Annotated in this window: 199 protein-coding genes, 3 tRNA genes, 1 other RNA gene and 2 pseudogenes; 111 read left to right on the top strand and 94 right to left on the bottom strand. The window is 47.0% G+C overall.

Annotated features, from left to right (window positions below; translation table 11 throughout):
* The 4 genes and pseudogenes from BQ5809_RS10930 to BQ5809_RS10055 all read right to left on the bottom strand — a co-directional run.
* Nucleotides 1-88: pseudogene (locus BQ5809_RS10930) on the bottom strand (IS5/IS1182 family transposase); the annotation flags it as partial.
* A gap of 338 nt (nucleotides 89-426) precedes the next feature.
* Nucleotides 427-678: a helix-turn-helix domain-containing protein gene (locus BQ5809_RS10065; RefSeq protein ID WP_032827694.1), complete on the bottom strand. Its 252-nt coding sequence runs from the start codon at nucleotides 676-678 to the stop codon at nucleotides 427-429.
* 62 nt (nucleotides 679-740) lie between these two features.
* Nucleotides 741-1,028 (bottom strand): CII family transcriptional regulator, encoded by a 288-nt coding sequence (locus BQ5809_RS10060; protein WP_003786518.1) that lies wholly within the window; start codon nucleotides 1,026-1,028, stop codon nucleotides 741-743.
* 9 nt (nucleotides 1,029-1,037) lie between these two features.
* On the bottom strand, nucleotides 1,038-1,244 hold the full coding sequence (locus BQ5809_RS10055) for a helix-turn-helix domain-containing protein (protein WP_003786520.1): 207 nt from the start codon (nucleotides 1,242-1,244) through the stop codon (nucleotides 1,038-1,040).
* A gap of 113 nt (nucleotides 1,245-1,357) precedes the next feature.
* Here BQ5809_RS10055 and BQ5809_RS10050 point away from each other — a divergent pair, with 113 nt between their 5' ends.
* The 17 genes from BQ5809_RS10050 (at nucleotide 1,358) to BQ5809_RS09980 (ending at nucleotide 9,575) form a co-directional block, all read left to right on the top strand.
* Nucleotides 1,358-1,978, top strand: coding sequence for a LexA family protein (locus tag BQ5809_RS10050; protein WP_003786522.1), 621 nt, complete (start codon nucleotides 1,358-1,360; stop codon nucleotides 1,976-1,978).
* Nucleotides 1,979-2,085: 107 nt separating this feature from the next.
* Nucleotides 2,086-2,361: a hypothetical protein gene (locus tag BQ5809_RS10045; RefSeq protein ID WP_003786523.1), complete on the top strand. Its 276-nt coding sequence runs from the start codon at nucleotides 2,086-2,088 to the stop codon at nucleotides 2,359-2,361.
* Nucleotides 2,358-3,497 carry a HigA family addiction module antitoxin gene (locus tag BQ5809_RS10040; RefSeq protein WP_003786525.1) on the top strand — a complete coding sequence of 380 codons (1,140 nt, stop codon included), beginning with the start codon at nucleotides 2,358-2,360 and terminating at the stop codon, nucleotides 3,495-3,497. The genes BQ5809_RS10045 and BQ5809_RS10040 overlap by 4 nt, the downstream gene beginning before the upstream one ends.
* On the top strand, nucleotides 3,484-3,984 hold the full coding sequence (locus BQ5809_RS10035; RefSeq protein ID WP_003786527.1) for a hypothetical protein: 501 nt from the start codon (nucleotides 3,484-3,486) through the stop codon (nucleotides 3,982-3,984). The genes BQ5809_RS10040 and BQ5809_RS10035 overlap by 14 nt, the downstream gene beginning before the upstream one ends.
* 249 nt (nucleotides 3,985-4,233) lie before the next feature.
* Nucleotides 4,234-4,443 (top strand): hypothetical protein, encoded by a 210-nt coding sequence (locus tag BQ5809_RS10030; RefSeq protein WP_003786529.1) that lies wholly within the window; start codon nucleotides 4,234-4,236, stop codon nucleotides 4,441-4,443.
* Between the two features lie 48 nt (nucleotides 4,444-4,491).
* Entirely contained in the window at nucleotides 4,492-4,854 is a 363-nt protein-coding gene (locus tag BQ5809_RS10025; RefSeq protein ID WP_003786531.1) for a hypothetical protein, read from the top strand.
* A gap of 210 nt (nucleotides 4,855-5,064) precedes the next feature.
* Entirely contained in the window at nucleotides 5,065-5,355 is a 291-nt protein-coding gene (locus tag BQ5809_RS10015; RefSeq protein ID WP_003786535.1) for a hypothetical protein, read from the top strand.
* 1 nt (nucleotide 5,356) lies between these two features.
* The gene (locus BQ5809_RS10010; protein ID WP_003786537.1) at nucleotides 5,357-5,578 is read left to right on the top strand and encodes a hypothetical protein; all 222 of its coding nucleotides are present in this window, start codon (nucleotides 5,357-5,359) and stop codon (nucleotides 5,576-5,578) included.
* 75 nt (nucleotides 5,579-5,653) lie between these two features.
* A complete protein-coding gene (locus tag BQ5809_RS10005; protein ID WP_003786540.1) occupies nucleotides 5,654-6,106 on the top strand; it encodes a hypothetical protein in 453 nt (150 codons plus the stop codon).
* An 82-nt stretch (nucleotides 6,107-6,188) separates the two neighbouring features.
* The gene (locus tag BQ5809_RS11030) at nucleotides 6,189-6,344 is read left to right on the top strand and encodes a hypothetical protein (protein WP_003786541.1); all 156 of its coding nucleotides are present in this window, start codon (nucleotides 6,189-6,191) and stop codon (nucleotides 6,342-6,344) included.
* A gap of 79 nt (nucleotides 6,345-6,423) precedes the next feature.
* A complete protein-coding gene (locus BQ5809_RS10920) occupies nucleotides 6,424-6,795 on the top strand; it encodes a phage replication initiation protein, NGO0469 family (protein WP_003786543.1) in 372 nt (123 codons plus the stop codon).
* 77 nt (nucleotides 6,796-6,872) lie between these two features.
* Nucleotides 6,873-7,088 (top strand): hypothetical protein, encoded by a 216-nt coding sequence (locus BQ5809_RS10915; RefSeq protein ID WP_003786545.1) that lies wholly within the window; start codon nucleotides 6,873-6,875, stop codon nucleotides 7,086-7,088.
* 66 nt (nucleotides 7,089-7,154) lie between these two features.
* On the top strand, nucleotides 7,155-7,634 hold the full coding sequence (locus tag BQ5809_RS09995; RefSeq protein ID WP_003786546.1) for a siphovirus Gp157 family protein: 480 nt from the start codon (nucleotides 7,155-7,157) through the stop codon (nucleotides 7,632-7,634).
* 108 nt (nucleotides 7,635-7,742) lie between these two features.
* Complete coding sequence (locus BQ5809_RS09990; RefSeq protein WP_003786547.1) at nucleotides 7,743-8,150, top strand: hypothetical protein; 408 nt, start codon at nucleotides 7,743-7,745, stop codon at nucleotides 8,148-8,150.
* On the top strand, nucleotides 8,147-9,100 hold the full coding sequence (locus tag BQ5809_RS09985; RefSeq protein ID WP_003786548.1) for a hypothetical protein: 954 nt from the start codon (nucleotides 8,147-8,149) through the stop codon (nucleotides 9,098-9,100). The genes BQ5809_RS09990 and BQ5809_RS09985 overlap by 4 nt, the downstream gene beginning before the upstream one ends.
* A 13-nt stretch (nucleotides 9,101-9,113) precedes the next feature.
* Nucleotides 9,114-9,275 carry a phiTE_015 family protein gene (locus BQ5809_RS11175; protein ID WP_003786549.1) on the top strand — a complete coding sequence of 54 codons (162 nt, stop codon included), beginning with the start codon at nucleotides 9,114-9,116 and terminating at the stop codon, nucleotides 9,273-9,275.
* Between the two features lie 6 nt (nucleotides 9,276-9,281).
* A complete protein-coding gene (locus BQ5809_RS09980; protein ID WP_003786551.1) occupies nucleotides 9,282-9,575 on the top strand; it encodes a helix-turn-helix transcriptional regulator in 294 nt (97 codons plus the stop codon).
* 20 nt (nucleotides 9,576-9,595) lie between these two features.
* On the opposite strand, the gene BQ5809_RS09975 is transcribed toward BQ5809_RS09980, so the two are convergent.
* Nucleotides 9,596-10,609 carry a site-specific integrase gene (locus BQ5809_RS09975; RefSeq protein ID WP_003786553.1) on the bottom strand — a complete coding sequence of 338 codons (1,014 nt, stop codon included), beginning with the start codon at nucleotides 10,607-10,609 and terminating at the stop codon, nucleotides 9,596-9,598.
* 183 nt (nucleotides 10,610-10,792) lie between these two features.
* A tRNA-Glu gene (locus BQ5809_RS09970) sits at nucleotides 10,793-10,868 on the bottom strand.
* Between the two features lie 154 nt (nucleotides 10,869-11,022).
* On the opposite strand from BQ5809_RS09970, the gene trxA reads away from it, so the two are divergent.
* A complete protein-coding gene (trxA, locus tag BQ5809_RS09965; protein WP_003786555.1) occupies nucleotides 11,023-11,355 on the top strand; it encodes a thioredoxin TrxA in 333 nt (110 codons plus the stop codon).
* Nucleotides 11,356-11,461: 106 nt separating this feature from the next.
* Here trxA and BQ5809_RS09960 read toward each other — a convergent pair whose 3' ends face one another.
* From BQ5809_RS09960 to BQ5809_RS09945, 4 genes are all read right to left on the bottom strand, one after another.
* Nucleotides 11,462-12,616: a THUMP domain-containing class I SAM-dependent RNA methyltransferase gene (locus BQ5809_RS09960; protein ID WP_003786558.1), complete on the bottom strand. Its 1,155-nt coding sequence runs from the start codon at nucleotides 12,614-12,616 to the stop codon at nucleotides 11,462-11,464.
* A 74-nt stretch (nucleotides 12,617-12,690) separates the two neighbouring features.
* A complete protein-coding gene (locus BQ5809_RS09955; RefSeq protein WP_003786561.1) occupies nucleotides 12,691-13,845 on the bottom strand; it encodes a GDSL-type esterase/lipase family protein in 1,155 nt (384 codons plus the stop codon).
* Nucleotides 13,846-13,857: 12 nt separating this feature from the next.
* On the bottom strand, nucleotides 13,858-14,880 hold the full coding sequence (patB, locus tag BQ5809_RS09950) for a peptidoglycan O-acetyltransferase PatB (protein WP_003786562.1): 1,023 nt from the start codon (nucleotides 14,878-14,880) through the stop codon (nucleotides 13,858-13,860).
* A 9-nt stretch (nucleotides 14,881-14,889) separates the two neighbouring features.
* On the bottom strand, nucleotides 14,890-16,320 hold the full coding sequence (locus BQ5809_RS09945; protein ID WP_003786564.1) for an MBOAT family O-acyltransferase: 1,431 nt from the start codon (nucleotides 16,318-16,320) through the stop codon (nucleotides 14,890-14,892).
* Between the two features lie 434 nt (nucleotides 16,321-16,754).
* Between BQ5809_RS09945 and BQ5809_RS09935 the strand changes: the two genes are divergently transcribed.
* Nucleotides 16,755-18,674, top strand: a complete 1,920-nt coding sequence (locus BQ5809_RS09935; RefSeq protein ID WP_003786569.1) for a TonB-dependent copper receptor — start codon at nucleotides 16,755-16,757, stop codon at nucleotides 18,672-18,674.
* Between the two features lie 188 nt (nucleotides 18,675-18,862).
* On the opposite strand, the gene BQ5809_RS11650 is transcribed toward BQ5809_RS09935, so the two are convergent.
* The 6 genes from BQ5809_RS11650 to serS form a co-directional block, all read right to left on the bottom strand.
* Complete coding sequence (locus BQ5809_RS11650) at nucleotides 18,863-18,928, bottom strand: hypothetical protein (protein ID WP_476733805.1); 66 nt, start codon at nucleotides 18,926-18,928, stop codon at nucleotides 18,863-18,865.
* Entirely contained in the window at nucleotides 18,925-19,275 is a 351-nt protein-coding gene (locus BQ5809_RS09930) for a type I phosphomannose isomerase catalytic subunit (protein ID WP_003786572.1), read from the bottom strand. Before BQ5809_RS09930 ends, BQ5809_RS11650 begins: the two co-directional genes overlap by 4 nt.
* 136 nt (nucleotides 19,276-19,411) lie before the next feature.
* The gene (locus tag BQ5809_RS09920; RefSeq protein WP_003786574.1) at nucleotides 19,412-19,675 is read right to left on the bottom strand and encodes a hypothetical protein; all 264 of its coding nucleotides are present in this window, start codon (nucleotides 19,673-19,675) and stop codon (nucleotides 19,412-19,414) included.
* A gap of 21 nt (nucleotides 19,676-19,696) precedes the next feature.
* Complete coding sequence (locus BQ5809_RS09915) at nucleotides 19,697-20,236, bottom strand: hypothetical protein (protein ID WP_003786576.1); 540 nt, start codon at nucleotides 20,234-20,236, stop codon at nucleotides 19,697-19,699.
* Between the two features lie 10 nt (nucleotides 20,237-20,246).
* Nucleotides 20,247-20,576 carry a rhodanese-like domain-containing protein gene (locus tag BQ5809_RS09910; protein WP_003786578.1) on the bottom strand — a complete coding sequence of 110 codons (330 nt, stop codon included), beginning with the start codon at nucleotides 20,574-20,576 and terminating at the stop codon, nucleotides 20,247-20,249.
* On the bottom strand, nucleotides 20,573-21,871 hold the full coding sequence (gene serS / locus BQ5809_RS09905; protein ID WP_032827698.1) for a serine--tRNA ligase: 1,299 nt from the start codon (nucleotides 21,869-21,871) through the stop codon (nucleotides 20,573-20,575). The genes BQ5809_RS09910 and serS overlap by 4 nt, the downstream gene beginning before the upstream one ends.
* Nucleotides 21,872-22,010: 139 nt before the next feature.
* Between serS and BQ5809_RS09900 the strand changes: the two genes are divergently transcribed.
* From BQ5809_RS09900 to BQ5809_RS09890, 3 genes are read left to right on the top strand one after another with little or no spacing between them, the layout of a single operon-like run.
* Nucleotides 22,011-22,796 carry a M48 family metallopeptidase gene (locus tag BQ5809_RS09900; protein ID WP_003786582.1) on the top strand — a complete coding sequence of 262 codons (786 nt, stop codon included), beginning with the start codon at nucleotides 22,011-22,013 and terminating at the stop codon, nucleotides 22,794-22,796.
* Nucleotides 22,796-23,593: a tRNA pseudouridine(38-40) synthase TruA gene (truA, locus tag BQ5809_RS09895; protein WP_003786584.1), complete on the top strand. Its 798-nt coding sequence runs from the start codon at nucleotides 22,796-22,798 to the stop codon at nucleotides 23,591-23,593. The genes BQ5809_RS09900 and truA overlap by 1 nt, the downstream gene beginning before the upstream one ends.
* Nucleotides 23,554-25,287, top strand: a complete 1,734-nt coding sequence (locus BQ5809_RS09890; RefSeq protein WP_230478907.1) for a surface lipoprotein assembly modifier — start codon at nucleotides 23,554-23,556, stop codon at nucleotides 25,285-25,287. The genes truA and BQ5809_RS09890 overlap by 40 nt, the downstream gene beginning before the upstream one ends.
* A gap of 65 nt (nucleotides 25,288-25,352) precedes the next feature.
* Here the strand turns inward: BQ5809_RS09890 and BQ5809_RS09885 are convergent, their stop codons facing one another.
* Genes BQ5809_RS09885 through rep form a run of 3 tightly spaced genes read right to left on the bottom strand, consistent with a single transcriptional unit; the run spans nucleotide 25,353 to nucleotide 28,386 of the window.
* Nucleotides 25,353-25,652, bottom strand: a complete 300-nt coding sequence (locus BQ5809_RS09885) for an AzlD family protein (RefSeq protein ID WP_003786589.1) — start codon at nucleotides 25,650-25,652, stop codon at nucleotides 25,353-25,355.
* Nucleotides 25,649-26,371, bottom strand: a complete 723-nt coding sequence (locus BQ5809_RS09880; RefSeq protein ID WP_003786591.1) for an AzlC family ABC transporter permease — start codon at nucleotides 26,369-26,371, stop codon at nucleotides 25,649-25,651. Before BQ5809_RS09880 ends, BQ5809_RS09885 begins: the two co-directional genes overlap by 4 nt.
* Before the next feature lie 2 nt (nucleotides 26,372-26,373).
* A complete protein-coding gene (gene rep, locus BQ5809_RS09875; RefSeq protein ID WP_003786593.1) occupies nucleotides 26,374-28,386 on the bottom strand; it encodes a DNA helicase Rep in 2,013 nt (670 codons plus the stop codon).
* Nucleotides 28,387-28,662: 276 nt separating this feature from the next.
* Between rep and BQ5809_RS09865 the strand changes: the two genes are divergently transcribed.
* Nucleotides 28,663-30,183 (top strand): acetyl-CoA hydrolase/transferase family protein, encoded by a 1,521-nt coding sequence (locus BQ5809_RS09865; RefSeq protein WP_003786597.1) that lies wholly within the window; start codon nucleotides 28,663-28,665, stop codon nucleotides 30,181-30,183.
* A 74-nt stretch (nucleotides 30,184-30,257) separates the two neighbouring features.
* Here the strand turns inward: BQ5809_RS09865 and BQ5809_RS09860 are convergent, their stop codons facing one another.
* A complete protein-coding gene (locus tag BQ5809_RS09860) occupies nucleotides 30,258-30,773 on the bottom strand; it encodes a cytochrome b (protein WP_080561229.1) in 516 nt (171 codons plus the stop codon).
* 171 nt (nucleotides 30,774-30,944) lie between these two features.
* Between BQ5809_RS09860 and ffs the strand changes: the two genes are divergently transcribed.
* Nucleotides 30,945-31,041: signal recognition particle sRNA small type (gene ffs / locus BQ5809_RS09855), an RNA gene on the top strand.
* 258 nt (nucleotides 31,042-31,299) lie between these two features.
* On the opposite strand, the gene BQ5809_RS11360 is transcribed toward ffs, so the two are convergent.
* From BQ5809_RS11360 to ubiB, 6 genes are all read right to left on the bottom strand, one after another.
* Nucleotides 31,300-31,536, bottom strand: coding sequence for a DMT family transporter (locus BQ5809_RS11360; RefSeq protein WP_003786601.1), 237 nt, complete (start codon nucleotides 31,534-31,536; stop codon nucleotides 31,300-31,302).
* Between the two features lie 15 nt (nucleotides 31,537-31,551).
* Complete coding sequence (locus tag BQ5809_RS09850; protein ID WP_003786602.1) at nucleotides 31,552-32,181, bottom strand: DMT family transporter; 630 nt, start codon at nucleotides 32,179-32,181, stop codon at nucleotides 31,552-31,554.
* Nucleotides 32,182-32,184: 3 nt separating this feature from the next.
* Complete coding sequence (locus BQ5809_RS09845) at nucleotides 32,185-32,793, bottom strand: lytic transglycosylase domain-containing protein (protein ID WP_032827701.1); 609 nt, start codon at nucleotides 32,791-32,793, stop codon at nucleotides 32,185-32,187.
* 65 nt (nucleotides 32,794-32,858) lie between these two features.
* Nucleotides 32,859-33,965: a phosphoserine transaminase gene (gene serC / locus BQ5809_RS09840; RefSeq protein ID WP_003786606.1), complete on the bottom strand. Its 1,107-nt coding sequence runs from the start codon at nucleotides 33,963-33,965 to the stop codon at nucleotides 32,859-32,861.
* Nucleotides 33,966-34,019: 54 nt separating this feature from the next.
* The gene (locus tag BQ5809_RS09835; protein WP_003786609.1) at nucleotides 34,020-34,781 is read right to left on the bottom strand and encodes a TatD family hydrolase; all 762 of its coding nucleotides are present in this window, start codon (nucleotides 34,779-34,781) and stop codon (nucleotides 34,020-34,022) included.
* Nucleotides 34,782-34,804: 23 nt separating this feature from the next.
* Complete coding sequence (ubiB, locus tag BQ5809_RS09830) at nucleotides 34,805-36,316, bottom strand: ubiquinone biosynthesis regulatory protein kinase UbiB (protein ID WP_032827702.1); 1,512 nt, start codon at nucleotides 36,314-36,316, stop codon at nucleotides 34,805-34,807.
* A 165-nt stretch (nucleotides 36,317-36,481) separates the two neighbouring features.
* Between ubiB and gyrB the strand changes: the two genes are divergently transcribed.
* Entirely contained in the window at nucleotides 36,482-38,902 is a 2,421-nt protein-coding gene (gyrB, locus tag BQ5809_RS09825; RefSeq protein WP_003786614.1) for a DNA topoisomerase (ATP-hydrolyzing) subunit B, read from the top strand.
* Between the two features lie 57 nt (nucleotides 38,903-38,959).
* On the opposite strand, the gene BQ5809_RS09820 is transcribed toward gyrB, so the two are convergent.
* Nucleotides 38,960-39,445 carry an FxsA family protein gene (locus tag BQ5809_RS09820; RefSeq protein WP_003786616.1) on the bottom strand — a complete coding sequence of 162 codons (486 nt, stop codon included), beginning with the start codon at nucleotides 39,443-39,445 and terminating at the stop codon, nucleotides 38,960-38,962.
* Nucleotides 39,446-39,595: 150 nt separating this feature from the next.
* Here BQ5809_RS09820 and BQ5809_RS09815 point away from each other — a divergent pair, with 150 nt between their 5' ends.
* The 20 genes from BQ5809_RS09815 (at nucleotide 39,596) to BQ5809_RS09720 (ending at nucleotide 56,886) form a co-directional block, all read left to right on the top strand.
* Complete coding sequence (locus BQ5809_RS09815; RefSeq protein WP_003786619.1) at nucleotides 39,596-40,336, top strand: M23 family metallopeptidase; 741 nt, start codon at nucleotides 39,596-39,598, stop codon at nucleotides 40,334-40,336.
* Between the two features lie 146 nt (nucleotides 40,337-40,482).
* Entirely contained in the window at nucleotides 40,483-41,409 is a 927-nt protein-coding gene (gene era, locus BQ5809_RS09810; RefSeq protein ID WP_003790235.1) for a GTPase Era, read from the top strand.
* Nucleotides 41,406-41,726, top strand: a complete 321-nt coding sequence (locus BQ5809_RS09805; RefSeq protein ID WP_003786623.1) for a DUF4298 domain-containing protein — start codon at nucleotides 41,406-41,408, stop codon at nucleotides 41,724-41,726. The genes era and BQ5809_RS09805 overlap by 4 nt, the downstream gene beginning before the upstream one ends.
* 5 nt (nucleotides 41,727-41,731) lie before the next feature.
* Complete coding sequence (mnmM, locus tag BQ5809_RS09800; protein ID WP_003786626.1) at nucleotides 41,732-42,295, top strand: tRNA 5-(aminomethyl)-2-thiouridylate-methyltransferase MnmM; 564 nt, start codon at nucleotides 41,732-41,734, stop codon at nucleotides 42,293-42,295.
* A gap of 19 nt (nucleotides 42,296-42,314) precedes the next feature.
* Nucleotides 42,315-42,692, top strand: coding sequence for a SirB2 family protein (locus BQ5809_RS09795; RefSeq protein ID WP_003786628.1), 378 nt, complete (start codon nucleotides 42,315-42,317; stop codon nucleotides 42,690-42,692).
* A gap of 223 nt (nucleotides 42,693-42,915) precedes the next feature.
* Nucleotides 42,916-44,580: an electron transfer flavoprotein-ubiquinone oxidoreductase gene (locus BQ5809_RS09790; RefSeq protein ID WP_003786629.1), complete on the top strand. Its 1,665-nt coding sequence runs from the start codon at nucleotides 42,916-42,918 to the stop codon at nucleotides 44,578-44,580.
* A 266-nt stretch (nucleotides 44,581-44,846) separates the two neighbouring features.
* A complete protein-coding gene (locus tag BQ5809_RS09785; RefSeq protein ID WP_003786631.1) occupies nucleotides 44,847-46,679 on the top strand; it encodes a SurA N-terminal domain-containing protein in 1,833 nt (610 codons plus the stop codon).
* Between the two features lie 152 nt (nucleotides 46,680-46,831).
* Nucleotides 46,832-47,668, top strand: a complete 837-nt coding sequence (panC, locus tag BQ5809_RS09780; protein ID WP_003786633.1) for a pantoate--beta-alanine ligase — start codon at nucleotides 46,832-46,834, stop codon at nucleotides 47,666-47,668.
* Nucleotides 47,669-47,672: 4 nt separating this feature from the next.
* A complete protein-coding gene (locus BQ5809_RS09775) occupies nucleotides 47,673-48,590 on the top strand; it encodes a bestrophin family protein (protein ID WP_003786635.1) in 918 nt (305 codons plus the stop codon).
* A gap of 128 nt (nucleotides 48,591-48,718) precedes the next feature.
* Nucleotides 48,719-49,054, top strand: a complete 336-nt coding sequence (locus tag BQ5809_RS09770) for a YbaB/EbfC family nucleoid-associated protein (RefSeq protein WP_003786638.1) — start codon at nucleotides 48,719-48,721, stop codon at nucleotides 49,052-49,054.
* 21 nt (nucleotides 49,055-49,075) lie between these two features.
* A complete protein-coding gene (gene purE / locus BQ5809_RS09765; protein ID WP_003786639.1) occupies nucleotides 49,076-49,567 on the top strand; it encodes a 5-(carboxyamino)imidazole ribonucleotide mutase in 492 nt (163 codons plus the stop codon).
* A gap of 75 nt (nucleotides 49,568-49,642) precedes the next feature.
* Nucleotides 49,643-50,656, top strand: coding sequence for a ferrochelatase (gene hemH / locus BQ5809_RS09760; RefSeq protein WP_003786642.1), 1,014 nt, complete (start codon nucleotides 49,643-49,645; stop codon nucleotides 50,654-50,656).
* A gap of 94 nt (nucleotides 50,657-50,750) precedes the next feature.
* Complete coding sequence (locus BQ5809_RS09755; RefSeq protein ID WP_003790254.1) at nucleotides 50,751-52,061, top strand: tetratricopeptide repeat protein; 1,311 nt, start codon at nucleotides 50,751-50,753, stop codon at nucleotides 52,059-52,061.
* Nucleotides 52,062-52,201: 140 nt separating this feature from the next.
* Nucleotides 52,202-52,960, top strand: a complete 759-nt coding sequence (truC, locus tag BQ5809_RS09750; RefSeq protein ID WP_003786648.1) for a tRNA pseudouridine(65) synthase TruC — start codon at nucleotides 52,202-52,204, stop codon at nucleotides 52,958-52,960.
* A 10-nt stretch (nucleotides 52,961-52,970) separates the two neighbouring features.
* Nucleotides 52,971-53,900 (top strand): ACP S-malonyltransferase, encoded by a 930-nt coding sequence (gene fabD, locus BQ5809_RS09745; protein WP_032827704.1) that lies wholly within the window; start codon nucleotides 52,971-52,973, stop codon nucleotides 53,898-53,900.
* The gene (locus tag BQ5809_RS09740) at nucleotides 53,843-54,163 is read left to right on the top strand and encodes a hypothetical protein (RefSeq protein ID WP_407928294.1); all 321 of its coding nucleotides are present in this window, start codon (nucleotides 53,843-53,845) and stop codon (nucleotides 54,161-54,163) included. The genes fabD and BQ5809_RS09740 overlap by 58 nt, the downstream gene beginning before the upstream one ends.
* A 39-nt stretch (nucleotides 54,164-54,202) precedes the next feature.
* Nucleotides 54,203-54,949 carry a 3-oxoacyl-ACP reductase FabG gene (fabG, locus tag BQ5809_RS09735; RefSeq protein ID WP_003786654.1) on the top strand — a complete coding sequence of 249 codons (747 nt, stop codon included), beginning with the start codon at nucleotides 54,203-54,205 and terminating at the stop codon, nucleotides 54,947-54,949.
* A gap of 87 nt (nucleotides 54,950-55,036) precedes the next feature.
* A complete protein-coding gene (gene cysE / locus BQ5809_RS09730; protein ID WP_003786656.1) occupies nucleotides 55,037-55,837 on the top strand; it encodes a serine O-acetyltransferase in 801 nt (266 codons plus the stop codon).
* 17 nt (nucleotides 55,838-55,854) lie between these two features.
* Nucleotides 55,855-56,238, top strand: a complete 384-nt coding sequence (gene gcvH / locus BQ5809_RS09725; protein WP_003786658.1) for a glycine cleavage system protein GcvH — start codon at nucleotides 55,855-55,857, stop codon at nucleotides 56,236-56,238.
* Between the two features lie 12 nt (nucleotides 56,239-56,250).
* Complete coding sequence (locus BQ5809_RS09720; RefSeq protein WP_003786660.1) at nucleotides 56,251-56,886, top strand: arylesterase; 636 nt, start codon at nucleotides 56,251-56,253, stop codon at nucleotides 56,884-56,886.
* Between the two features lie 56 nt (nucleotides 56,887-56,942).
* Here BQ5809_RS09720 and lipA read toward each other — a convergent pair whose 3' ends face one another.
* From lipA to BQ5809_RS09685, 7 genes are all read right to left on the bottom strand, one after another.
* Nucleotides 56,943-57,938, bottom strand: a complete 996-nt coding sequence (gene lipA / locus BQ5809_RS09715) for a lipoyl synthase (RefSeq protein WP_003786662.1) — start codon at nucleotides 57,936-57,938, stop codon at nucleotides 56,943-56,945.
* Between the two features lie 80 nt (nucleotides 57,939-58,018).
* A complete protein-coding gene (locus tag BQ5809_RS09710; protein WP_003786664.1) occupies nucleotides 58,019-58,636 on the bottom strand; it encodes a hypothetical protein in 618 nt (205 codons plus the stop codon).
* The gene (locus tag BQ5809_RS09705) at nucleotides 58,636-59,268 is read right to left on the bottom strand and encodes a hypothetical protein (RefSeq protein WP_032133466.1); all 633 of its coding nucleotides are present in this window, start codon (nucleotides 59,266-59,268) and stop codon (nucleotides 58,636-58,638) included. The genes BQ5809_RS09710 and BQ5809_RS09705 overlap by 1 nt, the downstream gene beginning before the upstream one ends.
* A gap of 69 nt (nucleotides 59,269-59,337) precedes the next feature.
* Nucleotides 59,338-60,063, bottom strand: a complete 726-nt coding sequence (locus BQ5809_RS09700) for an SDR family oxidoreductase (RefSeq protein WP_003786668.1) — start codon at nucleotides 60,061-60,063, stop codon at nucleotides 59,338-59,340.
* A gap of 219 nt (nucleotides 60,064-60,282) precedes the next feature.
* Entirely contained in the window at nucleotides 60,283-60,885 is a 603-nt protein-coding gene (gene lipB / locus BQ5809_RS09695; RefSeq protein ID WP_003786672.1) for a lipoyl(octanoyl) transferase LipB, read from the bottom strand.
* Nucleotides 60,886-60,888: 3 nt separating this feature from the next.
* Nucleotides 60,889-61,161, bottom strand: a complete 273-nt coding sequence (locus BQ5809_RS09690) for a YbeD family protein (RefSeq protein ID WP_003786674.1) — start codon at nucleotides 61,159-61,161, stop codon at nucleotides 60,889-60,891.
* Entirely contained in the window at nucleotides 61,158-61,349 is a 192-nt protein-coding gene (locus tag BQ5809_RS09685; RefSeq protein WP_019389948.1) for a hypothetical protein, read from the bottom strand. Before BQ5809_RS09685 ends, BQ5809_RS09690 begins: the two co-directional genes overlap by 4 nt.
* On the opposite strand from BQ5809_RS09685, the gene ylqF reads away from it, so the two are divergent.
* The 5 genes from ylqF (at nucleotide 61,348) to BQ5809_RS09660 (ending at nucleotide 66,352) form a co-directional block, all read left to right on the top strand.
* Nucleotides 61,348-62,286 (top strand): ribosome biogenesis GTPase YlqF, encoded by a 939-nt coding sequence (gene ylqF / locus BQ5809_RS09680; RefSeq protein ID WP_003786679.1) that lies wholly within the window; start codon nucleotides 61,348-61,350, stop codon nucleotides 62,284-62,286. The two genes, BQ5809_RS09685 and ylqF, sit on opposite strands and share 2 nt — an antisense overlap.
* Nucleotides 62,287-62,366: 80 nt before the next feature.
* Nucleotides 62,367-63,365, top strand: a complete 999-nt coding sequence (locus BQ5809_RS09675) for a CAP domain-containing protein (protein WP_032827705.1) — start codon at nucleotides 62,367-62,369, stop codon at nucleotides 63,363-63,365.
* Between the two features lie 109 nt (nucleotides 63,366-63,474).
* A complete protein-coding gene (locus BQ5809_RS09670; RefSeq protein ID WP_003786684.1) occupies nucleotides 63,475-63,669 on the top strand; it encodes a hypothetical protein in 195 nt (64 codons plus the stop codon).
* 201 nt (nucleotides 63,670-63,870) lie between these two features.
* Nucleotides 63,871-65,793: an ATP-binding cassette domain-containing protein gene (locus BQ5809_RS09665; RefSeq protein WP_003786689.1), complete on the top strand. Its 1,923-nt coding sequence runs from the start codon at nucleotides 63,871-63,873 to the stop codon at nucleotides 65,791-65,793.
* A 34-nt stretch (nucleotides 65,794-65,827) separates the two neighbouring features.
* Entirely contained in the window at nucleotides 65,828-66,352 is a 525-nt protein-coding gene (locus BQ5809_RS09660; protein ID WP_032827706.1) for a hypothetical protein, read from the top strand.
* A 67-nt stretch (nucleotides 66,353-66,419) separates the two neighbouring features.
* Here BQ5809_RS09660 and nrdA read toward each other — a convergent pair whose 3' ends face one another.
* The 8 genes from nrdA to aceE all read right to left on the bottom strand — a co-directional run bounded on the left by nrdA (nucleotide 66,420) and on the right by aceE (nucleotide 75,298).
* A complete protein-coding gene (gene nrdA / locus BQ5809_RS09655; protein ID WP_003786693.1) occupies nucleotides 66,420-68,696 on the bottom strand; it encodes a class 1a ribonucleoside-diphosphate reductase subunit alpha in 2,277 nt (758 codons plus the stop codon).
* 289 nt (nucleotides 68,697-68,985) lie between these two features.
* Nucleotides 68,986-69,150, bottom strand: coding sequence for an oxidoreductase-like domain-containing protein (locus BQ5809_RS10900; protein WP_003786698.1), 165 nt, complete (start codon nucleotides 69,148-69,150; stop codon nucleotides 68,986-68,988).
* Nucleotides 69,128-69,361, bottom strand: coding sequence for an RNA-binding S4 domain-containing protein (locus BQ5809_RS09650; RefSeq protein WP_003786699.1), 234 nt, complete (start codon nucleotides 69,359-69,361; stop codon nucleotides 69,128-69,130). Before BQ5809_RS09650 ends, BQ5809_RS10900 begins: the two co-directional genes overlap by 23 nt.
* Before the next feature lie 4 nt (nucleotides 69,362-69,365).
* A complete protein-coding gene (locus BQ5809_RS09645; protein ID WP_003786701.1) occupies nucleotides 69,366-69,923 on the bottom strand; it encodes a YgjP-like metallopeptidase domain-containing protein in 558 nt (185 codons plus the stop codon).
* Nucleotides 69,923-70,546: a hypothetical protein gene (locus tag BQ5809_RS09640; RefSeq protein ID WP_003786703.1), complete on the bottom strand. Its 624-nt coding sequence runs from the start codon at nucleotides 70,544-70,546 to the stop codon at nucleotides 69,923-69,925. The genes BQ5809_RS09645 and BQ5809_RS09640 overlap by 1 nt, the downstream gene beginning before the upstream one ends.
* A gap of 124 nt (nucleotides 70,547-70,670) precedes the next feature.
* The gene (gene aceF, locus BQ5809_RS09635; protein ID WP_032827707.1) at nucleotides 70,671-72,308 is read right to left on the bottom strand and encodes a dihydrolipoyllysine-residue acetyltransferase; all 1,638 of its coding nucleotides are present in this window, start codon (nucleotides 72,306-72,308) and stop codon (nucleotides 70,671-70,673) included.
* Nucleotides 72,309-72,360: 52 nt separating this feature from the next.
* Nucleotides 72,361-72,486, bottom strand: a complete 126-nt coding sequence (locus BQ5809_RS11440; RefSeq protein WP_003786707.1) for a hypothetical protein — start codon at nucleotides 72,484-72,486, stop codon at nucleotides 72,361-72,363.
* A 121-nt stretch (nucleotides 72,487-72,607) separates the two neighbouring features.
* Entirely contained in the window at nucleotides 72,608-75,298 is a 2,691-nt protein-coding gene (gene aceE, locus BQ5809_RS09630; protein ID WP_003786711.1) for a pyruvate dehydrogenase (acetyl-transferring), homodimeric type, read from the bottom strand.
* 298 nt (nucleotides 75,299-75,596) lie between these two features.
* On the opposite strand from aceE, the gene BQ5809_RS09625 reads away from it, so the two are divergent.
* The 12 genes from BQ5809_RS09625 (at nucleotide 75,597) to BQ5809_RS09570 (ending at nucleotide 84,966) form a co-directional block, all read left to right on the top strand.
* The gene (locus BQ5809_RS09625; protein ID WP_003786714.1) at nucleotides 75,597-77,051 is read left to right on the top strand and encodes a TrkH family potassium uptake protein; all 1,455 of its coding nucleotides are present in this window, start codon (nucleotides 75,597-75,599) and stop codon (nucleotides 77,049-77,051) included.
* Nucleotides 77,052-77,307: 256 nt separating this feature from the next.
* The gene (locus tag BQ5809_RS09620; RefSeq protein WP_003790295.1) at nucleotides 77,308-77,508 is read left to right on the top strand and encodes a hypothetical protein; all 201 of its coding nucleotides are present in this window, start codon (nucleotides 77,308-77,310) and stop codon (nucleotides 77,506-77,508) included.
* A 102-nt stretch (nucleotides 77,509-77,610) separates the two neighbouring features.
* Entirely contained in the window at nucleotides 77,611-78,408 is a 798-nt protein-coding gene (locus tag BQ5809_RS09615) for an RNA methyltransferase (protein ID WP_003786717.1), read from the top strand.
* Between the two features lie 21 nt (nucleotides 78,409-78,429).
* Nucleotides 78,430-78,810: a hypothetical protein gene (locus tag BQ5809_RS09610; protein WP_003786719.1), complete on the top strand. Its 381-nt coding sequence runs from the start codon at nucleotides 78,430-78,432 to the stop codon at nucleotides 78,808-78,810.
* Nucleotides 78,810-79,358 carry a DNA-3-methyladenine glycosylase I gene (locus BQ5809_RS09605; protein ID WP_032827709.1) on the top strand — a complete coding sequence of 183 codons (549 nt, stop codon included), beginning with the start codon at nucleotides 78,810-78,812 and terminating at the stop codon, nucleotides 79,356-79,358. Before BQ5809_RS09610 ends, BQ5809_RS09605 begins: the two co-directional genes overlap by 1 nt.
* Nucleotides 79,340-80,500 carry a radical SAM family heme chaperone HemW gene (gene hemW, locus BQ5809_RS09600; protein ID WP_003786722.1) on the top strand — a complete coding sequence of 387 codons (1,161 nt, stop codon included), beginning with the start codon at nucleotides 79,340-79,342 and terminating at the stop codon, nucleotides 80,498-80,500. The genes BQ5809_RS09605 and hemW overlap by 19 nt, the downstream gene beginning before the upstream one ends.
* A gap of 61 nt (nucleotides 80,501-80,561) precedes the next feature.
* Nucleotides 80,562-80,834 carry an ACT domain-containing protein gene (locus BQ5809_RS09595; protein ID WP_032133449.1) on the top strand — a complete coding sequence of 91 codons (273 nt, stop codon included), beginning with the start codon at nucleotides 80,562-80,564 and terminating at the stop codon, nucleotides 80,832-80,834.
* 26 nt (nucleotides 80,835-80,860) lie between these two features.
* Entirely contained in the window at nucleotides 80,861-82,552 is a 1,692-nt protein-coding gene (dld, locus tag BQ5809_RS09590) for a D-lactate dehydrogenase (protein WP_003786726.1), read from the top strand.
* A gap of 79 nt (nucleotides 82,553-82,631) precedes the next feature.
* On the top strand, nucleotides 82,632-82,874 hold the full coding sequence (locus BQ5809_RS09585; RefSeq protein WP_026036329.1) for a type II toxin-antitoxin system Phd/YefM family antitoxin: 243 nt from the start codon (nucleotides 82,632-82,634) through the stop codon (nucleotides 82,872-82,874).
* On the top strand, nucleotides 82,871-83,149 hold the full coding sequence (locus BQ5809_RS09580) for a type II toxin-antitoxin system RelE family toxin (RefSeq protein ID WP_026036330.1): 279 nt from the start codon (nucleotides 82,871-82,873) through the stop codon (nucleotides 83,147-83,149). The genes BQ5809_RS09585 and BQ5809_RS09580 overlap by 4 nt, the downstream gene beginning before the upstream one ends.
* A gap of 51 nt (nucleotides 83,150-83,200) precedes the next feature.
* On the top strand, nucleotides 83,201-83,563 hold the full coding sequence (locus tag BQ5809_RS09575) for a hypothetical protein (RefSeq protein WP_003786733.1): 363 nt from the start codon (nucleotides 83,201-83,203) through the stop codon (nucleotides 83,561-83,563).
* A gap of 44 nt (nucleotides 83,564-83,607) precedes the next feature.
* Nucleotides 83,608-84,966, top strand: a complete 1,359-nt coding sequence (locus BQ5809_RS09570; RefSeq protein WP_003786735.1) for a PFL family protein — start codon at nucleotides 83,608-83,610, stop codon at nucleotides 84,964-84,966.
* 329 nt (nucleotides 84,967-85,295) lie between these two features.
* Here BQ5809_RS09570 and grxD read toward each other — a convergent pair whose 3' ends face one another.
* A complete protein-coding gene (gene grxD / locus BQ5809_RS09565) occupies nucleotides 85,296-85,604 on the bottom strand; it encodes a Grx4 family monothiol glutaredoxin (RefSeq protein WP_003786737.1) in 309 nt (102 codons plus the stop codon).
* A gap of 336 nt (nucleotides 85,605-85,940) precedes the next feature.
* On the opposite strand from grxD, the gene BQ5809_RS09560 reads away from it, so the two are divergent.
* Nucleotides 85,941-87,800: an FAD-dependent oxidoreductase gene (locus tag BQ5809_RS09560; RefSeq protein WP_003786741.1), complete on the top strand. Its 1,860-nt coding sequence runs from the start codon at nucleotides 85,941-85,943 to the stop codon at nucleotides 87,798-87,800.
* Between the two features lie 62 nt (nucleotides 87,801-87,862).
* Here BQ5809_RS09560 and odhB read toward each other — a convergent pair whose 3' ends face one another.
* The 8 genes from odhB to sdhC form a co-directional block, all read right to left on the bottom strand.
* A complete protein-coding gene (gene odhB, locus BQ5809_RS09555; RefSeq protein ID WP_003786743.1) occupies nucleotides 87,863-89,050 on the bottom strand; it encodes a 2-oxoglutarate dehydrogenase complex dihydrolipoyllysine-residue succinyltransferase in 1,188 nt (395 codons plus the stop codon).
* A gap of 79 nt (nucleotides 89,051-89,129) precedes the next feature.
* Nucleotides 89,130-91,964: a 2-oxoglutarate dehydrogenase E1 component gene (locus BQ5809_RS09550; protein WP_003786745.1), complete on the bottom strand. Its 2,835-nt coding sequence runs from the start codon at nucleotides 91,962-91,964 to the stop codon at nucleotides 89,130-89,132.
* Between the two features lie 209 nt (nucleotides 91,965-92,173).
* Complete coding sequence (gltA, locus tag BQ5809_RS09545) at nucleotides 92,174-93,457, bottom strand: citrate synthase (protein WP_003790316.1); 1,284 nt, start codon at nucleotides 93,455-93,457, stop codon at nucleotides 92,174-92,176.
* A gap of 59 nt (nucleotides 93,458-93,516) precedes the next feature.
* Entirely contained in the window at nucleotides 93,517-93,765 is a 249-nt protein-coding gene (locus BQ5809_RS09540) for an FAD assembly factor SdhE (RefSeq protein ID WP_003786750.1), read from the bottom strand.
* Nucleotides 93,766-93,866: 101 nt separating this feature from the next.
* Entirely contained in the window at nucleotides 93,867-94,571 is a 705-nt protein-coding gene (locus tag BQ5809_RS09535; RefSeq protein WP_003790318.1) for a succinate dehydrogenase iron-sulfur subunit, read from the bottom strand.
* 71 nt (nucleotides 94,572-94,642) lie between these two features.
* A complete protein-coding gene (sdhA, locus tag BQ5809_RS09530; RefSeq protein WP_003786754.1) occupies nucleotides 94,643-96,406 on the bottom strand; it encodes a succinate dehydrogenase flavoprotein subunit in 1,764 nt (587 codons plus the stop codon).
* 3 nt (nucleotides 96,407-96,409) lie between these two features.
* Nucleotides 96,410-96,757, bottom strand: a complete 348-nt coding sequence (gene sdhD / locus BQ5809_RS09525) for a succinate dehydrogenase, hydrophobic membrane anchor protein (RefSeq protein ID WP_003786756.1) — start codon at nucleotides 96,755-96,757, stop codon at nucleotides 96,410-96,412.
* Nucleotides 96,751-97,134: a succinate dehydrogenase, cytochrome b556 subunit gene (gene sdhC, locus BQ5809_RS09520; RefSeq protein WP_003786758.1), complete on the bottom strand. Its 384-nt coding sequence runs from the start codon at nucleotides 97,132-97,134 to the stop codon at nucleotides 96,751-96,753. The genes sdhD and sdhC overlap by 7 nt, the downstream gene beginning before the upstream one ends.
* A gap of 339 nt (nucleotides 97,135-97,473) precedes the next feature.
* On the opposite strand from sdhC, the gene rlmE reads away from it, so the two are divergent.
* Nucleotides 97,474-98,094, top strand: a complete 621-nt coding sequence (gene rlmE / locus BQ5809_RS09515) for a 23S rRNA (uridine(2552)-2'-O)-methyltransferase RlmE (RefSeq protein WP_032827747.1) — start codon at nucleotides 97,474-97,476, stop codon at nucleotides 98,092-98,094.
* Nucleotides 98,095-98,163: 69 nt separating this feature from the next.
* Nucleotides 98,164-100,101 carry an ATP-dependent zinc metalloprotease FtsH gene (gene ftsH / locus BQ5809_RS09510; protein WP_003786762.1) on the top strand — a complete coding sequence of 646 codons (1,938 nt, stop codon included), beginning with the start codon at nucleotides 98,164-98,166 and terminating at the stop codon, nucleotides 100,099-100,101.
* Nucleotides 100,102-100,184: 83 nt separating this feature from the next.
* Here the strand turns inward: ftsH and BQ5809_RS09505 are convergent, their stop codons facing one another.
* Nucleotides 100,185-102,488 (bottom strand): bifunctional acetate--CoA ligase family protein/GNAT family N-acetyltransferase, encoded by a 2,304-nt coding sequence (locus BQ5809_RS09505; RefSeq protein ID WP_003786763.1) that lies wholly within the window; start codon nucleotides 102,486-102,488, stop codon nucleotides 100,185-100,187.
* Between the two features lie 250 nt (nucleotides 102,489-102,738).
* On the opposite strand from BQ5809_RS09505, the gene BQ5809_RS09500 reads away from it, so the two are divergent.
* Nucleotides 102,739-103,779 carry a zinc-dependent alcohol dehydrogenase family protein gene (locus BQ5809_RS09500; RefSeq protein ID WP_003786765.1) on the top strand — a complete coding sequence of 347 codons (1,041 nt, stop codon included), beginning with the start codon at nucleotides 102,739-102,741 and terminating at the stop codon, nucleotides 103,777-103,779.
* A 74-nt stretch (nucleotides 103,780-103,853) separates the two neighbouring features.
* Here the strand turns inward: BQ5809_RS09500 and BQ5809_RS09495 are convergent, their stop codons facing one another.
* Together BQ5809_RS09495 and nirK are read right to left on the bottom strand one after the other, a co-directional pair.
* Nucleotides 103,854-104,597 (bottom strand): formylglycine-generating enzyme family protein, encoded by a 744-nt coding sequence (locus tag BQ5809_RS09495; protein ID WP_003786766.1) that lies wholly within the window; start codon nucleotides 104,595-104,597, stop codon nucleotides 103,854-103,856.
* Between the two features lie 91 nt (nucleotides 104,598-104,688).
* Nucleotides 104,689-106,221 (bottom strand): copper-containing nitrite reductase, encoded by a 1,533-nt coding sequence (nirK, locus tag BQ5809_RS09490; RefSeq protein WP_003786767.1) that lies wholly within the window; start codon nucleotides 106,219-106,221, stop codon nucleotides 104,689-104,691.
* A 448-nt stretch (nucleotides 106,222-106,669) separates the two neighbouring features.
* On the opposite strand from nirK, the gene BQ5809_RS09485 reads away from it, so the two are divergent.
* The gene (locus BQ5809_RS09485) at nucleotides 106,670-108,916 is read left to right on the top strand and encodes a nitric-oxide reductase large subunit (RefSeq protein ID WP_003786769.1); all 2,247 of its coding nucleotides are present in this window, start codon (nucleotides 106,670-106,672) and stop codon (nucleotides 108,914-108,916) included.
* A 515-nt stretch (nucleotides 108,917-109,431) separates the two neighbouring features.
* Here the strand turns inward: BQ5809_RS09485 and BQ5809_RS09480 are convergent.
* The 7 genes from BQ5809_RS09480 to BQ5809_RS09450 all read right to left on the bottom strand — a co-directional run bounded on the left by BQ5809_RS09480 (nucleotide 109,432) and on the right by BQ5809_RS09450 (nucleotide 112,919).
* Nucleotides 109,432-109,507: transfer RNA gene (locus BQ5809_RS09480), tRNA-Lys, on the bottom strand.
* Between the two features lie 45 nt (nucleotides 109,508-109,552).
* Nucleotides 109,553-110,122 carry a hypothetical protein gene (locus BQ5809_RS09475; RefSeq protein WP_003786770.1) on the bottom strand — a complete coding sequence of 190 codons (570 nt, stop codon included), beginning with the start codon at nucleotides 110,120-110,122 and terminating at the stop codon, nucleotides 109,553-109,555.
* A 29-nt stretch (nucleotides 110,123-110,151) separates the two neighbouring features.
* A complete protein-coding gene (locus tag BQ5809_RS09470) occupies nucleotides 110,152-110,787 on the bottom strand; it encodes a BON domain-containing protein (RefSeq protein WP_032827710.1) in 636 nt (211 codons plus the stop codon).
* Nucleotides 110,788-110,917: 130 nt separating this feature from the next.
* Nucleotides 110,918-111,511 carry a phosphoheptose isomerase gene (locus BQ5809_RS09465; RefSeq protein WP_003786775.1) on the bottom strand — a complete coding sequence of 198 codons (594 nt, stop codon included), beginning with the start codon at nucleotides 111,509-111,511 and terminating at the stop codon, nucleotides 110,918-110,920.
* A 5-nt stretch (nucleotides 111,512-111,516) separates the two neighbouring features.
* Nucleotides 111,517-111,861 carry a YraN family protein gene (locus BQ5809_RS09460; RefSeq protein ID WP_003786777.1) on the bottom strand — a complete coding sequence of 115 codons (345 nt, stop codon included), beginning with the start codon at nucleotides 111,859-111,861 and terminating at the stop codon, nucleotides 111,517-111,519.
* A gap of 2 nt (nucleotides 111,862-111,863) precedes the next feature.
* Nucleotides 111,864-112,550 (bottom strand): tRNA (adenosine(37)-N6)-threonylcarbamoyltransferase complex dimerization subunit type 1 TsaB, encoded by a 687-nt coding sequence (tsaB, locus tag BQ5809_RS09455; RefSeq protein ID WP_003786779.1) that lies wholly within the window; start codon nucleotides 112,548-112,550, stop codon nucleotides 111,864-111,866.
* Between the two features lie 75 nt (nucleotides 112,551-112,625).
* Nucleotides 112,626-112,919, bottom strand: coding sequence for a DapH/DapD/GlmU-related protein (locus BQ5809_RS09450; RefSeq protein ID WP_003786781.1), 294 nt, complete (start codon nucleotides 112,917-112,919; stop codon nucleotides 112,626-112,628).
* Between the two features lie 140 nt (nucleotides 112,920-113,059).
* Here BQ5809_RS09450 and BQ5809_RS09445 point away from each other — a divergent pair, with 140 nt between their 5' ends.
* Nucleotides 113,060-113,665, top strand: coding sequence for a nitroreductase family protein (locus tag BQ5809_RS09445; protein ID WP_003786783.1), 606 nt, complete (start codon nucleotides 113,060-113,062; stop codon nucleotides 113,663-113,665).
* 73 nt (nucleotides 113,666-113,738) lie between these two features.
* Here the strand turns inward: BQ5809_RS09445 and BQ5809_RS09440 are convergent, their stop codons facing one another.
* Nucleotides 113,739-114,476, bottom strand: a complete 738-nt coding sequence (locus BQ5809_RS09440; RefSeq protein WP_003786785.1) for a 5'-methylthioadenosine/adenosylhomocysteine nucleosidase — start codon at nucleotides 114,474-114,476, stop codon at nucleotides 113,739-113,741.
* Nucleotides 114,473-114,949: an S-ribosylhomocysteine lyase gene (locus BQ5809_RS09435; RefSeq protein ID WP_032827749.1), complete on the bottom strand. Its 477-nt coding sequence runs from the start codon at nucleotides 114,947-114,949 to the stop codon at nucleotides 114,473-114,475. The genes BQ5809_RS09440 and BQ5809_RS09435 overlap by 4 nt, the downstream gene beginning before the upstream one ends.
* 176 nt (nucleotides 114,950-115,125) lie before the next feature.
* Here BQ5809_RS09435 and typA point away from each other — a divergent pair, with 176 nt between their 5' ends.
* The 7 genes from typA (at nucleotide 115,126) to BQ5809_RS09400 (ending at nucleotide 126,226) form a co-directional block, all read left to right on the top strand.
* Nucleotides 115,126-116,943, top strand: a complete 1,818-nt coding sequence (typA, locus tag BQ5809_RS09430) for a translational GTPase TypA (protein WP_003786789.1) — start codon at nucleotides 115,126-115,128, stop codon at nucleotides 116,941-116,943.
* A gap of 98 nt (nucleotides 116,944-117,041) precedes the next feature.
* A complete protein-coding gene (gene parC, locus BQ5809_RS09425) occupies nucleotides 117,042-119,315 on the top strand; it encodes a DNA topoisomerase IV subunit A (RefSeq protein WP_003786791.1) in 2,274 nt (757 codons plus the stop codon).
* Nucleotides 119,316-119,328: 13 nt separating this feature from the next.
* Nucleotides 119,329-120,936 (top strand): ATP-binding protein, encoded by a 1,608-nt coding sequence (locus BQ5809_RS09420; protein WP_003786794.1) that lies wholly within the window; start codon nucleotides 119,329-119,331, stop codon nucleotides 120,934-120,936.
* Nucleotides 120,933-122,591 (top strand): sigma-54-dependent transcriptional regulator, encoded by a 1,659-nt coding sequence (locus tag BQ5809_RS09415; RefSeq protein WP_003786796.1) that lies wholly within the window; start codon nucleotides 120,933-120,935, stop codon nucleotides 122,589-122,591. Before BQ5809_RS09420 ends, BQ5809_RS09415 begins: the two co-directional genes overlap by 4 nt.
* 185 nt (nucleotides 122,592-122,776) lie before the next feature.
* Nucleotides 122,777-123,682: an AAA family ATPase gene (locus tag BQ5809_RS09410; RefSeq protein WP_003786802.1), complete on the top strand. Its 906-nt coding sequence runs from the start codon at nucleotides 122,777-122,779 to the stop codon at nucleotides 123,680-123,682.
* Entirely contained in the window at nucleotides 123,683-124,645 is a 963-nt protein-coding gene (locus BQ5809_RS09405; RefSeq protein ID WP_003786804.1) for a DUF58 domain-containing protein, read from the top strand.
* A gap of 66 nt (nucleotides 124,646-124,711) precedes the next feature.
* The gene (locus tag BQ5809_RS09400; RefSeq protein WP_003786806.1) at nucleotides 124,712-126,226 is read left to right on the top strand and encodes a polyamine aminopropyltransferase; all 1,515 of its coding nucleotides are present in this window, start codon (nucleotides 124,712-124,714) and stop codon (nucleotides 126,224-126,226) included.
* A gap of 53 nt (nucleotides 126,227-126,279) precedes the next feature.
* Here BQ5809_RS09400 and BQ5809_RS09395 read toward each other — a convergent pair whose 3' ends face one another.
* The 3 genes from BQ5809_RS09395 to upp all read right to left on the bottom strand — a co-directional run bounded on the left by BQ5809_RS09395 (nucleotide 126,280) and on the right by upp (nucleotide 128,119).
* Nucleotides 126,280-127,074: a thymidylate synthase gene (locus BQ5809_RS09395; RefSeq protein ID WP_003786808.1), complete on the bottom strand. Its 795-nt coding sequence runs from the start codon at nucleotides 127,072-127,074 to the stop codon at nucleotides 126,280-126,282.
* Between the two features lie 12 nt (nucleotides 127,075-127,086).
* Nucleotides 127,087-127,404 carry a DUF2322 family protein gene (locus tag BQ5809_RS09390; RefSeq protein ID WP_003786810.1) on the bottom strand — a complete coding sequence of 106 codons (318 nt, stop codon included), beginning with the start codon at nucleotides 127,402-127,404 and terminating at the stop codon, nucleotides 127,087-127,089.
* An 82-nt stretch (nucleotides 127,405-127,486) separates the two neighbouring features.
* Nucleotides 127,487-128,119: a uracil phosphoribosyltransferase gene (gene upp, locus BQ5809_RS09385; protein WP_003786812.1), complete on the bottom strand. Its 633-nt coding sequence runs from the start codon at nucleotides 128,117-128,119 to the stop codon at nucleotides 127,487-127,489.
* Between the two features lie 127 nt (nucleotides 128,120-128,246).
* Here upp and BQ5809_RS09380 point away from each other — a divergent pair, with 127 nt between their 5' ends.
* From BQ5809_RS09380 to BQ5809_RS09340, 9 genes are all read left to right on the top strand, one after another.
* Nucleotides 128,247-128,657, top strand: a complete 411-nt coding sequence (locus BQ5809_RS09380) for a hypothetical protein (protein WP_003786814.1) — start codon at nucleotides 128,247-128,249, stop codon at nucleotides 128,655-128,657.
* Between the two features lie 14 nt (nucleotides 128,658-128,671).
* Nucleotides 128,672-129,637, top strand: a complete 966-nt coding sequence (locus BQ5809_RS09375) for an asparaginase (RefSeq protein WP_003786815.1) — start codon at nucleotides 128,672-128,674, stop codon at nucleotides 129,635-129,637.
* Between the two features lie 33 nt (nucleotides 129,638-129,670).
* Nucleotides 129,671-129,997 (top strand): DUF2185 domain-containing protein, encoded by a 327-nt coding sequence (locus tag BQ5809_RS09370; protein ID WP_003786818.1) that lies wholly within the window; start codon nucleotides 129,671-129,673, stop codon nucleotides 129,995-129,997.
* A 9-nt stretch (nucleotides 129,998-130,006) separates the two neighbouring features.
* Complete coding sequence (gene ribH / locus BQ5809_RS09365; protein ID WP_003786819.1) at nucleotides 130,007-130,474, top strand: 6,7-dimethyl-8-ribityllumazine synthase; 468 nt, start codon at nucleotides 130,007-130,009, stop codon at nucleotides 130,472-130,474.
* 17 nt (nucleotides 130,475-130,491) lie between these two features.
* Entirely contained in the window at nucleotides 130,492-130,935 is a 444-nt protein-coding gene (nusB, locus tag BQ5809_RS09360; protein ID WP_003790367.1) for a transcription antitermination factor NusB, read from the top strand.
* A gap of 26 nt (nucleotides 130,936-130,961) precedes the next feature.
* A complete protein-coding gene (locus BQ5809_RS09355) occupies nucleotides 130,962-131,306 on the top strand; it encodes a hypothetical protein (protein WP_003786824.1) in 345 nt (114 codons plus the stop codon).
* A gap of 58 nt (nucleotides 131,307-131,364) precedes the next feature.
* Entirely contained in the window at nucleotides 131,365-132,414 is a 1,050-nt protein-coding gene (gene argC, locus BQ5809_RS09350) for an N-acetyl-gamma-glutamyl-phosphate reductase (RefSeq protein ID WP_003786826.1), read from the top strand.
* Nucleotides 132,415-132,432: 18 nt separating this feature from the next.
* On the top strand, nucleotides 132,433-133,275 hold the full coding sequence (locus tag BQ5809_RS09345) for a lysophospholipid acyltransferase family protein (RefSeq protein ID WP_003786828.1): 843 nt from the start codon (nucleotides 132,433-132,435) through the stop codon (nucleotides 133,273-133,275).
* Between the two features lie 74 nt (nucleotides 133,276-133,349).
* On the top strand, nucleotides 133,350-135,860 hold the full coding sequence (locus tag BQ5809_RS09340; protein WP_032827712.1) for a heavy metal translocating P-type ATPase: 2,511 nt from the start codon (nucleotides 133,350-133,352) through the stop codon (nucleotides 135,858-135,860).
* 76 nt (nucleotides 135,861-135,936) lie between these two features.
* Here the strand turns inward: BQ5809_RS09340 and trxB are convergent, their stop codons facing one another.
* Complete coding sequence (gene trxB / locus BQ5809_RS09335) at nucleotides 135,937-136,884, bottom strand: thioredoxin-disulfide reductase (protein WP_003786831.1); 948 nt, start codon at nucleotides 136,882-136,884, stop codon at nucleotides 135,937-135,939.
* A gap of 202 nt (nucleotides 136,885-137,086) precedes the next feature.
* Between trxB and rpsF the strand changes: the two genes are divergently transcribed.
* The 5 genes from rpsF to BQ5809_RS11170 all read left to right on the top strand — a co-directional run bounded on the left by rpsF (nucleotide 137,087) and on the right by BQ5809_RS11170 (nucleotide 138,947).
* Complete coding sequence (rpsF, locus tag BQ5809_RS09330) at nucleotides 137,087-137,461, top strand: 30S ribosomal protein S6 (RefSeq protein WP_003786836.1); 375 nt, start codon at nucleotides 137,087-137,089, stop codon at nucleotides 137,459-137,461.
* A complete protein-coding gene (priB, locus tag BQ5809_RS09325) occupies nucleotides 137,462-137,758 on the top strand; it encodes a primosomal replication protein N (protein WP_003786837.1) in 297 nt (98 codons plus the stop codon).
* Between the two features lie 5 nt (nucleotides 137,759-137,763).
* A complete protein-coding gene (rpsR, locus tag BQ5809_RS09320; protein WP_002641495.1) occupies nucleotides 137,764-137,994 on the top strand; it encodes a 30S ribosomal protein S18 in 231 nt (76 codons plus the stop codon).
* A gap of 15 nt (nucleotides 137,995-138,009) precedes the next feature.
* Nucleotides 138,010-138,462, top strand: coding sequence for a 50S ribosomal protein L9 (rplI, locus tag BQ5809_RS09315; protein WP_003786838.1), 453 nt, complete (start codon nucleotides 138,010-138,012; stop codon nucleotides 138,460-138,462).
* A gap of 341 nt (nucleotides 138,463-138,803) precedes the next feature.
* Complete coding sequence (locus BQ5809_RS11170; protein WP_019390006.1) at nucleotides 138,804-138,947, top strand: hypothetical protein; 144 nt, start codon at nucleotides 138,804-138,806, stop codon at nucleotides 138,945-138,947.
* Nucleotides 138,948-138,999: 52 nt separating this feature from the next.
* Here BQ5809_RS11170 and BQ5809_RS09310 read toward each other — a convergent pair whose 3' ends face one another.
* Nucleotides 139,000-139,839 carry a c-type cytochrome gene (locus BQ5809_RS09310; protein WP_003786842.1) on the bottom strand — a complete coding sequence of 280 codons (840 nt, stop codon included), beginning with the start codon at nucleotides 139,837-139,839 and terminating at the stop codon, nucleotides 139,000-139,002.
* Between the two features lie 228 nt (nucleotides 139,840-140,067).
* Between BQ5809_RS09310 and BQ5809_RS09305 the strand changes: the two genes are divergently transcribed.
* Nucleotides 140,068-140,143: transfer RNA gene (locus BQ5809_RS09305), tRNA-Arg, on the top strand.
* An 89-nt stretch (nucleotides 140,144-140,232) separates the two neighbouring features.
* On the opposite strand, the gene recN is transcribed toward BQ5809_RS09305, so the two are convergent.
* The 3 genes from recN to bfr (BQ5809_RS09290) form a co-directional block, all read right to left on the bottom strand.
* Complete coding sequence (gene recN / locus BQ5809_RS09300) at nucleotides 140,233-141,894, bottom strand: DNA repair protein RecN (protein ID WP_003786844.1); 1,662 nt, start codon at nucleotides 141,892-141,894, stop codon at nucleotides 140,233-140,235.
* A gap of 166 nt (nucleotides 141,895-142,060) precedes the next feature.
* On the bottom strand, nucleotides 142,061-142,534 hold the full coding sequence (bfr, locus tag BQ5809_RS09295; RefSeq protein ID WP_003786848.1) for a bacterioferritin: 474 nt from the start codon (nucleotides 142,532-142,534) through the stop codon (nucleotides 142,061-142,063).
* Nucleotides 142,535-142,546: 12 nt separating this feature from the next.
* Complete coding sequence (gene bfr / locus BQ5809_RS09290) at nucleotides 142,547-143,011, bottom strand: bacterioferritin (protein ID WP_003786850.1); 465 nt, start codon at nucleotides 143,009-143,011, stop codon at nucleotides 142,547-142,549.
* 332 nt (nucleotides 143,012-143,343) lie between these two features.
* Between bfr (BQ5809_RS09290) and dapA the strand changes: the two genes are divergently transcribed.
* A complete protein-coding gene (gene dapA, locus BQ5809_RS09285) occupies nucleotides 143,344-144,219 on the top strand; it encodes a 4-hydroxy-tetrahydrodipicolinate synthase (protein ID WP_032827713.1) in 876 nt (291 codons plus the stop codon).
* A 32-nt stretch (nucleotides 144,220-144,251) separates the two neighbouring features.
* On the top strand, nucleotides 144,252-145,373 hold the full coding sequence (gene bamC, locus BQ5809_RS09280; RefSeq protein WP_003786857.1) for an outer membrane protein assembly factor BamC: 1,122 nt from the start codon (nucleotides 144,252-144,254) through the stop codon (nucleotides 145,371-145,373).
* 87 nt (nucleotides 145,374-145,460) lie between these two features.
* Here bamC and grxB read toward each other — a convergent pair whose 3' ends face one another.
* From grxB to glyS, 10 genes are all read right to left on the bottom strand, one after another.
* Nucleotides 145,461-146,114, bottom strand: coding sequence for a glutaredoxin 2 (gene grxB, locus BQ5809_RS09275; protein WP_003786858.1), 654 nt, complete (start codon nucleotides 146,112-146,114; stop codon nucleotides 145,461-145,463).
* A 43-nt stretch (nucleotides 146,115-146,157) separates the two neighbouring features.
* Entirely contained in the window at nucleotides 146,158-148,014 is a 1,857-nt protein-coding gene (locus tag BQ5809_RS09270; RefSeq protein WP_032827714.1) for a lytic transglycosylase domain-containing protein, read from the bottom strand.
* Between the two features lie 30 nt (nucleotides 148,015-148,044).
* Nucleotides 148,045-148,605: a D-glycero-beta-D-manno-heptose 1,7-bisphosphate 7-phosphatase gene (gene gmhB / locus BQ5809_RS09265; protein ID WP_003786861.1), complete on the bottom strand. Its 561-nt coding sequence runs from the start codon at nucleotides 148,603-148,605 to the stop codon at nucleotides 148,045-148,047.
* 6 nt (nucleotides 148,606-148,611) lie between these two features.
* Nucleotides 148,612-149,046 (bottom strand): DUF7832 domain-containing protein, encoded by a 435-nt coding sequence (locus BQ5809_RS09260; RefSeq protein WP_003786863.1) that lies wholly within the window; start codon nucleotides 149,044-149,046, stop codon nucleotides 148,612-148,614.
* A complete protein-coding gene (locus BQ5809_RS09255) occupies nucleotides 149,046-149,837 on the bottom strand; it encodes a glycosyltransferase family 25 protein (protein ID WP_003786865.1) in 792 nt (263 codons plus the stop codon). Before BQ5809_RS09255 ends, BQ5809_RS09260 begins: the two co-directional genes overlap by 1 nt.
* Complete coding sequence (locus BQ5809_RS09250; protein ID WP_003786866.1) at nucleotides 149,834-151,030, bottom strand: glycosyltransferase; 1,197 nt, start codon at nucleotides 151,028-151,030, stop codon at nucleotides 149,834-149,836. Before BQ5809_RS09250 ends, BQ5809_RS09255 begins: the two co-directional genes overlap by 4 nt.
* Before the next feature lie 94 nt (nucleotides 151,031-151,124).
* Nucleotides 151,125-152,903, bottom strand: a complete 1,779-nt coding sequence (locus tag BQ5809_RS09245) for a glycosyltransferase (RefSeq protein ID WP_003786867.1) — start codon at nucleotides 152,901-152,903, stop codon at nucleotides 151,125-151,127.
* 70 nt (nucleotides 152,904-152,973) lie between these two features.
* Nucleotides 152,974-154,113, bottom strand: a complete 1,140-nt coding sequence (gene glf / locus BQ5809_RS09240) for a UDP-galactopyranose mutase (RefSeq protein ID WP_003786870.1) — start codon at nucleotides 154,111-154,113, stop codon at nucleotides 152,974-152,976.
* Between the two features lie 14 nt (nucleotides 154,114-154,127).
* Nucleotides 154,128-154,913 (bottom strand): DUF4422 domain-containing protein, encoded by a 786-nt coding sequence (locus BQ5809_RS09235; RefSeq protein ID WP_003786872.1) that lies wholly within the window; start codon nucleotides 154,911-154,913, stop codon nucleotides 154,128-154,130.
* Nucleotides 154,914-155,003: 90 nt separating this feature from the next.
* Nucleotides 155,004-157,055 carry a glycine--tRNA ligase subunit beta gene (gene glyS, locus BQ5809_RS09230; RefSeq protein ID WP_003786874.1) on the bottom strand — a complete coding sequence of 684 codons (2,052 nt, stop codon included), beginning with the start codon at nucleotides 157,053-157,055 and terminating at the stop codon, nucleotides 155,004-155,006.
* A 102-nt stretch (nucleotides 157,056-157,157) separates the two neighbouring features.
* Between glyS and dusB the strand changes: the two genes are divergently transcribed.
* Nucleotides 157,158-158,180 carry a tRNA dihydrouridine synthase DusB gene (dusB, locus tag BQ5809_RS09225; RefSeq protein ID WP_003786877.1) on the top strand — a complete coding sequence of 341 codons (1,023 nt, stop codon included), beginning with the start codon at nucleotides 157,158-157,160 and terminating at the stop codon, nucleotides 158,178-158,180.
* A 70-nt stretch (nucleotides 158,181-158,250) separates the two neighbouring features.
* Here the strand turns inward: dusB and sstT are convergent, their stop codons facing one another.
* The 3 genes from sstT to ubiA all read right to left on the bottom strand — a co-directional run bounded on the left by sstT (nucleotide 158,251) and on the right by ubiA (nucleotide 161,029).
* Entirely contained in the window at nucleotides 158,251-159,504 is a 1,254-nt protein-coding gene (sstT, locus tag BQ5809_RS09220; protein WP_003786878.1) for a serine/threonine transporter SstT, read from the bottom strand.
* 65 nt (nucleotides 159,505-159,569) lie between these two features.
* Nucleotides 159,570-160,097 (bottom strand): methylated-DNA--[protein]-cysteine S-methyltransferase, encoded by a 528-nt coding sequence (locus tag BQ5809_RS11465; protein ID WP_003786880.1) that lies wholly within the window; start codon nucleotides 160,095-160,097, stop codon nucleotides 159,570-159,572.
* 50 nt (nucleotides 160,098-160,147) lie between these two features.
* Nucleotides 160,148-161,029, bottom strand: a complete 882-nt coding sequence (gene ubiA / locus BQ5809_RS09210; protein WP_032827716.1) for a 4-hydroxybenzoate octaprenyltransferase — start codon at nucleotides 161,027-161,029, stop codon at nucleotides 160,148-160,150.
* Between the two features lie 120 nt (nucleotides 161,030-161,149).
* Here ubiA and pncB point away from each other — a divergent pair, with 120 nt between their 5' ends.
* The gene (gene pncB, locus BQ5809_RS09205) at nucleotides 161,150-162,343 is read left to right on the top strand and encodes a nicotinate phosphoribosyltransferase (protein ID WP_003786883.1); all 1,194 of its coding nucleotides are present in this window, start codon (nucleotides 161,150-161,152) and stop codon (nucleotides 162,341-162,343) included.
* A gap of 133 nt (nucleotides 162,344-162,476) precedes the next feature.
* Nucleotides 162,477-162,824 (top strand): hypothetical protein, encoded by a 348-nt coding sequence (locus tag BQ5809_RS09200; protein WP_003786885.1) that lies wholly within the window; start codon nucleotides 162,477-162,479, stop codon nucleotides 162,822-162,824.
* A gap of 120 nt (nucleotides 162,825-162,944) precedes the next feature.
* Here the strand turns inward: BQ5809_RS09200 and BQ5809_RS09195 are convergent, their stop codons facing one another.
* The 3 genes from BQ5809_RS09195 to BQ5809_RS09185 form a co-directional block, all read right to left on the bottom strand.
* A complete protein-coding gene (locus BQ5809_RS09195; RefSeq protein ID WP_003786886.1) occupies nucleotides 162,945-163,439 on the bottom strand; it encodes a DUF2726 domain-containing protein in 495 nt (164 codons plus the stop codon).
* 9 nt (nucleotides 163,440-163,448) lie between these two features.
* Nucleotides 163,449-164,252, bottom strand: coding sequence for a glycosyltransferase family 2 protein (locus BQ5809_RS09190; protein WP_003786888.1), 804 nt, complete (start codon nucleotides 164,250-164,252; stop codon nucleotides 163,449-163,451).
* Between the two features lie 72 nt (nucleotides 164,253-164,324).
* The gene (locus BQ5809_RS09185) at nucleotides 164,325-164,834 is read right to left on the bottom strand and encodes a hypothetical protein (protein WP_003786890.1); all 510 of its coding nucleotides are present in this window, start codon (nucleotides 164,832-164,834) and stop codon (nucleotides 164,325-164,327) included.
* Nucleotides 164,835-164,914: 80 nt separating this feature from the next.
* On the opposite strand from BQ5809_RS09185, the gene BQ5809_RS09180 reads away from it, so the two are divergent.
* The 8 genes from BQ5809_RS09180 to BQ5809_RS09145 are packed head-to-tail and all read left to right on the top strand — an operon-like array spanning nucleotide 164,915 to nucleotide 171,216.
* Nucleotides 164,915-165,529, top strand: coding sequence for a 4'-phosphopantetheinyl transferase superfamily protein (locus BQ5809_RS09180; protein WP_230478910.1), 615 nt, complete (start codon nucleotides 164,915-164,917; stop codon nucleotides 165,527-165,529).
* 32 nt (nucleotides 165,530-165,561) lie between these two features.
* The gene (locus BQ5809_RS09175) at nucleotides 165,562-166,275 is read left to right on the top strand and encodes a beta-ketoacyl synthase chain length factor (RefSeq protein WP_003786894.1); all 714 of its coding nucleotides are present in this window, start codon (nucleotides 165,562-165,564) and stop codon (nucleotides 166,273-166,275) included.
* Nucleotides 166,257-167,048, top strand: a complete 792-nt coding sequence (locus tag BQ5809_RS09170; RefSeq protein WP_032827717.1) for a lysophospholipid acyltransferase family protein — start codon at nucleotides 166,257-166,259, stop codon at nucleotides 167,046-167,048. Before BQ5809_RS09175 ends, BQ5809_RS09170 begins: the two co-directional genes overlap by 19 nt.
* Nucleotides 167,045-167,446: a hypothetical protein gene (locus BQ5809_RS09165; protein ID WP_003786897.1), complete on the top strand. Its 402-nt coding sequence runs from the start codon at nucleotides 167,045-167,047 to the stop codon at nucleotides 167,444-167,446. Before BQ5809_RS09170 ends, BQ5809_RS09165 begins: the two co-directional genes overlap by 4 nt.
* 18 nt (nucleotides 167,447-167,464) lie before the next feature.
* Complete coding sequence (locus BQ5809_RS09160; RefSeq protein ID WP_003786900.1) at nucleotides 167,465-168,679, top strand: beta-ketoacyl-ACP synthase; 1,215 nt, start codon at nucleotides 167,465-167,467, stop codon at nucleotides 168,677-168,679.
* The gene (locus BQ5809_RS09155) at nucleotides 168,672-169,160 is read left to right on the top strand and encodes a hotdog family protein (protein ID WP_003786902.1); all 489 of its coding nucleotides are present in this window, start codon (nucleotides 168,672-168,674) and stop codon (nucleotides 169,158-169,160) included. The genes BQ5809_RS09160 and BQ5809_RS09155 overlap by 8 nt, the downstream gene beginning before the upstream one ends.
* A 48-nt stretch (nucleotides 169,161-169,208) precedes the next feature.
* Nucleotides 169,209-169,937 carry a 3-oxoacyl-ACP reductase FabG gene (fabG, locus tag BQ5809_RS09150; RefSeq protein ID WP_003786904.1) on the top strand — a complete coding sequence of 243 codons (729 nt, stop codon included), beginning with the start codon at nucleotides 169,209-169,211 and terminating at the stop codon, nucleotides 169,935-169,937.
* 31 nt (nucleotides 169,938-169,968) lie between these two features.
* A complete protein-coding gene (locus tag BQ5809_RS09145; RefSeq protein WP_003786905.1) occupies nucleotides 169,969-171,216 on the top strand; it encodes a beta-ketoacyl-ACP synthase in 1,248 nt (415 codons plus the stop codon).
* A 74-nt stretch (nucleotides 171,217-171,290) separates the two neighbouring features.
* Here BQ5809_RS09145 and kdsA read toward each other — a convergent pair whose 3' ends face one another.
* Together kdsA and BQ5809_RS09135 are read right to left on the bottom strand one after the other, a co-directional pair.
* A complete protein-coding gene (gene kdsA / locus BQ5809_RS09140) occupies nucleotides 171,291-172,136 on the bottom strand; it encodes a 3-deoxy-8-phosphooctulonate synthase (protein ID WP_003786907.1) in 846 nt (281 codons plus the stop codon).
* Nucleotides 172,137-172,160: 24 nt separating this feature from the next.
* Entirely contained in the window at nucleotides 172,161-173,126 is a 966-nt protein-coding gene (locus tag BQ5809_RS09135; protein ID WP_003786909.1) for a KpsF/GutQ family sugar-phosphate isomerase, read from the bottom strand.
* A gap of 129 nt (nucleotides 173,127-173,255) precedes the next feature.
* Here BQ5809_RS09135 and tal point away from each other — a divergent pair, with 129 nt between their 5' ends.
* Complete coding sequence (tal, locus tag BQ5809_RS09130) at nucleotides 173,256-174,311, top strand: transaldolase (protein ID WP_032827718.1); 1,056 nt, start codon at nucleotides 173,256-173,258, stop codon at nucleotides 174,309-174,311.
* Nucleotides 174,312-174,509: 198 nt separating this feature from the next.
* Here the strand turns inward: tal and BQ5809_RS09125 are convergent, their stop codons facing one another.
* From BQ5809_RS09125 to BQ5809_RS09115, 3 genes are all read right to left on the bottom strand, one after another.
* Nucleotides 174,510-175,940, bottom strand: coding sequence for an efflux transporter outer membrane subunit (locus BQ5809_RS09125; protein WP_032827751.1), 1,431 nt, complete (start codon nucleotides 175,938-175,940; stop codon nucleotides 174,510-174,512).
* A gap of 130 nt (nucleotides 175,941-176,070) precedes the next feature.
* Nucleotides 176,071-179,238 carry an efflux RND transporter permease subunit gene (locus BQ5809_RS09120; RefSeq protein WP_003786916.1) on the bottom strand — a complete coding sequence of 1,056 codons (3,168 nt, stop codon included), beginning with the start codon at nucleotides 179,236-179,238 and terminating at the stop codon, nucleotides 176,071-176,073.
* 15 nt (nucleotides 179,239-179,253) lie between these two features.
* Nucleotides 179,254-180,543 carry an efflux RND transporter periplasmic adaptor subunit gene (locus BQ5809_RS09115; protein ID WP_032827719.1) on the bottom strand — a complete coding sequence of 430 codons (1,290 nt, stop codon included), beginning with the start codon at nucleotides 180,541-180,543 and terminating at the stop codon, nucleotides 179,254-179,256.
* Between the two features lie 196 nt (nucleotides 180,544-180,739).
* Here BQ5809_RS09115 and mtrR point away from each other — a divergent pair, with 196 nt between their 5' ends.
* From mtrR to BQ5809_RS09090, 5 genes are all read left to right on the top strand, one after another.
* On the top strand, nucleotides 180,740-181,372 hold the full coding sequence (gene mtrR / locus BQ5809_RS09110) for a multidrug efflux system transcriptional repressor MtrR (RefSeq protein ID WP_003786920.1): 633 nt from the start codon (nucleotides 180,740-180,742) through the stop codon (nucleotides 181,370-181,372).
* An 81-nt stretch (nucleotides 181,373-181,453) separates the two neighbouring features.
* On the top strand, nucleotides 181,454-183,928 hold the full coding sequence (locus tag BQ5809_RS09105) for a DNA translocase FtsK (RefSeq protein WP_032827720.1): 2,475 nt from the start codon (nucleotides 181,454-181,456) through the stop codon (nucleotides 183,926-183,928).
* Nucleotides 183,929-184,113: 185 nt separating this feature from the next.
* Nucleotides 184,114-185,127, top strand: coding sequence for a ketol-acid reductoisomerase (ilvC, locus tag BQ5809_RS09100; protein ID WP_003786924.1), 1,014 nt, complete (start codon nucleotides 184,114-184,116; stop codon nucleotides 185,125-185,127).
* 713 nt (nucleotides 185,128-185,840) lie between these two features.
* On the top strand, nucleotides 185,841-187,967 hold the full coding sequence (gene pnp, locus BQ5809_RS09095; protein ID WP_003786928.1) for a polyribonucleotide nucleotidyltransferase: 2,127 nt from the start codon (nucleotides 185,841-185,843) through the stop codon (nucleotides 187,965-187,967).
* A gap of 447 nt (nucleotides 187,968-188,414) precedes the next feature.
* Nucleotides 188,415-189,374 carry a calcium/sodium antiporter gene (locus tag BQ5809_RS09090; RefSeq protein WP_003786931.1) on the top strand — a complete coding sequence of 320 codons (960 nt, stop codon included), beginning with the start codon at nucleotides 188,415-188,417 and terminating at the stop codon, nucleotides 189,372-189,374.
* Nucleotides 189,375-189,394: 20 nt separating this feature from the next.
* On the opposite strand, the gene BQ5809_RS09085 is transcribed toward BQ5809_RS09090, so the two are convergent.
* Nucleotides 189,395-189,895, bottom strand: a complete 501-nt coding sequence (locus tag BQ5809_RS09085) for an IS5 family transposase (protein WP_268766544.1) — start codon at nucleotides 189,893-189,895, stop codon at nucleotides 189,395-189,397.
* Nucleotides 189,895-190,158, bottom strand: coding sequence for a transposase (locus tag BQ5809_RS10570; protein WP_032133164.1), 264 nt, complete (start codon nucleotides 190,156-190,158; stop codon nucleotides 189,895-189,897). Before BQ5809_RS10570 ends, BQ5809_RS09085 begins: the two co-directional genes overlap by 1 nt.
* A 24-nt stretch (nucleotides 190,159-190,182) precedes the next feature.
* Between BQ5809_RS10570 and BQ5809_RS09080 the strand changes: the two genes are divergently transcribed.
* Nucleotides 190,183-190,452, top strand: a complete 270-nt coding sequence (locus tag BQ5809_RS09080; protein WP_071461657.1) for a transposase — start codon at nucleotides 190,183-190,185, stop codon at nucleotides 190,450-190,452.
* A pseudogene (locus tag BQ5809_RS10875) lies at nucleotides 190,427-190,514 on the top strand (IS5/IS1182 family transposase); the annotation flags it as partial. The gene BQ5809_RS09080 and the pseudogene BQ5809_RS10875, both read left to right, overlap by 26 nt.

Here is a 190,514-nt window from a genome sequence, read left to right as displayed (position 1 = left end):
GTAAATTTTTCTTGCGATAAATGCCAAGCTGTTTCAAAATAGGTAACAGTCTTGACCATGTTTCATTTGTAAGCGTGTTTCGGGACATGGCAAAGGTTTAGGATGGTTGTGTGGAAACAATATCTTAAATCCTTTGCCTCTTCTTTTGAATTGTCAATAGCCCCTAGGGTATATTTCACAAATATTAAAATTTATCAAATAGTTGTTTGTGAATACAGGTTCTAATAATCCCGTGCATGATTTGGGGGTGTACGCCGTTAGTGCATTGCTGCAAAAGAGCGTTATAGTCAATTACCATCCTTCACAGTCCTTCTGAATTAGTCTTTGGCAGGGACATCAACCCATTTGCTACCGCATTGGTATTTTTCGGTTCATTGTTTAGACCAACGGCTGCCGTTTCCAACGGTACGAGTGTAATAAAAATACTCACTTTTCGCCCTCCACTTGTGGCAGCCAATACTCAAAAATACCCTGCTCTCTATCCACCAAAACCGCCTGCACAGCAAAGCCATGCGCCCGAATTTCGCTAATTCGCACCGTGTGCGACAAGCAGCGAAATTTCTCACGAATTTCATAATTGCGAATCCGCCTACCCGTGAGCAAATACTGCACAATGCGGTCGCATTGGCTTCCCTTTTTAAACGGATAGGGCTTGTCTTTTGGGTTAATCGGTTGCATAATTACCTTTCTTAAACATAACTCACTTGCCCTGTTTGCCTTGTGCATTCAGGGCGTTTTTTTCACTCATCATCTAGCACACGCTGATAATGCAAAATCATCTGCTCCGCCATAAATTTGCGTTCGTGCGGTGTAACCACACACGCATCAATCGGTACGATTTTCAAATCCAGCGCAGCCAATGCCGCGCACAAATCTTCCAATTCGCCGTCTTTCATGCGGCTCACTTTGCTTTCACTCCAACCCATGGCATCGCTTAAACCTTTTTGCGACAAGGCAGCAAGATGGCGCAAGACCAGTCTTTCGTTATTGCGAGCAGTTGCGGCTTGTTTGGGGGATAATTTAGTCATGTTGAAAACCTAATTTGATGCACGGCTTAATTCTCCACGCTGTAATTTTTCATTCATATAAAGAATGTTTTGTGCAATTTTGAACGACAGTCTTTTGCCGCGTTTGCCGTGCAATAAAGCATTGATTAGCGGTTGAGAACAGCCAACAAATGAAGCAATTTCAGATTGCGAGAATCCAGCATCAATTAAATCTTGAATGGATTTTTGCCAATTCATAAATCACCTTCTTATTAAAAGTTCAGCTATTTTAATAACATTTGTGATTTATTGTCAAACACCAATGTGTTTTTATAAATGATTACAATCGTAATAATTTGAAAGGATTTGTGATGAGCTTTAACGAGAGAGTAAAAAATCGCCGTTTAGAATTGGGGTTGAGCCAAGCGGCATTGGGGAAATTGGCAGGCGTGCCACAAAGCACAATTGGTCAGATTGAAAATGGGCGCAATAAAAGTTCTACCAAAATTCTTGAACTTGCACACGCGCTGCAAACTACTGTTGAATATTTGGTAGATGGCGTAGAGCCAGCGCAAAAGCAGCCCTCACTCCCCAACGTGTCCGAAATGCCCACACCTTTATATAGCGTTCCCGTCATTTCATGGGTGCAGGCTGGTTCTTGGCAACCAGTAGAGCTGTTTGACGATGACGACTTGGAATACATTGTTTGTCGCACCAAGCTAGGCAAAGACGGCTATGCCCTGCGCGTTCGCGGTGACAGCATGCAGCCCGAATTCACCGAAGGCGATATTATCGTGATCGACCCACACGGCGAACCACGCGCAGGCAGCTTTGTCATTGCCTTGCACGATAACGAAACCACATTCAAGCAACTGGTGTTTGACGGCAGTCGCCCCATGTTGCGCCCACTCAATAGCAACTACCCCTATCTGCAAATCAAAGAAAACGACCGCATTTTGGGTGTTGTCAAAGAAAAGGTTAAATTGTATTGAGTGCAGGCTGCTTTTTTGCGCCCCCATTCCGCCATAAAGCAGCCTGAAAATCTTAAAATAACAGATTTACACAAAGTGTAAATTTTGAGAAAATAGAAAGGAAGTCAATGCAAGTAAACTTTAAAAATGATTATTTGCGTTTGCTATTTTGCGATAAATATTTTCAAGGCGATTTAGGTGTAAGAGCTACACAATCCTATCGCTTTGCTGTGCAATATATTTTATCCGCCCACAGCTTAAATGATTTACACGCAGCAGCCTTTCTCAACCTATCTAATCAGTCACCGTACAGCGTCAAAATAGACCAAAAACACCGATTAGCCCTAGAGATAGACGCAGAAGGGCAAATCCATTTAATAGACATCATCAAAGCAGAATCATGAATTCATTATCATCAGCCGAGCCAATACATGCAGGCATCATTTTAAAAAGCGAATTAGCCGCACGAGGCTGGACGCAAAACGACCTTGCCGACATCATTAACCGCCCACCTAAAACCATTAACCAAATCATCACAGGCAAAATGGGGATTACTGCCGACACCGCCATGCAGCTTTCCTATGCTTTGGGTATTTCAGCCGAAACATGGCTTAATTTGCAATCGCGCTATCAGCTTTCGCTTTTAGCGGCAGAAAGCGATAAATACGCTGATATCCCACGCCGTGCCGCTTTGTATCAAAACTACCCTATCAAAGATATGCTCAAACGTGGTTGGATTCAAGCAGGAGAAACTTTGGACGATTTAGAAAACGCCATAAAAGCATTTTTCCAAATCGACCAGATTCATCAACCTTGCGCCTTCCAATTTGCAGCCAAACAAAACACCGCTGCTTATATGCAACCCATTAGCGCAGTCAATTTAGCATGGCTGCACCGTGTCAAACAGCTTGCAAAAGCGCAAATTACCACAGACAAATTCAGTATTCAGGCAGCAAAAAAAGCGATTGAACAACTCTCCGCTTTACTACTCTCACCCGAAGAAATCCGCCATGTGCCACGCATTTTGTCAGAAAGCGGTATCCGTTTTGTATTGGTAGAAAGTTTGCCCAATAGCAAATTAGATGCCGTATGCTTTTGGTTGGACGAGCAAACCCCCGTCATTGGCTTAACCCTACGATACGACCGCATAGACAATTTTTGGTTTACTCTACGCCACGAGTTGGAACACGTTTTACAAGGCGACGGCAAATCCACACCTATTTTAGATGAAGATATTGGCATAGACAGCAATACGCTACCACCCGAAGAGCAACGAGCCAACCAAGCTGCGGCGGATTTTTGCGTACCCAGCCAAAAACTAGACAGCTACATTATCCGCGCAGGAGCTTATTTATTTTCCGAGCAAAAAATCAAAGCCTTTGCAGGAGTTAATAAAATTCACATCGGATTAGTAGTGGGGCAGTTGCACAACCGAACAGGCAAATACCAACAGCTACGCAAGCACCTTATCCCTATTCGTTCATTTATCTTAAACGGCTCAACCTATGATGGTTGGGGCTTAACTTATGAGGTTGAATAAAATGAGTGCCAAGAAAAACGAAATAAACCATATTGTTGAACAATACACACAAGCCAAAGGCATTACAAACGGCATTATCGACAGCCATGATTTAGCAGGTTGGGCAATAAGCCAAGGCTTATACAAACCCAATTATCAAGATGAAATTAATTTAGCTGCTAAAGACTTTTCACGTCATTTCCGTGAAGAAGTTCGTACCGACCCAGCAGGGAAACGCTATCGCGCTAAACATGCTGTAAAAGAATCTGTCAATGGCAAACAGCGCACTTTATGGGCAGACATGGACGACCCCAACGTTCCTGTAAACCATTTTGAAAAAGCCTTTTCACAACGCCGTCAGCAAATTGTTGGAGATTGCTTCCAATTAAAAACCGATGTTGATGTATGTAATGAGAAAAAAAGCAGCAATATTCAGTTATCGTTAGACTTTACCGATGACGTGGCAGAAGCAGAATATTTGCGCGACTATGAAGAAGCCGCCGCTTAATCAATAAGTATTTTGCACAGCCTTTCCAAGAAGCATGTCGGAAATTCCGACATGCTGATATTGAAATTTAATCACCCGATTTAAGCAGCCTGCAATCCAAAGTGCAGGCTGCTTTTTTGCGCCCCCATTCCGCCACAAGGTTGAATGGGCTTTTTTATGCCTAAATTTGTTTGATTGCAAATCAAGTGGTTAGAAAAATAACACGTAAAATATAACAAATTAACAACGCCACACGAAAGGGTAAACAAAATGAAAACACTATCCATCATCACCCAAGCAGGCACTTTTCCAGTAGCAAGTTTTGAAAAAGGCAAATTGGCTTTTTGGCGCAGACAGGCAAACGGCTCAATCGCCAGCGACATCAAACCGATTTTGTGCAAAAACATCAAAGAAGCAAAAGCCTACATCGCAAAATGCTATCGCGGCAACCAAGGCGAAGTGGAAGTTGTAGCCAGTTAAACCACACGGTGGGCAACACGCCCACCCCAACACAAAAGGCAATCAAGCATGACAACGAATAATCACAATTTTGGCGACAACAACACGCTGGGCGACTACAACAAGCTAGGCAACTGCAACAAGCTGGGCAGCTCATTCAAATTCGGCAAATGGCTAAAAATGGAAGGGGTTGAAGTCATCAACTTCATGACCATGGCAAACGTAGACGGTTCAGGGCGACAAATACAAATCATCGTCCACACCAAAGGCTTGCTAATCCGTGCAGGCTGCTTTGTTGGCACGCTGGACGAATTTTGCGCCAAAGCCGAAAGCGAATACAAAACCCGATACAGCAAAGTCGTCCGTGCAGTAGCAGAAGCTTTTTACGCCGACGTTATCGCATCAGGCGAAACAGGTGGCTGGGACGAATAAATCAGGAGAACATCATGTGCAGAAATTCACCAAGGAGCGAAAACATGCTAAGCAAAGTAGCCAATAAGCACACCTGTCAGCAATGCGGCAAGCAATACAACACCGCAAAGAAAGTCAGTCGTAAATTGTGTCACGCATGCGCAGACAAAGCTCATCACGAAAGAATGAAGCATCTGATAGAGGCGCAGAAATTCATCAAGGAGCGAAAACATGCTAAGCAAAGTAGCCAATCTGCCATTGCCTGAAGCATATCAACCACGCAACGCAGGCGATTTAGACGACTTAGACTACTGGCAGCTAGAAGAAGATGCCTACAACTGCACAGTAGCCCAATACTGGGCGCAGGCAGCGCGATACTTTGAAAAAGCCATCGCAGAAGACAAAGCCGACCCATTCGAAGACGAAGATGAAGCCATTTGTGCCATTGCCGATATGGCGGTGGAAATGGGTCGCAAGTTTCATCAAAACCAATTAGCAGAATACGGATTAGGGAGATTTTGAGATGAACCACGAAGAAATGCAGCTAGACGACGCATTCCGCGCCAAATTAAGCAGCCTGAAAGCGCAGCACAGCAACATCAACGGCATTTTCGACCCTCAGACGCGCGAAGCATGGTTTGATTTAAACGGTACAGAAATCAAGTTTGATTTAGCAGACAACAGCAATCAGTTTTTGCACATCAACCAAGTATTCAAAGCCATTGAAAGTTTTTTACGTGTCTAAAAGCCTATTTACAGCAGCAATTTAACCAAGTTGCTGCGAATAAGTAGATTTTTAACCGCTTACAAAGGGAGCAACATGAAACACCCAAACATCACACAATTAAAAGCATTATTACCCAGCAAAGAAGCAATAAGCGGCTTTATTGCAGGCGTAGTATTAGCAGTTGGCTTAGCTGCTAGCTACAACGTCAAAGCCAAGCCCATGCTAAAACCGCAATACCACATTGCACTCAAAACCTACGATTGCGACAACCGCCGTCAAATCCCGATTGATTGGTATGTAAACAGCGATTTAGCCCCAGCATTGCAACGATTAAACGACCTATGCCACCAAGAAAAAGCAGCGTTAGCACTGGCGCAAGTTTGGGAAAAAATCCAATGGCAGGAGTGGTTTATGAATAAGCAAAGCAGCATAACCCTAAAAAAAGGGTGGTGCGAAATGACGTTAGATGAGCAGGAAGCCAACGAATTGTATTCAATGCTGACATTGTTTGGTTACGACGATTTTGTGCCAGCAAAAGCAGCCTGAAATCACAAATCCAAGCGGTATTAAACCCAGTTTAATACCGTTTCAGTGTGTGATTTTTTATTTCAACCACAGGAGCAATGTCATGAATAACTACGATGATTGGTTCACACAATGTCAGCAACCAATTGAACACGACCCAATGTACTGGGAAGCGTACAACAACTCAAATGAAGACAACCTGCCGTTCATAACAGATTACAAGCCAAGCGGCGAACCCATGTACGACACGCCCTTTTAAAGCAGCCTGAAAACTGCCAAAACCGCCCACAGACGGTATCTGTGAGACCGAAAATTTTTTAACCGATTGGAGACCGAAAATGTCCTTAACTTTAACCGCAACCCAAGAAAGCAATTTTAAACCCGTACCAGTAGGCACACATCACGGCACCGTTATTCGCATTATCGATTTGGGCACACAAAAGACCGAGTTTCAGAATGAAATCAAAATGCAGCCCAAAATTCTCATTCAGTGGGAAATTCACACAGACGGCGACACTGAATTACTAACAGAAGACGGGAAACCCATGATTGTCAGCAAACGCTATACAGCTTCCATGCACAGCAAAAGTCAGCTAGCCAACGACCTAAAATCATGGCGCGGACGTGATTTCACAGAAGAAGAAAAATCCGCATTCAATTTAGCCAATATTTTAGGCAAAACCTGTTTGCTGTCTATTGTTCACGAGTAAAGCGCAGACAAAACAAAAACCTACGCCAACATCGGCTCAATCAGCAACAAGCTGAAATCGTACACCCCACCCCCACCGTGAACGAACAATACGCCTTTGATTTAGCCATTCCAAATTGGGAACTATTTGAAAAGCTGAATGAAAAAGTTAAAGAACAGATTAAAAACAGCCCTGAATATGCCCAATGGCACGCAGGCGTAGAAGCACCTACCCCACCCACACCACCGCAACAGCGTGAAGAAAACGGTACAGTAGAACCGCTTGATGATGTTGAAGACGACATTCCCTTTTAACCACCAAAAGCAGCCTGAAATCCATTTAAAACCCCACCATTTAACCTTTATCAACAGGAGAGAGCCATGAAACTCTACGAATGCACCGCAGATATTCAAGCGGTACTCAACCACCACTTTGACAGCGACACCGAACGGCAAGACACCCTAGAAGCCGTCATCGGACAGTTTGACGAAAAAGCCCAAAGTGTTGTTGGCTATTGGCTGAATCAAGAAGCCGAGCTAAACGCGTTAGATTTACACATCAAAGCCATGAATGCTCGCCGCAAAGTTCTAAAAAACCAGGCTGACAGCCTGAAAGCCTATTTGCTACGCAATATGCAAGCTGCACATATTAAAACGATTAAAGCTAACAACGGCACATTTACCGCCAAGATTGCCAAAAATCCCCCAAGCGTAGAAATTTACGATGAAATGCAAATCCCTGATGACTATTGCAGTTTCAAGCGAGAAGTCAGCAAAAGCGCGATTAAAGAAGCCTTGCAATCAGGCATTGACGTACAAGGCGCGCGCTTGGTGCAGAGCGAAGGCTTGCGGATTAAATAGACAGCCCGAAAATGCGTAAATCCAACCAAACCGCGCAACGTGCCGCCCAACGCCGAAACTGGACACGTTGCGCCATGAAAAAACTCTACCGTAAACAGGACAACAATCATGCAAGCCGTAGCTGATTTATTTTTACCCAAACGCAAATTTAAGCCGCAGCAAGCCAGCCCTGCTCAAATTTTTGAACCTGTTCCCAAGCAAATTAAAAAAGTGTACCACGAAAGACACGGCGACGGCGTAATCTTCTACACAAGCAGCCCACACATTGACGAACCATTTGCCGTTGTCGCGTTTATCTTTGCGACAAGAATAGACACGCTGCAAGTCCCACAAAGCAGCCTGCAACCAGTCAAGCACCCCGATACCGTGCGTTTAGATTTTATCGCAGACAAAGAGCAGCAAATCGCCAATATTTGGCTACCGCGCGAATGCGTAAAAATGATGAACCTACACGATATTCGAGCAGCAATAGACATGGCGATTGAAATGCAGAAAAACGAAAGCAAAAAATCATGACCCAACAACCCAGCCTAAAACAAATCCGCACAGCCCAAAAGCAAGCCAAAGCCATTAAGCAAATGCAACGCGTCTTAAAATCCAAGCCATTGACCAAGCAACAAATCAAACAACGACAACAAAACGCCCCACGTATCAGCGCAAAACAAAAAGCCTATCGCCAATATTTAATTGACGACACACGCGAATGTTTTAGCCATGAAGATGCCATTGCTGCCGTCAAAAAAGCCGATGCCAAATACAACGAACTTGTTTATTGTCGCGACTGTTTTGTCCACAACGGCTACTTCCAGCAACTGCACCGTGTGTTAAGCATATGCGTAGCCTTATATGATGAAGACACATGGTTCACAAACGTGTTAGACCAAGCCCAACAAGCCCTGCAACAAGAACCCAGCACACGCGACCAAAGCCCCAACCAACGCCGCGCCTTGTTGCAGCCCCTTTTAGACATGATTGACATCGGCTACGCCATCATGAAAGGCTTACCCAAAGACACTCAAACCCAAGCAAGTCATTACAGCATGGGCGTGCAAATTTATGCCTATTATTTAAGCTTTCACGAATGCAGCCACCAAGCCACCACAGGCTTCATCAACATCGCCAGTGGCATGAAATGGCAAGACGCACTCAAACAAGCAGGCATCAAAGGCAAAGAAAAAATCGAAGCATTTCGCCGACAAATTTTGCAGGCTGCTTTGTGCGTCTACCGCATAGCCGAATGCGATGACCAAAGTATAGGCATGCCTGTGCCGCACAGCATAAGCGATTTGCGCCACAAAACATACAAACGATGGAGTGTATTGGGCGCACTAGCCAACGCCTGCGCGGTTGCCAAAACCAAATACATCACACCGTTTGAAAACAAAACCGCATTGAGCTTAACCGCCAACTTTGGCAAACGCGAAGCAGCCATCAGCAACCGCTTGGCACAGGTTAAATTAGCATGAAAAGGAAAACGAAATGAGACAAGCATTTGAAAACTGGCAACGCAGCATTGGCAACGACGACCGTTTGCAATTTGATGAAGCAGAGCAGCAATATCAAGACATCAGCATAGATTACGCATGGATAGGCTGGCAAGCAGCCCAACAAACCGTCCCAATGCCCCAACCACAGGAGTAAGCAAAAATGCAGCTAACCGAAACCACCGCGCAAGAACTCATCAAGTGCATAGAACAGCTAGCCCAAAGCCAACAAAAAACATGGCTGTCCACGCTAACCGAAAAATCCACCACCTTGCTGACCACCCAAGACATCGCCCAGCTAACCAATTTTAGCTACCACCACACCTACACCGACATTGTCGCCCGACCCGATTTTCCGCGTCCCATTAAAATCAGCAAAGCAGGCAAAGGTCGCGAATGTCGCCGTTGGATAGCAGGCGAAGTCATCAGCTATCTCAAATCACTATCAAAAATCTAGGGCAGGGCGGTTAGAGCATTCTAACCGTCCATTTTTGCCGCCAAATCCTCCGCCCTAGGCGCATAATAAGTATTCAACAAAATCCGCAAATCACGGTGTCCCGAAATTTTCGCCAACTCCATAGGCGAATAAATTTGCGCCAACCGCGTCAAAGCCTCGCGCCGACTATCGTGAAAATGCACATCGCCCAAATCCGGGCGTTCGCGCAATTTGCGAAACAGCGCATCAAGCGACCCCTTTGTGATATTGAACACACGCTCATTTTCACGCACCTGCGCCAATAATTTCAAAATCGCCACCGCCTTCAAACTCAAAGGCACATCACGAGCATAGCCATTTTTAGAATCAGGCAAATGCACAAAACGCCTATCCAAAAACACATTATCCCAAGTCAAAGTCACCATTTCGCCACCGCGCATTGCCGTCTCCAAGCCAAAATAAAACGCCGCCGCCACACGCTGCGTCGATTTTACAGGCAAACAATCCAGCGAAAACCCAGCCACATAAGCAATCGCCGTCGCCATATCATCGGTAACACGTTGCGTCCGTTCCTTGCCATGGTTAGGCTTATCCAAACGAAGCATAAAATTTTCAGGCAGCAAACGCCATTGCTTGCTTGCCACCGAGCACACATGCGACAACACATTCCATTCACGGCGAACCGAGCTTTGAGCAATATCCGCCATACGCCCATTTGCCCATTCCTGAAAATGCAACTCCGACAAATTAGGCAAACGAACCTGCGCCAATGGCGTTTTCAACACACGCTCAATAATATTGATTTCATTTTTCCAACCGCGCTTTTTGGGACTCACTTCTTTTTTGTAGCGTTCCAACACTTCGGCAAACAAAATATTGGGCGAGCCGCCAAATCGCATGGTTTGCCAATCCGCCTCGGTTTTAGCAGCCCACGCTTCGGCATCGGCTTTACGCGGAAACACTGCTGCTTTGCTAATAGCAGGCAGTCCATTTTTAGCGCGATGTCGCACCTGCGCGACCCAGCCGCCAGTTGGTTTTTTGCGAATTGTAGCCATGATTTTAGTCCTATTTTTGGTTGCAAATTTGGTTGCAAATTGGTTGCAATCATACCCAAAAATAAACCAAATTCAAACAAAATAAGTGGCTTTTTGCAAATTGATGATAAGTTGAGATAAAAAGATAAGTCATTGAAATAAAAACAAAACCTTGCTAGAATGTGCAAGGTTTTTGTGGGAATATGGCACGCCCACAGGGATTCGAACCCCGGTTGCCGCCGTGAAAGGGCAGTGTCCTAGGCCTCTAGACGATGGGCGCGTAAGGGCGTGATTATAATTTCGCACGATGAAAAGTCAAGAAAATTCACTATATTGTGCATATTCAAAAGCTATCATGAGTGCAGGCTGCTTGAATTATTGTGCAGAAAGCCTTATCTTACGAACATTCACTCACAACCACAAGGAAAATTAAAATGTCTAATCAAATCGTTCACGTTACCGATGCGACTTTTGAAGCAGAAGTTTTGCAATCTTCACAACCCGTTTTGTTGGATTTTTGGGCACCATGGTGCGGCCCTTGCAAAATGATTGCACCGATTTTGGACCAGCTGGCTGATGAATGGGCTGGCAAAATCAAAATCGCCAAAATGAATGTGGATGACAACCAAGCTATTCCAGCACAATTCGGTATTCGCAGCATTCCCACTTTGGTGGTGTTGAAAGACGGTCAAGTTTTGGCGACTCGTCCAGGTGCATTGGCTAAGCCACAACTGGAAGCGTTTGTGAATGCGTCATTAGCAGGATAAGCGATTTCTAAATAGTATCAAAGTGCAGGCTGCTTTGAATGGTTTGATACCGAGAAAAAGCAGCCTGCACTTTCTATTACAAATAGGTTGCAGGCTGCTTTGACCATTATACCGATTTATCGCGATTGCTGCCCGCAACCATATCAAACAAAAACAATCGGCAATCTAAATTACCGTTATACAACGGAATTTTTCGCTTCGGTTTCAATCGCATCAATTTCGGCATTTCCATATCGCCCGTAAACATACCAGCCGTCCAACCTGCGTAATGCTGTTTCAGCCACGAGCCTAGCTGCGGATACAGCGCGTGTAATGCCTGAACTTCCGCCAAACGCACACCATACGGTGGATTGGACACAACCACGCCATTTTCGCCATTCGGGCGCGTGTCTTGCGCATCTAGCGTGTTGATTTCAATAAACATATCCACTTCCGCCGCTTGCGCGTTTTCTTTGGCGGCGCGTGTCATAAAACGGTCGTTGTCTGACGCGCTGATTTTTGCCAACGGTTTGTCTTTGATTTGCGAACGCGCTTCGGCTTTCAATTTAATCCATAACGCTTTGTCAAAATTCGCTAAATTCTCAAAACCAAAACGGCGATTTAATCCAGCCGCACGGTTCAGCGCAATCAAAGCTGCTTCAATCGCAATCGTGCCGCTGCCGCAAAATGGGTCTTGGAATGGCTGCGAGCCATCATAGCCAGCCAGCAATAGCAAACCTGCCGCCAAATTTTCGCGCAATGGGGCTTCGCCTGTGTCTTGGCGGTAGCCGCGTTTGAACAAGGCTTCGCCGCTGGTGTCAATGAAAATGGACACGTTGCGGTCGTCCAAAAAGGCGTGAATGCGGACATTTGGGCGCGTTTTGTCAATGCTTGGGCGTTCGTCGCAATGGTCGCGGAATCGGTCACATACGCCATCTTTGATTTTTAGCGCAATAAAATCAAGGCTTTTAACGTTAGCGCGTTTGCCTTCCACTTTCACGCGGAATGTTTGATTGACGCTGAACCAGTCTTGCCATTTCAGGTTTTTGGCGGCTTTGTAAATGTCGTCTTCGCCGCGATAAGTAGCGCGTGTGAGTTGCAGCAACACGCGACTGGCGGTGCGCGAATGCAAATTCATGCGGTAAACGTGGGCGAGTGTGCCTTTGCATGATACGCCGCCGTCTGTTGGGGCGATGTCGGTGCAGCCTTGTTGTTGCAGTTCTTGCGCCAAGATGGGTTCTAAACCGCGTGGGCAAGTGGTGAATAAGGTGTAAGTTGTCATAATCTTTCTTTACTTATGTTAATGTGCAGGCTGCTTTTTAGGATTTAAAAAGCAGCCTGCAATATATTAAAGTGTTATCTTGCTAAATCAATTAAATAATTGGCCAATTGGTCGGCAGCGGTTTGGTAGCCCAATGCCTTGAAATGCACGCCATCGTTTGCTGCCAAGCCTTGACTAATCCAGCTAGTCATACTGCATTCGCCGCCCATAGCATTTTCCCAAGACCAAAACAGAACGTTTTCATTATACGCCACACGTTGCTGCATGGCTTGAACTGCCGTCAGCTGAATCGGGCGAACACCGCATTCGCCTGTTTTGCTTTTGAGCGATTCGGGTGCACCCACAATCAAAATCCCTGCGTTGGGCAAAGTCGCTTTAATTTGCTGGATAGTGCGTTGCCAAGTGGCTTCGGTTTGAGCGATGTCTAGTTTGTCGTTAAACGCTTCGTTGGTGCCGTATGCCAAAATTACCAAATCGGCTTGGGTTTGTTTTAAGTCGTCCGTCCAGTTTGGTCGCCATTTTGACCATTGGCTCAACTGTGCGCCATTCACGCCCATTGCCGACACGGTTACGCCATTTTTGCGATTTTCAATGTTGATTGCACCCAGTTGCCATGGAAAGGCATCGGCGTTAATTGTCAATGGCAAAACGGTGTCAATGTTCAAGCGTTGCCAATCGGGCGATGCAATATCAAATGGCTGTCCGTTTACCGTAATCGTTTGTGGCGCGGCTATTGGTTTTGCCCACACTTCAATATTTTGTAAACCGACTGTGTTGGCATCATCGCTCGCCGCTTCAATCGTCAAAGAAGCGTTGGGTGCGGATTGAGCCAGCACACCGCCCAATGGAAAATCGGCAGTTGTAGTGCGTGTGCTAGACGTTGTCCAACCATTGTTTTGATAACGAACGGTTGCGCTACGTTGTCCGCCAACAGGCGCAGGAAAAACCCAGCCAATGCCGCCATTGCCCCATTGCGCTTGCAGGCGTGTGCGTAATTGGTTGGTAAAGTAATCGCCAGCGGTGTGCGAATCGCCAATCTGCACAATGCGGAATTTACGCATCACGCCATCGTTGTTGTTGGGTTGATTTAATTCGCGCAATTTTTGTTGCCACGATGTTTGAACCACCGCCACAGGTGCGTTTAATTGGGCTTTTTGTACCATAGCCGCGCAAGGATTATTGGTGCTGCTGCTGCACAAAAGCGTAAAAATCAAATGTGAAATATTCATAAAATAAACCTATTAGGGCTGAACCACAATTTTGGACAAGACATAATTTGCCAAAACTTTTTGCCCTTCCGGTGAAAAGTGAATGCCATCTGGGCTGCGATAGCGTACGACTTTACCGTTTATGGTTACGGAATCGCTGTATTTGTCTGCGCCGTTGCTCAATAAGTTTGCAGTCGGCAGCCACACTACTTTATCGTGCAGCGTTTGCGTCAAAATTTTGTCTAAATAACGCATTTGCGAATCCAGCTTGGTTTGGCGCATAAAAGGAACGCTGAGCCAAATCACTTGGGCATTGTGTTGTTGTGCTGCGGTTAAAATACGATTAACGCGATTTAGGTATTCCGCTTCCCATTCGGGCGATGCAAAACGCAAATATGCGCCGCCTTTTGGGTTGGCAAAATCCCAAGGGTCATTTGCGCCCAAGAACATAACCAGTAGGCGAATATTGCTGTGTTTTTTGAACGTGTCTTCAATGGTTTTGGGCCAATCAAAAAAGCTGGGATACGATAGCCCTGTGCTTTGTTTGCTTAAATTAACCGATTCAATGCCGTGTTGTCGTTTCAACGCTTGTTGAACGTGTGGCGCAACGCCTTGCATCAACGAATCGCCTGCAAAAAAGACTTTGTCGCCTGTGTTTAAAATAGCGTGTTCAAGTGCAGGCTGCTTTTGCTGTTCCGCTTCGGCTTCGGCAGCTTCGGCGGCTTTTTGTGCAGTGGCTTTTTGTTCTGCTGCACGTTTTTCGGCTTCCAAACGCGCCAATTCTTGCTCTTTGGCAGCACGTTTGGCGGCAGCAACATTCACAGGCAGTTGCGCGTTTTGCTGTTCTAGCCACAACTTAAATTGCTCAAACGATTCATAAGCGGCGGTTTGCAGTTGTCCGCCTGTTGCCCATGCTTGCGATTGCGATAGTTGTTCCAATGGGCTGGTTTGATGATAAGTTTGTTGCCAATATGCGTTGATGGAATTTTGGCTGAACCAAATCACACTCGCGCCACTCAATACCAACGAAGTAAATAGAGAAAAAAAGCGTTTCATGATTTCTCCTTAAAAATTGGCATAAATAAAATTGGGAATGCCTGTGGGGGCAAACACAATCACGAGTATTAAAATCAAGCTAATCGGGATAAACCAAAGCCACATGGGCAATTTTTCCAAACCGCGCACCGTGATATGAAACAGGCGCAATAGCAGCGGATACAGAGCAATCATCAAACCAAAACCAGCCAGCAACGCGATATTCGCCCAATCGTTAATAACCCAACCTTGTTGATTGGCAAACAGCGCGGTGAACACCATTTGGGCATCGCCTAATGTGCGTGTATTAAAAATCACAAAAGTAAAACACACAAAATGGAACGTGATGATAATTGCCAGCCAGCGCGTCCATTTGCTATGGCTTAACCAGTTGCGCCCGATGATTTTGTCGCCCAAATTGAGCAAAACCAACGCCACACCGTGCAATGCGCCCCACAGCAAAAAGTTCCAGCCATAGCCGTGCCAAATGCCCGACAACACCATGGCAAGCAGCAAATTAATTTGCGTCCGCACCCAGCCACCGCGGCTGCCGCCGAGTGGAATATAGATGTAATCGCGAATCCATGTGGATAGCGTGATGTGCCATTTATCCCAAAAATTACGCAAATTGTGGGCGCGTAGTGGTGCAGCAAAGTTGTAGGGCAACTTAAAGCCGAGCAGCATTGCCATGCCGATGACTAAATCGCTGTATCCCGAAAAATCAAAAAATAGTTGGAATGTGTAGCCGTAAATCGCAGCCAATACGCTCAATCCGTCAAATTGCATGGGGTTTTCAAACACAGGCGACACCCAGTCATTGGTAAGGCTGCCTGCCAACCACCATTTTTTGGCAATACCCAATAAAATCAAGCCAATCGCCAAGCTGGGACGAATCATACTGCGTGGACTGCTGCTGCGAATTTGCTCTAACGCACCCATATGTTCGCCATTGATGCTTTTGAATGCGTGTGAGCGAATAATCGGGCCTGATGTAATGGTTGGGAAAAAGCTCAAATGCAGCAGCAATTCGTGCCACGAAAAGCGTTCGGCATCGGGAAAACGGTAGCTGTGCAACAAATAGGCAATAGACTGGAAAACGTAGTAAGAAATGCCCAGCGGCATCACAATGTCTATGATGTCGTTTTGCCCCAAGTGGCTTTGAATGGCGGGGCGAAAGAAATCGTAATACTTAAAAAAACACAAACCGCCGACAGCAAACGCAATGCCTGCCCACAATTTGGTTTTGCGATAGCGAGCCGATTGCAGGCTGCTTGCTAAACCATGCACCACAGTCGTCAGCACCACAACAGGCGCAAGCAACCACGCGCCTACGCTGTATAGCCAGCCCAAACCTGCTGCCAGTAACAGCCAATTTTGCGTTTTGACCGATGGTGATGCGAGCCAATAAATCGGCAAAAACAATAAGATAAACAAAGCAAATTCAATGGAAAGCAGCGGCATGGTGTAACAATATTGTGTGATAAAAAATGGTGGATAAAATCAATGTGCAGGCTGCTTGAAAACCGCAGAGTTGGCGGTTGGGCAATGCAAAAAAGTGAAAAGGGGGTATTGTAACAAAATAATCAAAAACGAAACCATAGTTGATGCACTTATCTTTTGCTACTGCATTGCCAACGCCCTTATGTACTTGATGTACACGGCGGGCGTTGTCGCCTTGTATCAAAAAATAATTGCATAAACTATATTTTTTAATTGGCAATGAACACGTGGTTAAACAATCATAAAAAATTCAGGTTTTCCCTAAAAAATAGCTCAATTTATCGTCAAAAAATATAAATTTTGATTTTGGTCAAGTTGGGAGTCTTTGCAAAAAATTTACACTATTGTATCGTATAACAAATTTTTACAACAACAATGATGTTACGAGGGAACAAATGAAGAGAAATATTCAGTTGGTTGTTTTGAGCGCATTGTCGGCTGGCGCATGGGCGGAAAATGCTACTCCGCACGAGTTAGACCCGATTGTGGTAACAGGAGCGCAACAAAAACAAGCAGGGGTGGTGCAGTTGGATACCAAAACCGCGCTGCAACCTTTACCAGCCAATGACGGCGCAGGATTGCTAAAATCTGTGCCGAATATGAGCATTATTCGCAAAGGTGGTAGTTCGGGCGACCCACTGTTTCGCGGATTGGGTGGCTCGCGTTTGGCGGTGCAAGCCGATGGACAGTTTATTTTGGGCGGTTGCGGCAATCGCATGGACCCACCAACAGCTTATATTTTCCCCGATGCGTACGACAAAGTAGTCGTAACCAAAGGTCCGCAAACGGTGACGCAAGGCATGGGTTTGGTAACAGGTTCGGTGCGCTTTATTCGTAAAACGCCCAATTTTGTGGAACAAAAAACGCATTTGAACGCGGCTTACACGCTGGGTAATTTTGGTCGCCAAGATGCAATGGTCAGCGCCAGTGCAGGCAATCAATGGGCTTATGTGCGATTTAATGGCACATACAATAAATCGGACGATTACAAAGACGGCGACGGCAACCGCGTGCATTCGGCATTTGAGCGCAACGGACAAATGCTGCAACTGGGCATAACTCCAACTACCAATACCGATATTTCGGCAACTTATGAACGCAGTCGCGGCAAGGCTGCTTATGCCGACCGCATGATGGACGGCAGCAAATTTGACCGTGATGCTTGGAATATCCACGCTTCGCAACGCAATATAACCGACTGGTTGAGCGAAGTGGAATTGCGCTATGGTCAAAGCACGGTGGACCATGTAATGGATAATTTTAATTTGCGTCCGTTGAAGGGAATGGCAAGGTTAAGCAATCCAAAACGCAAAACCAATACAGGGCAATTCAAAGCAACGATGGATTTTGGGCGATTGAATGTGCAGGCTGGTTTGGATTATATGCGCGACAAGCGACTGATGCGTGGTGGCGTGAATTACACACAACGGTCTTTTATGCCAGACCAAAGTTTTAAACATTGGGGGGCATTTACCGAATGGAATTGGCAGCGCACCGATAATCAAAACTGGATTGCAGGTTATCGACGCGACCAAGTTACAGCTATTTATGACCCTTATCCTGTTAGCGACAACGCACGCGAGCAAAAATACACACTTGATTCGGGATTTGTGCGCTTAGAGCAGCAAATAGGTCGCGTAAAATACTATGCAGGGTTGGGTATTGCAGAACGTTCGCCAGATTATTGGGAGCGTAATGCGAGCGAGACACTAAAACCCGAACGAAACACCCAAATTGACGTAGGCGCAATTTGGAAGCAAGACAATTTGGAAGGTTCGATTTCTTTGTTTGGCAGCCGCATTAAAGATTTTATTTTGATGACACCTGATGCCAGTGGCCCGAAAAACGTCAATGCCACACGTTTAGGTGGTGAAGCAGAAATCAAATACCGTTTTATGCCCAACTGGAATGTTAGCAGCAGCTTGGCATATACCTACGGCAAAAATCGCACCGATAATGCTCCATTGGCACAAACACCGCCTTTGGAATGGAAAACAGGCTTAAATTGGGACAATGGCAAATTCAGCGCAGGTGCTGTGTGGCGTGTCGTTGCCAAGCAAAGTCGCTTCCATAAAGGCTATGGCGGTATTGCAGGACGCGATGTTGGCTCGTCTGCTGGATTTGGCGTGTTGTCGCTCAACGCAGGCTGGCGCGTAAACAAACAAATGACCGTGCAGGCTGGTGTGGATAATGTGTTCAACAAAGCCTATGCCGAATTTGTGAGCAAAGGCGGACACCCAAGCGCAGGCACGCAAACTACCCGAGTAAACGAACCTGGACGACAAGTTTGGTTGCGTGTGCAAGCGCAGTTTTAATCTAATTTAGCAAAGCAAAAGTGCAGGCTGCTTTTTGAGTGAAAACACACACAAAAAGCAGCCTGCACTTTTATAGTGGTTTAAATTTAGATTAGTACAGCGTTGCCAACTCCCTTATGTACTAGGTGTACACGGCGGTCGTTGTCGCCTTGTCCTAATCTAAATTTAATCCACTATATTTTGGCATTTTAAACATGGCTCGCCATCATTTCCAAATTGCCAGTAAACGACCATTTTTCAATATCACTAGTCAAAATAAAATGTACGCCTTTTTGCAATGTAAACGCTTGCTCGTCAATTGTTCGTGGCTTTGTGCGTGGTGTCCGTACACGATTTCGGCATCGTCATCGGCGACGATAATGTACCAGCATTCGGTTTTGCCCAAGCTGTTTTCGTGTTGCATGGCATAGTCATCATTGGGGTGAACTTGCATGCTCAACCAGTCTTGCGCGTCCAAAATTTTGGTTAGCAAAGGAAATTCTGTGCTTTGGCTGTTGCCAAATAATTCGCGGTGTTGGTCAAACACGCAATCTAGCGTTTTGCCTGCGTGCTCGCCATTAACAATGGTGGATAAGCTATTTGGGGCGCCGAAATGGCTCAATATTCGCCTGTGGTTTCGCTGGGAATGTCGTAGCCAAACACGCGGCGCATGGCGTTGCCGCCCCAAATTTTGTCGTGAAAAGTGGATTGTAAAAAAAGTGATTGTGAAGTCATGATTTTTTGTTTGGTTGATGAAATTAGCGATAGCAAACGCGCTGTCTGGTATTTCTATCGTAAAAACAATCGCGCACAGGGCGGTCACGATAAATCACGGTGGATGGTGGTGTTTCGCTGATATTGACCACCGTGCCAGCAGGCGCGTTCACAGTAATGGTTTTGTGAACGGTGGTTTGGTTGGACACGGGCAAATCCAGCGCGGCAAAGCGACCGTCTGGGCTTTCGGCATAAACGCAACCACCCAAGATTAGGGTGGCGCAAAGGGTGTAAACCAAGTTTTTCATGTGCAGGCTGCTTTTTGTGGATTAAATTTGCTTTTTTTTAACCATTTTGTGTTTGTATTTTTCGCTACCTGCGCGGGTGCTGCATCTAAAACACAAACACATGGCGTTGTCTTTTGTTCGGTCTAGCAGGTTGTTTTTGCGGCGCAATATGGCTTTTTTGAGCGGCAATGGTCTTTGGCAAAACACGCACAATCGCCCTTGCTTGTCCCACACACTTTGCTTCATTGCGTGGTATTGTGCGATGTTGCTCGCTACTTGGTCATACAGTTGATGCAATTCGGTTTTAATCGCATCGTTGGCGTGAATGTTGGCAATGGTTTTGTGCGATGGCATTTGCGAGTCTTTTTTAAAATTGCAGTGAATGTGTACCACAAACAAATTGACTACGCTTTCCAACCTGCTTTCCAATTTGGGCGAGCGCACCCATTTATAGACGGCGCGTGGGATATAGTGTTCCAGCGACCATTGTTCTGGGTCATCGGCAATGGGTTTGCCGCAGATAATGCACACTCCTCGCGTTTTGTCGTAGGCGCGTTTTTTGCGATAGCGTGATGGATTCATACGCACACTCCTAATAACGCGCCATATCAGGCTCAACCGTTTGCGCCCAAGCATCAATGCCGCCGTGCAGGTTATACAAATCGTCAAAACCAACGTGTTCCAAATACCGCGCCACGTTCAAGCTACGAACGCCGTGATGACAATACACCACAATCGGCACATCATCGGGCAATTCGTTGTGGCGCAGCGGAATCAAGTTCATGGGAATGTGCAGGCTGCGTTGAATCGCACAAATTGCCACTTCGGACTCTTCGCGCACATCTAGCAACACATAATCAGACGCAGGCAGCCTGCACAACCAATCGTTCAATTCGGACGCAGTAATGTTTTGGATACTCATGCGCCCACTTCCAAGCGTTCCAATCCGCCCAAATACGGACGCAACGCCATAGGAATGTTGATAGAACCGTCCGCGTTTTGATGGTTTTCCAGCACTGCTACCAACGCACGACCGACCGCCAAGCCCGAACCGTTCAAAGTATGCACCAAACGGTTTTTGCCGTTTTCGTCTTTGAAACGCGCTTTCATGCGGCGAGCTTGGAAGTCTTCGCAGTTAGAACAGCTAGAAATTTCGCGGTAGGTGTTTTGTGCAGGAACCCACACTTCCAAGTCATACGTTTTGGTTGCGCCAAAGCCCATGTCGCCTGTACACAAAGTAATCACGCGATACGGCAATTCCAATAATTTCAAGATGTTTTCCGCGTGTGTAACCATTTCTTCCAATGCTTCGTAGGATTTTTCTGGCTGCACAATTTGCACCATTTCTACTTTATCAAATTGATGTTGGCGAATCAGACCGCGCGTGTCTTTGCCGTGCGAACCTGCCTCGCTGCGGAAACACGGCGAATGCGCGGTTAATTTCATCGGCAAATCATTCAACGATAAAATCTCATCGCGCACGGTGTTGGTTAGGGTTACTTCCGCCGTGGGGATTAAATATTGCGTGAGTTTGCTTTCATCACCACCGCGTGTAACGTGGAACAAATCTTCACCAAACTTGGGCAACTGACCTGTTCCCAACAAAGTGGAATCGCTGACGATATAGGGCGTGTAGCATTCGGTGTAGCCGTGTTGCTGCGTGTGCGTGTCCAACATAAATTGCGCCAATGCGCGGTGCAGGCGAGCGATTTTACCTTTCATCAAGCTAAAACGTGCGCCCGATAATTCGGCTGCTTTTTCAAAATCCAAGCCCAATGCTGCGCCTAAATCCACATGGTCTTTAATCTCAAAATCAAAGGTGCGTGGTGTGCCGACTTTGCGGACTTCTACGTTTTCGCTTTCGTCTTTGCCAACGGGTACGCTTTCGTGTGGCAAATTGGGTACGCGCAACAATAAATCGTCCAAATCGGCTTGGATTTGCGGCAATTCTTGTTCAATTTTGTCCATTTCGGCTTTGCAGGCTGCCACTTCGGTTTTGGCGGCTTCGGCTTCGTCTTTTTTGCCTTGACCCATTAACGCGCCAATTTGTTTGGACAGGGCGTTGCGTTTGGCTTGCCATTCTTCGTTTTTCATTTGCAGCGATTTACGCGCCGCTTCTAGTTGTTCAAATTTAGCGGTGTCCAATTCAAAACCGCGTGTTACCAAGCGCGCGGCAAGGGTTTGAATGTCGTTGCGAAAGTGTTGTACGTCTAACATGGTCAATTCCTTATTTGATGCTGTGTAAAGATAACGGCGCGTATTGTAAACGAAAATGACGGGCTTTGATGAAGTGCAGGCTGCTTTTGTGCTATATTTGCGCGGATTTTTTTTCATTGCATAGACAAAGGTAGCCAAAATGAAATTCAAAATCAAACTATTAGCCTGTGTAACCGCGATAACGCTATCACAAGCAGCCTGCAATGTGATAGACAGCGCGAGTTTGAATCAACAAGCCGCACAAGCGTATCGCCAAACTGTTAGCCAAGCGCAAGGCGAGCGCAAAGTGGATACCACATCATCAACCGCGCGGCGCATTCAAGTCGTGTTCCAAAAAATGAAGCCGTTTGCCACCGCCGCCAATCAAACAGGACAAGTGTTCAACTGGGAAATGACTGTGATTCGCTCGGACGAACTCAATGCGTGGGCGATGCCTGGTGGCAAAATGGTGTTTTACACAGGCATGGTGGAAAAATTGAAATTGACCGATGATGAAATCGCAGCAGTAGTGGGACACGAAATGACCCACGCGCTATTGGAACACAGTCGCAAAGAAGCCAATCGTAATGTTGGCATTCAACTGGGTGCACAGTTGGGAACGGCTTTATTGGCTGGCGCAACAGGTGTCAGCACCGATGTGGTAGGCACAGGCGTGGGCTTGCTAACCGATTTGGGCTTGGACAAACCATTTAGCCGCGATGCCGAACGTGAAGCCGATTTGGGCGGATTGAAATTGATGGCGCAAGCAGGCTATAACCCCGAAGCTGCCGTTAGCGTATGGCAGAAAATGAACCGCGAAAACGACAACAACAACGCGCTGGTTAAAGTGCTATCGACGCACCTAACCAACAATGACCGCATTGAGTTAATTCGCCACGAATTGCCCAACGTGTTGCCACTGTATCGCCAAGCGAAAGGCAAATAATGATGCAGCCACAAACGCAGCGTTTCGCGCTCACCGTGTCGTATGACGGCAGTCAGTTTTTTGGTTGGCAAAAGCAAGCCGATGGTGTGGTAACGGTGCAGGCTGCTTTGGAACACGCGCTCTCGTGCATTGCAGGCGAACCGATTGCCACCATTGCCGCAGGGCGCACCGACACAGGCGTACACGCCACAGGGCAAATCGTGCATTTTGACACGCAAGCACATCGCCCATTGAGCGCGTGGGTGCGTGGCGTGAACGCGCATTTGCCCGATGGCGTGGCGGTGTTGGCGGCACAAGCAGTAGAGCCAGCGTTTCATGCGCGATTTGATGCCACAGGGCGGCGTTATCGCTATTTGCTGGAATCCGCGCCTGTGCGCTCGCCCTTGTTGTATCGCCGCGCAGGTTGGACGCATTACGCGCTCAACACCGACCCAATGCAGGCTGCTATGAACTTATTGTTAGGCGAACATGATTTCTCGTCTTTTCGTGCCGCGCAATGTCAAGCCAAATCACCCATCAAAACCATGTATGCCGCGCAGTTGCAACGTGCAGGCTGTTTGATTAAGCTGGATTTTCACGCCAACGCCTTTTTGCACCACATGGTACGCAATTTGGTTGGCGCATTGGTGTATGTCGGTTGCGGACGATTGAGCGTGGCGGATTTTGCCGATTTATTAGCGCAGAAAAGTCGCCTGACCGCACCGCCCACGTTTATGCCAGACGGCTTGTATTTTGTGGGCGTGGATTACCCCGAGCAATGGAATGTGCCAACGGTAAGCCTGCCCGATTGGTTGTGAGCGAGATTAAGACAAAGCAGCCTGCACTTTATGTTGATGAAAAAGTGCAGGCTGCTTTTTTAGGTGATTTTTCTTTGTATCGCAAAAAAATGAAAGCCATTCTCAAATTGAATGCTAAAATACCGCTATCCAAACATAACCGCATTTTTTTGATGATGACCACACACACCACCCCATTCAATCGCACCATATTAACGATTTTATTATTCGGCGGACTTTTATCGTCACACGTAGCCCACGCCAACGACAACCCGACCGAACTCAAACAGCCAGCCGATTCCGCGCAGCAAAAATCGTGGCTCAACCAGCTTAATCAACAAGCCAAGCAGCCTGCACCGCAATCAGGCAGCGCAAATACATCGCCCAATCATGTAACCGATGCCGATTTAATCAAGCAGCCTGCACTTTTGGCGCAACTGTTGCAACAAGCCTTGAACACGCCCGAAACCGAGTTGATTCAATCGCTGGCAAACGCCTATCGCCAAACCGAAAACCCCGATGCTTTGCTGCTGGCGCGAGCAGACGGCATGGTGCTTCGTGGACAAAATCGCCTGTCCGATGCCATTGCCGCCTACGAGCGCATTGTGCAAACCCACAACGACACGCGCACACGCTTGGATTTGGCAGCCATGCAATTTGAAAACAAACAATGGCGCGATGCCGACCAGCAATTTGAATCCGCTAAACAAAACGAAGCCTTGCCCGATGCGGTGTTGCACAATGTGGCGCGATACCAAAACGCGATTGCCCAGCAGCAAGCGTGGCAGTTTGAGGCAGGCATCAGCCCCATTCGCAATCAAAACGTGAACGATGCGCCCGAAAAGCCGTATTGCTTGTATGGCATTTATTGCAGCACCACGCGCCCAATTAAGGCGACTGGTATTGGCTATTCTTTTGATTTTGCGAAACAATATTCGCTGCGTGGCAATCATTCGCTGGTGTTGCGCGGTCAGGTAAGCGGCACGCATTATATCAACCACGCGCAATATAACGATGCGTTTTTGCGTGTGCTGGCTGGTTGGCAATGGCAGGACAAAACGCGCACGATTGGCGTGTTGCCGTTTTACCAAGCGCAATTTTCGGGCAGCGATAATTTTGATAGCAAGCCGACTCAATCGGGTAGGGTGCTGCCGTATATGCTGGCACACGGCAACGGCTTGCAACTGAATTATGCGCAACAATATGGCACGCGCTGGCAAAGTTATCACTCGCTGGAAGGCTATCGCACGTTTTACCGCGAAACTGCTCGCGCCCAAAAACAAGACGGCTGGACGCACAGCACTTATCATTCGCTCGCCTTTCGCGCCACGTCCAATATGACGTGGTTTACGGGCTATCAATATTCGCGGTTCGCGCCCAAAAATCGCGATTTGGCAGGCAGTCGCAACAACGCGGCATTCCAACGCCACGCTATTAGTTTGGGCTGGTTGCAACGCTGGCAAACTTTGGGCGGATTGAATAGCCGCGTGGTGTATTCGTATGCCAAACGCCGTTATTCAGGCATTGCTACGCTGAGCAACGAAGCGCAACGCAATCACGAAACTTCGCTGCAATTGGCGTTGTCGCACGATAAATTGCAATATCGCGGATTGCAGCCGAGCTTGAATGTGCAGTTTAACCGCATTCGCAGCAATCGGCCGTGGGCGCAACGCAAATCGCATACAGTTTATTTGGGCTTGGATAAGTCGTTTTGATGACAAAGCAGCCTGCACTTTCAATAAAACAAAAGTGCAGGCTGCTTTTTTCACATTATTCATACTCACGCCATCAACCAACCCACAATCCCCGATGTCGCTACGGCAATCAACACAGTCGACATCATAGACAAGCGGCTGGCTGCCCATAGGGTTACTGCTATTGCCACCAGTTCATGCGGTTTGTCGGATACAAAATGTGGGGCGATGACGGCAATCAACACGCACCCAGGGGCGGCTTCCATCATACGCGCGGCGCGCGGGCTTAACTGGCGATTGCGTAGTGCAAAATAACCAATCAAGCGCGTGGAATAGGTAACGCACAGCATACCGATAATCGTGATAAACGATGTCCAACTTATCATGATTTTTTCTCCTGCATGGGCGCGAAATAGGCATACAACAAGCCCGATAGCGTGCCTAAAATCACATACCAGCCGCTTTTTGGCAGCAACAAATAAGTGCAGGCTGCTACGATAAGGCTAATTAGCCATGGTCGGGCAGCTGTCCAACCGCGCCACATTCCGCGTATCAACACCAAAAACACGGCTGGAAACGCCATGCCAAAGCCTAATTTTTCTACATCGCCCAGCACGGGCCCGAACAGCGAACCCAAAAAGCCGCAGCTCACCCACATTGTATAAAGCGTGAACGCGGTTCCCATGTAGTATTCGTAACTGAATGCAGGCTGCTTTGGCGCGTTTTGCTCACGTTTTTTGCTGTCGGCAATGCTCATCGCCCAGCTTTCATCGGTCATCACAAACAGCGCAGGCAGCAGTTTTTTGAGCGGCAAACCGCGCAAATAGGGCGCAAGTGCGGCTCCCATCAAAATATGGCGACTGTTAATCATCGCCGTCATCACGATAATCAACAACACGGGCAGCGGCGTAGTCCACAAGCCCACGGCGGCGAACTCCGAACCGCCTGCAAAATTCAAGCCCATCATCAGCACGGTTTCCAACATGCTCATGCCTTTTTGTCCTGCTTGTGCGCCCAAAATCAAGCCAAATGGAATCGCGCCAAACATAATCGGCAAGGCTTCTTTTATGCCGCGTTTGAATTCGGGTTGGGATAGAAATGTCATGTTTACTCCTGCAACTTCGGTGGCGACAATTTGTCTAACATCGCCAAAATGTTTTGTGCTGCGGCACGTCCTTCGGCTTGCGTCATCGGCGTGTTGCCCGATTTTCGCCCCGAAATAATCAAATCGCTCTGCGGCATTTCATCAAAAAAACGGCTCGGCTCGTTGAACTGCCACACGCCTTGTCGTTTGCGCTTTAAGCAATGCGTCATCGTTAGCTGCTGTTTGGCGCGTGTAATGCCCACATACATCAAACGCCGTTCTTCTTCCAAGCCGCCTTCTTCCACGCTATCGGAATGGGGAAAAATGCCTTCTTCGCAACCAACCAAGTACACAAACGGATATTCCAAGCCTTTTGATGCGTGCAATGTGGACAGGTTTACCGCGTCTATTTGTTCGCCGTCTTTGCCTTCTAGCAGCGTCATCAGCGCGATGGTTTGCGATAGATTAACCAGATTGCGCTCGCCGTCTTCGCCTTTTCGCGCCAGCCATTCGCACAAATCTTGCACGTTGCGCCAACGGTTTTCTGCTGCTTTGGGGCTGTCTTCGTTGCTGGTTTGTAAATGCTGTTCGTATTGAATATCGCGCAACAAATCTTGCACCGTTTCGCCAGCGTCATCGTCTTGGGCGCGGCGTGTGTAATCGTGCAACAAAGCCATAAATTGCTGCACGCTGTCTCGGCTTTTGCTAGACAACTCTGACAGTGCGTGCAGGCTGCTTGCGGCTTCAAACAAGCTGCATTCGTGTTGTTTGGCATATTCGTTGAGCTTGCCCAAAGTCGTGTCGCCAATGCCGCGTTTGGGCGTGGTGGCTGCGCGTAAAAACGCAGGGTCGTCATTTGGATTTGCCAGCAAACGCATATACGCCAACACGTCTTTGATTTCGGCTTTGTCGTAAAAACTTTGTCCGCCCGACAATTTGTAGGGAATCCGCGCCGCGCGTAAGGCTTCTTCAAACACACGCGCTTGATGATTGCCGCGATACAGCACTGCAAAATCCGCATATTCCGCGCCATAAACAATCTTATTTTTGGCGATTTGGTGGACGACAAATTCTGCTTCGCGTTGTTCGTTTTCACACGCAACCACGCGCACAGGCTCGCCTTCGCCCAAATTAGACCACAGCGTTTTGGGGAATAATTTGGCGTTGTTGGCGATGACTTGGTTAGCGATTTTCAAAATTCGCGCGGTAGAACGATAATTCTGTTCCAGTTTAATGACTTTGAGCTGCGGATAATCGTCTTGCAGTTTACGCAAATTTTCCATGTTTGCACCGCGCCACGCATAAATAGACTGGTCGTCATCGCCCACCGCAGTAAACATGCCTTCAAAACCAGCCAGCAAGCGCATGAGCGTATATTGGCAAGCGTTGGTATCTTGGCACTCGTCAATCAGCAAATAACGCAAACGCTTTTGCCATTTTTGACGCACTTCGCTATTGGATTGCAACAGCAAAGTCGGCAAACGAATTAAATCATCAAAATCAACCGCTTGATAATGAGTGAGCGTTTCTTGATACGAAGCATAAACGGTGGCGATTTGGCGTTCCCAATCATCGCAAGCAGCCTGCACCGCTTGTTCGGGCGTGATAAGCGCGTTTTTCCACAACGAGATTTGATGCTGCGCCTTGAACACCGATTCGCGCCCCGAGCTGCCCAATAATTCGCCCATAATTCTGCCGCTGTCGGAGCTATCCAAAATAGAAAAATTGCGTTTGTAGCCAATGTGCGGTGCTTCTTCGCGCAAAATCCGCATGCCAAGCGAGTGAAAAGTGGACACGGTCAAACCGCGCGTGTGTTCCTTGCCCAAGCGCAGCGCGATGCGTTCTTGCATTTCTTTGGCGGCTTTGTTGGTGAACGTGATAGCGGCGATGTGATGCGGTTTGTAGCCCGCTTGCGTAATCATATAAGCGATTTTTTCGGTGATGACGCGCGTTTTGCCACTACCAGCCCCAGCCAACACAAACAACGCGCCGCCCAAATATTCCACCGCTTCTTGTTGTTGTGGATTGAGTTTCATGGTGCGGATTGAAATCGGTAAAAAAGGGGGAGATTATAGTGCAGGCTGCTTTGGCGGTCAGCAAGAATAATCGCAGCGATTAAAAAAAATGAAGTTGTTTTTTTGTTTGTCTGACTTATTGTTACAAAAAGATTTTTTTATTGAAAAACGCATTAAAAAGCAGCCTGCACTTTTTGTGCTGCACGAAAACATATACAAACGCGATTCTTTACGATATATTACAAACCGCTACATCGCACGATGGCATATCGACACCGTTATAAGGAGACACACCCCATGACACAAGCAGCAGAACGCGTATTACACGCAGGTTTACGCAACAAAATCATGAGCGCGGAACAAGCCGCCGAGTTTATTCAAAATGGCATGATGCTCGCCGTTACAGGCTTTACAGGCGCAGGCTATCCCAAAGCTCTGCCCACTGCCATTGCCGAAAAAGCCAAAGCCGAACACGCTGCAGGTCGTCCGTTTAGCGTGGGCATGGTCACAGGTGCGTCCACCGCGCCCGAATGCGATGGCGTGTTAGCCGCCGCCAATGCCGTGCATTTTCGCAATCCATTCCAGTCTGACCCGACTTTGCGTAACAACATCAACGCAGGCAATATCGCCTATCAAGATATGCACTTATCGCACGTTGAACAGCAAATGCGTCAAGGCTTTTATGGCGAATTTGATGTAGCGATTGTGGAATTATCGGGTATTACCGCAGACGGAAAATTGATTCCAGCCATGGGCATTGGACATGCTAGCGAAGCGATTAAAGCCGCCAAAAAAGTGATTTTGGAAGTGAACTTTGCCCAAAGCGCCAAATTAGAAGGCATGCACGACGTTCAATTTGACATTGGTGTGCCGCCGCATCGTAAGCCCATCAACATTTTGCATCCGTTTGACCGCATTGGTACGCCTTATTTGGAATGCGATTTAGACAAAATTGTTGCTGTTGTTTTGACCAATGGCAGCGACCGCAACAGCAAATTTACCGAGCCTGACGATAATTCCAAACGCATTGCCGCGCAAATCATCGACTTTTTCAGCAACGAAGTAAAAGCAGGACGCTTGCCAAAAAACCTGTTGCCATTGCAATCGGGCGTGGGCAACGTGGCGAACGCGGTGATGGCAGGTTTGTTGGATTCGCCATTTGAAGATTTGACTGGCTACACCGAGGTATTACAAGACGGTATGTTGGATTTGATTATCGCAGGCAAAATGAAATCGGCATCGGCAACCGCTTTGTCGTTTAGCCCAGACGCATTGCAACGCTTCAACGACAACATCGATTTCTTGCGTGACAAATTGGTGTTGCGCCCAATGGAATTTACCAACAACCCAGAAGTGATTCGCCGTTTGGGCGTGATTGGCATGAACGCCATGATTGAAGCCGACATCTACGGCAACGTGAATTCAACGCACGTTATGGGTACAAAAATGATGAACGGCATTGGCGGTTCGGGCGACTTTACGCGCAACGCATTCTTCTCATTCTTCGTGTCGCCATCGGTAGCAAAAGACGGCGCGATTTCGTGCATTGTGCCTATGGTTTCGCACCACGACCACACCGAGCATGACGTGATGTTCATCGTTACCGAACAAGGTATGGCGGACTTGCGCTGCAAATCGCCACGCCAACGCGCCCAGTTAATTATTAACAACTGCGCCCACCCAGACTACCGCGATATGTTGCGCGACTACTACGACCGCGCCGAAAAAGCAGGCGGTTTGCACACGCCACACTTGTTGTTGGAAGCCTTGTCTTGGCATCAACGCTTTGTGGAAACAGGCGATATGCGCGTGAAGTAATTATTTAGTTGGACAAAAAAGCAGCCTGCACTTTTGATTTCGTTCAAAGTGCAGGCTGCTTTTGTATGCTTACATTATTTACGCGAGCCAGCCATACGATTGATGATTTTTTCGCCTTTGACTTGATGCACAATCGCCATAACAATGTGTCCAGCCGCCAACGCAAACAGCAACCAAGCCAAATTGCCATGCGCCATATTACCGATTTGTGTCATCCACTCAATTTTTTCGGGGGCAGCACCCATCACTTCTACGCCAAATACTTTGAGCGAGCCACGCGCTGAACCGTATTGGCGAATCAAGCCCACCATAGGCACGGCAATCATCAACACATACAAACCCAAATGACCCAGCTTCACGATTAAATTGCCGTGTGGGCGATTTTTTACGTTTAGCGCAGCCCAAATCACGCGCACCACAATCAAAATCATCAACAAAAAGCCGACTGATTTGTGCAAGCCCATTAGGCTGTAATAGTCTTCGTTGAAGTTCCACATAGCGGCTGTGAACAGCATCACGGCAAATGCGGCTGCCATTGACCAGTGCAATAAGCGCGAGATTGTGCCGTAGTATTGTTGATTGTCTTTCATGGTTTGTGTCCTTTGTTGGTTATTAGAAATGGAAAGACGCGGATTATAATGGAGTACTTGGTTAAATTTCTTTAACATGATGAATTAAAATATAAAACAGTTTTTCTTAATAGGAAACCGTAAAAAATATTTGGCGATATTGGTGTTTGGTATTATAATTCGCGCTTCTTTGGTGGGTCGCCTTGCATGGTGATTTCAGGCAACGGGTCAGGGGCGGAAGCCAGCAGCCCACTTGGAAAAGTCAGTGCCAAGGGTTCGGCTCGCCACCTAATTCAAAAAGCTCGCTACTTTGTGTAGCGGGCTTTTTTATTGTGCGAAGTTAAGCGTAGGTGTGGCGGTGCAACGCCACGTTCTGAATCATATAGTGAATTAAATTTAGATTAGTACCGCGTTGCCAACTCCCTTATGTACTAGCTGTACACGGCGGTCGTTGTCGCCTTGTCCTAATCTAAATTTAATCCACTCTACTAAAAATAGAGAATAGGGAGTGCAGGCTGCTTTGGTGCGTCAAAAAGCAGCCTGCACTTTATTTGGGCGATTTGATTTTGCGCCATTTGTACAAAGGCAAACGATACGCCAGCAGCGCGACAATAATCAATGCGCCGCCTGCGATTTTGTGTAGCGATAGTGTTTCGCCGAGCAGAATCACGCTAAACACGAGTGTCCACACGGGTTCTAGCACCATAATCATGGCGGCGTTGCCGATGTCGCAATGTTTTTGGGCGTGGGTTTGCAGCAGATAGCGGAAGTTGGTAATCAGCAAGGTGGCGATGATGACCTAGCCGTACGTTGCGCCTGATAGTGGGAATTGCCATGTTTCAAACAGCAGGGAATAGCCGCTGCATACGATGCCTGTGATGCCGAGCTGTATGGTGGTGAGCGGCAGGGCTGGGAAGTTGCGCGAAAATTGGTTGCTGAGTACAAAAAATAGTGCGCCCATGAGCGATGCTGCGCCAAATAGCAAGCTGCCGAGCGATAGATGCCACAGGGGGCGACCGTTATTGAGCAGGGCGAGTCCGCAAGCGGCAATGGCGAGTGATAGCCACAAGATTCGGGCTGGGCGGTTGCGAAATAGTAGCCACGATAGTAACGGTGTGAGTAGCATGGATAGGCTTAACAAAAACGCGCCTTCGCCAAAATGTTGGCTGTGGGCGACGCCTTGTATCCACAAAAAGATGTTGCCCGAAAAGGCTAGGCTGATGCAGGCTGCTTGGGCGATTTGTTGGCGCGAAAATTGCCGAAAATGGGGTAGGGCAAACGGCAAAAACAGCAGCGATGCAACCATGAAGCGTATGCCTAAAAAGCCTGCTGGTGGGAGTTCTGCCAGCGCGGCTTTGGAGACAAACCAGCCTGCGGCGGCAAATAGGGTTACGATGAAAAATAGGATTTCGCCATAGTATTTTTGCATGATTTAGCCTGTCCACGTCCAACGGTGGTTCATTGCGCCTAGCACGGAATTGGGGTATTTGTCGTGCCCTAGGCTGCCGTTGTAGCGAGCGAGTGCGCGGTGCATATTGCCGTTTTCTAGGTTGCTGTAATGGCGCAAAATGGTGCAGCCGTAGCGTAAATTGGTTCGCACATCAAATAGATTGTGGTTTTCGTTGCCGATGTAGCGTTGCCAAAAGGGCATGACTTGCATCAAGCCTTTTGCGCCGACGCTGCTCATGGCGTATTGGCGGAACGCGCTTTCTACTTCGATTAAGCCGAGTACCATTTGTGGGTCTAGGTCGGCGCGTGTGGCTTCGTAGTGAATCATGGTGAGTAGGCGGCGGCGATAGAGTTCGTTGTCCACAAAACGGGTTAGGCGCACCGACATTTCGTTGAGCCAGCGTTGGGCATCGGTGGCGCGGTCAAACACCAAATAGGGCGGGCTGGCGTGTTCTACCGATTGGCGCATGATGCTGGCAACGTCATCGGACAGCGTTTCTTCGCGTTGTGCGCCTGCGTGTAAGCTGGGCGAGAGCAGCAAAAAGCAGCCTGCACCCAAGATTTGGCGACGTGTGTAAACAGAATTTGGCATGGTAAACAAAATATAAGCAAAGCAGCCTGCAAAAATAAGTGCAGGCTGCTTTTGTTGCAGAAAAATTAACCGTAGCGTTTTTGGAATTCAGTCATAAAGTCAATTAAGGCTTCTACGCCTTGCAATGGCATGGCGTTGTAGATGCTGGCGCGCATACCGCCGAGCGATTTGTAGCCGCGCAATAATTGCAAACCGCGTGTGGTAGATTCTTGTGCAAACAATTCGTCCAATTCTGCATTGCCTGTGGTGAAAATCACGTTCATTTTAGAACGCGCACCTGGATGGACGTGGTTTTGATAGAAGCCGCCGCTGCCGTCAATCGCGGCATACAGTGTTTTGGCTTTGAGCGTGTTAATCGTGTCCATTTGCGCCACGCCGCCTTGCGATTGCAACCAACGGAACACCAAGCCCGAAATGTAAATCGGATAAGTGGCTGGCGTGTTGTACATGCCTTGTTTCTCAACGTGCGATTTGTAGTTCCACACATCAGGCACGCGGCTAGAACAGCGGTCGAGCAAGTCTTCGCGGATAATCACAATCGTTGCGCCAGATGGACCGATGTTTTTTTGTGCGCCTGCGTAAATCACACCAAAATCGCTCACGTTTACTTTGCGCGACAAGATTTCGGACGACATATCGCAAATCAACGGTGGCATGCCGTCTTCCAATTTGGGGATTTCGCGGTATTGTAAGCCATGCACGGTTTCGTTAATCACAAAATGCACAAAGGCGGAATCTTTATCAATGTCCCAAGACGACACAGGCGGCAAGTTTTTGTATTGGTAATCGCGTTTGCCGTCGGCTGCTAAGTGAATGGTGGCATCGCTTAATTTACCCATTTGCGAGTGCGCGATTTCTGACCAGTTGCCTGTTACCACGCTATCTACACGTTTGAAGCCGTCGGCAAAATTCATTACAACTTGGTTGAACTGCGCCGATGCACCGCCTTGCAAAAACAATACTTTATAGTTGTCGGGAATGCTCATCAGTTGGCGCAAATCTTGTTCGGCGTGATACAAAATGCTGGCAAACACGTCTGAACGGTGCGACATGGTCATCACAGAAAAGCCTGTGCCGTTGTAATCAAACATTTCGCTTTGGGCGGTGCGTAACACGCTTTCGGGCAAAACGGCTGGGCCTGCGGAGAAGTTGTAGATTGGAAATTCGCGCATGGTGTGTTCTTCTTATTAGTGGGTTAAAAAAAGAAAAGTGATTGTATGCTTGTGTTAGGGGCAAGGCAATAGCGTTTGCAGATTTTGTTCGCATTGTTGCGCCAAATCGGGCAGGGCAAGGGCGCGGATTTGGGCGACTTGTTGGGCAATGGCAAGCAAGTTGGCTGGCGTATTGATTTGATTTTTGATGCCAAACGGGCTATCGGTTTCCAACAAAATATCGCTCAACGCAAGCTGACTGGTGAGTTGGCGGACTTTTTTGGCGTGGGGATTGAGCAGCAGCGTGCCGATGCCAATTTTGAAACCGTGTCGCAACAGCAATTTGGCTTCTTCCATGCTGCCCGAAAAAGCGTGGGCAATGCCGCCTTGCGTAAATTGGGTGCGTTGCAGGCTGCGAACAATGGCGGCGGTGGCTTTGAGATTGTGCAAAATAATCGGGCGTTGATGTTGTTGCGCTAAATCTAGTTGCGCTTCAAACAGTTGAATTTGCAGGCTGCTTTGTGTTTCTGGCTGACTTTTGTCGTAAAAATCCAAGCCGATTTCGCCTAGCCATAAGCGTGGATTGTGTTGCAAATATTGTGCCAAATCCGCCAAGCAGCCTGCACTTTCGGTTTGCACAAACCACGGGTGTATGCCTATTGCACCAGCGCGAATCATGGACTGGCACAACAAATCGGATAGGTGCGCCCAATCGTTTGGCTCGGCAGTTGGCACAATCATGCCTGTGATGCCTGATTGCTGGGCTTGGGCGAAAATATCGGGCAGCCTGCACCGTAAAGCAGGGTCGGCAAGGTGGCAATGGGTGTCGGTGAACATGATAGTTGAGTGCAGGCTGCTTTTTATTTAAACAACAAAATCAACAACAAAACCAACGCAATCATGCCCAGCCAAAAATTCTGGCGGCGTTGGCTGGCGATTAAGTGAATATACGCATCGCGCATTTCTTTTTGTCGTGCTTCATCAACCAGCGCGTTGATTTTGCGTGGCAAGCTGGGTAAGATTTCCGCCCAATCAGGGGCTTCGTCTTTTAGATTGCGTAACAGGGCGCGTACGCCAATTTGTGAATCCATCCATTTAATCAAAAACGGACGCGCGGTTTGCCATAAATCTAAATTTGGGTCTAGTTGTCGCCCCAAGCCTTCAATATTGAGCAGGGTTTTTTGTAGCAACACCAACTGCGGTTGAATTTCTACATTAAAACGGCGACTGGTTTCAAACAAACGCATCAACACAATACCAAACGAAATTTCTGCCAACGGTTTATTGAAAATCGGCTCGCAAACAGCGCGAACGGCAGATTCTAAATCTTCGGCGCGAGTTTGTGGCGGCACCCAGCCCGATTCAATGTGCGCGGTGGCAACTCGGTGGTAATCGCGGTTAAAAAACGCCAAAAAGTTAATCGCCAAATAGCGTTTGTCGTAGTCCGTCAGGCTGCCGACAATGCCAAAATCTAGCGCAATATAGCGTCCGTCTGGCGCAACTAAAATATTCCCAGGGTGCATATCGGCATGAAAAAAACCGTGTTTAAACACTTGGGTAAAAAAGATTTCTACGCCAAACGTGGCGAGTTTGTGCAAGTCAATGTTTTGTTCGCGCAGGCGGTCAATGTCGGAAATGGGCGTGCCGTCCATCCATTCAATCGTCAAAACTTCGCGACTGCAATAATCAAAATACACTTGCGGCACAATCAGCATATCGCTGTTTTCAAAATTGCGGCGCAACTGGCTGGCATTGGCGGCTTCGCGCAGCAAATCCAGTTCATCGTGCAAATATTTATCAAACTCGGCAACCACTTCGCGTGGTTTTAGGCGTTTTCCATCGGCAAACAAGCGTTCAATGCAGCCTGCACCCAATCGCATTAACGCCAAATCTTGTTCAATGATTTTGGTTAAATTGGGGCGCAACACTTTGACGGCAACCGCTTCGCCTGTAAACAAAGTAGCGCGATGCACTTGGGCAATAGACGCGCTGGCAACGGGCTGTGGGTCAAAATCGGCATACAATTCGTGAATGGGTTTGCCCAGCGATTGTTCGATTTGTTGGCGCGATAAGTCAATGTCAAATGGTGGGACTTTGTCTTGCAGTTTGGACAATTCTTGCGCGTAGGCAGCAGGCAGCAAGTCGGGGCGCGTGGACAGCACTTGACCCAGTTTAACAAAAATCGGGCCTAAACTTTCCAACGCCAAACGCAATCGCACAGGCAAGGGCTCGCTGGCAAAGCGTTTGGACGCAGGCAGCCTGCACAATAATTGGCGTAACCAAGTGGCGCGAACGTGCGGCAAAATCATGTCGGTTAAGCCATAGTGGTAAACCGTTTTGGCAATGGTGGAAAAACGAGAAAGCCATTTCATAGTGGTGTTTTTTGAGCGCAAAAGAAAGGCGCATTATACGCAATTTGTCGGTAATCAGCAGGCAATAAATAGGCAAAATCGGGTATAATGGCAGAATTTTGTGCATGATAGGATTCAAAGCAGCCTGCACATTTTCAATTTAAATTTCTGTTACAAGACATCAACATGACCGAACAAGCTCAATCTCAACAAACCCCCCAACAAGAATACGGCGCAGACAGCATTCAAGTATTAGAAGGCTTGGAAGCCGTCCGCAAACGCCCAGGTATGTACATCGGCGACACGCAAGACGGCTCGGGCTTGCACCACATGGTGTTTGAAGTGCTGGACAACGCCATTGACGAAGCACTCGCAGGGCATTGCGACAACATCACCGTAGCCATTAACGCCGATGAATCCATTACGATTGAAGACAACGGGCGCGGCATTCCCACAGGCATTCACCCCAAAGAAGGGCGTTCTGCTGCCGAAGTGATTATGACGATTTTGCACGCAGGCGGTAAATTTGATAACAACAGCTACAAAGTGTCGGGCGGTTTGCACGGCGTGGGCGTGTCTGTGGTGAATGCGCTGTCGGATTGGCTGAAATTGACGATTTGGCGCGACGGCAAAGAGCATTTTGTGGAATTTCATCGCGGCGAAACAGTAGAGCCGCTCAAAGTCGTGGGCGATTGCGACCCGAACAAACACGGCACGCGCGTTCAATTTTTAGCTAGCGAAGAAACGTTTGGTTTGGTGCAATACAAATTTGAAACGCTCGCCAAACGTATCCGCGAATTATCATTTTTAAACAATGGTGTCAAAATTGAATTGTTTGATAAACGCGACGGCAAACACGAAAATTTTGCCGAAAGCGGCGGTGTAGTCGGTTTTGTGCAATACACGACTGGCAGCAAAAAACCGTTACATGACAAAGTGTTTTACGCGATTGGCGAAAAAGACGGCATGACTGTGGAATGCGCGATGCAATGGAACGAAAGTTACCAAGAATCGGTGCAATGTTTTACCAACAACATTCCGCAACGCGACGGCGGTACGCATTTGACGGCGTTGCGCCAAGTGATGACGCGCACAATCAACAATTATATTGATAAAAATGAAATCGCGAAAAAGGCGAAAATTGACACATCGGGCGATGATATGCGCGAGGGTTTGACTTGCGTGTTATCCGTGAAATTACCTGACCCGAAATTCAGTTCGCAAACCAAAGATAAATTGGTGTCTAGCGAAATCGCGCCTGTTGTGAATGAAGTGTTATCGCAAGCCTTGTTTGAGTTTTTGGAAGAAAATCCGAATGATGCGAAAATCATTTGCGGCAAAATCGTGGAAGCAGCGCGTGCGCGTGAAGCGGCACGAAAAGCGCGTGAAATGACGCGCCGTAAGGGTGTAATGGACGGCTTGGGCTTACCTGGCAAATTAGCAGATTGCCAAGAAAAAGACCCTGCGTTATCAGAACTTTATCTTGTGGAGGGCGATTCCGCAGGCGGTTCGGCGAAACAAGGGCGCGACCGTAAATTCCAAGCGATTTTGCCGTTGAAAGGTAAAATTTTGAATGTGGAACGTGCGCGTTTTGAGCGTATGTTGGCGAGTCAGGAAGTGGCGACGCTGATTACTGCGTTGGGTACGAGCATTGGTAAGGAAGAATTTAATCTGGAAAAATTGCGCTATCATCGCATCATCATCATGACCGATGCGGACGTGGACGGCGCACATATTCGCACGCTGTTGCTGACGTTCTTCTATCGCCAAATGCCTGAATTGATTGAGCGTGGCTATGTTTACATCGCGCAACCGCCGCTTTACAAGGCAAAACATGGCAAGCAGGAACGCTACCTGAAAGATGAGCAGGAAAAAGATGAATTTTTGCTGGGCTTGGCGGTAGATAAGGCGAAAATTGTTTCAGGCAGCCGTGTGTTGGAAGGCGCGGAATTGTTGCGTGTGGCGAAACAATTTTTACGCGCAAAAAATACGATTGCGGAAGAAAGTCGTGTAATTGATTCGGCGGTGTTACGCGCTTTGATTGATATTGAACCGATTGATTTTACAACGGAAAACAGCGTTCAGGCAGCCATTAGCGCGTTGAATGTGGTTTTGGAAAAACAGGAAATTGCGCTGGAACACGTTGTCGGCAACGAAGGCGGTCATTTCATCAAAATCACACGCCAATTACACGGCAATATGGCGATTTCGTATCTTGACCAAAAATTTGTGGACAGCAAGGCTTATCAAATTTTGCTGAAAACGGCGCAACAGCAACGTGATTTGATTGATGCAAGCGGCGCGGATTTGTTCAAGGGTGAAGGCGAAGCGCAACACGTTACTTCATTTGAGCAAGCGTTGGATATTTTGTTGCAAAACGCGCAAAAAGGCATGATGATTCAACGCTATAAAGGTTTAGGCGAGATGAACCCTGAACAGCTTTGGGAAACAACGATGAATCCTGAAGTGCGCCGTTTGTTGAAAGTGCGAATTGAAGATGCGATTGCGGCTGATGAAACGTTTGTTACGTTGATGGGCGATGAAGTTGAGCCGCGCCGTAACTTTATTGAAGCGAATGCGCTGATTGCTCAAAATATTGATATTTAAACCATAAAAGCAGCCTGCACTTTTTAAAAATAGGGTGCAGGCTGCTTTTTAAATGGTTTACGAGCGATTTTCTAACTTGGCTGGTGTGTTATCGTTGGATTTGGGCTGCACCACAAAATCGCCGTCAATAATGTCATCGTCATGCGGTTTGCTGGATTGACTGCGCTGTCCGTAGGCAAAATGTTGCTCAAAATGGGCTTGATTTTGCGTGCTGGCAATCGGTTTGCCCTTAAACGGAATCAGCAACAACAGCGCAACAATGCTAGACAAGAAACCCGGAATCATCAGCAAAAAACCCGCCATGGGAATGCGAATCGGCAGCAGCATTTGATACCATGAAATTTGCCCTTTGTTTCGCAGCAATTCGCCCGCCATAAGCACTTTGCTGATGCCTGCATTGCGGCGAATCAGAAACGAGCCAACAAAAAAGCTCAAAATAATCAAAGCAAAAGCGGCTAATCCGCCAATCATTTTGCTAACCAGAATAATAGATAAAATTTCCAGCGCAATGGAAATCAAGAAAAAAATGCCGATAAATTGCATGGTGTTGTCCTTTGTTTTACAGTCGGTGCCAAGTCGCAAAGATAAAGCCAAGTTTGTGTGAAAACAAGATAATGTCTGCGAAACAAGGCGTAAAAAACCGTAAATATCCAGCCGAGCCAAGTGCAGGCTGCTTTTTAAGGAGTATGCGTAATGCGTTTACCTAATTTTTCAATGATTTATGTATTGGCGATTAGCCTGCTGCTGTCGGCGTGTTCGGGCGTGTCCAATAACACGGCAAGCGGTTCGTGCAATTCGCCCAGCATGGGCTTTTATTGCGTGAAAGCGGGCGATAATTTGTATCGCATCGGGCAAAGATATGGCGTGTCGGTTGCCAATCTCAAATCGTGGAATCAACTGAATGGCGACCATATTCGCGCAGGACAAATGTTGCGCGTACAAAAAAGCACCGCTCGCAGCAGCACCAGCAGCAAGCAGCCTGCAAGCGCGACTTCTCTGCTGATGCCTGTGGCGGACGGTACGATTATTCAGTCGTATTCCGATAGCACGCGCAGTATTCAAATTGCCGCACCGCAAGGGTCAAACGTGTTGGCGGCGGCGGACGGCATGGTTATTTATGCTGGCGAAGGCTTGCGCGGCTATGGCAAATTGATGTTGATTCAGCATAGCAATCAACTGATTACGGCATACGCGCACAATCAAACTTTGTTGGTGGGCAAAAATGCGCGAGTGAAGCGCGGTCAGCCTGTGGCAACGGTTGGCAATACCGCTCGTGCCGATGGACGAAGTGCGCTGCATTTTGAAGTGCGACTTAATGGCAAAGCGGTTAATCCTGCGCCGTATTTGAATGGTGCGATGAAAAGCAGCCTGTATTTTCATTTGATGTGGTGTGCAGGCTGCTTTGTTGATTTGGGCGGTGGCAACGTTGTATAGCCGCGTGCGATTGGGTATGCATTATCCGATTGATTTGTTTGTGTCGGTTTGGATTGCGTGGGGTGGCATGGGTGTGTATTCGCATGGGGATTGCCTAAATGGGCGAGCCATTTCAATCAATCCAAATAAAACAGAAAGTAAATATTATGAACGTAGAAGAATTTTTAGCCAAAGAACAAGCCGCTGCGCAAAATTATCGCTGCGGATTTATTGCGATTGTGGGTCGTCCGAATGTGGGCAAATCCACGCTGATGAACCATTTAATTGGGCAGAAAATCAGCATTACCAGCAAAAAAGCGCAAACCACGCGCCATAAAGTAACGGGGATTTACACGGATGATACGGCGCAATTTGTGTTTGTGGATACCCCAGGCTTTCAAACCGACCATCGTAACGCTTTGAATGACCGCTTGAATTTGAATGTAACCGAAGCGATGAGTGGCGTTGATGCGATTGCGTTTGTATTGGAAGCGATGCGATTCACGGAAGCTGACCGCACGGTGTTGAAACAGTTGCCGAAAAATACGCCTGTTGTGTTGGTGGTAAACAAAATTGATAAAGATAAGGCGAAAGACAAACTCGCGCTCAATGCGTTTATTGAGCAAGTTCGCGCAGAATACGAATTTGCGGCGGTGGAAGTCGTGAGCGCAAAACACGGTTTACGCATTGCGAATTTGTTGGAAACGCTGAAACCGTTCCTGCCTGAAAGTGTGCCGATGTACCCCGAAGACATGGTTACGGATAAATCCAGCCGTTTCTTGGCGATGGAAATTGTGCGCGAAAAATTGTTCCGCTATTTGGGCGAAGAATTGCCGTACGCGATGAATGTGGAAGTGGAGCAATTTAAAGAAGAAAACGGTATGTATCACATTTATATCGCGGTTTTGGTGGACAAGGAAAACCAAAAACCGATTGTCATCGGCAAAGGTGGCGAAAAACTGAAAAAAATGTCCACCGAAGCGCGTTTGGATATGGAAAAACTATTTGATTGCAAAGTGTTTTTGAAAGTTTGGGTGAAAGTGAAATCGGGTTGGGCGGACGATATTCGTTTCTTGAATGAATTGGGTTTATGATGAAAAATCAACAAGATGAAATCAACCGCGTGCAGGCATTATACCGCGAATGGACGCAGCTTTTGCCGCAGTTGCAAGCCGATTTGGCGCGTTATAAACGAGCTGCCAACTTGGTGGCGCAACTGGAAGCGTTTTACACCGATGGCAGCTATATGGCGTTGATGGAAGCCGAGCAACAAGGCGCGGTGTTTGATACGCAAACGGCTGGCGAATACAGCATTTTGAGCGAGGACGCGATATTTAACGCGCTGGGCGATTTTCGCCACATCACGCTGCAACGGCTCAAAAGCGCAGTGGCAGCATTGGACAGCGAGTAAGCAGCATGGCGTTGTTGGATATTTTGCCGTTTACGCACGAGTTGTTGCGCCAACACATTCGCGTGGGCGATACGGTCATGGACGGCACGGCTGGCAATGGGTATGACACGGCATTTTTGGCGCAATGCGTGGGCGAATCGGGCAGGGTAGTGGCGTTTGACATTCAAAGAGCGGCGATTGAAGCCACACAAAATCGCCTGTTACAACTGGGTTTGACTGACCGCGTGCAGCTGATTCAGGACGGACATCAACACGCGGCGCAATATATCTCGCAGCCCTTGTCGGCAGCGGTGTTTAATTTTGGCTACTTGCCACGTGGCGACAAAAGCATTACCACGCAAGCGCAAACCAGCGTTGCCGCGGTGCAGGCTGCTTTGGACGCATTGCAAGCGCAGGGCATAGTGTGCGCGGTGTTGTATAGCGGTCATGCGGCTGGCAAACCCGAAATGCAGGCGTTGCTTGACTATGCCAGCAGCCTGCCACACAATCGCTTCCGCGTTTTGCGCTACGAATTTATCAATAAGCAAAATTGTCCGCCCATATTGTTGGCGATAGAAAAATTGGTTTAAAAGTAAAGGATTGAATAATATGGAAAGTTTGTATATTCCCATTAAACATACGCACGTTTTTTTGATTACGTTGAGCATTATTTTGTTCAATATTAAATTTTGGCTGAAATTTATGCAGCCACAAAAACCATTGCATTTGCTGTGGCGCATTGTGCCGCACATTAACGACAGTATTTTGCTGTTTACAGGCATGATGATGATGGTGATTGCGAAGTGGGCTCCGTTTGGCGCAAGTAAATGGCTGGGCGTGAAATTGTGCTTGGTGGTAACGTATATGGTGTGCGGTATTTTTGCGATTCGTAGCCCAGCGCGTACAACAAAAGCGTGGATTGCGTATGGCGCGGCGATGTTTGTGGTGGCGTGCGTGGTGTATTTGGCGCGATTTAAGCCGATTTAAATCAATAAGATAAAAAATATGAAAAGTGCAGGCTGCTTTGTTGTAGGCATGAGTGCATACAGAACAAGCAGCCTGCACATTTAATCAACAAAATATAGTGATTTAAATTTAGATTAGTACGGCGTTGCCAACTCCCTTATGTACTACGCGTACACGGCGGTCGTTGTCGCCTTGTCCTAATCTAAATTTAAACCACTATAAAAAACAAAAAAGGAATACACAAATGACCCAAGAACTAGAACGTGACAGCATGGCATACGATGTCGTGATTGTGGGCGCAGGTGTGGCAGGCTTGTCGGCAGCCATTCGCTTGAAACAACTTGCCGCCAAACAAGAGCATGAAATCAGCGTGTGCGTGTTGGAAAAAGGCAGCGAAGTGGGCGCGCACACTTTATCAGGCGCGGTGATTGACCCACGTGCATTGAGCGAACTGTTCCCCAACTGGCAAGAATTGGGCGCACCGCTGCAACGCTCGGTGGAACACGATGAAATCTGGTTTTTAACGCAAGACAAATCGTGGCAAATGCCGATTGTGCCGCCCAGTTTTCAAAATCATGGCAACTATATTATTAGCTTGGGTTTGTTGTGCAAATGGTTGGCGGAACAAGCCGAGCAGTTGGGCGTGGAAATTTACGCAGGTTTTGCCGCTGCCGAAGTGTTGTATCACGAAAATGGCGCGGTAAAAGGTGTGGCAACGGGCAATATGGGCGTGGGCAAAGATGGCGAGCCAACCGATTCGTTTCAGCTTGGCATGGAATTGCACGCGCAACAAACAATTTTTGCCGAAGGGGCGCGTGGCTCGTTGAGCAAACAAATCATCAAGCAATTTCAATTAGATAAACATTGCCAAGCGCAAACGTATGGCTTGGGCATCAAGGAAATTTGGGAAGTGCCAGCCGAACAATGTCGCGCAGGCACGGTGATTCATACTATGGGTTATCCGTTGGATAGCCAAACTTATGGCGGTTCGTTTATTTATCATTTGGACAACAATCAAATCGCGCTGGGTTTGGTGGTGGGGCTGGATTATCAAAATCCGTATTTGTCGCCATTTGAAGAGTTGCAACGCTTGAAATTGCACCCCAAAGTTCGCGCCATGTTGGAAGGTGGTCGCCGAATCGCTTATGGCGCACGCGCTTTGGTGGAGGGCGGTTTGCAAAGTTTGCCAAAATTGAGTTTTGCTGGTGGCGCGTTGGTGGGCGATGCGGCTGGCTTTTTGAACGTGCCACGCATTAAAGGTAGCCACACGGCAATGAAATCGGCAATGTTGGCAGCCGAAGCGATTTTCCCATTGCTGGAAAACAGCGAACAAGAGCAGCCTGCACACGGCAAAACCGCAGCGCGTTATCAAGGTTTGTTTGAAAACAGTTGGTTATACCAAGAATTGCGCGCCGCGAGAAACATTCGTCCTGCGTTCAAATGGGGCTTGTTGCCTGCGATGGCATACACTGCGTTGGAACAATATGTGTTCAAAGGCAGAACGCCTTGGACGTTGAAGCACCACGGCAGCGATGCAAGCAGCCTGCAACTGGCGGCAAATTGCACACCGATTGATTACCCCAAACCAGACGGCAAATTGACGTTTGACCGATTGAGCAGCGTGTTTTTGGCAAATGTGTCGCACGAAGAAAACCAGCCTGCACATTTGCAACTGTTGCGCCCAGATGACGCGATTGCAGTCAATTGGCAGCAATACGCCAGCCCTGAAACGCGCTATTGCCCAGCAGGCGTGTACGAAATCGTGCAAGAGCAGGGCGCAGAACCGCGTTTGCAAATCAACGCCGCAAACTGCATTCATTGTAAAACGTGCGACATCAAAGACCCAACGCAGAATATTCAATGGAATTGCCCAGAAGGCGGCGGTGGCCCAAATTATGGGGCGATGTAGAATCGTGTAGCGGAAAATGTGCAGGCTGCTTTGGAGCTATTCTAAAAGCAGCCTGCACATTCGTTTTCTGCTATAATCCGCCCATTTTTCGCGCCTAACAATATGCAGGCTGCTTTTCGCGCGAAGTCATTATAGTGATTTAAATTTAGATTAGTACGGCGTTGCCAACTCCCTTATGTACTAGCTGTACACGGCGGTCGTTGTCGCCTTGTCCTAATCTAAATTTAAACCACTATAAAATCACATTACTTTTTGAGAATCACTTTATGTTTCATATTATTGAAAAATACCGCATGCCAGCGCAATTATTGTTGGGCGCGATTGGTATTTCGTTTATTGGATTTGGCTTGGCTAATTTTGATATTTCAACCGACAAAAACTACATTGTCCGTGTGGGCGACCAATATATTACGCGCGATGCCTTGGAGATTGCCATTCGCAATAGCGAGCAATCGGGTGGCGTTGCCGACCGCAATCAAGTGTTCCAAATTTTATTGAATCGTGCCTATTTGCAAGAAGGTGCAAAACGCTTGGGCATTGTGGTTTCCGATGCGCAAATCAAACAAGCGGTGGTGGATACGCCCGAATTTCACGATGCTAATGGCAAGTTTGACCCAGCTAAATTCCAAGCCTTTTTGCAGCAAACGCATTTGAGCGAAGAGCAATTTATGGCGCAAGAACGCGAGCGTTTGACTTTGACTGTGCTGCTCAACACGCTCAATCAAGGCACGGTTAGCGATGAGCAAGCCATGCAGTTTGTGAACGCGCGATTTGCTGAACGCACCATTCGTACCAGCGTCTTCAATCCCGAAAATTACGCAAAAGACGTGAAAATCGATGACGCAAGTCTGCAAAAATTCTACGATGCCAACAAGCAAACTTATGCTTTGCAGCAGGGCGTGAAATACGATTATATTGTGTTGTCGCCCAAAGATTTGTTGGACAAACAAACCGTGAGCGATGCCGAAGTGCAGGCTGCTTTGAAAGACGCGCAAGCCAATGCCAAACCAACACGTAAAATCGCACATATTTTGATTGAAGCACCCAAATCGGCAGACGAAGCCACGCGCAGTAAAGCCAAAGCGCAAGCCGAACAAGTGGCAAAAGAAGCGCAAGCCGCGCCTGAAAAATTTGCTGATTTAGCCAAACAATATTCGCAAGATGCAGGCTCGGCGCAATCGGGCGGCGAGTTGGGTAATTTTGCCAAAGACGGTTCATTGCCAGCCCCTGCGTTGGAAGAAGCGGCATTTAAACTGGGCGAAGGCGAAGTGAGCGGTGTGGTGGAAACCGATTTTGGCTACCACATTGTGCGCGTAACCGATATTCAAGCGATCGATGTAGCGGCTTTGACCGAACGTGTGCGCCGCGAGTTGCAAGAGAAAAAAGCGCAACAAGCCTACAACAAAATGCGCGATGAATTGAGCGAAGCTGTGTTTGCCAGCAACAACGATTTGGCAGCCGCCGCCAGCAAATTTGGTTTGACAGTGCAAAAACAAGGCGAATGGCTGACTCGCGCTAATGCAGCGGAATTGAAAGTGCCAACCGCGGTGGTAGATGCGGCGTTGAGCGATGAAATATTCAGCAAAAAACAAACGTCTGATGCAATTTCGGCAGACGGCGCAACGTGGTTTGTTCGCCCGACTGAAACCCGTGCAGCAGGCACAGAACCGTTGGCAAATGTGCGTGAACGTGTGCAGGCAGATTGGGTGCGTTCGGAAAGTGTGCGTTTAGCGCGTGAAGCGGCGCAAAAAGCAGTTGAAGCCTTGCGTAAGGGCGAAACGCCAACTTTGGCGTGGATGCCAGAGCAAAAAGTTGTGCCGATGCAAGTGCAGGCGTTAATTTTGCCGCAAGATTATGCTCAATTTATTGCCGCGCAACCGAAAAATGGCAAACCTGCTTTTGCGGTGGTAGAGCGCGGTGGCATGGTGGAGTTGGTGGAGGTGAAGAGTATTGCCACGTTGAACGACCCGAAAATTTTGAATGCCATTAAAGCAGAAATCGCCCAAGTTCGCGGTAGTGCACTTGCCGAAGCCTATATTGACGGTTTACGCGCCCAAGTACCAACCGAACAAGGTTCGCAAAAAATAGCAGACGAGTAATCTGAAATAAAGTGCAGGCTGCTTTTAAATATTGAAAAAGCAGCCTGCACTTTGCGTTAAAACGTAGGTTGGGGTCTCGATCCTGACACAATCCGAATAATATACATAACTGTCGGGGTCAAGACCCCGCTCTACAACAGAAAGCCAACATCATGCAAATCATTCACAGCATTGAAGCCCTGCGTCAATGGTGCAAAACCGTAGGCAGCGTGGCATTTGTGCCAACCATGGGCAACCTGCACGAAGGACATTTATCGCTGGTGCAACGCGCCAAACAAGAAGCCGAACACGTTGTCGTGAGCATTTTTGTTAATCGCCTGCAATTTGGTCAAGGCGAAGATTTTGATAAATATCCGCGCACGTTGGAGCAAGATGCCGCTAAATTGCGCGATGCAGGCGTGACGGTGTTGTTTGCGCCCGATGAACGCGAACTGTATCCCAACGTCAGCCAGCAATACCAAGTTGAACCGCCACATTTGCAAAACGAATTGTGTGGTGCATTTCGTCCCAATCACTTTCGTGGCGTGGCAACGGTTGTAACCAAATTGTTCAACATTGTGCAGGCAGACGTCGCCTGTTTTGGCAAAAAAGACTATCAGCAGTTGGCGATTATTCAAGGCATGGTTGCCGATTTAAATATGCCGATTCGCATTGTGCCTGTGGACACGGGACGCGCTGATGATGGCTTGGCTCTGTCCAGCCGCAACCAATATTTGAGCGCAGACGAACGCGTCGAAGCACCGCGTTTGTATCAACAATTAACATGGATTGCCGATGAAATTCGCGCAGGCAATCAAGCATATAGCGAATTGGAAAACGCTGCCAAAGATGTATTGATTTCGTATGGTTGGCAAGTGGATTATGTAGAAATCCGCGAAGCAAGCAGCCTGCACGTTGCGCGTTTGGGCGATAAAAAACTGGTGGTGTTGGCAGCAGCACGTTTAGGCAGTACGCGCTTGATTGATAATTTAGAAATAGAATTGGTGTAAGCTCATGATTGTACGCGATAAACGCAATGGCTTAACCCTACTGCTGGCGTGGCGTGGCACGATTTTGCCGACTATTTTGCCGTCCATTATTGTGTTGAGCAGCATTTCGCTGGTGTTGGAGCAAGCGGCAGAACGCGCGTGGTTTGTGTTGCCCGAACCGCCTGTGCTGGGGTTCAGTATTTTTGGCATTGTGCTGTCCATTTTCTTGGGTTTTCGCAACAACGCTTGCTACGAACGCTGGTGGGAAGGGCGCAAACAATGGGGCATACTCATCGCCACTCAACGTCATTTAGTACGCGATAGCCACATTTTGCCCGATGACGAACGCGAATTGTTTTTGCAACAAAGCATTTTGTTTACCAAATTACTGCGTGACCGATTGCGCTATCAAGCCGCCAATCCCGATTTGTTTCTGCAATACGACAAACTCAATGCGCGATACAAACGCATTCAATCGCTGGGTGAACACATCAATCCGCCGCAACTGGTGCTTGAAAATATGCAGCAGCAGTTAATCTACAATCTGCGCGATGGGCATTTGAGCGATATTGTCTATGCCGCACTAACCGCGCATTTGGAAAAACTCGGTAGCGTGCAATCCAACTGCGAACGCATCGCCAGCACGCCTTTGCCGTTTTCGTATTCCGTGATGCTGCACCGCACCATTTATAGCTTTTGCGTGATGTTGCCATTTGGTTTACACAGCACGCTGGGAATTTGGTCGCCTGTATTGGTGGCGTGGTTGGTGTATTTGTTTTTGGGATTGGACGCATTGAGTGCACAACTGGAAGAGCCATTTGGTAAGCAAGCCAATGATTTACCGCTGGATTTTATGACACGCATGATTGAGCGCGAAATCTTGACAACGCTTAACCAACCCATTCCCCCCGCGTTAGCGGTGCAAGATTATGTGTTGAGTTAAAGCATAGAGTGTTATACTTTCGCGCTTGAAAATCACGGCAAGCAGCCTGCACGCCGAAAATAAAATGCAGGCTGCTTTTTAAATTAAATTAAATTAAACTGAAATTTACATTAACAAGGAAACCCAAAATGTTCGGAAAAGCAGGACTGGGCGGCTTAATGCAACAAGCCCAAAAAATGCAAGACAATATGAAAAAAGCCCAAGCCGAGTTGGCACAAACCGAAGTAGAAGGTCAAGCAGGCAATGGATTGGTTAAAGTGCGCTCAACGTGCAGCCACGTGATTACCAGCTTGGACATTAGCCCCGATTTGATTAGCGAAGCCGCAGACGACAAAGAAATGCTGGAAGATTTAATCTTGGCAGCCATTGCCGATGCCCACGAAAAAGCCGAGCAAACCACATCGGCGCGTATGTCGCAATTCACACAAGGTTTGCCACCTGGTTTTGGTGATTTCTTTAAATAAATCCAACAAGGAACACGCGCAATGGTTAAAGTTGGTATCATCATGGGCAGCAACAGCGATTGGAATGTGATGGAAAACGCTGCCAAAATTTTGGAACAATTTGGCGTGGCATACGAAGCCAAAGTTGTGTCCGCACATCGCACGCCCGATTTGATGTTTGAATACGCCAAATCCGCTCAAAGTCGCGGTTTGCAAGCGATTATCGCAGGGGCGGGCGGTGCAGCGCACTTACCTGGAATGGTGGCATCGCAAACCACCTTGCCCGTGTTGGGCGTGCCTGTACCGAGCAAATATTTGCGTGGCGAAGATTCGCTGCTGTCTATCGTGCAAATGCCCAAAGGCGTGCCTGTTGCCACTTTTGCGATTGGCGAAGCAGGTGCAGCCAATGCCGCTTTATTTGCCGTGTCGCTGCTGGCAAATCAAGATGCGGAGTTGGCACAAAAATTAGCCGATTTCCGTGCTGCACAAACGCAAACGGTGTTGGAGATGACTTTACCTGACGTGGTTGTCTAATCTTCAAAAGCAGCCTGCACATTTTTTGTTGATTAAACGTGCAGGCTGCTTTTCCTTTTTTATGGATACTTTGAGATGACTTTTCAAACCGAATACCCAGTCCCATTTGGCGAACAAGAAAAAATAGGCGTTTTACTGATTAACTTGGGAACGCCTAGCGCACCTACACCCCAAGCCATTCGCCCTTATTTGCGTCAATTTTTGTCTGACCACCGTGTCGTAGAATTGCCCAAATGGTTGTGGCAACCGATTTTGCGTGGCTTGATTTTGCCGTTTCGTGCCAAAAAAAGCGCGCACGCCTATCAAAAAATCTGGCTAAAAGAAGGCTCGCCGCTGATGGTGTTTACCCAACGCCAAGCCGAAGGTCTGCGCCACCGCTTGCCGCCTTATGTTCATGTGGATTTTGCCATGACTTATGGCAAGCCCAGCGTTGCCGAAAGCATTGCCGCGCTCAAAAGTAAAGGTGTAGGGCGATTGATTGTGTTGCCATTGTATCCGCAATACGCAGGCAGCAGCACAGGCGCAGCATTGGACAAAGTGTGGCAAGAATTGCTGCAACAACGCAATCAAATGTCGGTGTGTAGCATTTCGCGATTTTATCGCCACCCCGAATACATTAAAGCCCTTGCCAACCAAATTCGCCGCTACCGTGCCGAACATGGTGCAGGCGACAAACTCATGTTCAGCTTTCACGGCATTCCGCAACGCCAACACGATTTGGGCGACCCCTACCCATACGAATGCAAAGAAACCGCCCGTTTGGTTGCCGAACAGTTGGGTTTGCGCGAACAAGATTACATCGTCTCGTTCCAAAGCCAATTTGGTAAAGCCAAATGGGTTGCACCGTCCACGCAAGACCTGTTTACCGAGTTGCCCAAAAAACACGGCGTAGAAAAACTAGACGTGATTTGCCCCGCTTTTGTGTCCGATTGCTTGGAAACAATGGAAGAAATCGCCATTGCAGGACGCGAACAATTCCACGCAGCAGGTGGCACGCAATTTCACTACATTCCGTGTTTGAACGACAATCCCGATTTTTTGGACGCGCTGGCAAAAATTGTGTACGAACACAGTGCAGGCTGCTTTTAGATAGTCAGTCGCTTGGCTGATTTATTGCTTGAAAAGGACACAAAGTCGTATAATATCGGCACTTATGTCTGTAAATATAGAAAAGACTAGAATTATGCAATACGCCAATATTTTTTCCTCTTCTACTCAGCCACTTGTCTATACCGATGATACATTGGTACAACGTGGCGACATCGTTTTGCGTTTGCGCGAACACGATGGGCGCGTTGTGAGTGCAGAAGTAGCAAAGGTGTGGCAACCTATGTATTACGAAGACGGTAGCCCATTGGGTGTGGTGCTGGTGGCTGCCAATGCCGACTTGGACGAACAACCCGCATACGAAACTTTTGTGCATACCGAACCTGATGGTAGCCAAAAAACCTATTTCAAAACCGCGATTATGCTCGACCAATCTTTGGTTTACAGCAATTTAAGTCCGCTGTTTCGCGATGGACAATATGTGCGCGAATGGTTGCGTAAAAAAGGCGAAATTCGTGTGCGCCAAGTTAGCGAAGAATACGAATATCCCAATAAAATCAACAATGAAATCTTCCGTCATGCCGTTGTGAATATGGCACAAAATGGCAATCCAGCCGCCACGTTTGCCATTGGTTTGTGGCAGCGCGATGCCGAAAAAATGGACAGAGCTGCTAAATGTTTCCGTGCTGCCGCGCAACAAGGGCATGCCCCATCTTGGGTAGAAATTGGCATGATGTATGCCGCCAGCGACACCAATGTACAAAACATGCGTTATGCCGCCGAATGTTTCCGTCACGCAGCCGAAGCAGGTAGCGCATTTGGCGCATATCGCTTGGCAAAATGCTATATTGAAGGCATTGGCGTTGCACCCGATGATGACATGGCATTGATGTTGTTAAGCAAAGCCGCGTCGATGGGCTTGAACAGCGCGATTTTGGATTTGGGGATTTATTATCGCTATGGACATTTCAACAACCATCGTCTAATGAGCGATTATGTGTCCAAACACAGCAGCGAACCCGATTTCAAGCAGGCGTTTGAATGCTTTTCGGCAGTGGTTAAACAAAACTGGACGCGCATCGACTCGGCAAAATACCATTTGGCAGAATGCTATCGCTTGGGCATGGGCGTGGAGCAAACCGACCCACAAAAAGCCATTCGCTTGTATCAAGAAGCATCGGAACACGGCTATTTGGAAGAAGACGAAATCCAACAAGCCGCCTATCGTGCAGGCAATATTGACCGCTTAACCGAAGCCGCGAATGTGGGCTATCCGCTAGCGGCGTACTTGCTAGGTCGCATGTATTGGAATGGCGAAAATGGCTTGAAAGCCGATGTGATTCACGGTGGCGACTATTTGTACATTGCCGCCGAATCCGAACACCCTTGCGCTGTCGAAGCCAAAAAACTGTTAAGTCAAGGGCAAGGCAGCTGGGAATTTGAATAGCCGTTTTGAACAGAAAAAGCAGCCTGCACATTGTATTTACAAAAAGTGCAGGCTGCTTTTTATTTTTCAGATGTGGTCAGAACACGGCGTTGCGCCGCCGTACCCACGCTTGAATCTGCTCTCCGATTACCCTATCCACCATGATTGAAATCCTAACCCAAACCGAACACTATGTTGTCGTGAACAAACCAGCAGGTATGTTGGTACACCGCTCGCGGCTCGACAGCCAAGAAACCGTGTTTTTAATGCAAACCCTGCGCGACCAGCTTGGGCAGTTGGTTTATCCTGTTCATCGTTTGGACAAGCCGACTTCGGGCGCGATGTTGTGGGCGTTGAACAGCGAAGCAGCGCGTTGGTTCACGCAACAATTTGAGCAAAAACAAATCCGCAAGCACTATTTGGCAATCGTGCGTGGCTGGACAGAAAATGTAGGCTGCATTGATTATCCGCTCAAAGAACAGCTAGACAAAATCGCCGATATGCACGCTCAAAGCGACAAAACCGCGCAAGCAGCTTGCACCGAATACCAAACTTTGCAGCGCAGCGAATGCCCGTTTGCCAGCAGTGCGCGTTATGCCACATCGCGTTATTCGTTGCTGCACATCACGCCCAAAACAGGGCGCAAACACCAAATCCGCCGCCACATGAAACACATTTTTCACCCGATTGTGGGCGATACCACGCATGGTGATTTGCATCAAAATCAAGCTGTTAATCAATTTTGTAGCAACCGCAGGCTGCTTTTGCACGCCAGCAGCCTGCACTTTACCGACCCCATTTCGCAGCAAAACATCAGCATTCACGCGCCCACCGATAGCGCATGGCAACAAACGCAGGCTGCCTTGTTTGCCGCCGAATATGCTATGATGCCAACTGATTTTTCACTCTATGTTGAATAAGGACAACAACATGACTTTTGCATTTTTTTTTGCAGGACAAGGCTCGCAAAGTTTGAATATGATGAACGGCTTTGACGGCGAAAACGTGGTGCGCGAAACCTTTGACGAAGCGTCTGCCGCGTTAAACGAAGATTTGTGGGCGATGATGAACGGCGACAATGCCGACATCATCGCGCAAACCGTAAACACGCAACCGCTTATGCTAGCGGCTGGTGTGGCGACTTATCGTGCCTATTTGGCGGCAGGTGGCAAAGCACCGAGCGTGGTTGCAGGGCATAGTTTGGGCGAATATTCGGCTTTGGTTGCCGCAGGCAGCCTGCACTTTGCCGATGCCGTGAAATTGGTGCGCGTGCGTGCCGAGTTAATGCAATCTGCCGTACCGCAAGGCGTGGGCGCAATGGCAGCGATTTTGGGTTTGGACGATGACGTGGTGCGCCAAATTTGCGCGGACGCGGAACAAGGCGAAGTGTGCGAAGCCGTGAATTACAATTCAGTCGGTCAAATCGTGATTGCAGGCAACGCGGCGGCGGTGGAACGCGCCATGTCAGCCGCCAAAGAAGCAGGTGCGAAACGCGCGTTGCCGTTGCCTGTGTCTGTGCCGTCGCATTGCCGATTGATGAAACCTGCGGCGGAAAAATTGGCGGACTATTTGCAAAATGTGGCGTTTAATCAACCGCAAATCCGCGTGATTCACAATGCAGACGTGGCAAGCTACAACGATGTCGCGCAAATCAAAGACGCTTTGGTGCGCCAGTTGTACAGCCCAGTTCGTTGGACAGAAACGGTGAATTTGTTGGTAAACGAAGGCATCGCGCAATCGGCGGAATGTTCGCCAGGAAAAGTGTTGGCAGGTTTGGCAAAACGCATCAACAAAGACGCGGTTTGCACGGCTTTGACTTCACAAGCGGCGGTGGAAGAGTTTATCGCAGCGCATTCGTAAAAAGCAGCCTGCACATTGGGGATAAAATCATGGTCATCGCTTGTTCTATTTTGGCAGCTTGTATTACGGCTATGATGCTGTTTTATTTGTTTTTTGGCGATTGGGAAGATTTTGTCGCGTGTGTCAAATTTTGGTTTACGCCCAATATTATCAGCGCATTGCGTGGGCAGTATTACGATGATATTTGGGCGGAACTCAAACTATTTTTGTGGCTGGCAATCAGTATAGGCGAAGGCGTTTTGGTTTATGTGAAATTTTCATAAACAAGCAGCCTGCACATTCAATCAACAAGGAAAATCAACATGACAACTCAAAATTTAACAGGAAAAATCGCGCTGGTAACAGGCGCATCTCGTGGCATTGGCGCAGCGATTGCCGACACATTGGCGCAAGCTGGCGCAACCGTTATCGGCACGGCGACTTCTGAAAATGGCGCAACCGCCATTGCCGAGCGTTTGGCGCAATGGAACGGCACAGGTCGCGCCCTGAATGCCGCCGATGAAAACGGCATTGAAAACCTGATTAGCGAAATTGAAAAAGAATTTGGCAAATTGGACATTTTGGTCAACAACGCAGGCATCACGCGCGATAACTTATTGATGCGTATGAAAGACGATGAATGGGACGACATTATGAATGTAAACCTGAAATCCGTTTATCGCGCCAGCAAAGCCGTGATGCGCGGCATGATGAAACAACGTGCAGGTCGCATCATCACGATTACATCGGTGGTCGGCACAATGGGCAACGCAGGGCAAACCAACTACGCCGCTGCCAAAGCTGCGCTGCAAGGGTTTAGCAAATCATTGGCGCGTGAAGTGGGTTCGCGTGGCATTACCGTGAATTGTGTCGCCCCAGGTTTTATTGACACCGACATGACTCGTGCTCTGCCCGAAGACACGCGCAAAATGTTTGAAGCGCAAACCGCGCTCGGTAAATTTGGCGAAGCACAAGATATCGCAGACGCGGTGCTGTTTTTGGCATCAGACCAAGCGCGTTACATCACAGGACAAACGCTGCACGTTAATGGCGGTATGTTGATGCCATAATGCGCTGCTAATGGTGCAGGCTGCTTTGTATGATTGAAATAGCAGCCTGCACTTTTCATCATGCCATAACATAAAAAAGGAACACCCATGTCCCATTCGTTTGATATGTGGCAAACCATTCGCACCGAAGTGGAATCCGCCGCGCGAGAAGAACCCATGTTGGCGAGCTTTTTGCATTTGACCGTGTTGCGCCACGACAGTTTGGCGCGAGTTTTGGCATTTCACTTGTCCAGCAAATTGTCGGGCAGCACCATGGACGCGCGCGCTTTGTATGAAACTTTTTTGCGCGTGCTGGAACGCAATCCCCATATCGCCCAAGCTGTTGAGCGCGACATCGCTGCGTGTTATGACCGCGACCCTGCTTGCGATGCCTATTCGCTGCCGTTGCTGTATTTTAAAGGCTTTCACGCGATTCAAACGCACCGCATTAACCACGCGCTGTGGCAAGACGGACGCAAAACGCTGGCGTATTTTCTGCAAAATCGCGCATCGGAAGTGTTTGGCGTGGACATTCACCCAGGCGCGAAGTTTGGCTGCGGCATAATGTTTGACCACGGCACAGGCATTGTGATTGGCGAAACGGCGGTGCTGGGCGATGACATTTCGTTGCTGCATGGCGTAACGCTGGGCGGTTCGGGCAAAGAAAGCGGCGACCGACACCCCAAAATCGGCAACGGCGTGATGATTGGCGCAAACGCATCGGTGCTGGGCAATATCTACATTGGCGACCGTGCCAAAATTGGCGCAGGCAGCGTGGTGGTACGCGATGTTGAACCGCAAACCACGGTGGTGGGCGTGCCAGCCAAAGCGGTTGGTTTGTCGCGCAATACGCCGTCTGCGGATATGGACCAGTCATTGTTATGTGATGATTTTGTATTCATGATTTAAATAAATAGGATAAAAAAATGGCTCAAATCCCCAATCATTTGTATTACACCGCGCAACACCAATGGATTCGCCAAAACGAAGATGGCACGGCAACGGTGGGCATTACCGATTTCGCGCAAGAAACGCTGGGCGATATTGTGTTTGTAGAATTGCCCGATGTCGGTACAGAATTGGCGGCAAATGTGCAGGCTGCTTCGGTGGAATCGGTTAAATCCGCGTCCGATGTGTACGCGCCTGTGGCAGGCAAAGTGGTTGCTATTAACGAAGATTTAATCGCCAATCCCGAAGTGGCAAACGAATCGCCCTACGATGCAGGCTGGTTTTTTGTGGTGCAACCCAACCAAGCCAGCGATATCGCTACCTTGCTCACTGCCGAGCAATATCAAGCCGAAACTGCGTAAGGAATCAGCATAATGATGACCAAACCATTCAATCGCCGCCATTTTTTGCTGACGACTGCGGTTTTGTTGGCAGCAACGGCTTGCGGAGGCAAAAAAGCAGGTACGCGCATTGCATCGGGCAGCACGGTGTTGGCATTGGGCGACTCGCTTACGGCAGGTTATGGCGCAGGCAAGGGCGAAGATTACCCCACGCAGTTGGCGCAAATCACAGGCTGGAAAATCATCAACGGCGGCGTGTCGGGCAATACCAGCGCGCAGGCATTGGAACGATTGCCCGAGTTGTTGCAACAAAACCCGAAATTGGTGCTGGTGAGCATTGGTGGCAACGACTTTTTGCAAAAGAAATCGGAAAGCGAAACCATTGCCAACATCAGTCGAATTATAGAAACAGTGCAGGCTGCCAAGATTCCTGTGGTGCTGGTGGCGATTCCGTATTTTACGGCTGGCGCATTGCTGGGCAGCGTATCCGAACATCCTTTGTATGACGATTTGGCGAAGAAATTTGATGTGCCGTTGCTCAAAGGTGCGTGGGCAGACGTGTTGGGCGATAAAGATATGAAGTCGGACGCGGTGCATGGCAATGGCAAAGGCTATCGCTATTTTGCCGAAGAAATGGCAGATTTTTTGAAAAAGCAAGGGTTTAGATAAACAAAAGCAGCCTGCACTTTATATTTGCAAAGTGCAGGCTGCTTTTTGTTGTGCGTTTAATGATGACCGCAACCGCCAGACGGTTGGTTTTCAATTACATCTTTCGCTTGCATATCAGCATGATACGAACTGCGAACCATCGCGCCAATCGCCGCATTGGTAAAGCCCATTTCATACGCTTCTTTTTCAAATTGCTTAAACATATCAGGCGTAACATAGCGCAACACAGGCAAATGCCCATCAGACGGTTGCAAATATTGCCCCACTGTAATCATTTCAATGCCATGTTCACGCATATCGCGCATGATTTCGCGCACTTCATCGTCCGTTTCGCCCAAACCAACCATAATCCCCGATTTAGTCGGAATATGCGGCATCATTTCACGGAAACGGCGCAACAATTCCAGTGAGTGCTTGTAATCCGCCCCAGGGCGAGCTTGTTTGTAAAGGCGTGGGTGCGTTTCTAAATTGTGGTTCATCACATCAGGCGGATTTTTCGCCAAAATGTCCAACGCAATATCCAAACGTCCACGGAAATCAGGCACTAAAATTTCAATTTTCGTATTCGGGCTGCTTTCGCGAATCGCGTTAATGCAATCGGCAAAATGTTGTGCGCCGCCGTCGCGTAAATCGTCTCTATCTACCGATGTAATCACAACGTATTTCAATTTCATCGCAGCAACCGATTCCGCCAAATTTTTCGGCTCTTCGGGGTTAAGCGCGTTCGGACGACCGTGTCCCACATCGCAAAACGGACAACGGCGCGTACAAATATCGCCCATAATCATAAATGTTGCCGTGCCATGACTGAAACACTCGCCAATATTCGGGCAAGATGCTTCTTCGCAAACGGTGTGCATTTTTTGTTCACGCAAAATATTTTTGATTTCAAAGAATTTTTTTCCTGTTGGGATTTTGGCGCGAATCCATTCAGGTTTTTTCAATTTTTCTTCAAGCGGTACGACTTTAATCGGAATACGCGCCGTTTTGCTTGCGCCTTTGTGTTTCACGCCTTGTGCATTGTCTAGTGCGTTAGTTGGTTCTGTGGACATAATATTATTCTTTCTTTTTGCAATCAAAACTTTTCAGGCTGTCTGAAAATTTAACAAATTATTAAGGATTGGTTGAAATGCTAAGGTTTCGTTTTTTTCAACGCCAAAACAGGTGCGCTGGCATCATTCCAAATTTTAAACTTCATTACATAGGGGGTTTGATTCACTTTAACAGTAGGTTTCACGGAAAATATAGCAGCAACAACGCTTGTTACCATCTCTTCAATGCTTTTTTCTACTACTGTATTATCGGTTGTTGTACCAAAAATTAAATAAGGACTTTCTCGTGATGAAAAATTATGGCATTGAAAGCTTTGTTTCCCTAAATTTTTAGCTATATCAAGGTAATTACCATCTTCATTGGATAAGCAAGCACTATATTCCACTTTGTATGTGGGTATTTGATTATTACCACGATAAATCAATAAATAAGCTTTATCATCTTTTAATTGGAAGCTCACACGCTTTACACCATAGGTGAAATTCCCCCAAGAATTAACCACATCATATTCGCCTGCTAATGCTTTCATGTGGTCAAGTGCCTGTGTAGGTAAAACTTTTAATGGTTTATATTCTTCAAAAGTAGCTGTTTTTTTGTCACCAAGTAAATCAGCGGTCATATAGCCACCACCTGTTGCGCAAGCGGTTAGATTCAATGTTATTGCCATGCTTAATGCACACAAAACTAATTTATTCATTATGGATGCTTTCTAAAATATTGATTGATAGAATCATAAATAGCAGAAGCGGTTTCAGGTGTAATCGCAATAGTACGATTTGCAAAAGCATTTTTTAAAAGAATACTATCGCGCGCATTAGAAACTAAAACAGGCGTTTTATCATGCTGTTCATTTTCAACATACCAAGCAGTTTTTTCTTTCGCTGCGCTTGTAACAGAACAATTCAAAGTCTTAATTTTTTCATTGATTTGTTGTAATGTTTGTTCACGTTGAGCTAAAGGCTGTTTTGCCCAATCAATAAACGTTTTGTAAATTTCTTTGCTAGAATCATTGGATTGATGAACACAATGCAAATATCCATTTTCACCATACCAACCTGATGAAGAAATTCTAACAAACGAAGGCTCTTGATTGGATTCAGGTATTAACGGAGAACAAGCATTTAAACGAAGCGTTTTAGGCTCGCTCATTTTTTCCAATCCATATGAATCAACCATTTTTTTGTCGTGTCGCATAAAAAGATGAGTATTTTTATTGTATTGTTCTGCCAGTACCATTTTCAATCCTGTGCAATCCAATGGTTTTTGATGACTACTAGAACAAGCCGACAAAATAAATACAAAGCCAAAATATAAAATGATTGGTTTCATATGAATATACCTTACATATAAAATATAGATTTAACAAATTTGCATGCTGCCTGAAAAAATATTCTCTGATTATAAACCTTTCCGCATAATCCGTTGTCCCAACGTTGCGGAAATGCGGTTAATCCAATACAACAACTTCGTTTTGCCAGCCATCATTTCAAAATGGTCGCGTTGAAAATCGCGCCAAAATTCCGCCGCCAATTCATCGGGCGAAATTTTTAAATTAGCGTGTCCCTTGCCTTGCGACATCGGTGTAGCAACCATTGGTGGCAAAATCTCAAACACGCGCACAGATGAATTTTCCATTTGCCAACGCAAAACTTGCGAAAAACTGTGCAATGCCGCTTTGGTCGCGCAATACAAAGCGCAGGTTTCTTTCGGCACAATCACCAAACCTGACGATACATTGACAACCGCCGCTTCCGATTTCGCCGTTAAAATCGGTAAAAATGCGAGCGTTAATTGCGCTGGTGCAGTTAAATTTACGTTGATTTCTTGGGCAATTTCATCATCATTTTGCGTGTCAAAACGCTTGGTAAATTGAATGCCAGCATTGTTAATTAAAATATTTACATCGGGAAAATCGCGCACCAAACGCGCACGGTCTTCCGCGTTTGCCACATCGGCTACGGCAATGCGGCAGCCTGAAAGTTTCGCGGCAGCTTGTTGCAAAACATCTTCGCGGCGACCAACCAAAATAATTTGGTTGCCAGCCGCGTGGAATTGTTTGGCAAGCGCAAAACCAATGCCTGTTGCGCCGCCTGTGATTAAGACTGTGTGTCCGTTTGTTTTCATGTTACTTCTCTTGGTTTTCAGGCAGCTTTTCAATACACGATAAAACTATTCAGGCTGCCTGAAATCATTGTAGGGGCGGATTTTAATATCCGCCCATTTTAAAATATTGAGTAATTTTAAAATGTTGTGGTAACTACAAGCGAGTGGATATTAAAATCCACCTCTACATTGTCGCTGTATTCACAAATTGTCGTGTAATAAAAAGCTGCCTGAAAAAATTTACGCCAATTCACGCACCAAATGCGCGGTTAATTTCTCCGCCACTTCACTCAAAGGCGGACACGGTTGCACCAAATCCGCGATTTGCACCATTTCCAAGCCAGCATAACCGCATGGATTGATTTGATGAAACGGCTCTAAATCCATATTCACATTCAACGCCAATCCGTGATACACCGAACCATTTTTAATCCGCAAACCGAGAGACGCAATTTTGCGCTCGCCCACATACACACCAGGGCGGTCAGGGTCATTCGCCGATACGATGCCGTATTCCGCCAAAGTCGCGATAATCGCATTTTCCAATGCGGAAACGATGTGGCGCACCGATTGTTTGCGGCGTTTGAAATCAATCAGCGTATAAACAACCAGTTGCCCCAAACCGTGATAAGTAATTTGCCCCCCACGGTCAATTTGCACCACAGGAATGCTGCTTGAAAACAATAAATGTTCAGGTTTGCCAGCCAAGCCTTGCGTAAATATGGGATTGTGTTCCACCACCCACAGCTCGTCTTCTGTGTCGGCGGTGCGTTGTTCGTTGAATTGTTTCATCGCGCTGAATACGGGTTCGTAGTCGCGCGTGCCAAGTTGTACGATTTTCATGATTTAAAACACAACTTTAACCATATGATGTGATGTTACGGCGCGGTAAATATTGTCCAAATGTTCTTGGTTTTCCGCGTATACGGTAACGGTTGCGCCAACAAAATTGCCGCCCGAACTCGGACGTAAAACAACGTGTTCTTCGGTTGTATTGGGCGCGTGTCGCTGAATAGCTTTCAAAATTTCGGCTACAAAATCAGGGTGTTGTGCGCCCATGATTTTGAGTTTAAAGTTGGTGGGAAATTCAATTAACGATTGTTTTTCTTCAGGATTCATTTTGCTGTCCTTATCACAATAATTGGGTGCGAATTGTACCGCAAATGTAGGCAGCCTGCACTTTTTGCAAGGTGTTTGGTTCGCGTGTTGGGGTGCAGGCTGCTATAATCCAGCGAATTTAAATCACACAAAAAAGCAGCCTGCACATGGTTTGCAGCCTGCTTTTCAATACAGAAAGACAACATCATGGCAATCCAATGGTTTCCGGGACACATGAACAAGGCGAAAAAAGCCATCGCCGATCGCTTAAAAAGCGTGGATATGGTGATTGAAATGCTGGACGCGCGTTTGCCTGCGTCTAGCGAAAATCCGCTTTTGGCACAATTATCCAAAGGCAAACCAAAACTGAAAATTTTAAATAAACAAGACCTTGCCGACCCTGAACGCACGGCGATTTGGCTCGCGCATTACAACAGCATGGAAAATACCAATGCGATTGCGCTAGACAGTTCGGAAAAATCTGCCGCACCGAAAATCACGGCAGCTTGTCGCGCACTCGTGCCGAATCGCAAGGGGATTGAAAAACCGTTGCGCGTGTTGATTTGCGGCATTCCGAATGTGGGCAAATCAACATTGATTAACGGCATGATTGGCAAAAAATCGGCAAAAACGGGCAATGAACCTGGCATTACAAAAGCGGAACAGCGTTTGTTTTTGGCAGACGATTTTTGGTTGTACGACACGCCTGGTATGTTGTGGCCGAAAATTATTGTTGAAGAAAGCGGCTACAATTTGGCGGCTTCGGGCGCAGTCGGGCGCAATGCGTTGGACGAAGAAGTGGTGGCATTGGAATTGTTGGATTATTTGCGCCGACATTATTTGTTGATGTTACAAGAGCGTTACGCGGCGGACAAAGACCCGTCTAGCCATTGGAATGATACGCAATGGCTTGAATGGATTGCGAAAAAACGTGGTGCAGTGTTGAGCGGTGGGCGTGTGAATTATCAGAAAGCGGCAGAAATGACTTTGACGGATTTTCGCGAAGGCAAAATCGGGCGCATTACGCTGGAAACGCCGCGCCAATGGGAAGAATGGCTCAAAGCGGCGCGGAAACGTGAAGCGGAATTGAAGGCGCAACGCGAAGCGAAAAAAGCGGAACGCAATGGGCAAAGATCGCAGGAATAAAGAAAAGCAGCCTGCAATTTGGCAAAACAGATTGCAGGCTGCTTTGATTGAATTTTAATCAAATAAGCAAGGAATATTTAATGCTGAATACACAATCCCCCACCATACGCCGATTGCTTATGTTTTGGCTACCCCTACTCATGTTGATTTTGGTGGCAGGCTACGCATCACAACTGCGCTATAACCCCACACGCGAAGCCAAAAATGGGCTAGACCGCCTAAACTATTGGCGCAAGCAAGCAGGCGTGCAACCATTAGCGCAACAAAGCAGCCTGCATAAAGCAGCACAAAATCACGCACGCTATTTAACCCAAGATGCACACGGACACGATGAACGCAATCGCGATAACCCCCATTTTACAGGCATGGAACTGGGTGAACGCACCACGGCGGCAGGCTACACCGCCCCAGCATCAGAAAACTTAACCGTTGGACGGCTGGCACGTTCAGGCACACGCAGCGTAGATGGCTTGATGACGGCGTTGTATCATCGCCTGTCGTTGCTCAATCCCACGCAAGACGAAGCAGGCGCAGCATGGACGCGCGGTGCGTATCAAGCGTTTGTGGTGGTGCAAGGGCGCAGCAGCTATCGCGATTTATGCGAAAATGGTTCGCGCCAACCAACCCCAGGCGTGGTGCTAACCCTATCGTGCAACAATCAGCCCAGCAAAATTTATTTGGGTAACCGCGATTTGCCTAGCTACAAAATGGCGATTAAATTCCCCATGGGCAACCAAGTCGAGCCTGTTTACGATGGTTCGGAAATCCCCAATCCCATGCCGCAATACAAGCAAACAGGCAACCCGATTAGCATTGTGCTGCATCAACACAACCACGTTGTGATGAAAAGTTTCCAGCTTTTTGCTCCCGATGGCGAAGTACAAAAAACGCATATTCTAACCGCCAGCAACGACCCCAATCATTTGTTGGAAGACAATGAATTTGCGCTGTTCCCGATTGAACCTTTGGCGTTTGATACCGAATACCGCGTCAAGTTTGCTTATCGCTATGAAAATAAAGATAAAGTGGAAGAGTGGATGTTTAAAACGCGCCCAAAACGACATTGGTTGGAGTTTTAAATCTGTATAAAAAGTGCAGGCTGCTTTTTGTGGATTTTTTCAGCATAGACACTTATTCTATTTTTGATTAAGATTTATTTATCTTTTTATTTTATAAGGATTAAATATCATGCCGACCACTTTAATATTAGACCCCAAAATTTACGAATTTGAAACCAAAAATGCGGCAGATGAATACACCGAATGGCTGCAAAATGAAGTGCGCCAATCGCGCCTGTCGCCGATTATCAGCGAAGAACAAGCGATGAATCGCCTAGATGCCAATCGCGCAAAATTGCTGGAGCGCATGAAAAATGTAAATTAATTGGTCAGAACAAGCACTATCAGAAGCGGAAGATATCAATTATTATGAAATTGGTTTGGATAGCATTACGATTTTGAATGTGAAACACGCCAGTCAGAAATATCCGTAAATTAAATTCAGGCAGCCTGCAACACGCATTTTCAGGCTGCCTGAATTTTTTTTGTTAAAATACACCCATTTCCCAAAAAACGAATATTCAAAATGATAGAAATCAAAAATCTCGTTCTCCAACGTGGCACAAAAGTCTTATTAAACCAAGCCACCGCAACCATCAACCCACGCCAACGTGTCGGCTTAATCGGCAAAAACGGCACAGGCAAATCCAGCCTATTCGCGCTGATTAAAAGCGAAATCGCCCAAGACAGCGGCGAACTCAACATTCCCAAAACATGGAAACTCGCCGCCGTTGCCCAAGAAACGCCAGCATTGGAAATGTCCGCATTGGATTACGTTTTGCAAGGCGACAGCGAATTGCAATATTTTCAGGCAGCCTTAAAACAAGCGGAAACCGAAAACAACGGCATTCAAATTGCCGAATTTCATGCAAAATTAGACGAAATTGACGCTTACACCGCGCCCGCTCGCGCCGCTAAATTGTTGAGCGGACTCGGTTTCGCGCAAGAAGAACACGCCAAACCTGTGAAAGCGTTTTCGGGCGGTTGGCGAATGCGTTTGAATTTGGCGCAGGCGTTGATGTGTCGCGCCGATTTGTTGCTGCTGGACGAACCGACCAACCACTTGGATTTGGAAACTGTGTTGTGGCTGGAAAATCATTTGGCAAATCTGCCGTGTACGCAAATCATCATTTCCCACGACCGCGATTTTTTGAACGCCACCACCACGCACACGTTGGAATTGTCGGCGCAAAAATTGCACAGCTACGGCGGAAATTACGATTTTTATCTGAAAGAACGCGCCCAACGCCTTGCCAATCAGCAAGCCGCCTACACCAAACAACAGGCGCACATCAAGCATTTACAATCGTTTATTGACCGATTCAAAGCCAAAGCCACCAAAGCCACGCAAGCGCAAAGCCGCGTGAAAGCGTTGGCAAAACTGGAATTGATTGCGCCAGCGCATTTGGACAGCGAATTTAGTTTTGAATTTGAATCACCCTATCATTTGCCTAACCCATTATTAAAATTGGACGAAGTGGATTTGGGTTATGGCGATAATGTGGTTTTGAAAAAGATTAGTTTGTCGTTAGAAAATGGGGCGCGTTTGGGACTACTGGGCGTGAACGGTTCGGGTAAATCCACGTTCATCAAAGCCCTTTCAGGCAGCCTGCAACCGTTGAGCGGTCAAATTATTAAATCTGAAAAACTGAATATCGGTTATTTCGCGCAACATCAGTTGGACACGTTGCGAGACGACCAAAGTCCGATTTGGCATATTCAAAAATTGTCACTCGATGTGAAAGAGCAAGACATTCGCAATTTTTTGGGCGGATTTAATTTTGTTGGCGATATGGCGATGCAAGCGATTGCACCGTTTTCGGGCGGCGAAAAAGCGCGGTTGGCGTTGGCGATGTTGGTTTGGCAAAAACCGAATTTGCTGCTATTGGACGAACCGACCAACCACTTGGATTTGGATATGCGCCACGCGCTGACGGTTGCGCTGCAAAGTTTTGAAGGCGCGATGATTTTGGTGTCGCACGACCGCAGTTTGCTGGAAAGCACGACCGACCAATTTATGTTAATTCATTCAGGCAGCCTGAAAACCTTTGACGGCGATTTGAACGATTACCGCGCTTGGCGTTTGGCGCAGGAAAACGCAACCGCCGCGCCAGCGCAATCCACGCAATCGCAAAACCGCAAAGACACGAAACGCTTGGAAGCGCAAATCCGCCAAGAAAAAGCCAAGCGTTGCAAACCAATCCAGCAAAAAATTGATAAAGCGGAAAAAGAAATGGCGCAACTTCAAATCGTGCAAACCGAGTGTGATGAATTTTTGTCGCAAGAAAGTGCCTATTTGCCCGAAAATAAAGCCAAATTGCAAGAAGTGTTGGCGCAAGCTGCGGAAGTTAAAGTAAAATTGCAGAGTTTGGAAGAAAATTGGCTGCTTTGGCAAGATGAATTGGAAAGCGTCAACGCACAAATTGATGCGGAATTTGCCACTGAATAGTCAAAGCAGCCTGCACAAAAGTAAGGAAACGATAATGAAAAAAGTATTGATTTTATTGATGACATTAAGCGCAATCCCGTTTGCCAGTGCGGAAGTGTATAGCTGCGGGCCAGGTTGCTACACGTCTAGCCCGTCCAAAGGTATCGGACGCGCATCGTTGGGGCATCGCATTGGTAGCTATACGAGCGAACCTGCACCGCGTATTACCATATCGGCAGAAGAGAAAACAGACCAGCAACCAGTAGCCAAAGCGCAAACGGTTACGCGCCGTGCCGCAACTGCTAGCCCAGCGCGTTCTGTGCCAGCAGTGGCAGTACAGCAACCTGCCGCGCCGCGTATGAATGCCGCGCGTGCTGGCGGTCGCCGTACTATTTTGGAGCAAGAATTGACCAACGAGCGTAACGCATTGGCAGCAGCGCAACAGGCGTTGGCAAGCGGTCGTGCGGTTTCGGGTCAGGCAGATGCTAATCATCAAGCGCGTGTTCGCCAGCTAGAAAGCGCGGTTTTGGATAGGCAGCAAAATATTCAAGCCTTGCAACGTGAATTGGCGCGTATGTAATTTAAAATCAAACAAAGCAGCCTGCACTTTTTGGTTAAACCAAAGTGCAGGCTGCTTTTTTATGCGATTAAATCTTACACGCCCCACCTGCACAGCCATCGTCTTGCAAATCTTGCTGCACATCGTCCGCGCCATCGCGTGTGTTGTGGTAATATAAAGTTTTCAAACCATATTTGTATGCCGACAACAAATCTTTGAGCATTTGGTTCATCGGTACGCGTCCGCCTTCAAAGCGCGTTGGGTCGTAGCTGGTGTTGGCTGAAATCGCTTGGTCAATGAATTTTTGCATCACGCCAACCAATTTCAAATAGCCGTCATTGCCGCCCATTTGCCACAGCGTTTCATATTGCGATTTCAGTCGGTCAAATTCAGGCACAACTTGCTTCAAAATGCCGTCTTTGGACGCTTTGACCGTTACCAAACCGCGTGGTGGCTCAATGCCATTGGTGGCATTGGCGATTTGCGAACTGGTTTCGCTTGGCATCAATGCGGTTAAAGTGCTGTTTCGTAAACCATATTTCACAATATCCGCGCGTAGGGTTTCCCAATCTAAGTGCAACGGTTCATCGCAGAATTTGTCCAAATCGGCTTTGTAGGTGTCAATCGGCAAAATGCCTTGCGAATAAGTGGTTTCGCCAAACAGCGGACACGCGCCGTATTCTTTTGCCAAGTTCACAGACGCTTTGAGCAAGTAATATTGCATGGCTTCAAAGGTGCGGTGGGTTAAACCAAGTGCGCTGCCATCGCTGTATTTCACGCCATTTTTTGCCAAGTAGTAGGCATAGTTAATCACGCCTATGCCCAATGTTCGGCGGTTCATGGTCGCTTTGCGGGCGGCTTCAATTGGATAATCTTGGTAATCCAACAATGCGTCCAAAGCGCGAACGGTTAAATCGGCAAGCGGTTCAAATTCGTCCAGATTTTCAATCGCGCCCAAGTTGAATGCCGACAAAGTACACAGCGCAATCTCGCCATTTTCATCGTTGATGTTGTTCAACGATTTGGTTGGCAGCGCGATTTCCAAGCACAAATTAGATTGACGAACGGGCGCAACTTTGGGGTTAAACGGGCTGTGCGTGTTGCAATGGTCCACGTTTTGAATGTAGATGCGTCCTGTGCCTGCGCGTTCTTGCATCAAAATAGAGAACAAATCCGATGCGCTCATGGTGCGTTTGCGGATAGTCGGGTCGTTTTCGTATTGCGTGTACAGGCGTTCGAATTCGTCTTGGTCGGCGAAAAAGGCTTCGTACAAACCAGGCACTTCGTTGGGCGAAAATAGGGTAATGTCCTGATTTTTAATTAAGCGTGTGTACAATAATTTGTTGATTTGTACACCATAATCCAAATGGCGCACGCGGTTTTCTTCTACGCCGCGATTGTTTTTCAACACGAGCAAACTTTCCGCTTCAATGTGCCAAAGCGGATAGAACAAAGTCGCTGCACCGCCGCGAACGCCGCCTTGCGAACACGATTTAACCGCTGCTTGGAACATTTTGAAAAACGGAATGCAGCCTGTGTGTTGCGCTTCGCCGCCACGAATTTCGCTGCCCAAACCGCGAATGCGTCCAGCGTTGATGCCGATGCCTGCGCGTTGCGAAACGTATTTGACGATAGACGATGTAGTCGCGTTGATGCTGTCCAAGCTGTCATCGCATTCAATCAACACGCAAGAACTAAACTGGCGCGTTGGGGTGCGAACGCCCGACATAATCGGAGTGGGCAAGGAAATTTTGAATGTGGATACGGCATCGTAAAAGCGTTTCACATAATCCAAGCGCGTGGCTTTTGGGTATTTGGCGAACAGACACATGGCAACCAACATATACAAAAACTGTGGGCTTTCGTAGATTTGTTTGCTTACGCGGTTTTGTACCAAATACTTGCCTTCCAGTTGCTTCACTGCGGCATACGAGAAGGTTAAATCGCGGTCGTGGTCAATGTATTGGTTGATTTCGTCAAACTCTGCGCGTGTGTAGTCTTGCAAAATGTGTGGGTCGTATTTGCCTGCTTCGGTTAGCTTGGTAACGTGGTCAAACAAATGCGGTGGCGTGTAGTCGCCATAGGCAATTTTACGCAGGTGGAAAATGGCAAGACGCGCTGCCATATATTGATAATCTGGCGTGTCTTCCGAGATTAAATCGGCAGCGGATTTGATGATGGTTTCGTGAATGTCTTGGGTGCGAATGCCGTTGTAAAACTGAATGTGGGATTTCATTTCCACTTGCGACACCGATACGTTGTTTAAATCTTCTGCTGCCCAATCCAATACGCGGTGAATTTTGTCTAGGTTGATTGCTTCCAAACTGCCATTGCGTTTGGTTACTTTCAGTGTGCTTGTGTTCATAAATCCGTCCAAAAAATAAAAGGCAAAACGCGATTTCCGTCATAGCGGTGGCGTTTTGCGGTTGATTGAAGTGCGTGCATGATACGGTTTTTTTGCCTTGCTTGCCAGCCTTGACAAGGTTGGATTTTGTTGTAACTTTTTGATTTTATTTATTTTGTTTATTTAAATTTATTAGAGCTTCAATACGGTAAAACGGTAAGGCTTGGTTTGCAAAGCGTTTTTGTGTGGCAAAAAAATGCAGGCTGCTTTTTGTGTTTATTTTGTGCGACAAAAGCAGCCTGCACATTTATTATTGCGCCGATTGTTGCTGTTTCAGCCACGCATCGTATTCCTGTTTTTCGCGGTGATAGAGTTCGTGAATGCACGCATCGCCGCATTCGCTGCCGCAGCATTTCCAGTCTTCAGGCGGAGTAGGGGGCGTGCGTTCGGCATTATTCTTCTGGGTCGTAGCCATCGCAAATCTCCAATTGGCAGCCTGCAAATTCCACCACTTCGCCACCGCGAATTTTGGCGGTTTTGCGCGTTTCTACTTCGCCATTGCGTAACACATCGCCCGCAACAATGGCGGCTTTGGCTTGACCGCCGCTGTCGCACAAACCTGCGAGTTTGAGTAAATCGCACAGGGCAATGTATTCTTGGTCTTGTAAATAAACGATTGCTTGCATGTTGTTATCCTAATAAAAATAATTCGTTACCGTGCTGTTTGAGCCATTGTTCGGCAGATGGCGTGTGCGGACAATAGTGCGCCAACAGTTGCCAAAATGCTGGGCTGTGGTTGGCGTTGCTCAATTTGAGCGCGGCTGGGCGCAAACGGTGTTGCGCGGCGTGTTGTGCCAATTTGGGCAACAAAATTCGCTCGGCTTGTTGCCATAACCATTGTTGCAACGGTTCGCGTTGTGCGTTGGGTAAGTGCAGGCTGCTTTGGTGTAGGGCAATGTGCGCGATGTTGGGCGATACAATAAGCGGTGTGATTTGACCGTGTAGCCAAATCCAATCAGGCAAATGTTGGGGCGGTTGCGGTGTGCAGGCTGCTTTTTGCAACATTTTTTGCAACATCGTTTCGTTACGTGCCAACCAATCGTGCAGTTGCGTTTGGGTAAACCACGGCGGAATGCTAATGTGCAGGCTGCTTGGGTCGCGTGGACGCAAAATAATATTGCGTTTGGCAGGGCGACTGATGTGCAGCGTAATCAAGCAGCCTGCACACGAATAAGCCATTGTTTCCATTAACGACGTTTGCGTCCGCCAAAGCCAAATTTGCGCGTGTTGCTGTATCCCTGATTGGTGCTGCGATACGCTGGCGCAGATTGCGTAGTAGGGCGGTTTACAGGCGCGTTTGGCTGAATTTGAGCGCGTGGAGACGGAATTGCCGCAGGATTTTTGGCGCGGTAATCTTGGTGGACACGTTGCACGGCGGCGGTCGGTTTGCTCACAGGTGTGTATTTTGCCGCATTGCGATTGTTCATCGCGTTGGACATCAAATAGCCAGCTGCCGCGCCAATCGCGCCATACAACAACCAGTTGCCCGAATCGGCATCATACAAATATTGCTGACCGTCTGTGCCTTGCACCACTTCGCCTGCTTTTGCTGCCATTTGCGCCGCTTGCGGAATGGTGTTCGCCACTTCGCTGGTAGCCAACTGATACACTTGCTCGGCAGCCGCTGTTGCCGATGCAGCGGTGGCTTGCAATTCGTTTTGCAAGCGTTGGATTTCGGCTTGTTGGCGCAGTAATTCAATTTGCTTTTGGTTTTCGGCGATTTGCTTGTCTTGCTCGGTGCTGGCGGATTGTTGTCCGCAGGCTGCTAATGTTAGGGCGATGATTGTGCTGGTTAAAATGGTTTTTTTCATGTTGATGTTGTTTCGCGGTTACAAAAAGACAGCGATGTAAATAAGGGTAGGGCGCGTAAAAATCAAGCAGCCTGCATTTTCTGTTAAACGAAAAGTGCAGGCTGCTTTTTATAGAGTAGCTAGATTACAGTGCTACGCGGCGGAAGTCTTTTAACAAGTTCGCCAAGAATACCGTAAAGCGCATACCAGCCGCACCGTCAATTACGCGATGGTCAAACGACAAGCTCAACGGACACATCAAGCGCGGTTCAAATTCTTTGCCATTCCAAACAGGTTTGATGGTTGATTTGCATACACCCAAAATGGCCACTTCAGGCGCATTTACGATTGGCGTAAAGCCTGTACCACCAATGCCACCCAAGCTAGAAATCGTGAAGCAAGCACCTTGCATTTCTTGTGGTTTCAATTTGCCTTCACGCGCTTTTTTGCTCAATTCAGCCAACTCGATAGAAATTTCTTTCAAGCCTTTTTGGTCCACATCTTTAATGACAGGCACAACCAAGCCGTTTGGCGTATCTGCCGCAAAGCCGATGTTGTAGTATTTTTTCAAGATTAAATTGTCGCCGTCCAACGAAGAATTGAACTCTGGGAATGCTTTCAACGCGCTCACAGACGCTTTGATGATGAACGCCAACGGCGACACTTTCACGCCCGCCTTTTCCCATTCTTTGTTCAATACTTTGCGAAATTCTTCCAATTCGGTCATGTCCGCATCTTCGTTTACGGTAACGTGAGGGATAACCACCCAGTTGCGCGACAAGTTTTGACCAGAAATTTTCTTAATGCGCGACAATTCTTTAACTTCGATTTCGCCAAATTTGCTGAAATCAACTTTAGGCCATGGCAACAAGTCCAAGCCACCACCCAAAGACGCGCCAGCAGCAGGAGCAGCTTTTGTACCACCATTTTGCATCACGCCTTTTACAAAGCCTTTAACGTCATCGGCAGTAATACGACCTTTCGCACCCGAACCTTTAACCAAGCTCAAATCCACGCCCAATTCACGCGCCAATTTGCGAGTAGATGGGCCTGCGTGTGCTTTCGCAAAACCTTCTTCATTTACAGAACCGTAAGCTGCTGCCACGCCAGCTGCTACTGGAGTAGGTGCAGTCGGCGCAGGTGCTGGAGCAGCCTTTGGTGTTTCAGCTGCTGGCGCAGGTGCAGGTGCAGCCGCAACAGGTGCAGAACCAGCCGCCGCCACTTCAATAATCAAAGAACCTTCAGATACTTTGTCGCCTACTTTAATATGAACCGCAGTTACCATGCCCGCTACGGTGCAAGGTACGTCCATCGTTGCTTTGTCAGTTTCCAAAGTAATCAAAGTATCATCAACCGCAACGGCATCGCCCACTTTGATTTCAACCGCAATCACATCAACATCATTGTGTCCTCCAATATCAGGAACTAATACTTTTTCCGCCGCGCCACTTGCCGCAGGAGCAGACGGTGCAGGTGCAGCAGCCTGAACAGGCGCAGGTGTTAGCAAAGGTTCAGCCGCTTTTGGTGCTTCTGCAGCCGCACCGCCAGCCGTTTCCACCAACAAAATCACACCACCTTCGGAAATTTTGTCGCCTACTTTAACTTTCACTTCTTTCACAACACCAGCCGCGTCCGCAGGAACGTCCATTGTGGCTTTGTCGGTTTCCAAAGTAATCAGCGTATCATCAACGCTAATGGTATCGCCCACTTTGACTTCAACGGCGATGATGTCCACATTTTCATGTCCGCCGATGTCGGGGACTTTGATTTCTACAATACTCATTCTATTCTTTCCAATTATTTTTAATGGGGAAAATTGTTTCATGCTGCCTGAATTATTTTTCACATGATTGTGTGGCTTCGTTCCAACGTCCGCCTAAATCCAAGCATTTATCTTTCGCGCCACAAGCCGTTAGCAACAAGCTCATAGATAAAATCGCAACGAAAACAGATTTTTTCATTATTAAAACTCATTGATTGATTTGATGTTTTGTTTTCAGGCAGCCTGCACATTTTCAAACTATATTGTTCCCAATATTGCAGGCTGCCTGAAACGGCTTATCGCATATCAAACACGCAAAATTAGCATTTCCAGCTAGGTGTGTTGTCCACTTTGATGCCGTATTTTTCAATCGCCACTTGAACCAAATTGCGGTCAATTTTGCCTTGATTTGCCAATGCGTTCAACGCGGCAACAGCAACATGGTAGCGGTCCACCTCAAAGAAGCTACGCAAATTCGCGCGGCTGTCTGAACGACCAAAACCGTCTGTACCCAATACCACATATTCGCCATTTTCGGCTGGAATCGCTTCACGAATGCGGTTGGCAAAGCTGCGAATGTAGTCAGTTGCTGCCACCACAGGGCCTTGATGACCTTTCAATTGTTGCGCCACAAACGATACTTTTTGTTCGCCAGTCGGGTGCAAGCGGTTGTGGCGTTCCACTTCTATCGCATCACGGTGCAACAAATTGAACGATGTACAAGACCAAACGTCTGCATCCACACCAAAATCAGCTTTTAACAAATCAGCCGCGTGAATCACTTCTTCCAAAATTACACCAGAACCCATCAATTGAACTTTCTTGTCAGATTTTGCACCTTCGCGCAACAAGTACATACCTTTCAAGATATCACGTTCGATATTTTCGCGTTGTGGCATAGCTGGATGTTTGTAGTTTTCATTCATCAAAGTGATGTAGTACCAAACATCTTCCTGCTCAACGTACATACGGCGCAAACCATCTTGTACAATCACAGCAATTTCATATTGATAAGTTGGGTCATAAGACAAGCAATTTGGAATCAAATCTGCCTGAATGTGGCTATGACCATCTTCATGTTGCAAACCTTCACCGTTCAAAGTTGTACGACCTGCTGTACCACCTAACAAGAAGCCGCGTGCGTGCATATCGCCCGCCGCCCAAGCCAAATCGCCTACACGTTGGAAACCAAACATTGAGTAATAAATGTAGAATGGAATCATCGCGTAACAGTTGTTTGCGTATGAAGTTGCAGCAGCAATCCAGTCTGCCATTGCACCTGGTTCGTTAATACCTTCTTGCAAGATTTGACCGTCAATGGATTCTTTATAGAACATCAATTGGTCTTTGTCTTGTGGCGTGTATTGCTGACCTTTCAAGTTCCAAATACCGTATTGGCGGAACATGCCTTCCATACCAAATGTACGGCTTTCATCAGGTACGATAGGCACAATGCGTTTACCCAATTGTTTGTCTTTCAACAAAGTATTCAAAATACGAACGAATGCCATTGTTGTAGAGAATTCGCGGTCGCCGCTGGTTTGTAATTGAGCGTCAAACGCAGACAATTCAGGAATCGGTAGCGCATCAGTTGCAGGATTACGCGCTGGCAAGTAACCGCCCAAAGCATTGCGACGTTCACGCAAGTAGCGCATTTCTTCGCTGTCTTCTGGGAAGCGGAAATATGGCAAATCGCCGCTATCAATTTGTTCATCAGTAACTTGGATATTGAAACGAGTACGGAATTGTTTCAATGAAGCCACGTCCATTTTTTTAGATTGGTGCGCCACGTTTTGACCTTCACCAGATGCGCCCATGCCATAACCTTTAATGGTTTTAGCCAAAATCACAGTCGGACGACCACCAGCATTGGTTACCGCTTCATGGTAAGCTGCGTAAACTTTGTGTGGGTCATGACCGCCACGATTCAATGACCAAATTTCATCGTCAGACATATTGGCAACCATGGCTTTCAATTCAGGCGTATTGAAGAAATGTTCGCGTACGTATGCACCGTCTTTTGATTTGAATGTTTGGTAATCGCCGTCTAACACTTCTTCCATGCGTTGTTTCAAGATGTTGTTGGTATCTTTTGCTAACAATGCATCCCATTTACCACCCCAAATTACTTTAATCACGTTCCAGCCAGCACCGCGGAATGTGCCTTCAAATTCTTGAATAATTTTGCCGTTACCGTGAACAGGACCGTCCAAGCGTTGCAAGTTACAGTTAATTACGAAAATCAAGTTGTCCAAACCTTCACGCGCAGCCAATGAAATCGCACCCAAAGATTCAGGTTCGCTCATTTCGCCGTCGCCCAAGAAGCACCAAACTTTACGACCAGCCGTTTTGCTCAAACCGCGGGAATCCAAGTATTTCAAGAAACGCGCTTGATAAATCGCCATCAATGGGCCCAAACCCATAGATACGGTTGGGAATTGCCAGAAGTTAGGCATTAAATGTGGGTGCGGGTAAGAAGACAAACCATTACCGCCGATTTCTTGACGGAAATTGTTTAATTGGTCTTCGCTCAAACGACCTTCAATAAAGGCGCGCGCGTAAATACCAGGCGCAGAGTGACCTTGGATAAACACCAAATCACCTTCTTCGCCATTTTCGCCTTTGGCTTTCCAGAAATGGTTAAAACCAACGTCATACAAAGTTGCAGAAGATGCGAAAGAGGAAATATGACCGCCCAATTCCAAGTCTTTTTTACCTGCACGGATTACCATTGCAGCCGCATTCCAACGGATTGCAGAACGAATGCGGTGTTCTAATTCGTGGTTACCAGGAGATTTTTGTTCTTTGCCAACAGGAATAGTATTCAAATAAGCAGTTGTTGCGTCAAATGGCAAGTGTACGCCACGACGACGCGTGTATTTCACCAAATTTTCCAAGATGAAATGGGCGCGTTCTGCACCTTCGTTTTGCAAAACTGAAGCCAATGAATCCAACCATTCTTGGGTTTCGATTGGGTCTAAATCAGGCGTATCGTTATGAGTTTGAGACATAGCGTTTTTCCTTCTATATTGAATTGATGGTTACACATAACCATTATTTTGTGCAGGCTGCGAGCCAACAGAATACAATGGCAAACAGTCGAATTGTAGCCCCAAAACGCCCTTTATGGCAACCAAAGCAGCCTGCACTTTCTGTTTGCGATTCTTTGTGAGACTATGGCACAATTTCACATTTATAAAACGATAAACGGCGCAAAAATAAAGTGCAGGCTGCTTTTGATTGATTCAGTCTATTCAATCCAAGGGTATTTTTGTTGCTCAAAAAAACATTTATCCGCATTGAAAATATATGCAAAAAATCATACCCACTATCCATATTTTATCCAAATTGGGGCTGCTGTTTGCGCTCATGTTGGTTTTTCCCACGCTTATGTCTTATGCACACGATGATGATGCGTTTTTTGCATTCAGTCGAACCGCAGAAATCACCGTACTTTGCTCATCTTTAATTTGGTTTGTAACGCGCAAACACCAACGTGAATTGCGTCCACGCGATGGCTTTGCCTTGGTAACCATGCTTTGGCTCGGCTTTGCTATTGTGGCTGCCATGCCTTTGTATTTATTCTTCCCAGAAATGTCGTTTACTGATGCTTATTTTGAATCGATGAGCGGCTTGACCACCACAGGGGCAACCGTAATTACAGGGCTAGATCAAATCCCACCGTCCATCAATTTTTGGCGACATTTGCTCAACTGGCTGGGCGGTATGGGGATTATCGTGCTGGCGGTGGCAATTTTGCCAATGCTGGGCGTGGGTGGTACGCAATTATTCAAAGCCGAAATCCCCGGTATTGAGAAAGACAACAAAATGGCACCGCGCATTTCACAAACCGCCAAACAACTTTGGTTGCTGTATTTAACAGGCACGATAATTGTTTTTCTGGCTTTAATGCAGGCTGGTATGACGTGGTTTGACGCGCTGTGTCATGCCATGTCCGCCTTTGCTTTGGGCGGCTTTTCCACGCACGACAACGGCATCGCCCACTACGATTCCGTTGCCATCGAAATCGTGATTACCGTTGCCACCATTATTGGCGGCATCAATTTTGCCAATCACTTTGCCGCCCTGCGCCAAAAAACCTTGCGCCACTACTGGAAAGACGAAGAAGTCCGCACTATGCTCATCGTTTTGATAAGTAGTATCGTGCTTGCCAGTTTGTATCTGTTTTACAAAGGTTTTTACAGTCTTGGCGATGCGTTTCGCTATGTGACGTTTAACTACGTTTCCATTGGTTTAGCCAGCGGTTTTGCCAATGCCAACTTTGCCAACTGGCCCTTGATTGTGTCGCTGTGGATGTTTTTTCTATCCAACATTTTGGCGAACACAGGCTCAATGGGCGGTGGCATCAAACTCGCCCGCGCCATTGCGTTGGCAAAATTCACTTTGCGCGAAACCACGCTATTGCAGCACCCCAATGCCGTTCGCACCGTCAAAGTAAACGGACGCAGCCTAAACGAACGCCTTGCTATGGCGATTATGGCGTTTATTTTTGTTTACTTTATGACCGTGGTTTTATTTGTATTTGTGATGATGCTATCGGGCTTGGATTTTATTACCGCACTCACAGCCGTTATTGCTTGCATTACCAACGCAGGGCCTGCTTTGGGTTCGGTTGGGCCAGCCGAAAATTACAGCGCACTAAGCAGCCTGCAAAAATGGTTGCTCACCACTGTTATGTTGTTGGGGCGACTGGAAATTTTTACAGTGTTTATGTTGTTTACACCAGGTTATTGGAAAAAATAAAAAAGTGCAGGCTGCTTCGTATGGAAAAAACGACACTTGATTACATTTTTATCAAACAAAAAAACAATATTTTTCATGAATATATACCTATATTTACAAAAAATAATCAGACAATTACACAAAATATAGGCAGAATTCACGTAGCTTAACGGGCGATAAATACTTCGCATTCATGCAAAGCATTCTCGTTCAGCACTCGGGAAGCGAGGCAATGCCTTGCAGAATAACTTTCTATTGTTTAATGAAGGAGCTATTTATGGCACAATCTAAATTTACAGTTGGCGGTATGGGCGGCAAAGCAGATGCAGACCGTTTGGTAGAACAAACCAGCAGCGTGGCTGGCGTTAAATTCGTTAATGCAAACCACGAAGGTGGCTACGTTGTGGTAACACATGGCGACGATTTTGATGAGGCGGCGTTCAAAGCTGCGGTTGGCGCAGCGGGTTTTAGCGTATAATTTTGATTGACTGCTTAAACCATCAAAGCAGCCTGCACTTTTTCGGATAGTGCAGGCTGCTTTTTGTTATAATTTGCGCCATTTTGTAATACAGATAAAGCTATGAACACCGTTCCCGATTACTTGTGCCACATACGCATTGTGTTGAGCCGCACCAGCCACCCAGCCAATATTGGTGCAGCCGCGCGCGCCATGAAAACCATGGGATTGAGCCAACTGGTTTTGGTTGCGCCCAATATCATGGCAACACCCATGACCCCCGAACCGCCCGAATTTATTGCCGAACAAGCCGAGCAATTTGTGTTGCCAGAAGAAAGTTTTATCTTGGCATCGGGCGCGGTTGATGTGCTGGAAAATGCCAAAATTGTTGCCACTTTGCCCGAAGCCTTATCGGGTTCGGTTTTGAATTGCGCTTTAACCAGCCGTCGCCGCGAATTGACATCGCCCTTACAAACGCCACGCGAACTCACGCCCAGCTTGTTGGCAGCGGCACAATCGGGGCAAACCGTGTCGTTGGTGTTTGGCAACGAAACCTTTGGTTTGAGCATTGACGAAGTGCAGCATTGCAACCGCCTGATGACGATTTCGGGCAACCCCAATTATTTTTCGCTGAACTTGGCGCAAGCGGTGCAAGTGGTGTGTTACGAATTGTTCAGCCAAGTCAATCAAGACATGAGCCATTTAATCCCCGAGCGTAATCTTGCCACTGCCGACCAAGTGGCAGGCATGGTGCAGCATTTGGAGCAAACTATGGGACAGCTGGATTTTTTCCGCAGCCGCAATCAAGAACGCATGATGCGCCGTTTGCACGCCTTGTTTAATCGCGCCGACACGACCACCGAAGACGTGGATATTTTGCGCGGTTTTTACAAGAAAATTCAGCAATCTTTGTCTAAATAATCCAAAGCAGCCTGCACTTTTATGAACGAATTACATCTATCTTTATCCGATTTTGCCGCCCAGCTAAACAAAAATAGCACGCGTCCTGTGTCTATCCAACAAACCGCACCCAATCAAATCACCGCGCATTATTGGTTTGACATCAAACTGAATTTACTGCGTTTTAGCGATAGCAGCCTGCTGTTTGGCTACGAATTGCCGTGGGGCGCGAATATGCTGGTTAAGCTGTTTAGTGGCATCAATAGCAAAAAATTCACGCTCAATACCAGCGATAAAACCGTTTTTCTGCACCTTGATGCGTTTGGTGTGTATCGCAAACAACTGGCTGGGCGCACGATTGCTGGCGTGGAACTACGCAATAACACCTTGATTTTTCAACTAAACGAAGTGCAGGCTGCTTGATGAGTTCCGCCTATTGCCAATTTTGTAACGCCTTGCCCGATGGTACGACCAATCCCAACAAAGCCTATCACGACACCGAATACGGCTTCGCGCAAAACGATGACAATGTGCTGTTTGAACGCTTGGTGCTGGAAATCAACCAAGCAGGTTTGAGTTGGACAACAATTTTGAACAAACGCCGCGCGTTTTATACCGCCTACGCGCAATTTGATGTGGCACAAGTTGCCGCATTCAACAATGACGATGTGGCGCGATTGCTGAACGATGTAGGCATTATCCGCAATCGTCTAAAAGTGCAGGCTGCTATTTTTAACGCGCAACAAATTACGCGCTTGCAACAAGAATTTGGCAGCTTCAAAGCATGGCTAGACGCGCACCACCCACGCAGTAAAGATGAGTGGGTCAAGCTGTTTAAACGCCACTTTAAATTTGTGGGCGGCGAAATCGTGGGCGAATTTTTAATCAGTTTGGGTTATTTGGACGGCGCACATTCGTCCGATTGCCCTATCTATCACAGAATATCTTCATCATGTTTACCCAACCGCTAACCGCCTTGCCCCCCTTATCGCTGTATATCCACATTCCGTGGTGCATACAAAAATGTCCGTATTGCGATTTCAATTCGCACAAAATCAAAACTACGCTAGATGAAAACGCCTATATCCAAGCCTTGCTGACCGATTTGCAAAGCGAATTGCCCTATTTTTGGGGGCGACCGATTGACACGATTTTTATCGGCGGCGGCACACCCAGCGTGTTCAGTGCAAAAGCCATAGACCAGTTGTTGAGCGGCATTCGCGCTTTGGTTAAACTCAACCCCGAAACCGAAATTACATTGGAAGCCAATCCCAGCACGTTTGAAATAGATAAATTTCAAGGATTTAAAGACGCAGGCATCAATCGCCTATCCATTGGCGTACAAAGTTTTGATGATGCGAAACTAAAAACCTTGGGGCGCATTCACAATGCGCACGAAGCCAAAAACGCGATTGAAGTCGCCACGCAAATTTTTGAGCGCGTGAACATCGATTTGATGTATGCCCTGCCGCACCAAACGGTGCAGGCTGCTTGCGATGACATTCGTACCGCCATTGCATTTGGCACAACGCACATCAGCGCGTATCAATTAACGCTCGAACCGAACACGCCGTTTGGACACACGCCACCGCAAGGCTTGCCCGAAGACGACAACGCGCAAGACATTGAAGATGCGATTCACGCCGAACTCGCGCAGGCTGGTTTTGTGCAATACGAAACCAGCGCGTTTGCCAAATCGCCCAATCAACAAGCACGACACAATGTAAACTACTGGCAATTTGGCGATTACATTGGCATTGGTGCAGGCGCACACGGTAAATTGTCGCACCACGACCGTATAGAACGCACCACGCGCAAACGCCACCCTAGCGATTATTTGTTGGCAATGCAAACCAATCCGCACGATGCGATTGAACGCAAAATGGTTGCGCCACAAGATTTGCCGTTTGAATTTATGATGAATGCGTTGCGTTTGGTGGACGGCGTTCCCAGCGCGTATTTTGGCGAACGCACGGGCGTGAGTGTGGCAAAAATCAGCCAACAAATTAAAATCGCACAACAAAGGGGTTTGCTCGATAGTAATCCGATGTTTTTTCGCCCAACCGATTTGGGACGCAGATTTTTGAATGATTTGATTGAGATTTTTTTGTAGCATAGTGCAGGCTGCTTTTTACACGAATTTTTTTGTTTATGTTTATTTATAAGGAATGATGATGAATCAATCTGTTATCTCTGTTATTGGTAAAGACCGCGTGGGTATTGTGTACGATGTAGCAAAAATTTTGGCAGACAACCAAATCAACATCATGAACATTAGTCAGCAATTGATGGGCGAATTTTTCACGATGATTATTTTGGTGGACGCTGAAAAATGCAGCCTGAAACCAACTGAATTAGCGGAATTGTTTGCCAATGAAGGACAAAAATTGGCTTTGGATATTCGTATTCAAAATGAAGAGATTTTTAACGCTATGCACCGTATCTAAATCACTTTTTTAAAGAGGAAAAAATCATGGCTTCTCCCAAATTAGTTGAACAACTTCGTCAAATTGTTGGCAATGCAGATGTTTTAACCGACCCTTCGCAAACGGCACAATACCGCGAGGGTTATCGTTTTGGTTCAGGAGCGGCGTTGGCAGTTGTGCGTCCGCAAACCTTGTTACAACAATGGCAAGTCGTTAAAGCCTGTGTGGATGCTAATGTGATTATCATCAGCCAAGCGTCAAACACAGGCTTAACAGGCGGTTCAACACCGCAAGGCTCGGATTACGACCGCGATATTGTCATCATCAACACGATGAAAATTAAAGGTACGCAATTGATTAACGACAACGCGCAAGTCGTCTGCCTAGCTGGTGCAACTTTGAACGAACTGGAATTGCTGCTCAAACCGCTTGGGCGCGAACCGCATTCCGTGATTGGTTCTTCGTGCATTGGCGCGAGCGTGATTGGTGGCGTGTGCAACAATTCGGGCGGTTCGTTGGTACAACGCGGCCCTGCTTACACCGAAATGGCTTTGTATGCTCAAATCGGCGAAAACGGCGAATTGGAATTGGTGAATCACTTGGGCATTGATTTGGGCGACACGCCAGAAGAAATTTTGACGAATTTACAAGGACATCATTATCAACGCAAAGACGTTCACGAGGGCGGCAAAGGACACGACCATTCTTATTGCAATCACGTCCGCCAAGTGGATGCCGACACGCCAGCGCGTTTCAATGCAGACCCAGCACGACATTACGAAGCATCAGGCAGCGCAGGCAAATTAGCCGTGTTCGCCGTACGTTTGGACACATTCGTGTCTGAAAAAAACACCGCCGTGTTCTACGTTGGCACAAACAATACTGCCGTTTTAACGCAAATCCGCCGAAATATGTTGGCAGAATTCAAAAACTTGCCGATTTCAGGCGAGTATATCCACCGCGATGCGTTTGATATTGCACTGGATTACGGCAAAGATATGTTCTACGTCATCAAACACGCAGGCACAGCCAATTTGCCCAAATTGTTTGATTTCAAAGCAAAAGTGGACAGATTCGCGAAAAATTTATCGTTCTTGCCGAAGCATTTTTCTGACCGCGTTTTGCAGGCGAGTTCAAAACTCTTGCCGCAACATTTGCCGCAAAGCATGATGGATTATCACAAGCAATACGAACATCATCTGATTATCAAAATGGGTGGCGATGGCGTGGCAGAAGCGCGTGAATACTTGAAAAATCTGTTTGCCGACAGCAGCAAAGGCGCGTTTTTTGAGTGTAATCCACAAGAAGCACAAGCTGCCATGTTGCACCGATTTGCCGTGGCAAGCGCGGCGGTTCGTTATCGCGCCGTGCATTCCGATGAAGTGGAAGAAATTTTGGCGTTGGACATCGCCTTGCGCCGCAATGATGAAGACTGGTTTGAAACGCTGCCTGAAAGCATTAACAGCAAAATCAGCCATAAATTGTATTACGGACATTTCTTCTGCCACGTTTTCCACCAAGATTACATTGTGAAAAAAGGCAACGATTGGGTGGCTTTGGAACATGAAATGTTAGCGTTGTTGGACAAACGTGGGGCGCAATATCCTGCGGAACACAACGTAGGTCATTTGTATGAAGCCAAACCCGAACTCAAAGCCTTCTATCGCCAATTAGACCCAACCAATAGCTTTAACGTGGGCATTGGGCATACGTCTAAAAAGAAAAATTGGGCTGAATAATGGAATAAAAGTGCAGGCTGCTTTGTGCGATGAAAAGCAGCCTGCACATTCGCAACAATATTTTTTTGGGAGATCTATCATGCAAGCCGTATTAGCCGATTACGCCGTGAGCGTTGCCGAATTAAAGCGCAATTACGCTTCTATTATTGACGAAGCCACAGGCGCGGTTGCTGTGTTGAATCACAACAAGCTCGAAGCGTATTTAATCCCAGCGCAGCATTACGAGCAGTTAATGGATTATTTGGAAGATTTGCAAGACGCGCAAATCATTCAAGAGCGTATTAACTCACCAAGCCGCGAGGTTTCGCTAGATGAGTTATAAATTACCGCTTTGTTGCCGAAGCGGAAGATGAATGGCGCAAGCTAGACAACAGCATCAAGCAACAATTTAAATCCGCGCTAGCCAAACGCTTGGAAAATCCGCGTATTCCATCTGCTGCGTTACATAATATGCCTGATTGCTACAAAATTAAATTGCGTAAAATCGGCTATCGTCTCGTTTATCGTGTTGATGATAATGTGCTTACGGTTACAGTCATCGCCATTGGTAAACGCGATAAAAGCGTAGTTTATGATGTGGCAAATAGTCGCTTGTAAATTTTAATTTCGCTGAACTTTATTTCAGGCAGCCTGAAAAAGGAAATATCCATGAAAAAATTTCTAACTTTGTGTGTTATCGCCTTTTCGTTAACCGCCTGTTCTTTGGGACATTATGATGAAAAAGCTATATTGCGCGTGAAACAAGAATGGCAAGCTAAGCTAGAAACCTTGCCTGTTGGCGCAAGCGAAGCCGAGCTAACCCAATGGTTAAAACAAAATGGTTTACTCAAAAATGGTGAACAGCCTAATTTAAACAATCACAAATACGTTACCAACGTACCAAATGGCTATTTCCCTTTTAAAAGCAGCATTATTTCTTGCAATGGTCTTTTTACTGAACTCACTATTCGGTTAGACGAACAAAATCGTGTTACCACAAAAGAAATAAAAACATTTGATAGTTGTTTTTAATTCCAAAAGGCTGCCTGAAACCCAAAAAACAAGGAATCTCAAACATGAGCAACATTCACAGCAACGAAATTCTAGAAACCATTCGCATGGTTTCCGACCAAAATTTTGACGTTCGCACGATTACGATTGGCATTGATTTGCACGATTGCATTCACCCCAACATCAATGTGTTGAACCAAAATATTTACAATAAAATCACAACGATTGGTAAAGATTTAGTCGCAACCGCGCGACATTTATCGGCTAAATACGGCGTACCGATTGTCAATCAACGCATTTCCGTAACCCCAATCGCGCAAATCGCGGCGGCAACCAATGCGGATAGTTACGTTTCTATCGCGCAAACGTTGGACAAGGCGGCAAAAGCGATTGGTGTATCGTTTATTGGCGGCTTTTCGGCGTTGGTGCAAAAAGGCATGTCGCCAGCCGATAAAATTTTGATTCGCAGCATTCCCGAAGCGATGAAAACGACCGACATCGTGTGTTCGTCTATCAACATCGGCTCAACTCGCGCAGGCATTAACATGGACGCGGTAAAATTAGCGGGCGAAATCATCAAGCAAACGGCGGAAATCACGCCCGAGGGTTTCGGTTGCGCGAAAATTGTCGTGTTCTGCAATGCGGTGGAAGACAATCCATTTATGGCAGGCGCGTTTCACGGTTCGGGCGAAGCGGACGCAGTGATTAACGTGGGCGTTTCAGGGCCAGGCGTGGTGCAGGCTGCTTTGAAAGATTGCGACAGCCACGATTTGACGGAAATTGCGGAAGTGGTGAAAAAAACGGCGTTCAAAATCACGCGCGTGGGCGAATTGATTGGGCAGGAAGCAGCGAAAATGTTAAATATTCCATTTGGCATTTTGGATTTGTCGCTTGCGCCAACCCCTGCGATTGGCGACAGCGTGGCGCGAATTTTGGAAAGCATGGGCTTGTCGGTTTGTGGTACGCACGGAACAACGGCGGCTTTGGCGTTGCTCAATGATGCGGTGAAAAAAGGCGGCATGATGGCAAGCAGCGCGGTGGGTGGTTTGAGTGGCGCGTTCATTCCTGTGTCGGAAGACGAGGGCATGATTGCGGCGGCAGAAAGCGGCATTTTAACGCTGGATAAATTGGAAGCGATGACGGCGGTTTGTTCGGTGGGCTTGGATATGATTGCGGTGGCTGGCACGACAAGCGCGGCGACGATTTCGGGCATTATCGCGGACGAGGCGGCAATCGGTATGATTAACAGCAAAACGACTGCGGTTCGCATTATTCCCGTAACTGGGAAAGATGTGGGCGAGAGTGTGGAATTTGGCGGTTTGTTGGGTTATGCGCCGATTATGCCGACTAAAGAGGGTAGCTGTGAGGTGTTTATCAATCGCGGTGGGCGGATTCCTGCGCCTGTGCAGTCTATGAAAAATTGATTTCTGTAATATTGCAGGCTGCTTTTTGATGTATAAAAGCAGCCTGCAACACAAAAAAGCGCGATTGGAAAACATTATAGTGAAATGAAATCGCAATAGTACAGCGTTGCCAACGCCCTTATGTTGTGCTATTTGCACACGGCGGTCGTTGTCGCCTTGCCCTAATCTAAATTTAATTCACTATAATTTAATCGCTTTCATGGTTTACTCCTTGTTGTGTAAGTAGTGAAATGATGCGCCAATTAAATTAGCCTAAAATTAGGCTGCTGCCTGATTAATTCAGACAGCCTTTTGATTGATATGGCTTAAAAAATCGCCATTGTGAAGTGTTACGCTTTCAACGCTTCTTGCAATTCGCCCGCTTCAAACATTTCCATCATAATGTCTGAACCGCCCAAAAATTCGCCGTTCACATACAACTGCGGAATAGTAGGCCAGTTGCTGTATTCTTTGATGCCTTGGCGCACTTCATCATTTTCCAACACGTTTACGGTAACATAATCTTCGCAACCAGCCGATTGCAAGATTTGTACTGCGCGTGCCGAAAAGCCGCATTGTGGAAATTGTTTTGTGCCTTTCATAAATAACACTACGCGATGAGTGGTTACGACTTCTTTGATTTGTTCTTGAATGCTCATGTTGATTCCTTTAATAGGGTTTGGGTCAAAAAAAACGCGCTGAAATCATTGCGTGCTGGCGATTATAGCGCGATTTATCGGGATTTTGAACTTTATAGCAACATGAAATCGCAACGGTACTGCGTTGCCAACGCCCTTGTGTGCTATTTACACATGGTGAGCATTGTCGCCTTGTCCCGTTTTTATTTTATTTCATTATAAATCAAAAATTAGGTAAAAGAACAAAGCAGCCTGCACTTTATTTAGCCTATGTCTAGCTAACATAATCCGTTAGAATATAGACTGCGCTGTGCAGGCAGCCTGCACATTTCACTAACCCTACCCATAGAGACACTTATGAAGAAAAACATTACTCGCCGCCATTTTTTAAGCAGCACCGCCGCTTTGGTTGGCACAACGGCACTTACAGCTTGTCAAAGTCCAACTTATCGTGCTCTTGCACAAGGCACACGTCAAGCGATGCAGGCTGCTTATTATCCGCCTGCTTTGACTGGCTTGCGTGGCGACCACGATGGCAGCTTTCCTGCTGCACACAGCGTTGCCTTGCGCGGTGCCAAATATGTTTTACCCAATGAAGCCAGCGAGCAATACGATTTAGTGGTGGTGGGCGCAGGCATCAGCGGTTTGGCGGCCGCTTATGCTTATCAGAAAAAACATCCGCAGCACAAAATTTTGATTTTGGATAACCACGACGACTTTGGTGGACACGCCAAACGCAATGAATTCAAAATCAACGGACGTACCATTATTACTTATGGTGGCAGCGAAAACATCGATTCGCCAGCCAGCGCATGGTCAGAACAATCGCTCAAATTGTTGCGCGAGTTGGGCGTGGATTACGAAAAATTCCATGTTTATTTTCAAAAAGATTTATATACCAAACAATGGGGCTTGCAGCGCGGCATCTTCTTCAATGCCAAGACATTTGGTCAAGCCAAATTGGTGTTGGGCAGCCCAAAAATGGACGCGGAACAAGCGGCAAAAAGCGTACCGCAATTCCCATTTAGCGAAGAAGACAAACGCGCAGCTTTGCAGTTGTATGTAGATACCCCAAATTATTTGAAAGGCAAAACACGTCGCCAAGTGATTGAGTTTGCAGAAAATACCAGTTATCACGACTTTTTAGCCAACACCGCTAAAATGCCGACTGCTGTGTTGAAATATGTACAAAATATCAGCTCGGATTACTGGGGACACGATATTAACGCCTTGTCGGTGCGCGAAGCATTTGACAACGGCTATCCAGGTACGCAGAACTTGAATTTGTCAGAAGAAGAGGGCGAAGATGAGCCTTATATCTACCACTTCCCTGATGGCAATGCGTCTATCACGCGCTTGTTGGTACGCAAGCTCATTCCAAGCGTTGCATCAGGCAATACAATGGAAGACATCGTAACGGCAAAATTTGATTACAATCAATTAGATAAAGCTGAACATAATGTGCGACTGCGTTTGAATAGCACTGCGTTATTGATTGAAAATCAAGCAGATAAAAGCGTTGCAATTGCTTATTTGAGTAAAGGCAGCGAGAGTCTTGTCCGCGTCAATGCCAAAAAATGTATTTATGCAGGACACGCTACGCTTGCGCCACGCATCATGCCACAAATGGCAGCCACGCAAGCACAAGCGATGTTGAGCAACGTTAAAATCGCTATGGTGTATAGCAAAGTGCTGTTAAAAAATGGCTTGGTATTCCAAAAAATGGGTGCGCATCATCTGTACACGCCAGACCAACCGTATTGCGAAATGTTCTTGGACTATCCTGTTAAAATGGGTGATTATGTGCCATCGCAAACGCCAAACGAACCTGTGGTTTTACACGCCATTCGTATGGCGGTAGATTTGCAAGGCAATACCGCTCGTGACAAATATCGTGCTGGTCGTCGCAAACTGATTGCGCAAAAATACGATGATTTGCGTAACGAATTGATGACGCAGTTGCGCGAGATATTCGACGCCGTGGGCGTGAATGCCGATGATGTGGTGCAAGAAATCACAATTAACCGCTGGGGGCATGGTTACAGTTACGAACAAGTTGGTTTGTATGACAGTGATAACGATGTAGAGCGCAACACGATGCGTATGCGTAAATCACTGGGCAATATTTTTATGGCAAATAGCGATGTAGCGTGGATGCCGTATGCTCAAAATGCGATTGATGAAGGTTTGCGTGCAGCGAATGAAGCAGCAAAGTAATGGTTAAATAAAAAAAGCAGCCTGCACTTTAAATTCAAAGTGCAGGCTGTTTTTTTACACGATTACAAATCCAACAACAAACGTGCAGGGTCTTCCAACAATTCTTTAATGGTTACCAAAGTCAGAACCGCTTCACGACCGTCAATAATGCGGTGGTCGTAGGACAACGCCAAATACATCATTGGACGAATCACGATTTCACCATTTTCTACCACAGCGCGTTCTTTGGTGGCGTGCATACCCAAAATCGCTGATTGTGGCGGATTGATAATCGGTGTAGACATCATCGAACCAAACGTACCACCATTGGTAATGCTGAATGTGCCGCCAGTCAAATCTTCAATCGCAATGCGACCATCTTTGGCTTTGGCTGCATAATCCACAATCGCTTTTTCAATGTCGGCAATGCTCATTTGGTCAGCATCGCGTAGGATTGGCACAACCAAACCGCGTGGCGAACCAATCGCAATACCAATATCAAAATAGCCATGATAAACAATATCTTTGCCATCAACCGATGCGTTTACGACTGGGAATTTTTTCAACGCTGCCACTGCGGCTTTAACAAAGAACGACATAAAGCCCAGTTTAACGCCGTGTTCTTTTTCAAACTTATCTTTGTATTTGGCACGTAAGTCCATGACAGGTTTCATGTTTACTTCGTTGAACGTGGTCAAAATCGCGTTTTCTTGTTGCGATGCCAACAAACGCTCTGCCACGCGCGCGCGCAAACGACTCATCGGCACGCGCTGTTCAGGACGCGCACCAGCAGGAACGGCCACCGCAGGCGCAGCAGCAGTACGAGCCGCCGCCACTTTTACGTCTTCTTTCAACACGCGACCGTCGCGACCAGAACCTTGAATGCCACTCACATCAACGCCTGTTTCGGCTGCTAATTTTGCCGCAGCAGGCAAAGCAATGCCAGCTTGCGCGTTCGATACAGGCACAGGCGCGGCAGCAGGTGCAGGCTGCTCTTGTGGTGCCGCGGCAGGTGCGTTTGCCGATGCAGCCGCCTCGGTATCAATTTTTGCCAACAGTTGCTCTGTGCCAACGGTTTCGCCGTTTTGCACCAAGATTTCAACCAACACGCCTGCTTGCGGAGCTGGCACGTCCAATACCACTTTGTCGGTTTCAATGTCCACCAAGATTTCATCACGCGCCACGCTTTCGCCGACTTGTTTGCGCCATTCAATCAATGTGCCTTCGGTAATACTTTCTGCAAATACGGGAACTTTTACTTCAATAATCATGTTTTTCTCCAAGTTTGAGAGTGGAATGTGTGCTGCTTTCGGTTTGCTTTATTTGTGCCAACCAAAAGCAGCCTGCAACTTAATTCAAGTTTAACGCATCAGCAATCAGTTGTTCTAATTGCGATTTATGTTTGCTGGCATAACCCACCGCAGGCGATGCGCTGGCTGGACGACCTGCAAAGCGCACAGTTTGACCGTCTTTTGCCAAGCGTTCCAAGCGATGACGAGTTTGATACCACGCACCTTGGTTTTTCGGCTCTTCTTGCGCCCACAAAATTTCCGTAGCGTTCGGGAATTTTGCCAATTCGGCTTCGGCTTCGGCATAGGGGAATGGATACAACTGTTCGGCACGAACAATTGCAATCTCGTTTTGCAAACCAGCGTCATCACGCGCTTTTGCCAAATCGTAATACACTTGACCTGCACACATAATTACACGTTTTACGCTGGCGTTGTCGGCGCGTTCTGCCACATCGCTAATCACAGGGCGGAATGTTGTGCCTTCCAAGAAGTTTTCCAATGGACTCATGGAATCTTTAAAGCGCAACAAGCGTTTAGACATGAAAATCACAAGCGGTTTGCGGTATGAGCGCAAAGTTTGGCGGCGCAAAATATGGAACATTTGCGATGCTTCGGACGGCATAATCACTTGCATATTGTGCTCTGAACACAGTTGCAACCAGCGTTCCAAGCGACCTGATGAGTGTTCTGGGCCTTGACCGTCATAGCCGTGTGGCAAAATCGTGGTCAAGCCACACAAGCGACCCCATTTGGTTTCACCTGATGAAATGAACTGGTCAATCGCTACTTGTGCGCCGTTGGCAAAGTCGCCAAATTGCGCTTCCCAAATGACTAATTTATCGGGCGCAGAACAAGCGTAACCGTATTCATATGCCATAACCGCTTCTTCGTTCAAAATGGAGTCAATCACCACAAAATCGGCTTGATTGTCTGCCATGTGTTCCAACGGCGTGTAAATGCCTGTGTCGGAAGTGGCGCGATTGGTATCGTGCAGCACCGCATGGCGATGCGAGAATGTGCCACGACCCGAGTCTTCGCCCGAAATACGCACACCTGTGCCGTTGGTAACCATGCTGGCATAGGCAACGGTTTCTGCCATGCCCCAGTCAAATGGCTGTTTGCCTGCTGCCATTTCTTTGCGTTGCTCAATCACGCGCTTGGCGGTGTTGTGCAAACCAAAGCCCTCTGGCACTTGGGTAAATTTGTCGGTTAAGCGTTGAATGTCGGCTGCTGGCAAACCGCTTTCTACGGCTTCGCGCCAGTCTTGACCTTGGTATTTGCTCCAATCTACGCGGTGTTTGCTTTCGTAGTCGGTCAAGCGTGTTTGTTCAACGTGTTCGCCTTTGTCCAATGCGGCGCGATAGGCTTGTACCAAACCTTCTGCATCGTCCGCACTCAATACGCCTTCTTTAACCAATTTTTCGGCATACAAGGCGCGTGTGCCAGGGTGTTTGGTAATCGCGCGATACATGAGCGGTTGGGTCAAGGTTGGGTCATCGCCCTCGTTGTGTCCCAATTTACGGAAACAAACCACATCAATTACCACATCTTTATGGAATTGTTTGCGGTAGTCCAAAGCAGCCTGCACTACAAAGCATACGGCTTCTGGGTCATCGCCATTAACGTGGAACACAGGGGCTTCCACCATTTTCGCGATGTCGGTGCAATACACAGTTGAGCGTGTATCGCGTGTATCCGAAGTCGTAAAACCAATTTGGTTATTGATGACCATGTGAACCGTGCCGCCCGTGCTGTAACCACGAGTACGCGACATATTGAATGTGGCTTGGTTTACGCCCAAACCAATGAACGCGCTGTCGCCATGAATCAACACAGGCAATACTTGGTCACGACCGTCCAAACCACGGCGGCGTTGTTTCGCGCGTGCTGAACCTTCTACCACAGGATTAACGATTTCCAAATGCGATGGGTTAAACGCCAAAGTGACGTGCATTGCGCCGTGTGGTGTGGCGATGTCAGAATTGTAGCCGTTGTGGTATTTCACGTCGCCACTTGGCAATTTGGTGTCGTAGCGACCTTCAAATTCGGCGAACAAATCCGCAGGCTGCTTGCCCAAAGTGTTCACCAAAACATTCAAACGACCGCGGTGCGCCATGCCGATGATGATTTCTTCCACGCCGTCTTTGCCTGCGTTTTGCACCAAATAATTCAAGCCCGCAATCGCACTTTCGCCACCTTCTACCGAGAAGCGTTTTTGACCAACGTATTTGGTGTGTAGATAGCGTTCCAGCGTTTCCGATGCGGTTAATTGTTTCAAAATATAGCGTTTTTCGTCTGCGCTGAATTTGGGCGTAGACAAACGGCTTTCAAAATAGTTGCGAATCCATTGGCGTTCTTCTCGGTTTTCAATATACATGTATTCCACGCCAATATGACCGCAATAGGTTTGCTGCAATTTGCTGATGATGTCGGCAAGCGTTAATTTGGTTGCGCCACCAAAATCGCCTTCGCCCAAGCTGAACTGCACCGCCATGTCGGCATTGCTTAAACCGTGTGCTTCGGGCGATAAGCCGTCTGCATTGCGCGGTTTTTTTAAGCCCAGCGGGTCTAGTTTTGCTGCGCCAGAGCCTTGAATGCGATAGGCAGAAATCAGACGCAACACGGCAATTTGTTTTTGCAATAAGTTTTCGTCAATATTGCCAGTCACAGCGGCAATGTTTTGACGTTTTGCCAAGTTGGCAAACGATTGTTGAATAGGGTAGTGTGCGACATCGCGTTCTACTGCGCCAGGTTGGGCTGCCAGTTCGCGGAAATATTGTTGCCAAACTTCGCCAACAGAGTGTGGGTTGTCCAAATAATTTTCGTACAACTCTTCAATGTAGGGCGCGTTTGAACCGAATAAATAAGAAAAATTTAGTTTTTCATTCATCATGGCTCATGCTTTCTAACAGATTGGTCTATTGAAATGTGCTGCTCTGTGCAGAGATTTATCTGCAACATGAGTGGCATTTTACTCTTTTTAACACGCTTGTGCAGTAGCAAAACAAAGGTTTTCGCTATTTTTGTAATTAAATGTAGTAAACGATGTGAAAAAGCAGCCTGCACAATATTAATAAGAGTGCAGGCTGCTTTTTTTACGAATTAGCGTTTATCAACTGGCACAAAATCGCGGCGTTCTGAACCTGTGTACAACTGACGTGGGCGACCAATTTTCGCATTTGGGTCGCTCAAACTTTCGTTCCAATGTGAAATCCAGCCAACGGTACGCGCCAAGGCAAAGATAACGGTAAACATAGAAACTGGAATACCCAATGCGCTCAACACGATGCCAGAGTAGAAGTCCACGTTTGGATACAGTTTTTTCTCGATGAAGTATGGGTCGTTCAATGCAATTTTTTCTAATTCCATTGCCAACTTGAATTTTGGGTCATCTTGCAAGCCCAATTCGCGCAATACCTCATCGCAAGTGGTTTTCATGATGGCAGCGCGTGGGTCCATGTTTTTGTACACGCGATGACCGAAGCCCATTAAGCGGTATTTTTTCGCTTTTACGCCTTCCATAAATTCTGCTACGCGCGATACGTCGCCAATTTCGTCCAACATTTTCAACACGGCTTCGTTTGCGCCACCGTGTGATGGACCCCACAAGCAAGCGATACCTGCGGCAATACACGCAAATGGATTCGCGCCAGATGAGCCTGCCAAGCGCACAGTTGAGGTTGATGCGTTTTGTTCGTGGTCGGCGTGCAAGGTAAAGATGCGGTCTAATGCGCGTACCAACACTGGATTGGGTTCGTATTTTTCGCAAGGTGTGGCAAACATCATGTGCATGAAGTTGGCAGTGTAGCTCAAATCGTTGCGTGGATAGTTAAATGGCAAGCCGTTTGAGTAGCGGTAGCACATAGCCGCGATGGTCGGGATTTTGGAAATCAAACGATAAATGGCGATTTTGCGGTGTTCTGGGTCGGCAATTTCCAAGCTGTCTTGGTAGAATGCAGACAACGCGCCTACTACGCCCACCATCATTGCCATTGGGTGTGCATCGCGGCGGAAACCACGGAAGAACCATGTTAATTGTTCATGCACCATGGTGTGTTTGGTTACGGTATTGACGAATTTTTCTTTTTGCTCTTTGTTGGGCAACTCGCCGTAAATCAGCAAATAGCATACTTCCAAGTAGTCGCTATTTTCTGCTAATTGTTCAATGGGATAGCCGCGGTAATACAGCAGACCTTTATCGCCATCAATAAATGTAATTTTAGACTCGCAGCTTGCGGTAGACACAAAACCTGGGTCAAATGTAAACATATTCGTACCTTTGGTAAAGGCGCGAATATCCACTACTTCATTACCGAGTGTGCCAGTTAAAACAGGCAATTCTACACTCTCGAAACCTTCGCCTTGCAATTTTACAGTTTTAGACATCTTTTTGCTCCTAGTGGTTATTTTACTGATGGGATTTAAGGTCAAAGCAGCCTGCATATTTAAGCTGCTCTGATTTTTTCCAAAATAGGCAAGAAATCTTGGCGTTCTGGTGTGTCGTATTGGTTGATGAAAGCCAAGAAATCTTGGTCTTCCAATGCCAAAATATCCACCAACACGCTCAATTCTTCATCGCTTAATGTGGAAAATTCTTTTTCTGCGAATCGCTTTAACACAATGTCTAGTTCTAGCAATCCGCGCCGCATTTGAAAGCGGATACGCCGTTTGGCGATTTCGTTAAATTGTGCCATAGTTCTTTACAAGAATTAACTGGTATCAGGTTTTGATTGCGGTTATTTGTAAATATGCAGGCTGCTTGTTTTATATACAAAAAGCAGCCTGCACTTTTTGATTAAACAGCCCGTTCCAACATAATTTCTTTGATTTTGCCAATCGCACGAGTTGGGTTCAAGTGTTTCGGACACACATCAACGCAATTCATAATCGTATGGCAACGGAACAAGCGATATGGGTCATTCAAATTATCCAAACGCTCATTTGTAATCGTGTCGCGGCTGTCGGCGATAAAGCGATACGCATTTAATAAACCAGACGGACCTACGAATTTATCAGGATTCCACCAGAAAGACGGGCATGAAGTGGAACAACACGCGCACAAAATACATTCGTACAAACCATCTAATTCAGCGCGTTCTTCTTGCGATTGCAAACGCTCGCGTTCAGGTTTTGGTGTATCGTTCACAACGTAAGGTTTAATAGAATGATATTGTTTGAAAAATTGCGTCATGTCCACAATCAAATCGCGAATCACTGGCAAGCCTGGTAATGGGCGAATCACAATCGGCTGCGCCAAGCTGCGAATATCGGTCAAGCAAGCCAAACCATTTTTACCGTTAATATTCATACCGTCCGAACCGCAAATCCCTTCGCGGCATGAACGGCGGAACGACAAGGTATCGTCTTGTGCTTTTAATTTAACCAGCGCGTCCAATAATTTCACATCAGACGGCAAAATTTCCAATTCATAATCTTGCATGTACGGTGCTGCATCACGGTCGGGATTGTAGCGGTACACTTGAAAACGTACTTTTTCCATAGTGAGTGTTCCTTTTCGCGTTTTCAGGCTGCCTGAAACGTGCAGGCTGCCTGAAAGCACTTGATTTATTTTTAGTAAACGCGTTTCGCAGGTTTAATGTAATCCACAGTCAAAGGTTTGGTGTGTACAGGTTTGTAGTCCAAACGATTGCCTTCTGAATAGAACAAAGTGTGTTTCATCCATTTTACATCATCGCGTTCCGTGTGGTCGTCTGATGCGTGTGCGCCGCGACTTTCTTTACGCGCTTCGGCAGAAATCATGGTCGCCTTTGCTACTTCCATCAAATTGTCCAACTCCAACGCTTCAATACGCGCGGTATTCCAAACTTGGCTCTTGTCTTTGATTTCCGTGTTTTTCGCACGTTCAACCAACGCCAAAATTTTGTCCACGCCTTCTTTCAAAATTGCGTCTGTGCGGAATACGCCAGCGTGTAATTGGACGGTGCGTTGCAATTCGTTGCGTAATGTGTCCACATTCTCGCCGCCAGTTTGGTTATTCAAACGGTCAAGACGTTGTTTGGTAAATTCGCCAGCATTTTCAGGCAGCGGTTTCCAATCAGGCAAATCGCGTACATATTGCGTCATGCTGTCGCCAGCCGATTTACCGAACACCACCAAATCCAATAGCGAATTTGTACCCAAACGGTTCGCGCCATGCACCGAAGCACAAGCACATTCGCCAGCCGCATACAAACCGCCGACTACTTTTTCAGGATTATCGCCTTCAGGAACAACCACTTCGCCCAAGTAATTCGTTGGGATACCGCCCATCATGTAGTGCGTGGTTGGCACAACAGGAATTGGGTCTTTAATCGGGTCAATACCAGCAAATTGAATAGAAATTTCGCGAATGCCTGGTAATTTAGACATGATTTTTTCTGCGCCAATGTGGTCAATTTTCAACAACACATGGTCTTTATTTGGACCGCAACCGCGACCTTCAAAAATCTCCATCGCCATAGCGCGAGAAACCACATCACGCGAAGCCAAATCTTTTACCGTTGGCGCATAGCGTTCCATGAAACGCTCGCCTTGCGCGTTCAGCAAAATGCCACCTTCGCCGCGTACACCTTCGGTAATCAACACGCCCGCACCTGCTACACCTGTCGGGTGAAATTGCCAAAATTCCATGTCTTCCAATGGAATGCCAGCACGCGCACAAATACCCAAACCGTCGCCCGTGTTCATAAATGCGTTGGTTGAAGATGCGTAAATACGACCTGCACCACCTGTTGCAAACAATACCGCTTTCGCATGAAAAATGTACACGTCGCCACTTTCCATTTCCATAGCCGTAACGCCGACTACATCGCCATTGTCATCGCGAATTAAGTCTAATGCAGTCCATTCCACGAAAAATTGCGTATTCGCACGGACATTTTGTTGGTACAAAGTGTGCAACATGGCGTGTCCTGTACGGTCAGCTACAGCACAAGCACGTTCTACAGCACGTTTGCCGTATTCTGCGGTGTGTCCGCCAAATGGACGTTGGTAAATTTTGCCACTTTCCACACGGTCAAACGGCATGCCCATGTGCTCCAGTTCTACGACCGCATCAACCGCGTTGCGTGTCATAAATTCAATTGCGTCTTGGTCGCCCAGCCAGTCTGAACCTTTTACTGTGTCATACATATGCCAATGCCAGTTGTCTTCTTGCACATTGCCCAAAGAAGCCGATACGCCACCTTGCGCGGCAACGGTGTGTGAACGAGTTGGGAATACTTTTGATAATACGGCTGTATTTAAGCCAGCTTGTGATAATTGCAAAGCAGCGCGTAAACCAGCACCACCTGCACCGACTACCACAGCATCAAATTTACGGATAGGATAAGTCATGGTTTAGCCCCAAATTACATAAAACGAATAAACGGTACACGCAACCAGCCAAATAATGGTGGCGCATTGCAAGAATAGGCGAATGCCAAAGGGTTTGATGTAGTCCATCCACAAATCGCGAATGCCCACCCATGCGTGTAAAAATAGAGCTAAAAACGTGGTTTGGGTGAATACTTTAACCCACGTTGTACCAAAGAATGATTGCCATTCGGTGTAGTCTTTTGCACCCAGCAAGCCAATCAAGAAAAAGAAAAAGAAAACGGTGTAGAGCAACATTAAAACGGCGGTGGCACGTTGCATTGCCCAATCGCGCAAACCGTAGCCTGCGCCTGCTAATTTACGCTTTACCATAAGAAAATCCCCAATGCAAATGCGGTTGCCGCTGCGCCAAACAATACGATGCGAGCCGATTTACGAGCAGCCTGCAATTCCACACCAATGTGTGCATCAATCAGCAAAAAGCGAATGCCTGCAAACAAGTGATGAATAAACAGCCACAAAATGCCCCATAGAATCAGTTTTATGAATGCGTTATCTGCCCATGATTTGTATTGCAAAAACACTTCGCCGCTGCTTAATGAGCCTGCGAGCAACGCTAACAAAATCGGCAAAAATAAAAAAATTGCCACTCCTGATGCGCGATGCAAAATAGACACGATTGCAGGGATAGGTAAATGCTTGATAATGGTAGGCATGTCTAAATAGACAGGTCTTTTTTTGGTTTGCATTATCCGTTCCTTATCAAAATTTTTATAATCAAAAATACGAAAGTGGTGCGTGTTTTTAACTAAACACTAGCAATAATTTACATGGTTTATCGCAATTTGAATAGTCTTATTTGCATAAAATTTAAAAGTAATTTCACAACAAAAATAATGATTATCAACAAGCTAGATTGGGCAAAATAAACTCAACACATTTTAATATTAAAATCGGGAGCTTATTAAAAAGCAGCCTGCACAATGTTTATTGAATGGATACGTCGTGCAGCATTCTTTTTAGAGTGCAGGCTGTTTATAAATACAGTACAATCGCTGTCCTAAAAAATGATTTTAAAATGGTTTTATATGGTACAGCGTTCTAAATCTTCTTCTGCTTGGATGCACGAGCACGTCAATGACCCCTATGTTCAACGCGCTCAAAAAGATGGTTATCGCGCCCGAGCGGCGTATAAATTGCTCGAAATCAACGAAAAAGATAAATTGATTAAAAATGGCACGGCGCTGGCGGATTTGGGCAGCGCACCAGGTAGTTGGTCGCAAATTGCCGCCAAACTGGTGGGCAAAGAAGGCAAAGTTTTTGCGCTAGACATTTTGCCGATGGACGCGCTGGACGGTGTTGATTTTATTCAGGGCGATTTTCGCGAAGAGTCGGTTTTGGCGCAATTTGAGAATTTGCTTGGAAATCGTCCGCTAGACCTTGTAATTTGCGATATGGCACCCAATATGTCGGGCAATGCGGTCATGGACCAAGCGCGAAGTTTTTATTTATGTGAGCTGGCTTTGGATTTTGCTCAAAATCATCTGAAAACAGGCGGTAATTTTTTGGTTAAAGTGTTTCAAGGTAGTGGCTATCAAGAATACATGGCTGCCATGAAAACAGTGTTTGCCACAGTGCAAACGCGCAAACCAGATGCTTCACGCAATCGGTCTAGTGAGATTTATTTATTAGGCAAAAATAAACGCTGACAAGGTGTGCAGGCTGCTTTACAATTCGCTTTCATTTTTTTATTTTATTCTAATTAGGAGCTTGTTTCTGTGGGAAACAATTTAAAAAATCTAGTCGTTTGGGGTACGCTATTTTTAGCCATCGCGTTTGGCGTCAATGCCATGCAAGAAAAGAAAACCAATGGCAAACAAATCGAATATTCTCAATTTATTCAGCAAGTCAAAGCTGGAGAAATCAACAATGTTAATCTAGAAGGTTCGCCAGCAGGCTACGCGATTACAGGCGTGCGCAACGATAGCGACAAATCGACATTTACAACCAATGCTCCTTTGGATGATAGATTAATCAGCACGTTAGAAGAAAACAAAGTTCGTATTAAAGTTACACCAGACGAAAAACCTAGCTTTTTAAGTAGCTTGTTTATGAGCTTGTTGCCTGTGTTATTGTTGATTGCAGTGTGGATTTATTTCATGCGCGCGCAAACAGGTGGTGGCAAAGGCGGCGCATTTTCGTTTGGTAAATCGCGTGCCAAATTGTTGGACAAAGATGCCAACACCGTGAAATTTGCCGATGTGGCTGGCTGCGATGAAGCCAAAGAAGAAGTGCAAGAAATCGTGGACTACTTAAAAGCCCCAGACCGCTATCAATCGTTGGGCGGGCGTGTGCCACGCGGTATTTTGTTGGCAGGTAGCCCAGGTACAGGTAAGACCTTGTTAGCAAAAGCGATTGCAGGCGAAGCGGGCGTGCCATTTTTCAGTATTTCGGGTTCGGATTTCGTGGAAATGTTTGTCGGCGTGGGCGCAAGCCGTGTGCGCGATATGTTTGAACAAGCGAAGAAAAACGCGCCTTGCATTATTTTTATTGATGAAATTGACGCGGTGGGTCGCCAACGCGGCGCAGGTTTGGGCGGCGGAAACGATGAACGCGAACAAACTTTGAACCAATTGCTGGTTGAAATGGATGGCTTTGAAAGCAATCAAACTGTGATTGTGATTGCTGCAACCAACCGCCCAGACGTGTTAGACCCAGCGTTACAACGCCCAGGTCGTTTTGACCGTCAAGTGGTTGTGCCGTTGCCAGATATTCGCGGTCGTGAAGCGATTTTGAATGTTCACGCGAAAAAAGTGCCGCTTGATGAAAGCGTGAATTTGGTGGATTTGGCACGTGGTACACCAGGTTTCTCGGGTGCGGATTTGGCGAATTTGGTCAATGAAGCCGCATTGTTTGCAGGTCGTCGCAACAAAGTGAAAGTCGATCAAAGCGATTTTGAAGATGCGAAAGATAAAATTTACATGGGCCCTGAACGCCGTAGTATGGTCATGCACGAAGACGAAAAACGTGCTACCGCGTATCACGAAGCAGGTCATGCGATTGTGGCGGAAAGTTTGCCGTTTACCGACCCTGTTCACAAAGTAACGATTATGCCACGTGGACGTGCGTTGGGTTTGACTTGGCAGCTGCCTGAACGCGACCGAATTTCCATGTACAAAGACCAAATGTTGAGCCAACTGTCTATTTTGTTTGGCGGTCGCATTGCGGAAGATATTTACGTTGGGCGCATTTCAACTGGCGCATCAAACGACTTTGAACGTGCAACGCAAATTGCGCGTGAAATGGTTACACGTTTCGGTATGAGCGAAAAAATGGGCGTGATGGTGTACGCGGAAAACGAAGGCGAAGTGTTCTTGGGTCGTAGCGTTACGCGCTCGCAGCATATTTCCGAGAAAACGCAGCAAGAAGTGGACGCGGAAGTACGTCGTATTTTGGACGAGCAATATGCGGTTGCGTACAAAATTTTGAGCGAAAATCGCGACAAAATGGAAACGATGTGCAAAGCGTTGATGGAATGGGAAACCATTGACCGTGACCAAGTGCTGGAAATTATGGCAGGCAAGCAACCAAGTCCGCCAAAAGATTATAGCCACAATCTTCGCACTGAAGAATCGGCAGGCGGTGAATTTGCGACTTTGCCTGAATCGGAAACGGTTCAACCGAGTGTGGAAAGTGTAAATAAAACGCCTGAATAAGGTGTAATCAATAAAGTGCAGGCTGCTTTGGAATGGTTCAAAGCAGCCTGCATTTTTTGTTGATTAAAAACGCAGGCTGCTTTTTACATTCCCAAACTCAAACTAGCATCAACCAAACCCGAATCGTGCGGATTTTTCGCCAACACAAACCCGAGTTTGAGTGCCAATTTTTGCATCGGGTGGTTATCCGCCAAAATTTCGGCACGAATTTGGGCGAAACCTTGTTCACGCGCATGGCTAATCAACCGCTGCATCAACATCGTGCCAACGCCTTGACCGTGCAGGCTGCTTGCGATGCTGATGCCAAATTCGCAGCTTTGTCCGTGCGTGTCGGCGGTGTAATGCGCGTGTGCCAATGGTGTGTGTTCGTCATCGTGCAGCAGCAGGGCGTATTCGCGCGAATAATCGGGCTGGCTTAATTTTGCTAACAGCGCAGGCGGGATTTCGGGCGACACGGTCATAAAGCGCAAATAGCGGCTGCGCTCGTCCATGCTTTCGTGCAGGCGTTGCAGCAACACGGCATCTTCGGCGCGGACGGCGCGTAGGCGTACCACATTGCCATTGGCGAGTGTGATGCTTTCTTCTGGCGCGGTCGGGTAGGGCGTGAATACGTTGGGATTGTCTACGCTGTTGGGGTCTTGTAAATTCAATTTGGCATCGGTGCAAGCTATGCCTTTGTCATCATGGTAAAGCAGCGATAGGGTGGTGCTGTGAATTTCAGGCAGCCTGCACAAAATATCGCAGGCGTTGAGCAGCCAATCGCACCATTCGGACACGGGTAAATTTAATTGGTGCAGGCTGCTTATTGCCATTTCGGGCGATATGGGCGGCAGCAGGCTAATTTGCGCGTGTTCGTTGTGTAAATGCAACACTTGTCCAAAGTTGGGCGTGCGTTCCCAATGCCAATGCAGTTGTGTGGGCGTTTTGCTTTTGGGCAAATGATAGGTTTGCAATGCGGTCAGTAAATATGCCGTATTGGTTTTGCCTGCGGGCAACACGGCAACGGGTAGTAGTGGGCGCAAATGTTTGTGCAATTCATCGGCAGCGGCGGCGGCATAGCGATAGTCGTGGAACGATGCCAAAGTGTAGCGTTTTTGTTGATGTTGATAATAGGCGTGTAGCTGCACCAGCGCGTGTAATGCGTGTTCTGGCTGTTTAAAGTGCAGATTTTTTTGTTGATTGAACAAAGCCAGCGTGTCAGCATTGGCAGCAGAGCCAAGCCAAGTGAGCAGCAAGGGTTTGCGACTGTGTTTTTGTAAACCAGAAATTATTTGTGCGATTTGATAGCTGTCGTTGCTGGCTTGTCCTGCATAAATCACCAAAGTGGCATCGCACGAATCGTCTTGCAGACTGTGTTGCACCAACGATTGAAATACCGCAGGCGCAATGTCGGCAGGCAAATCCAAAGGATTATAGGCAGGCGGTTTATAGGGCAGGATTTTGGCTAATGTGCGCGAATTGACATCAGCCAAAAGCAAAGGTGTGTGTGCCAGTGTTTTGCGTGCCAATGCGCTAATGTGCGGCGTGTTGCTGATAATGTGCAAACGATTGCCGCGACTGATGATGCCTGTGTGAATGAGTTTGGCAGCCGTAAAAAATTGCGTCAAAGTTTGCACGCTCAAAATTTTGGCGCGATTTAATGCTTGATTAAACAGCGTTTCTTGCTCCAAATCGGGCAGGGTAGTTAGCACGATAACGGGTTTGCGTTGAGAAGCAGCCTGCAATGCGCTAATCAATTCGCGCGTGTTGTCCAGCACACTCACATGAATCAACAAAGCAGTGGTGCTGGATTCGGTAGCGATAAAATCGATAATTTGCCCTGTGCTAACGGGATAATTTTGCGGATTCAGGGTCACAAAACGGCTAAATTGCATATTGCGTTCACGCGCATATTGCTCCATGCAGCCTGCAATGCCAGCCGATTGTCCAATATAGGCGCAGGCTGCTTGTTTGGGCGGCGCAAGCAAACCTTGTAAACCTAACGTAGTAACCGCCAACAAGGCAATGCCGCGTTTTTGAGCGTATTCAGCGATTTTGTCTAATTTCGCGCTCACGGCTGGGTTGGGCGTGTCGATTTCGTTAATCAGCACCACTTGTTTGATAGGCGTTTTGGCGATTTCGCGCAAAATCGTGCTTAATTTATCTGCCGACAAAATCACAATCGCCATATCGAGTGCAGGCTGCTCTGCTACTGCATCGGCAATATTTTCGTAGGATTTTTGACCGCCAACCGTTTTATGACTGGGATTAACAGGCACAATAATCGGCGCAACCGCATCGGCACACAGTTGCGAAAACACTTGTCGCCCCAAGCTGCCATGACGGTCAGACGCACCAATCACAGCAATCGCTTGCGGATAAAAAACAGAATGAAGAGCGTGAAGCATATAAGATTCCTTTTTTTGCCAATTCAATAACCAAAGCAGCTTGCATTTTGGCGCAAAATCTGCCGAAAATAAAGCAAAATTCTTGTTTATCGATTGCTCTGATACGCATCAAAAAATAAGCAAATTTCTATGCGAATTTACATTTTGTTACAATATAACACATTGAAATGTAAAGAATTTGACATCAAAATGCAATAGGAATATAAATAACGCTAACAGGATTTTTCAACCAGCATAAGGAGTATGCAAAATGAAAGCAATGGCTTATTACGGTGAAAATGACATCCGTTTTGAAGAACACGCCAAACCAACCATTATTGACCCAACTGATGCAGTAGTCCGCATCACCAAAACCACGATTTGTGGCACAGATTTGGGCATTTGGAAAGGCAAAAATCCAGAAATTGATGCAGGTCGCATTTTGGGACACGAAGGCATCGGCATTGTGGAAGAAGTCGGCTTGGCGGTTAAAAACATCAAAGTCGGCGACAAAGTGATTATTTCTTGCGTGTCTAAATGTTGTACTTGCGATAACTGTAAAGTTCAGTTGTATTCACACTGCCGCAATGGTGGCTGGATTTTGGGTTACATGATTAACGGCACACAAGCAGAATTTGTGCGTACGCCTTATGCCGATAATAGCTTGATTGTGTTGCCAGACGATGTAAACGAAGAAGTGGCGTTGTTGCTGTCAGACGCATTGCCAACCGCACACGAAATTGGCGTGCAATATGGTGATGTTTGCCCAGGTGATACCGTGTTTATTGCAGGCGCAGGCCCAGTAGGTATGTCTGCATTGCTGACGGCGCAGTTATACAGCCCATCTAAATTGATTATGTGCGATATGGACGAAAACCGCTTGAAAATGGCAAAAGAATTGGGCGCGACACACGTTGTGAATCCAGCTTCGGGCGATGTGGCGAAACAAGTGTTTGATATTGTTGGCACAGATGGTGTGGACGTAGCGATTGAGGCGGTTGGCTTGCCAGCAACTTGGGATATGTGTCAAGACATCGTGAAAGCAGGTGGTAACGTGTCTGTGGTGGGTGTACACGGTAAACCAGTTGATTTCAAACTAGAAAAATTGTGGATTAAAAACTTGACCATTACCACAGGTTTGGTAAACGCGAACACAACCGAAATGTTGATGAAAGCGATTTCAACCAGCAGCGTGGACTATACCAAAATGCTGACGCACCATTTCAAATTCAGCGAATTGGAACAAGCATACGATGTGTTCAAACACGCATCTGAACACAATGCGATGAAAGTCGTTTTGACCATGGATTGATGGTTGTTTGAATAAAAAAGCAGCCTGCACTTTTTGATAAATAGAAAGTGCAGGCTGCTTTTTATTGTTACGATTTATTTCGCGCAACGAAAGCCCAAGTTACTCAACACAAACGGTGCTTGCAAACTGGTGCGAATGCCATAGCGCATAAACGCTGCATAATTGCTTGGGTCGGTGCTATTGCTACTGCCACCACCGCAAAACAAGCTGGAATTGGCTGAACCTGCGCTGAGTAAGCTACTGTTATAGTCTTCGGTCCACTCCCAAATCATGCCGTGCATATCGTGTACGCCCCAAAAATTTGGCTTGTCTTTGCCTACTGAACGCAAACTTTGTTGTCCGCTGGCATACCAATCTAAAATACGGCGATTGTAGCCTTCTTCGCTTGTGCCATTGGCTTGGGTTTCCGATGCCAAGCCAGCGTATTCCCACTCATCAATCGTTGGCAAGCGCTTGCCTTGTGACGTGCAATACGCATGAGCCGCAAACCAAGAAACATTGACCACAGGTTTATTGGCATCGGCAGGTTTGTAGGTATAGTCACTGCCTTGTTTGAGCCAATGGGTCAAATATTTGCTTTCTGCATGGCGAGTTGAAACTTTGCCACGCTGCCATTGCGGATTTTGCTTGATAAATTGAGCAAATTCAGCGTTGGTTACAGCAGTTTTGTCCAAGCTAAACGCTTTAACAGGAATCAGTGGTGTATTTTTTTTAAGGTACAAAGGGCGATAGCTACCACCTTTAATGTTTACCATATCTGCTGCGTGCAGGCTGCTTATGCTTAATGTGGTTGCTAAAAAAATCAAACGAATATTCATGAAAATGTCCCTTTCTTGAATGCGCTAAAACTGCCTGAACCGTTCCAGAGTTACAGGCAGTTTCTTTACTTACAAGGTAATCGTTGTGGTATTACTTGCGAGCAGCAGCAATTTCTTCAGGTTTTACTTCGCCGCCTTTGTTGCCAAAGCTGTTCAACACGAAAGTCAATACGTTGGCAGCATCTTCGTCATTCAATGCAACGGCTGGCATCACGCTGTTGAATTTTTTGCCGTTTACAGTGATTTCGCCTGACAAGCCTTTTACAACCGCTTGGATACCGCGTTTGTAGTCCGCGTTCAAGTAATCTGATTCAGCCAATGGAGGGAATGCACCTTCCACGCCTTTACCTTCTACGCCGTGACACGCCAAGCAGTTTGCTTTATAAACGGTTTCACCCAGTTTGATGCGGTCTTCTTTGCTAGAAGCAGTAGCAGGGCCTGCTGCTACTTTTGCAGTTTCGCTAGCAGTCAAAGGAGCGGTTTGAATCGCACCACCTTCGCTATGGTAAATACCTTCGGTCAATTTACCAGAGAAGATGTCTTTGTTTTCTTCGCCTTCTACTTTGATTTGACCCAGCGCACCTTTGTTAAACGTACGGAAGATAGAGTGGTCAACCAAGTTGTATGTACCAGGAACATCTACTTTGAAATCAACAATTGCCGCGCCACCAGCAGGTACTAATGTGGTTTGAACGTTGTGGTTTTTCAATGCGCCGCCTTCTACATAAACGGTATCAAAAATCTCACCAATCACGTGGAATGAAGACACCAAATTTGGACCGCCATTACCTACGAATAAGCGGATTTTGTCGCCCACTTTGGCTTTAAGTGCATTATCGCCTGCGATAGAACCTACATTGCCGTTGAATACAACGTAATCAGGTTGTTCGCGAATCGCTTTTTCCATGTCGAATGGTTGCAAGCCAGCTTCACCGTATTTACCTTTGGTATAAAAGTCGCCTTGAACCACATAGAATTCTTTGTCCACAGGTGGCAAGCCCTCTTTTGGTTCAACCAAAATCAAACCATACATACCGTTGGCAATGTGCATACCCACGGGTGCAGTTGCACAGTGGTAAATATACAAACCAGGTTGCAAGGCTTTAAAGCTGAAATTGCTCACGTGACCAGGCGCAGTAAATGATGCTTCTGCACCACCGCCAGGACCTGTTGCTGCGTGAAAGTCAATGTTGTGTGGCACAGTAGAATCCGAACGGTTAGCAAATTCTACATCTACAATATCGCCCTCGCGTACACGAATCATTTGACCAGGTACTTGACCGCCAAATGTCCAGAATTTGTATTCCACGCCGTCTGCCATACGCATAACTTTTTCTTGGATTTCAATTTTCACTTTCACGCGAGCAGCATGATTACGATTAACTGGTGGTGGTGCTTCTGGCGCATGAGTTAAAACTGCATCAATGACAGGCAAGTCAGCAGCAGCTACTTCTGGTTCAGATGCAGCTTGAGCTGGCGCAGCTTGTGCAGGGCTAGAAGCTGCGGTTGTTTCAGCAGGTTTTGTAGAAGCGGGTTCTGCAGGTTTTGCAGAGGTTTGTGGCTGCTGGCACGCAGTTAGCGCAAAAGCCGAAGCAATAAGAGCAGCTAAAGTACAGATTTTCATGGTTTAAGTTCCTTATGTTATGGAGGGGAAAGATATTATCAAAGCAGCCTGCATTGTGCAGTTGCGACTAATTTTTTTAATCCGTTTAATCCAAAGGTCACATCAGGTTTATAGTGCTTAATTATTAATTATTTTAGAAAATTGGGCATATCTTTGCATAAATTAATTTGAATGCATTATCTGTTAAGAATGGTTTAGGTACTTTGATTAAAATCAATAATTCATTTTATTTGATTATTTCTTTTTGTTTTGTTTAAAAAATTGATTATTAAGAATTTTTAAATAGATGAATATTTTTTACATGATAAAAATCAAGAAATAATCACATTTTTCAGGTAAAAGTGTCAACAATACAATACAATCGTGCTACAATCTTTAACATTCATAATTAATGAATTAATATGAAGTAAATAACGTTTTATCCACTTAAAATTTTTAGGAGCACAACATGGGGCAGTATAAAAAGCTGTGGTACATATTGATTTGTGTACTGACCATTACTTTCGGGCTACTGGGCTATTTGGGGGTTGAGGTTTACCGTCAAGCACCACCATTCCCAGAGCAATTTGTTTCAGCATCGGGTCAAACCGTTATTACCAAGGACAATATTTTGCAAGGTCAATCGGCTTGGCAAAGTACAGGTGGTATGGAGTTGGGTTCGGTTTTGGGTCATGGCGCATACCAAGCCCCAGACTGGACAGCCGATTTCTTGCACCGCGAATTGGTGGCATGGTTGGAATTGACCGCTCAAGCCGAACATGGCAAAAAATTTGATGAATTGACAACTGAGCAAAAAGCGGCGTTGCAATTCCGTTTGAAAACCGAATACCGTGAACAAAGCGCAATGGATGAATCAGGCACAGTTAAATTGTCTGATACACGTGTAAAAGCGATTGAGCAAGTTTCACAATACTACATTGATTTGTATGGCGACAATCCTGCGTATGACAAAACACGCGACAATTTTGCCATGAAAACCAATACATTGCCTGATGCAGAAGCGCGTAAAAACTTAACTCGCTTCTTCTTCTGGACTTCTTGGACAGCATCGGCAAATCGCCCAGGTTCAGTAGCAACTTATACCAACAACTGGCCACACGAGCCGTTGATTGATAACAAACCGACAACTGAAAACTATATGTGGTCGTTTGCGTCTGTGGTGTTCTTGTTGATGGGTGTGGGTTTCTTGGTTTGGGGCTACCACTTCTTGCGTAGTCATGAAAAAGAGCCAGAAGCACCGGCGGCTGACCCATTGGCAAAAATTGTATTGACTCCATCACAAAAAGCGTTGTGGAAATACGCTGCTTTGACTGTGATTTTGTTCATCGTGCAAATTTTGTTGGGTGGCTTGGTGGCGCACTACACGATTGAAGGTCAGCATTTTTATGGCATTCCATTGTCTGACATTTTGCCTTACTCGTTGGCGCGTACTTGGCACTTGCAATCTGCCTTGTTCTGGATTGCGACTGGTTTCTTGACTGCTGGTTTGTTCATTGCCCCTGTGTTGAACGGTGGCAAAGACCCTAAATTCCAAGCTTTGGGCGTGAACTTGCTGTATGTGGCATTGTTTATTGTGGTAGCAGGTTCGTATGCAGGTAACTTCACTTCTATCGTGTTGAACAAATTGTCTGGTAGCGCAAACTTCTGGTTTGGTCATCAAGGTTACGAATACTTGGACTTGGGTCGCTTCTGGCAATTATTGCTAACTGTTGGTTTCTTGTTGTGGTTGTTCTTGATGTTGCGTTGCGCGTTGCCAGCGTTCAAACAAGGCGGCGACAAAAACTTGCTGACGATTTTCGTAGCATCGATTGTGGGCGTAGGCGCGTTCTATGCACCAGGCTTGTTCTATGGTGAACACACGACTTTGGCAGTTATGGAATACTGGCGTTGGTGGGTGGTTCACTTATGGGTGGAAGGCTTCTTTGAAGTATTCGCAACCGCAGCCTTGGCGTTTATTTTCTACAACTTGGGCTTGGTGAGCTACAAATCGGCTACAACCGCATCATTGGTTGCCGGCAGTTTGTTCTTGGTAGGCGGTGTACCTGGTACATTCCACCACTTGTACTTTACAGGTACAACCACACCAGTAATGGCGGCAGGTGCATCGTTCTCTGCATTGGAAGTTGTGCCATTGATTCTGTTGGGTCATGAAGCGTATGAACATTGGTCTTATCAACACGCTGCACCTTGGATGAAGCGTTTGCGTTGGCCTTTGATGTGCTTCACCGCCGTAGCATTCTGGAATATGTTGGGCGCAGGTGTATTTGGTTTCTTGATTAACCCACCTATCCAATTGTTCTACTTGCAAGGTTTGAACACCACTGCAGTACACGCTCACGCAGCATTGTTTGGTGTGTATGGCTTCTTGGCATTGGGTTTTGTGTTGTTGGTTGGCTGCTACATCAAGCCAGACTTTACTTACAACGAAAAACAAATGACCATCGGCTTCTGGTTGCTGAACGGTGGCTTGGTTGGCATGATTGTATCTAGCTTGTTGCCAATCGGTATTTTCCAAGCAGCAGCGTCTATTACACATGGTTTGTGGTATGCACGCAGCGAAGAGTTCGTTCAACAAGGATTCTTGGAAATGTTCCGCTGGATTCGTACTTTGTCTGACTTGGTGTTTATTAGTGGCGCATGCTTCTTTGCGTTCCAAGTAATCAAAATGTCTTTGAGCAAAGATAAAAAAGCCTAAACATTGGCGTGATGTATAGAAAAGCAGCCTGCACTTTTGATGATACAAGAGTGCAGGCTGCTTTTTATTTGAAGTTGTATTGTATTAAGTTACTCTTTTGGGGATGACAGAATCAAAATTTTCTTATTATAGTGGTTTAAATTTAGATTAGGACAAGGTGACAACGACCGCCGTGTACAGCTAGTACATAAGGGAGTTGGCAACGCGGTACTAATCTAAATTTAATTCACTATAATACACCATACGGAATTCTTGTTGTGATAGCTTTGAATCAAGTGAAGTATAAAGCTGTTGAAACATTACTAACTATATTCATAAAGAAATCGAGTGTAACCAACAAAAAATATAAAGGCATACTTGTAGTAGTATGCCTTTTTTGATAAAGCCATTTATTTAGTTTATTTTTGGGTGAAATTGCCCACTGCGGATTAGTTTGATTTATGCAAAATACGTCCACAAAACGTACACAATAAAAAATAAAGAGTTAAGTACAAAACCTAACTCTTTGATTTATCTGGTGGGTCGTGAGCGATTCGAACGCTCGACCAACGGATTAAAAGTCCGCTGCTCTACCGACTGAGCTAACGACCCGAAAGATTTACATGATACAGACTAGCTACTAATATGTCAAGCAAATTATTCGCCAAATAACGCGCCTGTGGCATCACCTGAATTAGATTGTCCGCCGCTATTGGACATAGGCGTTAGCGTACGCTCTACTGCTTCTTGTCGGCGAACTGGGATCGGATTAGGTGTAAGTTCTCTAGCTTGTTGGATTTGCAGTTTATTAGTTGGTTCTAACGCACGCTCTTGTACAACTTCTGTTACAGGTTCAATTGCAGTGACAGGTTTTTTGGTTTGCCTGCGAGTAGGTGGTGCCGCAACAGGCTCGGCTTGGGTTATTTCTTCTGTTGGTTCAGAAGCTGCTTGTGTGATTTCATCAATAGCGGCTATTTTGTTTGCAGGCTGAATAGGAGCAGATGCGCTTTGTGTGCTCACTTTGCCATCTGGCGATAAAATTTGAATTTGCTTTGCTTGCTCTTGCTGTTGTTGATAATTTTCGGCTGTGGTTTGTGGTGTTCGACTGATTTCTTGGTAAAGCAAATAAATCAATCCAGCTACGGTGAATGTACCTAACGCCAATAAGGTAATCATAATATTGGCGAAAGTGATACGGCGTTTCTGGGGTTTTACATTTTTTGACATGAGGTTTCCAATGTGCAGGCTGCTTTTAATTATTGCACGGTATTGCTGGTTTGTGTGGCGGACGATGGCTGATAATTTTCAAATAAAGTAACGACACGGTGTACACCAGAAGTGGTGCTAACGCGTTCTACTACTGCGGCTTGTTGTTGCGGTGTTAGAACACCCAGTAAATAAGTAATGCCATTATATGTAACCACTTTGACATGCCCTGCGTACACGTCCGGCACGGTAAACAAGCGGCTGCGGATTTTTGATGTTATCCATGTATCGTAGTTGATATTGGATAGGGTGCGATTCGCAGAAGATAGCTGAATATGGTTGTACACAGTTTCTTGATTTTTTTCGCTGCGTGCAACTTGCTCGGCAGCTTGTCGCTCGGTTTCGGTTGGCACTTGCCCCAGCAAAAGGATTTTTCGGTTGTAGCTAACAACTGACACGGATGCGGTTGTTTGTGGGTTGATTTGTTTGATGGCTGTCATCGCATTGTTTTTAACGCGCAATTCCATCACTTCGTCATCGGTTTGCGAACCTGTGCTGCGGCGGTCGGCAATTGAATTTACGCCAACAGCAGCCGTACCCAATGCAGCCGCCACGCAGCCGTTTAGTACGAATATGGCGGTTAAAACAGTAGCAACCAATTTAAGGCGATAGGGTAAGGTAGTCATCATTTATCTCGTCTAGTCAATTACGGAAGAACTGGATTTTAACGTGTTTTGTATCAATTCGCTATATGTTTGAAAGTGCAGGCTGCTTTGTTCAGGAAACAACAAAGCAGCCTGCACTTTGAATGATGATTTATGCTATGCCGTCCATCAACATCGTATCAATGCTGTCGCAAATCGCGTGAACCAACAAAATATGCACTTCTTGAATGCGAGCGGTGCGCGGATACGGCACGTTGAGTAATACGTCGCCGTCTTTCAACATTGCGGCGATTTTTCCGCCGTCGCGTCCTGTGAACGCCACGACTTTCATGTCGCGTTCGTGGGCGGCTTTAATTGCTTCAATGACGTTGCCCGAATTGCCTGATGTGGAAATGCCGATTAACACGTCGCCAACGCGCCCCAATGCGCGAACTTGTTTGCTGAAAATATGGTCAAAGCCGTAGTCGTTGCCAATGGCGGTCAGCGCGGACGTATCGGTGGTCAGCGCGACGGCGGCTAATTCCATGCGTTCTTGCTCAAATCGTCCTGTCATTTCGGCGGCGAAATGTTGCGCGTCGGCGGCTGAACCGCCATTGCCACACGCTAAAATTTTGCCGTCGTTGGTTAATGCGTTGAACATCAGTATAGCGGCTTCGGCGGTGGCTTCGCTCAATACTTCTTGCGCTAACTGTTTGACTTTAATGCTTTCTTCAAAATGTGCGCTAACACGTTCTTGTAAATTCATGTGGATTATCCTGTGATGTTGGTTAGCCATTGCGGTGCATTGTTGCCTTGCAGCAAAACGGCATCTAAACGGCATGGGGTGTTTAATTGGTTGATTTGTAAATAATATTCTATACTGCGTTGCAATTTGGCGAGTTTTCTGGAGGTAATGCTGTATGCTGCACCGCCAAACGCGGCGGATTTACGGAATTTCACTTCTATAAATAATAACTTATCGCCCAATCGCATGATTAAATCAATTTCGCCGTAAGGGCAATGCCAATTCCGTGCTACGAGTTTGCAGCCTTGTGTTTGCAAAAAGGCGAGTGCGCGGTCTTCGGCGGCTTTGCCTGTTGGGTGGGTTAATTTCATTTTTAAGCAGCCTGCACTTTCCGCGCTGCCTGTTCCGCCGCCGTCAGCGCAATTTTATCGCGAATATACAGCAATTTGGCAAATTCAGGCGCACACGCCACATAACGCCCACTTTGTGCCAACGCCAAATAATCCGCCGCAGTCGGCATATTTAAGTTGCCCGAAAATGCTGGCGGTTCGGTAAGCGCAAACGCATTGCCCACGCCTTTTGCGTTTTCCGCGATTTGGTTTTCAGGCAGCGCGATTTCGCTGGCTTTGCCTACGCTGTAATCACTCAAACGGCGATGATTTTTCGTGTCAAACCATGCGTAAAACACTTCGCCCATTCGCGCATCGGTAGCGGCTAACACGCATTCATGATTGGGAATTTGATAGGCAACCGCGTCCAAACACGGTACGCCAATCATCGGCGTGCCAAACGGTGTCGCCAAACCTTGTGCCACGCCCACGCCAATCCGCAAACCTGTAAACGCGCCTGCACCTTTCGCATACACAATCGCGCCCAAATCCACCGCCGTGCAATCAGCTTGCGCGAATAATTCGGCAATGCGCGGCAAAATTTGCGCGGATTGTTTGTTGCCGACTTCTTTGTGAAACGAAAAGTGCAGGCTGCTTTTGTGTAGCGCGAGCGATAAAAAAGTGGTGCTGGTGTCAATGGCGAGAATAGGGCGCGTGAAATCGGGTTGCATTGTGTTTACTTCAATAAAAAATTGGGCAAAATTATAGCACGCGAAATAGTGCAGGCTGCTTTTGAGTCAGACTATTTATTTCAACTCTTTAATCACACGCGTAGGGCAGCCACTAATCAACACATTGTCGCCAAACGATTTCGTCACCACCACGCCCGAAGCGACCACGACATTATTCCCCAACGTAACATTTGGATTGATAATCGCGCCACCGCCAATCCAGCAATTATCGCCAATCGTAACAGGCTGACCCGATTCGCCGCCGTTTAGTCGTTCTTCTGCGTTCAAAGGATGGGCGGCGGTAAAAATTTTCACGTTCGGCGCAAGCAAAGTTGGCTGGATTGAAAGAATCGGCGCAAATTGTAGCATGGCCCAATGTGCAGGCTGCTTGCGCTAGGCGATGTTTTCTTAACAGGAAAGATTGTTTAAACCATAAATAGCTATTCAAAATAACGCGAAATCGTTATCATACAAGTGTTTTTTTCACTCTTAATAGAAGGATTAGGATTATGTCAGTACAAGTTCTGCAACAAATCGCCGAAATACGCCGTTCTGTTTACGCTTTGAACAAAGATTTGCCGATTGCAGCCAGCGAAGTCGCAAAAATCGTAGAACACGCGATTAAGCACACACCATCGTCTTTTAACTCGCAATCCACTCGTGCAGTGGTTTTGTTTGGTGCGGAACACGAAAAATTGTGGGACATTGCCATCAACGAATTGCGTAAAATCGTGCCTGCGGGAAACTTCCAGCCAACCGAAGACAAATTGAATATGTTTAAAGCAGCAGCAGGCAGCGTGTTGTTCTTTGAAGACCAAAAAGTAGTCAAAGGTTTGCAAGAGCAATTTGTGGCTTATGCAGCCAACTTCCCTGTGTGGGCAGACCACGCGGACGCGATGACGCAATACGCGATTTGGACGACGCTTGCCGCAGCAGGCGTGGGCGCGAACTTGCAGCACTACAACCCTGTGATTGACGCAGAAGTAGCAAAAACATGGAATATCCCTGCCGATTGGACTTTACGCGCACAGTTGGTGTTTGGCGGCATTGCTGCACCTGCTGGCGAAAAAGCGTTTAACCCGATTGAAGAACGTTTCCAAGTTCACGGTTTATAATTTGGTTGATTAAAAAGCAGCCTGCACTTTGGTTTGACAAAAAGTGCAGGCTGCTTGGTATTGTTTAACAGATTTATTCTTCGCTAAACGCGCGAATCATTTTGTGTACCATGCGAGCAGAGTTTCCCGATGCTGTTACTAAAAATGTATCGTAACTCACTTTTGCATCATCTTCCGCGCTATCCGACATGGCGCGGATAATGACAAATGGCTTGCCCATTTCAAAACAAGTTTGTGCAATGGCAGCGGCTTCCATTTCTACTGCTTGCGGATTAGGCAACTGTTTCTTGATACGCGCAATATCTTCTTTGCTGTGAATAAACGAATCACCACTCACAATCAAACCGCGCACTACGTTGGCAGTTTTAAATACTGTTGCGGCTTGTTCTGCCACATACATCAAAGTGCTATTGCTGTTGAAAAATACAGGCAATTTAGGTACTTGACCATATTGATAACCAAACGGTGTAACATCAACATCGTGGTACATGATGTGTGTACCAATCACCACATCACCCACTTTTAAGCCTGCACCAACGCCACCTGCACAGCCTGTGTTGATGACGCAATCAGGTGTAAAGTGTTCAATAAGCAATGTGGTGGCAATAGCCGCATTTACTTTGCCGATGCCAGACTGGCATAACACAATATCTTTATCAAACAAAAGTCCTGTGTAAATTACAATATCACGTCCAAAACGATGTGTTTTGACGTTGTGCATGATGCTGCGCAAATAAGCGATTTCAGCTTCCATTGCGCCAATCACGCCAATAATTTGTGGATGAAACAAATCTAATTCTTGCTGACTCATGCGAAAATTTCCTCCCATTGTACGCGATTATCGAGCAAATATTGCGCGATTTTTTGTGCGCCTTCTAAACTGTGACTTGCCGCCCAACCGCATTGCACTACGTTGCAAGCAGGGACTTCGGTCGCCACTACGACATCGCGTAGTGTTTTTTCAATTAAGTTAAGTGCGTCTTGGTATTCGGGCAAATTCAACAAGGTTACATAAAAGCCTGTTTGGCAACCCATTGGGCTAATGTCCACAATTTTATCGGAATGATTGCGCGACAATTCTGCCATTAAATGTTCCAGCGAATGCAAAGACGGCATATCCATGTGGTCTTGATTGGGCTGGCAAACGCGCAAGTCGTATTTATAGATAATATCACCGTGGTCGCCATCTGTGATGCAGGCAAGGCGCACATAGGGGGCTTTTACTTTGGTATGGTCCAAATTAAAGCTCTCTACGTTCATTCTTTTTTCGGTAGTGATGTTCATAATGAAGTACTGTGTGTTGGTTTTAAGGTAAAAAATTATGACGTAATTATAATGTATCAAAATAAAAATTACCATGTTAAAAGCAGCCTGCATTGCTATCTTTATACAAGTTGTTTGCTTAAATTTATGATACAATGGCGCGTTTTACTCATTCGTACACAAAGATTTAATTTAACATGAAAAATATTCGTAACATTGCCATTATCGCCCACGTGGACCACGGCAAAACCACATTAGTTGACCAATTATTGCGCCAATCTGGCACATTCCGCGAAAATCAACAAGTTGATGAGCGCGTGATGGACAGCAACGATTTGGAAAAAGAACGTGGCATCACGATTCTGGCAAAAAATACCGCCATTGAATACAACGGCTATCACATCAACATCGTAGACACACCAGGACACGCGGATTTCGGTGGCGAAGTGGAGCGCGTTTTGGGTATGGTGGATTGCGTGGTGCTGTTGGTGGACGCGCAAGAAGGTCCAATGCCACAAACTCGTTTCGTAACCAAAAAAGCGTTGGCTTTGGGCTTGAAACCGATTGTGGTAATTAACAAAATTGACAAACCGTCTGCTCGTGCAAGCTGGGTAATCGACCAAACATTTGAATTATTTGATGCTTTGGGCGCAACTGATGAGCAGTTGGATTTCCCAATCGTTTACGCTTCAGGCTTGAGCGGTTTCGCACGTTTGGAAGAAGACGGCACTGAAACCGATATGCGTCCATTGTTTGACACAATCTTGAAACACACACCAGCTCCTAGCGGCGACGCTGAAGCCCCATTGCAACTGCAAATTTCGCAACTAGACTACGATAACTATACGGGTCGTTTGGGTATTGGTCGCGTGTTGAACGGTAAAATCCGCCCAGGTATGCAAGTTGCTGTAATGAATCACGAAGAACAAGTGGCTACGGGTCGCATCAACCAATTGTTAGGCTTCAAAGGTTTGGAACGCGTACCGCAAGACGAAGCGGAAGCGGGCGACATCGTGATTATTTCAGGTATTGAAGAAATCGGTATCGGCGTAACGATTTGCGATAAAGAAAATCCTGTTGGCGTGCCAATGTTGAGTGTCGATGAACCAACTTTGACCATGGACTTTATGGTAAACACCAGCCCATTGGCAGGCACAGAAGGTAAATTTGTAACGTCTCGCCAAATCCGCGACCGTTTGACTAAAGAATTGCTGACCAACGTGGCGTTGCGCGTCGAAGATACGGCAGATGCTGACGTATTCCGTGTGTCTGGTCGTGGCGAATTGCATTTGACGATTTTGTTGGAAAATATGCGCCGTGAAGGTTACGAATTGGCTGTGGGTAAACCACGCGTTGTGTTCCGTGAAATCAACGGCGAAAAATGCGAACCTTACGAGAATTTGACTGTCGATGTGCCTGATGAGAATCAAGGTGCGGTCATGGAAGAATTGGGTCGCCGCCGTGGCGAATTGACGAATATGGAAAGTGACGGTAACGGTCGCACACGTTTGGAATACCACATTCCTGCGCGCGGCTTGATTGGTTTCCAAGGCGAATTTATGACGATGACACGCGGTACAGGCTTGATGAGCCACGTGTTTGACGATTACGCGCCTGTGAAACCTGATATGCCTGGGCGACACAATGGTGTGATGGTGTCGCAAGAGCAGGGCGAAGCGGTCGCTTATGCGTTGTGGAACTTGGAAGACCGTGGTCGCATGTTCGTGTCGCCAAACGATAAAATTTACGAAGGTATGATTATCGGTATTCACAGCCGCGATAACGATTTGGTGGTAAACCCATTGAAAGGTAAAAAACTGACCAATGTTCGCGCGAGTGGTACGGACGAAGCGGTGCGCCTGACCACGCCAATTAAATTGACTTTGGAAAGCGCGGTTGAGTTTATTGATGATGACGAACTGGTGGAAATCACGCCCCTTTCTATCCGCTTGCGTAAACGCTATTTGAGCGAACAAGAGCGTCGCCGTCAGTTCTCTGCTGCGAAGAAAGACTAATTAAATACTCACAGTTAAAGTGCAGGCTGCTTTACATTTGTTAAGCAGCCTGCATTTCGTTTAAAATAGACCCCTTTATCTATTCATATAATATTGTAATGATTGTTTCAGCCGACACCCTAAACCTAGCCGATTACGCCGAACGTGCCTACCTAGAATACGCCATGAGCGTGGTCAAAGGACGCGCCTTACCAGCCGTGCAAGACGGACAAAAACCCGTGCAACGCCGCATTTTATTTGCCATGAAAGACATGGGTTTGGCGCACGGTGCAAAACCCGTGAAATCGGCGCGTGTGGTCGGCGAAATCTTGGGTAAATACCACCCACACGGCGACAGTTCCGCCTACGAAGCCATGGTTCGCATGGCGCAAGATTTCACATTGCGCTATCCGCTCATTGATGGCATCGGCAATTTCGGCTCACGAGACGGCGACGGCGCGGCGGCAATGCGTTACACCGAAGCGCGTTTGACCCCGATTGCGGAATTGTTGCTGTCTGAAATCAATCAAGGCACGGTGGATTTTGTGCCGAATTATGACGGCGCATTTGATGAACCCGTGTCGTTGCCAGCGCGTTTGCCAATGGTTTTGTTGAATGGCGCAAGCGGTATTGCGGTGGGCATGGCGACTGAAATTCCGTCTCACAATTTGAATGAAGTAACCCAAGCGGCGATTGTGTTGTTGAAAAAGCCGAATTTGGAAGTAGCTGATTTAATGAAATATTGCCCTGCGCCCGATTTTGCTGGAGGCGGACACATCATCACATCAGCGAAAGATTTGCAAAACATTTACCAGTCGGGCAAAGGCTCGGTGCGTGTTCGTGCGCGTTACGAGATTGACAAAATGGCGCGTGGACAATGGCGCGTGATTGTGTCGGAATTGCCACCGAATACGTCTGCCGCGAAAATTTTGGCGGAAATTGAAGAGCAAACCAATCCCAAACCCAAAGCGGGCAAAAAACAACTCAATCAAGACCAACTGAACACGAAAAAATTGATGTTGGATTTGATTGAAAAAGTGCGCGATGAAAGCGACAGCGAACACCCCGTACGCCTTGTTTTTGAACCGAAATCCAGCCGCGTTGAGCCTGAACATTTCATTAACACACTGATGGCGCAAACCAGTTTGGAAGGCAATGTGTCTATCAACCTTGTGATGATGGGCATGGACAATCGCCCAGCACAAAAAAATCTGAAAACGATTTTGCAAGAATGGCTGGATTATCGCGTGGCGACGGTTACGCGCCGTTTGCAACACCGTTTGGACGCGGTGGAAAAGCGCATTCACATTTTGGAAGGGCGCATGATTGCGTTTTTGCATATTGATGAAATTATTAAAGTTATTCGCGAATCGGACGAGCCGAAAGCGGATTTAATCGCTAAATTTAATTTGACGGAAATTCAAGCGGAAGACATTTTGGAAATTCGTTTGCGTCAGCTTGCGCGTTTGGAAGGGATTAAATTAGAAAGTGAATTAAATGAGTTGCGCGATGAACAAAGCAGCCTGCAACATTTGTTAGCCGATGAAAATGATAAGAAAAAATTGATTATCAAGGAAATGCAGGCAGACGCGAAACAATTTGGCGATGAACGCCGCACATTGGTGGAAGCCGCCGAACGCGCCACGCTGACGCAAACCACAGCCGATGAACCAATTACGCTGATTTTGTCGCAAAAAGGTTGGATTCGCGCTCGTGCTGGGCATGATGTGGATTTGTCGCAAATCGCGTTTAAGGAAGGCGATGATTTGCAACAAGTTTTGGAAACGCGCACGGTGCAGCCTGTGATTGTGTTGGACACGTTGGGGCGCAGCTATACGATTGACCCTGCCGATGTGCCGAAAGGGCGCGGTGATGGTGTGCCTGTGGGTTCGTTGATTGATATTCAGGCAGCCGCTAGTGTTTTGACGATGATTGCTGGCTCGGTTGATGAACATTATTTACTTGCCAATTCAGGTGGTTATGGATTTATTTGTAAATTGGAAGATTTGCATTCGCGCTTGAAAGCTGGCAAAACAATCATGATGTTGGAAAGCGGCGAAGTGGCGTTGCTGCCTGAAAAAGTGTATTTGTCTTCGTTGATTAACCCTGATTGCAAAATCGTGTTGGCGACGGCGCAAAATCGTTTACTCGCGTTTCCGATTGGCGAAATGAAGATTATGGCGAAAGGACGCGGTTTGCAGCTGATTAGTTTGCAAGACGATGATAAATTGGTATTGATGAAAATGGTCAATACGCCTGATTACACGTTGGAAATTGTGGGGAAACGCAGTGGTGTGTCGCATGAAACATTGCACGTTTCCGATATTGTCAATAAACGCGGACGCAAAGGCAAAATTTTGGATATTGCAGGCAGCCTGCAACGCATCATTTAAGCGAGAAGAATTCATGCAACAAACAGCAGAACGAAGACACCATAATTGGGAAGAACAAATCCACCGCATGATTGGCTTAATCAATATTGCGCGGATTGCTATTTTGTTTTCTCTACTAATTTTTATTGCCGTTGTGAGCAATTTGGTGGGTATCGCTGGTAACCAATCTTATTTGCCATTGATTACAAACATGGCATGGATAAAAATTTGGTGTATTGCGTATAGCGCGTTAATTGGTGTGAGCCTATTTCGACCAGAGTGGCAACTGCAAGGACAAAATAAACTGCCCAACATCAGCTCTGTTATCGACATCAGCATGATTGCCGCCTTGGTCTTTTTGGCTGGCGGTGTAGAATCGGGTTTTGCGATTTTGGTTTTGCCTTTTTTGGCGACTTCGTGTTTGCTGAGTTATGGTCGCTTTCCGTTGTTGTATGGCAGCTATGTCGCGCTGCTGGTGTCGTTTGATGTGTTTTGGCATCTGCAACCATTTTCATCGTTTGTTGTGCGGGATAACTTAAACCTGCTGACTAGTCAAATAGTTTTGATAGCGGCGTGTTATTTAGTACCCTTGCTGACTTCGTTTTCGGCAGAATATCTAGCCAGTGCCGATGCGCGAATTTTGCGCCACAAAACCGCATTCGAGCGAATGAGCGGATTGAACCATATTGTGCTAAACCGTGTGCAAGAAGCGGTGATTGTGTTGGACGCGCAACAACAGGTTTGGCTGTTTAATGACCAAGCGCAGCAATATATCCCTTATTTAACCGTGGGTAAAACAGTTGAGCCATTTGGTTCAATTATTCAAAAATGGCGAAAGCAGCCTGCACGCATATTTGAAGACAATTGTGTGTTGATGTATCAACCCATGCACGTTCGCGCCGTGCCATTGGTGCAAGAAAACACCGAATTATTGATGCTGTTTATCCGCTCCGAGCAGGAACGGCAAAAAGAAGCACAAACGGTTAAACTCACTTCGCTGGGTTTGCTCACGTCTAATTTGGCGCACGAAATTCGCAATCCCTTGTCTGCCATGCGCCAAGCCAACGACTTGCTTAAAGAGAACAACGAGAACAATTTGCCGTTGGTTGCACGTTTAACCAATATCATCGAAAAAAATATTGCTCGGGTAGATAAAATGATTGAAGACGTGTCCACGCTCAATAAACGCGACCGTTTGAATCCGCAAACCATCGACCTACACAAGTTTTGGTTTGGGTTTATGCAAGAATTTCAATTAACGCGCCCCGAAAGTGCAGGCTGCTTGCGTGTGGATTTACCCAAAGAATGCTTAACCGCAGAATTTGACATCGCGCATTTGCAACAAATTGTGTGGAATTTGTGCAACAATGCGTGGCGACATAGCAAAAAGCAGCGCGATAGCGTTGTGGTGAGCATTATCCCAGATGGCGACACCATTCATTTGCGCGTTCAAGACGACGGGCCAGGTGTCGCCCCAAAAATATTGGAACACTTGTTTGAACCGTTCCAAACCAATCAGGCAGAAGGAACGGGATTGGGATTATACGTTTCACATGAATTAGCTCATGCCAACAAAGGCGATTTAATATACGACGGTAAAAACAAAGCCTTTGAACTGATTATGCCAAGGAAATTATCATGACCAAACACAGTTTGAATCGCCCCGTTTTGATTGTGGACGATGAATCCGATATCCGCGATTTAATGGAAATGACCTTAATGAAAATGGGTCTAGCGGTGGACACAGCAGAAGGCGTGGTTGTTGCCAAGAAAAAGCTCGATGCCAACCGCTATTCGCTGGTGCTAACCGATATGCGTATGCCAGATGGTTCGGGTTTGAGCGTGGTAGAACACATTGTCGCGCAAAACAACGATACCCCTGTTGCTGTCATCACTGCGTATGGCAATGCCGACCAAGCCGTGCAAGCACTCAAAATTGGCGCGTTTGATTATCTGCAAAAACCGATAACGTTGGCACAACTGCGAACGCTGGTTAAATCGGCGATTAAAGTGCAAGACGAAAGCAAGCAGCCTGCACCGATTAGCCAACCTAAAACCGTTACGCCCGAACCCGAGCCAGCCAAAGTGCAGGCTGCTTTGAGCCACGAAGCCGCCGTCAGTGATTGGGGCGATAGTGCCGACTGGCAAGCTGCTGCCGATAGCCTAACCGAAGATTACACGCAAACCGCCAAACGCAGCACAACCGCACGCGCTCCCACGCGCCGTAAAAACGCCAGCAGCAAAAACATCACGCCCGATGATGTTGTACCAGCCGTTGCATCAACAAATAGTGGCGTAACCCTACAAAGCGATGCTGATTTGCCGCGCCTGCTCGGTTCATCGCAACAAATTGAAACCGTGCGCCAGATGATTCGCAAACTTGCCAGTGCCGTTGTGCCTGTCTATATTTCGGGCGAAAGCGGTTCGGGTAAAGAGCAAGCCGCGCGCAGCATACACGAATTATCGCCACGCAAAGATGCACCGTTTATCGCTGTAAACTGTGGTGCAATTCCCGAAAATTTAATGGAAAGCGAATTTTTTGGCTACAAAAAAGGCAGCTTCACAGGTGCAGACCAAGACCGTTTGGGCTTTTTCCAACACGCACACGGCGGCACATTGTTCTTGGACGAAGTGGCAGATTTGCCGCTTGCCATGCAAGTCAAATTACTCCGTGCCATTCAAGAAAAAGCCGTGCGCCGAATTGGTGATGCGCAAGAAGTCAAAGTTGATGTCCGCATTGTGTCCGCCACGCACAAAAATCTGTCTGCATTGGTAGAAAGCGGCGCATTTCGCCAAGACCTGTTCTATCGCCTGAACGTGGTAACGCTGAATATGCCAGCTCTGCGCGATATGCACGAAGACTTGTGGGGCTTAATCCAACACATTTTGCGCCGTCATCAAGGCGATAGCGAAGTTGCCATGACCGAAGACGCGCGTGAAGCCCTGTTGCGCTACAACTACCCAGGCAACTTCCGCGAACTGGAAAACATTTTGGAACGCGCCGTTGCCCTGTGCAGCAATCGCCTGATTGATGTGGACGATTTGCAAATTAACGTAGACCCACTCAACCAAATCGACCCAGAATCGCTCGAAGGCAACCAACATCAAGTGGTAAACGGTTTGCCCAACTTCCAAATGGGTAACACCCAAATTCAAGATTATTTGGACGACATTGAACGCCAAATCCTGCAATACGCGCTGCGATTGACGCAAAACAACCGCACTCAAGCCGCCAAAATGCTGGGGATTAGTTTCCGTTCGATGCGCTATCGTTTGGAACGCTTGAATATTGAATAATCAATATGATTATTAAAGTGCAGGCTGCTTTTTGCCCTTTTGTCCAAATTTTTGATTTGGGTATAAAAGGGTATGCCGTAGGCATAAATGCTCACAAAAAGCAGCCTGCACATTTGTTGCAATAATAAGCACGATATAGCTTGGGTTGTGCCCCAACAATCCAATCAAAACAACAAGGAAACTTCATGAACGCAGAATTTACTTCACTGTTTCAACAACTCAACACCGTGATTTTGGGCAAGGAAACCGTGCTAAAACAGCTGATTGCGAGCATTTTGGCAGGCGGACACGTTTTGCTAGAAGACGTACCAGGCGTGGGCAAAACCACGTTGGCGACTTCGTTGGCGGCGGTGTTGGGTTTGAAATATCAGCGCGTGCAATTTACCAATGACATGCTGCCTGCGGATTTGTTGGGCGTGAATGTGTTTATGCCGTCTGACGGTTCGTTCAAATTTCACCCAGGCCCTGTGTTCAATCAATTTATGTTGGCGGACGAAATCAACCGCGCGTCGCCAAAAGTACAATCTGCGCTACTGGAAGCAATGGAAGAAGGTCAAGTATCGGTGGACGGCACAACGCACCGTTTACCGAAACCGTTTTTGGTGGTGGCAACGCAAAATCCGTCTGAACAACTTGGCACATTCCCCCTGCCTGAAAGCCAATTAGACCGTTTTATGATGCGTTTGAGCATGGGCTATCCTGTTGAAGAAGCGGAAAAAATGTTGTATCACATGGGCGACCGCCGCCAACTGGTTCACAAAATTGAAGCAGTCGGCACGCCTGAAAAATTGTTGCAATGGCAAGCGCAAGTGCAACAAGTTACGGTATCGGAAGCGGTGGCGGCGTATATTTACCGTTTGGTGGCAGCAACGCGCCGTGCTGGGGTGTTTGCGTTGGGTTTGAGTCCGCGTGCAGGTTTGGCGGTGGCGAATGCGGCAAAAGCGTGGGCATTTTTGGAAGGACGTGATTTTGTGCTGCCCGAAGACGTGAAAGCGGTTTGGGTGTCGGTGGGCAATCATCGTTTGCAATCGTTGCAGCAACAAAACAGCAGTAAGGTTTTAGCGGAAATTTTGGGACAAGTGGCGGTGTAAATGTTTCAATTTAAACCAAAAGAAATGTTACAACTGGCGCAAGAAGGCACGATTTCGGGGCGACACGTTGCGTTGCGCCCAACGAAATTGAGCGTTTCGCTGTTGGCGTTGAGCGCGGCAATTTGGGTGGGCGCGGTCAATTATCAAGTGAATGTGGCGTATGCGGTGTGCTTTTGGGTGGTGGGATTTATTGGCGTGGCGGCTTTGCAGACGCGCCGTCAGTTGCTTGGTTTGCAAACGGAATTGGTGTTTTCCGATGAAGTTTTCGCTGGGCAAACAGCTGATGTGTTGGTGCGATTGCATGGCGGCGGGCGTTTTCGTGTGCTGTGGTGGCGTGGCGAATACGCGCTAAAACTGGACGAACACGATGAAACGCAACATTCCATTTGGCAACGCGTCGAGCTTTCAAGTAGCCTGCACATTGCCGAAAGCATTTGGGCGATTCCGATTGAGCGGCGTGGTTATTTTCCGCGCCCATTGTTGTTGAAATTGGCAACTTCTGCGCCGTTTGGTTTGTTTCATGCAGAATGTCGCGTCGAATGGCAGGCGGACGCGGTGGCATTTGCCGCACCTTTGTCGCACGATGATTTCGGTACGGTGGCAGAAGGCGACCCCGAACAAACGCCACAACAAGCTGGCGCACACGGCGAAGACATTGCCTATTTGAAAAATCATCAAGATGGTGCGAGTTTGCAACACGTTGCGTGGAAAGTGTACGCCAAACGCGGCGAGTTGATGGACAAGGTGTTTGACGAGCCGCCGCCAGCGAAACACAGCGAAAATATTTCGTATCGCGATTATCCGCAGGGTACACCTGTTGATAAATTAGCCAGTTTGCTGACGTATCGCGTGTTGCAAGCCGACAAAACGGGCGCACCGTACACGTTGGAATTGCCAAACACCACGCTCACACCGCAAAATGGTTTGCGTGAAAAATGTTTGAATGCGTTGGCATTGATGTAACCAAAAAATGCAGGCTGCTTTTTAAATCACGCAAAAAGCAGCCTGCACGCTTATCTAGGTCTGATTATGAAACTATCGCGCACCCTTATTTTGTCCGTATTCGTTGTGGCAAGCTGCGGCTTGGCATACGAACTCATCATAGCGGCATTGGCGAGCTATTTGCTGGGCGACAGCATTTTCCAGTATTCGTTCATCATCGGTTTGTATTTGTTTTCCATGGGCATTGGCGCGCACCTGACGCGCTACATCAAAGACGAAGACGCACTCACGCGCTTCATAGAAATTGAATTGCTGGTTGGACTGCTGGGCGGATTGTCGGCATTGTTTTTGTTTACCGCGTTTGGCTTTGCCGCCGCACCATTTCGCACTTTGCTCTATGCGCTGGTGTTGCTGGTTGGCACGATTGTCGGCATGGAAATCCCGCTTGTCATGCGCGTACTCAATCAACAAGAAGCCGATTTCAAAGAAATTGTCTCGCGCGTTCTCACTTTTGACTACATGGGCGCACTAGCCGTGTCGCTGCTGTTTCCGCTGATTCTCGCGCCCAAGCTCGGCATGGCACGTTCCGCTTTGCTGTTTGGCTTGCTCAACGCCGCCGTTGCCGTGCTGACCGCCAAAGCCTTTCGCGTCCAGTTGCCGAACTATGCCAAGCTGCATTGGCGTGGCTGGCTGGTGTTGGCAATGTTGGCAATGGCTTTTGTTTACGCCAATCGCTGGGTGTTGCAAGCCGAGCAGCGTTATTTTGGCGACCCCGTGGTTTACGAAAGCCATTCGCCCTATCAACGCTTGGTGGTAACACAATGGAAAGACGATACACGATTGTATATTAACGGAAATTTGCAGTTTTCATCGCGTGATGAAGCCCGTTATCACGAAGCCTTGGTTATCCCAGCCATGCAAATGGCAGCACAACATCAGCGCGTGTTGATTTTGGGCGGCGGCGATGGTTTGGCAGCACGCGAAGTCTTAAAATACCCAAATGTTCAACAGCTTACTTTGGTGGATTTAGACCCCGACATGACGCGCACATTTCAAACGTCTGCCAAACTGGTTGCGCTCAACCAAAACGCACTCAATCACGCCAAAACGCGCATTGTGAACGCCGATGCCGCGCAATGGCTGGAAAGCAATCGCGAGCAATTTGACGTGATTATTATTGATTTGCCCGACCCGTCCAATTTTGCGTTGGGCAAATTGTATTCTGTGCCGATGTATCGTTCGGTGGCGCGGCATTTGGCGGACGGTGGCAAAATCGTGGTGCAGTCCACATCGCCGTATTTCGCGCCCAATGCGTATTGGTCGGTGGTGGCGACTTTGGAAGCAGCAGGGCTACGCACCGCGCCGTATCATGCCTATGTGCCGAGTTTTGGCGAATGGGGTTTTGTGTTGGCAGATAGAGCAGGGCAGTGGCAGCCTATTGCCCAAATTGACGTGCCAACGCGCTTTTTGGACACGCCTACGCTGGCAGAAATGTTCCGTTTTCCGCCCGATATGGCACGGCGCGAAGTTGAGCCAAATTATTTGAATAACCAAAAATTGGTGGCGTATTTTGAACAGGATTGGGCGAATGTGATGCGATAGATAAAGTGCAGGCTGCTTTTTCAAGTATAAAAAGCAGCCTGCACTTTGTTTATTCACACCGACACATCGGCTTTAATATGCGGATGTGGGTCGTAATCCACCAATTCAAAATCGTCAAATGTAAAGGCAAAAATGTCTTGCACATTGGGGTTGATTCGCATTTTGGGCAGCGAGCGTGGTTCGCGGCTTAATTGCAGTTGCGCTTGCTCCAAGTGATTGCGATACAAATGCGCGTCGCCCAAAGTATGCACAAATTCGCCTGCTTGCAAGCCGCACACTTGCGCCAACATCATGGTCAGCAAGGCATAGCTGGCGATGTTGAATGGCACGCCCAAAAAGATGTCTGCGCTGCGTTGATAGAGCTGGCACGACAATTTGCCATCTGCCACATAAAACTGAAACAGCGCGTGGCAAGGCGGCAATGCCATGTCATCTACTTCGGCTGGATTCCATGCCGACACGATTAAACGGCGGCTGTCGGGATTGCGTTTGATCTGCTCTACCAAGTTGGCGATTTGGTCAATCGTTTCGCCGTTTGCGCCGCGCCATGAACGCCATTGTGCGCCATATACGCGCCCCAAATTACCGTTTTCGTCTGCCCATTCGTCCCAAATTTTGACGCCATTTTCTTGCAGATAGCGGATATTGGTATCGCCCTGCAAAAACCAAAGCAATTCGTGAATAATGGATTTTAGGTGCAGTTTTTTGGTCGTCAAAACAGGGAAGCCGTCCGCCAAATTAAAGCGCATTTGATAGCCAAACACCGAGCGCGTGCCTGTGCCTGTGCGGTCGGATTTGTCGTTGCCGTGCGCCAAAACGTGCTGCATAAGGTCAAGATAGGGTTTCATAAGCAGCCTGCACTATGCGCGAATGGGGTTAAGGCGATAGGTCAAGTTTTCGTTTTGCACTTTAAATAGCAAATCAATGTTCGGGTGCTTGCCTCGGTTGGCTTGGGCATCGGCAACGTGTTCGGCAAACCAGTCCAAACCTTGTTGCGCGGCGGCGGCGTTGAGTTGTCCGTTAAATTGTTCTGCCAAGGCGTTATACAATTTTAGGCTACCCAATTTGCCTTCTACCGCTGGAATGTGGTGCAACACTGCGCCTGTTTCATCGCAAACGTCCAAGCCGCTCAAATGGGCGATGTCGGGCATTTGTACCAAGTTTTCTTTAAAAGCCATGATGTGAATCCTTTGTGTGATGTAGATGTGCAGGCTGCTTTATTAGTTTACAAAGCAGCCTGCACTTTTTATGGATAAATGTTTACGCGTGTTTCGTGCCAAAAATCTTATCGCCCGCGTCGCCCAAACCTGGAATGATGTAGCCATTTTCGTTCAAATGACTATCCAACGCAGCGGTAAAAATCGTTACATCGGGGTGGGCATCGCTCACGACTTTTACGCCTTCGGGCGCAGCCACCAACACCAACGCTTTTATGTTTTTGCAGCCTTTGCTTTTGAGTAAGTCAATCGTTGCGACCATAGAACCGCCAGTTGCCAACATTGGGTCAATAATCAAGGCAGGACGTTCGTCCATTTTGTCCACCAATTTTTCAAAATACGACACGGGTTGCAAGGTTTCTTCATCGCGCTGCAAACCCACTACGCTGATTTTCGCGCTTGGAATCAAATCCAACACGCCGTCTAACATACCCAAGCCTGCGCGTAAAATCGGCACAACGGTAACGGTTTTGCCTTTGATGCGCTCGCCTGTCATTTTGCCGCACCAGCCGTCAATTTCGTATTCTTCCACACAAAAATCGCGCGTGGCTTCATAAGTCATCAAACGCGCTAATTCTTTGGTTAAAGTGCGAAATTTGCCTGTGCTGCAATCGGCTTCGCGCATTAGGGTTAATTTGTGTTTTACAAGTGGGTGGTTGATAACGTGTAATGCCATTTTGTTTGCTCCGACTGGTTAAATAGTAAAAACGGCGCGTATTATATAACCACTCTCAACGTGCAGGCTACCGAAATTTCAGGTATATTCCGCCCTACGACCCACCTTGTTGATTAGGAGCAAAACCATGTTCAAACGACCCGAAGAAGTGATTATGGCAATCTTGGCACTGCTGTATTTGGTGCTGACGTATTTTTTGGCTGGTTGGGCAACCGCCGCATCGGTTAAATATACGTTTTTGATTTTGGGCTTCAATGCTGTTTGGGCGATTGCTGCGTTTTTGCTGTGGCAAGCCGACCGCATTCGTTGGCTCGTGCCGTTGCTGTTGGGCGTGTTGGTTTTGTGTTGGACGCCGTGGCTGGATTGGTTCATGCTGCGCGATGTTTTGCCTGCGGCTGATGGCAGCGTGTTGTTGCCGCCGCGTCCTTGGTATGCAACTTGGTGGTTTAAAGGCATTTTGGCGTTGATTCCTGTTGTGGTGGGCTATATTTGGCAATACAAACGTCATCATCATCGCAAAATCAACGGTTTAATTTAGAAAGCAGCCTGCACATGAAAAGAATTTTTGTTTTATACACAGGTGGCACAATCGGCATGACGCAAAGCGAACACGGTTTGCGCCCCGATACGCAAATCGTCCACACCGCGCTCGCGCCCTACGCAAGCAGCCTGCACTTGGATTGGCACGTTTGCGAACCGCTCATCGATAGTTCTGCCGTGTCGCCGCAGCATTGGGCAGAGTGGCTTGAAATCGTGCAACAAAAATTGCCGCAATACGATGGCATGTTGGTTTTGCACGGCACAGACACGCTTGCCTACACCGCTAATTTGTTTGCGCTGGCGTTAGGCAAATTGGACAAACCACTTATTTTGACAGGCTCGCAAAAACCGTTTGGCACAGACGATAGCGATGCGCCCAAAAACCTGCTCACCGCCGTCAATGCCTTGCTGCGCGATGACGTGCGCCAAGTGTTGCTCGCGTTTAATGGCGATTTATTTCGCGCGGTGGGCAGCAGCAAAGTCAGCACCGAAACCGATGCAGGCTTTGCTAATGCGCATTTTGGCGTGTGGAATGATGAATCAATTGCACCATCTATCGCGTCCCAGCAAAGCAGCCTGCACTTAAATCGCGCATTCAATCCCAATATTCGCGTGTTGCCTTTGTTGTTGATTCCTGCTCACTCGGTGCAGGCTGCCACGTACGCGCTCAACACGTTTGATGCTGATGCCGCGATTTTGTTGTCATACGGACACGGCAACGCGCCCAACGATAGCGATTTGCTCGCTGCCATCGCCCAGTTTACGCAACAAGGCAAGCTGCTACTCAACATCAGCCAAGTGCAGCAAGGTTGTGCGGCGGCAGTGTATGCGCAAGGCAATGCGCTGCGACAATCGGGAGCGATTCAAGGTGGCAAATGCAATTTGGAAACCGCAACCGCGTTGTTGATGCTCGCCGCGCACAATCGTTGGACAGCGCAAGAAGTAGAGCTGGTTCTGCGCGATTGGCAACTGCTGTAATATAATCCCCTTTATTTTGGATACCCAAATCACATGAACAACCCCTTTGCACGAGCCTTATCCGCCGCCTTATCGTTGGCGATTGTGAGCCGCCAAGTCAGCGACCAAGGCGAGCCGATTGGCTTTTTGTATCACGAACAAGCCGACTTTCCCAACGACAGCGGTTGGCGATTATTCAGCGGACAAGAAAGCGATGAATATGCCAACAATCCCGATAATTTCCAAGTGCTGCCATTGAGCGAAATCTTGGACGAAAACCCCGAAATTGCCCCACTTATGCAACAATCGTTTGGCGCATGGGAATGGGACGATAACACCGAACAATTTACGGCTGTATCCGATTGGCAGCCCAAAGAATAGGAACAAAATATGAATACGATTTCTGCTTTGCCACAAGGCAAAGGCTTAAAAATTGGCATTGTTCAAGCGCGTTTTAGCAATGAAATTGGCAGCGCAATGGTTAAAGTGGCGCACGCTAAATTGTTGGAATTGGGCGTGGCAGATAGCGACATCACGCTGACCACCGTAGCAGGCGCGTTGGAAGTGCCGTTGGCGTTGCAAAACTTGGCGGCAACCGAAGCATTTGACGCGCTGATTGCGTTTGGCGCAGTGATTCGTGGCGAAACGTATCACTTTGAATTGGTGTCCAACGAATCTGGCGCAGGCGTAACTCGTGTGGGCTTGGATTTCAATATCCCGATTGCCAACGCGATTTTAACAACCGAAAATGACGAGCAAGCCCATGTTCGCATTGAAGAAAAAGCCACAGACGCTGCTTTGGTCGCGGTGGAAATGGCAAACTTGTTGCGCGAAATTCAAGCGCGATACGATGTATAACTTGTATGGAAAGTAAGATGAATCAACCCAAAACCAAAAAATCGCCACGCCGCCGTGCGCGTGAATTTGCCGTGCAGGCTTTGTATCAAGTGGCGATGAATCAGTCTATTGCTGCCGAAGTGGCAAGCCATATGCGCGAACATGGCGATTTCAAAAATGCTGATAACGAATTGTTTACCGAATTGTTTTTTGGCGCACATCAAAATCAACGCGAATATATGCAACACATTCGCCCACATCTTGACCGCGATGAAAATGCCGTTAATCCGATTGAACGCGCGATTTTGTTGCTGGCAACGCACGAATTGGCAGCTATGCCACAAACACCGTATCCTGTTGTGATTAACGAAGCGGTGGAATTGACCAAAACTTTTGGCGGCACAGATAGCCACAAGTTCATCAATAGCATTTTGGATAAACTGGCTGGCGAATTGCGCCCAGATGAACCAAAACGAAATTAATTTTTGACCCAGCATAAGGAATCACCATGAAACAGCCGTCTTTGTTTTTCCCTTTATTTTTGATTGTGGTTGGTGCGATTTGGTTGTTGCGTAGCATGGGCTGGTTTCCTGCTACTTCGGTGATTATCGCGGCGGTGTTGGTCATCACAGGCATTTTGACTTTGCTGCTAGACGGTATCAACAAACAATCGGTGGTGTCTGCGCCGTTGTTGATGTATATCGGCGGCGTGTTGTATGCCGTATCGGAAGAAGGTTATATGCTCAAACCGTTGATTGCGTTTGGTATGATTTTTGCAGGCTGCTTGATGTTGTTGGCACGTAGTCAGGCTATTCCGCCAAAAGCAAGTCGCAAATATCCGCTCAAGCCGTAAATCGCATAAAAAAGCAGCCTGCACTTTATAACCTTCACATTCAAAACAGGATTTTCTCATGACCAGCAAACTCAAAATTGGCATTGTCGGCGCAACGGGCTACACAGGCGTGGAATTGTTGCGCTTGTTGGCAAAACACCCACACGCAGAAGTAACCGCCATCACCAGTCGTGGCGAAGCAGGCGTACACATTGCCGACTATTTTCCCAGCTTGCGCGGTGTGTATGATTTAACCTTTCAAGACCCAGAGCAAGCGCAATTGAATCAATGTGATGTCGTGTTTTTTGCCACGCCACACGGTGTTGCCATGCGCGATGCCCCAGCATTGCTGGAACAAGGCGTGCGCGTGATTGATTTGTCTGCCGATTTCCGTATTCAAGATGTGCCAACGTGGGAAAAATGGTATGGCTTGCCGTTTACCGCGCAGGCTGCTTTGCAAGAAGCGGTTTATGGTTTGTGCGAACTCAATCGCGCTCAAATTCAGCAAGCGCGTTTGGTTGCCAACCCAGGCTGCTACCCGACTTGTGTGTCGTTGCCGCTGATTCCGTTGCTGCAACAACAAGCCTTGTTGCCGAATATGCCGATTATTGCCGACTGCAAATCGGGCGTATCGGGTGCAGGACGCAAAGCCGTGGTTGGTACGTTGTTGTGCGAAGCAGGCGACAATTTCAAAGCCTATGGCGTGGCAGGTCATCGCCATTTGCCCGAAATCAAGCAAACGATTCAATCGCTGCAACACGAAGTCGCCCAACAATTTATTTTTGTGCCACACCTAACGCCGATGATTCGCGGTATGCACGCCACGACTTATGTTCACTTAAAAGACGGCGTTCAACCGCATGATTTATTGCAACAATATTATGCCAACAGCCTATTTGTTGATGTGATGCCCATGGGCAGCACGCCCGAAACCCGTAGCGTGCGTGGCGCGAACGTGTGCCGAATCGCGGTGCAACGTGCGCCCGAATACACTGGCAATGTGTGGATTTTGTTGAGCGTGCAAGACAATTTGGTCAAAGGCGCGGCAGGTCAGGCGGTGCAAAACATGAATATTATGTTTGATTTGCCCGAAACCGCTGGTTTGGACAACGTGGCGTTGTTGCCTTAAACGTGCAGGCTGCTTTTGATGTTGAAATGTTTATTTAAACTGCTTGCCGCCTTGCCTTTGCCTGTGCTGCATTGGTTGGGCGATGTGTTGGGTTATGTGCTGTATGTCGCATCGCCGCCCGACCGCCGCCGCATTCGGCAAAATTTGGCGTTTGCCCAGTTGCCCAATCATCGCCGCGCTGTGTTGCAAGTGTGCCAAGAAACCGTAAAAAGCGGTTTGGAACTAGCGATTGCGTGTTTTAGGCAGCCTGCACAAATTAGCGCGTTGTTTACCCAAGTGTATGGCTGGGAACACGTTGAACAGGCGCAGCAGCAAGGTGCAGGTTTGTTGTTGATTACACCGCATTTGGGCAGTTACGATTTGGCAGGGCGATACATCAGCGAGCGTTTGCCTTGCCCTTTAACGGCAATGTACAAACCGCCCAAAATTCAAGCGTTTGACCAAATCATGCAACAAGGGCGGCAGCGTGGCAAAGGCAGAACCGCGCCCACCAATTTGCAAGGCGTAAAGCAAGTTATCAAAGCTTTGCGTCAAGGCGAAGCGACGATTGTGTTGCCTGACCACGTTCCCAATCCGCACGAAGGCGGCGACGGTGTGTGGGTAGATTTTTTTGGACAACCTGCTTACACCATGACGCTGGCTGGCAAATTGGCGCAAGTCAATAATGTGGTTACGCTGTTTTTTGTGGGAGAACGTTTGCCTAATGGACAAGGCTTTGCGCTGCACATCGCCCCTGTGCAAGGCGAGTTCACAGGCGACAAAGCCCACGATGCGCGTGTCATCAATCAAAATATTGAGCATTGGATACGCCATTTTCCGTTGCAATATTTGTTTGCGTATAATCGCTATAAACATCCATAAATCTTAATCATCTTAAAAAAAGCAGCCTGCATTTTATGGATTTAAAGTGCAGGCTGCTTTGTAAGGTTCACACCATGAACGACTCAAAAACCTGTTTCCATTGCGGCTTACCTGTTCCCGAAAACACGCATCTCTCCATTCGCTACGAACAACGAGAAGAACCTGCTTGTTGTGCAGGCTGCCAAGCAGTCGCGCAGGGCATTATTGACGCTGGGTTGGGCAGCTATTACAAAAACCGCACCGCCAACGCGGAAAAAGCTGCCTTGCCGCCCGATGAAATTTTGGCGCAACTGAAATTGTACGATTTGCCCGAAGTGCAAGCGGAATTTGTGGAAGTGCTGCCGCAAAACGAAAAAGAAGCCATGCTCATGTTAAGCGGCATCACTTGCGCGGCGTGTACTTGGTTGATTGAGCAACAACTTTTGCGCCAAAGCGGTATCGTGAAAGTGGAATTGAATTACAGCACCCAACGTGCGCGTGTGCGTTGGGACAATAGCCGTGTACAGCTTTCACAAATTTTGCATTTAATTCAACAAACTGGCTATACCGCCTCGCCTTACGATACGCAAAAAGTGGAAGCGCAAGCCCAACGTGAACGCAAAAAAATGCTGATTCGCCTAGCCGTTGCAGGTTTGGCGAGTATGCAAACGATGATGTTTGCATTGCCGACTTATTTGTATGGCGATATTGAACCGCAATATTTGACGATTTTGCATTGGGGCGGCTTTTTGATGGTGCTGCCTGCGCTGTTTTATTCGGCGCAACCGTTTTATCAAGGCGCGTGGCGTGATTTCCGCAATAAACGCACAGGCATGGATACGCCGATTGCGCTGGCGATTACGATGACATTTATTGCAGGTTTGGGTGCGTTGTGGAAAGGCGCGAGCGAAGGCTTGTATTTTGAAAGCATTGCGATGTTGGTGTTTTTCTTGTTGATTGGGCGATTTATGGAGCAATCGGCAAGACGCAAGGCTGGCGACGCGGCGGAGCGTTTGGTTAAACTTGTTCCTGCGTTTTGCCACAAAATCATCAATTTAGACGCGGAACAAACGGAAGAAGCGGCAGTCGTTACGTTGAAATCGGGCGATGTGTTGTTGGTTCGCGCTGGCGAAATTGTGCCTGTTGATGGCGTGGTGTTGCGCGGCGAAAGTGAAATCAACGAAGCCATGCTGACGGGCGAAAGTGTGCCGATTCAAAAAAATTCAGGCAGCCAAGTTACGGCTGGCACGTTGAATACGGCAAGCCCGTTAATCATTCAGGCACAACAAGTGGGCAATCAAACGCGATTGGCGCACATTGTGAAATTGCTTGACCGCGCTTTGTCGCAAAAGCCACGTTTGGCGATGTTGGCGGAAAAATATGCGTCTGTGTTTACCTTGGCGCAAATTGTGTTGGCGATTCCGACTTTTATCGCGTGGTGGTGGTATGCCGATGTGGTGCAAGCAGTGTGGATTGTGGTGGCGTTGCTCGTGATTACTTGCCCTTGCGCGTTGTCGTTGGCAACGCCGACTGCGTTGGCGGCAAGCATGGGGCGGTTGGCGAATGCAGGCGTGTTGGTGGCGCGTGGACACGCTTTGGAAACGCTGGCGCAAGTATCGGACGCAGTTTTTGATAAAACAGGGACGCTGACGGAGGGGAAATTATCGGTTACGCAATTTCACAATTTTTCAGGCAGCCTGCACGATACGGATTTGATTGCAATCGCGAAATTATTGGAACAACATTCAGAACACCCGATTGCGCGAGCGATTTTGAATTTATCGCTTACGCTCCCTCCCCTTGTGGGGGAGGGTTGGGGTGGGGGTTCGCATTCCGCCACGCAAATGGACGAAAGCGCGGAAAATCACATTCACATCGCACAAAAATTAAACAAAATCGGGCATGGCGTGTCGGCGCAAATCACGTTGCACAATCACACGCAAATTTGGGCGATTGGCAAACCTGATTTTGTGGCGGAAATTTCAGGCAGCCTGCCTGAAAAATTGTCGGAATTGGCGCAACAAGGCAGCGTGATTGTGTTGGGTAACCAACACGGTTTTCAGGCAGCCTTTTTGCTGCGCGACACGGTAAGAGCCGATGTAGCGGACGTGTTGGCGGCGTTATGTTCGCAGTCTATCGCGGTGCATATTTTGAGCGGCGACAATGCGGCAGCGGTCAATCAATTAGCCGATGATTTGGCGATTGAACACCGCCAAGCCGCCGCCACGCCCGAAGACAAATTGCGTTATATGCAGCAGCTTCAAGCGCAGGGCAAACGTGTGTTGATGTTGGGCGATGGCATTAACGATGCGCCTGTGTTGGCGGCGGCTGATGTGTCGGTGGCGGTGGCTGGCAGCGCGGACGTGGCGCGAGATGGCGCGGATATTGTGTTGTTGAATGATGATTTGGGCGCGTTGCCGTTGATGTTGCGACAGGCGGCGAAAACGCAGGCGATTATTCGGCAGAATTTGATTTGGGCAACGGTTTACAATGTGATTGTTGTGCCGTTGGCGATTGTTGGTTGGGTGTCGCCTTGGAAAGCGGCGATTGGCATGAGCGCGAGTTCGTTGTTGGTGGTGTGGAATGCGTTGCGGTTAAGGAAATAGATTGCCAATATGAAAAAGCGGCCTGCACTTTCTATCAACAGAAAAAGTGCAGGCCGCTTTTGTATTCACCAATCTATTATGCCAAACTATCCAACCAACGTTCCGCGTCCAAAGCCGCTTGACAACCGCTTGCCGCGCTGGTAATCGCTTGACGGTACACATGGTCTTTCACATCGCCAGCCGCCCAAACGCCTTCAATATTGGTCGCGCCCACGTTGCCTTCGTTGCCGCCTTTGGTGATTAAATAACCCGTTGCGTCCATGTCTAGCTGACCTTTAAAAATCTTGGTATTGGGCTGATGTCCAATCGCAATAAACACGCCTTTTACGGTAATGTCTTCGCTGCTGCCATCGTTGTTTTGCAAACGTACGCCCGTAACGCCCATTTCATCGCCCAAAATTTCTGCCAAAACCGCATTGGTTTTTAAGATGATTTTGCCTTCCGCCACGCGCTGCATCAATTTTTCTACCATGATTTTTTCGGCACGGAACGTGTCGCGGCGATGGATCAGCGTTACGTTGCTGGCAATGTTCGCCAAATACAAAGCTTCTTCCACCGCCGTATTGCCACCGCCAACCACTGCCACATCTTGACCTTTGTAGAAAAAGCCATCGCAAGTGGCGCAAGCCGACACGCCTTTGCCTGCAAATTGCTCTTCGCTGTGTAAACCCAAATATTTGGCAGACGCGCCAGTTGCAATAATCAACGCATCGCAAGTGTATTCGCTCATATCGCCTTTGAGCGTGAACGGACGTTGCTGCAAATCCACTGCATTGATTTGGTCAAACACAATTTGCGTGCCAAAGCGTTCTGCGTGTTTCAGAAAGTGTTCCATCAATTCAGGGCCTTGCACGCCATCGGCAAAAGCAGGGTAGTTGTCCACTTCGGTAGTCGTCATCAACTGACCGCCTTGCGCCATACCTGTGATGATAACAGGTTGCAAATTGGCGCGAGCCGCATACACTGCCGCCGAATAACCAGCAGGGCCAGAGCCTAAAATAATCAATTTGTGATGTTGAGCCATGATTGTTCCTTTTGTTGATTAAATAACAGGCGTGGATTGTACCGATTTTGAATGTGCAAATCAAAAAAGCAGCCTGCATATTTAGCTATCAGATTTAATTTGCGTTTTATTTTTAGGCTATGTATAATCACGCCCTTTGTAACCTTGCTACTCGCAAATCGCATGGCGAGTAGCTGTTTTTAATCAACCGTAAGGAGATAACATGCGTCATTACGAAATCGTGTTTATCGTTCATCCTGACCAAAGCGAGCAAGTGCCTGCAATGGTAGAACGCTATAAAACCATGATTACCGAAGCTAGCGGCAAAATCCACCGCTTGGAAGACTGGGGTCGCCGTCAATTGGCTTACCCAATCAACAAAGTACATAAAGCACATTATGTATTGATGAACATTGAAGCAACCCCTGCAACTGTTGAAGAATTGGAAACTGCTTTCCGTTTTAACGATGCGGTATTGCGTCATTTGACTATTCAAACCAAAGCTGCTGTAACCGAAGCGTCTCCAATGATGCGTGAAGAGAAATCAAAAAGCCTGATTTCAGAAGAAGCAGCAAGCGAAGAAGCAGCCGAAGCATAATTGAACAATCAATTTATCTTGACCGCTTGCCTACATAAAGTCGATGTTTTGCGTTACACGCCCGCAGGTGTTGCGGTGTTAGATGTGGTGCTGCAACACGAAAGTTGGCAAGAAGAAAATGGTTTAAAGCATCAGGTTAGATTTGAATTACCTGCTAAAATCATCGGTCAAAATGCTCAGGTTTGGCAGTATCGGCAGGGCGAAATGGTAACCGTAACAGGTTTTTTGGCGCAACGCAGCCAACGCATTATTCGCCCCATACTGCGAATTCAACACATTACAGAATATAAAGGTTAAACGACATGGCTCGTCAAACATTTAAACGCCGCAAATTCTGCCGTTTTACAGCAGAAAAAATCCAAGAAGTGGATTACAAACAAGTTGATTTGCTAAAAGATTTCATCACTGAAAACGGCAAAATCATTCCCGCTCGCATCACAGGTACAAAAGCACACTACCAACGCCAATTGGCTGTGGCAGTGAAACGCGCTCGTTTCTTGGCTTTGTTGCCTTACACTGACCAACATAAATAATTAGGAGTTTACATTATGCAAATTATCTTGTTGGAACGCGTTGCTGGTTTGGGCAACTTGGGTGATGTAGTAACTGTAAAAAATGGTTACGCTCGCAATTTCTTGATTCCTACTGGAAAAGCAAAACGCGCTACCGAAGCAAACTTGAAAGAGTTTGAAGCTCGCCGCGCGGAATTGGAAGCAAAACAAGCTGCTATTTTGGCTGACGCACAAGCGCGTAAAGCAAAATTGGACGGTCAAACCATCACTGTGGCACAAAAAGCAGGTGTGGACGGTCGCTTGTTTGGTTCTGTTACCAATGCGGACATTGCTGACGCAATCAAAGCAACTGGTGTAGAAGTTGTAAAAGCAGACGTTCGTTTGCCAAACGGCCCATTGAAAGCGGTTGGCGAATACGAAGTTGAGTTGGCTTTGCACGCCGACGCCGTTGCTAGCATCACTGTTGCAGTGGTTGCTGCTGCTGAATAATTATTAAGATGAGAGTGCAGGCTGCCTGATGTTTATCGGGCAGCCTGCATTTTTTATTGGGAAAAAATGATGTATCCAATTCAAGAGCCTTATCAAAGTGGCTGGCTGCAAGTGTCGGCAATCCATCAAATGTATAGTGAATTAAATTTAGATTAGTACCGCGTTGCCAACTCCCTTATGTACTAGCTGTACACGGCGGTCGTTGTCGCCTTGTCCTAATCTAAATTTAATCCACTATATTTTACCCACCATTGTTGGCTGGACGATGAACGCGCTTTGCTCAATCACATAGATAAAATTCGCCATATCCCGACTGTGATTGTGTGCAAGGGCGATACGATATGTGTACGCCAGTGCAGGCTGCTTACGATTTGCACCGCGCCTTTCCAGAAGCCAAATTGCAAATTGTGTGTGCAGGACATTCGGCATTTGAGCCAGAAATCACGCAGGCATTGTTGGCGGCAACCGAGCAGTTTGCAGCATAAACAAAAAACCACATCTTTCGTTTAAAAAGATGTGGTTTTGTTTTTGGATAGATTATTTAGATTGTTCAACCATGTAACGGACAACTGCTTTGATGTCGTCATCGCTAATTGAAACATTACCGCCTTTGGCTGGCATCATGCCACCTTTTGGATTGGTATAGCCTTCAATCGCATGTTTAAATAGGGTCTCTTCGCCTTTTGCAATGCGCGGAGCCCATTCTTCTTTATTGGTCAATTTAGGTGCAAATGGAATGGCAGCTGTTGCGCCATGGCATGCTTGGCAAGATTGCTCAAATACTTCTTTACCGCGACCACTTGCTGCCACTGGTGCAGCAGCTGCATCGCTTGCAACGGGTGCGGAAGCAGGAGCTGAACTAGCAGCAGCCGAACTTCCTGACGCCTTACCCGATTCATCAAAATTTGCGCCAGATTGATTTGCCATATAAGCTACTGCACGCGCCACTTCTTCATCGGTTAAAGTCGTATCACCACCTTTGGCTGGCATCACACCGCCTTGTGTGCCTTTAAAGCCTTCAACGGCGTGTTTAATCAAAGTCTCAAAGCCTTGTGCAATACGAGCAGCCCACTGGTCGTTGTGCGTAACTTTGGGGGCGTAAGCAATCGTGCTATCTGCCGCGTGGCATTGCACACAAACCTTATCAAATACCTGTTTGCCCGTGCGCTGACCAGGTTCTGTACCATCGCCCATAGTTAAGCGACCACTAGGCATAATGCGTGTTTCGGTCGCGCTAGACGTGCTGTCTGCTACATCGCGGTAGTAGCCACTGCCAGCCAGTTTAACCAGCAAATATAAGACAGAAATTAAAATAATAACGCCACCCAATAAGGTTGTTAAAGCAGAGCCTTTGGCTTGATGTTTAAATGGTTTCATTTGAGAGTTGCCTCGTCTTTTTAGTAGTGGTGAGGAGGAATGTGTTGCTTATTGCTTAATTTGTTTTAACAATAATTTGCGCGATTATACTGAATTTGTGTGGTCTTTCCAAGTTGATAAATTTAGTTTTTATCAAATAATTGCAGGTTTTCTTGGTTTGGCAGCCAAATTTATTTTTGCCAAGCTAGGCAATTTCGGGTATTCTTGCTGGCTTCCATTTTGCAATCCGTATCCGTAGCTCAGTTGGAAGAGTGTCAGTTTCCGAAGCTGAAGGTCGCTGGTTCGAACCCAGTCGGGTACGCCAAATCACACAAAAGCAGCCTGCACATTTCGTTCTCCGAATGTGCAGGCTGCTTTTTAATCAGGACATGGCGTTGCGCCGCCATACTCACGCTAGTCTCGTGGCAAATTCAACATCTCGCTGGCATGGTTCAAAGTCGTATCGGTAATTTTTTCGCCGCCCAGCATACGTGCAATTTCTTGCACGCGCGATTCGTTGTCCAGTACGCGAATTTCGCTAATCGTCTGTTCGCCATCGCTGCGTTTTGCCACTTGCCAATGATGCTCGCCATACGCTGCCACTTGCGGCAAATGCGTAATCGCCAGCACTTGATGCTGTTGCCCCAAAGTTCGCAAAGCACGCCCAACCGTTTCGGCAACGCCACCGCCAATGCCCGTATCCACTTCATCAAAAATCAAAGTCGGAACGTGCGTATATTGGCTGGTAACCACTTGAATAGACAAACTAATCCGCGCTAATTCGCCACCCGATGCCACTTTGTTGAGCGGACGCAGCAGCGAGCCTTTGTTTGCCGCCACTTGATATTGCATCTGCTCCAAACCGTGCGCCGCAGGGCTGGCTGGCAACAGTTCTATGTGAAATTTCGCGCCTTTCATTGCCAGTTGTTGCATGTGTTCGGTGGTTTCTTGCGCCAATTTTTGCGCGGCTTTGTGGCGTTTTTCCGACAATTTTTGCGCGTGTTCCATGTAGCTGTTTTCGGTTTGGCTAACCAATTTTTGCAAGGCTTCCAAATCGGCAGACGCTTCCAAATCGTGCAGGCTGCTTTCAATTTCTGCCCATTTTTGCGGTAAATGTTCAGGCTCAACGCGGTATTTTCGCGCCATCGACATCAATTCTTGAATGCGCTGTTCTTTGGCGGCAAGTTCGTTGGGATTGATTTCCACGCTGTCAATTAAGTTGCCCATTAAATGATTAATTTCACTCAATTCCACTTCAATGCTTGCCAGCATTTCCAAACTTTCGGCAAAGCGCGGTTCAATATTGCCGAGCTTGTCCAAAGTCTTTTGACAACGGCGCGTTAAGGCTCGCAAGCCATTGTCGCCGCTCACCATGTCTTGCACGTCATAAGCAGCCTGCAATAAATCATCGGCATTGGACAAGCTGTCATACGCTTGATTGAGCGTTTCCCATTCGCCTGTTTGCAGATTTAATTGTGCTAATTCATTGACTTGCCATTCTAAACGTTCGCGTTCAATCGCCAAGTTTTCCGATTGCGTTTGCGCGTTCAATAGCGATTGTTTGGCGTGTTGCCATGTTTGATAGTCGCTTTTGGTTTGTTCTACCAAATCCAAGCAGCCTGCAAATGCGTCCAATAATTGTCGTTGCGCGGCTTCGTGATTGAGCGAATGATGGGCGTTTTGACCATGTATATCAATCAGTTGTGAGCCAATTTGTTTTAACTGCACCAGTGTGGCTGCTTGGTTGTTGATAAAACTGCGGCTTTTGCCTTTGGCATCAATAATGCGGCGAATCGATAGCTCGGTGCTGTCTGCGTCCAGCAAGCCTTGTTCGCGCAATTCTTGTTGCAGCGCGGGCAAATCGGACACGTCAAACAAGGCGGATAGCTGCGCTTCTTTTGCGCCTTGTCGCACTTGGCTGTAATCGGCTTTGTCGCCCAGCAGCAGGGATAACGCGTCTAGCGTGATGGATTTGCCTGCACCCGTTTCGCCTGTCAAAACGGTAAAACCGTTCTGAAAGTCCAAATTTAATTGTTCTACAATCACAAAATCACGCAAAGAAAGAGTTAATAGCATGGCGGTTGGTTCGTGTGAAAAAGAAAGTATTATAAAGCAGCCTGCATTTTATGTTTACCAAAAGTGCAGGCTGCTTTTGCTGTTTAACGCACAAAAAAACGCCCACACAAAAATGTGCAGGCGTTTGCGTTTGGGTTTACCAAGGGTTTATTGGTAGTGGTTTGTGTTAGTCCTCTTGCGCACCCAGTTGCAAATAGTTTTGTAAACCGATTTTCTCGATTTGCTCCAACTGCGTTTCCAGCCAGTCGATGCGTTCTTCGTTCACATCTTTTTGTTTTTCCAACAGCTGACGCGATACATAATCTTGTTGCTCTTCGCAGGTTTGAATCGCTTCAACTAACGCAGTGTGTTTTTCTTGTTCTTTTGCCAAATCGCAACGAATGATTTCTTCAGGCGTTTCGCCAATCAACAATTTGCCCAATTCTTGCAGATTGGGTAAACCTTCCAACAACAACACGCGCTCAATAATCGCATCGGCTTGTTTCATTTCCACGATAGAGCTTTTGTAGAAATGTTCGCCCAATTCTTCAAAACCCCAGTTTTTCAGAATGCGAGCGTGCAGGAAGTATTGGTTAATCGTAACCAACAACAAGCCCAAGTTTTTGTTTAATTGACGAATAACTTGACGATCGCCTTGCATAACACGCTCCTATTAAATTTGACTTTGCAGATAATTTTGTTCGCCCAAAATTTTGATTAAGCGAAGTTGTTGTTCCAACCAGTGTGCGTGGTCTTCTTCGGTGTCTTTCAACTGATTAACCAGCAATTCGCGCGTAACGTAATCTTGTTGCTCTTCGCACAATTTCACGCCTTTTTTCAGGTTTTCGCGCACTTCCAATTCGGTATCCAAATCAAATTGCAGCATTTCCAAAATATCTTTGCCTACTTTAACAGGCGCAGACACCATGTTTGGCGTGCCACCCAGCATCAAAATGCGGCGAATAAAACCTTCTGCATGAGCCGTTTCGTCTTCCATTTCGTGACCAATGCGGTCGAACAATTTGGTGTAGCCCCATTCAGAGTACATGCGTGAGTGGATAAAATATTGGTCGCGCGCTGCCAATTCGTTTGACAGCAAAAAGTTCATGTAATCGATAACTTCTTTATTGCCTTGCATGATGTTTCCTTTCAAAAAATGTAGTGATTTGCAATGGGGGCAGATTGTAGCAGCGGTTTTTTGGTTTGGCAAAAAGTTGTTTAAAATACAAACAATTATCAAATTTAACCATTGCTATAATCAATGATGAAATGCGTTATCAATAAAGAAAAATATTTAAAAATAAAAACTTAATTTGATAGTGATTGTTATTTTTGCTTGCAGGCTGCTTTTTATTTACCAATCTTTACATTTTGTATTGGATTTGCATGCCGTCATTATCTATTTTGCACAATCGCGAAAGTAGGCTACAATCCGCTATCGTTTGTAACGCCAATAAAAAGGTACACTTTATGCTAACTGGTAGCCTTGTTGCTTTGATTACGCCCATGAATGCAGATGGCAGCGTGAATTATGAGCAGCTGAATACTTTGATTGAATGGCACATTGCCAATGGAACGGACGCGATTGTCGCAGTCGGCACAACAGGCGAATCCGCCACTTTATCGGTTAATGAACATTTGGCTGTGGTGGAAGCGACTGTTAAACAAGTCAATAAACGCATTCCTGTGATTGCTGGCACGGGGGCGAACAATACGCGCGAAGCTATTGAGTTGTCTAAATCGGCAGAAAAATTGGGCGCAGATTACACGCTATCGGTTGTGCCGTATTACAACAAGCCATCGCAAGAAGGCATTTATCAGCACTTTAAAGCGATTGCCAAAGCGACTTCTATCCCCATGATTATCTATAATGTGCCAGGTCGCACCGTTGTGAACATGAGCAACGAAACCATTTTGCGATTGGCGCAAATCCCCAATATTGTTGGCGTAAAAGAAGCCAGCGGCGGTGTAGCGCGTGCTTTGTCTTTGTTTAAAGATGCACCAAAAGATTTTGCCATTTATTCGGGCGATGACCCAACGGGCTTGCCATTTTTGTTATGCGGTGGACACGGCGTAATCACTGTTGCGGCAAACGTTGCACCCAAAGCATTCGCGCAAATGTGTCGCCATGCCATCAATGGCGAAATTGCCGCCGCCAAAGCCTTGAACGAACAGCTTATCCCTATTTACGATGTGATGTTCTGTGAACCTAGTCCTGCCGCTGCAAAATGGGCGTTAGAAAAATTAGGCTTATGTGACGCACACGTTCGCTTACCTATTTTGCCATTGAGCGAAGCAGGACAAGAAAAAGTGCAGGCTGCTTTAAAAGCATCGGCAATCGTTTAATCAATCTATTTAACATTAAGGAAGCAGTCGTAATGCAAAAAAAATATTTAGTTAGCCTGTTGGCAGTTTTGAGTTTGGCAGCTTGTTCTAGCAACAAAGAAACGCCGAAGTTGGATTATCAATCGCAAACCAACAAAATCGTGAGCTTGGAAGTACCGCCAGATTTGAACGACCCACGCAACGGCAATTTATATAACTTGCCAGCAGGTACGGTTGCCAATCCCAATGCTTTGAATGAAGCCACACCACGCCAAGCCGTATTGGCGCAAGCAAAAAATGTTCGTTTGGAACGCAGCGGCTCGCACCGTTGGTTAGTGGTTGATGAAAAAAATGCCAACGAAATGTGGCCGATTTTGCGCGCATTCTGGCAAGAAGCAGGTTTCACCATTTATTCGGAAGAGCCAAGCGCAGGTTTGATGGAAACCGATTGGGCAGAAAACCGCGCCAAATTGCCAAACCAAGGTTTGCGCCGTTTGTTTGAAGCCGTTGGCATGGGCGGTGTTTACACCACCAGTGAGCGCGATAAATTCCTGATTCGCATGGAGCGCAACAATCAAAATGGCTTGGATATTTTCTTCACGCACAAAGGCTTAGAAGAAGTTTACAATAGCAAAGATAAAGATGGTACGGTTTGGCAGCCGCGCGCCAACGACCCAAATTTAGAAGCAGCGTTCTTGGCACGATTTATGCAATACTTGGGCGCAGATGAAGCCACGATTCAAAGCCAAGTAGCCGCCAAAGCTGACCAAGCGCAAGGCACACAATTTGCGAAATTGGACAATGGCAGCTTGGTGGTATTTGGTGCAGCAGAACGCAACATCAACCGCATTGGTGCAGCATTAGACCGCGTGGGCTTGACCGTACAACAATTTGTTGCCGAACGCGGAATGTTCGTGGTTAAAGCCGCGCCAAGCGAAAGCGAAGCCTTGGCACAAGCCGCAGCAGACAACAAAAAATCGGGTTGGTTTAGCCGCTGGTTTGGTTCTGATGACAAAGCCGAAGCCGCACCTGCCAACGAAGCACCGCAATTATTCGTGGCATTGGAGCAAGTGGAAAACGGACAGCGTTTGCATTTGTTAGACCAATTTGGTAAACCTTACACAGGCGAAAATCGTGATAAATGGCTCAATAGCTTGTATCGTGAATTACACTAATTAAATCATCAAAAAATGCAGGCTGCTTTGAAATTCATCTCAAAGCAGCCTGCACTTTATTTTGTCAATTTAATTTATTTGGTTGATTTAAATCGCGCGGTCAAAATACAAATTGATTTGACTTTCTTGCGCCATAAAATCCACATAATCGCGCACAATGGCTGGATAGTCCACGTCGCGCACCATGCTCAAATTACGCAATAATGGGAAGATGATGATGTCTTCCAAGCTCAAATCTGTGCCATTTAAATAATGCGATGAGGGTGATAACAGCGTTGCCAGTTGCGCCAATTCTTGATTAGCACGCGCAATATAAGCATCGCTTTGCGCCAATAAATCGCTAAATTTGCCCACGTTGGCTTCTTTTTTTGTGACAAAATAATCAATCGCCGCTTGGGTGGCAAATTCGGGCAAGTTGAGCTGCACATCGCGCGGCATAATCAAGTGATTGCCGTATTTGCCAAAGCGGTCAAACCACGCTTGCACTTCGGGGCGAATAGTGACGTTTAGCGGTGCTTTGCCTGCGTATTGCTGCAAATAATGCACAATGTCTAGGCTTTCGCCCATGTGCGAGCCGTCGTCTTTTTGCAAAATCGGCACTTGTTTTGCGCCAATTAAGCTAATCGGCGTGGCTTCGTCATCGTTTAGCAAATATACCATTTCGACTGGCAAGCGATGCAAACCGACTGCCATTCTGGCGCGAACGGAATAAGGGCAATGGTCGTAAACATATAATTTCATTTCGGTTTCCTTTTTGGTTGGCTTTTAAAGCAGTTTGTGCGATTTATTTCGCAGGCACAACGCCCATGCGCTGTTTGAGCGAAGTTTGACGCTCGCCCAACAAGCTGGCGTAATACACCGCGTTAGTCATTACTTTTTTCACATAATCGCGTGTTTCGTTAAACGGAATCGTCTCGGCATAAATCGCGCCTTCCATTGCTGAACCTTGCCATTGGCGTGCGCGTCCAGGCCCTGCGTTGTAGCCAGCGGTTGCCAAAACATCGTTGTTTTTCAGGCTTCTGCGTGCATCTGCCATATACCATGTTCCCATGCGGATATTGCCTTCCGTGCTATACAGTTCGCTGCTGCTCATGCCGATTTTACGCGCGATTTCTTGTGCAGTGGCTGGCATCACTTGCATCAAACCTTGTGCGCCTACGCTGGATTGTGCGCCCATCACAAAACGGCTTTCTTGGCGGATTAAGCCATACACCCACGCTGCATCTACCCCATGTTGTTGGCTGTATCGCGTAACCAAATCGCGAAACGGCGTGATGTAGCGCAGTTGGTAATTAAGCAACTGGTCGGTGCGTTCCGCGCTGTTAATCGCCATTTCGTAAAATTGATGATTAAACGCGACTTGCGCTGCGGTCAGTAAAGTGGCTTCGTTCATGCCACGTGTGGCGTATCGCCATTCGTTTTGCGCTTGGCGACGCATTTTCCAGTTGTTTTGTTGTTTGCTGGTGTAATACAGGCTCAATGCACGATGAATCGAGCCATCTTGGTTGAGCTGATTCACTTGGTTGGCATCGGCAGCCACCACATTGTTTTGCGTGTTGATGCGTTGCCCCAATTCTTCGCTTGCCAAAACGGCGTAAAAATTGCGTCCACTTCGCGCCGCTTGTTGATACAGCGAAGCAGCCTGTGTTTGGTTGCCTGTCGCCGCCAAACTGCGTCCGCGCCAATAGAGCCAAGTTGGGTCGTTTTGCAATTTGGCTGGCATAGACGCGATAATCTGCGCCAATTCCGCCCAATTTTGCTGACGCAAAGCGGAGCGGGCAAACCATTCAAATTGTTCGGTGCTTAATTGATTGCGGTCGGCTTGGCGATAATATTGCAAGGCTTGGGCAAAATTTTGACGTTTTGCCTGCACCAAACCCAACACGCCCCACGCAAAGCCTACTTGTTCGCTGTTCAAAGTGGGCGCGATTTGCTGTAAACGTGCTGCCGCTGTTTCGGGCGATTTTTGCGCGGCTGGGCTAATCACGCTGCGTAAAGCCGTTTCTTGTGCGCCAAAGCCAGTTGCGCTGTTGAGTGGGCTACCCAAAGCCACTGCCAAATTGTTGGCGTGGGTGATTTGGTCGGCAGCAATCAAGCTGCGAACCCGTCGCCAAGCGCGACTAGGGTGCAGGCTGCTTGCTTTGTTTTGCAACATAATCGCGCAGCCAGCAGAAGTTTTGCCTGTTTCTTCCAAAGCAGCCTGCACAAAATCGGCTTGATTTTCGATGCCAAAAGCATGAGCGTAGCAACGCACTTCTTGGTCTCTGCCATCGGCAGGCAGCAGCGCGTATTGTTGTTGGAACAATGCCACTTGATTGCGTTGCCCTAAACTTTTTAGCCACGCATTGCGGACTTTTTCGCCCATATCGCTTTGGCTTTGCGTTGCCAAAAATTGCGATGCAGCCGTGTCGTTTCCATTGTTAACCGCAGCTAGCGTGCTTTCCAAGCGTGCGAAATCGGCGATGATTTTATCGGGCGTTTCTTTGGTTCGTTGATAAGTCTGCACGCCCATTGGCGCGACTGGGGTTTGCGTTGGCAACAAAGGTGCAGGCTGCTTGGACGTTTGCTGCGTAGAACAAGCAGCTAAAATCGCGACTGCCACACCGCTTATGCCGTGTAGCCCGATACGAAATGCGTTCATATAAAATTCCATCATTATTGTGTTTAAGTATTAGGGGGTTACAGCGTTTTTTTGTTGTAACAAATATTGTGAAAACGCCATTAAATCATCAAAAATTTGCGTGCCTTGTGGCAAGTTGGCTTGTTCCGTTTCTAGCGTTTTGCTGCCTTTGCCTGTTTTAACCAAAATAGGCTTGCCGCCCACCGCTGCAATCGCTTGTAAATCGCGCAAACTGTCGCCCACCAAATAAGTGTCGCCAGCTTGGGCATTGAAGCGCGTGATAATGTCTAAAATCATGCCTGATTTGGGTTTGCGGCAATCGCATTTGCTGTCGGCGGCGTGGGGGCAAAACCATACGCCGCTGATTTCGCCACCTGCTTGGCGGATGAGTTTGTGCATTTTGGTGTGCATTTCGTTGAGGGTTTGCACGGTAAAATAACCACGTGCAATGCCCGATTGATTGGTCGCCACCGCAATCGTATAGCCAGCTTGGGTCAAAAACGCAATTGCGTCCATGCTGCCTGCAATGGGCAACCATTCATCGGGCGATTTAATAAACTGGTCGCTATCGTGGTTAATCACGCCGTCTCGGTCTAGGATAATTAGTTTCATGTTGATTTATTCCACAGGGCGCAGGCTGCTTTTCCAGCGCAAAAACGCTTGCTGAAAAACCGCATTGAGCTGTTGTTGCAGTGCAGGCTGCCACGTTACTTGATACAAATCGGCTTCGTTTTGCAAATCCAGTTCGGCAAAATAATCCGCCATAAATTGCCCGTAGCCTTCGTCTTCATCTTCATAATAAAACTGGGTAAAACGATTGCCCAGCGCATTAAAACACGTTTCGTCCAAGCCGCCGTTGAGCTGCTGCAACACAAAATCCGCGCCCGATATCAAACCAGCCTGCACATCGGCAAAATGGGGCAGGGCAGCCGCCGAATTGCTGTGTAAGTTTTGTGAAATCGCCCACGCAAAATAATAACCCATGTGCTGTGCAGCTTGCTCGGGCGTGATGTGTGGCGCGTCTTCGGTGTGAAAGGAAATGTGGTCGTACATTATTTAAATCCCAAATAATTCATGGCGATGTGTTTACACCAGCCTTTGATGCTGCGAATGATAATGCTGGACAACTTGGGTTGCAAAAAATTGGCTTTTTCTACCCGAATGGTGCTGATCAACTGTTCCAAATCTTCCAGCACAAAAGTAGGGCGAGCGTGCAGCACTTTTACACCGCAATGTTGCTCAAAATATAGCCAATCATCGGCTGGGACGCATGGTTTTTGCGTGATGTTGAGCAGCTTTTCCGCGCCTTTTTTAGTAATCACATAAGCCACTGCGCCACAGCCATATTGTTCCCAAGGCGTGCCAAATTGAATCGTTTGTTCGGGCAGTTGCAATGTTGCACGTTTTTTAATTGGAATACGGCGATGATAATACGGCAATTGATGTTCCAGCGTTTTTACATAACCCAAAATCAAAATATCAAAATCATATTGAGCAGCAATTTTGCGTAGATTTTCGGGCAACAACAAAGCTTTTGGTGATTGCAAAAAACGGGCATCGTCTTCCAAAATAAACGCATAATCTAGCTGTTTATTTATCATTTCTTGATAAATTTGATGATGACTCAAAGCACACCCCAGCTCGCCCTTGCTTAACCAACGCTGTTTTTTGGGCTTTTTATGTTTTGGCAGAACGCTTAAATGTTCAATATCCGTTTGCGTGGCTTGGCGCATATCCACCGCATCAAAAAATGCGGCATTGAGTTGATAACGCTCGGCTTGCGCTTTCATGTGCGCTCGGCGTTGGGTTTCGCTGGCTAGGGAGATGATATAGGTAGAAATCATGGTTTAAGCATTTCTAAAATAGACTGCACATTTTGGCTGATTTGCTCTGCGCTAAAATCTGCTGCACGTTGCGTTGCTTTTTGTTGATATTGAGCAAGCTGTTCGGCATCATTTAATAAAGAGATAACTGTTTCTTGAAACATTTGCTGATTGTGCATAGGAATCAATTTGCCATACTCGCTTTGTTTACCCAATATATCTGCCACGCCAGTTGGACAATTCATTGCCACAACAGGCGTTCCACAAGCCATACTTTCCAGCAAAACCGTTGGCAAACCTTCGCGCGTGGAAGTGTGCAAAAATAAAGTTGCCGCTTTAAAAAAAGGATAAGGATTATCTAAATTGCCTAAAAGCAAGCAATCTTGGCTTAAATTTAAGCTATCAATTTTATGTTGTAATTCATTTTTCAAACTACCGTCGCCTGCAATGTACAGTTTGTGCTGAATAGAATGATTGCTTTTTAATGCAGCATAAATATCAATTAATTCAAACAAGTTTTTAACAGATTCAAGTCTTGCAGCTTGAAAAAGGAAAGGTTGTTGCAACAACGCTTGATGCGTGTTTGAAACAGGCAACGCTGCTTGTTTTTGAATGTTGTCCAGCGCAATCGGATTGTGCAAACAAAACAATTTATGTTCAGGCAAGTCAATATTTTCTTGAATTTGCTGACGCATCGCATCGCAAATCGCAACAACACCCGTATGCTGAGAAAAAATAGCAGTAAATCGTCGCTTTTGTTTATTTGACAAAATGGGTTCCTTGGATAAAGCCAAATGTACCCAACGCAAAGTTGGTGGAAAATGCGGTTGCAAGAATTTTGGCATACGCATTATATCGTCCAAACAATCACTAAAATCAATGACTAAATTGTAATTGACAACACGCGAAGCCAAATAATCGCGATAGTTTTTTTGCTCAATAATGCGTTGCCATTCATAAGCGATTCTATTGGCTAAATTATCTTTGCGATGCTGCTTTTTCCACTCTTTTGCAGCAGTTTGTTGAGCATTGGCAAAATAATCTATTTTGATGTGCTGGGGGATTTGTTCCAGCAGCGCACATTGATTATTAAAGTCATATTTTAAGGATAAATCAACTTGATGCCCAAGTTGAGTAAAAATATGCAGATAATCAATCAATACGCGCTCAATGCCGCCTGTTATTAGCCATTTGTGTAAGATTAAAATTTTCATTTTCGGGATATTGCGGTTGGAATTATAAATTCCAGAAATTGAAATTTAATTGCTATGAAAGGCTACCTGCAAACAAGTAGCCTTTTGTGAAAAATTATTTTTCAGTGTTATAAATTTTTTCCCAGAAAGCACGAGAAGTTAATTCATCTTTTTTACTTAAATAATCTGCTTTTGCTGTATCAAATTTTTCATCAATCAAACGTAATGCAGCAAAATAATCTTTATAAGCCTGAATTAAACGTTGCCTATCAAACGTTGCGACATAGCCTGTGCGTGTTGCTTCGTGTTCGTAATAAACTTGTCTATAACGATAAATATCAGTCAAATTTGCACCGAAATGTTTAGGTTGAAAAATAATCCCTTTTTTCATAAAACGTTCAGGTAGCAACAAATAATTTAATGTTAATTGACGAATAATACGACGTAATTCGTGTTTTCTCTTTTTAACAGGAGTTGGGTATCTTAATTTAGGGTAATCTATGCGATTGATAGGTTGCATTTTTTCATCTTGTGGTAGCTGTGCTAGTTTTGCACGAGCATGACTGGCTGTCATATCATGAACAAAAGTCTGTGTTCCTGCTAAAAAATCTTCTAATGCTAATTTAAATGCAGCAGCTGATGAATAATTATATGAATATACACATCCCCAATATAAATGAGAGAACCATTTTTTAAGTATGGATTTATTGTAATTTTTTGTATTAAATACGGAGTTTAAAACTGCGTCAGCTCTAAACGTTAGATAACGTGTCCACAAACCTTCTTTAATAAAGAAATCTTCAGCCCAAACACCTATGCCGTTCATAGAGCAAATATTAAATTTATTTGATAAACTAAAACAAATATCATCACCGCGTACAAAAAATGGGAATGCATACTTTTCTACATCTGTGAGTTTAAAAGCACAGAACCACCATGCAGCATAATTTGCTGTATCACAATCTAATTCTGATGTTAATAAATCATAAACGCTTTGCATATTTTTACCGTGATGCAAAGGAATGCCGAATTGAGTAAATTGCGCTGATTTTTCATGCAAAATGGATGGTGCAGCTTCACGTAATTGCGCCCCAGAAACTGCAAATTTCTCTGTTGTTGCATACTGCAACAGCGCATAAGCACGACGAATGCTTTCAATTTCACAAGACGCATCATCGTCCATAAATAAGCAGTGCGTATAGCTTTTTTCATCTTCCAAATACATCAAACCACGAGTAAAACCACCAGAGCCACCCAAGTTTTGATTTGGAATAACAATCGCGTGTTTGGCTTCTTCTTGTGTGATGTTTTGTGAGTTATCTACAACAATCAGACTAATTTTATCTTTGTAATAAGGGTCTTGCAGCAAATCATTAGATACGCGGTCAATCGCAGGTAAAACGTAATGTTTACGGTTGAAGTGCGTAATCACAATGCCTAATTTTACAGGATTCTGCGGTTCTAAATCAGTGTGATAAAAACCACGGTTTACATAAGCATTATCTGTTAATGAAATCAATTCAAAAAACAGCATGCCTTCTGTGTGGTCGTTCAAATCTGCGAAATCAATGTCCGTGCCTGATTCATTTAATTGAATGGTTAATTCATTTAAATGTTTCATGTCTTCGTGCAACTTGTGGCGGCGGATTTTGATTAAAAACTCGCCATGACCGAATAAACGCAATTTAATTTGGCGGATATTGGTTTGGTTTTTCCAAGTTTGAATGGTAAACGAGTTGAAAAAGGTATCAAAAACGCAACCAGCTCCTTTTTGTAGGAAACGGATTTCTCTTTCATTTCGGAATGCTTGCGTACCACCCCAATAACGAACGTATAAATCATCGGGGGCTTGAATGTCTAGATTTGGGAAAACGAGATTTTGGATAATATTCATGATTGTTTAATATTTTGAAATGATAAATATTTCAGACAGCCTTTTGCAGGCTGCCTGAAATGCTGAAAAATTAAGAAAAATAAAACGGTTTAATTTCCTGCTTATTGGCAATATCTGCCAACACGCCTTGCGCTGTTTTAAGTGCTTCCGCAATGGTTACGTCCATATCCAAGTAGCGATAAGTACCTAAACGTCCTACAAAGCTTACGCCTTTTGCTTGGTTGGCAACAGTTTCATATTGCGATAACAAGGCTTGGTCTTCTGCTAATCGGATTGGGTAGTAAGGAATATCGCCATCTTCGCAAGTTCGGCTGTATTCTTTGTAGCACAAGGTTTTTTCGTGCTGTTCCCAAGGCGAGAAGTGTTTGTGTTCGGTAATGCGTGTGAACGGCACAGTTTCATCGCAATAGTTAATTACAGCATTACCTTGGAAATCGCCTTCATCGCGGAATGTTTCAAAATCCAATGTGCGATAACCTAATTTTCCGAATTGGTGTTTGAACCACAAATCCAATGGTGCAGACCAGAAAACATGGTCGTATTCAGATTGCATATCTTCGCTGTATGGCGTGTTCAATTTTACGGTAATGTTTTCGTGATTCAAAATATTGTCCACGATTTCGGTATAGCCATTTTTGGGCATACCTTGGAATTTGTGAGCAAAATAGTTGTCATCATAATTAAAACGCACTGGCAAGCGTTTCAAAATGCTAGCAGGCAATTTGGTTGGCGATACGCCCCATTGTTTGGCGGTATAACCTTTGAAGAAGGCTTGATACAGGTCTTTGCCAACAAATTTCATGGCTTGTTCTTCAAAAGTTTGCGGTTCGGCAATGGTTTGGTCAGATTGCTCGGTAATCCATGCTTTGGCTTCTTTTGGCGAGAATGTTTTGCCGTAGAATTGGTTAATCGTGTGTAGATTAACTGGTAATGAATATACCTGACCTCCGCTTACTGCTTTAACGCGGTTGGTATAAGGCATAAATTCGCCAAATTGCTGCAAATAATTCCATACAGTTTCGTTATCGGTGTGGAAAATGTGTGGTCCGTAGATATGAACCATTACACCTGTTTCGGCATCGCGTTCGGTGTGGCAGTTGCCTGCGGTGTGGGCGCGTTGGTCAATGATGGTTACTTTATGCCCTGCTTGAGCCAATTCTCTTGCGATAACAGCGCAGGAAAAACCTGCTCCGACACATAAAAAATTCATGTTTTTATTCCTAGTTATGTTTGTACCCGCTGAACAGGCACATGTTTTATTTTGTATTTATTTTGATTGTGTACAATCCATGCGGTAAATAATCGTTCTGCTAAAAAGCCGAAAACTCTTTGGTTATAGCTATCGTATTGGGAACAGTCAATTTTCTTTTCTGCTTCAAACAAAATATCAAATAGCCATTCGCAATAATCATTGATTATTTCTTTTTTACCGATAAACATATTATAAGGGTAAAGAATGCAATTTTGTTCAACTTTTGCAATAGTGAGGGAATATTGTGGTGCTTTTTCTTCTACGATTTGTTTGACGATATGCCAATCTTGAATATGATGATTTTGATTATAATTATCATAAAGCGAAGTGTCTAAATCAACACCAGCTGGGACGATTAAATCTGCTTGAGAGTTTTGCCATAGTTGCTGAATCTCATCGGAAGTGAGTATGGTATGGCGAGAGGTTTGTTGCTTCGGAACGAGTCCTAATAAATAAGCGAGTTGATTGATTCTTCTTTGAACTATGTTTCGCTTTTTTGCAAAATATCTACGGTAATGCACCAAGCCTATCACAGGAGTATGGACATTTTTCCATAAGAAATATAGTGCGGTTAATTCACAAAAATAGGGGTTTTTATCGGCTATATTATCTAATTGATTTTCGCGTAAATAGCCTAGATTTTCTGGCTGATTACCTAATTGCAATGGCACGAATACATGACCTTCTGGTCGCTGAAATGATTTATGTGTTGCAATAAAAACCGCTATTTCTGTTGGAATTTCGCTTAATTGGAACATTGATTAACTTCCAAAATATTGATAAATTTAGTTTTATTATTCTATCAAATTGCAGGCTGCTTTTCACGAAGCAGCCTGCAATTTTTATATTTATTCAGACAACAACGCAATATCCGCCACTGCATTCATCAAACTTGCCAATAAATTCAACAAATTCAAACGGTTTTGTTTTACAGCCGCGTCTTCCGCCATCACCATCACGCCATCAAAAAACGCATCAACCTGCGGTTTAATCGCCGCCAATTCGGTTAAGGCAGCCTGAAAATCGCCACGTTTTGCCGCGTCCGCCACTTTGGGCTGTAAATCTTGCGCCGCCGCAAACAAGGCTTTTTCTTCGTCTTGCGCGAACAAGCTCGCGTTCACATCGCCTAATTGCGCGTCCGCTTTTTTCAGCAGATTTTGCACGCGCTTATTCGCTGCTGCCAACGCTGCCGACTCAGGTAATTGTTTAAATTGCTCAACGGCTTGCAATTTCGCCGCCAAATCATTCAAGCGGTCAGGGCGTTGCGCCAATACTGCCGCCACCACGTCTTGCGAATAATCATTTTGCAACAACACCGCCAAACGCGCTTGCATAAAATCAGCGATTTCCGCAACTGTTTTCGCTTTGTCCGCCAACACATTCGCAGGGAATTGGTCAGCAACCGTATTCAGCAAATCATTGATAGACAAAGGATAATTCATCAACATACGCAACACGCCCAACGCCGCACGGCGCAACGCATACGGATCTTTGTCGCCAGTCGGAATCAAGCCAATGCCCCAAATGCCCACCAAAGTTTCCAATTTATCCGCCAATGCCACCGCCGTGCCAATCGCATTTTCAGGCAGCGCGTCGCCAGCAAAACGCGGCTGATAGTGCTGCTCAATCGCCAACGCAATTTCAGGCTGCTCACCGTCCAACTGCGCGTAATATTTACCCATCGTGCCTTGCAATTCAGGAAATTCGCCCACCATTTCCGTAACCAAATCCGCTTTTGCCAAACGCGCTGCACGTTCTGCCGCCGCTTTGTCTGCGCCTAATGCGCTGGCGATGTGCGCCGCAATCGTTTGCAAACGCTCAACGCGCTCGGCTTGCGAACCAATTTTATTGTGATAAACCACGCTCGCCAATTTCGGCAAACGGCTTTCCAAAGTCGCTTTTTGGTCTTGCTTGTAGAAAAATTCCGCGTCCGACAAACGCGCGCGCAACACGCGCTCATTGCCGTGAATAATGTGGCTCGGGTCGGCAGCCTGCAAGTTGGACACCAACAAAAAGCGGTTCATCAACTTGCCTTGCGCGTCCAACAATGGGAAATATTTTTGATTTTGCTGCATGGTTAAAATCAGGCATTCTTGCGGCACAGCCAAGAAATGCGCTTCAAAACCAGCCTGCAAAACAACAGGATATTCCACCAACGCCGTTACTTCGTCCAACAAACTTTCATCAGCCGCCACAGTCGCTTTCAGGCTGCCTGCTTGTTCGTTTAAAGCTGCCTGAATCGCGTTTTTGCGTTCTGCGAAATTGGCGATGACCTTTCCTTGTTCGGCTAATTGTTTTGCATAATCATCGGCTTGCGCGAATACGATTTCGCCTTGCGACAAGAAACGATGTCCCAACGTAAAATTGCGGCTGGCCAAGCCCAACACGTTCACAGGCAACACGTCCGCGCCGTGCATCGCCACCAAACCATGCACAGGGCGCACAAACGTATGCGTGCTGCTACCCCAACGCATCACTTTTGGGATTGGCAATTTTTTCACGGCAGCATTGACGATTTCGCCCAATAAATCGGCAAGTGTTTGACCTGTTTGGGTAAATTCGTGCGCGTAAATATCTTGTTTGCCGTCATTTATCACTTTCAGGCTGCCGACTTCCACGCCACACGAACGCGCAAAACCTGCAATCGCTTTTTCATTCGCGCTCACGGCAGGACCTTTTTTGACAACGTGTTGGTCGGCTTGCACGGCTTTGACATTCGCCACTTGCACCGCCAAACGGCGCGGTGAAGCATATGGCGTGAATTGGGTTTCGCCGTCAATCAGTTGCGCTTTTCCCAAGCCTTCTACGATGGATTGGGCGAAGTGGTTGCCAAGATTGTTTAGGGCTTTTGGGGGGAGTTCTTCGGTTAATAATTCAATTAATAAAGTGTGTTGAGACATGATGGCTTTCGGTTCAAATCAATAGGGTTTAAATGTGCAGTATTTTACTTGATTTTGCGCGTGTAGGGGTAATCTGTTTTACAATGTCGGCTTTTTATCTGCATGACCAGCATGAATCCAACTGCGCAAACTTTGCCTACCATTCAACAAGCCAACAAGATTATTCTGTCGCCTATGGCTGGCATTACCGACCGCCCCACGCGGCAACTGGCGCGACAATTTGGCGCAAATTGGACGGTGAGCGAAATGTTGAGCAGCGACCCGACTTTGCAAAACACGCAAAAATCGCGCAATAGACGCAATCACGATGGCGAACAAGGCGTGATTGTGGTGCAAATTGCAGGCAGCGACCCCACGCAACTTGCCGATGCGGCGCGATTGAATGCAGAACACGGCGCACAAGTCATTGACATTAACATGGGTTGCCCTGCGAAAAAAGTCTGCAATGTGTTGGCTGGTAGTGCCTTGTTGCAAAACGAAAAATTGGTAGAGCAGATTTTGCACGCTGTGGTGCAGGCTGCTTCTGTGCCTGTTACGCTCAAAACGCGCTTGGGTTGGGACGATGAACACAAAAATATCCTAACCATTGCCAAAATGGCGGAGCAGGCTGGCATTGTTGCGCTGGCGATTCACGGACGCACGCGCACGCAAATGTACAAAGGGCAGGCGCAATACGATTTGATTGCCGAAGTCAAACAAACGATTTCGCTGCCTGTGTGGGCAAATGGCGACATCGATAGCCCACAAAAAGCGCGACAGGTGTTGCAGCAAACGGGCGCAGACGGTATTTTGATTGGGCGAGCCGCGCAAGGTCAGCCGTGGTTGTTTGCCGATGTGGCGCACTTTTTGCAGCATGGCACGTTGCCCAATGCGCTGACTATGCAAGCAGCCTGCACCACTATTTTGGCGCACGTTCAATCGTTGCATGAATTTTATGGTGAACTGGCTGGCACGCGGATTGCGCGTAAACACATTGGTTGGTATTTGGCGCGATTGGACGGCGGCGAGGCGTGTCGTCAGCACATCAATCGTTTGGACGATGCCCGCGCGCAGTATGATTATTTGGCGCGATTTTTGGAGCAGCAATGCGAAACGCAATCGCATTGGCGTAGGGATTATGAATGAATAAATGAAAAAGCAGCCTGCACTTTTGGTTTGATTCAAAGTGCAGGCTGCTTTTTATATTTATATTGTTTTATTTAACTTCGTGTTCGTGTTCATGTGCCATATCTGCGGCTGCTGTAAACAACACATCGGTTGATGAATTGAGCGCGGTTTCGCAAGAATCTTGAATCACACCAATAATATAGCCAACTGCCACCACTTGCATGGCGATGTCGTTTGGGATATTGAACAAGCTGCACGCCAATGGAATCAGCAACAACGAACCACCTGCCACGCCCGAAGCACCACACGCGCTCACGGTTGCAACCAAGCTCAACAACAACGCAGTCAAAAAGTCCACTTGAATGCCTTGTGTGTGCGCGGCGGCAAGTGCCAGCACGGTAATCGTAATCGCTGCACCTGCCATGTTAATGGTCGCACCCAATGGAATCGACACGGAATAGGTGTCTTCGTGCAAATTCAAGCGTTTAGCCAAATTCATGTTCACAGGAATGTTGGCGGCAGACGAGCGTGTAAAGAATGCTGGAATACCACTTTCTCGCAAGCACAACAATACCAATGGATAGGGGTTTTTCTTGATTTTCCAGAACACAATCAATGGGTTCATCACAAAAGCGACAAAGAACATACAGCCAACCAAAACCAGCAATAATTGTCCGTATTCTTTAATCATTTGACCGAAGCCTGTGGTAGCAGTTGTAACTGTTACCAAGCCAAACACGCCCAACGGTGCAAGGCGGATAATCCAGCGCACAATGGCAGACACGGCATGTGATAAATCGTCAAACAGTTGATGTGTGGCGGACGAAGCGTTGCGTAAGGCAAAGCCCAGCACAATCGCCCACGACAAAATGCCGATGTAGTTGGCGTTGGTCAGCGCGTGAAATGGGTTGGCAACCAAGTTCATCAACAAAGTTTTCATTACTTCGGCGATGCCTTGTGGCGGTTTAACATCTACCGTGCTGCTGTCCACCAAAGTCAAAGTGCTGGGGAATGCCAAGCTGGCAAGCACGGCAACCAAAGCTGCACCAAACGTGCCGAGCATATACAAAAACAAAATTGGGCGCATATTGGTTTTGCTTTTGCCGTCGTGTCGAGCAATGGCGGAAGTAACCAAAATAAACACCAAAAACGGTGCAACGCCTTTGAGCGCACCAACAAATAAGCTACCCAAAATGCCGATAAAGCCGACTACGTTGCTCATAAACGCCGATTCGCCTGTGCTGTGGGCGATTTGCCCGATAATGCTACCTACCACCAAGCCGATGACAATTTGCCAGAGCAATTTGTTGTTGCTGGCGTTTTCTGTTGGATTGTTTGACATACGATGTCCTTCCAGTTAAATCTTGTGAATATAAGGCAGCGATTGTAAACAATGTCTGCTTTCATTTACAACAGGCAGCCTGCATTATTTTCTAGCTGCAACAAAAATTGCTTGCGCTCCACACCGCCTGCATAGCCTGTTAAACGTCCGTTGCTGCCAATCACGCGATGGCACGGAATAACGATAGAAATACGATTGCGCCCATTTGCCGCTGCCACCGCACGCACCGCTGTGGGTTTACCAATGCGCCGCGCTTGTTCGGCATATGAAATTGTGCTGCCATATGGAATCTGCAACAAGGCTTGCCAAACTTGTTGCTCAAATGCTGTGCCGATTGGGTCTAGCGGCACGTTGAACGTGTGTAGGCTGCTTGCAAAATAATCGCGCAATTCATCACGCAGTTGGGCATAAACTGCGTGATTTTGTGGCGCAGGGGCGATGTGTTTGCCATATTGTTTGACAATAGCAGCCTGCATTTTTGCTAGATTGGCTTGGTCGGCAAATTCCAGCAAGCACAAGCCTTTGGGCGAGAATAGGGCGCATAAATCGCCAATGGGTGTGGCGAGTGTTTGGGATAGGAGTGGTAGGGTCATAAATTCTTTTTTTGTTTGGTTGATGAATATTGCAGGCTGCTTTTAAATGTTTACCAATACGCAAAATGCGCTGCCAATCCAGCCAGCCACAACGCGCCTACTTGATTGTTGGACAAAAACACTTGGAAGCATTCATCGCGCTCACGATGATACAAGCGCGTGTATTGTCGCCATTGATGGTGCAGCACCACCACCCAAATCACCCAATACACCCACGTTACGCCCAGCGTTTTGCCCACTTGCAACATCAGCAAATCAAAAATAAAGTGGCAAATTAACACCATTTCCGCATCGTAGTCGCCAAAGGTAATTGCCGATGTTTTGATGCCAATTTTCAAATCGTCTGGTTTATCTGCCATGGCATACGCCGTATCGTAGGCGACTGTCCAAAACAAATTCGCGGCAAACAGCCACCACGCCACCGTGGGAATGTAGTCCTGAATCGCCATAAACGCCATTGGTATGCCAAACGAAAACGCTATGCCCAAATACAGTTGCGGAATCGGAAAAAAGCGTTTGGTAAACGGATAAGTAAACGCCAAAGCCAGCGCAGGCAACGCCAGCAGCCACGTTTTCCACGAAAATGGAATCAGGCAACACGCCGCCAAAATACACAAAATCACAATCACACGCCGAGCTTGTCGCGCATTGACTTCGCCTTGCACAAATGGACGGTTTTGCGTGCGTTCAATGTGTTTATCAAAATCTTGGTCTGCCCAATCGTTGGCAATGCAGCCTGCACTTCGCATCAAAAATGTGCCAGCGGTAAATGCCAACACTGTTTGCCATTCGGGCTGACCGTTGGACGCAATCCATACCGCCCACAAAGTAGGGTAGAGCAGCAACAGCGTTCCAATCGGCTTGTCTGCTCGCATCAATCGCCAATACACGCCAGCTCGTGCCAATAAGCCGCACACACGTTTAAAGCTCATGTTGGTTATCCTTGTTTTACTAATTTTGCGTATTATATAGTTAATTAGCAGCACAAAGCAGCCTGCACCTTTAATTTCGTTTACAATGCACGCTTTACCCACATCACACACTTCACAACTATGCCGATTATCCATTCCCTGCTTGACACCGATTTGTACAAATTCACCATGCTGCAAGTGGTGTTGCACCAATTTCCCGAAACCCACAGCGTTTACGAATTTCGTTGCCGCAACGCTCAAACCGTGTATCCACTTGCCGACATCAAAGACGAATTGGAGCAAGAACTAGACGCATTGTGCCAACTGCGTTTTAGTGCAGACGAATTGCATTATTTGCGCGGATTGCGTTTTATTAAAAGCGATTTTGTAGACTACTTGGAGCTGTTCCAATTAAAACGCCGCTTTGTAAACGTCCGCGCAGGCGAAGACGGCAGACTGCACATTCGCATTGAAGGCCCGATGATACAAGCCATGTTTTTTGAGATTTACATCTTGGCGATTGTAAATGAGCTGTATTTCCGCCGCATGGAAACGCCCGAAGTATTGGCAGAAGGCGAGCGCAGGCTGCAAGAAAAAGCCCAACTGCTGCAATCTATGTCGCGCCAGCAACACCCAGCCGACCCGCCATTTTTGGTGTCCGATTTCGGTACGCGCCGCCGTTATACTTTGCAATGGCAAGAACACGTTGTACAAACTTTGGCGCAGGCTGCTCCCGATGTATTTCGCGGTACGAGCAATGTGTATTTGGCAAAAAAATTACACCTAACACCCATCGGCACAATGGCGCACGAATTTTTACAAGCTTTTCAAGCGTTGGACGTGCGTTTGCGCGATTTTCAAACTGCGGCTTTGGAAGCATGGGTACACGAATATCGCGGCGATTTGGGCATTGCCTTGACCGATGTCGTGGGCATGGACGCGTTTTTGCGCGATTTTGATTTGTATTTTGCCAAGCTGTTTGACGGTTTGCGCCACGACAGCGGCGACCCGTATGCATGGGGCGACAAGGCGTATGTCCATTATCAAAAGCTCAAAATTGACAGCCGCACTAAAATGCTCACGTTTTCTGACGGCTTGGATATGCAAAAAGCGTGGGATCTGCACCAATATTTTAAAGGGCGTTTTCGCACCAGTTTTGGCATCGGCACAAACTTGACCAACGACATGGGACACGAACCGCTCAATATTGTGTTGAAATTGGTGGAGTGCAACGGTCAATCGGTTGCCAAGATTTCGGACACACCTGGCAAAACCGTTACCGACAACGACACGTTTTTAGCGTATTTGCGACAAGTGTTTCAGATTGATGCCTGATGTACAGCACCAGAGATAGATTGGAAAAGTTGAAATGAAGCGCGTTCCGCGCCGTTAGCATTTGCTCATCTAGTCAAACTTTGCTAGCCAACATACAATATTTTGCATTGAAAATACATAAGTTATTGATTTTATGCAAAGTGTTAAAGGTTGGTTAAATCTTTTTAAAATACAGATGAATTTTAATAGCAATTATCTATTAGCAAAGCATTGGCAATTGGAGCAAAGCCGAATCACGCAATATCGCAAAGGACGGTTGCGCCTGCCGTTGGCATTCATTATTGAGATTGCTGCAACGCTGGAAGTTGAACCGCTGGAAATCATTGCGTCTATTGAATATTTTAAGTGCAGGGAATTGGACAAAGAGTTAATACACGATGTTTATTTTAATGCGATGAAAAAGACGATTGCTGTAAGAATGGCTGCGTATAGCAGAATTCATTGCAGACGAAAGTTTAAGCCATATTCGTGGCGCAAGTGATTTGTGCTACTTCGCATAATTACAATTATGTTAAATTATTAGTTATCTGATGTGTGTTGAATAACACCACTCTAAAACAAACAGCCTAACCAACATCGTTGTGGTTAGGCTGTTTTACATTTAAGCGGATTTATCCAGTTTGTTTATCATGCGCGTGATTTGTTTTACGGCTGGCGTTGCGCCCACTTGCCAGCGAATAATCGCGACACCTGCCGCTTCGGTTGCCAAGTTTTTGCGGTTATCGGCTTCTTGGCGTTCGGGTTTTTCGTGGGTGCGGTCATCAATTTCAATCGCGGCAATGGGCGTGCCATCGGGTCGGCAAACCACAAAATCGTAGCTCAATCGGCTGATGAAGTTGAACCAGTAATAATTGTCTTTGTTCGGCGGCGTGTCTATGATGCGCGACACTTGCACTTGCGGAAACACCATGTAATCTGGCAATGCTTCTAGCAACACGTCATAAACCTGCATTTCTGTTTCGGTCATGATGTGTTTGCGTTGGTATGGTAATTTGGTTTTGCCGTCAAACGGATTTTTTTTGCGTTTGGATTGCAGGGTGCGAACGAGTAGCCAAAAGCAGCCTGCACATAAAATCACGATTATCCATTGATTCATGATAGTCCCCTACTCTGCTCGGCTGACGGTTAGCGGCATCGAGCCATTTTGTGCTTGATTCAATATTGGGCGAAGTTGTTGTAATTGCTGATGAATTTGACTGGTAACGGTTTGCGCTTGGGCGTAGTTTTCGGGCGTTACGCGGCTATCGTGCTGCTGAAATAAATAGGCATCAAGCAGGCGTTCGGCGTGCATTCCTGCGCGACAATAATGCAACACGGCAGGTTCACTATCGGCAAACAACGTCCCCACTACGCTGCTTTGTGTGGTGGCAATGCCCAGTGTGCCGTCTTCGCCGCCCAGTTCGCGGAACAATGCGTCTTGCGGAAAACCGCCACAAGCCAGAAAAAAGGCGCGGCGAAACACGGTATTGCCGCCAACGGTCATTTGCAAGCTGTGCCATGCTTGGGCAATGTTGGGGTGATTGGCATAGCGCGAATCTAGTCCAACGGCTTGTAAACGCAGGCGAATTAGCCCCAAATAATCCAACTGTTCAAAGCAATACAAAGCAGCCTGCAATGCGTGGGCTTGATACGCGTCATCGGCATCTAAAAACGCGATGATTTTGGCTTGGCTTTGCAATGCGCCCCAATTTCGCGCTCGGGCAACGCCACCGTTATCAGGCAGCCTGCACGCTTGGATACGGCTGGGATAACGCGCTTGCCACGCTTGAATGTGCGCCCAAGTGTCATCGGTGGACGCGTCATCAACCAGCCAAAGTTGGTGCAGTTCGGCTTGTTGCAGGCTGCTTTCTACGGCGCGATTTAGGGTGCTGGCTGCGTTGTAGCAGGGGATAATAATGTCTAATTTCATAGTCAAAATAATTAAGGCGTGTTGATTTGTAAACCTAATATCAACACGCCTTGCTCTATTAAATAAATGGGATTAGCGAGCAATATCGCCACGCATCACTACGCGACCGTGGAATGTGCCAACTTCGCACATATATTGACCACCGCTCAATGGTTTTCTATCTAAATAGCTGTGGAAATTACCTACGCGGCTGCCACCGTGTTTGGCTGCGGTGTCTTGGAATTTTTTCGCTGCGTTGATGAAAGCGCGTTCGCAGGTTTCTTCGTCTGACTTGCCGACACGGTTTGCCGATTGACGCGTGATTAAGCCTGCTTTGATAACCGAATCTGCCGAGCCAAATTGCACACGCGCACCGCCCGATAAAATCGATTGCGCTTCGGCTGAATTCAATACCGCATTGCCATTGCAGCGATACAACACATTGCGACCGCCACCACTTGTGTCGCCACGCACTTGTTGGCACACGCCTTTTGATGATGCGCTAGACGATGAGTCTGTACCTTTGCTGCCGCCATTGCTTTGGCATGCGCTCAAAGCCAAGGTTGCCACGGCAATCAGCGATAAAGTTTGATGTAATTTCATAGCAAAACTCCTTAAAAGTTTGGGGTTTGAAAAAGTTTTTGTTAAGATACAACAAGATTGTAAGCGAAATTGTTTTCAAAATGCAAACCGAATTTACACTTTATTATGCCGCCAATGATTATGCACAACACTATGCGCCCGAAAAATTGTCGCCCAACGACCGCCTTCGTGTTCAAAAAAATCCTGCATTAGAACAACGCACAAGCTGGCAAATCAGCCGCGCGATTAAAGCAGTTGCGCCTTGCTCAAACGGTGTGTTAAGTCATTGCCGATACCGTGCCGTGTGGCTAACCAGCAAAAGCAGCCTGCACTTTGGTATGGACATAGAGCCGATTCAATCGCGTGATTTTTCGGCATGGCGCGATTGGATTTTGAGCGATGACGAATGCCGCTGGCTGCAACAGCAATCTTGTCAAACCGCCGCGCATTTAATCTTGTGGACGCTAAAAGAAAGTTTGGTCAAAGCCAGCAATGGGCAATGGGCAGACTTGGCGCAAGTAGGCTTGTTACAACATAAACAGCAATGGCAACTACACACACAGGGTCAAACAGGTTGGTTTGGGCGCGTGTGGCAATGCGAGCAATTTTTAGTGGCGTGTGTGGCGTATCAAAGCGATTTGGCGGTGCAATGGCAAGGCTTGGGCGATTGCGCGAACCGCTTGCCACATCTACGCGCCACGTTTTTATCGGTATAATCCGCATCTTCTTTATTGGCAGACTTTTCATCATGCAATTCAATATCCGCACATGGCATGCCGTGTCCACCCGATTAACCACGCCCGAACATTGGCTAGACTGGGCACACGGCACGCTTTCGCCACACGATTTGCCCGAACAAAAACCTGATATCGCTTTTTTGCCTGCGCTGCAACGGCGACGATTGAGCTTGTCGGCGCGATTGATGTTTCAGGCGGCGCATCAAGCGGTGGGTGAGCAACATTGTCCCACCGTGTTTGTGTCGCACGATGGCGAAGTGAATCGCAATATTGAATTGTTTGTGTCTTTGTTGCGCGAACAGAGCGTATCGCCGACTTCGTTTGGTTTGTCGGTACACAATGCGCTGGTGGGGCAATGGTCTATGCTGCGTGGCGACACCAGCGAAAACACGGCGATTGTGGCGCAATACGATGGCTGGGAGTTGGCGTGTACCGAAGCTGCTGCCATGTTGCAAGACGGTGCAAAACAAGTGTTGGTGGTGACTGCCGATGAACCTTGTGATTTGGACGACAAAACTGTGCTAACCGCGCCTTTTGCGTATGCGGTGGCAGCGGTGCTGGAACGTGGTAGCGATTGGACTTTGACACGCCACGCAGCGACATCGCCCACAACCGAGCCACATTATTGGGGCGCATTGGATTTTGTTCGCCATATTTTGTTGCAAAAAAACGCATTTCGTCATTTTTATCCAAAGAGTGAATGGCAATGGCAACATACACAATAAATCAATGGTATAGACTGTTTGCTACGGCTTTGGGCTTTGTGATTTTTGGTGTGTTTGGTGTGTTGTTTAAACTGTATTTGGGGCCTGGCAAACGCTTTCAAAGCAGCCTGCACACGCAATTTCTCGCCCGAAAACGAGTAACGCAATCGTGGTATGTGTTCACGCAATATTTAATCAAAATGGGGATTGTAGAAGCGCATTTTCATGGTTTTGATAAATTGGGGCGACAGGGGCAAATGATTTTGGCAAACCACCTGTCGCTATTGGACGTGGTGTTTATATTAAGCCGTGTGCCGCAAGCCAACTGCATTGTTAAAGCCGATTTGCTACACAATCCAGCTATGAACAGCCAAATCCGTGCTTGTGGTTATGTACTCAACCAAGAAAACTTGGATTTTGTGGAAGAAATAGACCGCATTTTGCAACAACAATGCCTGCTAGTTTTTCCCGAAGGTACGCGCACAGGCTGGGACGGCGAAGTGAAATTTCATCGCGGGGCGGTGTCTATGGCGTTACGCAGTGCTAAAGTGATTACGCCGATTGCCGTTAAAATGTCGCCGCCCAACTACAAAAAAGGGCAGCCGTGGTATCGCATTCCGCTGCAAAAACCTGTGTATCACTTTGTGGTGGGCGACGATATTGACCTACAAACTTGGCTGGCGGAAAAACCTTTGCCGATTGCAGCACGGCGGTTAAACGATTATTTGCAGGATTATTTTAATCAGCAAACACGCGAAAAGCAGCCTGCACTTCAACCAACGGAATCCACATGAAAAACATTTTGTATTTTGTTTTACTGACTTGGCTAACCGCCTGTTCGGTTGCCTATGCGCCACAAGACCGCCCTACTCTGGCTGAACAACAGGTTTTGCTGTTTCAGCTAGACAAATTGGACGCAGCGGAAAACGTCGTTCAAACCAGCCTGCTCACGGTGCAAGGTCAAGCCAATGGCATTACGCGCTGGGTGCAAACCGATATATTTGGCGCACCGCAAGCGCGATTGCTGGCAACGGCACAAGGCTGGCAGCGAGACGGCTTTATTCCACCCAATCATGATGCACAAGCGTTGTTTGTTGCGTTGTTTCCGCTGTTTCGGCAAGGCATCAAGCAGCCTGCACTCATTGCGTTGCCGCAACAAACATGGCGCATCACGCCGATTGAATCTGAATAACACGAAAGTTTATTTTTCATGACGATTTATTTAAGCAAGCCAGCCCTAGTGTCCGCCATGGGCAGCGGCTTGGAACAGCATCTGCACACGCTATTGAATCCACCAGCCACATCGCCGCTATCATGGAGCAGCGATTGGGTGCAAAACCGCCGTTTGGCATTTGGCGCGGTGCAACGTGAATTGCGTCCGTTTCCCAGCCACATCGCGCCCGAACACGTTAGCCGCAACAATCGTTTGTTGTGGGACGCTTTGGCACAGATTGAACCGCAAATCCAGTTGATTCAACAACGCTTTGGTAATGAGCGCATTAGTGTTGTCATGGGGACTTCGGTTAGCGGTGCAGACGAAAATTTGCCGCTGTTTGAGCAAATGGCACAAAGGCAGCCTGCAACGTATTCATTCAAGCAACAGACCCAACTGCATTGCGACCCAGCCGATTTTGTGCAACAAATTTATGGTTTACAAGGCATGAGCTATGGCGTATCCACCGCGTGTACATCAGGTGCGCGTGCTTTGATGAGTGCGGCACGGTTGCTGCAATCGGGCGTGTGCGATGCCGTGATTTGCGGCGGTGTGGATACGCTATCGCCACTCACCATTAACGGTTTTGCTTCGTTGGAAGTGTTGTCCGATTCGCTTGCCAATCCCTTTTCGGCACATCGCAACGGCATCAACATTGGCGAAGCAGTGGCGGTATTCATCGCCACACGCGAACCGTTGGATGATGCAGAAAGCATTGCCTTGTTGGGCTATGGCGCAAGCAGCGATGCCTATCATATTTCATCGCCACGCCCAGACGGCTCGGGTGCAGCAGCCGCATTTAGCGCAGCTTTGGAACACGCCCAAATGTCCGCGTCCGACATCGGCTGGATAAACCTACACGGCACAGGCACGCACCACAACGACAGCATGGAAAGCCTTGCCGTTGCCAGCGTCTTTGGTTGCGCCACACCAGCCACATCAACCAAACCTTTAACAGGGCATACTTTGGGCGCAGCAGGCGCATTGGAGGCCGCATTTTTGTGGGGCGTAATTTCGCGCCAACACAATCCGCAAGGCAAACTACCTGCCCAGCAATGGGACGGCATACGCGACACCGCCCTGCCCCCCATTTTGCTAACCGATGCCAACAGCGCGTGGCAAAACGCAAACGCACAACGCATTGGCGCGAGTTCATCGTTTGCGTTTGGCGGTAACAACGCTGTGTTGATTATGGGAGAATGTCATGCTTGATTGGGAACGCATTTCGCCAGCCAAATTGCTGCCACACAGCGGACACATGATGCTGCTAGACAAAATCATTTCGTGCGATGAACACAGCTTACAAGCATGGGCGCACATTGGCGCAGAGCATATTTTGTTGCCATTGGGCGCAGATGCGTTGCCCAGTTATTTGGGTGCAGAAATCATGGCGCAAGGCGTAGCGGCTTGGGCTGGCGCACACCATTTAGCGCGTGGCGAAGCGGTGCGATTGGGCTTTTTGTTGGGAACGCGCAAACTGATGTTCTCGCAGCCTGCGATTGCGGTGGGAACAGAATTGCTGGTGGTGGTCAAACAATCGTGGCAAGACCAATCGGGCATGGGCGTGTTTGATTGCGAATTGCGTCATTGCCATACAGACGAAGTTTTGATACACGGCGCGATGAATGTGTTTAGCCCCAGCAGCGATGCGGATTTGGCAGTGTTACTCAATCTGACTGCCGAGCATGGATAAAATTATCGGGGTCTTTCCCCTAACCTATCAAAAGGACAACTCAAAAACATGAATCCAAGCGTTTTAATCACAGGTTCAAATCGTGGCATTGGCAAGGCAGTGGCTTTGGCGTTGGCTGCCGATGGCTTTGACATTGTGCTGCATTGCCGCAGTCGCCGCGATGAAGCGGAACAAGTCCGCCAAACCATTCAAAACATGGGGAGCAACTGCCGTGTATTACAATTTGACGTGGCAAACCGCGCTGCCTGCCGCGAAATCCTAACCGCCGATGTAGAACAATTTGGCGCGTATTATGGTGTGGTACTCAATGCAGGGCTAACCCGCGACAATGCTTTTCCCGCGCTTTCTGATGACGATTGGGACAGCGTTTTGCGTACCAATTTGGACGGCTTTTACAATGTGTTGCACCCGATTATTATGCCGATGATTCGCCGCCGTGCTGCTGGACGCATTGTGTGCATGGCTTCGGTGTCGGGCATTATGGGCAATCGCGGTCAAGTCAATTATAGCGCGTCCAAAGCAGGTTTAATTGGCGCGATGAAAGCCTTGGCGGTGGAACTTGCCAAGCGAAAAATCACCGTAAACTGCGTTGCCCCAGGCTTAATTGACACAGATATTTTGGACGACAACACGCCAGTTGATGAAATTCTGAAAGCGATTCCAGCCAACCGCATGGGTCAGCCAGAAGAAGTCGCCCATGCCGTGCGCTTTTTAATGGACGAAAAAGCGGGCTACATCACGCGCCAAGTGATTGCTGTTAATGGTGGATTGTGTTGAGTCGTAGTCCAATAGATAGGAACAAAATCAAATGAAAACCAACCGAGTAGTGATTACAGGCATTGGCGCAATTTCCGCCTTTGGACGCGATTGGCACAATGTGCAGGCTGCTTTTGCCGCACAAAAAAACGCAGTTCGCGCCATGCCAGAATACGATGAATTTGTTGAATTAGAAGCCAAATTAGCCGCGCCCATTCCCGATTACACCGCCCCAGCCCATTGGACGCGCAAACAATTACGCAGCATGGGTTTGGTATCGCAATATTGTGTTGATGCTGCCGAACAAGCCTTGGTGCAGGCTGGTTTGTTGGACGAATCGCGCTTAAACCTAAACAGCATGATTCAAGACGGCAGAATGGGCGTGGCAGCAGGCTCGTCATCGGGCAGCCCACAAGATATTTTGGACGTGGGTTTGTTGTTGTCCAAATTACCCAATCGCTTCAATGCCAACACCTATGTTCGCATGATGCCGCACACCACCGCTGCCAATGTCGGCATCTTTTTGGGTTTAAAAGGACGTGTGATTCCGACTTCTAGCGCGTGTACATCGAGCAGCCAAGCCATTGGTTATGCCTACGAAGCGATTAAATACGGCAAAATCCCGATGATGTTGGCAGGCGGCGCAGAAGAATTAAGCCCGTCGCAAGTGATTGTGTTTGATAGCTTATACGCCGCCAGTCGCCAAAACCAAAATCCCGAAAACACGCCGCGCCCTTATGACTGCAACCGAGACGGCTTGGTGATTGGCGAAGGCGGTTGTATGTTGGTTTTGGAAAACTTGGAACACGCCCAAGCACGTGGCGCAAACATCATTGCCGAAGTGGTGGGCTATGGTGCGAGTTCAGACGGCAGCCACATCACTCGCCCTGAAAAAGACACGATGAAAAGCTGCATGGAGTTGGCATTGGTGGATGCAGGCATCGCACCCAGCGCGATTGGCTATGTAAACGGACACGGCACAGCCACCGAGCAAGGCGATATTGCCGAAACGCAAGCCACCGCCGCCGTGTTTGGTCATGTGCCATTGAGTTCGCAAAAAAGTTATTTGGGGCATACTTTGGGCGCGTGTGGTGCGTTGGAGAGCTGGTTTAGCATAGAAATGATGCGCCAAAATTGGTTTGCACCCACGATTAACCTAGACCAAATTGACGAGCGTTGTGGCGATGTGGATTTTATTCGTGGCAGCGGTCGCCACATTGAAACCGAATATGTGATGAACAACAATTTTGCCTTTGGTGGCGTGAATACATCGTTGATTTTTAAGCGTTGGATGGAGTAAGTTGAACGTATTGAAAAGCAGCCTGCACATTTTGTTTATTTAATGTGCAGGCTGCTTTTTATGTATTTTTTGCATTACGCAATATGCAACGGCTCAAACGACTTCACTACATCATCAACCGCTTTCACACGCAGCAAAAAGTCTTCCAGTTGCGCCAATGGCAAGGCACTTGGGCCATCGCAACGGGCTTGGTCTGGGTTTTCGTGGCTTTCCAAGAACAAGCCAGCCAAGCGCGTTCCCATGCCAGCCAACGCTAAATCCAACACTTGCGAACGGCGACCGCCCGATGCGGCTGCTCCACTATCACGTTGTTGCAAAGAATGGGTAACGTCAAAAATCACAGGCGCGTTATTACAGGTTTTTTTCATCACGCCAAAACCCAGCATATCCACCACCAAATTGTCATAGCCAAACTGTGCGCCGCGTTCGCACAACACAATTTGTTGATTGCCTGCTTCGTGGAATTTTTCCACAATATTTTTCATTTGCGCTGGGCTTAAAAACTGTGGTTTTTTGATGTTGATGACGCGACCTGTTTTTGCCATTGCCGCCACCAAATCGGTTTGACGCGCTAAAAATGCAGGCAGTTGCAGCACATCACACACTTCGGCAACGGGTTCGCATTGATACGGTTCGTGGACATCGGTAATCACAGGGCAGCCAAATTCGCTTTTGACCGCTGCCAAAATCTTCATGCCTTCGTCCAAGCCTACGCCACGATACGAATGCACCGATGAGCGATTCGCTTTGTCAAACGATGCTTTGAATACATAGGGAATACCCGATTTTTGGGTTACACGAACATAATGCTCGGCGGCGCGAAGTGTGCTATCCAAGTCTTCCAGCACGTTGATGCCGCCAAACAAAGTGAACGGTTTTTCGTTGGCAACGGCAATGTTTTGAATGTGAACGGTGTTCATAGTTTTCCTTTATAAAATAAATAATTAAATAACACGAGCTTTGAGTAAATCATACATATTCAATGCGCCAACCAGTTTGCCGTGTTCGCAAACCAACAAGCCGTTGATGCGTTTGTCTTGCATCAGTTTTAGGGCTTCGCTGGCGAGTTTATCGGGTGAAATGGTGCATGGTTGCGTTTTCATCACTTCGTCAATGGTAAAAATTCCGACACGTTCGTGTTGTGCAAATAGGCGACGTAAATCGCCATCGGTAAACACACCATGCAGACTGCTTTGTTCGTCAATAATGCCGACCATGCCCAAGCCTTTTTCGCTCATGGTCAAAATAGCATCACGCAATGGTGTGTGTTGCAACACGGCTGGCAGCGCATCGCCTTGATGCATGAGATCGCGCACCGTTAAAAGCAGCCTGCGTCCTAAATTACCTGCTGGGTGGCTCAATGCAAAGTCTTCGGGTGTAAATTGTCGCGCTTTGAGTAACACAATCGCCAGCGCATCGCCCAATGCCAACACGGCGGTGGTGCTGGACGTGGGTGCAAGCCCCAATGGGCAGGCTTCTTGCGATACTTTGGCTTGAATGTGAATGTCGGCATACCGCGCCATGCTGGATTGTGGATTGGACGTGATGCAAATCAACGTGGTGTGTTTGCGTTTGAGTGCAGGCAAAATCGCCAAAATTTCATCGCTTTCGCCCGAATTGGACAATGCCAGCACCACGTCGTTGTCCAAAATCATGCCCAAATCGCCATGCGCGGCTTCGGCTGGGTGGACAAAAAACGCTGGCGTGCCTGTTGATGCCAATGTAGCGGCAATTTTGCGCCCAATGTGTCCCGATTTGCCCATGCCCATCACAATCGTGCGACCTGTGCAGTTCAAAATCGCCAAAGCAGCCTGCACAAAATCATCGCCCAAGTTTTGCGATATTTCGGCAATGGACTGTGCTTCTATACTTAATGCTTGTTGCGCCCATGTAAGATATTGATGATTCATGTTGATTCCGTTTGATGATTAAATAACACGCGCAAAATAGAAATGATTTGGGTAAAAGACTGTTCAAGACAGTTAAAACAGTTTAGCATTTGCGGTTTATTCTCTCAACCCAAACATAAGGTATCGGACATGAGCATTCTATCTAACGTAAAACAACTCGGACAACAAATTTGGTTGGACAACTTATCGCGCAGTTTGGTGCAAAGTGGCGAATTGGCGCAATTTTTGCAAAACGGCGTGTGTGGCGTAACATCCAATCCTGCAATTTTCCAAAAAGCCTTTTCGGGCGACCCTTTGTACACGCCTGAAATTGCCGCACTCAAAGCCAAAGGTTTGGGCGCAAAAGAAATCTACGAAACGCTGGCAATCGCCGATGTGCAGGCTGCTTGCGATGTTTGCCGCGCCGAATTTGACAGCACCAACGGCAAAACAGGTTTTGTGAGCTTGGAAGTATCGCCCGAATTATCACGCAACACCGCAGGCACGGTTGCCGAAGCCAAACGCTTGCACGCCGCAATCAATCGCCCCAATGTGATGATTAAAGTGCCTGCCACCGATGAAGGCTTGGCAGCTTTGGTAGGATTGCTTGCCGAAGGCATCAGCGTGAACTTGACCTTGTTGTTCTCGCGCACCCAAACGCTTAAAGCCTATGACGCTTATGTGGCAGGCATTGAAAAAGCCTTGGCAGCAGGACGCGATGTTCGTGCGATTCAAGTCGTGGCAAGTTTCTTTATTTCGCGTGTGGACAATGCTTTGGACGCGACTATACCCGAATATTTGCAAGGCAAGGTGGCGATTTCGTTGGCAAAAGCGGCGTATCAAGACTGGCAACAATATTTCGCGCAGGCTGCTTTTGTGGGGTTGGCAGAAAAAGGCGCGAATCCTGTGTCTTTGTTGTGGGCATCAACAGGCGTAAAAAATCCTGCCTATTCCGACACATTGTATGTGGACAGCTTGATTGGCGCACACACCGTAAACACCGTTCCCGATGCGACTTTGGCGGCATTTATTGACCACGGCACAGCGACTTTGACTTTGCCCGAACAAACAGACGTTGCGCTCGCCAACATCGCCCAAGTTGCCGAATTGGGCATTGATTTGGAAACGCTGGCAACCCGTTTGCAAAACGATGGTTTGAAACAATTTGAAGACGCGTTTGCTAAATTGCTTGCACCGTTGGCGTAATCCAAAAAACAACAAAGCAGCCTGCATTTTTAAAATGCAGGCTGCTTTGTTATGGATTGATTATTGTGCAGACGAAGCAGCCTGAGACCTTTGCAAAACCCCATCTTTGGCGCATTTCTTCGTGATGCGCTTCTCGAACGCTTGAAAATATTTCAATATTATCTGCGCGTTCTGCGATGCTATCACTTTGAACTGCACTCAAATCTGGAGTTTTGCAAAGGTCTCAGCCTGCACATCATTGCTGTCTTGCGTGTGGCGTTTTAAACCACCGCCCAACACTTTATACAAGTCCGCCAAGTTTTCCAGCAAGCTCAACTGTGTAGATAAAACTGCGCTGGTTGATGAATAATGGCTGCGCTCTGCGTCCAATAAATCCAACGAACTAGACACACCGTGTTTGTAGCGCAAACGGGTCAAACGCAAACGCTCGCTTTGGGCTTTGTTTTGCGCCAAGTTGGATTGGTATTGGCTGGTAAACGCTGCACGCGCCACCAAAGCATCGGCAACATCGCGGAATGCAGATTCCACCGCCGCTTCGTATGCCACCACAGTTTTTTGTTGTGCGATTTTGGCTGCGTCCAAGTTGGCACTGTTGTTGCCCCAATCAAAAATTGGCACGCTCAACGAACCACCAAATGACCACGATTTGTTTGCCGATTCAAACAAATTGCTTAATTGATTGCTACCCAAACCAATGCTGCTGGTCAAGCTAATGCGTGGGAAAAAAGCCGCACGCGCTGCACCAATATTGGCATTGGCTTGTTTTAGATTGTGTTCCGCCGCGATGATGTCTGGGCGATTGAGCAATAAATCAGACGGCAAACCTGCTGGCAAATCTTGAATTTTGAATTGCTGCGCCAAAGGCAATGGTGCAGGCAAATCTTCTGGCAATTTTTGGCTGATGAGCAATTCCAATTGGTTACGCGCTTGTTCACGCGAACGCACCGCGCCTGCATAGCTGGATTTTGCCGATTCAATCAGCGATTCTTGTTGGCGCAATTCCAAAGCCGAAATCACACCAGCGCGATGACGCAACTGCATTAAACGATAGGTTTCTTCGTAGCTGTTTAAGGTGCGGTCTGCCAATTCCATGTTAGCAGTGGCAACCAATTCGTTGAAATAGGCTTTGGCAATGGTAGAAACCAAGCTCAAATGCGTGGCATCGCGGCTGGCTGCGCTGGCAAAATAGCTTTGCAAGGCGGCTTCGCTGTTGTTGCGAACACGTCCCCATAAATCCAATTCAAATGCCGAAATGCCCAAGCCTACGCTGTAACTTTCGCCCACGCCATTAGCAGGGTTGTGGCTGCGTGTTGCGCCTGCCGAGCCGTCCAAACCTGGTAATTGTGCCGAACGGGTAATCGCATATTGTGCGCGAACTTGTTCTACATTCAAGTTTGCCGTACGCAAGTCGGTGTTGTTTTTTAAGCCCAACTCAATCAATGCGTGCAAGCGTGGGTCAGCAAAATAATCTTGCCAGCCCAACGATGCGGCTTGAATGGCTTGGGTGTTGCTGCTGTTGTATTGAAATTGCTCGCTTGGCAGGTTAATTTGTGGCTGTTCGTATTTGGGCGCAAGGTTACACGCCGACAGCACAATGCTCATACCAATGATGCTTAACTGTTTTTTCATGATTTTGCTTTCTGTGTGATTTAAGTTACAGGCTGCTTTGCCCTTTTGTTCAATGGCTTGCGCCATACCCTTTTATACCCAAATCATAGATTTGGACAAAAGGGCAAAGCAGCCTGCACTTTTTTATTGATTAATCTTTACGCGGAAAATCCATGTCTTCTTCGTTATCAAACAAATCCAATTCGCCTTGTTCGGGAACAGGTTTGCCTTTGAAGACTTTGCGTACCATAACATAGAACATTGGCACAAGGAATACCGACAAAATCGTACCAATCAACATACCCCAGAATACCGAAGTACCGATGGCGCGTTGGCTTGCCGCCGATGCACCTGTTGCAATATACAATGGCACAACGCCCAAAATAAATGCAAACGAAGTCATCAAAATAGGACGGAAACGCAATTTTGCCGCGCGTAAGGCAGATTCGGCAGCGGTTTTGCCTGTTTCTTGCAAGTCTTTGGCGAACTCAATAATCAAGATGGCGTTTTTCGCGCTCAAACCCATTACGGTAATCATACCAATGGTAAAGTAGATGTCGTTTCCGTAGCTACGAATCAACGCGCCTGCGCCCACCCCCAAAATACCCAACGGTACAACCAAAATCACAGCAAATGGAATCGACCAGCTTTCATACAAAGCCGCCAATGCCAAGAACACCGCCAACGCCGCAAACGCATACAACATAGTGGTTTGCGATGAACCTTTGGCTTCTTCACGCGATTGACCTGCCCATTCCAAGCTGAAATCGCCTTCCAATTCGTCCACCATGCGTTTCACTTCTGCCATCGCTTCGCCTGTGGATTTGCCTGCGGCAGGTGCGCCTGTTAGCTGCATGGCTGGGTAGCCGTTGAAGCGTACGCTTTGTTCCATGCCTGTTTTCCACGTTGCTTTGACAAAGTTAGACAAAGGCACGAGTTCGCCACGATTGTTTGGCACGGTCAATGCCAAAATGTCCGCAGGCTGCATACGCGCTTTGGCATCGGCTTGCACAATTACACGTTGCAAACGTCCTTGATTGGGGAAGTCGTTTACATAAGACGAACCCAATGCCACGCCCAACACATTGCGAATGCTGGTAAAGCTGACGTTTTGTGCGGCGGCGGTGGCGCGGTCAATTTCAATGTTCAGCTGTGGTGCGTCTTCCAAACCACTGCTGCGAATTTGTTGTGGGTTGAACATTGGGTTTTGACGCATTTTGCCCATCAATTCGTTGCGGCGAGCCAGCAAGACATCGTGTCCTGCGTTACTGCGGTCTTGCAAATAGAAGCCGAAACCTGAATCGTTACCCAATTCCATAATCGGTGGCGGACTTAATGCAAATGCCATACCATCTTGCAATGTACCCATCAACGCGCCTGTGATTTTGTTAGCCAATGAGTTGGCATCGCTACCAGGTGCGGTGCGCTCGCTCCAATCTTTCAACATTGCAAAACCCATTGCCATGTTTTGACCGTTACCCGAGAAGCTGAAACCCGATACGGTAATCAAGTTTTCTACTTCGGGCATATTGGTGATGATTTGTGTCGCGGTTGCCAAAGAAGCGTCGGTACGTTCTTGGGTTGCACCTGCTGGCAACTGCATACTCATCATAATGAAGCCTTGGTCTTCGTTGGGTAAGAATGCAGTTGGCAAGCGTTTTATCAACACGGCTGCACCTGCAATAATCGCTAAATAAATCACCACCATCACACCTGCTTTACGCAAGGTTGTGGCAATCCAGCCAGAATAAGTGCGTGTGCCAGAATTGAATTTACGGTTAAACCAGCCAAAAAAGCCTGTTTTAGCATGATTGTGTCCTTTGGCAATCGGTTTGAGCATGGTTGCGCACAAAGCGGGGGTGAGTGACAACGCCAAAAATGCTGAAAAGCCAATTGCAAATGCCATCGTCAAGGCAAATTGGCGATAAATATTACCTGTTGCGCCGCTGAACATGGCAAGTGGCACAAACACCGAAATCAATACGGCTGTGATACCAATCACCGCGCCCGAAATTTGGCGCATGGCTTTTTTGGTGGCTTGACGTGGCGATAAACCTTCTTCCGCCATAATGCGTTCTACGTTTTCCACGACCACAATCGCGTCATCGACCACGATACCAATCACCAATACCATGGCAAACATGGTCATCACGTTAATGGACATGCCCAAATACGAAATGGCGGCAAATGCACCGAGCAAAGAAATCGGTACAACAATGGTCGGAATCAAGGTGTAACGGAAGTTTTGCAAGAACAAGAACATCACCAAGAACACCAATGCAATCGCTTCAAATAGCGTGCTAACCACTTTTTTAATCGACAATTCTACGAATTTTGATGTGTCATACGGTGCAACCCAAGTCACACCAGATGGGAAAAATTCTTCCAATTCTGCCATTTTGGCACGAACGGCAGTAGCCGTTGCCATGGCGTTACCCGTAGTAGAAAGCGATACCGCCATACCTGTGGTGGGTTTGCCGTTTAAGCGTGATGTCGAGCCGTATGATTGGCTGCCCAATTCAATTTTTGCCACATCGCGCAAATATACGTTTGCACCTGTTGCATTGCTTTTGAGCATGATTGCGCCAAATTCTTCGGCGGTTTTCAATTGACCATCTGCGGTGATGGTTGCCGAAATGGTTTGACCTACATTGGCAGGTTGTGCGCCCAAAGAGCCAATCGCCAGTTGTGCGTTTTGTGCGCTAATGGCAGACGATACGTCGGCAAACGATAAACCGTAGCTTTTGAGTTTGGCTGGGTCAACCCACACGCGCATGGCACGTTGTGCGCCAAACAAATTCACATTGCCTACACCATCAATGCGTTGTAATTCGGGAATGACGTTGCGTTGCGCGTAGTCGGCAATTTCTTCTGTGTTACGCGTATCCGAAGTCAGCATCACCACCATCAGGAAGTTAGAACGCGCTTTGGATACGTTCACACCATTTTGTTGCACGATGGAGGGCAACTGCGAATTTACTTCGGACAGTTTGTTTTGTACGTTTACCTGCGCTAAATCGGGGTTGGTATCGGGCGTAAACGTGAGTGTAATTGAGCCTTGTCCGCTTGATGTGGCAGAAGTGGACATATAATCCAAACCTTCTACGCCATACATATTGCGTTCAATTATCGCCAACACGCTGTCTTCCAATACTTGTGCCGATGCACCTGGGTAGGTGGCAGTCAAAGTGATGGTGGGTGCGGCAACCGATGGATATTGCGAAATAGGCAATTTGGAAATGCCAATCACACCTGCCAGCATAATAAAAATGGCAATTACCCATGCAAAAATCGGTCTATCAATAAAAAACTTAGCCATGTTTCTGCCTTTCTATTATTGCGCCGCAGAAGCTGCTGATTCGGTTGCAGAAGCAGCCTGCACTGCCGATGCAGATTCAGAAGCAGCCTGCACATTGGTTGCAGGTACAGATGTGCTTGGTGCAGCCATCGAAAGTGCAGGCTGCTTATTGGCAGGTTGCCATTCTTTTGGTTGGACTTTTTGTGCGCCCGACATTGCGGCAATCATTGTGCCATCGACAATCACTTTATCGCCTGCTTTCAAGCCTTCGGTAATGACCCAATCGCCGCCCTTTTGTCCTGTTACTTTCACAACGCGCGGTTCCATTTTGCCTTCTGGCGTTACCACCATAACCGTGTCTTTTTCGCCACGAGTCACGGATTGTTGTGGCACAACAAAGGCATTCAACACGCCAGCCAACGGCAATTTCACGCGGACATACATACCGCTACGCAACAATTGCTCTGGATTAGGCACGGCAGCGCGAACCATTACTTGACCTGTGGCTTCATCAACCGAGCTATCAATAAACAACAGCTGACCTTTGTGTTCGTATTCCGAGCCATCTTCTAACAAAATGCCCACTTGAATGCCGTCATTGCGTACGCGTTCTTGCGATAACAGCTGGCGATGCAGTTGCAAAATTTCCGCAGACGATTGCTGGATATTCACATACAACACATCGGTTTGTTTAACCGTTGCCATTTGGGTTGAATTGGCTGTTACCAACGCACCTTCGGTTACCAACGATTGACCAATAAAACCTGTAATCGGCGACACAATGCGCGCGCGGTTCACATTCACTTGCGCTGCGCGAATCGAGGCTTGCGCTGCTTTAATTTGCGCTTCGGCAGAGCGTTTTGCCAACACCGCTGCATCGTATTCTTGTTTGCTAATCGCATCGGCTGCCATCAATGGGCGATAGCGAGCTAAGTCCGCATCGGCTTTGGCGGCGGCAGCTTGTGCGCTCAATAAACTAGCGCGCGCACTTTCCAAGCTGGCAGTGTAAGTTGCATCGTCTAATTGATACAAAGGCTGCCCTGCGCGCACCATTGTGCCTTCTTCAAATAAACGGCGTTGCACAATACCACTCACTTGCGGCACGATGGTTGCCGATTTAACGGCTTCCAAACGACCTGGCAAATCGTATTCTAATAAAACATTTTGCGGTTGAACCGTTACCACATTAACGGTGGGAACGTGTGCTGCGCGTGCGGCGGCGGCTTTTTGTTGCGCTTCCGATTGTGCCGAATTATTGCAGGCTGCCAATGCCAACAAAGTGGCGACGGCAATCACTGCCATGCGTTTAGTTGAATGTAATTTCATAGGTTTTCCTGATGAGATGAGTGTGCAGGCTGCTTGATAAATTTGCATTCTGCTATGACAAAGATAAAAAACGCGCTATTATACATACATCGATGAATGTCTTTGTAACTTTTTTACATAGCTTCACAATTTTTATAGTAGCGATTTAAAGTTGTTTACATTTCAAAGTGTAACGCAAACAGAAAGCCCCAAATTTATGAGAAAAACCAAAGAAGAAGCGCAAAAAACACGCCAACATTTGTTAAACGCTGCATTAGAAGTTTTTTGGCGCAAAGGCGTTACCCAAGCATCGCTGCATGAAATCGCCGTAGAAGCAGGGGTCACACGCGGTGCGCTCTATTGGCATTTTAAGAACAAAGAAGATTTATTCGAAGCGTTATTTGAACAAAAATTCCATGTTTTCCTAAATAAAATCAACGATGAAAATCTAGAACAAGCGTCCGATGTGTGGCAACATTTGCGCCAAAGTTTGTATGATTTATTTGACTTGCTGCAAAACGATGAGCAGCAGCGCAAATTTTGCAGCGTGATGAACCTTAAATGCGAGCGCACGCCCAATAATCAAACTATTACCGATTTGGCAACGCGCTACCACAAAAGCATTCGTTTTCAGATTATGCGCGCGTTCGAATTGAGCCAAGCGCAACAAAAATTGCCTGCACACACCAATTTGCAACTGGCAAGCTGGTATTTGGAAAGCAATTTGGCTGGCTTGATTTTGATGTGGATTAGCGACCCAGAGCGGTTCGATTTAACGCCCACCGCACGTTGCATCATCGACACCAGCATGAACACGCTGGAACAAGGTTTATTGGTGCAGGCTGCTTGATTTAGGTATAATTGCGCCACGATTAATGAATACACCAACAAAGCGGCAGGCGCGTGGCGTGAGTCGCTTTTTTGAATGACTATGCTAGACAAAATTTTCAATAAAAAAAATCCGCCCAGCGCAGGCAAAAAGCAGCCTGCACGTCCACACACGGCAAAAAACAAATCCAAAGCAGAAACAGGTAAACGCAAAGCAGACGCTGCATCAAGCAAGCAGCCTGCACGTCCCAAAGTAAGCATCATCACACCGCAAAACAAAACAGCCAGCACTTCGGACAACAAAAAAGTGCAGGCTGCTTCTGTTTTGGACAAAGACCGCAATTTGGTTGCCGACACGATTTGGATGTTTGTGTTGGTCTTGACGATTTATTTGGGCTTGTCGCTGCTGGGATTTAGCATGAAAGACCCGTCGTGGTCACGCAGCATCGCCAACACGGGTTATGTCAGCAACTTTGGCGGTTTGCTGGGCGCGTGGATTTCTGACGTGTTTTACTACTTGTTCGGGCTATCGGCATGGTGGCTGTTGATTGCGCTCTGCGTGTGGCTATATCGCCATTTTCGCCCTGTGTTGGACGGTGGTATGCCGCCGTATAACTCGTGGATTGGCGCGGTTGGCTTGGGCATTTTGTTGATATGTAGCCCTGTTATGGAAGTGTCTATCTTCTTGAATTGGCTGGACAATCGCTTACCTTTGGGCGCAGGTGGTTTGGTTGGCTCGTTGGTGGCATCGGGTACACAATATATGTTGGGCAAAACAGGCAGCATGGTGTTTTTGCTGATTGGCAGTTTGCTGGCGTTGTCGTTACTTATCCAAATTTCGTGGTTGGATTTTTTGGAGCGCGTGGGCAATCAATTGGAACGCTTTTTCAAACAACTGTTTAGCGACAAAGACAAAGAAGTCGTGCCAACTTTGTTCCCCGATGCCCCTGCTGGGCAACGTGCGCCCAATCCGATTGAAACACTGGTAGCAGAACCGATTACACAGCCCATCGGCAGCCGCACCAATCGCAAAATGTCGGTTAGCGTGGCGCAACAGCAACCTAAAATCTCGCGCCCAAACCGAGTGCAGGCTGCTTCAGTTGATGGCTATTGCTTGCCCGATTTAGACAGTTTGCGCGAACCTAAATCCACCCAACAAACCGAAAACCCAGAACATTTGCGCCAAGTGGGTAAACGCATAGAAGAAAAATTGGCGGAATTTGGTATTGAAGTTACTGTGGTCAGCGGCATGGCTGGGCCTGTGATTACGCGCTACGAAATTGAACTAGCCAAAGGCGTAAAAGGCAGTCAAATTGTAGGCTTATCCAAAGATTTGGCGCGGAGCTTGTCGGTGCAATCGGTGCGCGTGGTAGAAACCATTGTCGGCAAAAACACTATGGGCATTGAGCTGCCCAACGAACATCGCCAAGAAGTTTTGTTACACGAAATTTTTGCGTCCGATGTCTTCAATGACGCGCAATCCAAATTGACCGTTGCGCTGGGCAAAGACATTGCAGGCTTGCCTGTGGTGGGCGATTTGGCAAAAATGCCGCATTTGCTGGTGGGCGGTATGACCGGCTCGGGCAAATCGGTGGGCGTGAACGCGATGATTTTGTCTATGTTATACAAAGCATCGCCAGACGAAGTGCGCTTTATTATGATTGACCCGAAAATGCTGGAATTGTCGGTTTATGAAGGCATTCCGCATTTACTCTGCCCAGTTGTAACCGATATGAAAGCGGCAGGCAATGCGCTGAACTGGTGCGTTGCCGAAATGGAAAAACGCTATCGTTTGTTGTCGCACATGGGCGTACGCACGTTGGCGAGCTTTAACGAAAAAGTGCAGGCTGCCAAGTTGGCAGAAAAAGCCATTCCTAATCCGTTTAGCTTGAACCCAGACGACCCCGAGTCGCTGGAAAAATTGCCGCAAATCGTTGTGATTATTGACGAGCTTGCCGATTTGATGATGACGGAGAAAAAAGCCGTAGAAACGCAAATCGCCCGATTGGCACAAAAAGCGCGCGCCGCAGGCATACACATGATTATCGCGACCCAACGCCCCAGCGTGGACGTGATTACAGGCTTGATTAAAGCCAACGTGCCAACGCGCATGGCGTTTACCGTGCAAAGCCGCATTGACAGCCGCACCATTCTGGACCAAATGGGCGCAGAAGATTTGCTCAAATACGGCGATTTGCTGTTCTTGCAACCAGGAGAGGCCGAGCCGACTCGTTTGCAAGGCGCGTTTGTGAGCGATGACGAAGTCCACAATGTTGTGTCGTTCATCAAAGAGCAAGCCGAGCCAAACTATATTGATGGCATCTTAACAGGCGAAGCCACGCAAGAAACGCAGCAAATCATCAACCCAGAAGGCGGACAAAATAGCGGCGATGAATTGTTTGACCAAGCGGTACAGTTTGTGGTCAGCAGTCGCAAAACGTCTATCTCTGCACTGCAACGCCATTTACGCATTGGCTACAACCGCGCTGCCAATTTGATGCAGGCGTTAGAAGATGGCGGCATTGTGTCGCCACCCGATAACAGCGGTGCGCGACAAATCTTTGCGCGTGGCGAATAAAAAGCAACCTGCACTTTGTAAAAATAGTGTAAAATATCGCGGTTTTTATTTTGATTCGCCAGCCGCGTTACCCACCAAGCTGAATTTGAATGCGCGTGCAGTTCTATCCAAAGTGTAGCGCGTATCCAAACACAAAATAAATCATTCAATTTGTTCATGAACTTAAAACGAAAAGGAAAACTTAAATGCAAGTTTATTACGATAAAGATGCCGATTTGTCTTTGGTAAAAGGTAAAACCGTGGCGATTATTGGCTACGGTTCACAGGGTCACGCACATGCTGCAAACTTGAAAGATTCAGGCGTGAACGTGGTAATCGGTTTGCGTCAAGGCGCGTCTTGGAACAAAGCAGTTGCCGCTGGTTTTGAGACTTTGAGTGTGGCTGATGCAACCAAAAAAGCAGACGTTGTGATGATTTTGTTGCCAGACGAAAATCAACCTGTTGTGTACAAAAACGAAATCGCACCAAACTTGAAAGACGGTGCAGCGTTGGCATTTGCACACGGCTTTAACATTCACTACAACCAAATCGTGCCACCTAAAAATGTGGACGTGATTATGGTTGCGCCAAAAGGCCCAGGTCATACCGTTCGCAGCGAATTCTTGAAAGGCGGTGGCGTGCCATCTTTAATCGCGGTTTACCAAGACTATACTGGCAAAGCCAAAGACATCGCCTTGTCTTACGCGGCTGCAAATGGCGGCACAAAAGGTGGTGTGATTGAAACCAACTTCCGCGAAGAAACCGAAACTGACTTGTTCGGCGAACAAGCCGTATTGTGCGGTGGCGCAGTTGAATTGGTTAAATGCGGCTTTGAAACTTTGGTTGAAGCGGGCTACGCACCTGAAATGGCATACTTTGAATGCTTGCACGAATTGAAATTGATTGTGGACTTGATGTACGAAGGCGGTATCGCCAACATGAACTACTCAATCTCTAACAACGCAGAATACGGCGAATACGTTACTGGCGTTGAAGTGATTACCCCTGCAACCAAAGAAGCGATGAAAAAAGCGTTGTACCGCATTCAATCTGGTGAATACGCGAAAATGTTTATCCAAGAAGGCGCGACAAACTACGCCAGCATGACGGCTCGCCGCCGCTTGACTGCCGACCACCAAATTGAAAAAGTGGGCGCACAGTTGCGTAGCATGATGCCTTGGATTGCCAAAAACAAATTGGTTGACCAAGACAAAAACTAATCCGATTGAATCAACGGATTAAAGTGCAGGCTGCTTTTGAGCGTATATTTCAAAAGCAGCCTGACACCTTTGCAAAACGCAAATGTATCTAAAATTTAACAATGGTCGTCATTCCCGCATAGGCGGGAATCCATCTAACTTATTCAGTTATTTGGATTTATTTCAAGTAGCCTAAATTTTCCGTTGGATTCCTGCCTACGCAGGAATGACGGCATGAAATGGTCATTATTGCAGCCATCATGCGAAAGCTCGCCAAACTTTGCTATTGCATACACAAATCGCAAAAGCCTTTTGACAAATCGCGCTACCAGTCAAAGACGGCTTAAAACAGAATAAAGATACGGAACAGATGCTAAAATTAGCACCTGTGCTTTTTTGCATCCTGAAAAAACGCAACTGATAAAATACACAAATAAAACAAATAGTTATGAAATTCTGTTTATTTTTTGATTGACTGGCTATACTATCATCTTAATTATCAATATTCTGGAAAAGAATTGCATCGTTTGTTGAATTGATCAGCATGAATTGAAATGCCAAACTTAATCGGTATAAATACAACGCCAAAAGACAAATTGTGCTAAAATTGCGCGATTTTTTAACCGTTCGCTTGCCTGAAATACTACTCATACGCGTTGTTTGGTTGCCAAGCAGCCTGCATGATTAGTGTTTTAGCAGCGAACATTTTGTAAGCAAACACAGAAGGGCAAACTATGTTCAATAAACACATTAAATCATTCCAATATGGCGACCAAACGGTTACTTTGGAAACGGGCGAAATCGCGCGCCAAGCCGCTGCTGCGGTTAAAGTTTCTATGGGCGACACAGTGGTTTTGGTTGCCGTGACCACCAACAAAGACATCAAAGAAGGTCAAGACTTTTTCCCATTGACGGTAGATTATTTTGAGCGCACTTATGCCGCTGGCAAAATCCCTGGTGGTTTCTTCAAACGCGAAGGCAAACAAAGCGAAAAAGAAATTTTGACCAGCCGTTTGATTGACCGTCCAATCCGTCCATTGTTCCCAGAAGGTTTTTATCACGACATTCAAATCGTGGCGATGGTGATTTCGTGCGACCCTGAAATTGACAGCGACATTCCTGCGATGATTGGCGCGTCTGCGGCCTTGGTGTTGAGCGGTGTGCCATTTGCCGGCCCAATCGGTGCGGCGCGTGTGGGTTATGTAAACAATGCCTACGTTTTGAATCCAACCAAACAGCAATTAAGCCGTTCACAACTGGACTTGGTAGTGGCAGGCACAGAACAAGCGGTGTTGATGGTGGAATCAGAAGCCGACATTTTGCCAGAAGACGTGATGTTGGGCGCGGTGGTATTCGGTCACGAGCAAATGCAAACCGTGATTACCGCAATCAACGAATTGGCTCAAGAAGTGAATCCAGAAGTGTGGGATTGGAAAGCACCCGAAGCCAACACCGATTTAATCGCCAAAGTGAAAGAAATTTCGGGCGATTTGATTGCCGAAGCGTTCAAAATCCGCCAAAAACAAGCGCGTTCTGCAAAATTGGACGAAGCGTGGGCAGCCGTTGAAGCCGTGTTAATTACCGAAGAAACCGACACATTGGCAAAAAATGAAATCAAAGGCATTTTCAAGAATTTGGAAGCAGCGGTGGTTCGCGGTCAAATCTTGGCAGGTCAGCCACGCATTGACGGTCGCGACACACGCACCGTTCGCCCATTGAATATTCAAACCAATGTATTGCCACGCACACACGGCTCGGCATTGTTCACTCGCGGCGAAACACAAGCGTTGGCAGTGGCGACTTTGGGTACTTCGCGCGATGAACAAATTATTGACGCATTGAGCGGCGAATACACCGACCGCTTTATGTTGCACTACAACTTCCCACCGTACTCAACTGGCGAAGTAGGTCGCGTGGGCGCACCAAAACGCCGCGAAATCGGTCATGGTCGCTTGGCGAAACGCGCTTTGGTTGCCGTGTTGCCTAAACCAGAAGATTTTAGCTACACTATGCGCGTGGTATCAGAAATTACCGAATCCAACGGTTCGTCTTCAATGGCGTCTGTTTGCGGTGGCTGTTTGAGCTTGTTGTCGGCTGGTGTACCATTGAAAGCGCACGTTGCGGGTATCGCCATGGGCTTGATTTTAGAAGACAACAAATTTGCCGTTTTGACCGATATTTTAGGCGATGAAGACCACTTGGGCGACATGGACTTTAAAGTAGCAGGTACAACCGAAGGCGTTACCGCGCTGCAAATGGATATTAAAATTCAAGGTATTACCAAAGAAATCATGCAAATTGCGTTGGCGCAAGCAAAAGAAGCGCGTTTGCACATTTTGGCGCAAATGCAAACTGCAGTTGCTGGCCCACAAGAATTGTCGCAACACGCACCACGCTTGTACACGATGAAAATCAATCCAGACAAAATCCGCGAAGTGATTGGCAAAGGCGGCGAGACGATTCGCTCGATTACTGCCGAAACAGGCACGGAAATCAATATTGCCGATGATGGCGTGGTAACGATTGCAGCGACAACAGCCGAAGCAGGCGAAGCGGCAAAAGCGCGTATCGAAATGATTACCGCAGAAGTGGAAGTGGGCAAAGTGTACGAAGGTCAAGTGGTTAAATTGTTAGACAACAATGTTGGCGCGATTGTAACCATTATGCCTGGCAAAGACGGCTTGGTGCATATCAGCCAAATCACACACGAGCGTGTGAAAAACGTGAGCGATTATTTGCAAGTGGGTCAAACTGTGAGCGTGAAAGCGTTGGAAGTAGATGACCGCGGTCGTGTGCGTTTGTCTATGAAAGCGTTGTTGCCACAACCTGAACAGCAACAAGCTGCACCGTCTGATGAATAATCGGTAAACACTGCTGCCTACGGCATACCCTTTTATACCCAAATCAAAGATTTGGACAAAAGGGCAAAGCGGCCTGCACTTTATGTAAGCAAAAACAAAAGTGCAGGCTGAAACCTTATATATTGCCCGAAGTTCAAAGGGCAGAGAGCGAATCCAAGCGTGGGTATGGCGGCGAAACGCCATGCACGTACCCCATTCGTAGAAATACAAATCAATTTGTAATTAAAGCCCTTTGAATTGTATGGTGAATTAAATTTAGATTAGTACAGCGTTGCCAACTCCCTTATGTACTAGGTGTACACGGTGGTCGTTGTCGCCTTATCCTAATCTAAATTTAATCCACTATAAAAAATGGCTCGATTATAACATTGCAGGCTGCTTGAAAAATAAAAAGCTGTTACAATACACGCCTTTTATTATTTAAATATTTGATAAATAAGGAATTTTATGATTTATGCGATTTTAGCCGTCATTATCGGCTTGGTGGTGCTGGTGTGGAGTGCTGACCGTTTTATTGACGGCGCGGCTGCCACAGCCAAACATTTTGGTATGTCGCCACTCTTAATTGGCATGGTAATTGTGGGATTTGGCACGAGTGCGCCTGAAATGGTGGTGTCGGTGTTGTCGGCAATGGGCGGCAACCCTGGGATTGCGTTGGGCAATGCGTATGGTTCAAACATTACCAACATTGCGTTGATTTTGGGCGTTACCGCGTTGATTAGCCCGATTGCGGTGCAACGCGAAATCGTCAAAACCGAAATGCCGATTTTATTGGCAATTACCGCGTTGGCGGCGTGGCAATTGTGGGACGGCAAATTAACGCTGTTAGACGGCGTAATTTTACTGGGTATTTTGATTGCATACATGACTTGGACGGTACGCAAAAATTTAAAAGGCGCGGACAATATTATTGAAGATATTGCCGATGAAATTGACCACACCCCTGCGATGACGCTCAAAAAAGGTTTGTTTTGGTTGGTGTTTGGCTTGATTGTGTTGGTATTGAGTTCACGCTTGCTGGTGTGGGGCGCGGTAACGATTGCACAAAGTATGGGTGTGAGCGATTTAATTATTGGTTTGACGGTTGTGGCGGTGGGGACTTCGCTGCCTGAATTGGCTTCATCAATCGCGGCCGCGCGTAAAGGCGAACACGATATTGCGTTGGGGAATATTGTCGGTTCAAATTTGTTTAATACGTTGGCGGTTGTGGGTTTGGCGACTGTGATTCACCCAATGGACGTAGCGGCGGAAATTTTGAACCGTGATGTGTTGATTATGGCTATTTTAACCGTTGTTTTGCTGGTGTTTTGTTTGGGTAAACAAGCGAAAATTGGGCGAGGCAAAGGCGGTTTGTTTTTGGCAACGTATGTGGCTTATACGGTTTATTTGATTGGTACTGCGTTTTAAGAACCTGTATTCACAAACAACTATTTGATAAATTTTAATATTTGTGAAATATACCCTAGTTTAACAAAATTTTCAGCAGATAAATTCGTCTGCTCAAAATCTTTTGCTAAACGTCGAGACCAACCTAACCATGCAAACGTTCGTTCTACAATCCAACGTTTGGGCAGAATACGCCAAGAAATATCTTGAATTCTCTTTGAAATCTGAACAGTTAAACCCAATTGCTCTGATACTTCACGCTCAAATGTATTCCGATAACCTGCGTCTGCACAGAAACCTTTTAAACTCGGATAGGTCTCAAACGCTTTTTTTGCTACAAAAATACCTGCTTTTGTGTCATGAATATTGGCTGCATGAACCACAACAGACAATAGATTACCCAACGTATCAACAGCTATATGTCGCTTACGACCTTTGATTTTTTTACCTCCATCAAAACCTTTATCATGTGCGCTAGAAGCTGTTTTGACGCTTTGTGAATCAATAATGGCATAAGTTGGCATTGCTTGTTTTTGATGGATTAAACGTTTTTTTGAACCAATGCCAAAAGAATTCTATCCCATAAGCCTGATTGATTGGCTCTGCGATAGAAACTCCATACGGTTGAATAAGGTGGAAAATCATTGGGCAGCATACGCCACTGGCAACCTGTTTTGGTCATGTACAAAACGGCATTCACTAATTGACGTTTATCCCATTTGTAGTGGCGTAGCTGGTTAAAATGTGGCTCAATCGCTTGCCATTGGGCATCTGTTAAGTCTGTTGGGTAGGATTTTCTAGTCATAAAGATATTTTATCATTTTTGTGAATGCAGGTTCTAACTGTTGAGATTTCAAAGAAAATTCAAGATATTTCTTGGCATATTCTGCCCAAACGTTGGATTGTAGAACGAACGTTTGCATGGTTAGGTTGGTCTGGACGTTTAGCAAAAGATTTTGAGCAGACGAATTTATCTGCTGAAAATTTTGTTAAACTAGGGGCTATTGACAATTCAAAAAAAGAGGCAAAGGATTTAAGATATTGTTTCCACACAACCATCCTAAACCTTTGCCATGTCCCGAAACACGCTTACAAATGAAACATGGTCAAGACTGTTACCTATTTTGAAACAGCTTGGCATTTATCGCAAGAAAAATTTAC

The sequence above is a fragment of the Kingella kingae ATCC 23330 genome, assembly GCF_900111845.1.
In the GTDB taxonomy this organism is placed as follows: domain Bacteria; phylum Pseudomonadota; class Gammaproteobacteria; order Burkholderiales; family Neisseriaceae; genus Kingella; species Kingella kingae.
The sequence above is the reverse complement of the archived record's forward strand: the minus strand, read 5'-3'. Positions and strand labels throughout refer to the sequence as shown.

Excerpts from the sequence above, each read along its gene's own strand:
- BQ5809_RS09900 (WP_003786582.1), top strand. The coding sequence starts at position 22,011 with ATGAAATTCAAAATCAAACTATTAGCCTGTGTAACCGCGATAACGCTA.
- nirK (WP_003786767.1), bottom strand. The coding sequence starts at position 106,221 with ATGAAAATCTGTACTTTAGCTGCTCTTATTGCTTCGGCTTTTGCGCTA.
- BQ5809_RS09105 (WP_032827720.1), top strand. The coding sequence starts at position 181,454 with ATGCTAGACAAAATTTTCAATAAAAAAAATCCGCCCAGCGCAGGCAAA.
- gltA (WP_003790316.1), bottom strand. The coding sequence starts at position 93,457 with ATGTCTAAAACTGTAAAATTGCAAGGCGAAGGTTTCGAGAGTGTAGAA.
- hemH (WP_003786642.1), top strand. The coding sequence starts at position 49,643 with ATGACTTTTCAAACCGAATACCCAGTCCCATTTGGCGAACAAGAAAAA.
- BQ5809_RS10055 (WP_003786520.1), bottom strand. The coding sequence starts at position 1,244 with ATGAATTGGCAAAAATCCATTCAAGATTTAATTGATGCTGGATTCTCG.
- BQ5809_RS09170 (WP_032827717.1), top strand. The coding sequence starts at position 166,257 with ATGGCAACATACACAATAAATCAATGGTATAGACTGTTTGCTACGGCT.
- BQ5809_RS09310 (WP_003786842.1), bottom strand. The coding sequence starts at position 139,839 with ATGAAACCATTTAAACATCAAGCCAAAGGCTCTGCTTTAACAACCTTA.
- rlmE (WP_032827747.1), top strand. The coding sequence starts at position 97,474 with ATGGTACAGCGTTCTAAATCTTCTTCTGCTTGGATGCACGAGCACGTC.
- BQ5809_RS09850 (WP_003786602.1), bottom strand. The coding sequence starts at position 32,181 with ATGCAAAAATACTATGGCGAAATCCTATTTTTCATCGTAACCCTATTT.
- BQ5809_RS09340 (WP_032827712.1), top strand. The coding sequence starts at position 133,350 with ATGAACGACTCAAAAACCTGTTTCCATTGCGGCTTACCTGTTCCCGAA.
- BQ5809_RS10060 (WP_003786518.1), bottom strand. The coding sequence starts at position 1,028 with ATGACTAAATTATCCCCCAAACAAGCCGCAACTGCTCGCAATAACGAA.
- BQ5809_RS09460 (WP_003786777.1), bottom strand. The coding sequence starts at position 111,861 with ATGAAATTAACCCACCCAACAGGCAAAGCCGCCGAAGACCGCGCACTC.
- era (WP_003790235.1), top strand. The coding sequence starts at position 40,483 with ATGAACGTAGAAGAATTTTTAGCCAAAGAACAAGCCGCTGCGCAAAAT.
- BQ5809_RS09915 (WP_003786576.1), bottom strand. The coding sequence starts at position 20,236 with ATGAATCCATCACGCTATCGCAAAAAACGCGCCTACGACAAAACGCGA.
- BQ5809_RS09720 (WP_003786660.1), top strand. The coding sequence starts at position 56,251 with ATGATGACCAAACCATTCAATCGCCGCCATTTTTTGCTGACGACTGCG.
- BQ5809_RS09605 (WP_032827709.1), top strand. The coding sequence starts at position 78,810 with ATGAGTTCCGCCTATTGCCAATTTTGTAACGCCTTGCCCGATGGTACG.
- BQ5809_RS09835 (WP_003786609.1), bottom strand. The coding sequence starts at position 34,781 with ATGTTCACCGACACCCATTGCCACCTTGCCGACCCTGCTTTACGGTGC.
- BQ5809_RS09550 (WP_003786745.1), bottom strand. The coding sequence starts at position 91,964 with ATGATGAATGAAAAACTAAATTTTTCTTATTTATTCGGTTCAAACGCG.
- BQ5809_RS09080 (WP_071461657.1), top strand. The coding sequence starts at position 190,183 with ATGCAGGTTCTAACTGTTGAGATTTCAAAGAAAATTCAAGATATTTCT.
- BQ5809_RS09795 (WP_003786628.1), top strand. The coding sequence starts at position 42,315 with ATGGAAAGTTTGTATATTCCCATTAAACATACGCACGTTTTTTTGATT.
- BQ5809_RS09145 (WP_003786905.1), top strand. The coding sequence starts at position 169,969 with ATGAAAACCAACCGAGTAGTGATTACAGGCATTGGCGCAATTTCCGCC.
- aceE (WP_003786711.1), bottom strand. The coding sequence starts at position 75,298 with ATGTCTCAAACTCATAACGATACGCCTGATTTAGACCCAATCGAAACC.
- bfr (WP_003786848.1), bottom strand. The coding sequence starts at position 142,534 with ATGCAAGGCGATCGTCAAGTTATTCGTCAATTAAACAAAAACTTGGGC.
- BQ5809_RS09400 (WP_003786806.1), top strand. The coding sequence starts at position 124,712 with ATGAAACTATCGCGCACCCTTATTTTGTCCGTATTCGTTGTGGCAAGC.
- BQ5809_RS11175 (WP_003786549.1), top strand. The coding sequence starts at position 9,114 with ATGAGACAAGCATTTGAAAACTGGCAACGCAGCATTGGCAACGACGAC.
- BQ5809_RS09190 (WP_003786888.1), bottom strand. The coding sequence starts at position 164,252 with ATGAAATTAGACATTATTATCCCCTGCTACAACGCAGCCAGCACCCTA.
- mnmM (WP_003786626.1), top strand. The coding sequence starts at position 41,732 with ATGGCGTTGTTGGATATTTTGCCGTTTACGCACGAGTTGTTGCGCCAA.
- BQ5809_RS09405 (WP_003786804.1), top strand. The coding sequence starts at position 123,683 with ATGTTTCAATTTAAACCAAAAGAAATGTTACAACTGGCGCAAGAAGGC.
- BQ5809_RS10030 (WP_003786529.1), top strand. The coding sequence starts at position 4,234 with ATGAAAACACTATCCATCATCACCCAAGCAGGCACTTTTCCAGTAGCA.
- odhB (WP_003786743.1), bottom strand. The coding sequence starts at position 89,050 with ATGATTATTGAAGTAAAAGTTCCCGTATTTGCAGAAAGTATTACCGAA.
- BQ5809_RS09435 (WP_032827749.1), bottom strand. The coding sequence starts at position 114,949 with ATGAACATCACTACCGAAAAAAGAATGAACGTAGAGAGCTTTAATTTG.
- BQ5809_RS09540 (WP_003786750.1), bottom strand. The coding sequence starts at position 93,765 with ATGGCACAATTTAACGAAATCGCCAAACGGCGTATCCGCTTTCAAATG.
- pncB (WP_003786883.1), top strand. The coding sequence starts at position 161,150 with ATGCCGATTATCCATTCCCTGCTTGACACCGATTTGTACAAATTCACC.
- BQ5809_RS09640 (WP_003786703.1), bottom strand. The coding sequence starts at position 70,546 with ATGAAAAAAACCATTTTAACCAGCACAATCATCGCCCTAACATTAGCA.
- BQ5809_RS09920 (WP_003786574.1), bottom strand. The coding sequence starts at position 19,675 with ATGAAAAACTTGGTTTACACCCTTTGCGCCACCCTAATCTTGGGTGGT.
- dapA (WP_032827713.1), top strand. The coding sequence starts at position 143,344 with ATGCTAACTGGTAGCCTTGTTGCTTTGATTACGCCCATGAATGCAGAT.
- serC (WP_003786606.1), bottom strand. The coding sequence starts at position 33,965 with ATGCGCGAATTTCCAATCTACAACTTCTCCGCAGGCCCAGCCGTTTTG.
- BQ5809_RS09705 (WP_032133466.1), bottom strand. The coding sequence starts at position 59,268 with ATGAAACCAATCATTTTATATTTTGGCTTTGTATTTATTTTGTCGGCT.
- BQ5809_RS09820 (WP_003786616.1), bottom strand. The coding sequence starts at position 39,445 with ATGCAATTTATCGGCATTTTTTTCTTGATTTCCATTGCGCTGGAAATT.
- kdsA (WP_003786907.1), bottom strand. The coding sequence starts at position 172,136 with ATGAACACCGTTCACATTCAAAACATTGCCGTTGCCAACGAAAAACCG.
- fabD (WP_032827704.1), top strand. The coding sequence starts at position 52,971 with ATGACTTTTGCATTTTTTTTTGCAGGACAAGGCTCGCAAAGTTTGAAT.
- rep (WP_003786593.1), bottom strand. The coding sequence starts at position 28,386 with ATGAAACTCAATCCACAACAACAAGAAGCGGTGGAATATTTGGGCGGC.
- BQ5809_RS09960 (WP_003786558.1), bottom strand. The coding sequence starts at position 12,616 with ATGACAACTTACACCTTATTCACCACTTGCCCACGCGGTTTAGAACCC.
- hemW (WP_003786722.1), top strand. The coding sequence starts at position 79,340 with ATGTTTACCCAACCGCTAACCGCCTTGCCCCCCTTATCGCTGTATATC.
- BQ5809_RS09865 (WP_003786597.1), top strand. The coding sequence starts at position 28,663 with ATGACACAAGCAGCAGAACGCGTATTACACGCAGGTTTACGCAACAAA.
- BQ5809_RS09380 (WP_003786814.1), top strand. The coding sequence starts at position 128,247 with ATGTTCAAACGACCCGAAGAAGTGATTATGGCAATCTTGGCACTGCTG.
- BQ5809_RS09575 (WP_003786733.1), top strand. The coding sequence starts at position 83,201 with ATGAAAAAATTTCTAACTTTGTGTGTTATCGCCTTTTCGTTAACCGCC.
- BQ5809_RS09935 (WP_003786569.1), top strand. The coding sequence starts at position 16,755 with ATGAAGAGAAATATTCAGTTGGTTGTTTTGAGCGCATTGTCGGCTGGC.
- BQ5809_RS09410 (WP_003786802.1), top strand. The coding sequence starts at position 122,777 with ATGAACGCAGAATTTACTTCACTGTTTCAACAACTCAACACCGTGATT.
- BQ5809_RS09245 (WP_003786867.1), bottom strand. The coding sequence starts at position 152,903 with ATGAATATTATCCAAAATCTCGTTTTCCCAAATCTAGACATTCAAGCC.
- BQ5809_RS09470 (WP_032827710.1), bottom strand. The coding sequence starts at position 110,787 with ATGACTACCTTACCCTATCGCCTTAAATTGGTTGCTACTGTTTTAACC.
- BQ5809_RS11440 (WP_003786707.1), bottom strand. The coding sequence starts at position 72,486 with ATGAAAAAATCTGTTTTCGTTGCGATTTTATCTATGAGCTTGTTGCTA.
- BQ5809_RS09990 (WP_003786547.1), top strand. The coding sequence starts at position 7,743 with ATGCAAGCCGTAGCTGATTTATTTTTACCCAAACGCAAATTTAAGCCG.
- BQ5809_RS09090 (WP_003786931.1), top strand. The coding sequence starts at position 188,415 with ATGATTTATGCGATTTTAGCCGTCATTATCGGCTTGGTGGTGCTGGTG.
- BQ5809_RS10045 (WP_003786523.1), top strand. The coding sequence starts at position 2,086 with ATGCAAGTAAACTTTAAAAATGATTATTTGCGTTTGCTATTTTGCGAT.
- panC (WP_003786633.1), top strand. The coding sequence starts at position 46,832 with ATGCAAATCATTCACAGCATTGAAGCCCTGCGTCAATGGTGCAAAACC.
- truC (WP_003786648.1), top strand. The coding sequence starts at position 52,202 with ATGATTGAAATCCTAACCCAAACCGAACACTATGTTGTCGTGAACAAA.
- BQ5809_RS09610 (WP_003786719.1), top strand. The coding sequence starts at position 78,430 with ATGAACGAATTACATCTATCTTTATCCGATTTTGCCGCCCAGCTAAAC.
- BQ5809_RS09345 (WP_003786828.1), top strand. The coding sequence starts at position 132,433 with ATGTTGAAATGTTTATTTAAACTGCTTGCCGCCTTGCCTTTGCCTGTG.
- rpsR (WP_002641495.1), top strand. The coding sequence starts at position 137,764 with ATGGCTCGTCAAACATTTAAACGCCGCAAATTCTGCCGTTTTACAGCA.
- bfr (WP_003786850.1), bottom strand. The coding sequence starts at position 143,011 with ATGCAAGGCAATAAAGAAGTTATCGATTACATGAACTTTTTGCTGTCA.
- mtrR (WP_003786920.1), top strand. The coding sequence starts at position 180,740 with ATGAGAAAAACCAAAGAAGAAGCGCAAAAAACACGCCAACATTTGTTA.
- cysE (WP_003786656.1), top strand. The coding sequence starts at position 55,037 with ATGTCCCATTCGTTTGATATGTGGCAAACCATTCGCACCGAAGTGGAA.
- glyS (WP_003786874.1), bottom strand. The coding sequence starts at position 157,055 with ATGTCTCAACACACTTTATTAATTGAATTATTAACCGAAGAACTCCCC.
- BQ5809_RS10570 (WP_032133164.1), bottom strand. The coding sequence starts at position 190,158 with ATGACTAGAAAATCCTACCCAACAGACTTAACAGATGCCCAATGGCAA.
- BQ5809_RS09165 (WP_003786897.1), top strand. The coding sequence starts at position 167,045 with ATGAAAAACATTTTGTATTTTGTTTTACTGACTTGGCTAACCGCCTGT.
- BQ5809_RS09665 (WP_003786689.1), top strand. The coding sequence starts at position 63,871 with ATGATAGAAATCAAAAATCTCGTTCTCCAACGTGGCACAAAAGTCTTA.
- BQ5809_RS10035 (WP_003786527.1), top strand. The coding sequence starts at position 3,484 with ATGAGGTTGAATAAAATGAGTGCCAAGAAAAACGAAATAAACCATATT.
- upp (WP_003786812.1), bottom strand. The coding sequence starts at position 128,119 with ATGGCATTACACGTTATCAACCACCCACTTGTAAAACACAAATTAACC.
- BQ5809_RS09975 (WP_003786553.1), bottom strand. The coding sequence starts at position 10,609 with ATGGCTACAATTCGCAAAAAACCAACTGGCGGCTGGGTCGCGCAGGTG.
- BQ5809_RS09185 (WP_003786890.1), bottom strand. The coding sequence starts at position 164,834 with ATGAAATTACATCAAACTTTATCGCTGATTGCCGTGGCAACCTTGGCT.
- BQ5809_RS09645 (WP_003786701.1), bottom strand. The coding sequence starts at position 69,923 with ATGGAAACAATGGCTTATTCGTGTGCAGGCTGCTTGATTACGCTGCAC.
- BQ5809_RS09775 (WP_003786635.1), top strand. The coding sequence starts at position 47,673 with ATGATTGTACGCGATAAACGCAATGGCTTAACCCTACTGCTGGCGTGG.
- BQ5809_RS09355 (WP_003786824.1), top strand. The coding sequence starts at position 130,962 with ATGAAACAGCCGTCTTTGTTTTTCCCTTTATTTTTGATTGTGGTTGGT.
- BQ5809_RS09710 (WP_003786664.1), bottom strand. The coding sequence starts at position 58,636 with ATGAATAAATTAGTTTTGTGTGCATTAAGCATGGCAATAACATTGAAT.
- BQ5809_RS10920 (WP_003786543.1), top strand. The coding sequence starts at position 6,424 with ATGTCCTTAACTTTAACCGCAACCCAAGAAAGCAATTTTAAACCCGTA.
- BQ5809_RS09690 (WP_003786674.1), bottom strand. The coding sequence starts at position 61,161 with ATGAATCCTGAAGAAAAACAATCGTTAATTGAATTTCCCACCAACTTT.
- BQ5809_RS09650 (WP_003786699.1), bottom strand. The coding sequence starts at position 69,361 with ATGCAAGCAATCGTTTATTTACAAGACCAAGAATACATTGCCCTGTGC.
- BQ5809_RS09675 (WP_032827705.1), top strand. The coding sequence starts at position 62,367 with ATGCTGAATACACAATCCCCCACCATACGCCGATTGCTTATGTTTTGG.
- gyrB (WP_003786614.1), top strand. The coding sequence starts at position 36,482 with ATGACCGAACAAGCTCAATCTCAACAAACCCCCCAACAAGAATACGGC.
- trxA (WP_003786555.1), top strand. The coding sequence starts at position 11,023 with ATGTCTAATCAAATCGTTCACGTTACCGATGCGACTTTTGAAGCAGAA.
- BQ5809_RS09685 (WP_019389948.1), bottom strand. The coding sequence starts at position 61,349 with ATGATGTTGTCTTTCTGTATTGAAAAGCAGGCTGCAAACCATGTGCAG.
- tsaB (WP_003786779.1), bottom strand. The coding sequence starts at position 112,550 with ATGCAACCCGATTTCACGCGCCCTATTCTCGCCATTGACACCAGCACC.
- BQ5809_RS09395 (WP_003786808.1), bottom strand. The coding sequence starts at position 127,074 with ATGAAACCCTATCTTGACCTTATGCAGCACGTTTTGGCGCACGGCAAC.
- BQ5809_RS09880 (WP_003786591.1), bottom strand. The coding sequence starts at position 26,371 with ATGACATTTCTATCCCAACCCGAATTCAAACGCGGCATAAAAGAAGCC.
- BQ5809_RS09195 (WP_003786886.1), bottom strand. The coding sequence starts at position 163,439 with ATGAATCAATGGATAATCGTGATTTTATGTGCAGGCTGCTTTTGGCTA.
- BQ5809_RS09440 (WP_003786785.1), bottom strand. The coding sequence starts at position 114,476 with ATGAGTCAGCAAGAATTAGATTTGTTTCATCCACAAATTATTGGCGTG.
- BQ5809_RS09475 (WP_003786770.1), bottom strand. The coding sequence starts at position 110,122 with ATGTCAAAAAATGTAAAACCCCAGAAACGCCGTATCACTTTCGCCAAT.
- argC (WP_003786826.1), top strand. The coding sequence starts at position 131,365 with ATGACCAGCAAACTCAAAATTGGCATTGTCGGCGCAACGGGCTACACA.
- BQ5809_RS09175 (WP_003786894.1), top strand. The coding sequence starts at position 165,562 with ATGCAATTCAATATCCGCACATGGCATGCCGTGTCCACCCGATTAACC.
- bamC (WP_003786857.1), top strand. The coding sequence starts at position 144,252 with ATGCAAAAAAAATATTTAGTTAGCCTGTTGGCAGTTTTGAGTTTGGCA.
- nusB (WP_003790367.1), top strand. The coding sequence starts at position 130,492 with ATGAATCAACCCAAAACCAAAAAATCGCCACGCCGCCGTGCGCGTGAA.
- lipA (WP_003786662.1), bottom strand. The coding sequence starts at position 57,938 with ATGTCCACAGAACCAACTAACGCACTAGACAATGCACAAGGCGTGAAA.
- dusB (WP_003786877.1), top strand. The coding sequence starts at position 157,158 with ATGACCAGCATGAATCCAACTGCGCAAACTTTGCCTACCATTCAACAA.
- BQ5809_RS09755 (WP_003790254.1), top strand. The coding sequence starts at position 50,751 with ATGCAATACGCCAATATTTTTTCCTCTTCTACTCAGCCACTTGTCTAT.
- BQ5809_RS09180 (WP_230478910.1), top strand. The coding sequence starts at position 164,915 with ATGCAAACCGAATTTACACTTTATTATGCCGCCAATGATTATGCACAA.
- sstT (WP_003786878.1), bottom strand. The coding sequence starts at position 159,504 with ATGTCAAACAATCCAACAGAAAACGCCAGCAACAACAAATTGCTCTGG.
- pnp (WP_003786928.1), top strand. The coding sequence starts at position 185,841 with ATGTTCAATAAACACATTAAATCATTCCAATATGGCGACCAAACGGTT.
- BQ5809_RS09700 (WP_003786668.1), bottom strand. The coding sequence starts at position 60,063 with ATGAAAACAAACGGACACACAGTCTTAATCACAGGCGGCGCAACAGGC.
- BQ5809_RS09415 (WP_003786796.1), top strand. The coding sequence starts at position 120,933 with ATGACCAAACACAGTTTGAATCGCCCCGTTTTGATTGTGGACGATGAA.
- BQ5809_RS09980 (WP_003786551.1), top strand. The coding sequence starts at position 9,282 with ATGCAGCTAACCGAAACCACCGCGCAAGAACTCATCAAGTGCATAGAA.
- BQ5809_RS09955 (WP_003786561.1), bottom strand. The coding sequence starts at position 13,845 with ATGAATATTTCACATTTGATTTTTACGCTTTTGTGCAGCAGCAGCACC.
- BQ5809_RS09505 (WP_003786763.1), bottom strand. The coding sequence starts at position 102,488 with ATGCTTCACGCTCTTCATTCTGTTTTTTATCCGCAAGCGATTGCTGTG.
- BQ5809_RS09790 (WP_003786629.1), top strand. The coding sequence starts at position 42,916 with ATGACCCAAGAACTAGAACGTGACAGCATGGCATACGATGTCGTGATT.
- truA (WP_003786584.1), top strand. The coding sequence starts at position 22,796 with ATGATGCAGCCACAAACGCAGCGTTTCGCGCTCACCGTGTCGTATGAC.
- sdhD (WP_003786756.1), bottom strand. The coding sequence starts at position 96,757 with ATGGTAAAGCGTAAATTAGCAGGCGCAGGCTACGGTTTGCGCGATTGG.
- BQ5809_RS10050 (WP_003786522.1), top strand. The coding sequence starts at position 1,358 with ATGAGCTTTAACGAGAGAGTAAAAAATCGCCGTTTAGAATTGGGGTTG.
- BQ5809_RS09495 (WP_003786766.1), bottom strand. The coding sequence starts at position 104,597 with ATGAATATTCGTTTGATTTTTTTAGCAACCACATTAAGCATAAGCAGC.
- BQ5809_RS09260 (WP_003786863.1), bottom strand. The coding sequence starts at position 149,046 with ATGTACGACCACATTTCCTTTCACACCGAAGACGCGCCACACATCACG.
- BQ5809_RS09910 (WP_003786578.1), bottom strand. The coding sequence starts at position 20,576 with ATGAGTATCCAAAACATTACTGCGTCCGAATTGAACGATTGGTTGTGC.
- patB (WP_003786562.1), bottom strand. The coding sequence starts at position 14,880 with ATGAAACGCTTTTTTTCTCTATTTACTTCGTTGGTATTGAGTGGCGCG.
- BQ5809_RS10005 (WP_003786540.1), top strand. The coding sequence starts at position 5,654 with ATGAAACACCCAAACATCACACAATTAAAAGCATTATTACCCAGCAAA.
- BQ5809_RS09420 (WP_003786794.1), top strand. The coding sequence starts at position 119,329 with ATGCAACAAACAGCAGAACGAAGACACCATAATTGGGAAGAACAAATC.
- aceF (WP_032827707.1), bottom strand. The coding sequence starts at position 72,308 with ATGAGTATTGTAGAAATCAAAGTCCCCGACATCGGCGGACATGAAAAT.
- BQ5809_RS09785 (WP_003786631.1), top strand. The coding sequence starts at position 44,847 with ATGTTTCATATTATTGAAAAATACCGCATGCCAGCGCAATTATTGTTG.
- BQ5809_RS09585 (WP_026036329.1), top strand. The coding sequence starts at position 82,632 with ATGCAAGCCGTATTAGCCGATTACGCCGTGAGCGTTGCCGAATTAAAG.
- BQ5809_RS09620 (WP_003790295.1), top strand. The coding sequence starts at position 77,308 with ATGGCACAATCTAAATTTACAGTTGGCGGTATGGGCGGCAAAGCAGAT.
- BQ5809_RS09535 (WP_003790318.1), bottom strand. The coding sequence starts at position 94,571 with ATGGAAAAAGTACGTTTTCAAGTGTACCGCTACAATCCCGACCGTGAT.
- lipB (WP_003786672.1), bottom strand. The coding sequence starts at position 60,885 with ATGAAAATCGTACAACTTGGCACGCGCGACTACGAACCCGTATTCAGC.
- ilvC (WP_003786924.1), top strand. The coding sequence starts at position 184,114 with ATGCAAGTTTATTACGATAAAGATGCCGATTTGTCTTTGGTAAAAGGT.
- BQ5809_RS09120 (WP_003786916.1), bottom strand. The coding sequence starts at position 179,238 with ATGGCTAAGTTTTTTATTGATAGACCGATTTTTGCATGGGTAATTGCC.
- BQ5809_RS09155 (WP_003786902.1), top strand. The coding sequence starts at position 168,672 with ATGCTTGATTGGGAACGCATTTCGCCAGCCAAATTGCTGCCACACAGC.
- gmhB (WP_003786861.1), bottom strand. The coding sequence starts at position 148,605 with ATGAAACTAATTATCCTAGACCGAGACGGCGTGATTAACCACGATAGC.
- BQ5809_RS09445 (WP_003786783.1), top strand. The coding sequence starts at position 113,060 with ATGTCAGTACAAGTTCTGCAACAAATCGCCGAAATACGCCGTTCTGTT.
- ubiB (WP_032827702.1), bottom strand. The coding sequence starts at position 36,316 with ATGAAATGGCTTTCTCGTTTTTCCACCATTGCCAAAACGGTTTACCAC.
- BQ5809_RS09500 (WP_003786765.1), top strand. The coding sequence starts at position 102,739 with ATGAAAGCAATGGCTTATTACGGTGAAAATGACATCCGTTTTGAAGAA.
- BQ5809_RS11465 (WP_003786880.1), bottom strand. The coding sequence starts at position 160,097 with ATGACCCTACCACTCCTATCCCAAACACTCGCCACACCCATTGGCGAT.
- BQ5809_RS09625 (WP_003786714.1), top strand. The coding sequence starts at position 75,597 with ATGCAAAAAATCATACCCACTATCCATATTTTATCCAAATTGGGGCTG.
- BQ5809_RS09560 (WP_003786741.1), top strand. The coding sequence starts at position 85,941 with ATGAAGAAAAACATTACTCGCCGCCATTTTTTAAGCAGCACCGCCGCT.
- BQ5809_RS09860 (WP_080561229.1), bottom strand. The coding sequence starts at position 30,773 with ATGAAAGACAATCAACAATACTACGGCACAATCTCGCGCTTATTGCAC.
- BQ5809_RS10900 (WP_003786698.1), bottom strand. The coding sequence starts at position 69,150 with ATGGCTACGACCCAGAAGAATAATGCCGAACGCACGCCCCCTACTCCG.
- BQ5809_RS09200 (WP_003786885.1), top strand. The coding sequence starts at position 162,477 with ATGCAAAGTGTTAAAGGTTGGTTAAATCTTTTTAAAATACAGATGAAT.
- BQ5809_RS09770 (WP_003786638.1), top strand. The coding sequence starts at position 48,719 with ATGTTCGGAAAAGCAGGACTGGGCGGCTTAATGCAACAAGCCCAAAAA.
- ylqF (WP_003786679.1), top strand. The coding sequence starts at position 61,348 with ATGGCAATCCAATGGTTTCCGGGACACATGAACAAGGCGAAAAAAGCC.
- recN (WP_003786844.1), bottom strand. The coding sequence starts at position 141,894 with ATGCTATTAACTCTTTCTTTGCGTGATTTTGTGATTGTAGAACAATTA.
- BQ5809_RS09250 (WP_003786866.1), bottom strand. The coding sequence starts at position 151,030 with ATGAAAATTTTAATCTTACACAAATGGCTAATAACAGGCGGCATTGAG.
- BQ5809_RS09845 (WP_032827701.1), bottom strand. The coding sequence starts at position 32,793 with ATGCCAAATTCTGTTTACACACGTCGCCAAATCTTGGGTGCAGGCTGC.
- rplI (WP_003786838.1), top strand. The coding sequence starts at position 138,010 with ATGCAAATTATCTTGTTGGAACGCGTTGCTGGTTTGGGCAACTTGGGT.
- ribH (WP_003786819.1), top strand. The coding sequence starts at position 130,007 with ATGAATACGATTTCTGCTTTGCCACAAGGCAAAGGCTTAAAAATTGGC.
- purE (WP_003786639.1), top strand. The coding sequence starts at position 49,076 with ATGGTTAAAGTTGGTATCATCATGGGCAGCAACAGCGATTGGAATGTG.
- dld (WP_003786726.1), top strand. The coding sequence starts at position 80,861 with ATGGCTTCTCCCAAATTAGTTGAACAACTTCGTCAAATTGTTGGCAAT.
- tal (WP_032827718.1), top strand. The coding sequence starts at position 173,256 with ATGAGCATTCTATCTAACGTAAAACAACTCGGACAACAAATTTGGTTG.
- BQ5809_RS11170 (WP_019390006.1), top strand. The coding sequence starts at position 138,804 with ATGTGTACGCCAGTGCAGGCTGCTTACGATTTGCACCGCGCCTTTCCA.
- BQ5809_RS09115 (WP_032827719.1), bottom strand. The coding sequence starts at position 180,543 with ATGAAATTACATTCAACTAAACGCATGGCAGTGATTGCCGTCGCCACT.
- BQ5809_RS09465 (WP_003786775.1), bottom strand. The coding sequence starts at position 111,511 with ATGAATTTACAAGAACGTGTTAGCGCACATTTTGAAGAAAGCATTAAA.
- BQ5809_RS09670 (WP_003786684.1), top strand. The coding sequence starts at position 63,475 with ATGCCGACCACTTTAATATTAGACCCCAAAATTTACGAATTTGAAACC.
- sdhC (WP_003786758.1), bottom strand. The coding sequence starts at position 97,134 with ATGCAAACCAAAAAAAGACCTGTCTATTTAGACATGCCTACCATTATC.
- rpsF (WP_003786836.1), top strand. The coding sequence starts at position 137,087 with ATGCGTCATTACGAAATCGTGTTTATCGTTCATCCTGACCAAAGCGAG.
- BQ5809_RS11030 (WP_003786541.1), top strand. The coding sequence starts at position 6,189 with ATGAATAACTACGATGATTGGTTCACACAATGTCAGCAACCAATTGAA.
- BQ5809_RS09235 (WP_003786872.1), bottom strand. The coding sequence starts at position 154,913 with ATGTTCCAATTAAGCGAAATTCCAACAGAAATAGCGGTTTTTATTGCA.
- gcvH (WP_003786658.1), top strand. The coding sequence starts at position 55,855 with ATGGCTCAAATCCCCAATCATTTGTATTACACCGCGCAACACCAATGG.
- BQ5809_RS09945 (WP_003786564.1), bottom strand. The coding sequence starts at position 16,320 with ATGCCGCTGCTTTCCATTGAATTTGCTTTGTTTATCTTATTGTTTTTG.
- BQ5809_RS09985 (WP_003786548.1), top strand. The coding sequence starts at position 8,147 with ATGACCCAACAACCCAGCCTAAAACAAATCCGCACAGCCCAAAAGCAA.
- BQ5809_RS09370 (WP_003786818.1), top strand. The coding sequence starts at position 129,671 with ATGAACAACCCCTTTGCACGAGCCTTATCCGCCGCCTTATCGTTGGCG.
- BQ5809_RS10040 (WP_003786525.1), top strand. The coding sequence starts at position 2,358 with ATGAATTCATTATCATCAGCCGAGCCAATACATGCAGGCATCATTTTA.
- BQ5809_RS09390 (WP_003786810.1), bottom strand. The coding sequence starts at position 127,404 with ATGGCTTTTAAAGAAAACTTGGTACAAATGCCCGACATCGCCCATTTG.
- grxD (WP_003786737.1), bottom strand. The coding sequence starts at position 85,604 with ATGAGCATTCAAGAACAAATCAAAGAAGTCGTAACCACTCATCGCGTA.
- glf (WP_003786870.1), bottom strand. The coding sequence starts at position 154,113 with ATGAATTTTTTATGTGTCGGAGCAGGTTTTTCCTGCGCTGTTATCGCA.
- nrdA (WP_003786693.1), bottom strand. The coding sequence starts at position 68,696 with ATGAACACAAGCACACTGAAAGTAACCAAACGCAATGGCAGTTTGGAA.
- BQ5809_RS10015 (WP_003786535.1), top strand. The coding sequence starts at position 5,065 with ATGCTAAGCAAAGTAGCCAATCTGCCATTGCCTGAAGCATATCAACCA.
- BQ5809_RS09450 (WP_003786781.1), bottom strand. The coding sequence starts at position 112,919 with ATGCTACAATTTGCGCCGATTCTTTCAATCCAGCCAACTTTGCTTGCG.
- BQ5809_RS09660 (WP_032827706.1), top strand. The coding sequence starts at position 65,828 with ATGAAAAAAGTATTGATTTTATTGATGACATTAAGCGCAATCCCGTTT.
- ubiA (WP_032827716.1), bottom strand. The coding sequence starts at position 161,029 with ATGAGCTTTAAACGTGTGTGCGGCTTATTGGCACGAGCTGGCGTGTAT.
- BQ5809_RS09615 (WP_003786717.1), top strand. The coding sequence starts at position 77,611 with ATGAACACCGTTCCCGATTACTTGTGCCACATACGCATTGTGTTGAGC.
- grxB (WP_003786858.1), bottom strand. The coding sequence starts at position 146,114 with ATGAAATTATATGTTTACGACCATTGCCCTTATTCCGTTCGCGCCAGA.
- BQ5809_RS09570 (WP_003786735.1), top strand. The coding sequence starts at position 83,608 with ATGAGCAACATTCACAGCAACGAAATTCTAGAAACCATTCGCATGGTT.
- BQ5809_RS09255 (WP_003786865.1), bottom strand. The coding sequence starts at position 149,837 with ATGATTTCTACCTATATCATCTCCCTAGCCAGCGAAACCCAACGCCGA.
- BQ5809_RS09125 (WP_032827751.1), bottom strand. The coding sequence starts at position 175,940 with ATGAAAAAACAGTTAAGCATCATTGGTATGAGCATTGTGCTGTCGGCG.
- BQ5809_RS09375 (WP_003786815.1), top strand. The coding sequence starts at position 128,672 with ATGAAAAGAATTTTTGTTTTATACACAGGTGGCACAATCGGCATGACG.
- BQ5809_RS10065 (WP_032827694.1), bottom strand. The coding sequence starts at position 678 with ATGCAACCGATTAACCCAAAAGACAAGCCCTATCCGTTTAAAAAGGGA.
- BQ5809_RS09270 (WP_032827714.1), bottom strand. The coding sequence starts at position 148,014 with ATGAACGCATTTCGTATCGGGCTACACGGCATAAGCGGTGTGGCAGTC.
- BQ5809_RS09135 (WP_003786909.1), bottom strand. The coding sequence starts at position 173,126 with ATGAATCATCAATATCTTACATGGGCGCAACAAGCATTAAGTATAGAA.
- BQ5809_RS09805 (WP_003786623.1), top strand. The coding sequence starts at position 41,406 with ATGATGAAAAATCAACAAGATGAAATCAACCGCGTGCAGGCATTATAC.
- BQ5809_RS09595 (WP_032133449.1), top strand. The coding sequence starts at position 80,562 with ATGAATCAATCTGTTATCTCTGTTATTGGTAAAGACCGCGTGGGTATT.
- BQ5809_RS10010 (WP_003786537.1), top strand. The coding sequence starts at position 5,357 with ATGAACCACGAAGAAATGCAGCTAGACGACGCATTCCGCGCCAAATTA.
- trxB (WP_003786831.1), bottom strand. The coding sequence starts at position 136,884 with ATGGCTCAACATCACAAATTGATTATTTTAGGCTCTGGCCCTGCTGGT.
- BQ5809_RS09815 (WP_003786619.1), top strand. The coding sequence starts at position 39,596 with ATGCGTTTACCTAATTTTTCAATGATTTATGTATTGGCGATTAGCCTG.
- fabG (WP_003786904.1), top strand. The coding sequence starts at position 169,209 with ATGAATCCAAGCGTTTTAATCACAGGTTCAAATCGTGGCATTGGCAAG.
- typA (WP_003786789.1), top strand. The coding sequence starts at position 115,126 with ATGAAAAATATTCGTAACATTGCCATTATCGCCCACGTGGACCACGGC.
- fabG (WP_003786654.1), top strand. The coding sequence starts at position 54,203 with ATGACAACTCAAAATTTAACAGGAAAAATCGCGCTGGTAACAGGCGCA.
- BQ5809_RS09995 (WP_003786546.1), top strand. The coding sequence starts at position 7,155 with ATGAAACTCTACGAATGCACCGCAGATATTCAAGCGGTACTCAACCAC.
- BQ5809_RS09485 (WP_003786769.1), top strand. The coding sequence starts at position 106,670 with ATGGGGCAGTATAAAAAGCTGTGGTACATATTGATTTGTGTACTGACC.
- BQ5809_RS10025 (WP_003786531.1), top strand. The coding sequence starts at position 4,492 with ATGACAACGAATAATCACAATTTTGGCGACAACAACACGCTGGGCGAC.
- BQ5809_RS09890 (WP_230478907.1), top strand. The coding sequence starts at position 23,554 with ATGGAATGTGCCAACGGTAAGCCTGCCCGATTGGTTGTGAGCGAGATT.
- BQ5809_RS09160 (WP_003786900.1), top strand. The coding sequence starts at position 167,465 with ATGACGATTTATTTAAGCAAGCCAGCCCTAGTGTCCGCCATGGGCAGC.
- serS (WP_032827698.1), bottom strand. The coding sequence starts at position 21,871 with ATGTTAGACGTACAACACTTTCGCAACGACATTCAAACCCTTGCCGCG.
- sdhA (WP_003786754.1), bottom strand. The coding sequence starts at position 96,406 with ATGACTTATCCTATCCGTAAATTTGATGCTGTGGTAGTCGGTGCAGGT.
- parC (WP_003786791.1), top strand. The coding sequence starts at position 117,042 with ATGATTGTTTCAGCCGACACCCTAAACCTAGCCGATTACGCCGAACGT.
- BQ5809_RS09885 (WP_003786589.1), bottom strand. The coding sequence starts at position 25,652 with ATGATAAGTTGGACATCGTTTATCACGATTATCGGTATGCTGTGCGTT.